General features: G+C 46.7%; 186 protein-coding genes, 20 tRNA genes and 7 pseudogenes (1 of these 213 running past the window's edge). 117 read left to right on the plus strand and 96 right to left on the minus strand.

Annotated elements, in window-relative coordinates:
• Positions 1 to 329: 329 nt before the first annotated feature.
• Positions 330 to 632, plus strand: coding sequence for an NrfJ (locus tag NFHSH190041_RS06620; RefSeq protein ID WP_261924474.1), 303 nt, complete (start codon positions 330 to 332; stop codon positions 630 to 632).
• Positions 633 to 701: 69 nt separating this feature from the next.
• Positions 702 to 1259: a GNAT family N-acetyltransferase gene (locus NFHSH190041_RS06625; protein ID WP_261924475.1), complete on the plus strand. Its 558-nt coding sequence runs from the start codon at positions 702 to 704 to the stop codon at positions 1257 to 1259.
• A gap of 280 nt (positions 1260 to 1539) precedes the next feature.
• Here NFHSH190041_RS06625 and NFHSH190041_RS06630 read toward each other — a convergent pair whose 3' ends face one another.
• The 5 genes from NFHSH190041_RS06630 to NFHSH190041_RS06650 form a co-directional block, all read right to left on the minus strand.
• Positions 1540 to 3297 carry a bifunctional metallophosphatase/5'-nucleotidase gene (locus NFHSH190041_RS06630; protein WP_261924476.1) on the minus strand — a complete coding sequence of 586 codons (1758 nt, stop codon included), beginning with the start codon at positions 3295 to 3297 and terminating at the stop codon, positions 1540 to 1542.
• Positions 3298 to 3397: 100 nt separating this feature from the next.
• A complete protein-coding gene (locus NFHSH190041_RS06635; protein WP_261925069.1) occupies positions 3398 to 4468 on the minus strand; it encodes a CNNM domain-containing protein in 1071 nt (356 codons plus the stop codon).
• A gap of 410 nt (positions 4469 to 4878) precedes the next feature.
• Entirely contained in the window at positions 4879 to 5532 is a 654-nt protein-coding gene (locus tag NFHSH190041_RS06640) for an RluA family pseudouridine synthase (RefSeq protein ID WP_261924477.1), read from the minus strand.
• A 77-nt stretch (positions 5533 to 5609) separates the two neighbouring features.
• Positions 5610 to 6128, minus strand: coding sequence for a protein disulfide oxidoreductase (locus NFHSH190041_RS06645; protein ID WP_261924478.1), 519 nt, complete (start codon positions 6126 to 6128; stop codon positions 5610 to 5612).
• Positions 6129 to 6722: an ACP phosphodiesterase gene (locus tag NFHSH190041_RS06650; RefSeq protein WP_261924479.1), complete on the minus strand. Its 594-nt coding sequence runs from the start codon at positions 6720 to 6722 to the stop codon at positions 6129 to 6131.
• Positions 6723 to 7159: 437 nt separating this feature from the next.
• Between NFHSH190041_RS06650 and queA the strand changes: the two genes are divergently transcribed.
• From queA to NFHSH190041_RS06705, 11 genes are all read left to right on the plus strand, one after another.
• Complete coding sequence (gene queA, locus NFHSH190041_RS06655) at positions 7160 to 8197, plus strand: tRNA preQ1(34) S-adenosylmethionine ribosyltransferase-isomerase QueA (protein ID WP_261924480.1); 1038 nt, start codon at positions 7160 to 7162, stop codon at positions 8195 to 8197.
• 155 nt (positions 8198 to 8352) lie between these two features.
• Positions 8353 to 9477 carry a tRNA guanosine(34) transglycosylase Tgt gene (gene tgt, locus NFHSH190041_RS06660; RefSeq protein WP_261924481.1) on the plus strand — a complete coding sequence of 375 codons (1125 nt, stop codon included), beginning with the start codon at positions 8353 to 8355 and terminating at the stop codon, positions 9475 to 9477.
• 27 nt (positions 9478 to 9504) lie between these two features.
• A complete protein-coding gene (gene yajC / locus NFHSH190041_RS06665) occupies positions 9505 to 9840 on the plus strand; it encodes a preprotein translocase subunit YajC (RefSeq protein WP_261924482.1) in 336 nt (111 codons plus the stop codon).
• A gap of 20 nt (positions 9841 to 9860) precedes the next feature.
• Positions 9861 to 11714 carry a protein translocase subunit SecD gene (gene secD, locus NFHSH190041_RS06670; RefSeq protein ID WP_261924483.1) on the plus strand — a complete coding sequence of 618 codons (1854 nt, stop codon included), beginning with the start codon at positions 9861 to 9863 and terminating at the stop codon, positions 11712 to 11714.
• A 14-nt stretch (positions 11715 to 11728) separates the two neighbouring features.
• Positions 11729 to 12676 carry a protein translocase subunit SecF gene (secF, locus tag NFHSH190041_RS06675; protein ID WP_261924484.1) on the plus strand — a complete coding sequence of 316 codons (948 nt, stop codon included), beginning with the start codon at positions 11729 to 11731 and terminating at the stop codon, positions 12674 to 12676.
• A 179-nt stretch (positions 12677 to 12855) separates the two neighbouring features.
• Positions 12856 to 15012 (plus strand): hypothetical protein, encoded by a 2157-nt coding sequence (locus NFHSH190041_RS06680; protein WP_261924485.1) that lies wholly within the window; start codon positions 12856 to 12858, stop codon positions 15010 to 15012.
• A gap of 127 nt (positions 15013 to 15139) precedes the next feature.
• Entirely contained in the window at positions 15140 to 15460 is a 321-nt protein-coding gene (locus NFHSH190041_RS06685) for a DUF2007 domain-containing protein (protein ID WP_261924486.1), read from the plus strand.
• 100 nt (positions 15461 to 15560) lie between these two features.
• Complete coding sequence (locus NFHSH190041_RS06690; protein WP_261924487.1) at positions 15561 to 15920, plus strand: rhodanese-like domain-containing protein; 360 nt, start codon at positions 15561 to 15563, stop codon at positions 15918 to 15920.
• A 153-nt stretch (positions 15921 to 16073) separates the two neighbouring features.
• Positions 16074 to 17084, plus strand: a complete 1011-nt coding sequence (locus NFHSH190041_RS06695; protein WP_261924488.1) for a bifunctional precorrin-2 dehydrogenase/sirohydrochlorin ferrochelatase — start codon at positions 16074 to 16076, stop codon at positions 17082 to 17084.
• Positions 17085 to 17155: 71 nt separating this feature from the next.
• Positions 17156 to 18127, plus strand: coding sequence for a GGDEF domain-containing protein (locus tag NFHSH190041_RS06700; protein WP_261924489.1), 972 nt, complete (start codon positions 17156 to 17158; stop codon positions 18125 to 18127).
• Positions 18128 to 18219: 92 nt separating this feature from the next.
• Complete coding sequence (locus NFHSH190041_RS06705) at positions 18220 to 18759, plus strand: YaeQ family protein (RefSeq protein WP_261924490.1); 540 nt, start codon at positions 18220 to 18222, stop codon at positions 18757 to 18759.
• A 70-nt stretch (positions 18760 to 18829) separates the two neighbouring features.
• Here NFHSH190041_RS06705 and NFHSH190041_RS06710 read toward each other — a convergent pair whose 3' ends face one another.
• From NFHSH190041_RS06710 to NFHSH190041_RS06760, 11 genes are all read right to left on the minus strand, one after another.
• A complete protein-coding gene (locus NFHSH190041_RS06710) occupies positions 18830 to 19207 on the minus strand; it encodes a rhodanese-like domain-containing protein (protein WP_261924491.1) in 378 nt (125 codons plus the stop codon).
• A gap of 199 nt (positions 19208 to 19406) precedes the next feature.
• On the minus strand, positions 19407 to 20630 hold the full coding sequence (locus tag NFHSH190041_RS06715) for an outer membrane protein transport protein (RefSeq protein ID WP_261924492.1): 1224 nt from the start codon (positions 20628 to 20630) through the stop codon (positions 19407 to 19409).
• A 331-nt stretch (positions 20631 to 20961) separates the two neighbouring features.
• A complete protein-coding gene (gene putP / locus NFHSH190041_RS06720) occupies positions 20962 to 22419 on the minus strand; it encodes a sodium/proline symporter PutP (RefSeq protein ID WP_261924493.1) in 1458 nt (485 codons plus the stop codon).
• A gap of 711 nt (positions 22420 to 23130) precedes the next feature.
• Positions 23131 to 23835 (minus strand): DUF3379 domain-containing protein, encoded by a 705-nt coding sequence (locus NFHSH190041_RS06725; protein ID WP_261924494.1) that lies wholly within the window; start codon positions 23833 to 23835, stop codon positions 23131 to 23133.
• Positions 23828 to 24391 carry a sigma-70 family RNA polymerase sigma factor gene (locus NFHSH190041_RS06730; protein ID WP_261924495.1) on the minus strand — a complete coding sequence of 188 codons (564 nt, stop codon included), beginning with the start codon at positions 24389 to 24391 and terminating at the stop codon, positions 23828 to 23830. Before NFHSH190041_RS06730 ends, NFHSH190041_RS06725 begins: the two co-directional genes overlap by 8 nt.
• Before the next feature lie 191 nt (positions 24392 to 24582).
• Positions 24583 to 26244, minus strand: a complete 1662-nt coding sequence (locus NFHSH190041_RS06735) for a BatD family protein (RefSeq protein WP_261924496.1) — start codon at positions 26242 to 26244, stop codon at positions 24583 to 24585.
• A complete protein-coding gene (locus NFHSH190041_RS06740; protein ID WP_261924497.1) occupies positions 26238 to 28454 on the minus strand; it encodes a vWA domain-containing protein in 2217 nt (738 codons plus the stop codon). Before NFHSH190041_RS06740 ends, NFHSH190041_RS06735 begins: the two co-directional genes overlap by 7 nt.
• On the minus strand, positions 28451 to 29443 hold the full coding sequence (locus NFHSH190041_RS06745) for a vWA domain-containing protein (RefSeq protein ID WP_261924498.1): 993 nt from the start codon (positions 29441 to 29443) through the stop codon (positions 28451 to 28453). Before NFHSH190041_RS06745 ends, NFHSH190041_RS06740 begins: the two co-directional genes overlap by 4 nt.
• Entirely contained in the window at positions 29437 to 29976 is a 540-nt protein-coding gene (locus NFHSH190041_RS06750; protein ID WP_261924499.1) for a DUF4381 domain-containing protein, read from the minus strand. Before NFHSH190041_RS06750 ends, NFHSH190041_RS06745 begins: the two co-directional genes overlap by 7 nt.
• Positions 29976 to 30905 (minus strand): DUF58 domain-containing protein, encoded by a 930-nt coding sequence (locus tag NFHSH190041_RS06755; RefSeq protein ID WP_261924500.1) that lies wholly within the window; start codon positions 30903 to 30905, stop codon positions 29976 to 29978. The genes NFHSH190041_RS06750 and NFHSH190041_RS06755 overlap by 1 nt, the downstream gene beginning before the upstream one ends.
• The gene (locus NFHSH190041_RS06760) at positions 30906 to 31862 is read right to left on the minus strand and encodes an AAA family ATPase (protein WP_261924501.1); all 957 of its coding nucleotides are present in this window, start codon (positions 31860 to 31862) and stop codon (positions 30906 to 30908) included.
• Positions 31863 to 32105: 243 nt separating this feature from the next.
• Here NFHSH190041_RS06760 and fadI point away from each other — a divergent pair, with 243 nt between their 5' ends.
• Entirely contained in the window at positions 32106 to 33416 is a 1311-nt protein-coding gene (gene fadI, locus NFHSH190041_RS06765) for an acetyl-CoA C-acyltransferase FadI (protein WP_261924502.1), read from the plus strand.
• Positions 33416 to 35599, plus strand: coding sequence for a fatty acid oxidation complex subunit alpha FadJ (fadJ, locus tag NFHSH190041_RS06770; protein ID WP_261924503.1), 2184 nt, complete (start codon positions 33416 to 33418; stop codon positions 35597 to 35599). Before fadI ends, fadJ begins: the two co-directional genes overlap by 1 nt.
• Before the next feature lie 81 nt (positions 35600 to 35680).
• On the opposite strand, the gene NFHSH190041_RS06775 is transcribed toward fadJ, so the two are convergent.
• Positions 35681 to 38461: an insulinase family protein gene (locus tag NFHSH190041_RS06775; protein ID WP_410010854.1), complete on the minus strand. Its 2781-nt coding sequence runs from the start codon at positions 38459 to 38461 to the stop codon at positions 35681 to 35683.
• A 167-nt stretch (positions 38462 to 38628) separates the two neighbouring features.
• On the opposite strand from NFHSH190041_RS06775, the gene sixA reads away from it, so the two are divergent.
• The gene (gene sixA / locus NFHSH190041_RS06780) at positions 38629 to 39108 is read left to right on the plus strand and encodes a phosphohistidine phosphatase SixA (protein ID WP_261924504.1); all 480 of its coding nucleotides are present in this window, start codon (positions 38629 to 38631) and stop codon (positions 39106 to 39108) included.
• Positions 39109 to 39266: 158 nt separating this feature from the next.
• Here the strand turns inward: sixA and smrB are convergent, their stop codons facing one another.
• Positions 39267 to 39797 (minus strand): endonuclease SmrB, encoded by a 531-nt coding sequence (gene smrB / locus NFHSH190041_RS06785; protein WP_261924505.1) that lies wholly within the window; start codon positions 39795 to 39797, stop codon positions 39267 to 39269.
• A gap of 136 nt (positions 39798 to 39933) precedes the next feature.
• Between smrB and prmB the strand changes: the two genes are divergently transcribed.
• From prmB to NFHSH190041_RS06810, 5 genes are all read left to right on the plus strand, one after another.
• The gene (gene prmB / locus NFHSH190041_RS06790) at positions 39934 to 40878 is read left to right on the plus strand and encodes a 50S ribosomal protein L3 N(5)-glutamine methyltransferase (RefSeq protein ID WP_261924506.1); all 945 of its coding nucleotides are present in this window, start codon (positions 39934 to 39936) and stop codon (positions 40876 to 40878) included.
• Between the two features lie 260 nt (positions 40879 to 41138).
• Positions 41139 to 42236 (plus strand): chorismate synthase, encoded by a 1098-nt coding sequence (gene aroC, locus NFHSH190041_RS06795; protein ID WP_261924507.1) that lies wholly within the window; start codon positions 41139 to 41141, stop codon positions 42234 to 42236.
• A gap of 22 nt (positions 42237 to 42258) precedes the next feature.
• The gene (locus NFHSH190041_RS06800; RefSeq protein ID WP_261924508.1) at positions 42259 to 43467 is read left to right on the plus strand and encodes an MFS transporter; all 1209 of its coding nucleotides are present in this window, start codon (positions 42259 to 42261) and stop codon (positions 43465 to 43467) included.
• Positions 43468 to 43642: 175 nt separating this feature from the next.
• On the plus strand, positions 43643 to 44806 hold the full coding sequence (locus NFHSH190041_RS06805; protein WP_261924509.1) for an ATP-NAD kinase family protein: 1164 nt from the start codon (positions 43643 to 43645) through the stop codon (positions 44804 to 44806).
• Between the two features lie 11 nt (positions 44807 to 44817).
• The gene (locus NFHSH190041_RS06810) at positions 44818 to 45087 is read left to right on the plus strand and encodes a YfcL family protein (protein ID WP_261924510.1); all 270 of its coding nucleotides are present in this window, start codon (positions 44818 to 44820) and stop codon (positions 45085 to 45087) included.
• A 363-nt stretch (positions 45088 to 45450) separates the two neighbouring features.
• Here NFHSH190041_RS06810 and mnmC read toward each other — a convergent pair whose 3' ends face one another.
• Positions 45451 to 47436, minus strand: a complete 1986-nt coding sequence (mnmC, locus tag NFHSH190041_RS06815) for an FAD-dependent 5-carboxymethylaminomethyl-2-thiouridine(34) oxidoreductase MnmC (protein ID WP_261924511.1) — start codon at positions 47434 to 47436, stop codon at positions 45451 to 45453.
• A gap of 132 nt (positions 47437 to 47568) precedes the next feature.
• Here mnmC and fabB point away from each other — a divergent pair, with 132 nt between their 5' ends.
• Positions 47569 to 48780 carry a beta-ketoacyl-ACP synthase I gene (gene fabB / locus NFHSH190041_RS06820; RefSeq protein ID WP_261924512.1) on the plus strand — a complete coding sequence of 404 codons (1212 nt, stop codon included), beginning with the start codon at positions 47569 to 47571 and terminating at the stop codon, positions 48778 to 48780.
• A gap of 397 nt (positions 48781 to 49177) precedes the next feature.
• Here fabB and NFHSH190041_RS06825 read toward each other — a convergent pair whose 3' ends face one another.
• The 3 genes from NFHSH190041_RS06825 to NFHSH190041_RS06835 all read right to left on the minus strand — a co-directional run bounded on the left by NFHSH190041_RS06825 (position 49178) and on the right by NFHSH190041_RS06835 (position 51529).
• Positions 49178 to 49618: a hypothetical protein gene (locus NFHSH190041_RS06825; RefSeq protein WP_261924513.1), complete on the minus strand. Its 441-nt coding sequence runs from the start codon at positions 49616 to 49618 to the stop codon at positions 49178 to 49180.
• Positions 49619 to 50030: 412 nt separating this feature from the next.
• Positions 50031 to 50579, minus strand: a complete 549-nt coding sequence (locus NFHSH190041_RS06830) for an SMI1/KNR4 family protein (RefSeq protein ID WP_261924514.1) — start codon at positions 50577 to 50579, stop codon at positions 50031 to 50033.
• Positions 50579 to 51529 (minus strand): IS30 family transposase, encoded by a 951-nt coding sequence (locus NFHSH190041_RS06835; RefSeq protein WP_261921717.1) that lies wholly within the window; start codon positions 51527 to 51529, stop codon positions 50579 to 50581. Before NFHSH190041_RS06835 ends, NFHSH190041_RS06830 begins: the two co-directional genes overlap by 1 nt.
• Before the next feature lie 262 nt (positions 51530 to 51791).
• On the opposite strand from NFHSH190041_RS06835, the pseudogene NFHSH190041_RS06840 reads away from it, so the two are divergent.
• The 9 genes and pseudogenes from NFHSH190041_RS06840 to purF form a co-directional block, all read left to right on the plus strand.
• Positions 51792 to 52272, plus strand: a pseudogene (locus NFHSH190041_RS06840) (transposase); the annotation flags it as partial.
• Between the two features lie 182 nt (positions 52273 to 52454).
• A complete protein-coding gene (locus NFHSH190041_RS06845; RefSeq protein WP_261925071.1) occupies positions 52455 to 53603 on the plus strand; it encodes a 4-phosphoerythronate dehydrogenase in 1149 nt (382 codons plus the stop codon).
• A 2-nt stretch (positions 53604 to 53605) separates the two neighbouring features.
• Complete coding sequence (locus NFHSH190041_RS06850; RefSeq protein WP_261924515.1) at positions 53606 to 54622, plus strand: aspartate-semialdehyde dehydrogenase; 1017 nt, start codon at positions 53606 to 53608, stop codon at positions 54620 to 54622.
• 404 nt (positions 54623 to 55026) lie between these two features.
• Positions 55027 to 59268, plus strand: coding sequence for a FimV/HubP family polar landmark protein (locus NFHSH190041_RS06855; protein WP_261924516.1), 4242 nt, complete (start codon positions 55027 to 55029; stop codon positions 59266 to 59268).
• A gap of 117 nt (positions 59269 to 59385) precedes the next feature.
• Positions 59386 to 60171, plus strand: a complete 786-nt coding sequence (truA, locus tag NFHSH190041_RS06860; protein ID WP_261924517.1) for a tRNA pseudouridine(38-40) synthase TruA — start codon at positions 59386 to 59388, stop codon at positions 60169 to 60171.
• Between the two features lie 47 nt (positions 60172 to 60218).
• Entirely contained in the window at positions 60219 to 61475 is a 1257-nt protein-coding gene (gene folC, locus NFHSH190041_RS06865; protein WP_261924518.1) for a bifunctional tetrahydrofolate synthase/dihydrofolate synthase, read from the plus strand.
• Entirely contained in the window at positions 61475 to 62068 is a 594-nt protein-coding gene (locus NFHSH190041_RS06870; protein ID WP_261924519.1) for an SPOR domain-containing protein, read from the plus strand. The genes folC and NFHSH190041_RS06870 overlap by 1 nt, the downstream gene beginning before the upstream one ends.
• A gap of 214 nt (positions 62069 to 62282) precedes the next feature.
• Entirely contained in the window at positions 62283 to 62768 is a 486-nt protein-coding gene (locus NFHSH190041_RS06875) for a CvpA family protein (RefSeq protein WP_261924520.1), read from the plus strand.
• A 44-nt stretch (positions 62769 to 62812) separates the two neighbouring features.
• Complete coding sequence (gene purF / locus NFHSH190041_RS06880; RefSeq protein WP_261924521.1) at positions 62813 to 64327, plus strand: amidophosphoribosyltransferase; 1515 nt, start codon at positions 62813 to 62815, stop codon at positions 64325 to 64327.
• Positions 64328 to 64555: 228 nt separating this feature from the next.
• Here the strand turns inward: purF and NFHSH190041_RS06885 are convergent, their stop codons facing one another.
• On the minus strand, positions 64556 to 66193 hold the full coding sequence (locus NFHSH190041_RS06885) for a methyl-accepting chemotaxis protein (RefSeq protein ID WP_261924522.1): 1638 nt from the start codon (positions 66191 to 66193) through the stop codon (positions 64556 to 64558).
• A gap of 425 nt (positions 66194 to 66618) precedes the next feature.
• Here NFHSH190041_RS06885 and NFHSH190041_RS06890 point away from each other — a divergent pair, with 425 nt between their 5' ends.
• Positions 66619 to 68664 carry a DNA topoisomerase III gene (locus tag NFHSH190041_RS06890; protein WP_261925072.1) on the plus strand — a complete coding sequence of 682 codons (2046 nt, stop codon included), beginning with the start codon at positions 66619 to 66621 and terminating at the stop codon, positions 68662 to 68664.
• Between the two features lie 269 nt (positions 68665 to 68933).
• Here NFHSH190041_RS06890 and NFHSH190041_RS06895 read toward each other — a convergent pair whose 3' ends face one another.
• Entirely contained in the window at positions 68934 to 70460 is a 1527-nt protein-coding gene (locus NFHSH190041_RS06895) for a sigma-54 interaction domain-containing protein (protein ID WP_261924523.1), read from the minus strand.
• Between the two features lie 167 nt (positions 70461 to 70627).
• Between NFHSH190041_RS06895 and NFHSH190041_RS06900 the strand changes: the two genes are divergently transcribed.
• Genes NFHSH190041_RS06900 through NFHSH190041_RS06910 form a run of 3 tightly spaced genes read left to right on the plus strand, consistent with a single transcriptional unit; the run spans position 70628 to position 74279 of the window.
• Positions 70628 to 72181: a flavocytochrome c gene (locus NFHSH190041_RS06900; protein ID WP_261924524.1), complete on the plus strand. Its 1554-nt coding sequence runs from the start codon at positions 70628 to 70630 to the stop codon at positions 72179 to 72181.
• 26 nt (positions 72182 to 72207) lie between these two features.
• Entirely contained in the window at positions 72208 to 73854 is a 1647-nt protein-coding gene (hutH, locus tag NFHSH190041_RS06905; RefSeq protein WP_410010855.1) for a histidine ammonia-lyase, read from the plus strand.
• 44 nt (positions 73855 to 73898) lie between these two features.
• Positions 73899 to 74279, plus strand: coding sequence for a cytochrome c3 family protein (locus tag NFHSH190041_RS06910; RefSeq protein ID WP_261924525.1), 381 nt, complete (start codon positions 73899 to 73901; stop codon positions 74277 to 74279).
• Between the two features lie 118 nt (positions 74280 to 74397).
• Here NFHSH190041_RS06910 and NFHSH190041_RS06915 read toward each other — a convergent pair whose 3' ends face one another.
• The gene (locus NFHSH190041_RS06915) at positions 74398 to 75702 is read right to left on the minus strand and encodes a sensor domain-containing diguanylate cyclase (RefSeq protein ID WP_261924526.1); all 1305 of its coding nucleotides are present in this window, start codon (positions 75700 to 75702) and stop codon (positions 74398 to 74400) included.
• Positions 75703 to 75705: 3 nt separating this feature from the next.
• Complete coding sequence (locus NFHSH190041_RS06920; RefSeq protein WP_261924527.1) at positions 75706 to 76713, minus strand: ABC transporter substrate-binding protein; 1008 nt, start codon at positions 76711 to 76713, stop codon at positions 75706 to 75708.
• Positions 76714 to 76997: 284 nt separating this feature from the next.
• Between NFHSH190041_RS06920 and NFHSH190041_RS06925 the strand changes: the two genes are divergently transcribed.
• Positions 76998 to 77642 carry an MBL fold metallo-hydrolase gene (locus tag NFHSH190041_RS06925; RefSeq protein ID WP_261924528.1) on the plus strand — a complete coding sequence of 215 codons (645 nt, stop codon included), beginning with the start codon at positions 76998 to 77000 and terminating at the stop codon, positions 77640 to 77642.
• 99 nt (positions 77643 to 77741) lie between these two features.
• On the opposite strand, the gene xthA is transcribed toward NFHSH190041_RS06925, so the two are convergent.
• The 4 genes from xthA to cueR all read right to left on the minus strand — a co-directional run bounded on the left by xthA (position 77742) and on the right by cueR (position 80122).
• Positions 77742 to 78548, minus strand: coding sequence for an exodeoxyribonuclease III (xthA, locus tag NFHSH190041_RS06930; RefSeq protein ID WP_261924529.1), 807 nt, complete (start codon positions 78546 to 78548; stop codon positions 77742 to 77744).
• A gap of 12 nt (positions 78549 to 78560) precedes the next feature.
• Positions 78561 to 78860 (minus strand): YciI family protein, encoded by a 300-nt coding sequence (locus tag NFHSH190041_RS06935; protein ID WP_261924530.1) that lies wholly within the window; start codon positions 78858 to 78860, stop codon positions 78561 to 78563.
• A complete protein-coding gene (locus NFHSH190041_RS06940) occupies positions 78860 to 79405 on the minus strand; it encodes a septation protein A (RefSeq protein WP_261924531.1) in 546 nt (181 codons plus the stop codon). Before NFHSH190041_RS06940 ends, NFHSH190041_RS06935 begins: the two co-directional genes overlap by 1 nt.
• 315 nt (positions 79406 to 79720) lie before the next feature.
• The gene (cueR, locus tag NFHSH190041_RS06945; protein ID WP_261924532.1) at positions 79721 to 80122 is read right to left on the minus strand and encodes a Cu(I)-responsive transcriptional regulator; all 402 of its coding nucleotides are present in this window, start codon (positions 80120 to 80122) and stop codon (positions 79721 to 79723) included.
• Between the two features lie 484 nt (positions 80123 to 80606).
• Between cueR and NFHSH190041_RS19725 the strand changes: the two are divergent.
• Together NFHSH190041_RS19725 and NFHSH190041_RS06955 are read left to right on the plus strand one after the other, a co-directional pair.
• Positions 80607 to 81224: pseudogene (locus NFHSH190041_RS19725) on the plus strand (heavy-metal-associated domain-containing protein); the annotation flags it as partial.
• Between the two features lie 132 nt (positions 81225 to 81356).
• On the plus strand, positions 81357 to 83564 hold the full coding sequence (locus NFHSH190041_RS06955) for a heavy metal translocating P-type ATPase (RefSeq protein ID WP_261925074.1): 2208 nt from the start codon (positions 81357 to 81359) through the stop codon (positions 83562 to 83564).
• Between the two features lie 71 nt (positions 83565 to 83635).
• Here the strand turns inward: NFHSH190041_RS06955 and NFHSH190041_RS06960 are convergent, their stop codons facing one another.
• A complete protein-coding gene (locus tag NFHSH190041_RS06960) occupies positions 83636 to 84343 on the minus strand; it encodes a helix-turn-helix domain-containing protein (protein ID WP_261924533.1) in 708 nt (235 codons plus the stop codon).
• A gap of 341 nt (positions 84344 to 84684) precedes the next feature.
• Here NFHSH190041_RS06960 and NFHSH190041_RS06965 point away from each other — a divergent pair, with 341 nt between their 5' ends.
• The 4 genes from NFHSH190041_RS06965 (at position 84685) to NFHSH190041_RS06980 (ending at position 92300) form a co-directional block, all read left to right on the plus strand.
• Positions 84685 to 85569, plus strand: coding sequence for an IS1595 family transposase (locus NFHSH190041_RS06965; protein ID WP_261925010.1), 885 nt, complete (start codon positions 84685 to 84687; stop codon positions 85567 to 85569).
• Positions 85570 to 86742: 1173 nt separating this feature from the next.
• Entirely contained in the window at positions 86743 to 87867 is a 1125-nt protein-coding gene (locus NFHSH190041_RS06970) for an ISAs1 family transposase (RefSeq protein ID WP_261924534.1), read from the plus strand.
• Between the two features lie 588 nt (positions 87868 to 88455).
• Complete coding sequence (locus tag NFHSH190041_RS06975; protein ID WP_261921717.1) at positions 88456 to 89406, plus strand: IS30 family transposase; 951 nt, start codon at positions 88456 to 88458, stop codon at positions 89404 to 89406.
• A 602-nt stretch (positions 89407 to 90008) separates the two neighbouring features.
• Positions 90009 to 92300, plus strand: a complete 2292-nt coding sequence (locus tag NFHSH190041_RS06980; protein WP_261924535.1) for a beta/gamma crystallin-related protein — start codon at positions 90009 to 90011, stop codon at positions 92298 to 92300.
• Between the two features lie 142 nt (positions 92301 to 92442).
• Here NFHSH190041_RS06980 and pyrI read toward each other — a convergent pair whose 3' ends face one another.
• The 3 genes from pyrI to NFHSH190041_RS06995 form a co-directional block, all read right to left on the minus strand.
• Positions 92443 to 92910, minus strand: a complete 468-nt coding sequence (gene pyrI, locus NFHSH190041_RS06985) for an aspartate carbamoyltransferase regulatory subunit (RefSeq protein WP_261924536.1) — start codon at positions 92908 to 92910, stop codon at positions 92443 to 92445.
• A 12-nt stretch (positions 92911 to 92922) separates the two neighbouring features.
• Complete coding sequence (gene pyrB / locus NFHSH190041_RS06990; protein ID WP_261924537.1) at positions 92923 to 93852, minus strand: aspartate carbamoyltransferase; 930 nt, start codon at positions 93850 to 93852, stop codon at positions 92923 to 92925.
• 533 nt (positions 93853 to 94385) lie between these two features.
• Positions 94386 to 95354, minus strand: a complete 969-nt coding sequence (locus NFHSH190041_RS06995; RefSeq protein WP_261924538.1) for a patatin family protein — start codon at positions 95352 to 95354, stop codon at positions 94386 to 94388.
• A gap of 400 nt (positions 95355 to 95754) precedes the next feature.
• On the opposite strand from NFHSH190041_RS06995, the gene NFHSH190041_RS07000 reads away from it, so the two are divergent.
• A complete protein-coding gene (locus NFHSH190041_RS07000) occupies positions 95755 to 96603 on the plus strand; it encodes an iron hydrogenase small subunit (RefSeq protein WP_315972976.1) in 849 nt (282 codons plus the stop codon).
• A gap of 81 nt (positions 96604 to 96684) precedes the next feature.
• Here NFHSH190041_RS07000 and NFHSH190041_RS07010 read toward each other — a convergent pair whose 3' ends face one another.
• The 3 genes from NFHSH190041_RS07010 to NFHSH190041_RS07020 all read right to left on the minus strand — a co-directional run bounded on the left by NFHSH190041_RS07010 (position 96685) and on the right by NFHSH190041_RS07020 (position 98691).
• The gene (locus NFHSH190041_RS07010; RefSeq protein WP_261924539.1) at positions 96685 to 97224 is read right to left on the minus strand and encodes a type II secretion system protein; all 540 of its coding nucleotides are present in this window, start codon (positions 97222 to 97224) and stop codon (positions 96685 to 96687) included.
• A gap of 124 nt (positions 97225 to 97348) precedes the next feature.
• Positions 97349 to 97888, minus strand: coding sequence for a type II secretion system protein (locus NFHSH190041_RS07015; protein WP_261924540.1), 540 nt, complete (start codon positions 97886 to 97888; stop codon positions 97349 to 97351).
• Between the two features lie 263 nt (positions 97889 to 98151).
• The gene (locus NFHSH190041_RS07020; RefSeq protein WP_261924541.1) at positions 98152 to 98691 is read right to left on the minus strand and encodes a type II secretion system protein; all 540 of its coding nucleotides are present in this window, start codon (positions 98689 to 98691) and stop codon (positions 98152 to 98154) included.
• Between the two features lie 277 nt (positions 98692 to 98968).
• Here NFHSH190041_RS07020 and NFHSH190041_RS07025 point away from each other — a divergent pair, with 277 nt between their 5' ends.
• The gene (locus NFHSH190041_RS07025; RefSeq protein WP_261924542.1) at positions 98969 to 99379 is read left to right on the plus strand and encodes a CBS domain-containing protein; all 411 of its coding nucleotides are present in this window, start codon (positions 98969 to 98971) and stop codon (positions 99377 to 99379) included.
• Positions 99380 to 99563: 184 nt separating this feature from the next.
• Here NFHSH190041_RS07025 and NFHSH190041_RS07030 read toward each other — a convergent pair whose 3' ends face one another.
• From NFHSH190041_RS07030 to suhB, 5 genes are all read right to left on the minus strand, one after another.
• A complete protein-coding gene (locus tag NFHSH190041_RS07030) occupies positions 99564 to 101009 on the minus strand; it encodes a carbon starvation protein A (protein WP_261924543.1) in 1446 nt (481 codons plus the stop codon).
• Positions 101010 to 101394: 385 nt separating this feature from the next.
• Positions 101395 to 102105 carry a two-component system response regulator BtsR gene (gene btsR, locus NFHSH190041_RS07035; protein WP_261924544.1) on the minus strand — a complete coding sequence of 237 codons (711 nt, stop codon included), beginning with the start codon at positions 102103 to 102105 and terminating at the stop codon, positions 101395 to 101397.
• Positions 102102 to 103796 carry a sensor histidine kinase gene (locus NFHSH190041_RS07040; protein ID WP_261924545.1) on the minus strand — a complete coding sequence of 565 codons (1695 nt, stop codon included), beginning with the start codon at positions 103794 to 103796 and terminating at the stop codon, positions 102102 to 102104. The genes btsR and NFHSH190041_RS07040 overlap by 4 nt, the downstream gene beginning before the upstream one ends.
• A 151-nt stretch (positions 103797 to 103947) precedes the next feature.
• A complete protein-coding gene (locus tag NFHSH190041_RS07045) occupies positions 103948 to 104352 on the minus strand; it encodes a phosphate-starvation-inducible protein PsiE (RefSeq protein ID WP_261924546.1) in 405 nt (134 codons plus the stop codon).
• A 337-nt stretch (positions 104353 to 104689) separates the two neighbouring features.
• Positions 104690 to 105493 (minus strand): inositol-1-monophosphatase, encoded by an 804-nt coding sequence (gene suhB, locus NFHSH190041_RS07050; protein ID WP_261924547.1) that lies wholly within the window; start codon positions 105491 to 105493, stop codon positions 104690 to 104692.
• Positions 105494 to 105643: 150 nt separating this feature from the next.
• On the opposite strand from suhB, the gene trmJ reads away from it, so the two are divergent.
• From trmJ to ndk, 10 genes are all read left to right on the plus strand, one after another.
• Positions 105644 to 106366, plus strand: a complete 723-nt coding sequence (gene trmJ / locus NFHSH190041_RS07055) for a tRNA (cytosine(32)/uridine(32)-2'-O)-methyltransferase TrmJ (RefSeq protein WP_261924548.1) — start codon at positions 105644 to 105646, stop codon at positions 106364 to 106366.
• Between the two features lie 12 nt (positions 106367 to 106378).
• On the plus strand, positions 106379 to 107200 hold the full coding sequence (gene cysE / locus NFHSH190041_RS07060) for a serine O-acetyltransferase (protein WP_261924549.1): 822 nt from the start codon (positions 106379 to 106381) through the stop codon (positions 107198 to 107200).
• Positions 107201 to 107392: 192 nt separating this feature from the next.
• On the plus strand, positions 107393 to 107854 hold the full coding sequence (gene iscR / locus NFHSH190041_RS07065) for a Fe-S cluster assembly transcriptional regulator IscR (protein ID WP_261924550.1): 462 nt from the start codon (positions 107393 to 107395) through the stop codon (positions 107852 to 107854).
• Positions 107855 to 107935: 81 nt separating this feature from the next.
• On the plus strand, positions 107936 to 109150 hold the full coding sequence (locus NFHSH190041_RS07070; RefSeq protein ID WP_261924551.1) for an IscS subfamily cysteine desulfurase: 1215 nt from the start codon (positions 107936 to 107938) through the stop codon (positions 109148 to 109150).
• A gap of 33 nt (positions 109151 to 109183) precedes the next feature.
• Positions 109184 to 109567 carry a Fe-S cluster assembly scaffold IscU gene (gene iscU, locus NFHSH190041_RS07075; protein ID WP_261924552.1) on the plus strand — a complete coding sequence of 128 codons (384 nt, stop codon included), beginning with the start codon at positions 109184 to 109186 and terminating at the stop codon, positions 109565 to 109567.
• A 10-nt stretch (positions 109568 to 109577) separates the two neighbouring features.
• The gene (iscA, locus tag NFHSH190041_RS07080; RefSeq protein ID WP_261924553.1) at positions 109578 to 109901 is read left to right on the plus strand and encodes an iron-sulfur cluster assembly protein IscA; all 324 of its coding nucleotides are present in this window, start codon (positions 109578 to 109580) and stop codon (positions 109899 to 109901) included.
• A gap of 14 nt (positions 109902 to 109915) precedes the next feature.
• A complete protein-coding gene (gene hscB / locus NFHSH190041_RS07085) occupies positions 109916 to 110440 on the plus strand; it encodes a co-chaperone HscB (protein ID WP_261924554.1) in 525 nt (174 codons plus the stop codon).
• A 70-nt stretch (positions 110441 to 110510) separates the two neighbouring features.
• On the plus strand, positions 110511 to 112373 hold the full coding sequence (gene hscA, locus NFHSH190041_RS07090; protein WP_261924555.1) for a Fe-S protein assembly chaperone HscA: 1863 nt from the start codon (positions 110511 to 110513) through the stop codon (positions 112371 to 112373).
• Between the two features lie 10 nt (positions 112374 to 112383).
• Positions 112384 to 112719, plus strand: coding sequence for an ISC system 2Fe-2S type ferredoxin (gene fdx, locus NFHSH190041_RS07095; protein ID WP_261924556.1), 336 nt, complete (start codon positions 112384 to 112386; stop codon positions 112717 to 112719).
• Positions 112720 to 113031: 312 nt separating this feature from the next.
• Entirely contained in the window at positions 113032 to 113463 is a 432-nt protein-coding gene (gene ndk / locus NFHSH190041_RS07100; protein WP_261924557.1) for a nucleoside-diphosphate kinase, read from the plus strand.
• Positions 113464 to 113545: 82 nt separating this feature from the next.
• Here the strand turns inward: ndk and NFHSH190041_RS07105 are convergent.
• A pseudogene (locus NFHSH190041_RS07105) lies at positions 113546 to 113917 on the minus strand (alpha/beta hydrolase family protein); the annotation flags it as partial.
• A 548-nt stretch (positions 113918 to 114465) separates the two neighbouring features.
• On the opposite strand from NFHSH190041_RS07105, the gene NFHSH190041_RS07110 reads away from it, so the two are divergent.
• Positions 114466 to 117132, plus strand: coding sequence for a TonB-dependent receptor plug domain-containing protein (locus NFHSH190041_RS07110; protein WP_261924558.1), 2667 nt, complete (start codon positions 114466 to 114468; stop codon positions 117130 to 117132).
• A gap of 372 nt (positions 117133 to 117504) precedes the next feature.
• Positions 117505 to 120354: a TonB-dependent receptor domain-containing protein gene (locus NFHSH190041_RS07115; protein WP_261924559.1), complete on the plus strand. Its 2850-nt coding sequence runs from the start codon at positions 117505 to 117507 to the stop codon at positions 120352 to 120354.
• Positions 120355 to 120465: 111 nt separating this feature from the next.
• Here NFHSH190041_RS07115 and dusC read toward each other — a convergent pair whose 3' ends face one another.
• The gene (gene dusC / locus NFHSH190041_RS07120) at positions 120466 to 121443 is read right to left on the minus strand and encodes a tRNA dihydrouridine(16) synthase DusC (protein ID WP_261924560.1); all 978 of its coding nucleotides are present in this window, start codon (positions 121441 to 121443) and stop codon (positions 120466 to 120468) included.
• A gap of 252 nt (positions 121444 to 121695) precedes the next feature.
• Between dusC and NFHSH190041_RS07125 the strand changes: the two genes are divergently transcribed.
• From NFHSH190041_RS07125 to NFHSH190041_RS07140, 4 genes are all read left to right on the plus strand, one after another.
• Positions 121696 to 122127 carry a hypothetical protein gene (locus NFHSH190041_RS07125; protein ID WP_261924561.1) on the plus strand — a complete coding sequence of 144 codons (432 nt, stop codon included), beginning with the start codon at positions 121696 to 121698 and terminating at the stop codon, positions 122125 to 122127.
• Positions 122128 to 122335: 208 nt separating this feature from the next.
• A complete protein-coding gene (locus NFHSH190041_RS07130) occupies positions 122336 to 123214 on the plus strand; it encodes a DUF692 domain-containing protein (protein ID WP_261924562.1) in 879 nt (292 codons plus the stop codon).
• On the plus strand, positions 123214 to 123954 hold the full coding sequence (locus NFHSH190041_RS07135; protein WP_261924563.1) for a DUF2063 domain-containing protein: 741 nt from the start codon (positions 123214 to 123216) through the stop codon (positions 123952 to 123954). The genes NFHSH190041_RS07130 and NFHSH190041_RS07135 overlap by 1 nt, the downstream gene beginning before the upstream one ends.
• A gap of 301 nt (positions 123955 to 124255) precedes the next feature.
• Positions 124256 to 124624: a YbaN family protein gene (locus tag NFHSH190041_RS07140; RefSeq protein WP_261924564.1), complete on the plus strand. Its 369-nt coding sequence runs from the start codon at positions 124256 to 124258 to the stop codon at positions 124622 to 124624.
• A gap of 38 nt (positions 124625 to 124662) precedes the next feature.
• Here NFHSH190041_RS07140 and NFHSH190041_RS07145 read toward each other — a convergent pair whose 3' ends face one another.
• A complete protein-coding gene (locus NFHSH190041_RS07145; protein ID WP_261925010.1) occupies positions 124663 to 125547 on the minus strand; it encodes an IS1595 family transposase in 885 nt (294 codons plus the stop codon).
• A gap of 211 nt (positions 125548 to 125758) precedes the next feature.
• Between NFHSH190041_RS07145 and NFHSH190041_RS07150 the strand changes: the two genes are divergently transcribed.
• The 9 genes from NFHSH190041_RS07150 (at position 125759) to NFHSH190041_RS07190 (ending at position 136839) form a co-directional block, all read left to right on the plus strand.
• The gene (locus NFHSH190041_RS07150; protein WP_261924565.1) at positions 125759 to 126154 is read left to right on the plus strand and encodes a PleD family two-component system response regulator; all 396 of its coding nucleotides are present in this window, start codon (positions 125759 to 125761) and stop codon (positions 126152 to 126154) included.
• A 160-nt stretch (positions 126155 to 126314) separates the two neighbouring features.
• On the plus strand, positions 126315 to 126866 hold the full coding sequence (gene apt / locus NFHSH190041_RS07155) for an adenine phosphoribosyltransferase (RefSeq protein ID WP_261924566.1): 552 nt from the start codon (positions 126315 to 126317) through the stop codon (positions 126864 to 126866).
• Between the two features lie 116 nt (positions 126867 to 126982).
• Positions 126983 to 130291: a DNA polymerase III subunit gamma/tau gene (gene dnaX, locus NFHSH190041_RS07160; protein ID WP_261924567.1), complete on the plus strand. Its 3309-nt coding sequence runs from the start codon at positions 126983 to 126985 to the stop codon at positions 130289 to 130291.
• A 91-nt stretch (positions 130292 to 130382) separates the two neighbouring features.
• Complete coding sequence (locus tag NFHSH190041_RS07165) at positions 130383 to 130712, plus strand: YbaB/EbfC family nucleoid-associated protein (RefSeq protein WP_261924568.1); 330 nt, start codon at positions 130383 to 130385, stop codon at positions 130710 to 130712.
• Positions 130713 to 130724: 12 nt separating this feature from the next.
• On the plus strand, positions 130725 to 131324 hold the full coding sequence (gene recR, locus NFHSH190041_RS07170) for a recombination mediator RecR (RefSeq protein WP_261924569.1): 600 nt from the start codon (positions 130725 to 130727) through the stop codon (positions 131322 to 131324).
• A 137-nt stretch (positions 131325 to 131461) separates the two neighbouring features.
• The gene (htpG, locus tag NFHSH190041_RS07175) at positions 131462 to 133375 is read left to right on the plus strand and encodes a molecular chaperone HtpG (protein ID WP_261924570.1); all 1914 of its coding nucleotides are present in this window, start codon (positions 131462 to 131464) and stop codon (positions 133373 to 133375) included.
• A 49-nt stretch (positions 133376 to 133424) separates the two neighbouring features.
• Positions 133425 to 134273, plus strand: coding sequence for a tetratricopeptide repeat protein (locus tag NFHSH190041_RS07180; protein WP_261924571.1), 849 nt, complete (start codon positions 133425 to 133427; stop codon positions 134271 to 134273).
• Between the two features lie 143 nt (positions 134274 to 134416).
• On the plus strand, positions 134417 to 135061 hold the full coding sequence (adk, locus tag NFHSH190041_RS07185; protein ID WP_261924572.1) for an adenylate kinase: 645 nt from the start codon (positions 134417 to 134419) through the stop codon (positions 135059 to 135061).
• A 473-nt stretch (positions 135062 to 135534) separates the two neighbouring features.
• Complete coding sequence (locus NFHSH190041_RS07190) at positions 135535 to 136839, plus strand: inosine/guanosine kinase (RefSeq protein ID WP_261924573.1); 1305 nt, start codon at positions 135535 to 135537, stop codon at positions 136837 to 136839.
• Between the two features lie 80 nt (positions 136840 to 136919).
• On the opposite strand, the gene NFHSH190041_RS07195 is transcribed toward NFHSH190041_RS07190, so the two are convergent.
• On the minus strand, positions 136920 to 138233 hold the full coding sequence (locus tag NFHSH190041_RS07195; RefSeq protein WP_261924574.1) for a dicarboxylate/amino acid:cation symporter: 1314 nt from the start codon (positions 138231 to 138233) through the stop codon (positions 136920 to 136922).
• Between the two features lie 476 nt (positions 138234 to 138709).
• A complete protein-coding gene (astB, locus tag NFHSH190041_RS07200; RefSeq protein ID WP_261924575.1) occupies positions 138710 to 140044 on the minus strand; it encodes an N-succinylarginine dihydrolase in 1335 nt (444 codons plus the stop codon).
• A gap of 343 nt (positions 140045 to 140387) precedes the next feature.
• Between astB and topA the strand changes: the two genes are divergently transcribed.
• Entirely contained in the window at positions 140388 to 143048 is a 2661-nt protein-coding gene (gene topA, locus NFHSH190041_RS07205) for a type I DNA topoisomerase (RefSeq protein WP_261924576.1), read from the plus strand.
• A gap of 103 nt (positions 143049 to 143151) precedes the next feature.
• Here topA and NFHSH190041_RS07210 read toward each other — a convergent pair whose 3' ends face one another.
• The gene (locus tag NFHSH190041_RS07210; protein WP_261924577.1) at positions 143152 to 143937 is read right to left on the minus strand and encodes a hypothetical protein; all 786 of its coding nucleotides are present in this window, start codon (positions 143935 to 143937) and stop codon (positions 143152 to 143154) included.
• Between the two features lie 233 nt (positions 143938 to 144170).
• Between NFHSH190041_RS07210 and cysB the strand changes: the two genes are divergently transcribed.
• Complete coding sequence (gene cysB, locus NFHSH190041_RS07215; protein ID WP_261924578.1) at positions 144171 to 145145, plus strand: HTH-type transcriptional regulator CysB; 975 nt, start codon at positions 144171 to 144173, stop codon at positions 145143 to 145145.
• 39 nt (positions 145146 to 145184) lie between these two features.
• Here cysB and NFHSH190041_RS07220 read toward each other — a convergent pair whose 3' ends face one another.
• Positions 145185 to 146561, minus strand: coding sequence for an L-serine ammonia-lyase (locus NFHSH190041_RS07220; RefSeq protein WP_261924579.1), 1377 nt, complete (start codon positions 146559 to 146561; stop codon positions 145185 to 145187).
• Between the two features lie 305 nt (positions 146562 to 146866).
• Between NFHSH190041_RS07220 and nagZ the strand changes: the two genes are divergently transcribed.
• The 3 genes from nagZ to NFHSH190041_RS07235 all read left to right on the plus strand — a co-directional run bounded on the left by nagZ (position 146867) and on the right by NFHSH190041_RS07235 (position 149861).
• Positions 146867 to 147925: a beta-N-acetylhexosaminidase gene (gene nagZ / locus NFHSH190041_RS07225; RefSeq protein ID WP_315972977.1), complete on the plus strand. Its 1059-nt coding sequence runs from the start codon at positions 146867 to 146869 to the stop codon at positions 147923 to 147925.
• Positions 147922 to 148476: an alpha/beta hydrolase YcfP gene (gene ycfP, locus NFHSH190041_RS07230; protein WP_261924580.1), complete on the plus strand. Its 555-nt coding sequence runs from the start codon at positions 147922 to 147924 to the stop codon at positions 148474 to 148476. The genes nagZ and ycfP overlap by 4 nt, the downstream gene beginning before the upstream one ends.
• 1109 nt (positions 148477 to 149585) lie before the next feature.
• On the plus strand, positions 149586 to 149861 hold the full coding sequence (locus tag NFHSH190041_RS07235) for an acylphosphatase (RefSeq protein ID WP_261924581.1): 276 nt from the start codon (positions 149586 to 149588) through the stop codon (positions 149859 to 149861).
• A gap of 15 nt (positions 149862 to 149876) precedes the next feature.
• On the opposite strand, the gene NFHSH190041_RS07240 is transcribed toward NFHSH190041_RS07235, so the two are convergent.
• From NFHSH190041_RS07240 to NFHSH190041_RS07250, 3 genes are all read right to left on the minus strand, one after another.
• Positions 149877 to 150884, minus strand: a complete 1008-nt coding sequence (locus tag NFHSH190041_RS07240) for a peptidoglycan binding protein CsiV (RefSeq protein ID WP_261924582.1) — start codon at positions 150882 to 150884, stop codon at positions 149877 to 149879.
• Positions 150885 to 150886: 2 nt separating this feature from the next.
• Positions 150887 to 154360, minus strand: a complete 3474-nt coding sequence (gene mfd, locus NFHSH190041_RS07245; RefSeq protein ID WP_261924583.1) for a transcription-repair coupling factor — start codon at positions 154358 to 154360, stop codon at positions 150887 to 150889.
• A gap of 88 nt (positions 154361 to 154448) precedes the next feature.
• Positions 154449 to 155015 carry a hypothetical protein gene (locus NFHSH190041_RS07250; RefSeq protein ID WP_261924584.1) on the minus strand — a complete coding sequence of 189 codons (567 nt, stop codon included), beginning with the start codon at positions 155013 to 155015 and terminating at the stop codon, positions 154449 to 154451.
• 93 nt (positions 155016 to 155108) lie between these two features.
• Between NFHSH190041_RS07250 and NFHSH190041_RS07255 the strand changes: the two genes are divergently transcribed.
• The 3 genes from NFHSH190041_RS07255 (at position 155109) to lolE (ending at position 158358) form a co-directional block, all read left to right on the plus strand.
• A complete protein-coding gene (locus tag NFHSH190041_RS07255) occupies positions 155109 to 156341 on the plus strand; it encodes a lipoprotein-releasing ABC transporter permease subunit (RefSeq protein WP_261924585.1) in 1233 nt (410 codons plus the stop codon).
• A 77-nt stretch (positions 156342 to 156418) separates the two neighbouring features.
• Entirely contained in the window at positions 156419 to 157111 is a 693-nt protein-coding gene (gene lolD / locus NFHSH190041_RS07260) for a lipoprotein-releasing ABC transporter ATP-binding protein LolD (protein WP_261925076.1), read from the plus strand.
• A complete protein-coding gene (gene lolE, locus NFHSH190041_RS07265; protein WP_261924586.1) occupies positions 157108 to 158358 on the plus strand; it encodes a lipoprotein-releasing ABC transporter permease subunit LolE in 1251 nt (416 codons plus the stop codon). Before lolD ends, lolE begins: the two co-directional genes overlap by 4 nt.
• 57 nt (positions 158359 to 158415) lie before the next feature.
• Here lolE and NFHSH190041_RS07270 read toward each other — a convergent pair whose 3' ends face one another.
• Complete coding sequence (locus tag NFHSH190041_RS07270; protein WP_261924587.1) at positions 158416 to 158925, minus strand: DUF2062 domain-containing protein; 510 nt, start codon at positions 158923 to 158925, stop codon at positions 158416 to 158418.
• A gap of 29 nt (positions 158926 to 158954) precedes the next feature.
• Here NFHSH190041_RS07270 and NFHSH190041_RS07275 point away from each other — a divergent pair, with 29 nt between their 5' ends.
• From NFHSH190041_RS07275 to NFHSH190041_RS07295, 5 genes are all read left to right on the plus strand, one after another.
• Entirely contained in the window at positions 158955 to 161552 is a 2598-nt protein-coding gene (locus NFHSH190041_RS07275; protein WP_261924588.1) for a DNA internalization-related competence protein ComEC/Rec2, read from the plus strand.
• Positions 161553 to 161586: 34 nt separating this feature from the next.
• Positions 161587 to 163407 (plus strand): lipid A export permease/ATP-binding protein MsbA, encoded by a 1821-nt coding sequence (gene msbA, locus NFHSH190041_RS07280; RefSeq protein ID WP_261924589.1) that lies wholly within the window; start codon positions 161587 to 161589, stop codon positions 163405 to 163407.
• On the plus strand, positions 163408 to 164463 hold the full coding sequence (gene lpxK / locus NFHSH190041_RS07285; protein WP_261924590.1) for a tetraacyldisaccharide 4'-kinase: 1056 nt from the start codon (positions 163408 to 163410) through the stop codon (positions 164461 to 164463).
• Positions 164464 to 164797: 334 nt separating this feature from the next.
• Positions 164798 to 164980, plus strand: a complete 183-nt coding sequence (locus NFHSH190041_RS07290; protein WP_261924591.1) for a Trm112 family protein — start codon at positions 164798 to 164800, stop codon at positions 164978 to 164980.
• Positions 164981 to 165216: 236 nt separating this feature from the next.
• Positions 165217 to 166292 (plus strand): IS3 family transposase gene (locus tag NFHSH190041_RS07295; protein ID WP_261924592.1). Its coding sequence is split into 2 segments (ribosomal slippage): positions 165217 to 165469 and positions 165469 to 166292, totalling 1077 coding nucleotides; the frame shifts between segments, so codons are not numbered across the junction.
• Positions 166293 to 166382: 90 nt separating this feature from the next.
• On the opposite strand, the gene NFHSH190041_RS07300 is transcribed toward NFHSH190041_RS07295, so the two are convergent.
• The 6 genes and pseudogenes from NFHSH190041_RS07300 to NFHSH190041_RS07325 all read right to left on the minus strand — a co-directional run bounded on the left by NFHSH190041_RS07300 (position 166383) and on the right by NFHSH190041_RS07325 (position 171837).
• The gene (locus NFHSH190041_RS07300; protein WP_261921918.1) at positions 166383 to 167354 is read right to left on the minus strand and encodes an IS481 family transposase; all 972 of its coding nucleotides are present in this window, start codon (positions 167352 to 167354) and stop codon (positions 166383 to 166385) included.
• Positions 167317 to 168123: an IS30 family transposase gene (locus tag NFHSH190041_RS07305; RefSeq protein WP_261924593.1), complete on the minus strand. Its 807-nt coding sequence runs from the start codon at positions 168121 to 168123 to the stop codon at positions 167317 to 167319. The genes NFHSH190041_RS07300 and NFHSH190041_RS07305 overlap by 38 nt, the downstream gene beginning before the upstream one ends.
• A 106-nt stretch (positions 168124 to 168229) precedes the next feature.
• A pseudogene (locus NFHSH190041_RS07310) lies at positions 168230 to 168574 on the minus strand (transposase); the annotation flags it as partial.
• A 55-nt stretch (positions 168575 to 168629) separates the two neighbouring features.
• Positions 168630 to 169122: pseudogene (locus NFHSH190041_RS07315) on the minus strand (efflux RND transporter permease subunit); the annotation flags it as partial.
• Positions 169123 to 169131: 9 nt separating this feature from the next.
• Positions 169132 to 170229, minus strand: coding sequence for an efflux RND transporter periplasmic adaptor subunit (locus tag NFHSH190041_RS07320; RefSeq protein WP_261924594.1), 1098 nt, complete (start codon positions 170227 to 170229; stop codon positions 169132 to 169134).
• Positions 170230 to 170547: 318 nt separating this feature from the next.
• Entirely contained in the window at positions 170548 to 171837 is a 1290-nt protein-coding gene (locus NFHSH190041_RS07325; protein WP_261924595.1) for a citrate synthase, read from the minus strand.
• 433 nt (positions 171838 to 172270) lie between these two features.
• Here NFHSH190041_RS07325 and sdhC point away from each other — a divergent pair, with 433 nt between their 5' ends.
• The 10 genes from sdhC to rnk all read left to right on the plus strand — a co-directional run bounded on the left by sdhC (position 172271) and on the right by rnk (position 183354).
• Entirely contained in the window at positions 172271 to 172645 is a 375-nt protein-coding gene (sdhC, locus tag NFHSH190041_RS07330) for a succinate dehydrogenase, cytochrome b556 subunit (RefSeq protein ID WP_410010856.1), read from the plus strand.
• The gene (gene sdhD / locus NFHSH190041_RS07335; protein ID WP_261924597.1) at positions 172639 to 172986 is read left to right on the plus strand and encodes a succinate dehydrogenase, hydrophobic membrane anchor protein; all 348 of its coding nucleotides are present in this window, start codon (positions 172639 to 172641) and stop codon (positions 172984 to 172986) included. The genes sdhC and sdhD overlap by 7 nt, the downstream gene beginning before the upstream one ends.
• The gene (gene sdhA, locus NFHSH190041_RS07340) at positions 172987 to 174753 is read left to right on the plus strand and encodes a succinate dehydrogenase flavoprotein subunit (protein ID WP_261924598.1); all 1767 of its coding nucleotides are present in this window, start codon (positions 172987 to 172989) and stop codon (positions 174751 to 174753) included. It begins immediately after the preceding gene.
• Positions 174754 to 174766: 13 nt separating this feature from the next.
• The gene (locus NFHSH190041_RS07345) at positions 174767 to 175474 is read left to right on the plus strand and encodes a succinate dehydrogenase iron-sulfur subunit (protein WP_261924599.1); all 708 of its coding nucleotides are present in this window, start codon (positions 174767 to 174769) and stop codon (positions 175472 to 175474) included.
• A 188-nt stretch (positions 175475 to 175662) separates the two neighbouring features.
• Positions 175663 to 178482, plus strand: a complete 2820-nt coding sequence (gene sucA / locus NFHSH190041_RS07350) for a 2-oxoglutarate dehydrogenase E1 component (protein ID WP_261924600.1) — start codon at positions 175663 to 175665, stop codon at positions 178480 to 178482.
• 29 nt (positions 178483 to 178511) lie between these two features.
• Positions 178512 to 179705, plus strand: coding sequence for a 2-oxoglutarate dehydrogenase complex dihydrolipoyllysine-residue succinyltransferase (gene odhB / locus NFHSH190041_RS07355; protein ID WP_261924601.1), 1194 nt, complete (start codon positions 178512 to 178514; stop codon positions 179703 to 179705).
• 98 nt (positions 179706 to 179803) lie between these two features.
• A complete protein-coding gene (sucC, locus tag NFHSH190041_RS07360) occupies positions 179804 to 180970 on the plus strand; it encodes an ADP-forming succinate--CoA ligase subunit beta (RefSeq protein WP_261924602.1) in 1167 nt (388 codons plus the stop codon).
• Positions 180970 to 181842 carry a succinate--CoA ligase subunit alpha gene (gene sucD, locus NFHSH190041_RS07365; protein ID WP_261924603.1) on the plus strand — a complete coding sequence of 291 codons (873 nt, stop codon included), beginning with the start codon at positions 180970 to 180972 and terminating at the stop codon, positions 181840 to 181842. Before sucC ends, sucD begins: the two co-directional genes overlap by 1 nt.
• Before the next feature lie 54 nt (positions 181843 to 181896).
• Positions 181897 to 182802 (plus strand): AEC family transporter, encoded by a 906-nt coding sequence (locus NFHSH190041_RS07370; protein WP_261924604.1) that lies wholly within the window; start codon positions 181897 to 181899, stop codon positions 182800 to 182802.
• Between the two features lie 147 nt (positions 182803 to 182949).
• A complete protein-coding gene (rnk, locus tag NFHSH190041_RS07375) occupies positions 182950 to 183354 on the plus strand; it encodes a nucleoside diphosphate kinase regulator (protein ID WP_261924605.1) in 405 nt (134 codons plus the stop codon).
• A 127-nt stretch (positions 183355 to 183481) separates the two neighbouring features.
• Here rnk and fur read toward each other — a convergent pair whose 3' ends face one another.
• Complete coding sequence (fur, locus tag NFHSH190041_RS07380; protein WP_261924606.1) at positions 183482 to 183913, minus strand: ferric iron uptake transcriptional regulator; 432 nt, start codon at positions 183911 to 183913, stop codon at positions 183482 to 183484.
• A 245-nt stretch (positions 183914 to 184158) separates the two neighbouring features.
• Between fur and cobB the strand changes: the two genes are divergently transcribed.
• From cobB to NFHSH190041_RS07395, 3 genes are all read left to right on the plus strand, one after another.
• Positions 184159 to 184875: a Sir2 family NAD+-dependent deacetylase gene (gene cobB / locus NFHSH190041_RS07385; RefSeq protein ID WP_261924607.1), complete on the plus strand. Its 717-nt coding sequence runs from the start codon at positions 184159 to 184161 to the stop codon at positions 184873 to 184875.
• Positions 184869 to 185330, plus strand: coding sequence for an AAA family ATPase (locus tag NFHSH190041_RS07390; RefSeq protein WP_261924608.1), 462 nt, complete (start codon positions 184869 to 184871; stop codon positions 185328 to 185330). Before cobB ends, NFHSH190041_RS07390 begins: the two co-directional genes overlap by 7 nt.
• Positions 185331 to 185496: 166 nt before the next feature.
• Positions 185497 to 186708, plus strand: coding sequence for a conjugal transfer protein TraF (locus NFHSH190041_RS07395; protein WP_261924609.1), 1212 nt, complete (start codon positions 185497 to 185499; stop codon positions 186706 to 186708).
• Positions 186709 to 186835: 127 nt separating this feature from the next.
• Here the strand turns inward: NFHSH190041_RS07395 and NFHSH190041_RS07400 are convergent, their stop codons facing one another.
• Both NFHSH190041_RS07400 and bioA read right to left on the minus strand, forming a co-directional pair.
• Positions 186836 to 187777, minus strand: a complete 942-nt coding sequence (locus tag NFHSH190041_RS07400) for a Dyp-type peroxidase (protein WP_261924610.1) — start codon at positions 187775 to 187777, stop codon at positions 186836 to 186838.
• Between the two features lie 322 nt (positions 187778 to 188099).
• Positions 188100 to 189422, minus strand: coding sequence for an adenosylmethionine--8-amino-7-oxononanoate transaminase (gene bioA, locus NFHSH190041_RS07405; protein ID WP_261924611.1), 1323 nt, complete (start codon positions 189420 to 189422; stop codon positions 188100 to 188102).
• Positions 189423 to 189643: 221 nt separating this feature from the next.
• Between bioA and bioB the strand changes: the two genes are divergently transcribed.
• The 4 genes from bioB to bioD are packed head-to-tail and all read left to right on the plus strand — an operon-like array spanning position 189644 to position 193570.
• A complete protein-coding gene (gene bioB / locus NFHSH190041_RS07410; RefSeq protein WP_261924612.1) occupies positions 189644 to 190696 on the plus strand; it encodes a biotin synthase BioB in 1053 nt (350 codons plus the stop codon).
• Positions 190696 to 191862: an aminotransferase class I/II-fold pyridoxal phosphate-dependent enzyme gene (locus NFHSH190041_RS07415; protein WP_261924613.1), complete on the plus strand. Its 1167-nt coding sequence runs from the start codon at positions 190696 to 190698 to the stop codon at positions 191860 to 191862. The genes bioB and NFHSH190041_RS07415 overlap by 1 nt, the downstream gene beginning before the upstream one ends.
• Before the next feature lie 53 nt (positions 191863 to 191915).
• Positions 191916 to 192815, plus strand: a complete 900-nt coding sequence (locus NFHSH190041_RS07420; protein WP_261924614.1) for a methyltransferase domain-containing protein — start codon at positions 191916 to 191918, stop codon at positions 192813 to 192815.
• 50 nt (positions 192816 to 192865) lie between these two features.
• On the plus strand, positions 192866 to 193570 hold the full coding sequence (gene bioD, locus NFHSH190041_RS07425) for a dethiobiotin synthase (RefSeq protein ID WP_261925077.1): 705 nt from the start codon (positions 192866 to 192868) through the stop codon (positions 193568 to 193570).
• Between the two features lie 43 nt (positions 193571 to 193613).
• Here the strand turns inward: bioD and pepE are convergent, their stop codons facing one another.
• A complete protein-coding gene (gene pepE, locus NFHSH190041_RS07430) occupies positions 193614 to 194333 on the minus strand; it encodes a dipeptidase PepE (protein ID WP_261924615.1) in 720 nt (239 codons plus the stop codon).
• A 245-nt stretch (positions 194334 to 194578) separates the two neighbouring features.
• Between pepE and htpX the strand changes: the two genes are divergently transcribed.
• From htpX to NFHSH190041_RS07445, 3 genes and pseudogenes are all read left to right on the plus strand, one after another.
• Positions 194579 to 195442, plus strand: coding sequence for a protease HtpX (gene htpX, locus NFHSH190041_RS07435; protein ID WP_261924616.1), 864 nt, complete (start codon positions 194579 to 194581; stop codon positions 195440 to 195442).
• A 98-nt stretch (positions 195443 to 195540) separates the two neighbouring features.
• A complete protein-coding gene (locus NFHSH190041_RS07440; RefSeq protein WP_261924617.1) occupies positions 195541 to 195723 on the plus strand; it encodes a hypothetical protein in 183 nt (60 codons plus the stop codon).
• A 168-nt stretch (positions 195724 to 195891) separates the two neighbouring features.
• Positions 195892 to 196838: pseudogene (locus NFHSH190041_RS07445) on the plus strand (IS30 family transposase).
• Here the strand turns inward: NFHSH190041_RS07445 and NFHSH190041_RS07450 are convergent.
• A pseudogene (locus NFHSH190041_RS07450) lies at positions 196835 to 197910 on the minus strand (IS3 family transposase). The pseudogenes NFHSH190041_RS07445 and NFHSH190041_RS07450 sit on opposite strands and share 4 nt — an antisense overlap.
• Positions 197911 to 198087: 177 nt before the next feature.
• Here NFHSH190041_RS07450 and NFHSH190041_RS07455 point away from each other — a divergent pair.
• Entirely contained in the window at positions 198088 to 198885 is a 798-nt protein-coding gene (locus NFHSH190041_RS07455; protein WP_261924618.1) for a hypothetical protein, read from the plus strand.
• Positions 198886 to 198963: 78 nt separating this feature from the next.
• On the opposite strand, the gene nth is transcribed toward NFHSH190041_RS07455, so the two are convergent.
• From nth to NFHSH190041_RS07560, 21 genes are all read right to left on the minus strand, one after another.
• Positions 198964 to 199617 carry an endonuclease III gene (gene nth, locus NFHSH190041_RS07460; RefSeq protein ID WP_261924619.1) on the minus strand — a complete coding sequence of 218 codons (654 nt, stop codon included), beginning with the start codon at positions 199615 to 199617 and terminating at the stop codon, positions 198964 to 198966.
• Positions 199617 to 200309 carry an electron transport complex subunit E gene (locus tag NFHSH190041_RS07465; RefSeq protein WP_261924620.1) on the minus strand — a complete coding sequence of 231 codons (693 nt, stop codon included), beginning with the start codon at positions 200307 to 200309 and terminating at the stop codon, positions 199617 to 199619. The genes nth and NFHSH190041_RS07465 overlap by 1 nt, the downstream gene beginning before the upstream one ends.
• The gene (rsxG, locus tag NFHSH190041_RS07470) at positions 200302 to 200940 is read right to left on the minus strand and encodes an electron transport complex subunit RsxG (protein WP_261924621.1); all 639 of its coding nucleotides are present in this window, start codon (positions 200938 to 200940) and stop codon (positions 200302 to 200304) included. Before rsxG ends, NFHSH190041_RS07465 begins: the two co-directional genes overlap by 8 nt.
• A 14-nt stretch (positions 200941 to 200954) precedes the next feature.
• Complete coding sequence (gene rsxD / locus NFHSH190041_RS07475; protein WP_261924622.1) at positions 200955 to 202004, minus strand: electron transport complex subunit RsxD; 1050 nt, start codon at positions 202002 to 202004, stop codon at positions 200955 to 200957.
• A 5-nt stretch (positions 202005 to 202009) separates the two neighbouring features.
• Positions 202010 to 204709 (minus strand): electron transport complex subunit RsxC, encoded by a 2700-nt coding sequence (rsxC, locus tag NFHSH190041_RS07480; RefSeq protein ID WP_261924623.1) that lies wholly within the window; start codon positions 204707 to 204709, stop codon positions 202010 to 202012.
• Positions 204703 to 205272 (minus strand): electron transport complex subunit RsxB, encoded by a 570-nt coding sequence (rsxB, locus tag NFHSH190041_RS07485; RefSeq protein ID WP_261924624.1) that lies wholly within the window; start codon positions 205270 to 205272, stop codon positions 204703 to 204705. Before rsxB ends, rsxC begins: the two co-directional genes overlap by 7 nt.
• 2 nt (positions 205273 to 205274) lie before the next feature.
• A complete protein-coding gene (gene rsxA, locus NFHSH190041_RS07490; RefSeq protein WP_261924625.1) occupies positions 205275 to 205853 on the minus strand; it encodes an electron transport complex subunit RsxA in 579 nt (192 codons plus the stop codon).
• A 91-nt stretch (positions 205854 to 205944) separates the two neighbouring features.
• The gene (locus tag NFHSH190041_RS07495; RefSeq protein WP_261924626.1) at positions 205945 to 207885 is read right to left on the minus strand and encodes an EAL domain-containing protein; all 1941 of its coding nucleotides are present in this window, start codon (positions 207883 to 207885) and stop codon (positions 205945 to 205947) included.
• A 341-nt stretch (positions 207886 to 208226) separates the two neighbouring features.
• A tRNA-Asn gene (locus tag NFHSH190041_RS07500) sits at positions 208227 to 208302 on the minus strand.
• Between the two features lie 25 nt (positions 208303 to 208327).
• Positions 208328 to 208403, minus strand: a tRNA-Asn gene (locus tag NFHSH190041_RS07505).
• A gap of 24 nt (positions 208404 to 208427) precedes the next feature.
• A tRNA-Asn gene (locus tag NFHSH190041_RS07510) sits at positions 208428 to 208503 on the minus strand.
• A 39-nt stretch (positions 208504 to 208542) separates the two neighbouring features.
• A tRNA-Asn gene (locus NFHSH190041_RS07515) sits at positions 208543 to 208618 on the minus strand.
• A 41-nt stretch (positions 208619 to 208659) separates the two neighbouring features.
• A tRNA-Asn gene (locus NFHSH190041_RS07520) sits at positions 208660 to 208735 on the minus strand.
• A gap of 24 nt (positions 208736 to 208759) precedes the next feature.
• Positions 208760 to 208835: transfer RNA gene (locus tag NFHSH190041_RS07525), tRNA-Asn, on the minus strand.
• Between the two features lie 39 nt (positions 208836 to 208874).
• Positions 208875 to 208950: transfer RNA gene (locus tag NFHSH190041_RS07530), tRNA-Asn, on the minus strand.
• Between the two features lie 41 nt (positions 208951 to 208991).
• Positions 208992 to 209067 (minus strand) — tRNA-Asn (locus NFHSH190041_RS07535).
• A 24-nt stretch (positions 209068 to 209091) separates the two neighbouring features.
• Positions 209092 to 209167 (minus strand) — tRNA-Asn (locus NFHSH190041_RS07540).
• A gap of 36 nt (positions 209168 to 209203) precedes the next feature.
• Positions 209204 to 209279: transfer RNA gene (locus NFHSH190041_RS07545), tRNA-Asn, on the minus strand.
• Positions 209280 to 209306: 27 nt separating this feature from the next.
• Positions 209307 to 209382 (minus strand) — tRNA-Asn (locus tag NFHSH190041_RS07550).
• A 40-nt stretch (positions 209383 to 209422) separates the two neighbouring features.
• Positions 209423 to 209498, minus strand: a tRNA-Asn gene (locus NFHSH190041_RS07555).
• A gap of 18 nt (positions 209499 to 209516) precedes the next feature.
• Positions 209517 to 209592: transfer RNA gene (locus NFHSH190041_RS07560), tRNA-Asn, on the minus strand.
• A 1370-nt stretch (positions 209593 to 210962) separates the two neighbouring features.
• Between NFHSH190041_RS07560 and uvrB the strand changes: the two genes are divergently transcribed.
• Both uvrB and NFHSH190041_RS07570 read left to right on the plus strand, forming a co-directional pair.
• The gene (uvrB, locus tag NFHSH190041_RS07565) at positions 210963 to 212996 is read left to right on the plus strand and encodes an excinuclease ABC subunit UvrB (RefSeq protein ID WP_261924627.1); all 2034 of its coding nucleotides are present in this window, start codon (positions 210963 to 210965) and stop codon (positions 212994 to 212996) included.
• Between the two features lie 399 nt (positions 212997 to 213395).
• The gene (locus tag NFHSH190041_RS07570; protein ID WP_261924628.1) at positions 213396 to 214415 is read left to right on the plus strand and encodes an HAD family hydrolase; all 1020 of its coding nucleotides are present in this window, start codon (positions 213396 to 213398) and stop codon (positions 214413 to 214415) included.
• A 206-nt stretch (positions 214416 to 214621) separates the two neighbouring features.
• Here the strand turns inward: NFHSH190041_RS07570 and rrtA are convergent, their stop codons facing one another.
• Both rrtA and queC read right to left on the minus strand, forming a co-directional pair.
• Entirely contained in the window at positions 214622 to 215227 is a 606-nt protein-coding gene (gene rrtA, locus NFHSH190041_RS07575; protein ID WP_261924629.1) for a rhombosortase, read from the minus strand.
• Positions 215212 to 215904, minus strand: a complete 693-nt coding sequence (gene queC / locus NFHSH190041_RS07580; RefSeq protein ID WP_261924630.1) for a 7-cyano-7-deazaguanine synthase QueC — start codon at positions 215902 to 215904, stop codon at positions 215212 to 215214. The genes rrtA and queC overlap by 16 nt, the downstream gene beginning before the upstream one ends.
• 136 nt (positions 215905 to 216040) lie before the next feature.
• On the opposite strand from queC, the gene queE reads away from it, so the two are divergent.
• Positions 216041 to 216709 carry a 7-carboxy-7-deazaguanine synthase QueE gene (gene queE / locus NFHSH190041_RS07585; RefSeq protein WP_261924631.1) on the plus strand — a complete coding sequence of 223 codons (669 nt, stop codon included), beginning with the start codon at positions 216041 to 216043 and terminating at the stop codon, positions 216707 to 216709.
• A gap of 176 nt (positions 216710 to 216885) precedes the next feature.
• Here queE and NFHSH190041_RS07590 read toward each other — a convergent pair whose 3' ends face one another.
• From NFHSH190041_RS07590 to NFHSH190041_RS07610, 5 genes are all read right to left on the minus strand, one after another.
• Positions 216886 to 217950, minus strand: coding sequence for a PLP-dependent cysteine synthase family protein (locus tag NFHSH190041_RS07590; RefSeq protein ID WP_261924632.1), 1065 nt, complete (start codon positions 217948 to 217950; stop codon positions 216886 to 216888).
• A 100-nt stretch (positions 217951 to 218050) separates the two neighbouring features.
• A tRNA-Tyr gene (locus NFHSH190041_RS07595) sits at positions 218051 to 218135 on the minus strand.
• Between the two features lie 37 nt (positions 218136 to 218172).
• Positions 218173 to 218257: transfer RNA gene (locus tag NFHSH190041_RS07600), tRNA-Tyr, on the minus strand.
• Between the two features lie 29 nt (positions 218258 to 218286).
• Positions 218287 to 218371 (minus strand) — tRNA-Tyr (locus tag NFHSH190041_RS07605).
• Between the two features lie 39 nt (positions 218372 to 218410).
• Positions 218411 to 218495: transfer RNA gene (locus NFHSH190041_RS07610), tRNA-Tyr, on the minus strand.
• 125 nt (positions 218496 to 218620) lie between these two features.
• Between NFHSH190041_RS07610 and NFHSH190041_RS07615 the strand changes: the two genes are divergently transcribed.
• The 3 genes from NFHSH190041_RS07615 to NFHSH190041_RS07625 all read left to right on the plus strand — a co-directional run bounded on the left by NFHSH190041_RS07615 (position 218621) and on the right by NFHSH190041_RS07625 (position 221799).
• Positions 218621 to 219097, plus strand: coding sequence for a VC2046/SO_2500 family protein (locus NFHSH190041_RS07615; protein WP_261924633.1), 477 nt, complete (start codon positions 218621 to 218623; stop codon positions 219095 to 219097).
• A gap of 77 nt (positions 219098 to 219174) precedes the next feature.
• The gene (locus tag NFHSH190041_RS07620) at positions 219175 to 219462 is read left to right on the plus strand and encodes a YfcZ/YiiS family protein (protein ID WP_261924634.1); all 288 of its coding nucleotides are present in this window, start codon (positions 219175 to 219177) and stop codon (positions 219460 to 219462) included.
• A gap of 138 nt (positions 219463 to 219600) precedes the next feature.
• Positions 219601 to 221799: an EAL domain-containing protein gene (locus NFHSH190041_RS07625; protein WP_261924635.1), complete on the plus strand. Its 2199-nt coding sequence runs from the start codon at positions 219601 to 219603 to the stop codon at positions 221797 to 221799.
• Here NFHSH190041_RS07625 and NFHSH190041_RS07630 read toward each other — a convergent pair.
• Together NFHSH190041_RS07630 and NFHSH190041_RS07635 are read right to left on the minus strand one after the other, a co-directional pair.
• Entirely contained in the window at positions 221788 to 222258 is a 471-nt protein-coding gene (locus tag NFHSH190041_RS07630; protein WP_261924636.1) for a YchJ family protein, read from the minus strand. The genes NFHSH190041_RS07625 and NFHSH190041_RS07630 overlap by 12 nt on opposite strands.
• Positions 222242 to 222811, minus strand: coding sequence for a nuclear transport factor 2 family protein (locus NFHSH190041_RS07635; protein WP_261924637.1), 570 nt, complete (start codon positions 222809 to 222811; stop codon positions 222242 to 222244). Before NFHSH190041_RS07635 ends, NFHSH190041_RS07630 begins: the two co-directional genes overlap by 17 nt.
• Positions 222812 to 222929: 118 nt before the next feature.
• Between NFHSH190041_RS07635 and smrA the strand changes: the two genes are divergently transcribed.
• The gene (smrA, locus tag NFHSH190041_RS07640) at positions 222930 to 223520 is read left to right on the plus strand and encodes a DNA endonuclease SmrA (protein WP_261924638.1); all 591 of its coding nucleotides are present in this window, start codon (positions 222930 to 222932) and stop codon (positions 223518 to 223520) included.
• A 97-nt stretch (positions 223521 to 223617) separates the two neighbouring features.
• Here smrA and gap read toward each other — a convergent pair whose 3' ends face one another.
• Positions 223618 to 224628 (minus strand): type I glyceraldehyde-3-phosphate dehydrogenase, encoded by a 1011-nt coding sequence (gene gap, locus NFHSH190041_RS07645; RefSeq protein ID WP_261924639.1) that lies wholly within the window; start codon positions 224626 to 224628, stop codon positions 223618 to 223620.
• A gap of 332 nt (positions 224629 to 224960) precedes the next feature.
• Here gap and NFHSH190041_RS07650 point away from each other — a divergent pair, with 332 nt between their 5' ends.
• The 5 genes from NFHSH190041_RS07650 to NFHSH190041_RS07670 all read left to right on the plus strand — a co-directional run bounded on the left by NFHSH190041_RS07650 (position 224961) and on the right by NFHSH190041_RS07670 (position 228016).
• Complete coding sequence (locus tag NFHSH190041_RS07650) at positions 224961 to 225125, plus strand: hypothetical protein (RefSeq protein ID WP_261924640.1); 165 nt, start codon at positions 224961 to 224963, stop codon at positions 225123 to 225125.
• Positions 225126 to 225905: 780 nt separating this feature from the next.
• Positions 225906 to 227339 (plus strand): glyceraldehyde-3-phosphate dehydrogenase, encoded by a 1434-nt coding sequence (locus NFHSH190041_RS07655; protein WP_261924641.1) that lies wholly within the window; start codon positions 225906 to 225908, stop codon positions 227337 to 227339.
• 372 nt (positions 227340 to 227711) lie between these two features.
• A tRNA-Gly gene (locus NFHSH190041_RS07660) sits at positions 227712 to 227787 on the plus strand.
• A 28-nt stretch (positions 227788 to 227815) separates the two neighbouring features.
• Positions 227816 to 227889: transfer RNA gene (locus NFHSH190041_RS07665), tRNA-Cys, on the plus strand.
• A 40-nt stretch (positions 227890 to 227929) separates the two neighbouring features.
• Positions 227930 to 228016 (plus strand) — tRNA-Leu (locus NFHSH190041_RS07670).
• A 267-nt stretch (positions 228017 to 228283) separates the two neighbouring features.
• Here the strand turns inward: NFHSH190041_RS07670 and NFHSH190041_RS07675 are convergent.
• A complete protein-coding gene (locus NFHSH190041_RS07675; RefSeq protein WP_261924642.1) occupies positions 228284 to 228565 on the minus strand; it encodes an HU family DNA-binding protein in 282 nt (93 codons plus the stop codon).
• A 193-nt stretch (positions 228566 to 228758) separates the two neighbouring features.
• Here NFHSH190041_RS07675 and NFHSH190041_RS07680 point away from each other — a divergent pair, with 193 nt between their 5' ends.
• Both NFHSH190041_RS07680 and NFHSH190041_RS07685 read left to right on the plus strand, forming a co-directional pair.
• A complete protein-coding gene (locus tag NFHSH190041_RS07680) occupies positions 228759 to 229349 on the plus strand; it encodes a type II secretion system protein (RefSeq protein WP_261924643.1) in 591 nt (196 codons plus the stop codon).
• A 267-nt stretch (positions 229350 to 229616) separates the two neighbouring features.
• Positions 229617 to 230686: the 5' portion of a L,D-transpeptidase family protein gene (locus NFHSH190041_RS07685; RefSeq protein WP_261924644.1), read on the plus strand. The gene runs 280 nt beyond the window's last position; only the first 1070 of its 1350 coding nucleotides appear in the window; its start codon is at positions 229617 to 229619; its stop codon lies beyond the right edge, outside the window.

The raw sequence follows: 230686 nt of genomic DNA on the forward strand, positions 1-230686 counted from the left end.
CAAGGCAGAAGCTTTGATAGGTAGTTGCGTTACCTGATAAGGCGATAACGCAGTAGAAATAAGGCTCAAACGCTGGCCAAAGGGTTCGGCTAAAAGTGGTTTACGCTTTGTTGAGCGATTCTTGCTTAGAATAGCTAGGCCGTAAACCACTCGCCGCGATTAAAACGTTTTTGCTTTGAACAAAATTCACTCGCGAAAGGTCAACAAACCTTAGTCTATGCAGTGTCTAATCTATTATTTAGATAGCATATTTTGTCGGATGGGTAGCGGAAATGTGATTGCATTCATGCTTAAATACCGCTTCTTTTGTTGTTACCACGGGTAATGTAATGAAATCAAAAATTCTGACGTTGGCAGCTGCCGCATTGTTTTCTCTCGGTTCTATGTCGGCCTGGGCTACTGGTACACTGCATGAAGGTAAAATCTTGGATACCATGAACAGTGGTGGTTATACCTATGTTCAAATTCAAGATGGCGATAAAACCATTTGGGCTGCGGGACCTCAAGTTGAAGTCAAAAAAGGGGAAAAGGTCTCTATGACAGGGGCTGGCTGGATGAAAAACTTCCACAGTAAAACCTTGAACCGTACGTTTAAAGATCTGTTGTTCGTCGGTAAAATCAATAAGCTGTAATATACTGATAGTTGATGACAGACCCCGGCTTGTCCGGGGTTTGTTTTTTCTGTTGTTTGGGACCTTAATATGGAAATGCAGTGTAACTTACCATCTGACAGTATTTTGCCCCGTTTTCGGGTCGTGCCTTACCAAAAGCAATATGCGGCGCAAATTAGTTTATTGTTTCATTTAGCGGTACAAGGGATCAGTTCACGACATTATTCTGATGCGCAACTTAAAGCTTGGTCCTATCAGCCTCGTTCAAGTCGTTATTGGCATTTGCGGCTGAGCCGTAGTCAAACTTGGGTTGTGCTGGATTTTGCGCCCATAAAACCATTGGCCGCTCCTTTATGTTGTGGTTTTATCAATGTTGAAACCCATTATTTCAGTCGGGGTTATATTGATAGTCTTTACCTTCATCCGGCATATCAAGGAAAAGGGTTGGCTCTGGCATTGTTTGCTACAGCGAAGAAATGGGCTAAACAGCAGGGCTATCTAGAGCTCACCGTGGATGCATCATATTTGTCCCGCCCATTATTCGAATCGGGTGGCTTTGAACTTTGCTATAAAAGTTACCAGCCAAAATCCGGTCAGATGCTGCCAGGCTTTTTTATGCGCTGTCAGTTACAGTCGGCGAGTGAGTGATAGTCAGTGCCGGTTATGTTAAAGCGCTTTTTTAGTTGTTATTGCTGAAACTAATTATCAATTATTTTACTCGATATCTAGGCTTTATCATTGCCTGCAGCGGCTAGAAATTAGGTTCTCGCTCATAATCCTCGATAGCAATATTTTTCATCGTAGATATAAGTTTTTCTCCCCCGTCTCTGGTGAGCGTAAGCCTCCATCACATCGATAAAGTGCAAAGTGAGTAGGGAAACGATGTGATAGAGTGGCGCTCAGACTGTAGAGCGGCGTACCATTGCCATCATTTTTCTGTTAACTGCGCCGTTGGCTCTGTTGTGGTCATATGGCTAGTGTAATGCACATTGGGTGGCAGCGGCTCTTGCCACGCATCTGCGTCTGTGACGAAATGAGCAAAAGCACCTGGCAGGGTTGTACAGGACATAATTTGGCTCCATTCCATCTGCAGTAGTGGCTGATAGCCTTCTTTTCCCGCCGCAGTATAAGTGGTGGATACGCCGGTATAGAGGCTGTCAGGCTGCAGCGGTCGCCACTGTTTTTGCTGCATCACTTCTAACTTTGTGATCCGCTGCCCTATGGGTTTACGTCCGTCATAGCTGTATCTTAGTCCGTAGGTATAAGGGAAACTACCGGTGCCAGTGCCTACTACACTGTTATTGGTAGCGGCATTGATTGCTGACTCTAAAACTTCGTAGAGAAAACGGCCGCGGATCTGATAGGTGACCAAGGGGAGTTCGAAGGGCAGCATGCGGCCAAGCACATCGGCCATGGATAATGCGCCGGAAGAAAGCGATTGCCTAACTCCCCCGGCATTATGTAGCGCAAAATCGATTCTGTTGTCTTGTTGTTTGGCCGCTTTGTACATAGCGCGCCCAACCCAAGGTGCAAGCTGACTGCCATTGGGCAGCAGTTTGCTCGGTAGGCGACTGTGTACTAATTCATTTGGAACCAGAGCGATAATCTGGTTTTCCAAGGCATCAATACTCGGGCGGTAACGGGTCTGGATCAGTTGGGCTATAGTCGCGTCTTCATCATCCCAAAGGATCCCATTTTGTTGCTGTAGCTGCTTGACGATAGCCTCATGTTCACTTTGGCTGAATGGCTGGCCATTTTTGCGGCTAAATTCTCGGCTGAGCATAAAATAGTTATTGCCAGTCAGATGTGTTACTCGACCAAGGTGATCAAAGGTAATATCAGCCAGCCCTAGGGTTTCTGAATATTTCCCTGCATGGACGATAGGTGTGCCATTGACCATAGCACCATAAGGGATATTTGATAGCCCTAGGGCGGAAAAGTCACCTTGTAAGGTATGACTGTGGCCACCAACAATCAAACTGATGCCATCTACTTGTTCGGCTAGCATTTTATCGGCAGGTAAACCAAGGTGGCTCAGCACGATGATGTGCACAATGCCTTGCTGGTGCAATTTAGCCATCGTATTTTGAGTGACTTGCTGGGCATTAATGAATTCTGTACCAGGATCTGGGCGGGCAATATCTCGCATCATATCCAATGTAATACCGAAAATGGCGACTTGTGTGCCTTGATATTCCCGGATGATCACATCTGCGCATTGATCTTCTGGCTGAAAATATTTCAAATTTTTATGGCCTTTTAATGCCATAGCTGAATCAGGTTCAGCAGTGAGATCCATATTACCGGCTAGCAAAGGAAAGTTGATCCGATCAAGAAACTCCCTTACTGGGCCATTACCGCCGTCGATTTCATGGTTGCCTAGTACCATGGCAACCGGTTGCAATTGATTTAGCAGTGTCGCATTAGCTTCTCCCTGAAACTCTCGAAAATACAGAGTACCTTGGAAGCTGTCGCCACCGTGCAAAAAAATAAATTCCTGTCCACTTTGTTCTGCTTGGTTGCGAGCTTTATCTAGCTGGGCTTTGATTCTGGCGCAGCCGCCAGTATGAACATAAATTGGTTGCGGCTCATGTTGATGATTTAGGGTAAATTGGATGCGACTTGGCTCAAAATGGGAATGGGTATCGTTAATATGAGCCAATTTTAGGGTCAGTGTATCGGGCATAATCTTCCTCTCTCAGGCTGAGGATTGTAGCATTATTTCAGCGGGCACCGCAGAGATCAAAAAAGGAGCCTCAGCTCCTTTTTTTAGTATTGCTTAACGGTTATTCCGTTACAGTTTCAAAATCCCCGTTATCGGATAAGCGAATACCTTTATCTTTCATGCGGCGTTTCCACAATTTTCTGGCCAACTGCTGCATATCTGTTGCGGGATCATTTAAGTCAACAATTTCCAAACCCAGCATAGATTCGATAATGTCTTCTTGGGTCACAATACCCAACCCGGAACCATATTCATCAACCACCATAGCAATTTGGGTATTGCGTTTAATCATCAGCTCAAACAATGGCAGAATTTTTGCGGTTTCCGGTACGGCCAGCAAACTCTTTTTCAGTGAGTTTAGCGTCGCTTGTGGTGTATCTCGCTCTGCAAGCAGAATATCGGTGCGGTTAACATAACCGACAATATCATCATGATCTTTGGCAAAGACCGGAATACGGGTAAAAGGTTTACTCATATAACGGCTAACAAAATCATGTTGTGTCATATTAACTGGCAGAGAAAACATCACTGTGCGAGGTGTCATAATCGCGGTGACTGGCATATCTCGCACGGTTAGCATCTGTGTCAAAATTTTAGACTCTTGAGCATCCAGCTCGCCGGACTCTTCACCGATTCGAGCCATGGCACTCATTTCCTGACGAATATATTGGCCTTCATCGCCTTTACCCATCAGTTTAGTTACCTGCTGAGACATCCAGATTAACGGTAGCGTTAGTCGCTCCATCCACACCAGAGCATGGGTGACACTGGGCGCCAGTGCACGCCAGTAGTTAGCCCCTATGGTTTTAGGAATAATTTCTGAGAAGAACAGAATGATAAAGGTTAACACCCCGGAAAAGACCCCCAGCATGTCATCGCCAAATACTTTAGCGGCCTGGGCACCCGCCACAGCAGCACCAACAGTATGGGCAATGGTATTTAGGGTCAGAATAGACACCAGTGGTGATTCAACGTTTTCTTTTTGTTTTCTCAGGCGTGCTGCCGCCTTGGGATTATGTTGCTCAAGGTTGGCAATATAACTTGGGGTAACAGACAACAGAACCGCTTCGAACACACTGCACAGGAATGACACACCGACAGCGACGATGACGATAAGTATGAGGGTTAACATAGGGGGTGGAATTACAACTCCGTACTCTAGGCCGACAGTGACCCAAACCGATTCTATCACAGTCTTTTGCTGCTGCTGATAAATTACTGAGAAATATCTGAATCAAGTTCACATCTGTGAAAATTTTTATAAAAAGCTAATAAATTCAATATGCTGATAATTATTGTTACAGCCGTTATTGGCACAATGCGGTGGTGGTGATAGCGAAAAGGGAGATTATTCTGGCGCAGTGGGGCTGAGATTAAGTCTTATGCTTTTGATTCAATAGGGGGAGTCAATATGCATTGAAGATGCCATGAGGACTGCGCATTGGGTTAAGAATCAGATGATAGGGTTATCAGCTGCCAGTAACACTGACAACTGATTGGCCAAATTGCCCGTATAACGCCCTTAGTTACTCAACGTTGGGGTTAAAATGGATGCGAACTGGTAAACACCATCAATTGTTGGGTTTTAGGGTGACGAATACTTAGCTGTTGGGCATGGAGACATAATCTTGGCCGCGCCTGAATACAGTTGGCATCGCCATAGAAATCATCGCCTAAAATGACATGACCCATTGCTAACATATGGACTCTGAGTTGATGGGTCCGGCCGGTATGGGGGGTCAGTTGCATCAGGGTTGAGTCTGGACGATGCGCTAATACGCGAAAGTCTGTAATCGCACTTTTCCCTTTCTCATCAATCTTTTGTAGTGGTCTTTTGTCAGGATCTGGCAGTAAAGGAAGATTGATCGTGCCTTTTGCTTGCGGGAAGTGACCACTGACTTCAGCAATATACACTTTTTCACTTAACCGATCTTGAAATTGGGTTTTTAGCCAAGATTCGGCTTGCTTATGACGGGCAAAGACCATGATGCCAGATGTGGCGCAGTCAAGGCGATGTACCAAAATGGCTTCGGGATAGCGTTGCTGCAGACGGGTCAGGGCGCAATCATGGGTGACTGCTGCCCGTCCTGGATTGGATAGCAGCCCGGAGGGTTTAGATATCACGATCATATCATCATCCACATATCGAATATCCAGCCAGGGTATGGCGGGTGGATGATAGTCAAAGATCTGCATAGGTGCTCCGGAGTTATCTGGGATAAAAACCGCGGAATTTTAAACGTAAGCCGGGGTTGATTGCCAGATTTTACCGCTTAGCTATATAACAATTGCGTTAGCCATAGTCGAAATGACAGTCCCCAACTGCTGGTCACGCCCATCGTTTTGAAGCGAATTTTACCATTACTGATAATAAAGATCGCCGGAAGGCGATCTGCCCCCCATTGTGCGGTTATCTCCGGGGTCGCTTCTAACACAGGAAAAGCATAATGGTGCTTACGCATATATTGCATCTGCTCAGCTCGCGTTCCGGACTCAATAGCAACTGAGATGACATTGTATTGCCGGCTAAGGTCATTAATCGCAGCTGTCGTCACTTTACACGATGGGCACCAACTGCCCCAGAAATACACCAAATAAGTGCCTTCTTCAGCGAGGTGCACATAATTGCGCTGGATAGTTTCGCCCCCTAGTGGCGGCGCTTCGCCGGAAGCCATATCCCGCTGCAGGAACATAAATACCAGATAAATGCCGATGATGATGATAATCGCATCACGCAGGTGCTTGCGCCAAAAGGCCCCGATATTTTCTTGTCGAGTGTAGGGATTACTCACTTACAGATACTCCGACGGGGTTTTGCGCGACAGAATACGGCTATAGGCCATCAATTGGGGATATAAGGTTCGAAAGGCAATTTCAATATCGATATCCATTTGCTTTAGCGTTTTATCTGCTCCGGTGAAAAGCTCAGGTTTGGAAAAACGTTTACTGACCCGGTATATCGCTTCATTGAGTCCGGCCCGTTTTTGGTAACTTTGCAGTAATTGATGTTTGGCCATCAGTGGCACCATTTCTGCCAATTTATCCGGTAAGCCTGTGTTTTGGGCTAAATCTGTATAAGCCTGGCGGCAAAAAGCATCCAGGGTGAGATGATGATACTCATCCCAATAACGAGCCAGCATATGGTCAAAGGCTAAATCTGCCAAAATTGGTGCAATGCGCTGGTATTTCTTCGGAAACTGACGGATAAGCTCCCGCGTGATTTCATGATCATCCGTTAATTGATCTATTTGACGGTGAAGCCAGATCCCTTGCTGCAGGGGTTTGGCGTAAGCGGCAATATCACCTTTGGCAAAATCACCGGCAAGGTTGCCGGCCAAGCTAGTCTGACTATTATCTGCCAGATGAAGATGAGCAAGAAAATTCATAATAGGGTATCAGTGAAATCGTGGCACAAAGGTAGCATAACCGCGCATTCTGGCATAGAGGCGGTTAATTATCTATTTGGTTTTGCGCATATGAGGGTGTTGGCGCTAGCCACTTAATATGTGTCGTTTGATTGTGTTTAGCCAGTATACTCAGGCATTAGCTTAGCGCGGGTTGTACGAGTGGTGCTGATGGGACAATGTTGGATGTGACAGCGCATAAATCATTAATCATTGCTCATCTTTATGCGTGATAAATGATCATCTCGGCAGGGTGAATCTAAGCCTATGGGCGGAAAATTCGTGTGTATTGGCATCAAATTGCGCTTTGATTGGTAATTTTCTAGTGGTTCGGTACAGGTCCTTGCTTGTCAGGTTCTTGATCTTAATCGACGGTGCTAATAGACTGGCCGCCGTTTCAAGCCAAGCTGAGATTTTCGATGCGCGTAGCAGATTTTTCTTTTGAGCTCCCTGATGAGCTGATTGCCCGTTATCCCATGGCCGAGCGGACAGCGTCCAGATTGCTGACCCTGGATGGCAACAGTGGGGCGGTAGCTGATAAACATTTCACTGATTTGCTGGCGATGATCGAGCCTGGCGATTTAATGGTGTTCAATAATACTCGAGTGATCCCCGCGCGTTTATTCGGGCAGAAAGCTACCGGCGGCAAGCTGGAGATTTTGGTTGAGCGGATGTTGGATGATAAGCGTATTTTGGCGCATGTCCGTAGCTCAAAATCCCCTAAAGAAGGGGCTGAAATCCACTTAGATGGCGGTTACCACATGGTGATGTTGGCCCGCCATGATGCACTGTTTGAATTGGAGCTCCAATCCGAACTGACGATTTTGGAAGTTTTGGAAGCGGTAGGGCATATGCCTCTGCCACCATACATTGATCGGCCAGATGATGATGCGGACAAAGAGCGTTATCAGACCGTTTATAACCAAAATCCCGGCGCTGTCGCTGCGCCAACGGCGGGGCTGCACTTTGATGATGCCATGCTCGCGGCACTGAAAGACAAAGGCGTGAATATGGCTTTTGTGACATTGCACGTTGGTGCTGGTACCTTCCAACCTGTGCGGGTTGATGATGTTCTTGAGCACAAGATGCACTCTGAGTGGGTGAATGTCCCTGCCGATGTGGTTGAACAAATTCATGCCACTAAAGCGGCAGGTAAACGAGTGATTGCGGTGGGTACCACATCTGTACGCTCATTGGAAAGTGCTGCTCGAGCCAGCCAAGGACCATTAGCGGCCTTTAGTGGCGATACGGATATTTTTATTTACCCTGGGTATCAATTTCAGGTCGTGGATGCCATGGTGACCAACTTCCACTTACCAGAGTCAACATTGATCATGTTGGTGAGTGCATTTGCCGGATTTGATCATGTGATGCATGCCTACCGCCACGCGATTGAGCAAAAATACCGCTTCTTCAGCTATGGCGATGCAATGTTTGTGACTAAAAAGACCCAATAGACGGCGATTTTGATTTAAAATGCCCGTCCGGAAATGCCATATTACCGGCATCCGGATGGGCTTTTTGCTATTACAGCACTTGAAGCGGCAATTTTTGCCCTTATTTCTTTATTATTCAACAATGTTGTCAGACTGTTTCTCTGGCGAGGTAAGCAATGAAATTTGAACTGGATAAAACTTGTGGCCGAGCGCGACGTGGACGCCTGGTATTTGAACGTGGCACGGTAGAAACCCCGGCATTTATGCCTGTGGGGACTTACGGTACTGTTAAAGGTATGACCCCGGAAGAGGTTCGCGCTACTGGTGCGGATATCCTGCTGGGTAACACATTCCACCTGTGGTTGCGTCCAGGTGAAGAGATCATGCGTAAACATGGTGATTTGCATGACTTTATGAATTGGCCTCGTCCTATTCTGACCGATTCGGGCGGCTTTCAGGTATTCAGTCTGGGTGATATCCGTAAAATCACTGAAGAAGGGGTGCATTTCCGCTCGCCAATCAATGGTGAAAAAATCTTTATGGATGCGGAAAAATCCATGCAGATCCAGCACTCACTGGGTTCTGATGTGGTGATGATTTTCGATGAATGTACACCATACCCAGCGACAGAAGATGAAGCGCGTAAATCCATGCAGATGTCTCTGCGTTGGGCAAAGCGCTCTCGTGATGAGTTTGATCGCTTGGAAAACCCTAATTCACTGTTCGGGATTATTCAGGGCAGTGTATATGAAGACTTGCGTGATGAGAGTCTGAAAGGGCTGCTGGAAATTGGCTTTGATGGCTATGCTATCGGTGGTTTGGCTGTGGGTGAACCAAAAGCGGATATGCACCGAATTTTGGAGCATGTCTGTCCACAAATCCCAGCTGAGAAGCCACGTTATTTGATGGGAGTCGGTAAACCGGAAGATTTGGTTGAAGGCGTACGTCGCGGTGTTGATATGTTTGACTGTGTCATGCCGACCCGTAATGCCCGTAACGGTCACCTGTTTACCACTGAAGGGGTTATCAAGATCCGCAATGCGCGTCACCGTGATGACACTTCACCTTTAGATGCCAAGTGCGATTGCTACACCTGTAAAAACTATTCACGGGCGTACCTGTACCATTTGGATCGCTGTAATGAAATTCTGGGCGCGCGTCTCAATACCATTCATAACCTGCGTTATTATCAGCGTCTTATGGAAGGTTTGCGCGGTGCGATCGATGCAGGTACATTAGATGCCTTCGTAGAAGACTTCTATACCAGTCAAGGCCGCGAAGTTCCTGAATTAGTTGATTAATTATTTACCAATAAGAAGAGAAGACCTATGTTCATTTCAAATGCATACGCCAACGCTGCAGCCGGTACACCACAAAGTGGCGGCACCATGGAACTGATTTTCATGCTGGTGATTTTCGGCCTGATTTTTTATTTCATGATCTACCGTCCACAGGCCAAGCGCGTTAAAGAACACAAGAACCTGATGTCTGCACTGGGTAAAGGCGATGAAGTACTGACCAGTGGTGGTATTCTGGGCAAGATTGCCAAGTTCGGTGCTGATAGCGATTATGTTGTGCTGAGTCTGAATGACAGCACTCAGATCACCATTAAGAAGGATTATATCACAGCGGTATTGCCTAAAGGCTCTATTCAATCTCTGTAATAAGCCAAGAGGGCAAAGGTGTGTTAAATAAATACCCAATGTGGAAAAACATTATGGTGGTGTTGATCATCGCCGTAGGTTTTTTCTATGCATTGCCAAACCTCTTTGGTGAGGATCATGCAGTGCAGGTAGTGGGCACCCGCGGCGCCGCGGTGACTACTGCAACTCAGGGCAAGATCAGTGAACTGTTGGCAAAAGATGGCATTACAGTCAAACGTTCTGAGCTGGAGAATGGTCAATTACTGGTGCGGGTAAAAAATGCCGATCAGCAATTGGCGGCCAAAGAAGCCATCGCTAAAGCGCTGGGTGACAAATATACCGTTGCCCTCAACCTAGCTCCAGCCACGCCTCGTTGGTTGGAAGATATGGGTGGTAGCCCAATGAAGCTGGGTCTGGATCTTCGCGGCGGTGTGCACTTCCTGATGGAAGTGGATATGGGCGAAGCTATCCGCAAAATGGAAGAAGCTAAGATTGCTGATTTCCGTAGCCAATTGCGTGAAGAGCGTATCCGTTACGCCGGGATCCATCGTACTGCTCATGGTATTGAGATCCGTTTCCGTGATGCCGATACCATGGATAAAGCAGAGAGCTTCCTGACTTCCCGTAATGGTCATGAAATGGGGTTTTCTGAGCAGGATGCTGATGGTAAGTTCCTGCTGCAGGCAACCATGAGTGAAGCTTATCTCAAGCAGGTGAAAGAAGAAGCACTGCAACAGAACATCACCACTATCCGTAACCGGGTAAATGAGCTAGGTGTCGCTGAGCCTGTGGTACAGCGTCAGGGCTCTGATCGGATCATTGTTGAGCTGCCAGGGGTGCAGGATACTGCCCGAGCCAAGGAAATTCTCGGTGCGACCGCATCGATTGAATTCCATATGGTTGATGAGCGAGCTGATCTGCAAGCAGCAGCGAATGGCCGAGTACCGGCCGGCAGTGAATTGTATCAACGCCGTAGTGGCGGTCCTGTGGTCTTGAAAAAAGAAGTGATGCTGACCGGTGATCATATCACCAGTGCCCAGCCAACTTTTGATCAGTACAGCCGTCCTCAAGTTGCTATTGGTCTGGATGCTAAAGGTGGGACTATTTTCTCCAATGTGACTAAAGACAATATCGGTAAGCCGATGGCGACTTTGTTCATTGAATATAAAGACACTGGTGAAAAGAATCCTGATGGCAGCATCAAGATGAAGAAAATCGAAGAAGTGATTTCAGTCGCAACCATTCAGGCTCGACTGGGACGTAACTTCGTGATTACCGGCCTGTCTCATCCTGAATCACAGAATTTAGCTCTACTATTACGTGCCGGTGCGCTGATTGCCCCCGTCTCCATTGTAGAAGAACGTACCATTGGTCCAAGTTTGGGTGCCCACAATATCGAATCCGGAATGCAGGCCATGATTTGGGGTATGGCAATTGTGCTGATTTTTATGGTGGTGTACTACCGTGCTTTCGGTTTGATTGCTAATTTGGCATTGGTTGCTAACTTGGTGATGATTGTTGGCATCATGTCTATGATCCCAGGGGCGGTGCTCACCTTGCCGGGGATTGCAGGTATGGTATTGACGGTGGGGATGGCTGTGGATGGTAACGTGCTGATTTACGAGCGTATTCGTGAAGAGTTACGCGCGGGACGCAGCGTGCAACAGGCCATCAATGAAGGTTATAAGAATGCGTTTTCCACTATTATGGATGCCAACATTACCACCTTTATCACAGCATTGATCCTGTTTGCTGTGGGCACCGGGGCGATTAAAGGCTTTGCGGTGACCTTGATGATTGGTATTGCCACCTCCATGTTTACTGCCATTGTGGGAACACGTGCTATCGTGAACGCCATTTGGGGTGGTAAGCGCGTGAAGAAACTGTCTATCTAAGGGAGACGAATGAGATGATGCAATTAACCGCATTTAAAAATACCATCGACTTCCTTAAACATGCTCGGGTAATCAGTATTATGTCTGCCGTGTTGGTGGTACTTTCGCTGGTTTGCCTTGGTGTGCGAGGGATTAATTGGGGCTTGGATTTTACCGGCGGTACTGTGGTGGAGTTGGCTTTTTCCAAGCCTGCTGATCTGCCTGCACTGCGGGCAGATCTGACCCAGGACAGTGTCAGTGGTGCTGTAGTACAGAACTTTGGTTCAACTCGCGATGTGTTGGTGCGTTTGCAGGCTAAGACTGGTATTAAGAGTGAGTTGCAGGTGGCTGATGTGATGGCCGCAGCACAGAAACTTGATCGGTCCGTGGTGCAAAAGCGAGTTGAGTTTGTCGGGCCTCAAGTTGGTAAGGAGCTGGCAGAGCAGGGCGGTTTAGCGGTATTAGTCGCACTAATCTGTATTTTGATTTACGTTTCTTTCCGTTTTGAATGGCGCTTAGCAGCAGGTGCTGTTGCTTCGTTGGCTCACGACGTGGTACTGACTTTAGGGGTGTTTTCCCTATTGCAATTGGAATTTGACCTCACTGTGTTGGCTGGTGTGTTAACCGTAGTTGGTTACTCGCTGAACGATACCATTGTGGTATATGACCGTATCCGGGAAAACTTTCTGAAGATGCGTAAAGCGACACCTTATGATGTGATTAACGCCTCTATTACTCAGACCATGAGCCGGACCATCATTACTACAGGTACAACGCTGATCACCGTTGTGGCGCTGTTCATGAAAGGCGGCACCATGATCCACGGTTTCGCAACAGCATTGTTGTTGGGGATTATGTTTGGTACTTATTCTTCTATCTATGTGGCCAGTTATTTGGCGATGAAGTTAGGGGTAAATCGTGAACATATGATGCCGGTTGAGATTGAAAAAGAAGGTGCTGATCAGCCTTCAATCATGCCTTAAGCCTTGCATATCCCAAATGAGTTAATAAAACGCCCGCCATTGCGGGCGTTTTTGTAGGTATTAAAGGTATTTTAGGGTAGAGTTATATATAAATTTTTTCTAATTTCGTGATGAACAAATATTTACATATGTATGAATGCTGATACTATTGCACGTCTTTTGAACATGTTTAGAGTGTTATGCGCGTATATTTGATTTTATTTCTTTTTTTGACAGGTTGTGGCGGTAGTGAATCAGAAACTTTCTTACCTTCTAGAGAAACTAAACAAACTATTCATGATGGTTCAGTTAGTAATAGGGAATTAGCTCCTATTGTACCAGTAGCACCTGAGTCTCAAATAAAAACAACAATTCATGATGATTCAGTTAGTAAAGGGGAATTAGCTCCTATTGTGCCAGCGGCGCCTGAAACTCAAACTAAAACTAAAACAACTATTCATAATGATTCAGTTAGCAACAGGGAATTAATTCCTACTGTGCCAGTGGCACCTGATACTCAAACTAATTCTGCGGGCGGTCAAGATTTACCAGCAGCCCAATTTCCTCCCTCTAATATTAAACAATCCGCAGCGTCACTTGAAATCGATGGAATTAATCTTTCTCCCGCTAATTACGCAGCTGGAGAAACGGTAAAAGTTTATGTCTCGGTCAAGCAATCAGTTACTCTTGAACGTCAGAATTTTTGTCAGTGGATAATTGATGGACAGGTGGTTTCTGATCAATGTAGTTATACCCTGAAACCTGGTGAAGAGCTTAAACCAATTACGATTATGGCTCGGGTTGAAGATGGTAAACTATATTCTAATACTGTGAGTAATACGTTTATTAAACGTTTTCCGATAAATCATATATCTAATAATATTGGGATGTTAACGCTATTTAGTGATGGCACTATTGAGGAGTATTACTGGAGCAAGGTTAAAGAAAAGACTAAAAATGTTTCTTATTTAAGGGCGTTTAAATCAGAATGGAACCATAATATTCGTAATATTTATACAAATGACTATGGTTTTGCTGTAATTGATAGTGCAGGACATTTTTATTCGTGGGGAGAAACTAGAGCTGCAGGAAATCAATATATTTTTGACGCATTGCAAAATGCTGATATAGCAATGGTTGCAAATAGTAAAACTGCTTTTGCTAGTTTAGACAAAAATGGTGATGTATATATTAGCGGAAAATTTGGTCATCTAGATAATAGCAAACTTCAAACAGCAGATAAGTATAATGCAGTTTATGGTAGCAAAAATGGATTTTTATTAGAAACTATTGATAATAAAGTCTGTGTAATTGATAAAAATACTCAAAAAAATAAGGTTAATAATTGTAAGTTAATATCTGGAGTAGTAAAACAATTTTCATCAATAGGAAATGAAGACGATTTTGCAATATTAACTGATCTTGGTAATGTTTATGTTTGGGGTCAGCAGTCTCTAGCGCAATGGAATAAACTGGATAAACAGCAATTAGAGAATATACAGCAATTAGTGTCAACTACTGGGACATTTGCAGCCTTAACTGATACAGGGAAAGTGATATTATGGGGGGCATTAGATAAATTTAAGTATAATTATCAGTTTATCAAAGATGATGCTCAGATTATGACTTGGCATGAAATTGATATTAATCGTTATAAATTTAAGGCTTTATTTGCTACTGATGGGGCTTTTGCTGGATTAACGCATGACGGACAAGTATGGACTTGGGGCAGTGTGTTTTCCGGAGGAAATATTTACTCAGAAAACATAAATCACCAAAAACTATTACAGAATGATGGGATAAATAATTTTGACCCTATCGTTGACTTGTTAGCTAGTAGCCATAATTTTACTGCTATTACTAGTACTGGTCATCGAATCGTATGGCGAGGAATATGGGATATTAATGGTGAAACTCGGGATGGTATTGATATCAAATTTTTGGTGACTGATAAAGATATTGAAAATGGTAGACATTTGCTTGAAGGTTGGTTTGATTATGGTAGTGGTAAAACAATTCCAGCATCTAACCATTTATTAAAGGCGAATGAGAATGCTTTTGTCAGTTTTTCAAAAAATAAATGCTGGGTAAAAACAAGAACGGTTAGAAATCGTGAAGTAGACTGCTTTAAGATTTATTCTTGGGGATTTATGCAAACTGGTGCAGGTATTGATAGTGATGATTTATCACCTTCATCAATATTAGGTAAGGTTCAGTATATTTATGCAGATAAAATGGGTTTCACTATACATACAGATCGGGGCGATGTTTACACGTGGTCAGGTCATAATGAGGCAATGACTCCCGCTATAGAAAAATTATATCCTGCAAAAAGTGCAGTGACTATCTCAGAATAGAATTATTTGAATTTCAGGATATTGAGTATTTTTACTATTTAATTGTTATTTATTTGTTTTGGTTCTTGACTCTGCAGCCGGTTTACGGATGATGAAGCCTGTTGTAGTCGTAGCAGTCAGGAATACCATGGAAGCACGTAAATGTTTAGTCGCCGGTGGCAATCTGTTGCAGGCACATACCTGGAAAGGCTTATTGGAGGCCGGGGGAATTGTGGTAGAACTCAGAGGTGAAGCGCTAATGGGCGGTGTCGGAGAGTTACCGGTAGATTTGCAGACCGTTGAGCTTTGGGTTGATGAGCAGCAATTGGATGCGGCCAGACAGCAGTTAGCGCAATTGGAAGCGCAACAACCGCAATGGCAATGTGTGCAGTGTCAGGAGTTTAATGAAGCGAGTTTTGAGCTTTGTTGGCAGTGCAGTGCTGAACGCTGTGAACAGCATAATGAATAAAGAAACAACCATCACAACGGTGACGATTACGCTCAGGATTGCCCGGTTAGGGCGTCACGATTACACTGGTGCTCCAATACATTAGATTAAGGAGCCGGATGTGCAACATCATCCTGGATTTCTGGCGTTGGTTGAATCCTTCCGCCCGCAGGTGACTGAGTTAACAATTGAAGATTATCAGGACGATAATAGCTGGCAATTGGTGGACGTAAGGGAAGACCGAGAATGGTTACATAACCATTTGCCTGAGGCTGTCCATCTGGGGCGGGGCATTATTGAACGGGATATTGAGGCCCGCTTCCCGGATAAAAATACACCTCTACTGCTTTATTGTGGGGGTGGGTATCGTAGTGTGATGTCAGCTCATCATCTGCAGTTGATGGGGTATACCCGGGTTGCATCTCTGGTTGGTGGCTATAAAGCTTGGGTGCAACGGTTGTTGCCATTAGTTACGGATTAACCATTGGCTAGGGTGAGTTTCGGCGTTAGATCTAACGTTTCGTTTGATCGATTTGAGATGAGATCAAGGCTGCTTATCCGTACTGGCATCCTCCCTTATTAAAGATAAACTCATCCCTATGTGAATATTGGGGTGATAAATAGCAGAGGGATTATGCGTTATTTACCACTATTTGTTGATAGTTCAACCTTACAGGTGCTGGTTGTCGGTGGTGGTAATGTCGCTGCCCGTAAGTTGGCGATGTTGAGTAAAACTAAGGCGCAATTGACTGTTATTGCGCCTTTTTTAGTGCCTGAACTTGAGCGGTTAAAGCAGCGGCAAGGCTTTGTTTGGCATCAGCGGATGGCTGATGTGGCTGATATTGCTACGTGCTGGGATCTTATTTACTTAGCCACCGATGATGACGTTATACAGCAGACCTTAGCTCAAGAAGCGATGGCACGGGGAATATGGGTTAATGCGGTTGATAGGCCAGAATTATGCCGCTTTATCACGCCAGCCGTACTTGAACGGGGTCGGTTCCAGTTGGCGATTACGACTGCCGGCTGCGCGCCGGTGCTCTCAGGGCAACTTCGAAGCCAATTAGAGGTACTACTTCCTCATTCTCTGACGCCATTATTGGATTTTGTTGCGGATAAACGCAGTGATATCCAGCAGCAATTTCCAGACCCGCGTCAGCGGCGGTTGTTTTGGCAGTATTTTTTCCAACTTAATGGCAGTCGGTTTGATGATGTAACTGCGGCCTATTTTCAACAATCCCTGAATTTTCAGCGTTGTCAGACTTCAGACAATACTTGTCCGCTTATTAACCCGAGCACACCATATCAGTTACCTGTGGAGCCCAAAACACAGATAAAACAGCAGGTGGATCTCGCTGGGCAGGTGTTTTTGTTGGATTGTACTATTGATTATCAGCTGTTACCGCTGGGGTTAATCAGCCAATGGCAGCATTTAGATACCGTTTGCTGTGATGGTGTGTTACCCGCTGCGCTTGATGATTTGTTACGACGCGATGCTGACCGTCAGCCGTTACCGGATATCGCTGCACTGCAGAGCGCAGTAGAAAATGGGCGGTATTATTTGCTGTATGCTGACAAAGATAAACTTTTGCAATACCAGCACCATTTGCCTGATGCCCGGTTTATTTTACCCGGTAGTTACTGAGGCGACACTTGTCAGAGGCGTGACAGAATAGACTAAACTGTAACCATTATTCGGTTGTCAGGACAGGGATTATGGCCAAAGGCAAGCACCCGGAAGGTGGCGCATCACTTAAATGCATTGAATTACCGCCATTTTCGATGCCAGGAGAGTTGGAGCTATTACGTCAGGCAAAAGCTAATTTTGAGCTTTTTTTGGCGACAACGCCGGATTTTGTTTACTTCAAAGACAGATTACATCGTTTTACCTATGCCAGTAATGCCTTTGCGCAACTCACCGGATTTGACAATTGGCATCAATTGATCGGGAAAACAGATTTTGACATTTTCGCTGAAGATCATGCCAAGTTGTATTTTGATTCAGAACGGGAAGTGATCCAGCAGGGAAAAACGTTAACTGAGTTGGAAGAGCCTTACTATGACACAGAGCAGCAATTATGCTGGGTCTCCTCCAGTAAACGCCCGTTACGAGATGAGGATGGTGAGGTCATTGGACTGTTCGGTATTAGCCGAGATATTACCCGAGTCAAAAAGCTGGAAGCTGAAATCAAATACCGAGATTTACATGATAGATTAACGGATCTGCCTAATCGTTATTTTTATGAACAACATGCTGCGGCATTTATTAAGCAGTATGATGATGCAGAGCGGATCCCGGCGGTAATGTGTATTAATCTGGATAATTTTCGTGAGCTTAATGATGAGCATGGCACCGATGTTGGTAATGCTGTGTTGAAAATTTTGGCTCGACGATTGCGGGCTACGCTACGTAATCGTGATCTGTTGTGTCGTTTTGATAGTGATGAATTTGTTGCACTGGTCAGTCCGTTTCGCAAACGGGTAGGGTTGGATTTGATTGCGCAGCGGTTTCTATTGGCTTGCAGTAAGCCTGTGGTATTTCGACACCATATTGTTCGGGTGACTTGTAGTGTTGGTATCGCGTTATGCCATCGCGATGCCTTAACAGCTGAAGGGTTACTCTCAAGTGCAAGTACCGCATTAACTCAGGCAAAACAGCAGGGCAAAAATAGCTATGTTGGCGACTGAATTGTTAATTCGTGCGTCCTGCCGGTAAAGCGCTTGACTCATATTGCAACCTTAGTCAGACTCGGCGCTTTATTTAATGGGATATCTGATTTATGGCGCTTAAGGCCACTGTTTTTAAAGCAAACCTGCAAATTGCAGACATGGATAGGCACTATTATCAGGATCACAGTCTGACTTTAGCGCAGCATCCTTCAGAAACGGATGAGCGCATGATGGTGCGGTTACTCGCTTTTGCGCTTAATGCCTGTGATGGCTTGGCGTTTTCCCGTGGCTTATGTGTTGATGATGAAGCTGAGCTATGGCAAAAAGATTTGTCAGGTGATATCCAGTTATGGATTGAATTTGGTGAGCCGGATGAGAAGTGGCTTCGTAAAGCTGCTGGGCGGGCAAAATCAGTGGTACTTTATGCTTATGGTGGCCGTAGCGTACCCGTATGGTGGCAAAAGAGCCAAGCAGCGTTTAACCGTTATCAGAATTTAGCGGTTTGGGAGATCCCGGCGGAGCAGGTGATGGCAATGGGACAAATGGTTAGCCGTACCATGCAGCTTAACTACAGTATCAGTGATGGTGAAGTGTATATTTCAAACGGGGACGATTCTGTTTTAGTTACCCCAATAAAACTAAAAGGTTAAGTGAGTTATTCAGGCTCTGTTACTTATCTTAAAGGCGCCATTGGGCGCCTTTTTTGTATTATGCTGGATATTAATGACTCTGTTGCCAGTGTATTAATGGCTTATAGCCGCCAGCATTATAGGTTTGGGTATATCCTGCTTTAATTAAGCTTTGCTGGGCCATTCCACTGCGCTGTCCGCTGCGGCAATAAAGCACTACCGGTCGATCTTTACTGATCATACCTTGCTTAAAGGCTTGAATAATATACTGATAGGGGATGTTTACCGCATCAGGTAAGTGGCCGGAAGCAAATTCAGCTGGGGTTCTGACATCAATCACTAGGTCACCACGATGGATTTTTTGCCAAGCAGTGGCGGGATCTTGACCACTGGCCCAAGCTGATTGGCACAAGGTCAATAGTAGGGTAAGTAGTGATAAAGGTAACAATGAAAACCTGGAAATAGACATACGGACAATCCTTGAGCTGTCTTGATCTGCGGCGGGATTTTATCTATTCCGTTGGAAGGCGACTAGCTTCTATGGCTTAGTTTGTGTTGCTAGTTACAAAAATAGCTAAATTTGCTAAGAGTGTTTTTATAGCGGGTGGTGTTCGAAAAATAGTTGACTAAAAAGCCGCAACTTAATGCGGCTTTTTAGCTGAAATCATTTAAAACTTGTAGCTGTATTGGATGCCGTATAACCAAGCATTTGCGCGAGTGATACCAGTTACTTTTGCGGCTTGTACAGGGCCAATATTGAGTGTTTCGGTAACATTAACATCTTTACCCATCAGATAAGTCATACCAAAATCAATGGCACTATGCTTACTTAAATTGTAGGTGAAACCACTAGAGAACCACTGGCGGTCTGAATCAGGAATAGCGATAGACTTGAGTTGATCAACTGCGCCCATATCGTACATATAGCCAGCTCGGATAGTCCATTGATCGTTTAAGTCGTAAGTTCCACCGACAGAGAAGTGCCAAGTATCACGCCATTGGTATTCTTTGATTGTCCCCAAAGCGTCAGTATCGAGCGTATCGAATTTACTCCATTCAATAAATTGTGCTGAATATGATAGAGCAAATTGTCGTGTTAATTGGTGATATCCGGAAAACTCTGCCATTGATGGTAATGGTAAGTGAAGAGTGTCATTTTTTCCTTTTTGAGGATTTCCTAGATGTATGAAATCTCCATCAGCTTTGATAGTTGGGCTATAACGGTAACTTAAACCAAAACGATTATTAGCATCCAGTTCAAATACGGTGCCTAGGTGCCAGCCAAAACCAATACCATCAGCTTTGACATCCAGAGCAGCTTTGTCACCGATCATACCAAGTGCCTTGAAATTACGTTTTAGTTCACCTGTACCGGAAATAATATCTACGCCAGCCCCTAGACTCCACTGTTCATTGAGGCGATAGGAGACACTCCCTTGGAAGTTAACACTGCGCACTTTTGTTAAACCGCCGAAGATATCGGCTGCAAACTCACTGGGATATTCTGTTGTAGTACCAAAATTAGAATAAGCTCCAAAGCCAATAGCCCATTGTTGGTTAATGGGATGAACAATAAATGCGTTTGGCACCACGCTTATACCACCAATATCACTGACATCTTCCATTGGCGCATTGTTATAGGCTGCATTTTTAAGCGTGACATCAGTATCAATAACAAGGGAACCAATGCTGATAGCGGTAGTATCAAATAATGCCATTGTGGCGGGGTTTCGAGCCATGGCTGAGGCATTATCTGCAATAACCGCATCCCCGGCATAGGCTCGGCCAAGACCAGTGGCGGATTGGCTGTTAAGTTGGAAACCGGCCGCCATGGTTTGGGAGCTAGCAGCAGTGATGGCCATGGCCAGAATCGTCTTGTTGAAGTACTTCATATTATCTTCTCGTTATAGTCTTTGGATTCTGCCACTTAGGTGGCGACCCTGATGTAATGGCGGCCATGGTATGGATAGCATGGGCTGGCCACAACTCCGACCAGAGGTTAAAAAGTGTTAAATAACAGTTAATTCAAAATATTATTTTGAATTTATATCAGTCTTGATGATTATACTGCGATATTGGAGGGCTGATGATGTGGGCAATACAGGGTGTGAGATTAATTGTCACTCATGTTGTTGATTTGTTTGTAATGAAAATGGGCACAGCAACAAAAAAATACAAAAACAGCGTACATCTGTACGCTGTTTTTAGACAATTCGCTTATGATCAGTTTTTCAAGCTAGCATCAAATCGGTCAAATCCGGCGGTAACCGTAGCAGGTGGCTGTCTAAATGTACTGACGATGATCCCGGCTAGCATAGCAAATAAGAAGCCTGGCACAATTTCATACAGATCAAAGATGCTGCCAGTGAGCTGTTTCCATACCACCACGGTAATAGCGCCGACCAGGATAGTGGCAATGGCGCCATCACGGCTATAGCCTCGCCAGAATAGCGACAGCAGTACTACCGGTCCAAATGCGGCACCAAAGCCTGCCCAAGCATAGCTCACCAGACTTAAGACACTGCTTTTAGGGTTTAATGCTAGGAAACCGGCGATAATGGAAATGCTCAGAACGCCAATACGCCCCACCCATAACAGCTCAGCATTTCCGGCTTGAGGACGAACCCACTTACGGTAAAAATCTTCAGTTATCACACTAGAGCAAACCAATAGCTGGGAGTCGATAGTACTCATAATGGCTGACATAATCGCGGCGATCAGCAGACCGGCAACCCAAGGGTTAAATGCGACCTGGACCAAGTGGATAAAAATGGTCTCTGGATTGTCCAAAGGCGTTTTGCTGAAATACAACTGCCCAGCAAAGCCCACGCCTAATGCGCCTAGTAGTGCTAAAAGCATCCATGTCATAGCGATATTACGTGATGTGGGAATAGCTTTATCGGACTCAATGGCCATAAAGCGTGTCAGAATATGTGGTTGACCGAAATATCCCAATCCCCAAGCCAGTAACGAGATAAAACTGATAACCGTGGTTTTATCTGAAATCAGTGACAGTCTCGCCGGATCCATACCACCAATAGCGGCTTGAGTCTGTGGCTCACAAAAGACGCTGACAGGTACGATGATCAGGGCGATCAGCATCAACATCCCTTGGAAAAAATCGGTCCAGCTGACAGCAAAAAAACCACCGAGGAAGGTATAAGAGACAATGATGGCAGAGCCCAACACCAATGCGGTGACATAATCCAGTCCAAATACCTTTTCAAATAAAATGGCGCCACCAACCATACCGGATGCGGAGTAGAAGGTGAAAAATAGTAAAATGGTGGTTGCGGACACCAGCTTTAAAATGCCGTGTTTATCTTGGAATCTGTGTTCAAAAAACTCTGGCAGTGTCAGAGCGTTATCAGCCATTTCGGTATAAATCCGCAGGCGTTTTGCCACCAAAACCCAGTTGAATAGGGCTCCGATCATCAGTCCAACGCCGATCCAGACTTCCCCCAGACCACTTAAATATACCGCGCCCGGCAGGCCCAGTAATACCCAGCCAGACATGTCCGAAGCGCCAACGCTTAATGCGGTTACCGCCGGCCCCATTTTCCGGCCGCCGAGAATATAATCGTCTACCGAATCAGTTGCCCGGTAGGCCCAGTAACCAATTGCCAGCATTAAAATCAGGTAGCCGGCAAAGGTGATCAGGATGGGAGTTTCAACAGTCATTCTTTCCCCAAGGTTTAGGTTTACTTGTACTCTTTGGTGTTACCTGATGGGTCACTTGCCAGGTGGCCGAGGGTAAACCGGTTTTGGTGTAGCGCGCGATGGTAACAGATTTGTGATGATTATCCCAAATATGTGATTTGATGTGAGCTGGAAAAAGCAGCAGTGAATATCTGAAATTGCGAAGTCTGTGTGGTATTAGTGGGGAAAACCGATTATTTCTGCTGTTTGAGGCGAAATTTCAGCAGTGTTATTTTGTCGTGGTCACCGTGCCATTATGCGTTTTTTAATATGATTGGCACAAGATTTGGCGGACGAGATGACATCAAATAGTGGAAGATGATGTTGAGTTTTAGTCGGGATAGGATTTTTAAATGATAAACCGGAACACTGCCCGGTTTATCATTGGTGATTATTAGCGCAAGTCAGCTGAGAGTTGTTTTACTGCCTAGGGTCTGTTGACCTTTCAAGTTTGTTTTTGCAGCGATTTGAGGATCATTTATACAAGGCAGAGGCTTTAATAGGTAGTTGCGCTACCTGATAAGCCGATAACGCAGTAGAAAGGAGCCTCAAACGCTGCCCGCAGGGTTCGGCTAAAAGCGTTTTACGCTTTGTTGAGCGGTTCTTGCTTAGAATAACTAGGCGACAAACCACTCGCCGCGATTAAAACGCTTTTATCTCGAACAAAATTTAATCACGAAACGGCAACAGACCCTAGATAAAGCTTTGCTCTATTTCAGACTTAATGGCCGAAAGGTCTTGATGTTTGTCACCCAGCAGCACCATATAAGCATGACCACTGGCAAAGGTAATGCCATTGTATTGGCTGTCATGAAAGTGTTCAGCTAATTGCAGGCGTTTTTCCTGTGGGACAATAAATAGGGTGACTTTGCCACCGAGTCCCTGCATCACCAGATGTAAACTGCGCACACCTTGAAAATCACAATACTTACTGAAAGAGACCTTGCCGGGCAGTTGAGTAAAATGATCCGTGCCCAGTTCAGTGATACTGGCCAATTGCGCGTTAATCTGGCTGGGGCTGAAATCCTGCTCACTGTGCCATGCCTGGGGCTCATGATGGACATGTTCTAATGCGTGGGCCGACAGATCTATCGGGGCAAGGCGCAGCATGACAAACCCCATACTGATAACCAAAACAGCAGAGGCGGCAATCGCCAATAGACTACCCAGTTGGGCACGTTGTCTACGGTGGTTGTGCAGTTGTTGGTTCAATAGTAGTTTTTCCGCCAGTCCTTCTGGAGGCGTGATTTTTAACGCTTGCTCCAGTTTGTTTTCCAGTGATTTCAATTCACGGACAAAGTGTTTTCTGGCCGGATCTTCGTCACAGGCCGCTAAAAAGTCAGCTTGTTGATCTCTGGGATGGGCATATGCCCGACGACGGAATTCTAATTCATCCATTGGACTGCTCTTTGGATTCTGGATGCTCCAAAGCCTCTTTTAACTGGTTACGGGCCCTAAACAGGCGGGTCATGACTGTGTTACGGTTTAAATTCAATAAATCGGCAATTTCATCGCCACTGAAGCCGGCAATGACTTGTAGTAGTAGCGGATCCCGGTATTCCGGCTCCAGCTGCGAAATTTGTCGTCGGATAAGATGCTGCTCAGCATGCTCCTCTTTACTCATGCTGGTGTTATCTTCCAGATATTCTTGATCGATATCAGAATAATCAAATCGTTTACGCTCAAACCGACGGGCATTTTCCCGCCGCAGAATGGTAATCAGCCAAGCTTTAGCCGCATGCTCATCTTTCAGCGTATCGAGGGAGCGCCAGGCCCGCAGAAAGGTTTCCTGGGTAATATCTTCTGCGACCTGCCGATCTCCGCACAGCCAGAAGGCGTAACGGAAGATATCTGCATGCAGTGCCCTGACCAGGCTGTCGTATCGTCGTTGTTTATTCAGCATGTCAGAAGAGACCGCTGAGGTAGATGATTTATTACGCAGGCTGTTGGTCATTTTCAATACATTAATTGAATGTTGTCTTAATCCTATCAAATGTTTTCTAAATGTATCCAACTTGTGTGGATAAAAGCCCAATAAAAAATGCCCACTTCATGTGGGCATTTTTACAGTAGAAGAAAAATATCTTTTATTACGATGAGTTATCTTAGCTTGGTTATGTTTTTTTAAGCTGTGCTATTGCACAATTAATCTGGATTAAGAGGCGATAATTCATGTTGTTTAACCGCAGTACGCTTTAATTGGCAGGCGGTGACCTTGGCTGGAATGGCGCTGTAATTGACTGTGCCGGGATCGCGGCTGTAATTCGCCTGTTGCAGTGTATCCACTAAAGTTTTCATATCAGGTGATAATGCACTGATTTTATCCAATGTCATATTGTCATTGCAGCGTTGGGAGAAATACTGTTGTAATGCCATCAGCACCCGCCCTGGCATAGCACTGTTACAAGCCTCAACCAATAGTTTGTCGCTATTTGCTGTCGATGGCTGATGTTGCTGCAGCTTGCCTGTTAACTGATGTCGTGCTGACACAACCGACCGGCGCCATAGTAGTAAGGTGATTAGCCAAAGTAGCGCGAATCCTGCCGCAACCCAAGGCCAGTAACCGGCGTGGATAATGGTTTGAGTCTGTGGCTGGGGTTGCGCAGCGCCTGCCGTTGTCACTGCTGGCATTTGCGGCGCTGCCGTACTGGCCGGCGCTGGATTCATCTTAATGGTTTTGGCCGGTAGTTTGGCATACTCTTGCTTTTTCAGTTGTGGGTTCCACCAGGGAATTTTCACCTCTGGTAGGGTAAATGTCCCTGCATGGGTGGGAACCATGGCAATAGTTTGAGTCAGCTTGGCGATCAATTGGCCGTTGCGGACGATATTTTCCCGCTGCGGTTTTTCGGGATAAATTTTAAACCCTGCTGGTTCCGGAATGGTCATATCTGCCAAGGCGGTATCTTCAGCATTGGATGCCAGCATAGTGATGGTACGAGTGATAGGGTTTCCCACCTGATAGCTTTGCTCGTCACCCCAAATATCATGTAGAGAGACCAGATCTGCCACCAGCCACTGTCCCTGATAATGTGCCGGCTTTGGCAACACTTCAATCAAATGGGATTTGGATGCGGTTTGTACCATTCGGCTGTCGCTCATGCCGAACCCAAACATATCGCGACCCCCTTGGCCACTGATAACCACATCTCCCTGGAAGGTTGCAGGTGAAATTTTCAGTTCACCTGGCTTATCTGGGATAATGCTGTAAGTCCGTTCGATTACTCGGTAACGCTTACCGTTAACGATTTCTTGGGTATCTTTATCTTCACCCAGCTGTTTGATTTGCGCATGATTGATAGTCGGTGCATTTAAGACGCCACGTTGCAGATCCGCCCCCAGATATAATTTTACCTGGTACAGCACTAATTGGCCGGGATAAGCCTGTTCGGTAGACAAACTACTGGTCATAAACAGGGTTTTACTTTGCCCTTGAGGGCTGCTGGCCGCGACCACCTTAAGGTTAATTGGCGCAGAGCTCACCCCGTCGATGGTAAACGGCGGAATGGTAAACTGTCCTACGTGTTTCGCCGCTAGCAGGATCTGCCACGTGGTGGTTTTACTGGTATCAAAATTAATGATCTGAGTACTGCGTCCGACACTGGTGCGGCCGATAATAAAATCCCGCTGTAACGCGGAGGTGTTGAGTGCTCCGGCATCCAGATTGTCATTCGCAGTCACAGTGAGGACAAAATACTCTCCGTTCATCACCGGGTTTTTGTCGACTGTGGCATCCACCTGAGTCACCGCCAAGGCAGAAAAAGGTGCCAGTAGCAGTAGAATAAAAAGAAATATATGCCGTTTTACCACTGTTCATTGTCCTTTGGTTGTTCGCCCTGCATACGGCGTTTTTGGTACTCAAGTAACATCTTATTGCGCAGCAGTACTTGCGGATCATCAACGACAGCCCTGAGTGCGCGCGCCATATCCTCCGGCAAAGGTTCACCCTGTTGCTGAGTCAGCTGGCTGCTGGCCGCGATGGCCTGTTGTTTGGTTTTATCCCCACTGTGTTGTTGCTCAGGAGATACTTTGGCAGACGCTGACTGAGGCTGCTTGTTTTTGCTTTCAGGTTGCGGTTGTTGGCCTTGATGGCTGGCATCGGCCTGCATACTGGCATCATTGGCCGGTTTATCGGCTGCTGATTTATCCTGGCGCTGCGCTGCCTGTTTTGTCTTCTCAGTTTGTGACGGTTGCTGTTGCGCCTGCGCTGATTTGTTAGCTTTGCGCTGTTGCTCAGCAGTCTGTTTGGATTGCTCCTGTTGCGCTTTATCCTGTTGCCCCGATTTTTGGGCTGATGAGGATGCTTGTTTTTGCTGTTGACCGGCTTTACCCTGCTGATTCTGCTGATTCTGCTGATTCTGCTGATTCTGCTGATTCTGCTGATTCTGCTGATTCTGCTGATTCTGCTGATTCTGCTGATTCTGCTGATTCTGCTGATTCTGCTGATTCTGCTGATTCTGCTGATTCTGCTGATTCTGCTGATTCTGCTGATTCTGCTGATTCTGCTGATTCTGCTGATTCTGCTGATTCTGCTGATTCTGCTGATTCTGCTGATTCTGCTGATTCTGCTGATTCTGCTGATTCTGCTGATCCTGCTGATCCTGCTGATTCTGCTGGTTCTGTTGGTTCTGTTGGTTCTGCTGGTTCTGCTGATTCTGTTGTTTCTTCTGCTCCTGCTGCAGCAATTTTTCAGCTAGGGCTAAATTGGCTTTGGCATGTGGAAAGTCCGGCTGTTGCTGCAGGGCTGTTTGATAAGCCGTTTTGGCTTTTTGATATTGGCCTAACTGCATCAGCGCATTACCTTGGTTATAGTGTCCAGTGGCGGAGTTATCCTTGCTAAACCCATCCAGTGCTTGCTGATATTTACCCGCTCGGTAATCAGCACTGGCGCGCCAATTTTGCTGCTTAAATAGTGCAGCAGCTTGGCTATAATCTTTATTATCAAAGGCTTGTTGCGCTTGCTGATCTTGGGTTTGCCACAGATCTTGCCATTGCGCGGCCTCAGCTGGCTTAGGCAGATAAAGAGCGGTCAGGAGCACTCCGGCCAAGATACCACTGCGAAAACTCAGAAGTGCCGGCAGTAATAGAATCAATGCTAAGTAAGGGCCAAGATCCTGCCAGACTTCGCCTTTAATATCTGTAGCCTTAGCACCACCGGTTTGATTATTCAGCCAATGGGTCAGAGCCGAGATATCAGAGCCATCATTGCTGATAGGCACCAGCATGCCATGACCTGCTTTAGCTAGTTGCTGCAGTAAGGGATAGTCTGTTTTAGCGACCACCACATCTCCGGCGCGATCCCGCTGCAATTGACCATCAGGCAAGCGGATAGGGGCACCCTGAGCTGTGCCAATAGCCATTACTGCCAAACGATAATCACTGTGCTGTAGCAATGCTTTGCTGTCAGCATACTGCGTTGCACTGGCGCCATCGGTAAGCAGAATAATATCGCCTTTATGATGTCCGCCTTGAGCCAGCAGCTTTTGCGCCAGTTTTATGGCCGCTGTAAGGTTGGAGCCTTGCACTGGCATAATATCCGGAGTCAGCGTGGGCAAAAGATTCAGTAGGGTGTGGCGGTCATTGGTCATGGGACTGATGGTAAAGGCATCACCGGCATAAGCTATCAAACCGGTATCACCATCTTTCAGCGCATTGATGAGATCAGTGGCGCGAAATTTTTCCTGTGTCAGTCGGTTTGGGGTCAGATCTGTGGCGTACATAGAAGCTGACATATCCAGAATAATCACCCGCCCTTGCTGGCTGGAAAATACGGGAAGCGATTGTTTATTGATGGCCGGTCCCGCCAGCGCCAGCGTCCCAATCAGCCACAAACTGGTCAGGATAGCCAGACTATGACGGGCGGGCTTGCCTCCGGGGGTTAGCAATACGGCTGTCAAATGGGGTGCAATATAGCTTTGCCAAGCGGAGCGGGCACCATGACTGCGCCAGAGTAAGACCAGCAGGATCGCCAGTGGCAGCAATGCCCATAGCCATTCGGGTCGAATAAAATGTAAGGTCATTTTATACTCCTGTGGCCAAGGCCGGCTGCCAGACCGGATTGAAATAATGCCAGTCCGATACTGCAAAGCAGTGCCAGCCCCAGCGGCCAGTAAAACAATTCACTGCGGGGACGGTAACTTTGTTGATCTCGGCTAACCGGCTGCAGTTTATTAATCTCTTCATAGATCTGTTGCAATTCCTGCGGATTGCGGGCGCGGAAATAACGGCCATGGGTCAGTTTGGCGATAGCTGACAATGTCTGTTCATCCAGATCCGCCGATGGGTTGACCTGCTGGGTACCGAAAAAGCCTTGCGGCTGCATGACATCGGCTCCGACACCTATGGTGTAAATGGTGACATGGCGTTTAGCGGCAATGCGTGCGGCCTCCATTGGCTCAATATTGCCGGCATTGTTACTGCCGTCGGTCAATAGCACTAATATCCGGTTACTGTTTTTTACTTTATCAAAGCGTTTCACGGCCAATGCGATGGCTTCACCGATGGCGGTTTGTTTACCGACTAAACCAATCTGGGCTTCGCGCATATATTGCGCCACAGAACGGCGATCTGGCGTCAGTGGAGTTTGTAGATAGGCGTGATCGGCAAAGAGGATAAGGCCTAGCCGATCGCCTTTTCGTTTCGCAATAAAATCACTGACGACTTGGCGGATAACTGAAAAACGATCCACCGCGCGGCCATTGAGCACCATATCTTCAATTTGCATACTGCCAGACAGATCCACGGCGACCATCAGATCCCGCCCTTTGGTGGGAATATCGATGGGTTGGCCGACCCATTGTGGTCGGGCAACGGCCAGTACCAGTAGTGCCCACATCAGATAATAAAATAGCCGCGAGGTATTTCGCCCTTGGCTGACGGTCACTTCCCGGGTATGGGCGATGCCGGGCATATTTAATTCGCCACCGGTAAGTTGTTTGGTATTTTTCTGCCGTATCAGTAATGGCAGGGGCAGTAACAACAGCAGCCAGGGCCAGGCGAGGGTTAACATAATGCCTCCTTGGCCAATTTTTGTTGTTCAGCAGCGGAGAAAGGAATTGCCCGTTTTAACCAGATTCTGGCTAAGGTATCCAGTTCGCTGGCCTGTTGTGGGCTTAAGGGTTTGCCACTGAACCTGAGTTGCAGCAAGGCGGCGAGTTTTCCCTGCTGGGCTGATGGCATGGCACTATCGAGTAAGTGATACCAAGGCTCACCTTCCAGCGCGGCAACCTGAGTACGAGGGAGATAACTGAGTGCGGCCCGTTTCATCAGGGTGTTGACCTCAGTGGCATAATCAATTTGGTTGGGCTGCAGGCGATCAAGCAGCGCCAGAGCCATGCGACGGGCTGCCAGTCGTTTGTGGCGGCGCACGGTGAAAAATATCAGCCCCAGCACGATAACAAGCAGTAGCGCCAGTAAGATCCAGTAGCCCGGCGCTAGGGGCCATAGCCCCACCGGCTCGGGCAGGTGGATATCTTGCAAGGCGGCCAGCGCCGGATTGGCCGCTGGGCTGCTGTGGGAGGCTATTAATGGAGTAGCTGTCATTAACGCAATTGTTCCAGTTGTTGCTCCAATGGGAGACCGGCATCAATAAAGCGGGTCTGGACCCGGAGCTTGTCCATCATGGAGATAAAGATCTGTTGTTGCTTCAGCTGGGTGTCAAGCCAAGTCTGGTATTGCTGACGGTTTAGCACTCGCTCAACTTCACCATCCCGTACCGGCAGATTAAATTGCCGAGGTAGGGGCAAGGTGCCCTGACGTAAAGGATCAGTGATCAGAAACGCGCCAATATCGCAATGGCGTTTTAAGTCGGTCAGTGGCCCGACGCAGCGGCCGGTAAAGTCGGCTCCATCTGTGATAATCCACACTAATGAGCCGGGTTTGGCAATGCGGCTAAGCCGTTGGCAGGCTCGCAGCATATGTTCCGGTGCAGTGCGGCCGGTTTTAAAGCTGTCTAGCTGTTGGCTGTGAATATCGCAGATCCCGGCGATAAGCTGCAGTATACCGGTTTGGCGGTTTTTCGGTTTGAGCTCAAGGTGATGGCTTTCACCAGCAATCAAGGCACCAATACGGTCACCGTGTTGAATTGCGTTCCAGCCCAATGTAGCAGCCAGATGAGCGGCTTGGACTGATTGCAGTAACAAACTGGAACCGAAGTACATGCTGTTGCTCAAATCCAGCAGCAGGATCACGGGGCGTTCCCGCTCTTCAATAAAGAGTTTGGTGTGGGCTTTGCCGGTTCTGGCGGTTACCCGCCAGTCGATGGTGCGCACATCATCACCATTTTGATAATGGCGCACCTCGGCAAACTCCATACCACGGCCTTTGATATTACTGGCTCTGTGTCCAGCCATTGCTGCCCGGGCACGGCTACGCCGCTCCGGCATTGCTCTGGCAAGGGATTGACAGGCCAGCAGCTCCTGTTGATTCAGGTGCCAGCCATCAGCAAACAGTGGTAATTGGGGTGTGCTCATTTAAGGTACCGCTACCAGGCTGAGAATATGATTGATCACCTGATCCCGGCTGATACCTTGGGCTTGCGCCTGATAACTGAGCAGCAAACGGTGGCGCAGGACATTGGGTGCGACAGCCTGGATATCTTCCGGGGTGACAAAGTCCCGTTCATGCAGCCAAGCTCTTGCCCGGGCGCAGCGTTCCAGCGATTGGGTTGCCCTTGGGCTGACACCATAATCCAGCCAACTGGCCAATTCATCACTGTATTTTTGTGGCTGACGGGTGGCCATCACCAGCTCGACAATATAGCGCTCCAGTGGTTGTGCCAGGTAGATTTCCAGTGCCGCTTTACGGGCAGCAAAAATCTCTTCCTGGGTAATGGGCTCGACGGTCACCGGCTCAGTATGTAGCGCCTCATTACGTGATAGTCGCAGGATGGCTAACTCCGTTTCAGCGCTCGGGTAATCCAGATTCAAGTGCATCAAAAAACGATCCAGCTGAGCTTCTGGTAGTGGGTAAGTTCCTTCATTTTCCAGCGGGTTTTGGGTTGCCATCACCAAAAAAAGTTCTGGCAGACGATAACTGCTCTTGCCTACCGTGACCTGTCCTTCAGCCATTGCTTCCAGTAGTGCTGATTGCACTTTAGCTGGGGCGCGGTTGATTTCATCAGCCAAAATGAGGTTATGAAAAATTGGGCCGGCTTCAAATTCGAAGTTACCGGTCTGAGCTCGATAAATATCGGTACCGGTTAAATCGGCCGGTAATAGATCCGGCGTAAACTGGATCCGATGAAAATCCCCCTGAACCCCATCACATAGGGCTTTTACCGCCCGTGTTTTAGCCAGTCCCGGTGGGCCTTCTACTAACAGGTGGCCATCGGCGATAAGGGCGGTCAGCAGACTTTCGGTCAGCAGTGGCTGACCCAAAATCAACTGGTCCAAATAAGTGCGAAGGGAATGAAATCGACTTAAGGGCATGTTGTCACTCACATTGTTCTTTGTGGTGGATTAGACTGCCATGCTTTACAGAAGTTGCAATACCTGCAAGGTAGATTAAGCAACTTTCACTGCTAATTGAAAAATGCAAACAAGTGTTTAAAACTCCGTAACAAGAAGTTAGAATCAGATCACATTTCTAAAGGTCTGACCTGTTAATGGTCAGATTTATCAGGGAATTATTCCATTGATGGAATATAGCCCCACACAGGATGAGGGTAACAGATGAGTAACAGACAGGTGTTAACCCGGGGAAATGGTGAGCGGATTGCCATTGTGGCCGGACTGAGAACGCCCTTTGCCAGGCAGGCGACAGATTTTCACGGCGTCAGTGCGCTGGAGCTGGGCGCCATGGTGGTGAATGAATTGATTTCCCGCACTGAGCTGGATAGCAAATTGGTTGAACAGCTGGTTTATGGGCAGGTGATTCAGATGCCTGCTGCGCCCAATATTGCCCGGGAAATTGTGCTGACGACCGGGATGTCAGTGCATACCGATGCTTATAGTGTTACCCGTGCCTGTGCCACAGGATTTCAAAGCGCAGTTAATGTTGCTGAGTCTATTTTGGCCGGCAATATTGATATCGGTATTGCCGGGGGAGCGGATTCTGCCTCGGTATTGCCTATTGGTGTGTCGAAAAAATTGGCTCGGGCGCTGTTGGATTTGACCAAAGCGAAAACCTTAGGACAAAAACTGGGGATTGCCCGGCGACTGGGGCTTAAAGATTTACTGCCGGTACCGCCAGCGGTGGCGGAATACACTACAGGCCTGACCATGGGGCAAACGGCAGAGCAAATGGCAAAAAGCCATGGTATCAGCCGGGAAAGTCAGGATGAATTGGCGCTGCGCTCCCACCGACTGGCAATGGATACCTGGGAGTCCGGAGTGTTAGCTGAGGAAGTGATGACGGCCCATGTGCCGCCTTATCAGGGCTATATTGACCGGGATAACACACTGCGGCCGGATGCCACACTGGCATCCTATGCCAAACTGCGGCCAGTCTTTGACCGTCAGCATGGCAGTGTCACCGCGGGGAACAGTACACCATTGACTGATGGTGCATCCGCATTGTTATTGATGAGTGAAGGGCGAGCTAAGGCGCTGGGGTACCAGCCGTTGGGGTATCTGCGCAGTTATGCTTTTACTGCCATTGATGTGCATGAAGATATGCTGATGGGGCCTTCTTATGCCACACCGCTGGCGTTAGATCGCGCCGGGATGACACTGTCTGATCTGACCTTGATTGAAATGCATGAAGCGTTTGCGGCCCAAGCGCTGGCAAATATGAAGATGTTTGCCTCCAGAACATTTGCCCAAGAAAAACTGGGGCGGGATCAGGCCATTGGAGAGATCGATATGGATAAGTTCAATGTACAGGGGGGCTCGCTGGCTTATGGACATCCATTTGCGGCCACCGGTGGGCGACTGATCACTCAGCTCTGCCGGGAGCTCAAACGCCGTGGTGGTGGCACTGGCCTGGCAACGGCCTGTGCTGCTGGTGGTTTGGGGACAGCCATGATTGTGGAGGTGGAGTAATGACAGTCACAGCGCTTGATCTTAATCAACAACAGCAGCCTGAAGTGCCACAAAGTACCTTTAATTTGCTTCGGCGAGATGATGGCATTGCTGTTTTAACCATTGATGTTCCTGGCGAAAGTATCAATAGCCTTAGGGATGAATTTATTCCTGAAGTGAACCTGATGCTGGATGATATTGCTGCCGACAGCAGGATTACCGGTTTAGTGATGATTTCTGGCAAGCCAGATTCCTTTATTGCCGGCGCGGATATCAGTATGTTGGACCGCTGTGACACTGTCGCGGATGCGAAAGTCTTATCACAGCAATGTCACCAAGTTTTTGCCCGGCTCCAAGGGTTAGGGATCCCTGTGGTGGCGGCCATTCACGGTGCCTGTTTGGGTGGCGGGTTAGAGTTGGCGCTGGCCTGTGATCAGCGTATCTGCAGTGACGACAGTAAAACCTTGCTGGGACTACCGGAAGTACAGTTAGGCTTACTGCCCGGTGGAGGAGGTACTCAACGCTTACCTCGACTTATCGGCGTGATGTCAGCACTGGATATGATGTTGACTGGCAAACAGGTGCGGGCCAAGGCCGCTAAAAAAATGGGGCTGGTGGATGATATAGTGCCTAAGTCAATTTTGCTGCAAAGTGCTGTTGCTATGGCTAAACGCGGGATCAGCCCTCGGTCGGGTCGTCCGTTGAAGCAGCCTTTGCCTGCAAAGTTACTCGAAGCAACAGCCATGGGGCGCAATATTATTTATCAGCGCGCAGCCGCTCAGGTCATGGCGCAAACCCAAGGGAATTATCCGGCGCCCGAGAAGATTATTGATTGTGTCAGACAAGGCATGAATAGCGGCATGGAGCAGGGATTAGCACTGGAAACAGAATCTTTTGCCTCGCTAGTGATGACGCCTGAGTCCCGCGCTATGCGGGCGGTCTTTTTTGCCATGAACGAAATGAAAAAAGAGACGGGGGCTGGCGAGGTGCAACCAAAAGCTGTCCGTAAAGCTGTGGTGCTTGGCGGTGGCTTGATGGGGGGCGGTATTGCTTCTGTCACTAGCACTAAAGCTAAAGTGCCAGTGCGGGTGAAAGATATTAATGAAACCGGCCTGTCTCATGCCTTGGCTTATGCTTACCGTTTGCTGGACAAAAAGGTACGTCGGCGACATATGCGCGCAGCCGAGCGGGACAGCTTGATGGCATTAATGACCACGACCACGGAATATCAAGGGGTGAAAGATGCCGATATTGTGGTGGAAGCGGTATTTGAAGATTTAGCATTGAAACATCAAATGGTGCGGGACATTGAGCGGGAATGTCATCCAGAAACTATTTTTGCCTCCAATACATCATCACTGCCGATCACTCAGATTGCTCAAGCGGCCAGCCGCCCTGAAAACGTGATTGGTCTGCACTACTTTTCACCGGTTGATAAGATGCCGTTGGTGGAAGTGATTGCCCACCAACACACATCCCCACAAACGATTGCCACTACAGTGGCATTTGCCCGCAAGCAGGGGAAAACGCCCATTGTGGTCCAGGATTGTGCCGGGTTTTATGTCAATCGTATTTTGGCGCTGTATATGAATGAGGCGGCACAATGGTTGTTGGAAGGTCAGAGTGTTGAAAGTCTTGACCGGGCACTGGTTAAATTTGGTTTTCCCGTGGGGCCGATTACCTTGCTCGATGAAGTGGGGATTGATGTGGGGGCCAAAATTGCGCCGATTCTAGAGCAGGAGCTGGGTAGTCGCTTTGCTGCGCCTAAGGCTTTTGATGCGCTATTGGCAGATGATCGCCGCGGTCGAAAAAATAGTAAAGGCTTTTATCTGTATGGCAAAGGCGCCCCGAAAAAAGGCAAGAAAGTGGATGGATCTGTCTACCGGGTACTGGGTATTATGCCCCGGGACAGTGTTGATGAATCGTTGATTGCGCGACGTTGTATGGTGCAGATGCTCAATGAGGCTGCCCGATGTCTGGAAGAGGGCATTATTGCAAGCCCACGGGATGGTGATATTGGCGCGCTGTTTGGTATCGGGTTCCCGCCATTTCGGGGCGGGCCGTTCCGCTATATGGACAGTTTAGGAGCTAAAGCATTGGTCGAAGAGTTGGAGCTGTACCGGCAAACATTAGGTGAGCGTTTTGCGTCTTGTGAGCTTTTACAACAGATGGCGACTGATCAAACTCAGTTTTATCCAAGGTAAGCATTAGCTCAATTAGCCGATGATTCAGCCCTCGGAAATATTTCCAAGGGCTGATGGTTGGCCTTATTAGATGGCAATAATTTAAAGCAGGAACTGATTGGCCTGCTGTTTAAACTGGCGTAAATCAGTGATCATATTGTCGGATTGCAATGGCTCAAGCTGTTGGTGTTGTTCTCCTTGGCTGAACAGCACGAGACGATCAGCATGTTTGGTGCGCAGGTGAGTCATCATAAACTGCAGTAATTCAGCCCGCTCAATGGTGGCAATTTCTGCGACCACTTTTTCCCGTTGATCAAACTGATAATCCTTATTGCCAATACTGGCCCAGTAGCGCTGGCTGCGGGTCTTTAAGTTGGCGTCATGCTCGGTAACTTGTTGAATCAGTCCTTTTTTGGTGCTGTCCCACTGCTCTTTGGTGATTTGCATCACCGCATAATTAAAGTCGGCAATAAATTCATCAATCGCCTGCAGTAATTGCAATGGTCCTGTGGTGGGCGACTGGATATAAAAAATCATTCCCGGGTGCCGATGCAGTGGCAGGTAACCTGTGCCAACCATGTAACCCAGTTGCTGTTGCGTTCTGAGCTGGTGGAAAAAACTGGATGACATGGTGTGGTTCAGCAGGCTGAACAGCGCCATATCTTTAGGTGAGGTTGTGGCGCACTGGTAATAGACAATAATGGCGCTATCTGGATGTTGAATGTCTAGCTCCCGCAGCAAGGTGCCTTTACCACGCATATCTACCAGTTGCCTTGCTGATTCATCACTGGGAGATGATACCAGTGCCAGAATCTGATCCAGCCGGTGAGCCAGATGGCGTGCTTCTTCTGCTAAGCAATCGCCGTAGATTAAACCTTCTAAGTGCACTTTTTCGTAAAAACCCCGCACATGATCGTGCAGTTCATCTAAGGTGACATTGCTCAGGCATTCGGCCATCCGCATCGGTTCATAACTGCGTTTTTGCAGCGTGACACTTAAACTGGTGAACAGTTGAGAGATAGGTTTTGCTTTAGCGACATTGCCCCAGCTTTGTAGCATTTGCTGTTTGATATCGTCAAAGCGCTCTTGGGTAAATTGTCGCTCGCGGGCTTTTTCAATAATTAGCGCCAGCAATTTTTCTTGATTGCCGGTAAAGCCAGCCAGATGTAGAGTCAGTCCGCCCTGATGCGGATAAATATTGTAATTTAGCCCCGCTACTTCTGCCGGATAGGTAAATTCCGTTAAGTAATCCAGCAGCAGCTCGACATATAGCCGGGTCAGTGCTGCGTCCTTTGCTGTGGCAGCGGCTTTGGCCGAATCCAGTGACAGGAACATATGGCCTTTGGGTACCCGAAACTCTTTATCCTGTTTATGCCAGATGCGATAGCCTTTACCTTCAGCAACAACAACAGGTTTATGCTGATCATCTGTGATATCTCGCACGCAGGCATCAGCAATAATAAAGGGGTTGGCGGCTGGAAGTTGCTGGTTTGGCAGTGGTTGGGCGTTGCGCCACAAGGTTAGCTGCTCTGTGGTTAATGGTGCTACTGCATACGGCGTGTGATACCAAGGTGCTTGCTGCTCTGTTGCTAGGCCGGGGGCAACCAATTGCAGGCGCATATTATCTGGATTCATTAGTGCCAGCAGTTGTTGGCACTGGGCTTTATCCAGTCCATCCATACGGTAATCACCCAGCAGCAGATCGTTATCGGGGTAATGTTGCATATTGATACTAAGGTGGCTGGCCAGATCTAACGTTTTGATTTGTTCCTGGAATTTAAAGGCCAGTTTCAGCAAATTGGCCCGCTCTTGATAGCGCCAGTTTTCAAGGCCTTGTGTTTCGATTAAGCGGATATAGCGGAAAATGTCCGCCACGATATTGTCAGTTTGTGACAGTCCGGCATCGGTAAGCTGCACACTGATGCAATATTCTTTGAAGTTATAGCCATTAATACCTCCACCGGCTGAGAGTCCGGATGCAAGGCCGGCATCTTTAAGCTGCGCCAGTAAGCTGCCTTTACCTTCATCTCCCAGTAAATGGCTGATAAAGGTCAGGGGTTTATTATGATAGAACTGATCGACGGGTGGCAGTAAGAAACTGACGGTAAGGCGTTTTTGTGTTTTCAGTGGCGTAATGGTGATAAAGCGTGTTAGCTCACTGTCCCGGTATAGCGGCGTGTCCGGATAACATTTACTGAGCTGATGATTGCGGATAGGCGCAAAATAGGTCTGGGCTAATTGCGCCATTTCATCTAATGACAGCGGGGCGACCAAACACAAGGTCATAAGGTTGGCGCTGTAATGGCTTTGGTAAAATGCGATCAGCTCATCGCGCAGGGTGGCTTTATCTCCGCCTAAGGTTTGCAGGTTGCCCACGGAAAATTTGGCAAACGGATGGTTGGGATTCACCGTTTCTTTCTGCACTTGATAGATACGGCGGATATCATCTTTTAGCTTGAGGCTGAACTCGGACTCAATGGCTTGTCGCTCCCGGTCAACTAACTCCAGATTAAATCGAGGGGCGATAAAAAATTGACTGAATCTGTCCAGTGACTCGGCAAATACTTCAGCGTCTATAGCATAGAAGAAATTGGTATGCTCAGTACCAGTCCAAGCATTATTGCTACCGCCATGGCGATTGATAAAGGCATGATATTCCCCTGAATCTGGAAATTTATCTGTGCCAAGAAACAGCATATGTTCAAGAAAATGCGCCATGCCGGGGCGCTGCTGCGGATCATCAAAATGGCCAACATTGACGGCCATAGATGCGGCGGCTTGTGTGGCTTGGGGATCGCTCACCAGTAATACCCGCAGGGCATTTGGCAGGGTTAGGCAGCGATATTGGCGTGGATCATTAGGGCTGGTTACTGGGCAGGACAAAGGCCGACTCCATTCATTAGGTATGGCTATATATTGAGGCGGCAAAACCGCTTTGGCAAACATACTCTGTGCTGTTGATGAAAGATTCACCTTACGATAGTTTGTTCCCTACCGCTTTGGCGATACAATCGAAGTGGAATGAATAACAATAACATCGCGAGTAAAGTATGCAGCTGTTTTTAATGAGGCACGGTGAAGCAAGCTATGAGGCTGCATCGGATCGGGAGCGGGTGTTGACGGCCGTTGGGCGGCAACAGACCAGTCAAATGAGTCATTGGTTGGCTGAGCGGGTGAGCGGATTTGATTTAGTTCTGGTCAGCCCTTATCTGCGGGTGCAGCAGACTTGGCAACAATTGAGTTGTGAATTTGCCGAGCCGGGAAAATGGTTAGTCTTGGATGAACTAGTGCCATCCGCCGATGCAGAAGTCGCCGCTCAGCTGATCTTAGCTTATGCTGCCCAGTGTCAAGCACAACGGGTACTGGTGATTTCCCATATGCCGCTATTGGGTTACCTAGTAAGTGAATTAACCCCTGGGATTGAACCGCCGCTATTTGCTACCTCTGCCATAGCGCAGCTTTGCGTGACCGATGATAAAATATCGCTAGAGTCATTGCAGTCCCCTCACACTTTATTGACCCATGCTTGAGGGATGCAGAGCTTGGCGACAAGGGTAAAATAGGATTGGACGAGTTAGCGAGATAAATTAAGGCAAGCATTACAGGCTTGCCTTTTTATTGCTTGGCGTTTAATGGCGATATGAAGTATCGCCATTGTGTTTATGCCTATACCGGTGTTGGAGACCGCTTAACGGCGATGGGGATGCTCACCAATATCCACCAGCACAAGTAATGCGGCATCACTACCCCATTCTCTGGATGCCTGATGGAAGGCTTTGACCTGAGGGTGTTGTGCCAACCACATGGGCACTTGTTGCTTTAAGATGCCGGTGCCATAACCGTGCATAATGCAGCAACATTGACTGTGCTGTTTGATACAGGCATGGAGCAGGGCGGCAATTTCGAGCTTGGCTTCGCTTTGACGGTAGCCGTGCAGATCCAGCAGTAAATCAGGCACATAGTCACCCCGCCGCAGACGTTTTAACTCCAGGCTGTTGATATCTGCTCTTAGCCAGCGCATGGGCCCATCACTGGGCAATAATGGCTGGTAAGTGTCCGAAAAATAGCTATCTGACTCTACCTGAACGGCTTTTTCAACCATTTCAACTTTGGTTTTCAGCGGTGTACCAAAATGCCGGCGGTCTTGCTGTAATGGCTTGATATCACCAACCAGCTCGGCAAAGGTTTCAGGTATGTCTTTGGTGTTTTTGGCATTCATAGCAGCATTTTATCGCAAAAAAGCTGTTAGTGTGAGTTATCCGTGATGAAATTCCGCGGAAAGTCTCACCGTTGGGCAGTGGATCATGGCCTGAGTTCAGTTACAATAGCTCGGGTAATTTTTGCTGGAGCCTATTTTGGACAAGATCTTTGTAGATGAAGCCGTTACTGAGCTGAAAACCATCGGCGATATGCTGCGTTGGGCAGTGAGCCGTTTTAATGATGCCGGTATTTATTATGGCCATGGGACAGATAATGCGTGGGATGAAGCTGTCGCGCTGGTACTGCACGCCCTGCATCTGCCTGATGAGCTGGGACAGCAGGTGGTCAATGCCAACCTGACCAGCAGTGAAAAACATAAGATTGTTGACCTGATTATCCGTCGGGTACGTGAACGTTTGCCTGTGCCATATTTGACCAATGTCGCGCGTTTTGCGGGATTGGACTTTTATGTCGATGAGCGGGTATTGGTACCACGCTCACCTATCGGTGAAATGATTGGCAATGGGTTTGCGCCTTGGTTGTATAACCGCCAGGTTAACCGGGTGTTGGATCTGTGTACCGGTAGCGGCTGTATCGCCATTGCTTGTGCTTATGAATTTGAAGATGCCGAAGTCGATGCGCTGGATATCAGTGATGATGCGCTGGAAGTGGCCCAAATCAACGTGGAAAATCTTGGGGTGATGGATCGGGTCTTCCCGATGCAGTCTGATTTATTCAGCGCCATTCCTAAAGGCCCGCAGTATGATCTGATTGTTTCCAATCCACCTTATGTGGATCAGGAAGACATTGATGATATGCCACAGGAATATCACCATGAACCTGCGTTGGGGCTTGCCTCAGGCCGTGATGGATTGGATATTACCAAGCGTATTTTGGCCAACGCGGCGGACTACCTGACCGAAGAAGGTGTGCTGGTGGTGGAAGTGGGTAACTCCATGGTGCATCTGATGGAGCAATTCCCCGAAGTACCTTTCACTTGGGTTAGCTTCGAAAATGGTGGTGACGGCGTCTTTGTTTTGACCCGTGATCAGTTGCTGGAAAATGAATCCTTGTTTGCCATTTACAAGGACAGAGATTAACAGCATCAACCGGCGGCTTAGGCCGCCGGTTTTGTATTGGTCATAGACAAGCACAGCTAATGGTATGGGCAATACAAAACCGACAGGGTGATAACATATTGATAGGGCTGTGTCTAGCGGCATTGTACTGCTTTACCTTACGCCATTGCTGCGTATTGGCTCTAATTACAATATTGCGCGGTAGCGCGTCAGAAAACACTTGGCCAGATAATGGCTGTCGGAATAATATTTAGCCGAATAACAAGAGGATAGACACTGGAATGTCAGGAAATAGTATCGGACAGAATTTTGTTGTGACCACCTTTGGGGAAAGTCATGGTGTGGCACTGGGGTGTATTATTGATGGCTGTCCGCCGGGGCTGGCATTGACTGCAGAAGATATGCAGCATGATTTAGACCGGCGCAGACCGGGCACTTCGCGCTACACCACCGCCCGGCGGGAAGCAGATGCTGTGCGTATTCTTTCCGGAGTCTTTGACGGTAAAACCACAGGCACAGCGATAGGCTTGCTGATTGAAAACACAGATCAGCGCAGTCAGGATTATTCCAATATTAAAGACGTGTTCCGTCCGGGGCATGCCGATTATACCTACCAGCAAAAATATGGCCTGCGGGATTACCGTGGCGGCGGGCGGGCTTCTGCCCGGGAAACGGCCATGCGTGTGGCCGCAGGCGCTGTGGCTAAAAAATACCTGCAGCAAATCCATGGTATTGAGATCCGCGCTTATTTGTCCCAATTGGGGCCCATTTGTGCCGAGCAAGTGGATTGGGATGAGATTGAACGCAATGCATTTTTCTTTCCTGATGCCAGTAAACTCGAGGCGCTGGATGAATATATGCGCGCGCTGAAAAAGTCCGGTGACTCTGTTGGGGCTAAAGTCTCTGTGGTCGCCACGAATGTGCCAGTTGGCTTGGGCGAGCCGGTATTTGATCGGCTGGATGCTGATATTGCCCATGCCTTGATGGGCATTAATGCGGTCAAAGGTGTGGAAATCGGTGATGGTTTTGACGTGGTAACGCAAACCGGCTCACAACATCGAGATCTGATGACACCCGCTGGGTTTAGCTCTAATCATGCTGGTGGGGTGCTGGGCGGTATTTCATCCGGTCAGCCGATTGTGGCACATATGGCGCTAAAACCGACATCCAGTATCAGTGTGCCCGGCGACAGTATAGATGTAACCGGCCAGCAGACAGAAGTGGTGACTAAGGGGAGACATGATCCCTGTGTCGGGATCCGGGCGGTGCCAATTGCTGAAGCCATGCTGGCGATTGTACTGATGGATCACCTGTTGCGCCATCGGGCACAAAATCAGCAAGTACAATGCACGACCCCGATATTAGGTATGGCTGAGTGAGCCGGTAAGTGAGCAAATAATCATGGATGATGTCATTTCTGACAGCAGTATTGCCCCGGCGGCGCAGCAACTTAACTGGCTGCGGGCCTGTTATTTCTTTTTCTTTGCTATTTTGGGCATCATGGTGCCCTATCTTGGGGTGTTTTTTCAAAGCCGAGGGTTTAACCCGCAAGAAATTGGCCTATTACTGGCGATTTTAATGGGCACGCGCATTATCGCCCCGAATGTCTGGGCCCGGGTGGCCGACCGAACCGGGATGCGAGTTGAGTTGGTCAAGCTTGGCGCCGCAGCTGCCATGCTCAGTTACACCAGTTTTTTTGTTGACGGCAGTTTTGTTTATCTGGCTGTCAGCCTGATGATTTATACCTTCTTTTGGAATGCCATTTTAGCCCAGCTGGAAGTGATCACCTTAGATACCTTAGGGGAGAATGCGACCCGCTATGGGGCTATCCGCAGTTGGGGTAGCGTTGGCTATATCTGCTTGGTCGTGGGCGGTGGCGTTGCGGTGCAATATATTGGCCCTCAGGTAGTGCCTTATCTAGGCATGTTACTGTTTATCGGCATGTTGTTGTCCTCTCTGCCATTGAAAGCGGCGCGGCGGCCGGCTGCGGCACCGGCGGGGCAGAAGTTATGGCAACCTGCCATTATCTGGTTTTTTATTTCAGCCATGTTACTGCAGATGAGCGCCGGGCCGTTTTACGGTTTTTTTGTGCTGTACCTTAAGCAATATGGTTACAGCGAGTCCTTGGCCGGGGTTTTGGTCGCGCTGGGGGTGGTGGCTGAAATTATTATGTTTATGTTCGCTCCTCGGCTTTTGCAACGCTTTGGTGCAATGCCATTGATGGTGCTCAGTTTATGCTTGACCGTAGTACGCTGGTTGATGATGGCCTACGGCGTAGAACATCTGCTGCTTATCGGTATCAGTCAGCTATTACATGCCTTTACCTTTGGCTTAGTGCATGCCGCTTCAATTCAGTTTGTTCATCAACATTTTGACCGGGATCATCAAAGTCAGGGACAGGCGTTGTATGCCAGCTTGGGGTTTGGGTTGGGCGGTGCGCTGGGGATCTGGATTTGCGGTTATCTGTGGGGAGATGGCAGTGGTGCGGTTTGGACCTGGGTGTTTGCCGCCGGTTGCGCCATGCTGTCCATGTTCGCTGTGCTGGCGATTCCAGGCAGTGCTGCGCAATGCCGCCGTTTGTTTAGGCGCCAAGCTGTTGCGCCGTTGTAAGCAGAAATGCCATAGGGCGATTTACCCCAACATCATGCTTGATAGCACCGGCAAAGGTAAGTTTTCAGCTCAAGAGCGAGATTAAAGATGAACGCTTATTCAAGATGGGTTAAGTCATCGATGCTATTACATGGTGGCCTAGCAACATCATACTAAACGTGGATCAGGGAAGCAGATGCAGCAATTTCGTTTGGCAGTATTGATTAACCCCATGGCAGGCCTGGGAGGCAGTGTTGCACTGAAGGGCAGTGATGGAATGGCACAAAAGGCATTATCCCTTGGGGCTGAGCCGATGGCAACCATCAGGATGCAGCAGGCGCTGACGCAGCTACAACCACTGGCAGCGCGTTTATGTATTGTGACTGGCAGTGGCGCGCTGGGGGCGCATCTGGCTCGGGAGATGGGATTTGAGACTCAGGTTATCCATCAGAGTGAAACGCCCAGCAGCGCTGATGATACGCGGTCGTTTATCCAAGCCATTAATCAATTGCCTGATGCGGAGCGGGTCGATTTACTGCTGTTTGCTGGCGGGGATGGAACTGCGAGGGATATTTGCGCCGAATTGGATGAGACGATTCCTGTGCTGGGGGTGCCGGCCGGGGTAAAAATTCACTCCGGTGTGTATGCTGTGACGCCTGTTGCCGCTGGGCAGGTCGTCAAGATGTTGTTAAGTCGAGAATTGGTCAGTTTAATGACCGCCGATGTGATGGATATTGATGAAGAGGCATTTCGCCGCGGTGAAGTGCGGGCAAGGCGTTATGGTGAGATGACGGTACCGGCCGCACCGGCTTATGTTCAAGCGGTAAAAATGGGTGGTCGGGAAGTGGATGAGCTGGTGCTGGCTGACATTGCGGCTGAGGTGGTCAGTCAGATGGAAGATGAGCTGTATATTATGGGCTCTGGCAGCACTGTGGCCGCAGTGATGGCAGAGCTTAGATTGGATAACACCCTGTTGGGGGTTGATCTGGTGCAGCACCATAGCTTAGTTGGCCGCGATATGACGGCCACTGAACTGTTAGCGGCAACAGCGGGACAGACGGTAAAGTTGGTGATCACGCTTATCGGCGGTCAGGGGCATGTTTTCGGTCGTGGGAATCAGCAGTTGTCTGCCGAGCTTATTCACCGTATTGGTCGAGAAAATATTCTGATTGTTGCCACCAAAACCAAGTTGAAAGCCTTGGGTGGACGGCCTCTTATCAGTGACAGTGGCGACCCGGCGCTTGACCAGGCTTTGAGCGGTTATTACCGCATAATCACTGGATACCGTGATTATGTTATGTATCAGGTTGCTAATCCTGATATGGTGTCGAGCCAGAATGATGCCTGCACGGCAGAATAAACGGAGAGATCATGTTAGAGAAGTACGAACAGACACTGGATCAATGGATTAGCACCATAGTGGCCGATGGGGATGATGATGCCCTGTTTGCCAGTGGTTATCTGCAGGGGCATTTCGCGGTCGTGTTGAGCGAAATGGAGCATGATGGCCAGACGGATATGGCAGCGCTGGATCAACGTATGCAGGCTTGTCTGGGGCAAGCCACCCGTGAGTTGGAAGACCATGACTACCGTTTGGTAGAGCAGGCTTGGCATACTCTGCGTAGTGCTATTATTGCTTGATTATTACGATAATCTCATTATTGCGAGTGAGAGATTGCGTGCTCAATATTAGCGCGAAAATATGACCTCCCGTCTATGCGTGAGCCGCAAGCGGTCGCAGTAAGCGGTTGCAGATAATGGCGGTATAAACAATACGCGGGGCTATATGGCACCGCGTGTTGTTTGATGCAGATAGTGCTTGTTTTCTCCTGTCAGATCACCGCCATCATGCGACGCAAACTTGCCTACGTTCCTTGTTTCTTATTCCCTATTTTATCACTGGTGATAGTACGCTAAAGGCTTAATCACAACGCAATGCCGGGCAAATTGGGTCTGGTGATTCTTGCTTATTTGTCTCAGTATCCGTAACGCGCTGTTAAAGGACTATATTCCCTCAGGGCTTAGCTGAATCGGACGGCCTTTAATCAGTTTTCTGAGCCACATTCTTCCAGGACTGAGTCGCGCCAATATATCCTGATTAACAGGCGCGGGTTGCTGCAGTATTTGCGCGGCAAGAATATCCGCTGTAAGCGGCGCTGAGCAGATGCCGCGGCTACCAAGCCCACCGAGTAGGTAAAGTCCGCCATAACTTGGGATCCCATTGTGCTGCCAATATGCCGCATCGTGTTGATAATGGGCGGCCAGCTCAGCCAGACGCTCTGTGTCTGGTGCATTGCCCGCCATCGGGAAATGATCCCGGCTAACCATGCGTACCCCGACTCTGGCATCATTAGCGCTGATATCAATATCGGCCAGCCAAGGCTGCGCCGGATAGTCACGTATGAAACGTGCGGCATTATCTTGTTGCTCCTGCACGCTAAAGCTTAGTTCTTTACAGCCTTTCACATAACTGGCTCCGAGACAGTGATTGCCAGATTGTGCCGGGGTTAAATAACCTTCAGCGCACAATACACAATTGAGCTCAGCCAGTGCCCCTTGAGCAGGAATATGGCTGACTTGACCTCGAAATGGACTCAAAGGCAGGGCTTGGGTTTGGGGAAATGCGGTCAGCTCACTGCCATTAGCCAAAATCACTTGCGCAAATGGGCCAAATTGCTGCCCTTGTTGATCCTGCAGCCACCAATGCCCGTCTTGCTGTTGCAAAGTAACAATGCGTTTTTGCATATGGGGGGTGATTGTCAACTGTTTGGCCGCTTGGGCCAACATGGCATCGGCGTATTGCGCAGGGCTAACCCAAGCGCCCCGGGGATAAAAAATTCCTCCGGTATCTAAAGTGAGTGCTGCCCGTTTTTGGGCACATTCAATATCAGCCCAGTTTAGGACGGTTGCAGGCCAGGGGCGCTCTGCCAGTCGAGTCAGTTTGTCTAGGCTTTGGGCATCATAAGGAGTTTGTAGTACACCACAAAAATCATGGGCAATATGGTGGCCTTGGGTTGCCAGTGAATGTAATCGCATGGCGCTGAAGGCAAACGCTTGCAGATAAAATTGACTTAATGGATTGTGATCGGCACTGAGTAGTGGATACAACGCCCCTTGACGGTTGCCCGATGCGCCCATGGCAAATTGGGCATCCTGACAAAAAATCGTTACCTGTCGATGAGCTTCGCTGAGACTTCGCTCAGCCAGTGACAGGCATAGCGCGGCAGTGGCAATACCGCCGCCAATAATAGCAATAGGGTGCGTATTGTCATTGATATCGCGAGATGGGGTACTGGGTAGGCATTGCGACGATAAGGTCGCCCGGGAATCTTCTGCGTTAGTGGTATTAGCCAGTGCCTGTTGTAATTGTGCATCGAGTGTTGGGTGCCAACACTGCGGCATTTGTTGGGCTGATTCAATATCTGTGGTGGACAATGTATTCAGACGCGGCTTATTCGACAATGATCCATTAAAACCAGCCTTAGAGATAGTGCTCATATTGCCTTGGCGCAGCGTATTTATGGCCTTAAAGACAGGTTGAGCAGTATCTTGGTGAGCATGTAGCAGCCAATCACAGCAGTCCGGTGCTAACCAGATAAAATCGGGTGGCGTAGGTTGCTCAAATGCCCTGATGGCCATCAGAGTACTATCAATCGTGAGGGTCAGGTTGAAGCCCTGTTCGATCACCAAGTGTTGACTGGCCCCTTGGGCAATGTCGCCATCGAGGGGAAAGAAATCAAATCCCTCTTGGCGCAACCATGACCAGTTGGGTTGGGATTGGCAGAAGCAGTGCAGGTGAATTTTTCGCTTTGCCGTGGCCAAATGGCGCAATTGCGTTAGCAGGATAAAATCGCTGCGGCAGAGTAGGATGCAGGATAAAATGTTACCTGTTGCCGGGTAATTGGCGACAGAATGTAACAGCTTTGCTGGAATTTGAGACTGAATCGTCGACATTTTGGCTGAGTTTCCCTGCTGGCGGGGTAAAGTCATTTACTCCGGTGTCTTCAGTGGGCATTATTTTACCCCTGTTTATGGAAAGCTGACCACTTGGCCTCAATTAAAGGGGTAGTATTGGGTCAGTTGATTTTTTGGTCCTGACAATTACGGAATGGATAGTAAACAATGAAAAGAGTCGTAATCACCGGAATGGGTATTGTTTCGAGCATCGGTAATAACAAAAACGAAGTGATTGAATCACTGAAAGCCGGGCGCAGTGGTGTGACTCACTCTGAGCAGTTTGAAGAGATGAAACTGCGCAGTCAGGTGTGGGGTGATATCAAACTTAATCCTGCCGATTTAATTGACCGTAAAGCGCTGCGCTTTATGGGTGATGCCGCAGCCTATGCTTATCTGGCGATGCAAGAAGCAATTGCTGATGCTGAGCTGGAAGAGAGCCAATATTCTGATCCTCGGGTTGGTTTGGTTGTCGGTTCAGGCGGTGCATCTTCTTCTAACCAGGTACAGGCTGCCGATACGCTGCGCGCTAAAGGTGTGAAACGGGTTGGCCCTTATATTGTGCCACGCATTATGGCCAGTACCACCAGTGCCTGTTTGGCAACACCGTTTAAAATCAAAGGTGTTAACTATTCCATCAGTTCTGCTTGTGCGACCAGTGCCCACTGTATTGGTCACGCCGCTGAATTAATTCAGCTGGGTAAGCAAGACATGGTGTTTGCCGGTGGTGCAGAAGAGCTAGATTGGACTTTGGCCATGGGCTTTGATGCTATGGGCGCATTGTCTACCAAGTACAACGACACCCCACAGCAAGCCTCTCGTCCTTATGATGCTAACCGTGATGGTTTTGTGATGTCAGCAGGTGGTGGCATTGTTGTCGTCGAAGAGTTGGAACATGCTTTGGCTCGCGGCGCGAAAATTTATGCAGAAATTATTGGTTATGGCGCATCATCTGATGGTTATGACATGGTTGCACCTTCTGGAGAAGGCGCAGTGCGTTGTATGCAACAGGCTCTGGCGGATGTTGAAGGTGAGATTGATTATGTCAACACGCATGGTACCTCAACACCTGTGGGTGATGTGCGTGAGCTGGAAGCGCTGAAAGAAGTTTTCGGTGACAAGATGCCAGCCATTGCCTCAACTAAGTCTATGACTGGTCATGCCTTAGGCGCTGCTGGCGTGCATGAAGCAATTTATTCAACCTTGATGCTGACCAATAACTTCATTGCTCCAAGTATCAATATTGAAACGCTAGATGAAAATGCGCAAGGATTGCCAATTGTGACTGAGTTTGAAGAAAAAGAATTAAACACAGTCATGAGTAACAGTTTTGGTTTCGGTGGTACTAATGCCACGTTAGTGCTGAAAAAATACCGTTAAGCATATTTGGCTGTCTGATACGACAACACTTGTATTTATTTTAAAAGGGAAGCTTAGCTTCCCTTTTTTACTGTGTGAAAAGTAGAGGTTTAACTGCTATCAGTGATGGTCAGCCGTTATTGGCTTTGAAGGGGATTTATGATTGTAAAACCAAAGCCATTATACTGCGTTAATCGGTACTGAGATTTTGAGAACATAAAAGCGGTATTAATTTTGGCGATGAAAGTAAAGGTTTGCAACAATACGCGCGTTAATAGATGTAGTAGCTGTTAGATACGGTATTTATTTTCAGGTTTTAATTGAAAGTAGTCTTATCACATCTTCAAAATTTATATCCCCGACATGTGTTGATTTATAAAAAATGTTGACAACAATATTTAGTTGTTACCTATTTTCGTTAAGTAAGTTGCTCGCATTTTAGGTTGGAATTGTTATTAATGAAATTAATCAAGTCAAATGTCACATCAATAAAGATTCCATTATCTGATTTCAACTCCTCATTTAGTAAAAAATTTAAAACTTTGGAGTTATATTGCTTATACGTTTCTAAATCAATTGGGGATTTAGTCTTCATGCTGAAACAAAAAAAGTTGGCATTTTCAATTTCGTCATACACTTCATATACGTCATCTGGGGGGCCCATTAAGATAAGTTCTATTCCATCAAGAATCGCAACAAATGCTGGCGCTTCATCAAATCTTTCACCATTATCATTTTCAAAAATAAACCCACGAAATAAACTCTCTAACACATTAGCAACTTCGTTTAATTTATAAATAGTTTGACTTAAATCGAAGTCTACATTTATCTGAATTTCAGCATTATATCTGTATTTCATTAGCAATTAATCACTATATAATATTAAATTGGAAAACACTTTTATTTATTTTTCTATCTATTTAGTGTCAAAACTTGTTTATCCATACTTCATTTCTTTTAACTAAACGTTTCAAAATGCTTTTCTTATATTGAGAAACACTATCGTTACGATCGATGAAAATATCGATAGCCTCTTTGTTTTCAGTTTATAATAAGCATTCTTTCTTCAAATAGATAGCTACGTATTTGGCAGAGACAATAAACAAAAAAAGACATCAAATGTTTGTGGTGATATATTGCTCACTTCGATCAGTTTCTAATGAGCAACACATTAATCTAAAAAATCTATTAGGAGCTTGAATTCGCGAGGATAGGTTTTACGCTATAATATCTAGAATATTACTTTTACATTTGATGAATGTTATATTTCATTAGTTGTCGGATATAATTTTCCCATCTTTATTCACATGGAATGCTGATGGAAGAGTCTTAACTCCAGTTGTCATGACAAGGTTATGTAGATAATCAGAAAAATTATCATATAGTTTGGTTTGTGAAATGCCTGAATCTGTATGTAAGTCTATACGATATACAACGGGATCTTTCTTATTAACATTGCAAATAATATAGTCAAAAGTTGACTCAAAATTAAAAACTAATAATGATGCAGGGGGAAGTGTTAAGTCTATTTCATCGTCATTTAGCATTTCATCAAACAGTGTTTTTATGTACATTAGGTCTTGAAATAAAAATATTTGTTTACGAGCTAAAACACCACCGCAGCGCCCTAATGTGATCAAAAATTCTTTATAAAAATCTGGAATATGAATACAAAACTTAGATTCTAAAAAATCAATGTCAGAAAGATCAACCCCTTGTATTTCCGATTCATTAGCAAGTTTTCTATCAATTATAAGTTGTTTAATTTTTTTTATAGAATAAGACGCGCATTCAACCCCGAAGTGCACCACTCGCTTCATTAAGCTGCTTTTCGTAATTCATCGAATACTACAGCAGGCTGTTTGAAACCAAGGCACTTTCTCGGACGTGAGTTAAGTGCTCGTTCGATGTCAGCAATTTGCTTATCCGTTACCGTGCGTAAATCAGTTCCCTTGCGGATATACTGCCGCAACAGACCATTGAAATTCTCATTCAACCCACGTTCCCATGATGAGTATGGGTTGGCGAAATAGATATCTACCTTCAGTGCTTGTGCAACCTTTTGATGGTCACAGAACTCGCTGCCATTGTCCGCTGTGATAGTGTGAACGTGACTGCGATACCGCCAAAGCATGCCTATCATGGCTCGGCTCACATCGGCTGCGCTTTTGGCGGGCACTTTACGGATTAGATACAGTTTGCTTTTGCGTTCAACCAAACTGACTATAGCGCCAGTGCCTTGTTTTCCCAACACCGTATCGGCTTCCCAATCACCTAATCGTGCTTTTTCGTCGACAACTGCCGGCCGGTGTTCAATACCTATGCGATTTGGAATGATAACCCGTTTCGCACGACAGCCTTTGCGGTATTTACGATGACCGCGTCTCAGCGCTTTATAGAGCTTTCCGCCACGCTGCTTGTCCTGCTGAACAAAGCCATAAATCCATGCATGACTGACAGGGTAACCGATAAGTTGACCTACGCCCGCGATTTGTTCTGGACTCCACTTTTGCTTCAGTCCGAACTCAACGAAAGTGACGGTCGTTACAGACACTCGATTTTTGGCAGCCTGGCAGCGGCGCTTAACTGTCTTGGCCTGTGCAACTTCAGGCAAATAATGATTGTCACGAATACGGTTACGACGAACCTCTCTACTCACCGTGCTGTGGCTCACTTTTAAGCGTTTGCCGATTGCTCGATAGCTGAAGCCCTCGCGTAGGTAGGCTTCGATCTGGTATCGTTGCCCTTCGATCAACTGCTTGTAACTCATGGTAATGACTTCTATTTGTTTGGCGACGATAGAGTACCACCTACAGGCAGTTGATCTCTTCTTACCGTTTAACCATGAGTGGTGCACTTATTATCTGAATTCAAGAACAATTCAATTTCCTACCTTTACGTGCATCTTTTCATTACCTTGTTATTTTATATCGATATTTGAGTGCGTTTATCGGCGTTGTAGCCTAAATATATGCGGAACTTTTTTGTCTCTCCATTATCTGATCTTGCAAAGTAGGTTTTCGGTCAATGTCATAGGTAAGTCAAAGCGCAAAATCACCAATTGGAAGCAATACAATCAGACATTGATTAACCGTGAAACGGTCACTTGTTGGTTGAACGAAGCAGTCATCAACACTTGCCATTGCACGCAGCATCTCGGCAGACATGGCCGAATATCTCAATTCAGCGACACTGCTATTAAAACAGCTTTGATGCCCACAGGGATTTTAAGCTGTCTTTGCCTGCGACAGAAGGGTTTATCAATTCCCTGTTTTAACTGATGAAGATATCGTTAACTGACCCTGATTACAGCTGTATCAGTAAACGCGCTTAGCCGGTGAACATCAAGTATCGCAATCCTGTAGAGGTGCAGTTGCGTATGCTGTTGTCGATGCTACGGGTCTCAAAGTGTATGGTGAATGGAAAATGCGTAAGCACGGCAAAGAAAAACGTCGGATTTGGCGCAAGCTTCATTTGGCAATGGATGCCGCTACATATGAAATCATTGGTGCTTAAGTAAGCCTTGTGTGGAAGATGTAAAGATATTGCACTGTCGTCATGGGGGAGAGACTGCAGCCAAGATGATAACGGCATCGAAAAACACTAAATCGTGAGCTAAATCGCTGCGATGAGGTGTGGCGCTTGGGTTACAATTTGTACAAACAATACTATAACAATGACCCTACAAGATTATGATGAGAATCATTGCCGATGAAAATATGCCCTTTGTATCGCAACTGTTTGAACCACTGGGTGAGGTTAGTTTAGTTGATGGGCGCAGCCTTTCTCCCTCGCACTTGATTGATGCTGATGTACTGTTAGTCCGCTCAGTGACCCAGGTTAATGCTGCCTTGCTGTCGCAGGCGAATCGATTAAGTTTTATTGGCAGTGCCACAATAGGAACTGATCATATTGATCAGCAATTGCTGATTTCCCGCAGCATTGAGTTTGCCCATGCCCCTGGCTGCAATGCCACAGCTGTTGGGGAGTTTGCTTTTATGGCCATGCTTGAACTGGCCGGGATAACCCGTGAGCCGTTAGCAGGTAAAAAAGTGGGGATTGTCGGCGCGGGTAATACTGGCTCTGCGTTGGCGCGTTGTCTTGCGGCTTATCATGTTGAATATTTATTGTGCGACCCCTTGCTTGCAGAAGCTGACACTCATTCGACTACGTCAACAAGACGCCAATATACACAGCTGGATGAGCTAATCCATGAGTGTGATGTTATCAGTTTACATGTGCCGTTAACTCGGGAAGGGCCTTATCCAACCTGGCATCTGTTTGATCATCAGCGGTTGGCTCAATTGCGGCCTGGGTGTTGGTTAATTAATACCAGTCGAGGTGATGTGATTGATAATCCGGCATTGTTACAGTTGGCATTGACACGTCCGGACATCAAATTGGCACTGGATGTCTGGGCTGGGGAGCCGACACCTATCAGCGCTTTGATTGAGCGAGCAGATATTGCCACGCCACATATTGCTGGTTATAGCCTTGAAGGACGAGCGCGGGGGACATTGATGTTACGGCAGCAACTTGCCAGATTACAACAATGTGAGGTTGACATCGAATTGTCAGACTTGTTGCCAGAAGCGATATTTAATCAGTTAACCCTATCGGCGTCTCCTGATGAAGCTGGGCTGAGGCAATTGTGCCGATTGGTCTATGATTTGCGCGATGATGATAAATTGTTCCGCTTTTATGCCGGTCAGTCCGGTGGTTTTGACCAAATGCGGCGAAATCACCGCCACCGTAGGGAATTGAGTGTTCTGACGCTGGTCAATGAGGGGGCGTTTGAGGTAGATTGGTTGACCAAATTAGGATTTTCAGGAGTCAATCTGTAATTATGTCGCAGGAATATAATGTTGTCGTATTAGGCGCATCCGGCGCAGTCGGTCAAACCATGATCGAAATTCTCGAAGAGCGCAATTTCCCTGTTGCCAATCTTTATCCGCTGGCCAGCAGCCGCAGTGCCGGAGATACGGTCAGCTTCCATGGTAAACAGATTGAAATTCTGGATGTAGACTCATTTGATTGGTCTCAAGCGCAGATTGGTTTCTTCTCTGCTGGTGGTGATGTTTCTGCTAAATGGGCGCCAATTGCCGCTGAGCATGGTTGTGTGGTGATCGATAACACCTCACATTTCCGTTATGACTATGATGTACCTTTAGTGGTACCGGAAGTGAATCCTCAGGCTATTGCGGATTTTCGTAATCGCAATATCATTGCTAACCCAAACTGTTCCACCATCCAAATGCTGGTAGCACTGAAGCCGATTTATGATGCCTTTGGTATCAGTCGTATTAATGTGGCGACTTATCAGTCGGTATCCGGTACGGGTAAGCGAGCAATTGAAGAGTTGGCAAAGCAGTGTGCCAAGTTGCTACAGGGCCTGCCGGCAGAGTCTGAGGTTTATCCGCAGCAGATTGCCTTTAATGCGCTGCCACAGATCGATAAGTTTATGGATAATGGCTACACCAAAGAAGAAATGAAAATGGTGTGGGAAACCCAGAAAATTTTTGGTGATACCAGCATTACAGTGAATCCGACAGCAGTGCGTATTCCAGTATTTTATGGGCATTCTGAAGCGATCCATATTGAAACTCTGCAGCCGGTTGAAGCTGAGGATGTTAAAGCGGTACTGCGCCATGCGGAAGGTATCGAATTATTCGAGTCTGATGAAGAATATCCAACTGCGGTAACCCATGCTGCGGGTACAGATCCGGTTTATGTTGGCCGGGTGCGTAAGGATATTTCCCACCCTAATGGAATCAACCTTTGGGTTGTTGCCGATAATATTCGTAAAGGCGCTGCATTAAACAGTGTGCAAATAGCCGAAATTCTGATCCGGGATTACTATTAATTCGCCAGTTTTATGCCTAGTTAATTGTAGGCTTATAAAATAAAGGCTCATTTTATGAGCCTTTATTTTTGGATGACTTAGTACGTTTTTATTTATCTTAACTTGTCTTTATTTAGAACCGCATTAAATTAAGTACCCGAACAGGATTTATTGTTTGATTAATTATTCTTACTATTTTGTTTGGATGGTTACTCAAAGTAGTCGGGCATATTCCTGAATATGCATTTCCTTTTTAACCATGACTTGTTGCGTAACATTGGGTAACAGGCGTTATCCAATGCGCGGTAATGTGATTGGGGTATGCTAGCAGGGATAGCATTTCTGGTTTATAGTGATCTCAATAAATACAATTGCCTAACGCCACCTTTGCGTGGCGTTTTCCATGCGATGGAAAGGGAAGGACGATGATTTTTCGCATTTTACCTCTGCTGCGGATAAGCCGCTTTCTGCCGCTTGTTTTATTCATGTTATCCAGCCCATTGTCTGTAGCCGATTCTTTGACACTGTCAGGTCCTCAGGGTGAAGTGAACCAATCTGTCACTCAATATGGGCCAACTTCTCCGAATGATACTTTTTGGAGTATTGCCCAGCAGGTTCGTCCGGATAATGGTGTTACTGTTTACCAAGTGATGGCGGCAATTTTTGATGCTAACCCCCATGCTTTTGCTTCTGATAATTACAACAGCTTAGAAAAGGGCATGATTTTGGCTATTCCGTCACGGGCCGAGATCGCAGCGGTTCCAGCGTCATTGGCTCGGGCTCGGGCTAGTCAAGATGACAAAAGTTGGCAACAGCAGGCAATACAGCAAGAGGCTAAGCCATTAGCTGAAGCGCTGGCCGCCCAGCAGCAGGCGGAGCAATCTGAGCAAGCTGCTTTAGGACAATTACAAACCTTATCCGCTTCTGTTGATGCGTTGCAGGAAAAAAACCTGGCGCTGACGGATGAATTAGGCCGGGCATTGGATCAGATTGTTGTCAGTCGTAATGATATTGAAAACCTGAAAGGAAAAATTAAATCTGCCAATAATGAATTGGGCATAGTGACCCAAGAGTTGTTGACGACTAAAGAAGAAAATCAGGCACTGAAAACCCAATTGACGTTATTGGAGCAAGAAGCTGAGTTAGCACAAAGTGAACCGCAGGACACAGGTGTTATGGCCAGCCCAGTAATGCTTGGGATCGCTATTTCATTATTAACACTCATTCTCTTGTTGGGGTTATGGGTAGTGCTACGACCGAAAAAACAGCCTGATGCAACCGTTCGCACTGACCCTGAGATAAGTTCAGAATCTGCGAGTGCATCTATAGTGGCTGGCGGTGCAGCTGTTGCTGCAGTAGCAACAGCTGCTGTGGCCGATGATATAGGAGGTGATGACGATCTCTCCGTACATCTTGATGATCATGATGATCATGATGATCATTTGGATAAATTGCTGGCTGAGGATGATGGCATCGCTGCGGCAGATCATTTACTGGATGATGCTGAATTACAGCAGTCGAATGATGATACACCTCAATCTTTAGATGATTTGTGGGCAGATGCGCTAGGTGAGCAGGAAGAAGGCGAGGCGAGGCGAGAGAATGATGAAACTGATTTAGACAGTTTATTGGCTGAAGATGGGGAATTGTCATCAGGTGCATCTACTGAGCCAAGCCAGGATTTGGATGCATTACTGGATGAAGAAATAGAGGGCGACACCCAAGAAGATATCACTGAGGAGATTGCAACCGAAGTCGATCCCCATATAGCCGAGCAAGAAACAGATGACATAGATACCATGCTATCGGCGTTAGATGAACCCACTGAGGAGAATGCTTCTGCCCCCCTTGATAACAGTCAGGCAGAAACGACTGATGCCGGGCAGGATGATATTGATGCACTGTTAGCCGGTGTGGATGGGGAACCTGATGCTGATATCGACACGACTACTGATGTTGAGCCTGAGGTAAGCACTGACACAGTCGATGCTGGGCAGGATGATATCGATGCACTGTTAGCCGGTGTTGATGTTGAGCCTGATGCTGATATTGACACGACTACTGATATTGAGCCTGAGGTAAGCACTGATACAGTAGATGCCGGGCAGGATGATATCGATGCACTGTTAGCCGGTGTTGATGCGGAGCCTGATGCTGATATCGACACGATTACTGATATTGAGGCTGAGGTAAGCACTGACTCGGTTGATGCTGACCAGGATGATATTGATGCGCTATTAGCCAATGTGGATGCGGAGCCTGATGTTGATATCGACACGACTACTGATATTGAGCCTGAGGTAAGCACTGACTCGGTGGATGCTGGTCAGGATGATATCGATGCACTGTTAGCCGGTGTTGATGCGGAGCCTGATGTTGATATCGACACGACTACTGATATTGAGCCAGAGGTAAGTACTGACACAGTAGATGCTGGGCAAGATGATATCGATGCGCTGTTAGCCGGTGTTGATGCGGAGCCTGATGTTGATATCGACACGACTACTGATATTGAGCCAGAGGTAGGCTCTGACACAGTCGATGCGGGCCTAGATGATATTGATGCGCTGTTAGCCGGTGTCGATGCGGAATCTGATGCTGATATCGACACGACTACTGATATTGAGCCAGAGGTAAGCACTGACACAGTCGATGCTGGGCAGGATGATATTGATGCATTGTTAGCTGAAGTTGAGGTTGAACCTGAGCAGACTCAGGAAGAGTCAAGTGCGCAGGCCGTTGCCGCAGATGATGATAGTGCCGCATTACTTGATGCAGGATCTGATGATGAAGACGTTGAAGATGCAAGGGTTGGATCGACTCCGAGCAATAACGAAGATTTGGCAGCGCAGCTTGCAGATGTAGCACCCGATGCTGCATTGATGGCAGAGCCTTTAGATGAGTTAGCGCATGATAATGCCTCATCTGACAATGATGCTGCTGAATTAATCTCAAATGAATTAGTTGCGCATATTGAGGCAGATGAGCGACAAGAGGACAGGGTTCTTGCTCCGGAAATTGCAGCCAATCATATACTGGGAGATGAGGTTGATACTTCTGCATTGACGGCATTAGATGCCATGTTAGCGGATATTGAACGAGAAGAGGTTGCATCGCAGCTTGATAACAGCATCCTGCCAGAGCCAGAGCCAGAGCCAGAGCCAGAGCCAGAGCCAGAGCCAGAGCCAGAGCCAGAGCCAGAGCCAGAGCCAGAGCCAGAGCCAGAGCCAGAGCCAGAGCCAGAGCCAGAGCCAGAGCCAGAGCCAGATAATGAATTAGTGGAGGGTGTTGCTGATAGTGCTCCTGTAGAGCCCCTGACAGAAGATGCCGTTCCATCAATGATGGGCTCCGCCTCTGAGGAGGTAAATACTGCTGAGACAGAGCCAGAAATTGAACTGGCAGATGTGGTCACCACCGGATTAGATACGAATGTTGACTCAGAGCCGGATGAGAGTGATTTTTCGGAAGATAATAATTTTCCAGAAAATAGCGCCGATGTTGATGCCATGATGGCGGAATTTGAGGCTGAACTAGAAGGTTGGGTGGCCGATAGTCAGGCTGATAACGCGAATGCCGATGACACATCAGATGTAAACCTTAGCTCAGAGGTTGAGCCTGACGCAGCTGATGTGGATGTACAGGCTGAGATTGAAGATGGCGAGCACCATGTGAATCATCAATTATCTGCAGAGTTAGATGACGCGTTGGCCGATATGGGGGTTGTGGCGGATGATGACGCAGATCTTGATTCACTGCTGGCTACGCTCAGTGATGATCATGCCGTTGAGGGTGAGGCAGCTCATCTTGCGGAGGTAGAAGCAGGTGATGACACTGAGCGTGAAGACAGCTCTAGCGATGATGACTTATCCGCAGATCCCGAACTTATTTCAGATATCGAGCTTTCCCAAGCTATATCGCCAGCAGAGCCCGTGGCTGGGGTTGATACGGACGTTGATCTCAACACTGATATTGATACTGGGGATGGGACGCAATCCTCTGAGACAAACTCTACGCTCGCTGATGCTGAGATAACTGCTTCTGAGTCAGATGAAGATGATGCCATCTTGACTGATGCTGATTTAGCCGCGGCTTATCAGACAGTTGAATCTCATGGGGAAGTTGACCATGAGCCTCTGGCACCAGCGACTCCTGAGATTGATATCACTGGGACTGCAGCATCAAATATGCCCTCTAGCGATGATGCGGATCTGAGTGATGAGCAGGTGCTGGCTGCGATGGCGCAAAGTGCATTGGATGAAGCTGTTGATATGGCTTCTGATAGCGATGTGAACAGCGTTGAAGCACCCGCGTTGCAGGCAGTGGTGGGGGCGGAAGCGCATGAAGAAGCGCTAGCAAAGTTTGAACAGGATCATGATTTTATTGATATTGAACGCCTGCTCAATGATGCTGATGCCAGTGAGACAGTTGATAACTACCAAGGCCCGGCTCAAGTGGCAATGGATGATATTAAGGAGATTATTGGCGACAGTGCCATGGTGGATGTAGATGATGCAGAAAATGCCATTAATGCCAAATTAGATCTGGCCAGAGCTTATATGGAAATTGATGATAAAGACAGCGCTATTGTCTTGTTGCAGGAAGTCGGCGTTGATGGCAATGTCCGGCAGCAGGAAGAGGCGGGTCAACTGCTGAAAAAAATGCGATAAACGAACCGATACTGAGCGGCGCTTTATGCGCCGTTTTTTTTACCTTGCTTATGGTAGACTTGGCGGCAATTTTTAACGCAGCCAATGGGCTGTGATATCCGTAGAGAGAGTGACAGCATGCGAATCGCATTGGGAGTCGAATATGACGGTAGCGCCTTTTATGGCTGGCAGCGTCAGGCCGAAGTCGACTCGGTTCAGGCCCAGTTAGAACGGGCGTTATCTATTGTGGCTAATGAGCCGATTGAATTGCAGTGTGCTGGTCGCACCGATGCCGGTGTGCATGCCACAGGTCAAGTGGTGCATTTTGATACCAATGCTAGCCGAAAAGAAGGGGCTTGGACATTGGGTGTGAATGCCCACTTGCCTGATGGCATCGCCGTTCGCTGGGCTCGAACAGTGGATGATGAATTTCATGCTCGCTTTTCAGCCACCGCCCGCCGCTACCGCTATGTGATTTATAACCACAACTTCCGCCCTGGGATTTTACGGCAAGGTGTCAGCCATTATCATGGTGATATTGATGAGGGCAAAATGCACATGGCCGCACAGGCATTGCTGGGCGAGCAGGACTTTACCAGCTTTCGGGCCATTCAATGTCAGTCCCGTACGCCATTTCGCAATGTGCACCGGGTCAGTGTGACCCGTCAGGGCATGTATGTCATTGTGGATATTCAGGCCAATGCTTTTTTACACCATATGGTGCGTAATATCGTCGGCTCTTTGCTGGAGATTGGGTTGGGGCGGCAACCATTAGATTGGATCCGCACATTATTGGCTTTGAAGGATAGAACTAAAGCCGCCGCGACAGCAAAACCTCACGGGTTATATTTGGTAGATGTCACTTATCCAGAAGACTATCAATTGCCAAAATTGGCACTTGGTCCGCTGTTTATGCCTGATTGATTGTTCAGGATCTATCTCTGTCGATTGCTATTTAGGATTTGTAAAAAATGCATACTGCACCATCAAGTGAAGCATCGCTGCAACAGTGGCTCGATTATTTGTTAGCGATCCACCTCAGTGAAATTGATATGGGGCTGGCTCGGGTCAGCGAAGTGGCCCGGCGTATGTCGTTGCTGACATTAGGCGCGGCCAAGGTTATCACTGTAGGTGGCACCAATGGTAAGGGAACAACCTGTGTCATGTTAGAAAGCATGTTGGCTCAGGCGGGTAAGCGGGTTGGCGTTTATAGCTCTCCCCATTTACTGCGCTATAACGAGCGGGTGCGGATTTGCGGCCAAGATGCTTCCGATGCGGCGCTGATAGCAGCCTTTTGCGAAATCGAGGCCGCCCGGGGATCCATCTCGCTGACCTTTTTTGAGTTTGCAACATTGGCGGCATTGCAGCTATTTAAGGCTGCCCAGTTGGATGTGGTGATCTTAGAAGTGGGCTTGGGCGGGCGTTTGGATGCCACCAATATTATTGATGCCGATGTGGCTGTAGTGACAGCGATTGATCTGGATCATCAGGATTATCTAGGCAACACCCGGGATGCGGTAGGGTATGAAAAAGCTGGTATTTTTAAAGCCGGTAGCCCTGCGGTTGTTGGCGAGCCGGATTTACCGCAGACAGTGGTGCAAGTTGCTAAAGAAAAAGGCGCGCAATTGCTGGCAGTGGGACAGGCATTCAATTATCAGCGCACAGGCGAGCTATGGCAGTTTCATGGCCGATTTATTCAAGTGGATAATCTTCCTGTGCCTAATTTACCCTTACCCAATGCGGCCACGGCATTAGCGGCACTGGAATGTCTGTATCCGGCCTTTGATCAAGACTGTATCCGCAACGGGTTATCGTTAGCCAGATTAACCGGCCGATTTGAGCGTGTTAGTGAGCATCCGGCTATTTATTTGGATGTGGCTCATAATCCCCATGCCGCCCGTTACTTGGCCAGTCAGATGGCGGCATTTGCAGGTCGGCGGGTGTTGGCGCTATGTGGCATGCTTAAAGATAAGGATATTGAAGGGGTTATCCAAGTGATGAGTCCTGTGGTGGATCATTGGTATATTACGGGGTTAGATACTGAGCGGGGGGCTGATGCTGACAGATTGTCTGCTGCAATGCCAGCGGGGGCAGATGTGCATAGTTTTGCGCATATTGATGCGGCCTGGCGGGCATTATCCGCCGTTATGCAGCCCGACGATGTGGTAATTGTATTTGGCTCCTTTTACACTGTATCTGGTGTTAAGTCTTTAATGAACGGGGAATAATGTTAGTGAGTCAGTTTCAGAACCGTCTGGTGGGTACCATAGTGCTGGTGGCACTGGGGGTCATATTTCTGCCAGATATTCTTGATGGCAAAAAAGAGCGGGTGCAGGAGGAGTTTACCGAAATTCCGCTGCGGCCGACTGCCGCCAGTGTGCAGCAGGAGCCGGTGAACCTGAAAGTGATTAATGTTGCTGACACTATGGCACCGGTTAATCCCCAAACTAAGCATGAAATCAAACATGCTGCTGTTGAGTTGAAACCCGCAACAAATGGCGGCTGGAGCATTGAAAAAACTGCACAAAACTCCCATGCCGTGGCGGAGAAATCCAGTGTGACGGATAAGGTGCAAAAAGGCTGGACACTGCAACTGGGGAGTTTTAAAAACAGCACTAATGTGACCGCGTTAGTCGAGCAACTACGCCACTCTGGTTTTGATGCGTACACCATTCCATCAACGCCTCAAGCAGGTAAGATCACCAAGGTTTTTGTGGGGCCGGATATTACTAAACAGCGTATTGAACAGCTCAAACCTCGGGTTGAGAAATTGACGCATCTGAAAGGCCGGATCATTCCGTTTGACCCTTTGGCACAGTAGCACGGTACAGCCCTGGTTGGGCGATAGAAATGACGTTAAATCTGATATTTATTAGGCCCGCTTGCGGGCCTTTTTACTGCCTAAAAGAATCGGCGTGGGACTGTTCGCTACAGGAAATTGATAATTGTCAATAATTTCAGCAAGGATGGTGAGATAAACTCCGGTCTCTGTTAGAATCCGCCCGTCTTAAACCGTTATCCAGGATAGATTTTTCATGGTTTGGATTGATTACGTCATTATCGCCATTATCGGCCTGTCTACTGTTATTAGTTTAGTCCGCGGCTTTGCTAAAGAAGCCATGTCTCTTGTCGTCTGGTTTGCCGCTTTTTTTATTGCTAGTCAGTTTTACCAAGAATTAGCAGCCCATCTCACCGAGTTTTCTGATGAAATTGTGCGTAATGGCATCGCCATTGCTATCTTGTTCATCACGACGTTGATCCTCGGGGCCTTGGTTAATTACCTCTTGGGACAATTGGTGAGTAAAACCGGGTTATCCGGCACGGATAGAGTATTGGGGGTGGTCTTTGGCGCTGTACGTGGTGCGCTGATTATTAGTGCTGTACTGTTCTTTATGGATGCCTTTACCGGCGCACCGAAAACGGACTGGTGGCAACACTCAGTACTGGTGCCTGAATTCGGTGTAGTGATCCAGTGGTTTTTCCACTATTTAGAAAATACCTCAAGCTTTGTACCTAAATAATAAAAAGTCTGAAATAGAACATCTTACAATGAGGAAGCTCAACCATGTGTGGTATTGTCGGAATTGTTGGCCGCAGTGCGGTTAACCAGACTATCTATGACGCATTAACGGTATTGCAGCACCGTGGCCAGGATGCCGCAGGCATTGTCACCATCGATGGCAATGCGTTTCGGCTGCGTAAAGCCAATGGATTGGTACGGGATGTTTTCCAAACCAAGCATATGCAGCGTTTGCAGGGCAGTGCTGGTATCGGCCATGTGCGTTACCCTACTGCGGGTAGCTCCAGTTCATCGGAAGCTCAGCCTTTTTATGTTAATTCTCCTTTCGGTATCTCCCTTGCTCACAACGGTAATTTAACCAACACTACGGATTTGTTGGCGCGTCTGGCCCGTCAGCGCCGTCATGTGAATACCGGTTCAGACTCTGAGGTATTGCTCAATTTGCTCGCTGATGAGCTGCAGCATACCAGTGCTGAGCAGTTAAGCGAGGATCAGGTGTTTGATGCTGTGGCGGCGGTTCACCGCTTGGCTCGAGGAGCATATGCAGTTACAGCAATGATTATCGGCCAGGGCTTGGTGGCATTTCGCGATCCATTCGGCATCCGCCCATTGGTATTAGGTCAGAAAGAGAGTGCCGCGGGTACCGAGTATATGGTGGCATCTGAAAGTGTCGCGCTTGACGCCGTTGGCTTCACTGTTATGCGGGATGTGGCACCGGGGGAAGCGGTTTATATTACACAGGACGGTGAGTTGTTCACCCGTCAGTGTGCCAGTGAACCGGATTATGTGCCTTGTATATTTGAATATGTCTATTTTGCGCGTCCAGATTCCTGTATTGATAAAGTCTCTGTGTATGCCAGCCGGGTCAATATGGGGCGACGGTTGGGAGAGAAAATTAAGCGGGAGTGGTTTGAGCACGATATTGATGTGGTTATCCCGATTCCTGAGACATCCTGTGATATCGCGTTGGAAATTGCTCGCTGCATGGATCTGCCATATCGACAAGGATTTGTGAAAAACCGCTATATTGGCCGCACATTTATTATGCCCGGGCAGCAAGAACGGAAAAAATCGGTTCGCCGTAAACTCAATGCCATTAGTGCTGAGTTTAAAGGGAAAAATGTGTTGCTGGTGGATGACTCCATTGTACGAGGAACCACCTCTGAGCAGATTATCGAAATGGCTCGTGAGGCTGGGGCAAACAAGGTGTATTTTGCATCAGCGGCGCCGGAAATCCGTTTCCCTAATGTTTATGGCATCGATATGCCAACATCTAATGAACTTATCGCCCATGGCCGGGATGCTGAAGAAGTGGGACGCATCATAGGGGCTGATGGGATTATTTTTCAAGATTTATGTGATTTAGTCGAAGCCGTTCGGGAAGAAAACTTGGATATCCGTCGTTTTGAAACATCCGTTTTTGATGGTGAATATATTACCCGGGATGTGGATCAGGCCTATTTAGATCATTTAACCCAACTACGTAATGATGATGCCAAGGCTAACCGCAACCGGGAAGCCGGCACTAATCTTGAGTTACATAATGTCTGTCATCCTTAAGAGGATGGCATTTATTGCTCGAGATAAAGCGCTTTAATTGCAATGAAAGGTTTGCCGCTTACTTATGCTAAGCAAGAACCTTTCAATAAAGCGTAAAGCGCTTGTTGCCGCTCCTTTTGGGTGTTGCTTCTTTTCCCGGCACTATCTGCTTAAAAGTATCAATTGATACCTAACTTCTGATATCTGTGATGGGTTATATAACCCGATGACATATTGTCATCGGGTCTTTTAAGCAAGTTTAAATTTATCTACTTCAGTTTGTAGTAGTGTCGATAATTCAGCTAAATCCTGGCAAGCGTTTGCGGTATGGTGGGTACCACGGGATATTTCATCACCAGAGATGTTAATCGCATTAATGCTATTGTCCAATGCTAAAGTGACATCATTTTGTTGATGACAAGCTGTGGCAATATGTTGACTCATTTGATTAATTTGACTGATCTGTTGTTCTATCGCTTGTATATTACTACCAGTGAGTTGACTTTGATTAACACAGGTTTTAATGAGCTCATTACTTTCTTGTGTTACTTGCTGAACGACTGTTGCGCTGTGTTGTAGCCGATTAATAATTGCAATTATTTCTTCTGTTGAGTCCTGTGTTCTACCAGCTAATGTTCTCACTTCAGCGGCAACAACAGCAAAACCTCTGCCATTATTGCCCGCTCTTGCAGCTTCAATAGCAGCATTTAATGCCAACAGATTTGTTTGTTCAGCAATATTGCGAATGACATCAACAACGAGATTTATATTGGTTGAAGCTTGCTCAAGATCGCTAGCCAGTATTCCAGCTTGCTCTATTTTTTCCGATGCTTGCTGAATTTGATTTAAGGTTAATGAAATATTCCGGCTACCTTCTTGTGCATCTAGGTTTACTTGATTAGCTTGTTGCGTCGATGTTTCAGTACTGGTAACAATATCAGCAACACTGGTGCGCATTTGCTCAATCGCTGTGACTATCTGAGTGACTTTATCTTGTTGTTGTGCCATTCCAGCTGAAGATTGTCCTACCACAGCACTGACTTCTTCTACAGCTGATTGTAAACGGGAAACACTGCGAACGATGCTAGTGATTAACTGTGTTAGGTGTTGTTGCATCATAATACTGGTATCAGCCAATTGTCCAAATTCGTCGTTAGCAATCTTATTACGATCAATATGATAACTAAGATCACCATTGGCGATGGCACGGTTTAAACGAATAATTAGACTGACCGGATAGGTAATTTGGCGAACCAGTCCCCAATTGACACCTAGCAGCATAATAGCAAGCGTGCTGATACAGAGAACTGTACCGTCAAGACTATTTTTCATTGCTGCACGGATCATATCGCTTTCTTGGTTCACATTATTTAAATTCAGCTGGTATAGTTTGGTTGTTAATGAATCTAATTCGGTGAATTTTTTGTGGCTATAATCAAACTGTTTGGCTGCTGCTGCAGTTTGCCCATCGGTGATGAGACGATGAACCTTTAATCCTTCATGTTTGTAGTCTTGCCAAGTTTGTTTGAATTGTAGGTAAATTGTTTGCTCTTTTTCACTATCAACATAGAAATGGTACTTCTCTAATAGTGCATCTATTTCCCGATAATAATTTTCAACTTTAATAATTTTATTAGCAATCAAGGTTGGGTTATCAGATTTAGCCAGAAAGAACAGTTGTACTCGACGTGAATCTGAAATACGGCTATACATAGAGTCAATGGCACTCAGACCCGGCACTGCCTTATTGGTTAAACTGTCTAGTTTTTTATCAACATCAATTGAGTTAGCATAAATATATATTCCCAAACCGATTAGCAAAAGGATAATAATAAAAAAGGGTAGGGATATTTTTTTACTGATTGATATATTTTTTATCCAATTCAAAATAGAAAACCTTAGTTGATATCAGTACTTTGACATTAAGAATGTTAACTTACAATTTCTGGCATAATCTAATGGTTATGCATGCGTAAATAATTCGATTATTTCCGAAATATGGTTAGGTACAGCAAAATAAAATACGGCTGTCTCAATACCAGCTTTGGCAGAAACATCGCTTCATATGGTCTGATAGTGATTTAATGAAAATGAGAAGTATTCATAATGGCTATTGCTGTAGAATCCAATAGTTTATTGTGCTTGTCCAGTGGAAATTTATGGCTAGATGTAAAAATAATCGAAACTATTATCATTTGATTAAATATCCAGCTTAAATGACATAAATTTGCTTTGGGATGCTCCCTATTTGCAGCTTACCAATGGATAAGCTAAATTATACTGTAATTTTATCCAGTACCATACTCATTATCATGATTCTCTATATTGCTGAAAAGCCAAGTTTAGGTAGGGCGATTGCTGATGTTCTGCCTAAACCCCATAAAAAACACGATGGCTATATTGAAGTCGGCAATGGTGACTTGGTGTCATGGTGTATTGGTCACTTGTTAGAGCAGGCTCCGCCAGATGCCTATGATGAGAAATTCAAAGCTTGGCGGGCGGAGCATTTACCCATTATTCCCGAGCAATGGCAACTGCAGCCTAAGTCATCGAGCCGCAGCCAGCTTAGCGTGCTGCGCAAGCTGGTGAAAAGGGCTGATACCTTGGTGCATGCGGGCGATCCTGATAGAGAGGGGCAGTTATTGGTGGATGAGGTTCTGGCTTATTTGAAAGTGAGTCAGGCCAAGTTAAAACAGGCCAAACGATTACTCATTAGTGACCTTAATCCTCAGGCAGTAAAACGGGCGTTAGCCGGGTTGCGGGATAATCAGGAATTTGTTCCTCTATCGACTTCTGCATTGGCTCGGAGCCGGGCTGATTGGCTCTATGGCATGAATATGACCCGGGCCTTTACGCTGCAAGGCCGACGGGTTGGTTATCAGGGCGTATTGTCTGTGGGGCGGGTACAAACACCGCTGTTGGGTCTTGTCGTGCGGCGAGATGAAACCATCGCGGCGTTTGAGCCTAAGCCTTTTTATCTGGTGGATGCACACCTACAAACGCTGGCTGGAGAAACCTTTACCGCGCGATGGCAGCCAAGTGAAGCCTGTCAGCGGTTTATGGATGAGGAGGGGCGGGTGTTGTCTGCGCGGTTAGCGGATAATGTGGTTAGCCGCATCACCGGACAGTGCGCAGAAGTGACGGCACTTGAGTGTAAAGACCGGCGTCAGGCACCGCCACTACCGTATTCCTTGTCAGCACTACAAATTGACGCAGCCAAACGATTTGGTTTTTCAGCAAAAACAGTGCTGGATATCTGCCAGAGTTTGTATGAAAAACATAAATTGATTACTTATCCTCGCTCTGATAGCCGATATTTACCGCAAGAGCAGCACCATTTAGCACCTAGTGTAATCACCGCTATTCAGGCCAATATACCGGCTCTGACGGAAGGCATTGATTTTCCTAACTCATCATTGCGCTCTGCTGCTTGGAATGATGCAAAAGTTGATGCGCACCATGCGATTGTACCAACCGACAGACAGTTGGCTTTGGATAAGCTTAGTCGGGATGAAGCCAAGCTCTACGGTCATATTGCCAGACAGTATTTGGCACAGTTCTACCCCCATCACTTGTATCAGGAAACCAAAGTCACTTTAACCATTGCTGGCGGTATCTTTACGGCTAAAGCGAAAGTGACACAAAAGCTGGGGTGGAAGCAGTTGTTTGAGATTGGGCGGAGTGATAAATCTGTATCGGGTAACGGTGAGCCAAAGGTGTCCGGTGAGTCTGAAAAAGGGGCAGAAGAGACTGAAAGTCCATTGTTAAGTCATCTGCCTATATTGCAAAAAGGGGATATGCTCGACTGTCTGCGAGGTGAGCGACTTGACAGGTTAACCCAGCCACCGAAAACATTCACCGATGCTTCATTGTTGTCGGCTATGACTGGGATTGGGCGTTTTGTTAAGGATGACGCTATCCGTAAAACATTAAAAGAGACTGATGGTTTAGGGACGGAAGCGACCCGGGCAGGGATTATAGAGCTGTTATTTAAACGTGGATTTTTAATCCGTCAGGGCAAAAGCATTGTTTCGACGCCTGCTGGTCGGGGATTGATCAATAGTTTACCTGAGCCTGCGACGACGCCGGATATGACGGCGCTGTGGGAGCAAAGCTTGAATGCCATTAGTCGCCGAGAAATGAAATATCAGCATTTTATGATGCCGCTATTGGATAATTTACAGCAGTTGCTTCAGATAGCTGCTGATACTCTTCCTCAAGCTTTAGTCGGGGTCAAGACGATTGCTACAGTGAAAAAAGGTCGACGCTCCGGGGGCTCGAAATCCCGAAAAGCCGCCAGTGGAACGAAAAAGCGTCAGCCTAGTAGCCGAAGTAAAAAAGTGCAGCCCCAGAGTTAACAATTGGGTAGGTTTTTTTTGATTTTTCAAGTTTGTTTTTGTAGCGATTTGAGGATGCGTTATACAAGACAGAGGCTTTGCTATGTAGTTGCGCTACCGGATAAGCCGATAGCGCAGTAGAAAGGCGCCTCAAACGCTGCTGAAGGGGTCGGCCTTATGCTTTGTTGAGCGGTGCTTGCTTAGAATGACTAGATGGCAAACCACTCGGTGTGATTAAAACGCTTTATCTCAGATAACATTTAACCATGAAAAAGTTAGCAGCCCACTAATTAGTGGCATATTCCCAATTTTTTCATTTTACTGCGTAGGGTGTTAGGGTTGATTTCCAGTAATTGTGCCGCGCCACCAGGACCATAAATTTTACCGCCACATTGACACAGGGCATGGCGGATATAGTGACTCATCATGGTATTTAATGGCACCAGCTGATGATTGGCATGACTAGGGTCAATGATGATATTCGGCTGATGACTGACATTGATTGTGTGCTGTATAGGGTTAAGAAAATCAAAATTAAGGGGGCCATTGGGGGATTGGATCACTGCTCGTTCAAGTACATTGAGTAATTCTCGAACATTACCCGGCCAATGGTATTGACTAAGTGAGTCAAGCTGCTCTGGGGCAATGCAAGGTAATTGGGATAAATTGAATTTGGTGCTTAATTGCTCTAATGCGTGACATACTAATAAGGGAATATCACTTTTCCGTTGTCGTAATGGTGGAATGCAAATCGGGAAAATCGCCAATCGATACCAGAGATCTTGCCGGAATTCACCTTGCTGTACCATGACTTGCAGATCCCTATGGGTGGCAGCAATAACCCGAATATTAAGTTGGATACTTTCATGTCCGCCCACCCGTGTAATAGTGCCATTTTGTAATACCCGCAGTAATCTCACCTGAGCATATAAAGGCAGCTCGCCAATTTCATCTAGAAAGATTGTTCCACCATTTGCTTGTTCAAAATAGCCTTTTTTACGTTGCTCTGCACCGGTGAATGCCCCTTTTTCATAACCAAATAATTCTGAATCCAACAGTGAGTCAGGAATTGCACCACAGTTGACTTTGATAAAGGGCTGGCTGGCTTGGTTTGACAATGCGTGTATAGCATTGGCGATCACTTCTTTACCTACACCGGTTTCACCCAGGAGCAATACTGATGTCTCGAGGTGGGCAATGGTATGAACCTGCTGCATGACCTGTTTTAATCCAGCATGAGCACCTATTACGCCATGTTGACTATCCAGTGTCCGTTTTAGTGAGTCATTTTGTTGGGACAGCTGATAGTTCGCATTTAACCAGTTACGACCGCGTAGGTTTAACGCAGTAATTAATGCTAATGGTTGGCGGTGTGGTTCAATAAAATCAGCATGTCGTGGTCGGAACATACGTGGCTGTTTACTATAAAACCCAACTACTCCTAAGTGAGTATTTTCGCAGAGCATTCTTAACAAAATCACAGATTGGATTTTAGGTAAAATTTTAGGGGCGACATGTTCTGTGACCGGATCCAATGATATTTCATTAATGATATGGATAACTGGTCGATCAGGGGTATTTAGGGTGGCACACATCTCATCTGTGAGGAAAACACACTGATCCAGTGTCGATGACTGCTGATGATTAACGTGGGCAATAAATTGGATTTGCTTTCTTTCTGGTTGAAAAATATTGATAAAAATCCCGTCCACGGGTAAATGCAGCTGAATATATTCAAAATAACTAGCCAAGGATTGTTCTAATTGCAAGCTGGTACACAGACGCTGGGTCGCTTCAAAATAGCTGTGTTTCTCCATTGATATATCACTCTGCTCACGAAATATCGTGATTTTAAACCGTTACATTTCGCACTAGTGTGTTGCTAATCATAAATTTTGGTTAATACCTCTATTTTTAGGTAGTTGGCACGGTATTCGCTCCATTGTGCCAAACAAAATGCTCCCTATAGAAAGGAATGTCACTGATGACAGAGAAACAACAGATCAGTCAAAGCCGCCGAGCCCTGCTTAAGGGTAGTGTGGCAATGGCTGCAACGGGTTTCGGTATTACCTCTGTATCGGCGGTAGCTGCAGAAAAGGCAGCGCCGCAGGTATTTGATGAAGTAGCCGATGTAATCGTTGTGGGCAGCGGCTTTGCTGGTATGTCAGCAGCGCTTCAGGCCCGGGAAGCCGGTGCCAATGTGATGGTAATTGACAAAATGCCGGTATTTGGCGGTAACTCCACCATTAATGGTGGCGCAATGGCGGTGGCTGGCAGTCCGCTGCAAAAAGAGGCTGGAATTAAAGACAACGTAGATGTCATGGTCAGCGATATGCTTAAAGCGGGTCGCGGCATGAATGATGTTGAGATGCTTAAGCTGGTCTGTAATGGCACTGCTGAGTCCTGTGCTTGGCTGATGGATTATGGTGTGAAGTGGAAGCCGTTTGTGCAGCATTTCGGTGGTCACTCTATTCAGCGTGTACTGCAGACAGTGGAAAGTTCTGGTGCCGGCATTATTCGGCCTTTGATCAAAGCCGCCCGCGGCAAAGGCATTGATATGCGTAATCAGGTCAAAATGGAGTCATTTATTCAGGATGACAATGGCCGGGTTATTGGGCTTCAGGTGCGGGAAAACTACTATTTCCCCAGAGAAAAAACTGGGCAGTTACGCACTTATGGTGCCCGTAAAGGGATCATTATGGCGACCGGTGGCTTTAGTCGGGATATTGAATATCGCATGATGCAATTGCCTCAGCTTAATTCAGATCTGGATTCCACTAACCATCCTGGTGCGACTTCCGAAGCGCTAAAGCAGATGATGCTGATTGGTGCTAACCCTATCCATCTTGATCAAATTCAGCTCGGCCCTTGGGCATCGCCCGATGAGAAGGGATTTGGCACCGCATCCCAATTTAACACCATTGCCACCTATCCCCATGGCATCGTAGTGGATGTGCGCACTGGTGAGCGTTTCTTCAATGAGTTAGCCGACCGAAAAGCCCGTGCTGACGCCATTATGACCCGCCGAGATGAACAGCATCACCCCGTATATCCCGTTGGTTTTACCAATGCCGAAGGCGCAGCCAAAGCCCAGACATTGGCTTGGGGAATGAAGTACAACGTGATTAAGAAGGCTGACACCTTAGAGCAACTTGCCAAACTTTACGGCATGCCGGCTGACAAGCTTCAAGCCCAGGTGGCGCGTTGGAATGATGCGGTTAAATCTGGTGAAGATAAAGAGTTTGGACGTCCTATGCAGGAAGCCATTGTACTTGAACAAGGCCCTTGGTATGCCGTGCGTATGTGGCCAAAAGTGCACTATTGCATGGGGGGAGTAAAAGTGAATACCCGGTCGGAAGTATTGCATCTGGTGACTAATGAGCCGATTCCAGGTCTTTATGCCGCAGGTGAAGCAACGGGGGGGGTACATGGTGCCAGCCGCCTTGGCGCCTGTGCTGTGGCTGAAGGTGTGGTGACAGGCCGTAATGCCGGGCGGGTTTGTGCCGCCAGTGAAAGTATCCGATTGATTTTAGCTTAATAACTCCGTCAGAAAGAGAATAAAGAATGATGAATAATAACTCAAAAATTGTGTTTGCTGGCCTGGCTTTGGCAATGATGTCTGGTAGTGCGCTGGCGATGGAATCTGTCATGCTTGATGGTCGTCATATGACACAGGATCAGGCCTGGGCCATTGCTGATGGCGCTGAAGTCAAAATTGCAGATAAAGCAATGACTCGCTTAGAAAAAGCACATGAGCTGCTGATGGAGTCGGCTAAATTTGGTAAGCCGGTTTACGGCTTGACGGTTGGGGTGGGGCTCAATAAAGACCACAAATTGTTTGATGCTGATGGCAAACTCAGTGATGCAGTACTCAAAGCTTCTCGCAGCTTTAACTACAGCACGTTGCGTGCGCATAGCGCCGGGGTGGGTGAGCCCATGCCCGTACGTCTGACTCGTCTGGCGCTCGCGGTTCGCCTTAATACTATTTTGTCCGGTCAGACCGGGGTACAACCGGTTGTTGCCGAGCTTTATAGGGAATATCTGAATAAAGGTCTGACGCCGGTGATTCCATCATTGGGCACTGTCGGTGAAGCGGATATTTTGCTGTCATCCCATGTCGGTTTAGCTATGATCGGTGAATGGGATGTGTTCTACAAAGGCAAGCGGGTAAGCAGTACCAAGGCGATGAAAGAGGCTGGCATTATGCCATTGCACCCTATTGGTAAAGATGCTTTATCTATTTTATCGAATAACTCGGTTGCTGTGGCGTACGCTATGCAGGGATATCGCGGCGCTAAACACCTGTTGTCTGTGTCACCAACCGTATTTGGTTTAAGTTTGGAAGGGTTGAACGGTAACGTTGCGCCATTTTTACCACAAACCAATGATATCCGCCCATTCCCATATATCGGTGAAGTTGCCGGTGATATCCGTCATGTGTTGTCGGGCAGTTATTTATGGAAGGCCAATAAAGACCGTCCATTACAGGATCCGCTGAGCTACCGGACTACCGGCTACACCCTGGCTGGGGCAGAAAAAGCACTGGTTGATTTGGGGCAGATGATTGATATCCAGATTAACCATTCAGATGATAACCCTGCAGTAGTATTAGGTGCGTCTAAAGATTACACCCAATACTCCCAGGTGGCTCAGTATATGGTTGAAGGCAAAGGTGGCGTATTCCCAACCACGAACTTTGAACCTTTGCCTGTGGCATTGGCGGTTCAAAGCCTGAATATTGCTCTGACGCAGGTATCTCATAACGCAGTGCAGCGGACTATCCACTTGTCTGATAGCCATTTCACTAAGCTGTCTCGTTTCCTCGCTGGCCCTGAAAACCATGGTCATGCGTTTGGTGCGATTCAGAAAGTATTTGTGGATATGCAGGTGCGTAACAAGATGCTGGCGCAGCCTGTTTCTTTCGATGGTATTGCTATTGCTGGCAACATTGAAGACACCTTCACTAACTTGAAGCTGGCTGCTGATAACCTGAATCAAATCGTTGCTAACACCAATACCATTTATGGTTTGGAGTTGATGCACTCTACTCAAGCGATTGATCTTCGTCTGCTGGCTGATCCAAAACTGAAACTGGGTAAAACCACTCAGGCCATGTATCAGTCCTTCCGCAAGCAGGTGCCATTTGTGAAGCTGGATCGTCCATATACACCAGATATCCAGGCTGCGACTCAATTTATTGAGCAGTATTAATTCAGTTGGGGCAGGTGGCTGCCCCATTTCGGAACGCAATCATTATGTTAAAAAAAATAACGGCAGTATTACTGGTATTGGTGTTGTTGCCTGTTGCGGCTAATGCCATGAATATCAAGGATTATCACAAAGAAGTTATGACAGGGGACAATGGCAAGGTCGAGTGCAGTGTTTGCCATGGTAATGCCAAGCGTAAAACGATTCCTGATGCCGCTGCCTGTGAGTCTTGTCATGGTACGCCAGCAGATGTGGCAGCCTTGACGGTTCGCCCAGCTAATGCCGGACATACGGTAGAGCCAAATCCGCACGACAGTTTACATTATGGTACCGATTTACCTTGCACTTACTGCCACCAAGAGCATAAGAAGAGCAAGGTGTATTGTAACCAGTGCCATGAATTTACTTACCCGGATATGAAGCGCTAACGTTATTTGAGTGCTTGATGGAGGAATTTTAAGGCTGCAGCCAGTCTGCGGCTTTTTATATCTGTTTGGCCGTGAGAGCCGTATTCTCCGTTTCGGTAATGCTGGTTGCTGAGTTATTCTAGTTATTGGCCTCTTCACTGGCAAATACCCAGTTGCTCCCGCCTTTGGCTTTGGCTTGGTACATGGCATCATCGGCATTGAGCAGTAGCTCTTCAGCACTGTGGCCGTCTTGCGGATACAAGCTAATCCCTAGACTCAAGTGTAATGTCAAAGAGAGTCCTTTATAATTGACTGGTTGCTCAGCACATTGCAGTAGCTTTTGCGCGATGATGTTGAGTTTGCTACGGCTTGTCACCGGCTCTAGCAACAACACAAATTCATCACCACCAAAGCGAGCGATAATGTCAGATTTGCGCAGTAACTGACGCAATCGTTCGCTGAACTCAACGAGTACAGCATCGCCGGCACCGTGCCCATAGCTGTCATTAATCTGTTTAAATTTATCCAAATCAATGAAGATTACCGCTAACTGAGCGTGTTGCCGCTCGCTACGTTTGAGTGCTGTATCCAGCAGCCGATTAAAAGCACTGCGGCTATACAGGCCAGTAAGGTCATCATGTTCTGCCAGATACCTGAGTTTGTCCTGCTGTTGTTGTAGTTGCTGGGTTTGTTGCGCAACAGCAAACGAGAGTTGATCCTTTTGTATGGTGGTGTGTTCAAGTGAGTGTTTCATTTGATTAAAGGCTCCTGCCAGATGCCAGAGTTCATCTTTGTGGGGCAGGGTAAGCTTGCTGCTGAGATCGCCCTTTCCTAGAGCCGTAATGCCGTGATTGAGCAGGGTCAGATTGCGCTTAAATCTGTGGTAGGTGAATGCCGCAGACCCTAACAGCAGCAAGGTAAAGGTCAACAGTGCCGCCCCTTTAAAATACAGATAGCCTTGTTGCTGATTGCGACTGGCGGCAATTTGTCTGTGTTGCAATTGAAACAGGGTTTCAGTCATGGTTTGAAATGCCATGCTGTAGTGAGAGAGCTGCATACTGATCCCCGTGGCTGCATCGTGGCGATCACGGCTGATGGTGCTGTCGGTAAGATCCAGTAGTCGGCCCAGCCCTGCATTGGTTTGCAGTAATATACGTAATAATTGCACTTGTCTGGCGGTATCGGTACGGGTTTGGGTGAGGAGATGATTAAAACTGCGCTGTTCAGTCCGCATATTTTCGAGCGCCTGATGATCGCTATATTGCTGCAGACGCCAGAGCTGAGCGCGGAGCATATCGAGTTGCTGCTCTAATCGGGTAATATGGGCAAGCCGCTCTAATGCATAGTGTTGTCTGCTATTTAAGGCTTGCAGGGCAAACACCAAGCTTAATGTCAGCAGTAATCCGAGAAAAACTTGTAGTAACAAGTGATGGGCAAGTTTCATAGCTTAATTCATCTGTTGCTGGCGGCGAAACCGGCGCAGGGGTCTGGGGTCGACAATTTCTCGATAATCAGGCACTTCATTCTGGGGGAGTACACCGGCTTTGACAGCCCACTGTGCTTGATGATGTAAGCTAGAAAGCAGTGGGTTGCCAAGGGATAAAGCAAAGCGGTAATCATGCCAAATCCATTCTAACTGTGCCGGGGGGATGGCTAGAGTCTGTGCTACGCGAGATTTCGCATCTTCCGGCTTGGTAACAATATAGTGGTTGGCTTTATCTAGTGCGGAGATAACGGCCTGAATATCATCTAATTGCCTGGCGTGACTGACAGGCAGTCCGATCAGATTGACTGTGGCAAAAAATAGTCCTCGGGTATCAAACTGGCGACTGCCAGTAACTTCACTGAGCAGGGTATAGCCACCAGGCTCAGGGAGTGCCACTAACTCGACTTCGTGTTGCAGTAATGCTTGTTTTAACGCTTGTGGTGAATAATAACGTTTGGTTATCTGGCTGGCCGGATTACCGCTTAACTGCATCAAGGTATCAAAAAAGTATTCGCTGGCACTGTGGCGGGTTAATCCAACAATTTGCTTTTGCAGTTGTGCCGGACGGTAAAGCGGTTGGCGGGTGATCAGCTTAATATCATTATCTGACTGGGCAAAGCTGGCAAAGATGGTCACATTATCTAAGTGCTGACGGTGCATAACTAAGGCCGTGGTGGTGGCCGTGGTCAAGTCTGCTTGCTTGTTTTGCAGTACATCAAAACATTGTTCGCTGTGTTGACAGAAGTTCAGTTCTACGGCAAGCCCCAGTTGGTCAAAATATCCCAGTTGTTTGGCAAGTAAAACCGGGCTGGATAATGGACTGGGCGCAACGGCAATCACCAGTGGTCGAGGGGGACGATAAGGGCGCAGAATCATCACTAATAGCAGGGCAAGTGTCGTTAGGATAGCAATAACTGCCAATAGCGCTGAGTGGCGTGCCAGCGGAAAATGTCGTTTAAACAGGTGCATAATCAGAGCCGGTGATATGCTCAAGAATATATAAAGCCTAGACGCTGGTGGTGGAAATTTCTAATTTTTGCTTTATATCCAACAATTTACATTTTATCGTCGGTGATTTGTCACCTAGCGCTTCGAATGGGTAGATAAATTAGCTGTAAATTTACACTTGGCTGGCGGTTTATGCTTAATTAGTGAGTGGTTTTAATGCGGTATAATTTATCTGTTTTGACACTGGCTCCATAGCCGCAAAATAGCGTAATCTTGGCTCCAGTGTTAGCTAAGAGTCAGAAAGCATGAAATACGTAATTATTCCGGTAACACCCTATCAGCAAAACTGCACCCTAATGTGGTGTGAAAATACCAATAAAGCCGCGGTGGTGGATCCCGGTGGCAATCTTGAGCGCATTATTGAAGCGGTTGAGCGTCATGGGGTGACAGTGGATAAGGTGTTGTTGACCCATGGCCATTTGGATCATGTTGGTGCCGCGAAGCAGCTGGCTCACCATTATGGTGTTGAGATTATTGGTCCCCATGAAGGCGATCAGTTCTTGCTCGATGATTTGCCGCATCAATGCCAAAGCTTTGGCTTCCCCCCTTGTGAGGCCTTTGTGCCAGATCATTATCTACAGGATGGTGATGAAGTGGCTGTCGGGGATATCCGTTTGCAAGTACTGCATTGTCCAGGTCATACCCCCGGGCACATTGTGTTTTTTAACCAAGATGCCAATATGGCTTGGGTAGGCGATGTGTTGTTCCGCGGCTCTATCGGCCGGACTGATTTTCCTGGCTCTAACCATGGGCAGTTACTTAATGCGATTACGACTAAGCTATGGCCACTAGGCACTGATGTTGCCTTTATTCCGGGTCATGGTCCGGGCTCGACTTTTGGCGAGGAGCGTAAGCACAACCCATTTGTGGCGGATCAGTTATTTGAATAACGGTTTATACGCATCTGGCACAGTATCTGGATAATAAAAAAGCGCCAACTGGCGCTTTTTTATTATCCAATGTAATCGGTGATGATTATCTATCGGTAGTTATTTAAACTGGGTCCATATTGGCGCGTGGTCGGAGGGTTTTTCAATGCCGCGCAGGGCATAGTCAATCCCGGCATCCTGAGTGCGCTCTGCTAAAGCCTTGGTCGCTAGGATCACATCGATGCGCAGGCCGCGATTATCATCAAAGCCTTTACTGCGGTAGTCAAACCAAGAGAAACGGTCACTGACAGTTGGATAAATCTGACGGAAAGTATCGGTAAATCCCCATTGCATCAGGGTTGCAAGCCACTGACGTTCTTCTGGTTGGAAACTGCATTTGCCGGTTTTTAACCAACGTTTGGCATTGGTTTCACCGATACCAATATCCAAATCCAGTGGTGAAATATTGATATCTCCCATCACCACAATATCTTCATCGGCTTGGTGATGCTGATTAAGATATTGCATCAAATCCTGATAAAAACGGCGCTTGGCTGGGTATTTGGTTTCATGGCTGATATTTTCCCCTTGTGGGAAATAACCGTTGAACACGGTTAGGCGTCGGCCATTTTCCTGAGTGAACTGGCCGATAATCATGCGGCGCTGAGCATCTTCAGCGTCGGTAGGAAACCCTTTTTGGATACTCAGGGGCGACATTTTTGACAGCATGGCCACACCATAGTGAGCTTTGCCGCCATGATAATGTACCTGATATCCCATGGCCTCGACTTCGGCCAATGGAAAGGCTTCATCGTGCACTTTGGTTTCTTGCAGGCCAATAATGTCGGGATCCAGTGTATCGATAAGGGCTTGCAGCTGGTGCAGACGAGCACGCAGGCCATTAATATTAAATGAAACGATTTTCAAATTAGCCTCCGATTATGGCAGTACCCGTTTAAAGGGTTTAACACAAACTTGCTGATAAACCCCTGCTGCGACATACGGGTCGGCATCCGCCCACTGTTGGGCAGCTGTGAGTGATTCAAACTCTGCGACCACCAAAGAACCACTAAAACCAGCTTCACCGGGATCTTCACTGTCAATGGCTGGATGTGGACCTGCCAGTAACAAACGGCCTTCATCTGCCAGTTGTTGCAAGCGGGCTAAATGGGCGGGACGGGCGGCAAGACGTTGGCTTAGGCTGTTTTCAACATCTTGTGATGAGATCATATACCACATTATTTCAATTCCTTACGCTGTTCTTCCGGTAAATGTTTATACAGATAAAATACCGTTGCAATAGTATTGATTAAGGTCAGAGCGGTCAGACCGAACACCTTGAAATTGACCCAGGTTTCCTGGGACAGGCTAAATGCGATGTAAATATTGGCTAGACCACAGGCGATAAAGAAAGCAGCCCAATACCAAGTGACCCTAGCCCAGATGGTATCGCTGACTTTCATCTCTTTACCGAGCATATTTTTTAAAATCGGCTTATTGAACCATTGTCCTGCTGCTAGCGCTGCGGCAAATAGAGCGTAGACAATGGTCACTTTCCACTTAATAAACGCATCATCGTGGAACACTAGTGTCAGGGTGCTAAATACTGCTACTAGGGCAAAGGTGATCAGGTGCATTTTTTCTACGGTACGATACAGGGCATAGAGCACGATAAGTTGCAGGGCGGTAGCGGCAATTAACGCTCCACTGGCAACATAGATATCAAAGAATTTATACACGGCAAAAAAGATAACCAGGGGCAGGAAATCCAGCAGTTGTTTCATAGCAGTTTTGTTAGACCGGGGAAAATAAAGGAGCCTGAGTGTAGCATGCCCTATCAGCCGGAAAAAAGTCGTCGAGAAACCAATAGCAATGAAGTGCATTAATGTGCAGCCTAGGAGGCCATAGGCCGCTGCGTGGTATTTGCTCCCGTGTTACTCAGCGTTATTTGCGCCCTTTTCTCCAGCCTGTATGGGATGAAACCCGGTTATCGTCAGGCTATTTGATATCGCTGATGCGCTTCTATCAGACTGATTTTGCCTGCTTGTCTGCATAAGGACTCGTGCTTGGGATATAGCAATGGATGAACTGAATCCGGGTTAGGCTTTACGGCAACAGTTTTGTGCTAAACCATGGATGATGGGACAGTGGCTGGACTCATCTCCTTGGCATTCATCCACCCATGTTTTCAGCTCTTGATGCAATGCCCGCAACCGCGCAATTTTAGCTTCAATTTCTTGTAAATGTTCACTGGCCAGCCGTTTGACCTCAGCGGCACTTCTGGCGCTGTCGTGTTTAAGTGATAGTAGCGCCTGACAATCATCCAGTGAAAATCCCAGCTCCCGACAATGGTGCACAAATAGCAGAGCTTCCACGTCTTGCTCCCGATAAACCCGGTAACCACTGTGACTGCGGTGCGCAACGACTAGGCCAATATCATGGTAATAGCGAATACTTTTTACTGTTAAACCTGTGCGGCGGGCCACTTCTCCAATTTTCATCACACTTTCCTCTTTCATTGTGACAACTGGCTTGACTCTCCAGTAACTGGAGACTTTACCCTGATGACTAAATCAACTCAATGGCCGATTTCCGCTGTCGTGGAAAGTGTGCACATGGCCATGTTGGTATTCCTTTTGATGCTTTTTTATGGGGAGCAAATTTATGGCCAAGCTAAACTTTGCGGTTGCCAATATGAACTGTGGCAAGTGTGTGCGCAAAATAACGGCGCTGTTGAGTGATAACCCCGCTAGCAAATTAGATTTTTCCCTGGCTGATAAAGCGTTTAGTTATCAGGGCGAGTTATCCGCAGAGCAGGTGCTGGCATTATTGGCGCAAGCCGGGTTTGATGCGCAACAATTGCCCGAATTAGCGACTGAGACAATGGGGAAAGGAGAGGCTCATGCTGTTGTGGGGGAGAGTGTCTTTCCACCTGATGCACCATTATGCCGAGTCAATGCACCGCTGCATTTTGTGATTGCCAATATGCGTTGTGGCAGTTGTGCGAAAAAAATTCGCGCTTTATTTGAGTCACTTGATGATGTGACGGCAACCACGGATGTGGCCGGTAAACAGTTGTGGCTCAGCGGCAACATCAGCCGGGGTGAGGCTAAAATCCGTTTGTTGTTGGACGGCTTTGATGTCGCTGATGGCCTACATAATGGTGATGATGCTTTTGAGTCGCAGCAGCAATATCTGTTTTCGGTACCGGATATGTCCTGTGGTCACTGTAAAGCCAAAATTGAGCAGGCGTTTGCTGGCATGGCGGATACAGCGATCCAAGTGGATTTAGTTAACCGTCAGGTACGTGTTCGCTCAGATCAAGCCGTGACTGATTTACTGGGAGTATTTGCTGGCGCAGCCTTTCCCGCATCTTTGCTTGGACATGAAGGTCTTAGTGAGGCGCAAGCAGAGCCGGCGTGTGAACAAACACGGGAAACTTATTGGTTTAATGTACCTGATATGAGTTGCGGTCACTGCCAAACTAGTATTGAAGCGGCATTTGCGGATGTCGCCGCGACCGAGGTCAGTGTGTTGCTGGAGCAAAAGCAGGTTAAAGTGGTTTCAGCTCAGCCGTTATCAGCGTTATTGAGTATTTTCCGTGATGCAGGCTACCCGGCGGAACTGTTTGGTGATGGAGATAATGATTTGGCTCCTCCAACGGTAATTAAGCCTGCTGCTGACGGGAAATTAGCATCGCAAGTGCAATCTGTGGGGGCTGATGATGCTGGGCTGATGACATTTTATGTGCCGGATATGAGCTGTGCTTCTTGCGTGGCAAAAATTGAACGCGCATTTACTGGCGGAGCAACTCAAGCAGTCGTGAATCTGGCGGATAAGCAGGTGCAGGTCAGTGGTGGTATTGATGCTGCAACGGCGATTAATTTAATCGCCCAGGCCGGCTATCAGGCTGAGTTGGTGGAAGATGCTAAGGCGGCAGCGCAGCAAAAGCGGCTCAATGATCAACATGAATATCGTCAGCGTATGGCGCAAGCCGCATTGGGGCTAGGGCTGGGAGTGCCTTTAATGATTTGGGGGCTGGCCGGTGGCGATATGATGGTCAGTTCTGTGTCACAGCAGTTGGGGTGGGGCGTTGTTGGCGTATTGACGGCATTGGTTATGCTGACAACCGGGCGACACTTCTATCAGGGAATGTGGCGGGCATTGAAGGTTGGCAGTTCGAATATGGATACCCTGATTGTACTCGGGACATCTGCAGCTTGGCTGTATTCCATGGTAGTCGTTTTGCTGCCGCAGTGGTTTCCCGCCGGTACTCGCCATGTGTATTTTGAAGCCAGTGTGATGATTCTTGGCTTGATTAATCTGGGGCATGCCCTTGAACTGCGGGCGCGGGGAAAAACCAGTGAAGCGGTGCAAAAATTAATTGGGATGCAATCCAGTACCGCTATTCGGATAACGTCCCATGGGGATGAAGAGGTGGAGATCAGCATGTTGCAGCTGGGCGATAAGCTCAGACTGAGACCTGGGGACAGAGTTGCTCTGGATGGTATTGTTGTTAACGGGAGTTCTACTCTCGATGAAGCCATGCTAACCGGTGAGCCGCTGCCAGTGCATAAACAAAGCGGAGATCCCCTTAGCGCCGGTACAGTTAACGGCAATGGTGCGTTGGTGTATCAGGTTACCGCTCTGGCGCGGGATACGCGTTTGGCGAAGATTATTCAACTGGTGCAGCAGGCGCAAACGTCCAAAATGCCCATTGGCCGTCTGACGGATAAAATTGCCGCTTACTTTGTTCCTGTGGTGGTGCTGATCGCGCTGATTGCAGCATTGATTTGGTATTTGGCCGGGCCAGCGCCACAGTTATCCCACGCCTTAGTCGTGTTAACCAGTGTGCTGATTATTGCCTGTCCTTGTGCTTTGGGGCTGGCAACGCCGATGTCAATTATGGTGGCGGTGGGACGAGCAGCACAATTGGGGATCTTAGTGAAAAATGGTGAGGCGCTGCAAACCGCGGCTGCGGTAGATACTGTCGTGCTGGATAAAACCGGCACTGTGACCGAGGGTAAACCCCAGGTGACAGATATTTTATTGCTTGATGATGAAATAAGTGAAATGACACTGCTCAGTGCGCTGGGCTCTTTAGAGCAGCACTCTGAACATCCATTGGCTGCCGCGATGGTTGCGCGAGCTAAAACTGTGCATGCTGTGTTTACTGAGCCGGAGTTTTTTCAGAATCATCAGGGGATGGGGATAACCGGGCGCATAAATGGTCAAGGTTGGGTTGCGGGTAATCGCGCGCTGATGGCGCAGCAACAAATCACTGGTTTAGCAGCGATGACCCGTGCTGATGACTGGGCTGATGCGGGCAAAACACCGGTATTTTTAGCTTGTGATGGACAACTTGTGGCCATGGTCGCCATCAGTGATCCAGTAAAAATCGATGCGAAAGCTGCCATTGCCCGGCTGCGTAAGCGTAATATCCGGGTTGTGATGTTAACCGGTGACAATAACCAGACCGCAGCTGCGGTGGCGAAACAGGTTGGCATTGATGAGGTGATCGCAAATGTATTGCCGCATCAGAAACAAGCGCAGATTTTGGCGTTGCAGCAACAGGGACGGATTGTTGCCATGGTGGGCGATGGAATAAATGATACCCCGGCATTGGTCAGTGCTAATGTGGGGATTGCCATGGGGACAGGGACTGAAGTGGCGATAGAAAGTGCGGATATGACACTGCTTTCCCACCAGTTAACTGTGCTGGGAGATGCCTTAGCTTTGTCTCGTGCGACAATGGGCAACATCAAACAGAATTTGTTTGGTGCCTTTATTTATAACTCATTAGGGATCCCCGTTGCTGCCGGGATACTATTCCCTTTGACTGGGATGTTACTCAGCCCCGTTGTTGCTGGGGCTGCGATGGCATTATCGTCTCTGACTGTGGTGAGCAATGCTAATCGCTTGAAAGTAGTTAAACTACACTGATAAACAAGCCGGTCTGAAGGTGAATTCAGGCCGGCTTGTTACTTCTCGTTGAGTGATACAGATATCTGTTCTTACTTGTTTTGGCTGAGTTTGCATATCAGTGGTCGGAGCAAAGTTTCATTGAGCACCATCGCGTAGAGAAATGGCAGCAAGAGTACTGGCATGGATTGACTTAATAATGTACGCCATTGATCTTGCTGGGTGAAAGCTGACGCATCTATGCTAACGGCAATCAGGCCGATGAGCGCAATAATCGCTGCACTGGCGTAGGTATAGCGAATCAGATGTTGACTGCGACGGCATATCTGAGTGGCTTGGTTGACGCTGGGATGATGAGAATTAAATAGATATTTGATTGCGGTGAGGGTATCGAGGGCGCCCTGTCGACCATAACTTAATATCATGGTGAGGGTAATCAATACCCCCATAAACATCAGTACCGGCAAATCGATATAGTGACGCAGATCTGATGCTAAATAAACCAACAATAGCAAGCTGGCGGCCAGTAAGATAAGCATGGCACTGGAGGTGCGAAGTCGGCTATTAGCCCATTGAAATAGCTGTTGTTCATGTTTGCTTTCGACTGCTGCCGGCTGGAGTTGTTCCGGCATTATCTGCAATGCGGCTGCGATAGCTTGCATTGATTCATTTGAAGCTTTGTCACTGACTTCAACACGTTGAATTGTGCGCAGTGACAGACCTGATTCTTGTGCCAGCAGGTCTTGTGACCAGCCTTTTTGTTCCCTCAGTTGTTTAATTTTTTGTCCGGTTAATTGCATATTTTTTCCCTGTGCTTTAGCTATCACTGACTAGAGCCTTGTGCGGGAATGACATTTTTGCAAGTTTTTCCTATGGGTTTATGAGCCTATAGTTGTTATCACGTAGTTTTACGCGATTGATGAGGTTGTTGTGAAGAAGTTAAGATGATAGTTCAAGTAACTATACAGACAAACAGATAATTTTAGTAATGACTCTGATGTAGCTATAGATTTGATTCTCATTTTTATCATAGTTTTTATTGTTTATTTTATATGGAAATAATAAAATAACATGCCTATGCACCTCGGTCAGTTTGGGCGTAATATAGAACCATAAATCGCTTCTTGTGGAGGGTTTTATGATGAACATGTCAGAAATGAGCTTTATAGATTGGCAACGTCAATTTCATTCAGAAAATGCCTGTCTTGATTACCTGAAAATGCAGCGATGGCCGGATGGATTTATCTGCCCTAAATGTGGTCATCGTCAAGCCTATCAAATCCATACCCGTGAGCTTTATGAATGCTGTCAGTGCCATAAGCAAACATCCGTGACATCTGACACGCTGTTTCACGGCACGCATATCCCGCTGTCTAAATGGTTTACGGCCATTTATTTTATAGGGTCAGACAAAGGCGGAATATCAGCATTACGGCTCAAAAAGCTCATTGAAGTTAACTGGCGAACGGCAAGGTTGATACTGAAAAAATTGCGTATCGCAATGGGGCACAGAGACAGACTGTATTGGTTATCTGGCAACATAGAATTGGATGATTGCTTGGTTGGCGGCAAACAAAAAGGTAAACGTGGTCGAGGCGCGGCAGGGAAAACACCGATAATTGTGGCCGTTGAAACCCAAGGTGAACGAGCCGGCTATATTGCCATGCAGGCTGTTAACCGTATCAGCCACCAAAGTGTCGAGCAATTTGTGCAAGCGCATATTCTCCCCAATCAATATGTTCGCTCAGATGGGCTACGTGCATTGACTATCATTGATAAAACCCAGCATCACGAAGCCAGAGTGACGCCGAAAGAATTGGTTGATGAGTGGCTCCCGTGGGTACATATCGCCATTAGCAACCTGAAAACATTTATTCAGGGCACATTCCACGGAATATCCAAAAAATATGTACAGGAATACCTCAATGAGTTCATTTATCGTTTTAATCGCAGAAGAATAGAAAAACAAATTCCTATGCGGTTGTTAAATATAGCTATTTTTCATTCACCTATGAACTCATGCTGAGCAAAGTGCATAGGCATGTAAAATAATTGTTACTATAATTATTTTCTTGCTTGGAATATATGTGTTTAAATTCTAACAAGTATTGATATTATATAAATGATTAAATCATAAAATGTTATTACTTAAAAGTGAACCCATAATCTAAACGATATAGGTTTGATATTTAAATTATAACTAGTTAAGAATTCAAATTGTTTGACTAGTGTACTGTTTATCATTAACTACACTTGTTATTGGTTTTTCGTTGTTTTAGTAAAGAAAACATAAGGCTTCCACTTATATTAAGTTGTTATCTGTTGATGATAAATAAAAACGTTATCTAATGATGATTTTATCGTGATGGTCGTGGTTGAGTTGTAATGATTGAGTATAGGATTGGGATACATTACGTGTCGTAATACATTCTTGTGGAGATATTATTATTTGGGGCCAAGCACCTTGGCATCTAATGCAACAACGATAATAACAGATAATAATGTGCCGAAAAATTTGGCTGACTATACCAGTAAGACAGTCCGATGTGATTATTAAACTTTCCGATAATTTCAACCGTCAGAGAATATCAATAAAACGTGATTATCCATTATTTGATATACCATCCTCACGAGAAGATAGAAAATATTTTAATGATAAACATTATTTCAAAATTACGGTAACAAAAGATTTAGGAATTATTTGAGAGACAATTAACCAGTTGCAGCACTCAGATATGGTACAGCACGCATATTTGAAACCGGTGCTTTATCCTGCGGGCAGTGGGGTTAGGAGTCGGTTTAAATTCCTATTTTTCAACGTAATGCTAAAAATTCAGTAAGTTATGCTGTATTGCAGGAATCAGGCGTATTGGTTGGTGCTAAAGGGAGCAATGCTAACACCATGTGGCAAGCGCCCGGAGGGTAGGGCGAAGGCGTCGATATTGTTGCATTGGGATGTGGACAGTATTTCTTTAATCATGTCGATTTATCTTATCCTTTTTTGATATTAAGGCCGTGTGGCAGGATGGCACCACTAAAAGCGTTGGTGTAATGACTACGTTCTCGGCGGTATTGCAAATCAATCACGACTAAGGATGGGGGGCAGGGTGAGATCGCGAACGTTTTGTAATCAATTCACATATCTTGATTGACCAGCGGATTAATCTGTGATCATATACTGCTTTTTAGCGATAGCGCCATGATCACAGATGCATTTTCAGAGTACTTCTCAAACATTACAGATCCTCGCCAGAAAGCAAAAATCAGTTATTTGCTGTTCGATGTTTTGTTTCTGACAGTCTGTGCAATCATTGCTGGAGCTAACGGGTGGGAAGATATTGAAGATTTTGGTGAAGCTCATTTTGATTGGCTCCAGTCTAAAGGGTTATTTAAGTCAGGACTGCCGGTTCATGACACCATAGCTCGGATCATTTCTTGCCTTGACCCTACTCAGTTTCAACAGTGTTTCATCAAATGGATGGCACAAGTTTCAGCCGTCAGTGACGGGCAACTGATCGCGATTGACGGTAAAACATTGCGCGGTTCCTATCATCGGGAAGACCGACAGTCCACCATTCATATGGTCAGCGCCTTTGCAACAGCAAATGGTGTCGTCATGGGACAATTAAAAACCGATGATAAATCCAATGAAATCAATGCGTTACCAGCATTACTGCAGGTATTAGAGCTTAAAGGATGTTTGGTATCTATTGATGCCATGGGGTGTCAGACAGAGATCGCCGAAACCATTGTAAATCGAGGTGGTGACTACCTTTTGGCTGTTAAAGGTAATCAAAAAACACTGCATGAAACCGTGAGTTCAGCGCTAAAACCTCATATCAAAACAGCAATAACTTGCTTGGAAAACAGCCATAGTCGCAGTGAAGCGCGTGCTTATGCCGTTATCACTGCTGATGAGTTAGCGAAGCAATTTCCCAAATGGCCCAAACTTTCAAGTATTGGTGCAACCATGAGCTATCGACGTACAAAAAATGGCAAAGAATCATTGGAATATCGCTACTACATCAGTTCAGCGTCTTTGACCACAACACAGTTTGCCAACGCCGTTCGGGGCCATTGGGGCATCGAAAATAGTCTGCATTGGGTGCTGGATGCTTCACTGTCAGAAGATAGTTGTCAAATTTATCGAGATAACGCTGCCGAGGTTTTAGCCGTCGTACGGCATATGGCCGTGAATATGCTACGAAGCGAAACCACAAAGAAAGCAAGTATTCGCCGCAAGCAAAACATTGCTGCAATGAAGCCAAACTATCTTGAAAAGGTACTTGCTTCAGGGTTTACAACAGAGTTGGATAAAAACTAAGCATTCATGCTCTCACCCTGGGATGGGGGGTCTGTTAGGCTAATTATAAAATTATCTTGGCAGAGTCTCTTTTATACAAGTAATGGCTAGATACCCGTGGAAGATCTGTTTCACCAATTGGATTGTGAAAGATTTTTATCCAAAGTGGTAATCAACAAAAAAGCAGTAATGATATTGCAACGGCACCAAATCTAATTATTGCATTGAATATGCTCATGGAAGGGCTGTATAGCTTCTACGAACTTGGTAACTTTGGTGGCGTAGCATGATAATTTGCGGTGATGTCAATGCAGAACGGTTAGGGGCTTTTTATAACGACATCTCATCTATTGTGGTGCTAGAAGCATTATTTACCACTGTTTATTCTCATAGGACTTTTCCCGATAACTCAAAAGTATTTACTGGAAACGTGGTTTTGGGTAAGGATTTTTCAATGATAAGGTGTCTTCAGTAATAATTTTATATGATTGATTTGTAATAACTCTTGAATTCAGATAATAAGTGCACCACTCATGGTTAAACGGTAAGAAGAGATCAACTGCCTGTAGGTGGTACTCTATCGTCGCCAAACAAATAGAAGTCATTACCATGAGTTACAAGCAGTTGATCGAAGGGCAACGATACCAGATCGAAGCCTACCTACGCGAGGGCTTCAGCTATCGAGCAATCGGCAAACGCTTAAAAGTGAGCCACAGCACGGTGAGTAGAGAGGTTCGTCGTAACCGTATTCGTGACAATCATTATTTGCCTGAAGTTGCACAGGCCAAGACAGTTAAGCGCCGCTGCCAGGCTGCCAAAAATCGAGTGTCTGTAACGACCGTCACTTTCGTTGAGTTCGGACTGAAGCAAAAGTGGAGTCCAGAACAAATCGCGGGCGTAGGTCAACTTATCGGTTACCCTGTCAGTCATGCATGGATTTATGGCTTTGTTCAGCAGGACAAGCAGCGTGGCGGAAAGCTCTATAAAGCGCTGAGACGCGGTCATCGTAAATACCGCAAAGGCTGTCGTGCGAAACGGGTTATCATTCCAAATCGCATAGGTATTGAACACCGGCCGGCAGTTGTCGACGAAAAAGCACGATTAGGTGATTGGGAAGCCGATACGGTGTTGGGAAAACAAGGCACTGGCGCTATAGTCAGTTTGGTTGAACGCAAAAGCAAACTGTATCTAATCCGTAAAGTGCCCGCCAAAAGCGCAGCCGATGTGAGCCGAGCCATGATAGGCATGCTTTGGCGGTATCGCAGTCACGTTCACACTATCACAGCGGACAATGGCAGCGAGTTCTGTGACCATCAAAAGGTTGCACAAGCACTGAAGGTAGATATCTATTTCGCCAACCCATACTCATCATGGGAACGTGGGTTGAATGAGAATTTCAATGGTCTGTTGCGGCAGTATATCCGCAAGGGAACTGATTTACGCACGGTAACGGATAAGCAAATTGCTGACATCGAACGAGCACTTAACTCACGTCCGAGAAAGTGCCTTGGTTTCAAACAGCCTGCTGTAGTATTCGATGAATTACGAAAAGCAGCTTAATGAAGCGAGTGGTGCACTTCGGGGTTGAATGCGCGCTTTGTCATGTTTAGAAAAATATGAGGGAAGTCACTTGATATCAATCAAGTGACTTTTTGATATTAATCATTGGAATTTATTAGATCTTTTATTGATGCTGTATGCACAGTTAGTTGTCCATTATTGTTATTGTTATAATCGAGATATGAATATTGAAAGTGGTATTGCTAAATAGGTAACGTTGGTATTGTTTTTAATGTAGGGAAGTTTTATTTAATCTACCGTAAAACAGGTATAAGTAACGATTATTCTAAAATATTTATTTTATATCAACTAGTTAATCTATTGATTAATGCATATATCAAAAAGTTATAGTTTTTACATAAATCTTATTTTGTTAGTGAATACAAAGAGCAATTATCAAATGGTTAGCCTTGTGATAATTTAAAAATAAGCAAGGAGTAATAAAAATATAAATAAAAACATATGTTTTTCTGTCAACAAAAATATATAAGTTTTCGGTTATCGACCATGTTATTTAGTTATAACTTTATCATTAACAAGTCATATACAATGATGTATCAATTAACTTGTGTATGACCAATTTGACAGAGAAAGAGGTATATATGCTGAATGATAAGCTACCGGGATTAATGTTGGCGCTTTTAACAACTGCCGGTGTAGTAACCAGTGTTTCTGCCGCTCAGGGACTGCCGGAAGATTTATCTGATTACCATGGTGACAAGGTTAAGGTCATATACAAACTTAAGGATAATCAAACTCGTGCAACGGTTGCGGGTAGCCCGCTGTTTCCTCAGGCGAATCGGCGCCACCGTGATCCCGATTTTGAGCGTGCTGGGTTACAGCATTACTTTGTGGTCGAGGTGGAGAAAAATCTTGCCACGGTTCGGGCAACTATTCATCAGTTAGAACAATTGGCTAATGTGGAATTAGCGTATTTAGAACCCGTTTCTATCCCTTCCGGGATGTCACAAAGTGATGGTGTAAATAGCCGTAATACTGATTTCACTCAATATCAAACTTATCTTAATGGTGAAAATAGCGATGGTACCAAAGGGCTAAATATTCGTGCTATTTGGGAATTGCCAGGCGGTAAAGGCCAAGGCGTTGATATTGTGACCATGGAGTGTGCATCCTACTTCTTTGATCATGATGATTTGCCCTATCCATTTATGACGATGGGTGATACAGGTTACTCGTTTACTTGGGGAGACCATACGACGAAGAGTGTTGGGATTATGACTTCACTCGATAATGGTTATGGTACAACCGGGATTGCAAATCAAGCCCGACAAGGGTGGGCAGATTGTTCTGCGGCAAATATTGTTTCAGTCGCTGATACGGTCAAAGCGGGCTCTGTGCTGCAAATCGGTATGCAGCACTTCGCATTTGGTGATAAAGATTCTTACTGTGGTACATCTTGTTTAGTGCCTGTGGAGTGGACACCGGCTTGGCGCGATGCGATAAGTTACGCCACAGCAAAAGGCATTAATGTTGTGATTCCAGCAGGCGATGGCCGTATGGATTTGGATAATGCCTTCTTTAATGGTGTGTTTGATCGAAGCCAAAATGATACCGGAGCCATTTATGTTGCGGCAAATGATCAGCGCGGTGGTCGAAATGCATTTTCTAACTATGGTAGTCGAATAGATACTTCTGGTTGGGGGGAAAATGTCACAACCACTGCCGGAGGACCGGACAACAATTTGTCTACCTATACCAGAAATTATGCTGGTACATCTGCAGCGGGGCCTATGGTAGCAGGTGCTGTCGCGGCATTGCAGGGGGTTGCTGATGCAAATGGTATCAGTGTAACACCACAAGATATTCGGGATATGCTGTCCAGTACCGGAGATCCTCAAGAAGGGAATGCTGGGATTGGTACTCAGGTTAACTTGGGGAATGCTGCAGATATGTTGCTGGAGGATAATCTGCAGGTTGTATTGTTCTCAAATGGTAATTTTGGTGGCAATAAATTAGTAATTACTAATGATACGGCAAATTTGGGTGACTTCAATGATGTTCTGTCATCTTTGAAAGTACCAGATGGTTTAACGGCTGTGTTATACGAGAATAGTAATTATTCAGGTCGTTCTAAAGCTGTTACAGGGGAATTATCATGGATTGGTAACGATTTTAATGATATTACCTCATCAGTTCGGCTTGTCAGTAACGTATTGCGGCTCTATGAAGATAATAATTTTGAAGGTAGAGAGTTAATTGTAGAGCAGAATATGCCAACGTTAGGAGATTTTGATAATTTATTAACATCCCTACGAATCCCAGATGGTGATACAGTTATTCTGTACGATGGTGCAAATTATCAGGGCGAATCTAAAGTTTTGACTGGAAATGTGGCCACCGTGGGTGACTTTAATGATAAGGCCTCTTCATTGCGAATTGTGTCAGATCCAATATTGTTATATCAACATAGTTCGTTTGGTGGTCAGGTCGTGCCTGTAGTCGAGAGTATGCCATCTTTAGGGGACTTTAATGATCAGTTGTCGTCACTGAAAGTGCCTGATGGTCAAACGGTCGTTTTATTTGAGCACAATAACTATCAAGGGGCATCATTAGCGGTGCAGGGCGATAGGAGTTATGTCGGTAATGGCTTTAATGACAAGGCATCTTCGCTGCGCATTGTGACTGAACCTGTTAAATTGTTTCAGAATGCTAATTATGGTGGAACTGAGGTGGAAGTTTATGCAGATGTACCGCAATTAAGTAACTTCAATGATGAACTGTCATCACTACAAGTCCCTGATGGTGTGACTGTTATTTTGTATGAGCATTACAACTATCAAGGGGAGTCTGTTGAGGTTACGAATGATACTAGCTGGATAGGTGCGTCATTTAATGATAAGGCTTCATCACTGAAGGTTATTTATGCTCAATAATGACTCTATTGTTATTTATTATGTGAATAGATGAAAAAAAGCCGACGCAATTGCGTCGGCTTTGGCTTGGGTACAGCGTGGTACAGAGTAATCACAGGGCATTAAATATATAGTTGTAGGCTGCCTCAGTGACTGATGTTACTCATTCTCTTTCTGTGACAACGTCTCGGGAAAAGACTTTCTCACAATATTTACATTTCAGTCGGACATCGCCACCTTGCACTTGAACACCAAATAGCGTGTCAACAGCCGGTTCTACATGGGTGATACAGTTAGAGTTCGGGCAACTGAACACTCCGGTGATGGAGTCCGGAAGGGTGACCGGAAGCTTGGCAACCACTTGGTAATTTTCAATTTTATTAACCGTCGCTCGAGGAGCATACAGTGCAAGTCGTTGCGCTTGAGCTTCATCAAACAGCACATTTTCAATCTTAATTAAATCTTTTTTACCCAGGGCTGAGGATGGCAGGTTCAGACCAATCGTTACCCGCTCTAAGGTGTCATCCAACTGAAATAATTTCAGCACTTTAAAACCGATGTTCGCGGGAATGTGGTCAATTACAGTACCGTTTTTAATCGCTTCGACTTGCAGTTGATTATCTTTGGTCATCTTGGCGTGTCCTTAAATCTCTTCGTTTAAAACCAGTGCCAGCAGTGCTTGGCGGGCATACACTCCATTTTCAGCCTGTTGAAAGTAATAGGCATATGGAGTGTTATCCACATCAACAGTAATTTCATCAACTCGGGGCAGGGGATGAAGTACTTTCAGGTTATCTTTAGCGCCTTGTAGACTGTGACCAGATAGGATATAGGCAGACTTGATGTGAGCATATTCTGATTCATCGAATCGCTCTTTTTGTACCCGAGTCATGTAAAGGATATCCAGTTGCCCTACAACTTCTTCAATGCTGGTATGGATACTGTATTCCATTCCGGCATCTTTCACTTGTTGTAGAATATAATCCGGCATGGCTAGAACATCTGGAGCAATAAAGTAGAAACGGTTGTTGCTGAATTTTGTCAGTGCTTGAGTTAGCGAGTGCACCGTGCGGCCGTATTTTAAATCACCCACCATGGCAATATGCAGATTATCTAACCGTCCTTGTGTCTCATAAATACTGAATAAATCCAGCAAGGTTTGGGTGGGATGTTGGTTTGCCCCATCACCACCATTAATGATGGGCACGCCGCCGGAAAATTCTGATGCCAGTCGGGCTGCTCCTTCTCTGGGGTGGCGCATGATAAATGCATCAACATAAGAAGAAATAACTCTGACTGAGTCTGCTAGCGTTTCCCCTTTTTTGCCCGCAGAGGTATTGCCAGCATCTGGGAAGCCGATAATGCGGCCTCCAAGGCGTTGAACAGCTGTTTCAAATGATAGGCGGGTACGGGTTGATGCTTCAAAAAAGCAGCTGGCGATGACTTTATGTTGCAGTAGGGTCGGGCGCGGAGTGGCTTTGATGTCACCTGCTGTGGCGACAACCAGTTCCAATTCCTCGCGAGATAATTCAGGAATAGACAGGATGTGTTTGTTGTAGAGCGGATTAGGCATTTTTATTGTCCTTTTTCTGTTTCACCCATTGTGATGGGCTAGTGGAGTTGGCCCAGTACAATCAATAAAGCAAAAAAAAGCCTCCAATAGAGGAGGCTTAATTTAATGTAAATAAATCAATGGAAAAACCAACGCGCTGGCGATATGACAGCCTGATAGTTCGTGTAATGTAGCCGAAAACAGCCATGATTTTTCCGCAAGTAGACAAAATTCCGGTGAATATACCCTCATTTTTTTGAAAATCAAGCTAATTTTTTATAAATCATTGATGAAAATCGGGCGAGATCATCTGGTTGTGACGGCAGGATACGTTAAGGGTGTGTATCGAACTTCATACTTGGGCTTATTGTCGACATCTTCAAGTTGTTTGTCGAAGATGTCGGCTGTGCATACCATGATATCTGTGAGTTTGTTGGGAAATGGTTAGGTCAACAAGTGCATGCTTATAACCTCATGTTCGAGATGTTAGGTAACACTCGAACATGAGGCTTGAACCGTATTTTACTGGACGCATATTGAAGCGACTAGAGCTACTAGGCTGTCCGCCGATGGTTTTCTGGTGCAGTTGGTTGGGATAGTATCGGGCTGGCTCCAAGCAAAAAATCCAGTTTACCGCTAAGTAGCATTTGTCGGCCTAACTCTTTCCCGGCCAGATAATCTCTATCCAGCTCTAGTTCACCACTGCCAATAATTTTGCTGGCCAGAGGCGCGCTTGGGTAGATTTGGATGAGCTCCAGATCTGCCGGCGGATTAGCTAAAAACGCTAAAGTGCGACGGTATACTTTTTCATGGTGGGCATAGTAGTCCACCATTTTCACATTACGGTGATGCTGTTTCAGCCAGCCTCTTAAACGATGTAACCAAGGCGTCATCTGACTACTGTTTTTGGGAACTGTACGGATAACAACAATTCTCCGTGCGCCACGGCGGTAGGCTTCTTCAACGGGCACAGGATCCGATAACCCGCCATCAAGATGATACTCCCCATTGATTTCCACCCCTTGTTTATACAAAAAGGGCAAGGCACTGGATGCTTTAAGTAAGGTTAACCAGTTATCACTGTTGGGGCTGAAATAAACTGGTCGGTAATCTGATACCCGTGTTGCCGTAAACAGAATTTGCCGCTGAGCTAAAGCAGACACAGCCTTGGTGACATTAAGTTGGTATTTCCCTTGGCTGGCTTGGGCAAAAAACCAGTCTAAATCTACGGTATTGCCACCAAGTAGCGGGCGCTTTAGATCAAAAAAGTGTTTATCTCGGGAGAGCTCAACGATAGAGCGTTGGGCAAATCCCCGCTGCTTAGCCAAGTAGCTGGAGATATTTTGAGCACCAGCAGACGTGCCAATCATCAGTGAAAATGGGGTAAACTCCATATCTAACCAAGCATCTAATACACCAGCGGTAAAAATGCCTCGCTGTCCACCGCCTTCTGCAATCAGCGCTGTTCCTTCAATTGGCATGGATAAACGTGGATCAGAAAAATGGCGGATGAACTGGCTCATAAAGCAATAAAGGTTGACAAATTATAGAGGAAATTTTACGGAAATATGCGCTTTCACCCAAGTTAAAGACTGTTTACCTTATATTAGTTGTCAGCGTGTCAAAAAATAATTAAATCTTTATTTTTCAGATGGATATGATTTTATGAGGATTAACTAAATAATATATTTTCATATTTGGAAAATAGAGATTTGGTATTTTTATGAGGGAGTTAAAATAGTATATTGTTTAATTAGATAATGAGTAAAAACATAATACTTATTTATTGATGTTATAAATAATATATTTGTATAGAAATAAAATATGGTCATATCATTATGATTGTAATTATCTCATTGATATTTTTTCATTCACCTATGAACTCATGCTGAGCAAAGTGCATAAGCATGTAAACTTTTTGTTGTGGGAGATTCCCGTCGTGGACCAGCCACAGCTGTTGCTGCAATTGCTGATGGACGTCGAGCGGCTCAAGCGATTGATCGCCAGTTAACCAGCGGATTAACTTGTGCATTGACTCGTTCACAATTTAATTCCCGTAAGGCTTTGAAAACCAGTTTATTGGATGCATCGCTTTATCCGGCTAATCAGGTTGAACCGCGCATCAAGATGCCAGCCCTATCTGCTGAGCAAAGGCAGGGAAATTTTGATGAGGTTGAAACTGGCTTTACTTTAGAGCAGGCATTGCAGGAAGCATCCCGATGTTTGGAATGCGCCTGTCAATCTAACAAAGAGTGTCAGTTACGAGGTTATGCGACTGAATATAGGGTGACAGAAACTCAATTGGATATCAGCCAAGCTCGTCGGTTTGCAATTGACCGTTCAGCGCCATTGATCAGTTTTGATGCTAACCGTTGTATCAGTTGTGGGGCATGTGTTTCGGCCTGTGAGCGGCACGGACATAATGTGATTAGTTTTGCCAAGGATAATTACAGTGCACTTCCACTTGGCGAAGCACCATTGCGACATGCTCCTCGGGCAGGTTTTAGTGTTTCAATGGCGGATAGTGAATGTGTGCAATGTGGTAATTGCGTGAGGGCGTGCCCAACTGGCGCACTGGTGTTCAAATTAGATAAGCGTTTTAATCAAGTTAAGAAGCGTGCAATGGGGCTCTATCGTGATGATATGTTGTCAGAAATTCGTGTTAGTCACTTAAACCCGGCTGTTGCAGCATTTTATCGAGATATGGGTACAAATCCGGCTGGAGAATTAGCGCATCAATTACTTCATACTCAATATGTAGATAGAACTTAAGAGAAACGATTAAAGCTTTAGTGAATTGATAGGTGGGTTAAATTGAAGCCGCAGATACTGAATATCTGCGGTTTCGTCATTTTAACATCCGCTAGTTGCTACAGTAACAATCGGACCATTTTGATTATTTTCATAACGGACAAAACATTGGATTGACCCTTTTGAGTCATACAAGTCACTGAAAAAGATAAAAATTTGTCCTGCTCCAGAGGCGCGATCAGAAAACAGCACACTGGCTTTTCTATTTGTATTTGCAGTATCTCTGTCGACGATGTCCACATCTACCCAAGCTTTGATTTGAGCATTAATTTGCGGAAATGATGCTGAAGCGTCAACCGCCGGGTAACCATCTTTTAATGGAACATTTACCCCATCAATTGTAATGCTGGAATTGCCTTTATCTTTATCTTGCAGTAATGCCAAGGCATGTATTTCTGTCAAACTTGATTTCATCGCCCCGCCGACAGCTTTAAGGACGGATTGTCTTGCATCAGATTGAAAATCGATAAATTTCGCCGATGCGACCACAGCGAGAATGGCAAGGATAATCATAGTGACAACTAATTCTATCAGGGTGAATCCTTGAGTTTTTTTGGATGTATGAAATTCGGTGAGTTTCATAAACAGTTTCCGTCGTTTTAAGTTTTTTGCCGCGACCTGAATATTTATGTCAATTCAAATCAAACTACCACTTGAATGGAGCCTTACTCTGTAGGGCTCCATGATTAGCAGGGAATAAATGTGGTTAGCACTGAGAGGTTTCAACTGTCACAACTGGACCGTTGGTACCATTTTCATATTGTACAAAACACTGAGTAGAGTTTTTGGTGTCATAAAAGTCACTGAAAAAGACATAAATAAAGCCGTTTCCGGTGGACTTATCAGAAAATAATACGCTGGCTTTACGGTTATCTCTTGCGGTGTTTCTATCGACCGTATCGATATCTACCCAAGCACGTAATTGCGCATTAATTTGAGGAAAATCTACGCTACTGTCCACTGCAGGGTAACCATCTTTTAATGGCACGTTGACGCCATCGATAGTGATACTTGATGTACCTTGGTCCTTATCCTGTAGTAGAGCAAGGGTGTGAATTTCTGTCAGGCTGGATCGCATGGCACCACCAACAGCTTTCATTACTGCTATTCTGGCATCTGATTGAAAATCAATAAATTTTGCTGAGGCTACTACAGCAAGGATAGCCAGAATAATCATGGTTACTACTAGCTCGATGAGTGTAAAACCACGAGATAATTTAAGGTTTGTTGATTGCTTGTAGAACATACAGATCCCCGCCTTTGTTAATTGTTTGTACAGTGTCAGTATATATACATCATGGATTTGCGCAAATATTTAACATATGTATCTATAAAAAAGTATTTTACTGGTATAAAACATTGAAAGTTGAGTTAATTAAACAAGTTGTTTCAATTAGTTAAGCTGATTTTTGTAACTGGTTAGGTAGGAAAGAGGGCTATCCCATTGAGGTGATGGGATAGCGACATGGTTCAAATAATGAATTTGTAAGTAAAATAATAGGGTATTGTTTAGCATTCATTAGTAACTATCTCGACAATAGGGCCATTTTCTTTATTTTCATACTTCACGTAACAGTCAATAGCGCCTTTCTGGTCGTAATGATCGGTAAAGAAAACGAATAACATTTCCCCACCGGTTGATTTGTCTGAAAAGAGGACGCCGGCGTTTCTATTGGTGTTTGCAGTGTCTTTATCGACAATATCCAGATCGACCCAAGCTTTAAGTTGGGCATTGATTTGTGGGAATCCTACGCTGCTGTCTACTGCGGGGTAGCCATCTTTGAGGGGGACATTTACGCCTTCGATGGTGATGCTGTTATTGCCCTGTTCTTTACCTTTTAAAATTGCTAGTGCATATATTTCATCAAGGCTAGAATTCATCGCCCCCCCAACGGCTTTCATTACTGACTTTCTAGCATCATTTTGAAAATCAATAAATTTTGAGGATGCTACAACGGATAAAATCGCCAGTAATATCATGGTTACAACCAATTCAATCAACGTAAATCCTTGTTGTCCTCGGTACTGAGCGATTTTCGACTGAGTCATATCTTTACCCTTAGGTAATGAATTTATATGCTTAATTGAGTATATGTCAGCTTGTGCATTGTGCAATTTTGGTAGCGATGAAAATAAAAAACATAAATATCATATAGATATGATTTGTATTGGAGTTGGTTACTGGAAGTGTTTTTAAGGTCGAGCTAATTAATTTGAGAGGGGCTTTAGTGTAATTTTCGTATTTTAACTTTAGCGGGAATACCATATTGTATTTTTTTCACTATGATTTTATGAGGTTATCATTGCGCTGAAAATTAACAATTTAATGAAAATTAATCGATTAATGACTCAACCGGTTGTCACTGTTGAAATGGACACCAGTCTATCTTTGATTAAAGAAATTTTTGATAATACCCACTTTCACCATTTATTAGTTGAGTTCGAAAATAAATTGGTTGGTGTTATTTCTGACCGGGATTTGCTTCGGGCGATCAGTCATAGAGTTGATACTGTTGCGGCGACAGCAACGGATATGGCTTCACTGAATAAGCGTGCTCATCAAATAATGACACGAAATTTGGTTACGCTATTTGACTCCGATAGCGTAAAAGATGCAGTCCGATTATTTAATCAGCATCGCGTATCTTGTTTGCCTGTGGTGGACAATACATATAAGCCGGTAGGTATTGTGTCATGGCGGGATATCCTCTATGAAATGGGCAAGCGGTTTGATTGAGTTTTGTATATGAGCTTTAACTGTATGTGGGCTTGAGTGGAAGCAGATTGCTTCGCTAAATGAGGCACTTTACTGCTTATTTGTTATCACATCCCTTATTTTGTTTTCCATTAACCTATTAAATGAACAATTGCTTCGTGACGTGGAAAGAGCACTGTATTCAGTGCTCTTTCTGTACCAAGTTTTAATCGACTGAGGCATCTTCAGTCATATTATCCATGGTTTTATTTTTGGATTTTATGGTAATCAAGGCGGTGATGATGATAGTTGCAATTATTGCTGCAATAGTGGATAGCATCATGGGTAATCCAGCGCCTAACGTGTTGGAACTTAACAAAAAACTTATTACCACTGTGGTCATAAACATGGCCGGAATTGTGCAAATCCAGTGCAGTTTATTATGAATTTGCAGGTAGGCTGATGCAGTCCATAGCATCAATACTGCCGTGGCTTGGTTGGCGACACCAAAGTAGCGCCAGATGATACCGAAATCAATTTGTGTCAGTACTCCACCGATGATAAACAGTGGAATAGCCAGTATTAAACGTTTAGGCAGTTGATTTTGTGGCATATGGAAGAACTCTGACAAAATCAAACGAGCAGAGCGAAATGCGGTATCTCCTGAGGTAATAGGCAGAATAATAACCCCCAGTACTGCCATAAAGCCACCAACGACACCGAGTAATCCGGTTGATGCTTCATAGACAACGTTGGCAGGGTTACCAGCCAGGCCTTGGTTTAGACCGTCAACACCACCAAAGAAAGATAGCGCGATAGCACACCAAATGAGGGCAATCACCCCTTCACCTATCATGGCGCCGTAAAAGACAAAGCGGCCATTGGATTCATTTTCCATACAACGTGCCATTAATGGCGACTGAGTGGCGTGGAAACCTGAAATTGCACCACAGGCGATGGTAATAAACAGGGCCGGCCATAGTGGCATGTCATTAGGGTTTAGGTTAGAGAGAAAATCAGTTGCCTGCACACCTGGTAATAAAGTGTGTTCGTTTGAGACAATCAAGGCAATGGTCAGTCCTACAGACATAAATACCAGTAGGGCGCCGAAGAAGGGGTACAGACGGCCGATGATCTTATCTACCGGCACAATGGTTGCCAGCAGGTAATAGCAGAAAATAATGCCGACAAACAGCGTCATGCTCATGCCGGTCAGTTTAGCCAGCAATCCGGCGGGGGCCGAAATAAATACCACACCAACCAGTAGCAGCAAAATAATGGCAAAGCCATTCATAAAGTGTTTCGCGCCTTGGCCGAGATATTTTCCTGTGAGGTTCGGAATTGATTGACCGCCGTTACGCACTGAAAGCATACCGGAGAAGTAATCATGTACAGCGCCTGCAAAAATACAGCCAATAACAATCCATAGCATGGCTGCCGGGCCGTAAAGTGCTCCTAGAATCGGGCCAAAAATTGGGCCAACCCCAGCAATATTTAGCAACTGGATCAGATACACCCGTCCTTTGGACATGGGAACATAGTCTACGCCATCGGTTTGGGTTAATGCCGGTGTTTTTCGGGCAGGATTAATACCGAAAATCTTTTCAATAAAGACGCCATAAATAAAGTATCCGGCCACCAATAGGCCGACGCAAAGGAAAAACCAACTCATGCTCATCACTCTCGCGTTAGGTTAACTGGCGCTGATTTTACTGATTTGCAATAGCTAATTAAGTGCTGTTTATCTAAGCGGTCTGATGGCAAGATTAAGCGGTTTAAATACTGTGTTAAGCGGATTTGCATTGGCTTTGCTGCCTATTTAACGCTCTGGGTCATAGGGAGGATCTTATGCACCAGATAGATACTAGTTGGCTAACACTTAAGTCTTTTTGCGTTATGTTTTCACCATTGTCACCTCAATCATTTTCAGTCATGTTGGCAGCAATGATGTGTTTGTTTAATAAGCAGTGATTAGTGGGTATAAAAGGGGAAATGTTGTCACGTTTTCCCCTTTGTTGTGTGATGGCGAATACTCTATGATTTTGCTCTGCTTACCTCTACTGATAACCAAATAGTTGTTTCAGGCTTTTAAGATACCGGCGTGAAACGGGCACTTTGGCGCCTGAGAGGGTTATTACTTCTGCGCCTGCATCCAAAAGCACTATTTCCGATATGGCTGATGGGGCGAGGAGATATTGCCGATGACACCGTATAAGTGAGGTTTTTTCTTCTAACACTTTTAGTGTCATTTGGGTATGGGTCTGGCCTTGTACTGTGGCGACATGGATGCCGCTTAAATCAGAGAACACAAACTCGACATCTTTAATGGATATGACTTTTAGACGGTTCCCGGTATAACAGGGAAGGTGCTTAAGCTTTGCCGGAGTGATAGGGTCGATGTTTTGGGGCCGATGATCTCTACGTACCTTGGTTAAGGTTTGCGCTAATCGCTGTTCATCGATGGGTTTAAGTAAATAATCAAAGGCATGGTTGTCAAAAGCCTTAATGGCGAACTCATCATAAGCGGTAACAAACACTACTTTTGGCAGCGTATCCGGGTCTAACATGGCGAGTAGTTCCATACCGCTTATTCTGGGCATTTGAATATCTAGAAACACCAGCTGGGGCTTATGACGGTTAATCAATTGCAGCGCTTCAATCGCGTTACTGCACTGGCCAATAATGTCAATGTCCGGTGATTTCGCCAACATCTCGGCTAATTCGTCGCGGGCAAAAGGCTCGTCATCAACAATTACACAACTGATCATCTCGTATGCTCCTGACGTGGAAAATGAATATGCACCTGGGTGTATTGTTCAGGAATACAATCAATGTTTAAGCCATACTGACTACCAAACTGATTTTGAAGGCGTTTATTTACCAAATTCATCCCTAAACCACTGCTGAGATTTTCTGCAGTTGGTGTGGTTGAGGTGTTATACAGCCCAGCATTATCAGCGACTGTTAGGTGGATCTCATCGTTTTCAGCCCACCCTTTTATCTTAATTTGGCCGGGGTCTAACAGGTGTGAGGTGCCGTGTTTAACAGCATTTTCGATAATCGGTTGGAGAGTAAATGCGGGTAGCATGACCCCATGCAGGGCCGCAGGAATATCAATATTGACCTCAAGACGGTCGATAAAGCGGGCTTTTTCGATGGTTAAATAAGCATCAATGTGTTCCAGTTCATCGGCAAGCGTCACCAGTCCTGCTGTGCGTTTAAGGTTGATACGTAGAAATTGCGATAATTGCAGCAGTAATTTTCTCGCCATATCCGGATTACGACGGACAATGGCACTAATGGTATTGAGGGTGTTGAACAGAAAGTGGGGGTTGACTTGGGCTTGCAATAATTTGAGTTCGGTTTGCAGTAACAAATTTTGTTGTTGCTCAATGCGACCATAGAGGATCTGGTTGGACAGCAGTTTGGCAATGCCTTCGCCTAAGGTGCGGTTAATGTTCAAAAATAGCTTATGTTTGGGCTCGTATAATTTTATGGTACCAATGACTTCAGTGTCATTACGCAGCGGGATCACCAGACTGGAACCTAATCGACATTGACGAGAGACTGAGCAAGCGTAGGGCGTATCCACACCATCGGCAAACATCACTTTGTTTTCAGTCATTGCGGTTTTGGTGATATCCGACGAAATGGCTGAGCCGGGAATATGGTGATCAGCGCCAACGCCGATAAAAGCCAATAGCTTTTCTCTATCTGTAATGGCAACGGCACCAACCTTGGTTTCTTCAATCACAATTTGCGCAACTTGGGCACTGGTGGTTTGGTTAAACCCGCTCGACAGTAAGCCAACGCTACGCTCGGCAATTTTGAGAGCTTGGGCGGAAAAAGCCGATGACAGTTTATCAAACATGGTTTTTTGATCTCGGACGATACTGATAAATAACGCAGCGCCCAAGGCATTGACCAATAGCATTGGTAAGGCAATTTGCTGTACCAACCGCCAGGCATCGGCGAAGGGACTGGCGATGAGGAGGATCAATGCCATTTGTAGTGTTTCTGCGGCTAAGGTTACGGCTACGGCTAACGTTGGGCGGTAAATGTGCTCTCTTTTACCGGTTTGTCTTAGCCGCCAGCTAATGAGGCCAGCTAATAAGCCTTCCAAGGTGGTGGAAATGGCGCAAGCCAGATCGGTAAATCCACCTAAACTGTAACGGTGCAGTCCTCCGGTAAGCCCTACAAATAGCCCTGTTACTGGGCCACCTAATAATCCGCCCAAAACCGCTCCCATAGCGCGGGTATTGGCAATGGCGTCTTGGGTTTGTTCACCAAAATAGGTCGCGAGGATGCAAAATCCAGAAAAAATAAGATAGATAAAGAACTTATGGGGGGCTCTAGGGGTGATTTCTGTAAAGAGTTTAAATAATGGCGTTTTACTGACCAGATAGACTATGACCAGATAAACACACATCTGTTGGGTAAGCAGCAGGATCAGTGACATGGCCGATATCAGTTATCAAAATACTGAGCCTGCCATTTTTATCGTATTAATGCTGTGTACTTTTTGGCAATTTATGGTTGAAAACTGATATGGATGAAAAAATTGAGATGTTCAACATAAAAAAGGCTGTCATTTGACAGCCTCTTATTAGTTATAAATCTTCATCCTGACACTTAGGATATGGCAGTTTTAACTGACCCCAGCGGATAATAATCACTGTGGCAGCAAGTACCAGGGTAGAGACGGCAATACTTAAAATACGCCAGTCTTCCATGCCTTTCATATCTAAAATCAGATAACGGGCCAATGCCACAATAGCGATATACAGCGGCATACGTACCGGCAATTTACCGGATTCAGCGTAGTTGGCTACCATGGCAAAGACTTCAAGATAGATAAATAGTAAAAGCAAGTCTGCCAGTGCAACTGTGCCAACACTGATAACATGGGCTATCTCCTGCCCGATAGCGACAATTGTCGCCAGAGCAATCATAATCAGCACCATATTTTCGACAATTTTGACGCTCTTCAATCCGGCTCTGCGATACATTCCCATAAAAATTAGCCTCTTGAACTAAACCAGATAGCATTTTATCAGCATTTCATGGTGAACAAGCCATAATCATCGTGATAAATATCACGTCTTATCGTGTTACTGTGATTAATAACAGTACAAAATATTGTCTGTGTCGATGGGGTGTGGGGTATCAGGCTAAATCTAAGTAGTCTTATTTAAAAGACTTTGTGGTCAGTGCGGGGCGTTGAGTTGGCTATGGATTTTACGACGTTCGCGCTATTTGTCTTGGGAAGCGAAAAGATTTGAACATAGGGGGCTAAACAGAGATAAAAAAACCGCCATAAGGGCGGTCTTTTTTATCTCATATTACTGGCGATTAACGCTTCAGGGCTTCGCTCAGCAATGGGCGCAGTGTTTTCACCAGCGCAGAGGTGGTTTTTGGGTTGCCAGCAACGATGTTGCCAGACATCAGGTAGCTGTGGCCACCAGTAAAGTCGGTTACAGTACCACCGGCTTCACGGCAGATCAGATCGCCAGCAGCAATATCCCAAGGCTTCAGGCCGATTTCGAAGAAACCTTCCATGCGACCAGCGGCAACATAAGCCAGATCCAGTGCGGCAGAACCGGCACGGCGCAGATCAGCACATTGAGCGAATACTTCACCCAGAATCTTCATATAAGTTTCAGAGTGTTGACGGGCTTTGAATGGGAAGCCTGTAGCAATGATACCTGTGTGGATATCAGTGTTGTTGGATACACGCAGACGGAAGTCGTTCATCTTGGCACCTTGGCCACGTACTGCGCTGAACAGTTCGTTACGCACTGGATCAAACACAACGGCAACTTCAGTCTTGCCTTTGTGTTGCAGAGCGATAGATACAGCGAAGTGTGGGATACCTTTGATGAAGTTAGTGGTACCATCCAGAGGATCGACTATCCAGATATAATCTTTGTTGCTACCACGGTTTTCACCGCTTTCTTCCCCAACGATAGTGTGGTCAGGGTAAGATTTACGAATGTGGTAAACGATAGCTGCTTCTGCTTCCTTGTCTACACTAGTTACAAAGTCATTGATTCCCTTTGCACTTACTTCAACACGGTCAAAGTCAGTGTAGGCACGCATAATTGTTTGGCCGGCGGCGCGAGCAGCGCGAACGGCAATAGTCAGCATTGGATGCATTGCAATCCCCTGGATGTTAAAGAACGAAAAATAGCGGCGGGATTATACCCAAAACCTGTCATATAGCAAATGCCGATTTTAGGTTAAGTTAACCCTGTCGGCGTGATAATATCTCGAACCAGTGTTTACGAATTGAAATTAAGACATTTCATGCTCAGCAATATCCGCGTTGTGTTGGTGGGAACTTCTCACCCGGGAAATATCGGTTCTGTGGCCCGTGCCATGAAAACCATGGGGTTATCCAATCTGTATCTGGCCGAGCCAAGGTGTGAGCCAGATGGTCAGTCAGTGGCATTGGCGGCAGGGGCCTGCGACATTCTTCAGTCCCTGAAAACCGTTGATTCAATGGCTGAAGCGATTGAGGGCTGTAGTTTGGTCATTGGTACCTCTGCTCGAAATCGGACGTTAGATTGGCCAATGTTAGAACCTCGGCAGGCTGGAGAAAAATTAGCAGCTGAAGGTAGCCATGGCCCGGTAGCGATTGTTTTTGGCCGTGAAAATCATGGTTTAAGTAATGAAGAGCTACAGCGCTGTCATTATCATGTATCGATACCGGCCAATCCGGAATACAGCTCATTGAATTTGGCTCAGGCGGTGCAGCTTATCTGTTACGAAACCCGGGTGGCATATCTTGCTCAGCAAGATGTGGAGCCTGAAACAGAAGCCTATCCGCTGGTTGAAGATCAGGAGCGTTTCTTTGTTCATTTAGAGCAAACCTTAACCCGTACGGGCTTTATTATTAAAAACCATCCGGGGCAGGTGATGACAAAACTGCGTCGGTTGTTCACTCGGGCCAGAATTGAAAGCCATGAAATGAACATCTTGCGCGGCATTTTGACCTCTATTGATAAAAAAGTCGGTAAAAGCGAGTAATAGGACGCGACTATGGGTGTGATCGCAAGACTGAAAGAAGATATTGCCTCGATTTATCACCGGGACCCGGCTGCCCGCAGTACACTGGAAATTCTGCTGAATTACCCGGGAATGCAGGCGATTTGGCTGCATCGGGTTAGTCATAGAATGTGGAAGGCTAATTGGTGTTTGACGGCTCGTTTGCTGTCAACCTTTTCCCGTTGGCTTACTGGGGTTGAGATCCATCCTGGTGCCACCATTGGGCGACGATTTTTTATTGATCACGGTATGGGCGTTGTGATAGGCGAAACGGCTGAGATTGGTGACGATTGCACCCTTTATCATGGTGTGACACTGGGGGGAACTAGCTGGAATGCTGGTAAACGTCACCCGACATTGGAAAATCATGTGGTTGTGGGTGCTGGGGCAAAAATTCTTGGTCCAATTACTATGCATGAAGGCAGTCGGGTAGGTTCGAACTCTGTGGTGGTCAAAGATGTGCCCGCCAATACCACGGTAGTGGGGATCCCCGGTCGGGCAGTGGCGCAGCCTAGTGAAGCGAATAAGGAAAAATCTGCGCGCCGCAGTGCAATGGCCAAAAAATATGGCTTTGATGCCTATGCTGTTTCTCCTGATAATCCAGACCCTGTAGCTAATGCTATCGGGCAGATGCTGGATCATATGCATCTGATGGATGCTAATTTGCAAGCGCTCAGTAAAGAGGTGCAGGCAATGGGGGGCGATATCGCTATTGAAAAATTACCGCAGCTCGATGTCGGTGAATTCAGTGAAGCTGAAATGGAAGCAGCAGAGAAGCGGCAAAAGGCGATGGAGGAGTTTGATCCCATTATCTGAGCCAAAGGTTCACAAAATGTGCCAGAGCCATTGAATATTCGTGGTGAAAAAGGTTAAATACTCCCGCTAATTGGCGGGGTATTTAACCGGCCGGCAGAATTAATACCTGAGTAATTTACCGGGTCTAATAGTTGACTAAATTACTCAGGTATGTTTTACTCCTCCCATATCAACTTGGGAGCAGCATGAGTTATGAAACTGACATCTAAAGGTCGCTACGCCGTAACAGCCATGTTGGATGTGGCTATTCATTCCGCTTCCGGTCCTGTCCCATTGGCAGATATCTCAGAACGACAAGGGATATCCCTGTCCTATCTTGAACAACTCTTTGCAAAATTACGTAAGCAGGGGCTGGTTGCCAGCGTCCGTGGTCCTGGTGGTGGTTACCGCTTGGGGTTAGCTGCAGACAGTATTTCTGTTGGCATGGTCGTCAGCGCTGTTGATGAGTCTGTTGATGCAACCCGTTGTCAGGGGAAAGGTAATTGCCAAGGAGGCAACCGGTGTTTGACCCATTCCTTGTGGGGTGATCTTAGCAAACAGATTTCTGAGTTTTTGAATGGTATCAGCCTTGCGGGGCTAATGCAGAAGCGGGATGTGCAGTTTATCTCGGTTAAGCAAGACAAAATGCAGCAAGATCAACGGGTTCCAGTTTAATGCTGGGCTATTGAATAGAATTTTAATGAGTACGTTGTCGGCATTACCAATAATGCGGTATTGCCAAGTACGGAGTGTGTGATGAAGCTTCCTATTTATTTAGATTATTCAGCAACAACTCCTGTTGACCCTCGGGTCGCAGAGAAAATGGTTCAGTATCTGACAATGGACGGCGTTTTCGGTAACCCCGCTTCCCGTTCTCATCGTTATGGCTGGCAGGCTGAAGAGGCCGTTGATAATGCCCGCGCTCAGGTGGCTGATCTGATCAATGCTGATCATCGTGAAATTGTGTTCACCTCTGGTGCAACTGAATCAGATAACCTGGCAATTAAAGGTGTGGCGCATTTCTATCAGAAGAAAGGTAAGCACATTATTACCAGTAAGACTGAGCACAAAGCTGTGCTTGATACCTGCCGTCAATTGGAGCGGGAAGGATTTGAAGTCACTTATCTGGAGCCTGCAGAAAATGGCATTATTCCGATGGAACGCCTTGAGGCGGCTATGCGGGATGACACCATTTTGTTGACCCTGATGCATGTGAACAATGAAATCGGTGTGGTTCATGATATCGATGCTATCGGTGAGCTGTGCCGTAGTAAAGGCATTGTTTTCCATGTGGACGCTGCTCAAAGTGCCGGTAAACTGCCAATCGATGTACAGAAAACAAAAGTGGATCTGATCTCGATTTCTGGTCACAAAATGTATGGTCCAAAAGGTATTGGTGCCCTGTACGTTCGCCGTAAACCACGTATTCGTCTGGAAGCACAGATGCACGGTGGTGGGCATGAGCGTGGTATGCGCAGCGGTACTTTACCGACCCACCAAATTGTTGGCTTGGGTGAGGCTGCAGCTTTGGCTAAGGCCGAAATGGAATCTGATAATGAACGTATCCGTTTCCTGCGTGACAAGCTGTGGAATGGTATTAAGAGTATTGAAGAGACTTACGTCAACGGTGATATGGAACAGCGTTACTGCGGTAACCTGAACGTCAGCTTCAACTATGTTGAAGGTGAGTCACTGATGATGGCATTAAAAGACTTGGCAGTATCTTCCGGTTCTGCCTGTACTTCAGCCAGCTTAGAGCCCAGCTATGTGCTGCGTGCACTGGGGCTGAATGATGAAATGGCACACAGTTCAATCCGCTTCTCTATTGGTCGTTTTACCACAGAAGAAGAGATTGATTACGCCGTTGAGACCATCAAGGATTCGATTGGCAAGCTCAGAGAAATGTCTCCTTTGTGGGAGATGTTCAAAGATGGTGTGGATCTGAGCAAAGTGCAGTGGGCACATCACTAATCCCGAGCACATAACGAGAATTGGAGCAGTATCATGGCTTACAGTGAAAAAGTAATTGACCATTATGAGAACCCTCGCAATGTGGGTTCTTTCGACAAAAATGATCCATCCGTTGTGACCGGTATGGTTGGGGCACCAGCTTGTGGTGACGTGATGAAATTGCAATTGAAAATCAATGATTCCGGTATCATTGAAGATGCAAAATTCAAAACGTATGGTTGTGGCAGTGCTATCGCATCAAGCTCTTTGGTGACTGAGTGGGTCAAAGGTAAGAGCATTGAGGAAGCGGCTGCAATTAAAAATACTGATATCGCGGAAGAATTGGCTTTGCCTCCAGTGAAAATTCACTGTTCAATTCTGGCAGAAGATGCGATTAAGGCCGCATTGGACGACTATAAGTCCAAGCAGGCGGAGTAACGGAGTCCCTATGGCAATTACAATGACACCGGCAGCAGTAGAGCGGGTGAAGTCATTTTTAGCCAATCGGGGAAAAGGTCTGGGCTTACGCCTAGGCCTTAAAACATCCGGTTGTAGCGGTATGGCTTATGTGCTTGAGTTTGTAGATGAGCTCAATGAGGATGACGAAATCTATGAAATCGATGGTGTAAATATCATCATTGATGCCAAAAGTTTTATTTACCTGCAGGGAATAGAGCTGGATTTTGTCAAAGAAGGCCTCAATGAAGGCTTTAAATTTAACAACCCTAACGCAAAAGGCGAATGTGGTTGCGGTGAAAGTTTCACCGTATAAACCTGCGTGGATGTATGAACTACTTCGAGTTATTTGATTTACCCCTTTCCTTTAAACTCGATACAGGCCTGTTGTCAGACCGTTATCGGGAACTGCAACGTGCAGTACATCCAGATAAATTTGCCGGTGGTAGCGAGCAGGAAGTCTTGCTCGCTGTGCAAAAAGCCGCGCAGATTAATGACGGCTATCAAACGTTGAAACAGCCATTACGTCGGGCTGAGCATATGTTAGCTCTGCGTGGGCTCGATATCAGCGGTGAAACTGCCACGGTAAAAGACACTGCATTTTTAATGCAGCAAATGGAGTGGCGGGAGGCATTGGAAGATATTGGCCATAGCCAGCAGCCTGAAGTGTTGATTGATGAACTTCACAGCTCTTTTTCTGCTTATGAGAAAGTGATGTTTGCTAATTTGGCTGAATTATTACTTTCTACCTCAGAGCCGGATGCATTAAAGGCTGCAGATGATATCCGTAAGCTCAAGTTTATGGCAAAGTTACAGGACGAACTGGCCCGGGCAGAAGATGCCCTGTTTGAATAGGCCGGTGTAACGGTATTTTATTTTCTTTGGCTCAATTTTTATTGGGCCAAATTTTTAAGAGTTAATCATTATGGCCCTATTGCAGATTGCTGAGCCCGGACAGAGTGCCGCGCCGCATCAACACCGACTGGCCGTAGGTATCGATTTGGGCACTACCAATTCGTTGGTAGCTGCTGTGCGTAGTGGTGAAGCTAGCACACTTGCCGATACTCAGGGTCGCCATTCCTTACCTTCTATCGTGTTTTATGGTGATGACACTATTGAAACCGGTTATCAAGCCGCCGCGCATTCAGCGCAGGATCCTGCCAATACCATTATTTCTGTAAAACGCTTTATGGGGCGCAGCTTAGCGGATATTCAATCTGGCAGTCAGCAACATGCTTATCACTTTACTGCCAGTGAGAATGGATTACCCCTGTTTAATACCCGTCAAGGTCCAGTAAACCCTGTGCAGGTGAGCAGTGAAATTTTGCGGCCGTTGATCCAGCGAGCTGAAGCCACTTTGGGCGGTCAGTTGGAAGGCGTGGTTATCACGGTACCAGCATATTTTGATGATGCTCAGCGGCAAGGCACCAAAGATGCGGCCAGTTTGTTGGGACTGAAAGTGTTACGTCTACTCAACGAACCGACTGCCGCGGCCATTGCCTACGGGTTGGATTCTCAACAGGAAGGGGTCATTGCGGTTTATGATCTCGGTGGCGGGACATTTGATATCTCTATTTTGCGTTTGAATAAAGGCGTATTTGAGGTATTGGCTACGGGCGGTGACTCTGCACTGGGCGGTGATGATTTTGACCATCTGCTGCAGCAATTTTTCATTGCGCAGTGGCAATTAAAAGAGCTAACGCCACAACTCAGTCGTCAATTGCTGATCGAAGCGCGGCGAGTGAAAGAGGCGTTAACCCAGGCAAGCTCTACCCAAGCGACTATCACTCTGGCTGATGGTCAAATGCTGGAGATTGAGGTTAGTAAAAGTCAGTTTGATCAATTGATCCAGCCTTTAGTGCGCAAAACGATTGCGGCTTGCCGTCGTTCACTGCGGGATGCTGGAATTGATACCGATGAAGTACTTCAGACTGTGATGGTCGGTGGTTCTACCCGGGTACCGCTGGTGCGTGAGCAAGTGGCACAATTCTTTGGTAAAGCCCCACTGACGGATATTGATCCGGATAAAGTGGTTGCGATTGGTGCCGCGATTCAGGCTGATATTTTGGTTGGTAATAAACCAGAATCAGATTTGCTGCTGTTGGATGTATTGCCATTATCACTGGGTATTGAAACCATGGGGGGACTCGTTGAGAAAATTGTGTCCCGCAATACGACCATTCCCGTGGCCAGAGCACAAGAGTTTACCACTTTTAAAGATGGGCAAACGGCAATGGCATTTCATGTGGTACAGGGCGAACGTGAGTTAGTTGACGATTGCCGTTCGCTGGCGCGTTTTATTCTAAAAGATATTCCGCCTATGGCTGCGGGAGCTGCACATATCCGTGTGACATTCCAAGTTGATGCTGATGGCCTGTTGAGTGTTGAAGCCATGGAAAAATCTTCCGGGGTGAAAGCCAGTATTCAGGTTAAGCCATCTTTTGGCCTGTCTGAAACTGAGATTGCCACCATGCTAAAAGACTCCATGAAGAATGCGAAGGATGATATCAGTCGTCGGATGCTGGCTGAGCAGCAGGTTGAAGCTGCCCGGGTCTTGGAGTCGCTACACTCTGCATTGGCGAAAGACGGAGCGTTATTAACCTCTCAAGAACGTGATGACATTCAATCGGCGATGGAACAACTTAGCCAATTAGCTGGTGCAGATGATGCCGATGCGATAACCAAAGCGATTGAAGCGCTTGATAGTCAAACTCAAGCATTTGCCGAAAAACGTATGGATAACTCTATTCGTCAGGCCCTGACCGGCCAGTCGGTAGATCAGATATAGGTGTGAAGTTATGCCAAAATTAGTTTTTTTACCCAATGAAGAGCTGTGTCCTGAAGGGGCAGTGGTAGAAGCGGAAGTGGGTGAAACCATTCTGGATGTTGCCCTGCGTAACGGGATTAATATTGAACATGCCTGTGAAAAATCTTGCGCGTGTACCACTTGTCATTGCATTGTACGTGAAGGTTTTGATGAGCTTGAGCCCAGTGATGAACTGGAAGATGACATGCTGGATAAGGCTTGGGGATTAGAGCCGGAAAGTCGTTTGTCCTGTCAGGCTAAAGTCGTTGACTGTGATTTGGTTATTGATATTCCAAAATATACTGTGAATATGGTTAGCGAAGGCTAACTCTTATTTCGCTGGCAAAGCCCCGGTAAGGTATCTTGCCGGGGCTTTTTTTATCTTTTGAAATGCCAACTGGGCGCAGAGTAAAACGCCGAAGTTATAATTAGGCAGGCATTTGACAGATGTTGTTATTAGGAAATTGTGATTGATATCGTAGTTTAGATGAGGCTAATATTTGTGATCTATCTCATTTTTGGCTCAGGCAGCCATGTGACACTGGTCACATAAAATTGAGTTATAAGGATGGGCTTTGATGAGTAAATTTCGTATAATTCGCGCGAAATTTTTACTCGCTGACAAAGGAAGCTTGTTACTATGGCGATCGAACGTACTTTTTCCATTATTAAGCCAGACGCAGTTGCTAAGAACCACATTGGTGCTATCTACAACCGTTTTGAAACTGCTGGTCTGAAAATCATTGCATCCAAGATGGTTCATCTGTCAAAAGAGCAGGCTGAAGGCTTCTATGCAGAGCATAGTGAACGCCCATTCTTTGGTGCTCTGGTTGCCTTTATGACTTCTGGCCCAATCATGGTACAGGTGTTGGAAGGCGAAAATGCAGTCATGGCTAACCGTGAAATTATGGGGGCGACTAACCCTGCAGAAGCCGCTCGCGGTACTATCCGTTCTGATTTTGCGAACAGCATTGATGAAAATGCGGTACATGGTTCTGATGCTTTGGCTTCAGCTGAGCGTGAGATTGCTTACTTCTTCAGTACTGAAGAGCTGTGTCCTCGTACCCGTTAAGATAAAATCGGATACGTAGAAGAAATAAACCCGACGTAAGTCGGGTTTATTGTTTTTATTGACAGATTGTGAGTGTTATCGCTTAGTCATCAAGGTAATTTGACAGAAATGCCAGCATCTCTCTATACATTTCAGAGATATTGTCTTCATCATAGAAACCATGCCCTTCATTTTGTTTCCACAGCCATTTAGGGGGATTACCTGATTTTATCAGTGCATCTCGCATCAGATTGGCATGTTCATAATGTGCTTGTAGATCACGACTACCATGAATAAGAAAGACACCAGTTTTGATTTTATCGGCCTGATGTGCTGGGGAAATGGCATGTAATTTACGAGTATCGTTGCTAATGGCATTTTTCAGAAATTCTTTGCCCCAATCTATCCGCTCTGCCACATTCCCAGTATCGAACATTAACGGCATATCGTATACACCGACATAGCCAATAGCGCATTGGTATAAATCAGACTATTCGACGATATTTATTAATAATATAAATAAGTGATTTATTAAATAAATGGCGTTATTACGGGTCAGATGTGACTTTTTGAGGTGTCAATTAGTGAATACGGAGGAGTAACTCCGCAAATTGCCATTGTATATTTTTAGCTACAGTATGCTGTGCTGTTTTTGATTATTGATGAGTTTTTAATGTTAACTCTATCGACAACTTGCCTTTACAGTGATCATTATCACAATTACGCGAAAGAGATTGAACTGATTGAATAAATTTTAATGCTGTTTTGTTGCAATTTTGTATTGATACAATCTGAATCAATAATGGTACTAGGGTGCATTATTGGATAATTGTTATTTTTTGAAAAATTAAAAATTCTATTTATGTAAACAAAAAATAAACAACGACGCTTAAATGACAACAAAAAGGGATATTGATATTGTCCATGTTACTGATAAGTTTCTTTCTAAGAGGTTTGATTACTAAAAATAAGCTTGTGTGAATGCCTCTTTCTCATGCAGGCAAATTATAAAGGAAAGATATTATGTCAAAGCAGACTGCAGTTGCTAAAGCCGTGCGTTTTAGCTTGTTTGCATTCGTTTCATCAGCCGTATCCGGCACTGTTATTGCCGAAGATACAGCGGTTGCTGGAGAGAAGGTTGAGCGCATTGAAGTAACAGGGTCACGTATTCAGCGTACAGACATGGAGACCTCTTCTCCTGTTACGGTTATTGATCGGGCTGAAATTGATGCTTCGGGGGTTGCGACATTATCAGATTTTGTTCGTAATCTGGCCTCAAACAGTTTTGGTTCATTTCGTGATGCTTCCGGTTTTGGTTCTGGTCAGTCTTCACAGTCTACTGTGAGTCTGCGTGGTCTTGGGGCAAACCGTACTCTGGTATTGATTGACGGCCGTCGGATGGGTACGTCCGTAGCCTTTGGTGGCGGTACTCAAAACCTGAACGTAATACCAATGGCGGCGGTAGAGCGCGTTGAAGTACTGCGTGACGGCGCGTCAGCAGTGTACGGCTCGGATGCCGTTGCGGGTGTAATCAACATCATCACTAAAAAAGAGTATGAAGGCGTAGATATCGAAGCTGAACAGGGCATAACCCAGCACGGCGGCGGTGATAATACCAACGTCCGCATGACTTTTGGTAGCGTAGGTGAGAGGACCAACATTGTTGCATCAGTAGAGTATTTCAATCGTGGTGCACTGTATGACGAGCAGCGTGATTTCAGCAACTACTTACCAAGTTCTTATGGTTGGCCAGGCTCTGGCACATACAATGAAGTGACTCTGGATGACAAAGGTGAGAAAGTTTACACCGCCAAAGCCTTTGCCAACGAGAAGATGTGTGTTGATGCCAATGGTATTTGGCAGGAAGATCCAAAAACCGGTAATGCTTTCTGTAAATACAATGCAGCTGGTGACTCTGCTACCATGGCTGCTCAAGAGCGCTTCTCCAGCTTCGTTAAAGTTGACCATGAGTTTAACGACGATTTGAAGTGGACCAACCGTTTGATGATGACTCGTGTATGGACTGAGGGTCAGTATGCGGGTACACCAAACAGTGCAGATCCTGTGTTGCGTAGAACTGATGCTAACAAAGACGTCTACGATGCTACTATCGCGGCATTGGGCAGTGAGCATCAGTGGATCAAAGAGCAGGCCGCAGATGGTAAGTACACAAATATCGACCTGTTAATGCGTACCACGCCTCTAGGGCCTCGTGTAACGTCAGTGGAAGATACAGACATCAACTTCCTGACTGCTCTGGAAGGTTATTCTGAATTGATGGGTGGTATGACTTGGGATGTCGGTGCTCAGTGGATCCGTTCAGATGTATCTACTGTTCAAACCGGTACTGCCAACTCGGCCATTATACAGGATCTGTTGGACAGTGGTGAGTTGGACTTTTTCGGTGCAGGCCCTAACTATAAACCGGGTCAGAATGAAACTGCCATTCAGAAAGCGGCACACACAGCCGTATTTACCGGTCGTGTTCAAACCTATGGTATTGACGGTGGTGTGAGCTTCGATATGTTCGATGTGCCAGCTGGCACAGTGCCTATCGCGCTGGGTATGGAGTGGAATCGCACTGAATATGAAAAGCTGAGCGATGCTGCGTCCAATCTGGGTGATGTAATTGGTAGTTCAGGTGGTGATATCATCCAGGGCAAGAGCCGCGAGGTATTCTCCGCTTCTGCTGAAACTCTGATCCCGATTTTTGACGGTCTGGATTTTGAAGCTTCTGCACGTTTTGATGATTACAGCGACTTTGGCTCGACCTTTAACCCTAAGTTAGGTCTGAGCTACCGTCCGGTTGATTCTCTGTTAGTTCGTGTATCTTGGGGAACTGGCTTCCGTGCACCAACCTTCGATGATCTGTACGCTCAAGGCTCACTGACTAACCTGTGGGCAATTGACAAGGTAAGCGGTAACACCACTCAAGAGCAGTATCCTGCATATTACATGGGTAACGAAAATCTGGAGCCAGAGGAGTCTGAATCTCTCTCTATCGGTGCCGTATGGAATGTGACGGATGCATTCGATTTGGAATTGTCTTACTACGATATTCAGATTGATGACGTGATCACTACCATGACAAGCCAGGACATCTTCGATATGGAACTGGAACTGGGCGCTGACGCGGTGAAAGATTGGTTGTTCCGTAAAGAAGATGGGTCTGTAGATTACCTGTTGCTGCCAAAGATGAACCTGGGTGAAATGAATACCTCCGGTATCGACTTGAATGCTAATTACTTGTTAGAAACTGGTGTTGGTGAGTTCCGTTTCCGCGTTGAAACTAACTATGTGATTACTTGGGAAGAGAAGAAGGGGCCTGATTCTCCAATGGAAGATATCGTAGGCGAACTGGGTAGCCCACAATATCGTATCAATCTGAGCACAACTTGGACTCAGGACGAGTGGGATGCTTCTTTGTTTGCCCGTTATACAGCAAGTCAGGAAGAGACTTATCTGGATAAGGATAAGAACGAACAAATCGCCCGTACTGATGGTCAGTGGATCCTTGATGCACAGGTCGGTTATCATTTAGCATGGAATGCAAAAATTGATTTTGGTATCAGAAACTTACTAGATGAAGAGCCGCCATTAAATGATTATTTAGGATTCCCTGGATATGATACATATCTGTATGATCCAATCGGACGCGAATATTACCTGCGTTACAATCAAAAGTTCTAAATTGAGTATATATTGAATTAAAGCTGGTCATATTATGTGGCCAGCTTTTTTTATACATGTAATAAATCACGAAATCGCAGAAATAGTGATGAGTTTCGAAGATATTACCGATACAAACTACATAGAATGTTATTGATTAATTAAGAAAGTGTGTAAGTAAATTTATTCTTATAACTTATCTGTTGTTGTTAATATTCGTATCTAACTGAAAAATATAAATATATTTTGATTCTAATATTTAAGCTGGCTTGCTGTGTAAATTGGATTGACTGTTTGTACCGCTATTAACAATATGTTAATGACATCGCTAACCCGTTGTTTATAAAAATATAACAATATTTCCAAGTTAATAGGTTGGAATGGGAGAATGGAATGAGTTCATTAACAAAAATATCACAAGCAATTCGATTATCACTCTGTGCTACTGCTGGTATGGCAATTGTTTTTTCTGATGTCAGCGTTGCAGAAGAAGTCGGTGATAAGGTAGAGCGAATTGAAGTAACAGGTTCTCGTATTGTGCGAGAGGGCGCTATAGCGCCAACACCTGTAACCGTCATTACTGGAGATGATTTATTAAAAACGGGTGCTGTGAATATTGCGGAAGCACTTAATGAATTACCTCAATTAGCTAATACAGATACTTTAGGAAATTCTGGCACCAGCATAGGGACAGCAGGATTAAATCGACTTGATTTGCGTGGTATGGGGACAAATAGAACCTTAGTATTGGTCGATGGTAAGCGGCATGTTGCTGCGGTACCTGGTTCTGCCGCGATGGATATCAATACGATTCCAACAGAGTGGGTTGAAAGTGTTGAAATTATTACTGGTGGCGCATCTGCTATTTATGGTGCTGACGCTGTAACTGGGGTTGTGAACTTTAAATTAAAGCAGAGAATTAATGGTTTTAATGCTTCAGCTAGTAGCGGCTGGGCTGAAGACAGTGGATATAATAATCAGCGCGCAAGCTTGTCCTATGGTAGCGATTTTGATGATGGCCGTGGTAATGCGGCAGTTTCTGTTGAGTATGCTAAGCAATCTAATTTAGGCATGATGGAACGGGAGCAGACAGCAACATCTTGGACGCGATTTAGAAATCCCACTGGTGAAACAATTTATGAATATGTTCCTAATGGTGGCCATTACCGGATCAGTAATGGTGGGACAACTAATATCGGTGGTACTTGGTATACCTTTAATGACAATGGTAGCGTGCGGGAAGTGAACAAAGGCGATAAGTATAATGGAGCTTATTGCGCTGGTGATTGTGATTATATTAATTTAAAGCAATGGGAAGAGTTGCAACCAGAATTTGATCGACTCACTGTTAATTTTAAAGCTAATTATGATTTGACTGATGACCTTAATGGTTATTTTGAAGCAAAATATTCTCAAACTGATGCGACTACATCAGGTCAGCCTGCATTTTTCTTCTTTAATGGTAAGAGTACTCTTAAACGGGATAATGCTTTTATCAGTGATGAATTGGGCGCAATAATGGATGCGGCTGGTGAAGATACGATTCAAGTTAATCGATTTATGACGGATATGGGGCCCAGAATTGAGGATGATACCCGTAAAACACAACGTTATGTTTTTGGCATAAAAGGGGATGTTTTTGATGGTTGGGATCTAGATGGTTATGCGTTATGGGGGCAGACCAAACATGAACGAACAAATCATAACAATCTGATCTTCAAAAACTTTATGCAATCTATTGATGCCATTAAAGATGATAATGGTAATATCGTTTGTCGCGATGAAGACGCAAGAGCTAATGGATGTGTAGCGACTAATTTATTTGGTAATGGTAGCGTCTCTGCTGCAGCCAGAGATTATATTAGTAAGACCACTTATGGTGAGTCGACAATAGAACAATTTGTCTCTGGTTTTTCAATGGCTAACTCTAGTTTAATTGAATTACCTGCAGGTTATATTGGTGTTGCAACAGGGATTGAATATCGGCATGAAAAAAGTGATACCTATGAGGACCCCAGTTTAGTGGATGAAAATGGGGATAGAACAACATTTTTTAATGCTCTATCGAGTGAAGGTGGAAAGTTTAATGTAAAAGAGGTATTTGCAGAAGTATCTGTTCCATTATTAGCTGATTTGCCTTTGATTCAACAATTGAATATCGATGGTGCAGTACGTTATGCCGATTATTCTTCTGTCGGTGATGCGACCAGTTGGAAGCTTGGATTGGATTGGGCGATGTTTGATGACTTACGCATTCGCTCTACTGTTGCAACAGCTATTCGAGCGCCAAATATTGGTGAATTATATGATGCGCAATCACAAAACTTTTTTAGAGTAAAAGACAGCTGTAAAGCTAGTCGGTTGGCAGATTTAGAACCTGGTCAGCGGGCAATTAGGGCCGCTAATTGTGCCGCTTTGGGTATCCCAGTTGATTTTGATGATGCTTACGATTCAGCGACGCTAGAGGGAACCTCTGGTGGTAATCCAGATTTGGAGTCTGAAAAGTCTAAATCCGTGACTGCTGGTTTTGTATATGAGCCTGGTTATCTAGATAATTTTGTGGTGATGCTGGACTATTGGAAAATAGAAATTGATGATGCTATCGGTAGTATTGCTGCGCAAGATATTATCGATAAGTGTGTTGACTCACCAACAGGAATTAATAATCAATATTGTGCTTTGATTACTCGTGATAAAGATAGTCACCAGATAACAGATATTACTCAGATTGTTCAGAATGTTGCAAAATCTGAAACATCCGGTATTGACTTACAAGTTGGCTATGATTTTCCAATAGCTTCTGGCGAGTTTAAAACAAATATTTTGGCCACTTATTTACTTGAAAGTAAGCGTTATCCATTTCAAGATGAGACATCTGTTTATGAAGAATATGCAGGTGTCGTTGGCGACGCAAAGTGGCAGGCTCAATTAAGAATAGCGTATGCAATTGATAATTGGAATTTTAACTGGAAAACAACGTATTTAGATCGGGTTGACTTATATACAGAGCAATTCCGTGATAATTATGATATCCCTTACTCTAATATTATGCAGTATGGTTCGTATGCTGTTACTGATATTTTAGGTACTTATACATTTAATAATGGCTTAGCTGTTGGGCTTGGTCTCGATAATGTCTTTGACCGAGATTTGCCAGCATTCGCGACCGGAAACGATAGCGGTGAAGGTGGTTATGATAATATTGGCCGTTTCTACTATATCACGCTTGACTTTAAAATGTAGTTAGTAATTTAATTGAAAATGCCGCTTTAGTAAGCGGCATTTTATTTAATTAATACTTTAAATTTTAACTCAGATTGTAATTCAACGATCAATTTTATTTTTATGAGTTAATTAATATTTGTTTTTAGGGCTATTGTTGGTATGTAAAGATTCCATGGCTTGATTAAGGCACTGAACAATACTGTCAGTATCTTTAAATACCCGCAGTTCACGGAATAACTGATCAGCTTGTGGATATTGCCGGTTTAAATAACTGAACCATTGCTTAATTCGTGCTGGGTAATAGCAACTTTTGCGGCTACTTAATTCCCGTTGGCTGTAATTAAGCATCAGCTGTAGTGTTTGTTCCCAACTGTAGGGGACCTCACCGGTTTTAATACTGGCGGCTAGATTAGGCAGCGAAATGGCGCCGCGACCAATCATTACCGTGTCACAGCCGGTAACGTCAATACAGCGCTGGGCATCCTCAGCTGACCATATTTCGCCATTAGCAATGACAGGGATCGACAGCCGTTGGCGAATATGTGCAATATATTCCCAGTATGCTGGGGGTTTATAGCCGTCGACTTTGCTGCGAGCGTGAACGGCGATTTCATTAGCTCCGCCCTGAGCGACTGCATCAGCAATTTCCAAATAAGCGGATTTATCCTCATAACCCAAGCGTACTTTAGCCGTGACTGGGTGCTGTGGGCTGACAGCCTCACGCATAGCTTTAACGATTTTATAAATTTGCTCAGGATACTGCAGTAATGCGGCGCCGCCTTTACTGCGATTAACTAACTTGGCAGGACAGCCAAAGTTAATGTCAATTCCATGGGAACCGAGTTCTACAGCTCTGTGGGCATTGATCGCCAGCATGTCGGGATCCTGACCCAATAACTGCACTCTGACAGGAGTGCCAGATGGTGTATATCCAGCATTAGCCAGTTCAGGACAGAGTCGGTAAAACACTTTATCTGGCAGGGGCATATCCACGACCCGGACAAATTCGGTCACCAGTAAATCAAAGTCATTGATGCTGGAGAGAATATCTCGCATTAAATCATCAACAACGCCTTCCATCGGCGCCAGTATTACCTTGGGAGTCATAGAGCGGTTCAGTTTCCTGCAGTTAAAGGGCGAGCATTCTACCTTATCGACTCGAGCGGACAAAGTGCTGTCGGGCTTTCTGCATTTTTCGCAGCGTTGTTTTGACTGTTATTTTTCCTTATACGGTGATTGTTATTTAAAAGTGTTATTTGTGAAATTTATTTTGTGCGCTATGGGTCTGTTATGGGGAAGTCGGCCTGTCTCACATGTCGGCCATAAGAAGATCAAATCACCTTAATGAAGGAAAAACCTATGAGTTCAGTAAAGAAAACGGCTGTAGCAGCAGCCCTAGGTGCTGTAGTAGCAGGCTCTGTTTATGCCGGTGAAGTCCAGGCCAATCCTTTCGGTTTTGAACAGCTTTCGGCCGGGTATCAACTAGCAGCTGCAGAAGGTAAGTGTGGTGAGGGGAAATGCGGCGAAGGTAAGTGTGGCGGCAAAAAATCCCATCAGGAAGGTAAATGCGGTGAAGGGAAATGTGGTGGCAGTAAAGCCATGTCCGAAGGTAAATGTGGTGAGGGTAAATGTGGTGGCCACAGTAAAGCAAAAGAAGGTAAGTGTGGTGAAGGGAAATGCGGCGGCAGCAGCAAAGCGAAAGAAGGCAAATGCGGTGAGGGTAAGTGCGGCGGTATGAAAAAATCCCGTGAAGGTAAGTGTGGTGAAGGTAAGTGCGGTGGCGATCACTAGTTGCTTGCCCATAAGCAAGATGCCGCTGACAGCTGATGCTGTCACGGCACTAGGCGGTTGCATTGTTTGTGCTAGCAATCTAAGTAGATGGTGTTATCCGGTGCTCTGTTGCAGAGCTGTGATGGGGTTAATGCCTAGCTCCAGAGCATTTAAGTTTTAAGTTGTCACTATCTGTGGTGATGCCGTTATGCCGCAATAAGGATCTTTTATGTCGACACAGACACTGTCAGTCCAAAGATTGTCAGAGCAAGAATTACCACAACAAGCGTTGGCGGGATTAGGTCTTAGGCGGGATATGCTCGATGGTTTGTTGCAGCAGGTTCCGGATGAAATCGATTTTTTTGAAATTGCCCCGGAAAATTGGATGACATTGGGAGGACGTTACGCTCGTCAGTTAAAGCAATTATCTGACGTTCACGCGTTTTTTGCCCATGGGTTATCTCTGTCAATCGGCGGACCCGCTCCGTTGGATATCAAGTTTGTGCAGCAGGTGAAAGATTTTTTGCAACGACACGGTATTCGTTATTACTCGGAACATTTAAGTTACTGCTCAGGCAAGGGGCATCTGTATGATTTGATGCCGATTCCGTTTACTGCAGAAGCAGTACACTATGTTTCACAGCGCGTAAAACAGGTGCAAGACATTCTTGAACAGCCTCTGATTTTGGAGAATGTTTCAGCTTACGCTATGCCCGGTGCTGAAATGAGTGAAGCGGAATTTATTCGAGCTGTATTGGCTGAATCAGGTAGTGAATTGCTGCTCGATATCAATAATATTTATGTTAACTCTGTTAATCATGGTTATGACGCGAGTGCTTTTTTACGCAGTATGCCGACGGATAAAATCCGTTATTTGCACATTGCGGGGCATTATGTTGAAGCTGAAGATTTGATTGTTGATACTCATGGTGCGGCGGTTGTTGATCCTGTTTGGCAGCTACTGGCGGAATGTTATCAATATCATGGTGTCTTCCCAACGTTGCTTGAGCGGGATTTTAATATTCCTCCCATGGCTGAACTCGTTGTTGAGCTGGAACAAATTCACGGCCTTCAACGTAATGCAATACCGATGAGTAGGAGGGCTTGATGGGGCTGGCGCAGTTACAACAGCAATTTATTGACCGGATTAAAGACCCAAACCAGCCTTTGCCGGCAGATACGGATGCTCGGCATATGCAGATTTATCAAGATCTGTTTTTTAATAATATGGAAGGTTTTGTTGCCTCAGCATTTCCAGTATTGAAAACTCTGTATCGAGAGGCGGAGTGGTTGGCGCTTATTCGGGATTTTTTTATTCACCACGATTGTTCTTCTCCTATTTTTGCGGATATAGCCGCAGAATTTCTCTCTTACCTCAATTCGCGAGGTGCCACATTACAGCAACAGCGACCATTTATTTTGGAATTGGCACATTATGAACATCTGGAATTGGTTGTATCTATTGCTCAAGACGATGAGGGTTTATCAGTTACCCCATTATTGCAAGATAGCGATAATTTGGTGTTGGCACCCAGTGCAAAATTGGCGCAATACCATTTTGAAGTGCAGCGTATTTGTGTGGATTTCCAACCCCAAGAGGCGGCTCAATCCCCTCAGTTTTTTTGTGTTTATCGTGACTTAGCAGATGATGTGCAGTTTTTAGCTCTGGTACCTATGACTGCTATGGTGTTGGCGTATCTGGCTGATCATCCAGGGATGACATTGTCACAGATCCAACAATGGGCACTGACGCAGTTTGATTCGCTGCCTGATACAGTCATTAACCAAGGCATTGTGGATTTGCTCACTCAGTTGGCTCAAAAAGGCATTGTGCGTTGTCAAGGATAACGGGTTATTTATGTTGAGTTTTCCTGACATTTTTTGATTGTCATGTTAAAGTTGGATAAGAATAACAATAATTATCATGTGCAAAGGATGTCGCAATGAAAAATACTGAGTTCAAAGATCCCTTTAATTTTGTTTATTTGGGGCTGTTTTTGTTATCTCTCGTTATCCCTACTTTGCCCGCAAGTCTGACATGGTTAAAACTTTCAGGATTAATCTAATTAGCGTTGGCTTATTTATGTTTATACTGATAATCATTACGTTATCGACTTGGTTATCAGTTTAGGAATATGGATAGGAAGGCATGATCATTAAGCGCGGTTTGTTTTTATGCATCGGGTTGTTAAGTCTGTTTTTGGGGCTGTTGGGAATTGTGTTGCCGGTACTGCCGACTGTGCCTTTTATTCTGTTAGCCGCATTTTGTTTCGCGCGTTCTAGCCAGCGTCTTTATGATTGGTTGCATCAACATCCTTGGTTTGCTGACGGACTGAAAAACTGGGAAGAACAGCGCGCTTTGCGCCCTGGGTTAAAACGCCGAGCGATGCTGGTGAGTTTGGCCAGTTTCAGTTTGAGTATCATCGTGGTGCCGCTGTTTTGGGTGAAAGTGTTATTGCTGATTTGCTGTTGTTGCTTAATGCTGTATTTATGGCGTTTACCCGTGATCAATGAGTAAGTCGAGAGACAATTAATTTTCATGCCTATGCACTTTGCTCAGCATGAGTTCATAGGTGAATGAAAAATAGCTATATTTAACAGCCGCATAGGAATTTGTTTTTCTATTCTTCTGCGATTAAAACGATAAATGAACTCATTGAGGTATTCCTGTACATATTTTTTGGATATTCCGTGGAATGTGCCCTGAATAAATGTTTTCAGGTTGCTAATGGCGATATGTACCCACGGGAGCCACTCATCAACCAATTCTTTCGGCGTCACTCTGGCTTCGTGATGCTGGGTTTTATCAATGATAGTCAATGCACGTAGCCCATCTGAGCGAACATATTGATTGGGGAGAATATGCGCTTGCACAAATTGCTCGACACTTTGGTGGCTGATACGGTTAACAGCCTGCATGGCAATATAGCCGGCTCGTTCACCTTGGGTTTCAACGGCCACAATTATCGGTGTTTTCCCTGCCGCGCCTCGACCACGTTTACCTTTTTGTTTGCCGCCAACCAAGCAATCATCCAATTCTATGTTGCCAGATAACCAATACAGTCTGTCTCTGTGCCCCATTGCGATACGCAATTTTTTCAGTATCAACCTTGCCGTTCGCCAGTTAACTTCAATGAGCTTTTTGAGCCGTAATGCTGATATTCCGCCTTTGTCTGACCCTATAAAATAAATGGCCGTAAACCATTTAGACAGCGGGATATGCGTGCCGTGAAACAGCGTGTCAGATGTCACGGATGTTTGCTTATGGCACTGACAGCATTCATAAAGCTCACGGGTATGGATTTGATAGGCTTGACGATGACCACATTTAGGGCAGATAAATCCATCCGGCCATCGCTGCATTTTCAGGTAATCAAGACAGGCATTTTCTGAATGAAATTGACGTTGCCAATCTATAAAGCTCATTTCTGACATGTTCATCATAAAACCCTCCACAAGAAGCGATTTATGGTTCTATATTACGCCCAAACTGACCGAGGTGCATAGGCATGTTAATTTTTGTTAAATCCTTTTCATATCAATGGATTAAATTTGATGTTTACACTTGGTTAAACATCTCATTCTATTATCCCCATGAAATTGTGGTTCATTTCGTTTAGGATCGCCGCGCAATTTGGCAAGAGGCAAGGAAATGACCCACAGCATCCTTATCGTTGATGATAATTCCATCAGTCGTGAGAACCTTCAGCTTTTATTGAACCCGAGTGAATGGCAGGTCACATTGGCTGAAAATGGTATTCAAGCGCTGCAGCTGTGTGAACAACATCAGTATTCCGCTATCATTACTGGCTTTTTTATGCCGATTATTGACGGTCCGCATCTGGTTGGTTTACTGAGAGATAAACCCCAATACCAACACACCCCCATCATTATGCTCAGTACCCGGAGTGAACAAGAAGTGTCTGCTTCAATGGATATGACGCAATTGGCATTTTTTATGCGAAAGCCTCTTAGTGATGAGTTAAAGCGACAATTGTTAGCGGATCTGACAGCGGTTGTTGTTGCAACGGAAGGCAAAGCGGCTTAAGCTTGAGCCGGATTAAGATCCTCCCTCTGGAACTGTTTGATTAAATAGTCTTCAGTGAGCAGAGAATATAAGCAGTCCACCTTGGGTGGACTTTTTTGTTGTTTACGACCGGTTATTCCTTCACAGGTTGGACCGTAACTGGCGAATAAAGTATTTGATTATGGCTATGAACAGTGAAAGCTTAACCTTTATCAAGCAAAGCATTAAAACCATTCCGGATTACCCTAAAAAGGGCATTATGTTCCGTGATGTCACCAGCCTGTTAGAGGACGCCAAAGCTTATCAGGCAACGATTGCAGCCTTGGTTGCGCAATACAAAGATATGGGCTTTACCAAAGTGGTGGGTACTGAAGCCCGCGGCTTTTTATTCGGCGCGCCACTGGCATTAGAACTGGGTGTTGGATTTGTGCCTGTACGCAAGCCAGGCAAACTGCCTCGTGAAACCATCGCAGAAAGCTATGAGCTGGAATATGGACACGACACGCTGGAAATCCACAAAGATGCGATTTCTGCTGGTGACAAAGTGTTGGTAGTTGATGATCTGCTGGCTACCGGTGGCACCATTGAAGCAACCGTTAAATTGATCCGTGCTCTGGGCGGTGAAGTGAGTCACGGTGCATTTGTTATCTCTCTGCCTGAGCTGGGTGGCGAAGTCCGTCTGCAGCAACTGGGTCTAGAACTGTTCAAACTTTGCGAGTTTGACGGCGAATAATTCAGCGCCCCGAAAGCTCCCCGTAGTCGTGTTATAGCATGTGTTTTCATTGCATGTTATTGTGCCCTGATTACGAGGAGCTTGCTCCCGAAACTGATTAACTTTTGGGGAGTTTCATGTCATATCAGGTGTTAGCCAGAAAATGGCGCCCTGCCACTTTTGATCAGGTTGTTGGTCAATCCCATGTACTGCACGCACTGACCAATGCCCTCAGTCAGCAGCGTCTGCATCATGCTTACCTGTTTACCGGCACCCGCGGGGTGGGGAAAACCAGTCTTGCCCGTTTGTTTGCTAAGGGGCTTAATTGTGAGACTGGTGTTACGGCTCATCCCTGTGGCCAATGTGCCAGCTGTAAAGAGATCGCCCAAGGGCGATTTGTTGATCTTATTGAAGTGGATGCGGCATCACGTACCAAGGTAGATGATACCCGTGAACTGCTCGATAATGTGCAATATCGGCCGACTCGTGGACGCTTTAAAGTCTATTTGATCGATGAAGTGCATATGCTGTCCCGCTCCAGTTTTAATGCACTGCTCAAAACCCTCGAAGAGCCACCTGAACATGTGAAGTTCTTGCTGGCAACCACAGACCCGCAGAAATTACCCGTTACTGTGTTATCACGCTGTCTGCAGTTCAATTTGAAAAGCTTGAGTTTGGATGATATCAGTGGTCAGCTAGATCATGTTCTCAGTGCTGAGCAAGTCCCTTTTGAGGCATCAGCGCTAACGTTATTGGCCAAGGCAGCTAATGGGTCGATGCGTGATGCGCTGAGTTTAACCGATCAGGCCATTGCATTCGGAGCTGGTCAGGTTATGCATGAGCAAGTGCAGACAATGCTGGGCAGTATCGATGAACAACAGGTTTTGGTATTGCTGAATGCGCTGTTAACCGGGGATATTGCTAATCTCATGCAGTTAACGGCTCAGGCGCTCAGTTTTGGGGCGGATGCCGATGAGGTGTTACGCAGTTTGTTGGAGTTATTGCATCAAATAACCCTGACACAGTTCGCGCCAGCGGCGGCGCAGTTGTCATTGTACAGTGAGCAGATCACTGGTTTGGCACAGCAGCTAAAACCAGAACAGGTGCAATTGTATTACCAAATTTTGTTGACTGGCCGCAAAGATTTACCCCATGCAGCAGATCCTAAATCCGGTTTGGAAATGGCACTATTACGGGCGGTGGCATTTCTGCCTGAGCCGCCAGCGACACATTGGGATGGCAAGGGGGCTGCTTCGCCGGGAAAGGCTGAGCCTGCCGGTGGGACAACCGGTACTGCGATGCATACTGTTGCTAAAATGGCACCATCAGCATCACATCCTCAGCTAAGTAACACTATAGCGTCAGTCGATACTGAGCCAGTTAAGCCATCATCTACCGCTAGGAACATTGACACTGCGATACCAGAAGATGTGGCGATTGATGACGGTGTCACAGTTATGCCCGACACTTCATCTCCTGATGCTTTGACGCCCGAGCTTGCCTGTACTGATGCATTAGCATCAGCGGCATTGAATGTATCGGTACCCTCTGTGGAAGTTGCTTCAGTCGTGGCGAATACCGTTACAGATGAAGCCCGCGATACGACATATGGTGAAGTGCCTGAAGCAGTTAGCAGTGAAGCAATATCATCTGATAGTGCGGTATCTGTTGATGTGGCTGATGAGTTGGATGTGGATGCGATGGCTGCTGAGCAAGCGTTACTGCTCAGCCAAGCGCAGTCGATGGGCTATCAAAGTACCATAGCAGCCTTGCCCGATGAGTGTATTCCTGCGCAGCAAGAATATCAGTCCCAGATAACAGATAATCTGGTTGAGCAAGCAACGTCTTTCACATCTAGCTCGGATATTGCTGACACTACCGCTATACCTGCGACGAATATGCATCAGTTAAGTGGTGATAACAGTAAGTCTGAGTTGTCGGATAATCATCAGGCTGAACCGTCAGCGCAATTAGAGCAAGTTCAAGCGTCTGATGCTGTTTCCTCAGACGTTGCAGGCAATGAGCTGACCGATGAGTTGGTAATGTACCAGCAGTATGCTGATAGCCAAGTGGTTGATGAGTCTAGCTTACCGGATTTAAGTGGGCTGCAATTTGAGCCAACATCTCAGCCTCAGGCTGCTGTACCTTGGCAACATCAAGCCGAGGTTGCGCCTTTTGATGATGATTTGTTGGATGCTGTTTTGGCTGCGCGCAGTTCGCTACTAGCCGGTATTAGCAGTAATGAACCTGCTGAAGAGGAGCTGGTATTTAAGGCACCTGCCAGTAGGATTCAAGAGCAGAACACATCGGTTACACAAAAGGATGTTTGTGATGCTGAAGCATCAACTGCAACTGAGTCAGAAACTGTCGTGCCAGGTGTGCCTTTATCTACCGAAGATGTTGAGGTTAGTTCGGTTGATTTAGTCAATACTGCCGAAAATACATTAGACAAAATTGTGTCTGAAGAAGCTGCGTCACAACAAACGTCTATACCAGTTGATAATAATCAGTCAGCTAATCAGAGTGACATTGCCTCGTCAGCGTCAATGGATTTTTCTGATGGGGACGATGATGGTTACTTGGATTATTTGGCCGCCACATCAGCACCATCGTCGATGGATATGTCGGCAGATGATTATGCCGCTTATACCGCGCAGAGTGACTTAACCAGTAGCAATGATGCCATAAGTGAACAGCGTGCTGCCGCATCAGAGCGTGATGGTTCTGATGCTGACCGACCACCGTGGGAAGCGCCTTCTCAGGCAGTCATGGTTGAAAAGGCATCAAAATCTGCCAATGTTAGCTCAGTCTTGAAGCAGCAAAGCAAGCCGATAGACAGCGTAAAATCTGCACCAGTTGCTAATCTTGAACTTGGCAGTAATGCCCCCGGTGAACCCCGAGCTTTGCAACAAAGCGATAAAGTGGAAGTCAATGCAGAGGCCTTCCCAACGTTGGCATCATCAGTGGCTATCACGGGACACAGCTTAGATTTGCACTGGTATAAGCTGATGGCAGCCTTGAAAATTGGCGGGCGGGTGCGGCAATTAGCCGTGAATTCTGTCTGTCAGCAGTGGGGCGATGAAATAGTTTTATTGTTAAAACCAGATCAGAAACACTTAGCCGCGGCGGCTGCAGTTGCGCAGTTGCAGGATGCTTTAGTCGAAGCATTAGGACATGCTATTCGTGTTGAGATGGCTGTGGGTATGGACTCACAGCGAGAAACACCCCGGGAAGTGCGTACTCGCTTCCATCATGAATTACTGCAGCAAGCTAAGGCTCAGCTGTATAACGATGACAATATCCGGTGGCTGCACCAAGTGATGGGTGCCCAGTTAGATGACGATACCATTGCCTATCCGCCGGAGCTGCTAAGTCAACGTAGTCAACAAATTCCGGCGTTGCCAGCCGTGGATGAGATGAAAACGGAATCGGGCTCGGAAGGGTAAACTCGTAACATTGCTAATCTGGTTCAATTGAGTAAGATTAGCCAACTTTTAACGGTTGTCAGCAACCTGAAATATATAGAGAAGTGACATTATGTTTGGAAAAGGCGGAATGGGTAACCTGATGAAGCAGGCCCAGATGATGCAAGAAAAAATGGCCCGGATGCAGGAAGAAATTGCCCGCATGGAAATGACCGGTGAAGCCGGTGCTGGTCTGGTGAAAGTGACCATGACAGGTACACATAATGTACGTAAAGTGGAAATCGATCCTAGCCTGCTAGAAGACGATAAAGAGATGCTTGAAGATTTGATCGCCGCAGCCTGTAATGATGCTGCGCGTCGTATTGAAGAAAACCAGAAAACTAAAATGGCTGAAGTAACCGGCGGCATGCAATTGCCACCTGGTATGAAAATGCCATTCTAAGCAGGCGGATAGATGAAGTTTTCTCCGCTGGTTGATGAGCTGATCCAATCATTGCGAGTCTTGCCTGGCGTCGGGCCTAAATCGGCTCAGCGCATGGCGTTTCAATTGTTGGAGCGTGGTCGTCCTGCTGGTAAAGCCTTGGCCGATGTAATGGCCCGAGCGATGAGCGAGGTTGGGCATTGTCAGCGTTGTCGTACCTTTACCGAGCAGAGTCTTTGTCCTATCTGTGCCAGTGCTAAACGGGGTCACTCTGATGTGATCTGTGTGGTGGAAACACCGGCAGATGTTTTGGCTATTGAGGCTGGAGGGCATTTCTTCGGCCGATATTTTGTGTTGCTTGGTCATCTGTCACCGCTCGATGGTGTTGGGCCTGATGAGTTAGGGCTGGCGCTATTGGAAGAGCAATTAGCTGGCGGGGATGTCAGTGAATTGATTCTGGCAACGAATCCGACTGTGGAAGGTGATGCGACTGCTCACTATATTGCTGATATTGCGCGGCGGTACCAAGTTAACATTAGCCGTATTGCCCATGGGGTGCCTGTGGGTGGTGAGCTGGAATATGTAGACAGCACCACGCTGGCGCTGGCGTTTAATGGTCGACAGTCCCTTTGATATAAAAAACCCAGGCTTAGCCTGGTTTTTTTTATGCAATTGATACGCAAAATAAAAATTCCCCCTTGAAAAACCCATCCTTGTCCCCATCTTTGTTAGCAAGCTAGATTCATTGTGTCAAAACAAGGAAAAAATTCATGTCACATCAGGAAACTCATGGTTTTCAAACCGAAGTTAAGCAACTGCTGCATTTGATGATCCACTCTTTGTATTCCAACAAAGAAATCTTCCTGCGCGAGCTGGTCTCTAACGCGGCAGATGCGGCCGATAAACTGCGTTATATGGCGCTGACCAATGATGCCCTGTATGAAGGTGATGGCGAGCTGCGGGTTCGTATCACCACAGATAAAGAAAAAGGCACCATCACCATCAGTGATAACGGCATTGGTATGACCCGTGAAGGGGTGATTGAGCACTTGGGGACCATTGCTAAATCCGGTACCGCTGAATTTTTCAAAAATTTATCCGGCGACGCATCAAAAGACTCTCAGTTGATCGGTCAGTTTGGGGTTGGCTTTTATTCTGCATTTATTGTCGCGGATAAGGTGACTGTTCGTACCCGTGCTGCCGGCCATGCGCCTGATGAAGGGGTTAAATGGGAATCTGAAGGTGAAGGTAACTTCACGGTGGAAGATATCACCAAAACCAGCCGTGGTACTGAAATTACCCTGCATCTGCGGGATGATGAAAAAGAATTTGCCGATGATTGGCGTCTGCGCTCCATTATCACTAAATACTCAGACCATATCTCGATTCCGGTTGAAATGTGGGAAGAAGGCGCTGAAGAGCAGGATGGCCCAGATGGCGAGAAAATCCCTGCCACTGAAGGTCACTGGCAGGTGATGAACAAGGCGACAGCCCTGTGGATGCGGGCTAAATCAGAGGTCAGTGATGAAGAATACCAAGAATTCTACAAGCATATTTCCCATGATTTTGCTGATCCGCTGATCTGGAGCCATAACAAGGTAGAAGGTAAGCAGGAATATACCAGCTTGCTGTATATCCCAGCCAAAGCGCCATGGGATATGTGGAACCGTGACCGTAAACATGGTCTGAAGCTCTTTGTGCAGCGCGTGTTTATCATGGATGACGCAGAGCAGTTTATGCCTTCTTATCTGCGATTTGTCCAAGGACTTATCGATTCCAATGATCTGCCACTGAACGTGTCCCGTGAAATTTTGCAGGACAACAAGGTTACCCGTAATCTGCGTAGCGCACTGACCAAGCGGGTACTGGGTATGTTGGAAAAATTGGCTAAAGATGATGCGGAAAAATATCAGCAGTTCTGGACTGAATTCGGTTTGGTGCTGAAAGAAGGCCCTGCGGAGGATTTTGCCAATAAAGAACGGGTTGCCGGTTTGCTGCGCTTTGCCTCCACCCATAATGATTCTGCGGTGGAAAATGTTTCTCTGGATGATTACATCAGCCGGATGAAAGAAGGCCAGAAACATATCTATTATCTGGTTGCCGACAGCTATGCTGCTGCGGTTAACAGTCCATACCTTGAATTACTGCGCAAGAAAGGTGTGGAAGTGCTGCTGATGAGCGAGCGGATTGATGAATGGCTGGTTAATCACCTGACTGAATACCAAGGTAAACAGCTGCACAGTGTTAACCAGGGCGATCTGGATCTGGGTGAGTTGGAAGATGCTGCTGAGAAAGAAGAGCAGGAAAAACTGGCTAAAGATTCAGCATCACTGGTTGAGCGTTTCCAAGCTGCATTAGGCGATAAGGTAAAAGAAGTCAAAGTGACAACGCGTTTGACTGATACTCCAGCTTGTGTGGTGACGCAGGAAGGTGAAATGTCCGCTCAGATGATCAAACTGATGCAGGCAGCCGGTCAGGTAGTACCTGAGTCTAAACCGGTATTTGAGGTTAATCCACATCATCCGCTGGTGCAGCGATTGAATGATGAGCAGGATGAGCAAGCCTTTGCCGATTGGGCTAATTTGATCCTGCAGCAGGCGTTGTTGTCGGAAAAAGGCAGTCTGACCGATCCATCCAGCTTCATTAAATTGATGAACCAAATGTTGGTTGCTGGACTGAAATAATCAGGAAAAAGCGGGGCTGATAGTCCCGCTTTTTATATAAAGGGTTGTTATGGAAAATATTCTGGATTTAACCAAGCAAAATATTCAGGACGTGGTCAATGCCAGCATGGAGCAAGTCGTGGTACTGGCATTTTGGGCACAGCAGCAAGCTGACAGTCTGGATACGGTTCGTCAACTAGAACAGTTAAATCAGGGCCGTTTTATTCTGGCTCGAGTCAATTGTGAAACGGAGATGGAGATTGCCTCTTATTTCCGTATTCAGGCATTGCCAACGATTTTAGTGTTGAGCAAAGGTCAGCCAGTTGATGGGTTAGCCGGTCCTCAGGAAGCTGCTGCCTTATCCGCCATGCTGGAAAAGCATTTGCCTCCGGCTTGGCAGTTGAAATTGGATGCAGCCCGGGAAATTTTAGCCGCGGAGCCGGATCAGGCGGCACTGGCTGAAGCGATCAGTTTGTTGCTGCAGGCTCAGGCTGAGCACCACAGCGATGATATTGCGCTGGCATTGGCTGATGCCTATTTGCAAAGTCATGATTTGCCTGCGGCTAAAGCCATGCTGGCGACGGTTGGTTTGGCCGGACAAGATAGTTTTTATCAAAATCTGATGGCCAAATTGCATTTGGCTGAAGAAGCGGCGGATACGCCGGAGATCCGTGATCTACAGGAAAAATTTGCAGCAAATCCCGATGATATAGCGGTGCGCATTGCGTTGGCAAAAGCCCTCAATCAGGCCCATCGCGATGAAGAAGCCCTTGAGCTACTGTTTGAATTGCTACGTCGGGATTTGAGTGCTGGTAATGGTGATGTGAAACAAGCTTTTCTTGAATTGCTGACCGCCATGGGGCAAGGCAGTGTATTGGCTAATCAATTCCGCCGTCGGCTCTATTCTCTGTTGTATTGAGTTTATGCTTAAGTTGAGGTTATCAGGTGGTGACATGCGACGAGAGGCTTATGGCTGATGGAAAAAACCTTCTCTAACTCGGCCAGATATGCGAAGATCGCCGACCTGATGACAAAGCAATGCGAAACAAGAGGATTTCTGAAATGCGCATTATCCTATTGGGCGCCCCGGGTGCCGGTAAAGGTACTCAGGCTCAATTTATTATGGAGCACTTTGGTATTCCACAGATCTCAACCGGCGATATGCTGCGTGCCGCAGTAAAAGCGGGTACTGAGTTAGGTCTGGAAGCCAAAAAAGTGATGGACGCCGGTCAACTGGTTTCCGATGATCTGATCATCGGTCTGGTAAAAGAGCGTATTGCCCAGGACGATTGCGCCAAAGGTTTCCTGCTGGATGGTTTCCCACGCACCATTCCTCAGGCTGATGCTATGGTTGCTAACGGTATCGATATCGATCACGTGATTGAAATCGATGTACCGGATGAAGAGATCGTGAAGCGCATGAGCGGCCGCCGGGTTCACCCAGGTTCAGGTCGTACTTATCATGTGGTATTCAATCCACCAAAAACTGAAGGTGTGGATGATGTAACCGGTGAAGAGCTGGTGATCCGCCCTGATGATGAAGAAACCACTGTGCGTAAGCGTCTGGATATCTACCATGAGCAGACTAAGCCACTGGTTGATTACTATGGCAAGATGGCTGATAAGGGTACTACCCGTTACAGCAAGTTCGATGGTACACAATCTGTTGCCGATGTGACTGCTGCCGTGGTTGAAGCGCTGAAATAATTCGCGCCGACATGTAAAAGGCCTGCTAATGCAGGCTTTTTTTGTATCTGTTTTAGCGGTAATTGCGTTATCGAATATCAAGCATAGAGAAAATTGTTCCTATAAGAGCCATGTCAGCCCGTCGAGTACAGATGCAATTGATGATGATATTGCGGCGCTATAACAACACAATCTGGGGGCGAAAGAGTGTTATTTAACATTCTTGTTGTGCTCTCGGGATTGATATGATCAAGGTGTTTTGTTGAATTTGTGGGCAAACACGCTGTTTATCGGTAGGTTAGCCCCATGGCGGGACTTGATGACTGGTGCCGCATCATTTTTGTGGTAGAATCTTCCGCCACTTCGCCAGAGTAAAATGTCGGCAGTTTTAGGGCTGTCACGTGTGCATCTCTGGCCTAAACTAACAGTTTCAGGTGGCGGCAGGGGCTTGTCGCTATCCGCTATGCAGGGATGCCAGCAATAGAGAACCATTTATGAAGTTTCCCGGTCAGCGCAAATCAAAGCATTATTTCCCCGTTAAAAAACGTGATCCCCTGTTGGCTCAGCTGACCCAGCTGCCAGAGCCTTTTTCTACTTATATCAGTGGTATTGATCAAACTCTGGTTGATATTGAAGCCAAAGTTGAAGATGAGTTGCTGGCGCGTTACGGCCTGCCCAAAGGTAACTCGACATTGATCGATGATAAACAGGCCCATGCCCTGTATCAGGAATTGCAGCAACGAGAGCTTATCAGTGATGAGTTTGCCGGTGGTACCATTGGTAACACAGTGCACAACTATTCCATTCTGGCTGATGACAGATCGGTATTGTTTGGCGTGATGTCCAAAAATATTGAAGTTGGTAGCTATTCATACCGTTATCTGTGTCACACCTCATCCAAGGTGGATTTGAACTTCCTGCAGCCAGTCGATGGCCCGATTGGTCGTTGTTTTACCTTGATTTCTGACTGTGGTGAACGCACCTTTGCCATCAGTAAAGGCTTTATGGATAAGCTGACTCCGGAATACATTGATCGGGATGTGGTCCAAGGTGGCTCAGCGTTGGTGTTGACCGCTTATCTGATGCGCGCCAGCGATGGCGATGGTATTACTGATGCGGCCATGACGGCTATCAATTATGCCAAAGAAGCAGAAGTGCCTGTGGTACTGACCTTGGGAACTCGCTTCCTGATCGCGGAAGATCCTATCTGGTGGCAAGACTTTATTCGTGAGCATGTGACGATTCTGGCCATGAACGAAGATGAAGCCGAAGCCTTGACTGGTCATAAAGATCCATTGTTAGCTTGTCAGGCTGCGTTGGAGTGGTGCGATATGATCCTGTTAACGGCAGGTCCTGTTGGGCTATACACTGCAGGTTATACTGATGAGAGCGAAAAACGCACTACAGTTCATCCGTTGCTGCCTGGTGCTATTCCAGAATTTAATCGTTACGAATTCTCCCGTCCGAAGCTGAAGATTGACTGTGAGCAGCCCATTAAGGTGTATGCCCATATTTCTCCTTATATGGGGGGCCCAGAGCGGATCCGTAATACCAATGGTGCTGGTGATGGTGCGCTGTCTGCGCTGCTGCATGATTTGTCGGCCAATACTTTCCATAAGGCCAATGTGCCAGGGTCAAGTAAACATAAGCGTGATGGCCTGTGTTACTCCTCATTTTCACAGATTTGTAAATATGCTAACCGGGTTGCTTATGCGGTGCTAGCTCAGCACAGTCCGCGTTTGTCCCGTGGGCTGCCTGAGCGTGAAGACAGCTTGGAAGAGAGCTACTGGGAAAGATAATCCCATGTTTGCTGGATATTAAGATTGCAATACAAAAGGCGCCGATGGGCGCCTTTTTACTGATACCGCATCAGATTAGGCTATTGCCCTCTGTGCACCTCTTTATCAAAGCTGCCGCTGGTTTTCCCCGCTTTAGGATCAGTAAAGACATTTTCGTTAAACTCTCCTTCCGACTTGGCAATCACCAGGGTTGCAACTGTGTCACCTGTGACATTGACAGCCGTGCGCACCATATCCAGTAATCTGTCGACGCCAATGATCAGTGCAATGCCTTCTACCGGCAGACCGACTTGATTTAGCACCATTGCCAGCATAATCAGACCAACCCCAGGGACACCAGCTGTCCCGATAGAGGCTAAGGTGGCGGTGATGACCACGGTAATAAAATCAGTAATTGACAGCTCGATACCAAAGACTTGGGCGATAAATACCGTCGCAACCCCCTGCATAATAGCCGTACCGTCCATATTGATGGTGGCTCCCAATGGCAGCGTAAAGGAGGCAATCTTATTATCCGCTCCCAGTCTATGCTCAGCGGTTTCAATGGTGACAGGTAAGGTTGCATTGGAGCTGGCAGTACTAAAGGCAAATAGCTGCACATCACGCATTTTGCGAATAAAGGTGAAAGGGCTAAGGCCGGAAAATAGCTTTAACAGGGTGGGATACACAATAAAGGCATGCAGTAACAGTACGGCGAGCACCAAGAAGAAGTATTTTACGACGCTGCCGAAGGTTTCTAGCCCTAGCGTCAAAGCAAGCTTGGCCATTAGGGCAAAGACCCCGTAAGGAGCTAGCTGCATCACTAGGGTGACGACTCGCATAATGACTTCGTTGAGATCTTCAAACAGGGCAGCAACCCGCTTACCGCGATCGCCAATGTGAGCGATGGCAAAACCGAAGATAACTGCGAAAATAATGATTTGCAGCATATTGCCTTCCGTCATCGCCTGCAGTGGGTTGGTTGGCACAATATTGATTAGCACACTGGCAAGACTCGGTGCCTCTTTGGCACTGAAGCTCATATTTTCCGCCACTAAGGTGGCATTACCAGGATGGACAATCACGGCAGCTAAAATCGCGACCGTCAAGGCGATGGCTGTAGTAAATAGATAAAATGCCAGGGTTTTTCCGCCCAGCCGCCCCAGTTTTGTCGGCTCGCTTAAGGAGCAGGTACCGCAAACTAAAGAGACAAAGACTAATGGCACGACCAGCATTTTTAAGCTGGCAATAAAAATGGTGCCAATAACATGTAATACCCCTTCAGTGATGTATTCCTGGATAAATTCACTGGCGGGAAAGAGATTTCGTAGCAGTAAGCCAAGAATAATTCCGCCAGCCATTCCGGCCAGAATTTTGCTGGTCAGGCCAAACTTGCTTTGTTCAGACGTCTTCATAGTACATCCTGTTCAATATTTTTATTTTGTAGACAATTAGAGACTAACAAGAAAGCCGTTATATGAAAATGGCTTAATATATATGTGACGTTTTGAGTCTGTTACTGCTACAAAATCGCCTATGGGGGGATGAAAAATTTATTTACATTGACTAATGTGGTCATTATTTTAGCAATTGTGAAATGTTAAGCATTAAAAATGAATTTAAATTTCGTTATATATCAATTAGGTGTTTCAAAAGTAAATATCTAACTGATATTGCTGGTTCGTCAAACTAATAGATAATAATATTTTTAACTTAATTATCTATGATGCAGTTTGCATTAAATAAGATTAAGGCTAGATAAGGGCTACTAAAAATTGCATTCAATTCTTGGTAACCCTTCGAATGTGTGGGACTAGCTTAACTGTGTGCCATTGGGACAATATATACCGTATAAATCACGTATTCTGTTTTGTTGGTACTAGAAGACGATTCAGTTTTGCTGGAATGGGTAGATATTACCCAGTTGCATAATTTGGCTGAGCTCATCCAGAGCGGTGCGGGATTCGATAAGCAATTGGGGATCGGCAAGATCTGCAACCGTTAAACGGTCACGGTAGTGGCGGTCAATCCATTGCATCAGAGTGTGATAACGCTCTGTGGTTAACAGTGCTCCAGGATTTACCGCCGCTAGCTCTTGTTCACTCAGCTCTACTCTTAAACGTAGACAAGCCGGTCCACCACCATTTTGCATGCTTTGTTTCACATCCACATACTGTACAGCCCGAATAGGGGTATCGAGTTGCAATAGATGATCGAGATAGGCTTTTACCCCAGCATGTTGCTCGCAGTTGGTCGGTGCTATCAGCACCATGTTGTTATCGCTGAGGGTGAGTAGTTGGGTATTGAACAAATAAGTACTGATGGCATCGTTGACTGATATTGCATCTTGGGGAACTTCGATTAAATGCAGCTGTCCGTGCATTTTTTCTTGTAGTTTTTGCAAATCTGCCTGTTGATTTGCAAAGGCTTGTTGGTGATAAAACAGCACATTTTGGTTGCCCACGGCAATCACATCATTGTGAAAGACTCCTTGATCAATCACCGTTGGATTTTGCTGCATAAACAAAGTGTTATCTTGTGTTAGGCCGTGCAATCTGGCGACAGCTTGGCAAGCCTCCAATGTTTGTCTCGCCGGGTAGTGGCTGGGCACAGTATGGCTTTGGTTAGCTTGTTTGCCGTAGACAAAGAGTTCTACCCCAGTTTCACCGTAATGGTGGCACAGGCGGGTATGGTTTGCCGCGCCTTCATCACCAAAAAAGCTGTGTTCTGGTAGATGTTGATGATGAGTAAAAAATTGCTTATCGGCAAAAATGGCTTTAAGGATCCTACCGGTCTGGGCTGGTTCAATACTGCGGTGTAATCGATCGACCAAGTTAGCGGGTGTAAAGTGAACTTTACCATCGAGTGTGTCGGCACTGGGGGAAACGGTTGCGGCATTAGCCGTCCACATACAGGATGCGCTGCTGCAGCTGTTAAGTAATGTGGGAGCATCATGGGCAACTTGTTGTAGCACCATATTGTCGCTACCACTGAAACCAATACGACGCAGGGTGGTTATATCTGGGCGGTCGTGGGGGGGGAGTATGCCTTGGGTGAATCCCATATCAGCCAGTAGTTTGGCTTTTGCCAGTCCTTGCTGAGCGGCGGCTTTAGGATTTGATGGTTGGGCCGCATGTTGCTGTGAAGCAACATTGCCGAATGATAACCCGGCATAGTTGTGGGTCGGGCCGACTAAACCATCAAAATTGGCTTCTCTATATGTCATTGTCTTTCCTTAAACTGCGACATGAAAATTGTGCGTTAAACCCATTTAGACTAGGGGTTAATTTTCGCCAGTATACTGCAGGTGCCGCTTGGTACAAATCAGGCATGGGGATAACAGGGTTGCACTTTTGACCGTAATTGCATAACTATTATTCAATCTGTGGTAAATCCTGAAATAATAGTTTTTAATTACGCAAGATTATTTTTTACATTTTTTTCATCATTGATTAAAAAGTGACTCGCTGGTGCACATAAACAGGGGATGGACTTGAAAGTCTTGGGACAACCCTCTATATATGGTGCCAATTTCCACCTTCTAGAGACTTTTTGGCGCAAATCAAACTATGGGTAAATCGCTAGTTATTGTCGAATCGCCGGCCAAAGCCAAGACAATCAATAAATACCTTGGCAAAGATTTTATTGTTAAATCCAGTGTGGGTCACATCCGTGATCTGCCAACCTCCTCTTCCTCAGAAGGTAAAACGCCCGCTAAATCTGCAGCAGAAGTTCGTAAGATGTCTGCTGAAGAGAAAGCTGAATATAAAAAGCAAAAAGACAAGCAGGCGCTTGTTGCCCGGATGGGAGTTGATCCCGAACATGGTTGGCAAGCCAACTATCAAATTCTCCCCGGGAAAGAGAAGGTGGTAAAAGAATTACAAACCCTGGCTGACTCTGCTGATCAGATTTATCTGGCAACGGATTTGGACCGTGAGGGGGAAGCCATTGCCTGGCATTTGCAGCAGGTTATTGGTGGCGATCCTTCACGGTATCAGCGCGTGGTGTTTAATGAGATCACCAAAACCGCTATTCAGGAAGCTTTTAGCCATCCGTCTCAGCTAGATACCAATATGGTGAATGCTCAGCAGGCTCGTCGTTTTCTCGATCGGGTGGTGGGCTTTATGGTTTCACCTCTATTGTGGAAAAAGGTAGCGCGTGGCCTTTCTGCCGGCCGGGTACAGTCTGTGGCTGTGCGTTTGGTTGTGGAGCGCGAAGGGGAAATTAAGGCTTTTATTCCAGAAGAATTTTGGGATGTGCATGCTGATCTGCTGACCGGAACTCAGGCTCCACTGCGAATGGAAGTGACCAAATTCGCAGGTAAGGCGTTTGAGCCAAAAAATGAAGCTGAAGCGCAGGTTGCTGTTTCGGCTCTGAGCAGTGCCAGCTTTAAGGTACTGGACCGGGAAGATAAAGCGACCCAGAGTAAACCCAGCGCTCCTTTTATTACCTCAACACTGCAGCAGGCTGCTAGTACTCGTCTTGGCTTTGGGGTGAAAAAGACCATGATGTTGGCTCAGCGACTGTATGAGGCGGGTCATATCACTTACATGCGTACTGACTCTACCAATTTAAGTCAAGAAGCTTTAGACAGTGTTCGGGAACTGATTGGTAAAGATTTTGGTGATGCTTATCTGCCCAAAGATGCAGTGCGCTATGGCAGTAAGGAAGGTGCACAGGAAGCGCACGAGGCTATCCGTCCTTCCAATGTCAAACTGGAAGCTGCATTCCTGAATGATATGGAGCGCGATGCTCAGCGGCTGTATGAGTTGATCTGGCGTCAGTTTGTGGCTTGTCAGATGACGCCTGCTCGGTATGATGCCACCAGACTGACTGTGGCGGCAGGGGACTATACCCTGAAAGCCAGTGGCCGCACTCTGAGATTTGATGGTTGGACCCGAGTGCAGCCAGCCCTGAAAAAGAAAAATGAAGAAGATAATACTCTGCCTGTGGTTGAGGCCGGAGATAGTCTGAGCCTGAAAGGCCTTGATCCAAAACAGCACTTTACTAAGCCACCGGCTCGCTACAGTGAAGCTTCTTTGGTAAAAGAGTTGGAAAAACGTGGAATTGGGCGCCCATCCACTTACGCCACTATTATCTCTACCATTCAGGATCGGGGATATGTGAAAGTGGAAAACCGCCGCTTCTATGCCGAGAAGATGGGGGAAATTGTGAGTGAGCGGCTGGTGGGATCTTTCCATGAGCTGATGAGTTATGATTTTACCGCCGGTATGGAACAAACACTGGATGATGTTGCCAAGGGGAATAAGGCTTGGCAGAAAGTGTTGGATGGCTTCTATGAAGATTTTGTTGGGCAACTGGCAAAAGCGGAAGCTGCACCAGATGAAGGCGGTATGCAACCAAACGAAATGGTGCTGACAGATATTCCATGCCCGACCTGCGGTCGCCCGATGGGGATCCGTACCGGTACCACTGGGGTATTCTTAGGGTGTAGTGGTTATGCGCTACCACCTAAAGAGCGCTGTAAAACCACCATGAATCTGACGCCGGGTGAAGAGGCTGTTAGCCAGCTTAGCGAAGATGCTGAAATGGAGGCTCTGCGGGCGAAACACCGCTGTGCTATCTGTGGTACCGCAATGGATTCTTATCTGATTGATGAGAGTCGTAAATTGCACGTCTGCGGTAACAACCCTAGCTGCCCGGGTTATGAGGTTGAACAGGGACACTTCAAGATCAAGGGCTATGAGGGCCCAGTGATTGAATGTGACCGCTGTGGAGCAGATATGGAGCTGAAAAATGGCCGTTTTGGTAAATATTTCGGCTGTACTAACAGCGAGTGTAAAAATACCCGCAAATTGCTGAAAAATGGTGAGGTTGCACCACCAAAAGAAGACCCAATCCATCTGCCAGAGCTTAAGTGTACTAAATCAGATGCCTACTTTGTGTTGCGTGATGGGGCAGCGGGTATTTTCTTAGCGGCGAGCACTTTCCCTAAATCTCGGGAAACCCGTGCACCATTGATTGAAGAGCTCGTGACATATCGAGAGTTGCTGTGGCCTAAGTATCAGTATTTGGCAGATGCACCAGCTCGAGATAATGAAGGCAACTCGACTGTAGTTAAATTCAGCCGTAAAACCAAAGAGCAATATGTTGCTAGTGAAGTCAATGGTAAGGCGACCGGTTGGGTTGCAAAATTTGTTGACGGTAAATGGCAGGTTGAAGAGCCAGCGAAAAAGAAAACTGCCGTCAAGAAAGCAGCGGCTAAGTAAGTACTGCTGTTCAGTTTTGATATTAAACTGATACGCTTGTCGTTGTAATACGCATAAAAAAACCCGCTAAGGCGGGTTTTTTTATTAACTCAATCGGGTCGGCTTACCACTTACGTTTTTGTTGGAATAATATATCTAACTCATCATTTTGTTTTTCTGGCTCAGGCATAGGCTGTGGTGGCGCTTGGGTTTTCTGATCCCCCATAATGATATCCAGCAGCTTTTTGGCATCATCAACTTTTTTGACGATAAAAGGATCTTTTGGGGTTTGACGCTTGATGGCATTGAGGGTGGCTAATGCCTTGGTAACCATTTGTTTAGCGCTGCCATATTGTTTCATTTCACACGCACTGCGTGCGCGGCTGAGCATAGATTCAACATTGATCCTCAATTGCAGATTATCAATGCGTTTTTCTTCTTCATTGAATACCCCAGGTTCAATACGTCCTTTATTACTTTCGATACGTAAAATCGCTTTCATTTTTTTCAGGCATTGCACTAATTGTAAGATTTGTTTGTCATTATCTGGCAGGCGGAAACTTTCGATTGCTGGAGGCGGGGTATCATTTTGAGCCAGTGTGGTAATTTGCTGGGCGATATTTATTTGTCGGCGTTGGTATTCGCTTTTTTGATTATCTGCTGCGACTTGAGATGCATTGATGAGGGCATCATTCATGCGCTGATACAGTACCAAAATTAACCGATTAGAACAGGGGATAGCCGTCAGGTTGGCAAGAATACTTTCCGTTTCGTCCATAATGGCCCGCTGTTTGAGCAGCTCGTTGCGGCGCAAAGTTTCGGTGCGCTCTTTTTGTTGCTGAATAATATTGATACCGATGACCAACATCAGCAAGACACCGATTAAAAACAGCACCACATAAAAAATCATAATTTTTGCATCATCCTTGCCGGCCGAATTAATCGATCGTTAAATCAATAAACTAGCATAGTTATTATGATTCTGCCTTTTTCCACTGATAGGCAGTAACATGCATTAACCTCGTTATTCCTGTTTGCTTTCATTTAGTCCATGTACTATAACCGGTGATTATAGATGATGATCAATGTATCAGCCTCTGTCCGAAAGGTCTGTGGCAGATATGTTCAGTGAAAGGACAGAGCATGAAGCTGCAACAGTTAAGGTATATTGCCGAGGTAGTGAATCATAATCTCAATGTATCGGCCACGGCGGAAAACCTCTACACCTCCCAGCCTGGGATTAGTAAGCAGGTTCGCATGCTGGAAGATGAGCTCGGTATCCAGATTTTTGGCCGCAGCGGTAAACATTTAACCCATGTTACTCCGGCTGGAGAGAAGGTAATTGCCATTGCCAATGATATTCTTGGTAAAGTCGATAGCATTAAAAAAGTGGCTGAAGAATATACCAAACCGGATCAAGGGGAATTGAATATTGCCACGACGGATACTCAGGCCCGTTATGCGTTACCTCCGATTATCCGCAGTTTTATTGACCGTTATCCGAAAGTGAATCTGCATATGCATCAAGGTACACCGTCGCAGATCAGTGAGTTGGCAGCGCGAGGGGATGCAGATTTTGCTATCGCTACCGAAGCGATGCACCTGTACAGTGATTTAATTATGCTTCCTTGTTACCACTGGAATCGCAGTATTGTGGTGCCTAGAGAGCACCCACTGGCCAGTCGCAGCCAAATTAGTATTGAGGATTTGGCCCGCTTCCCTCTGGTCACTTATGTGTTTGGCTTTGACCGGGCCTCGGAAATTGAACGGGCGTTTAATCGGGCAGGGTTAGAGCCTAGGGTGGTTTTCAGTGCCACGAGTGCTGAAGTGCTTAAAACGTATGTTCGTTTAGGGTTAGGTGTAGGGGTTATCGCAACCATGGCACTGGATAGCACACTTGATCGGGATCTGGTGGTTATTGATGCCAGTCATTTGTTTGCTAATAGCACCACGAAAATAGGTTTCCGTAAAGGCAGCTTTTTGCGCAGTTATATGTATGATTTTATGGAGCGTTTTGCCCCGCACTTGACCCGTGATGTGGTTGAAAAGACCATTGCTCTGCGGGATCCGCAGTTAATTGAGGCTATGTTTGCCGATTTTACCCTGCCGGTGCGCTGAGTCCCGGCAGGGCTAAATGCCTAATGGTGTTTGGGCGAGTTAACACTCAACAATATTGACCGCCAGGCCTCCCTTGGCGGTTTCTTTGTATTTAGAGCGCATATCTTTGCCGGTATCCATCATGGTTTTAATGACTTTATCTAAAGAAACTTTATGCTGGCCATCACCTCTTAGCGCCATTCTGGAGGCGTTGATTGCTTTTACGGCGCCCATGGCATTACGTTCGATACAAGGTACTTGCACCAGTCCACCCACCGGGTCGCAGGTTAATCCCAGATTATGTTCCATACCAATTTCTGCAGCATTTTCTACCTGAACCACAGTGCCGCCCATAATTTCAGTTAATGCTGCTGCGGCCATGGAGCAGGCAACGCCTACCTCGCCTTGACAACCCACCTCTGCACCAGAGATAGAGGCATTTTTTTTGTATAAAATGCCAATTGCCGCGGCGGTGAGCAAAAAGCGGCTGCAAATTGCTTTATCGACCGGTTGGACAAAGGTATCGAAGTAGCACAATACCGCAGGAATTATGCCAGCGGCACCATTTGTTGGTGCTGTCACGACTCGATCGCCTGCTGCATTTTGCTCATTGACTGAAAGTGCGAAGAGATCGACCCAGTCCATGGCGTTAAGCGGGTCAACATTGTTTTTACCTTCGGCTTTTAGGCGGCGATACAACCCCGGGGCTCTGCGGCGTAGTTTTAGCCCGCCTGGTAACAGCCCTTCCCGTTCATACCCTCGCTCAACACAACGCTTCATGGTTTGCCAGATTTGCCATAACCCATCGAGGATGGTGTCATCATCGGCGACGGTGCGTTCATTGGCTAACATCAGTGCAGAAATACTCAGCCCATGCTCATTGCAAAGGTGAAGTAATTCTGCAGCACTGTTGAAGTCATAGGGGACAGCTTTAATCGGGGTTGCTGGGGAGGCATCTCGAGCCTGAATTTCATCCTCATCCAGGATGAATCCGCCCCCGACAGAATAATAGGTACGCTGATAGAGCAATTGACCCTGTTGGTATGCATATAGCGTCATGGCATTCGCGTGGGCGGGTAAGCTTTTGCGACGGTGAAATGTTAAGCCATGCTCTCGGGTGAAACGAACTGTGTGTCCACCGGGTAGCGTAAGTGTTTGTTGCTGCTCAACCTGAGCTAAAATCTCATCAACACTGTCAGTATCGACCGTATCCGGCATTTCTCCCATTAAGCCAAGAATAACGGCTTTACCTGTGCCATGGCCTTTACCTGTTTGCCCTAAAGAACCAAATAATTTAGCTCGGAACTCATCGGCTTGGGGAAGTAATTGCAGCGTTGTTAAGGTAGTAATAAATGCATTGCCGGCTTTCATTGGGCCGACAGTATGGGAGCTGGAAGGCCCAATCCCAATTTTGAACATATCAAACACACTGATCATAGTGATAGCCTTGTGTCATGAAGGGGGGATCTCGCACATCATCAGGTAACAGATTAGTCTTGAACGGCGCTGATGAAAATGGATAACGTTACTTGGATGGTGCGACTGCGCGTTTGAGTATCCCATAGAATAGCGCTTGGGTGGGAATGAGATTTTTTATTGATTTCCAATCGGATAAACGGAGTTAATCCACTTTGTTTTCACTTGACGCCACGGGGATGACGTGCGACATATTATCTGGTTTTTATCGGTTTAAGGCGCAGCATGATACCTAATTGCGCTTTCGCAGGAGCAGAGCACATAGCATGAGTTATCTGATGATGGATTTAGCGTCTACCGCGCTATCCCCCTTGGAACAACAACAGTTAGCCCATCCAGCAGTAGGTGGGGTCATTTTATTTAGTCGCAATTTTACTACCCGATCACAGTTATGTTCGTTGGTTGCCGATATCAGGGCGGTGAGGCCGGAGATGCTGATTGCCGTCGATCATGAAGGGGGGCGAGTGCAGCGTTTTCGAGAGGGGTTTACTGAGATCCCGGCGGTGGGTGATCTGCTGCCGCTAGCTGGTGGGAATCGTCAGCAGGCGGCGGATTGGGCGCGGGAATTGGGCTTTGTGATGGCTCTGGAACTGCTGGCTTGTGATATTGATTTGAGTTTTGCGCCTGTGTTGGATCTTAACCGGATTAGCCGGGTGATAGGTCGACGCAGTTTCAGCGCCAGTCCCGAGGATGTTGCGGTATTAGCAAGCGCATGGATCGAGGGCATGACCGATGCGGGCATGCGTAGCGTTGGGAAACATTTCCCCGGTCATGGCAGTGTGGCAGCCGATTCCCATATTGATATTCCGGTGGATTCTCGCTTGCTGGCGGATATTCGTGCTGATGATATGCAGCCGTTTGCGGATTTGATCGCCGCAGGGTTGCTGGACGGTATGATGCCGGCCCATGTGGTTTATAAGCAGGTGGATGCCCATCCAGCTGGTTTTTCGCGTTTCTGGTTACAGCAGATTTTGCGCGGCGAGTTGGGTTTTGAGGGGGTAATTTTTTCTGATGATTTGGGCATGCAAGGCGCCAGTGTCGCTGGCGATTACCCTCAGCGGGTGAATGCTGCGCTTAATGCGGGTTGTGATATGGTGCTGGTTTGTAATGCTCCTGATGGTGTGGCCGCGCTGTTAGATGATAGTTTTTGTTGGCCGGATACCCCACCGCTTCATCCCGGCACGAAGCTGCGGGCAGATAAAGCTCGTTTAATGAATGTTTTGGAGCAGGATGCCAGTTCAACGGATAGCCGCTGGCTACGAGGACGAGCGTTGGCGCAACGACTCAACTGCCATCCTGAGGCAACTGATTGGAGAAGAACATGATTTTATATTTGCATGGTTTTGATGCTACAAGTCCAGGAAATGCAGAAAAAATAAGGCAGTTGGGCTTTATTGACGAAGACGTTCGCTTAGTCAGTTACAGCACGCGGCATCCCCGGCATGATATGCAGCATTTACTCAAAGAAGTGGAAAAACAATGTCGTCTCAGTGATGATCCTGCGCCATTAATGATAGGCGTTGGACTCGGAGGTTATTGGTGTGAACGGATAGCGTTTCTTTCTGGACTGCGGGCGGTGATGATTAACCCCAATTTGCATCCGGCGCAGACCATGGAAGGGAAAATTGATCGGCCTGAGGAGTATGTGGATATTGCGGCCAAATGTGTTAGTCATTTCCGGGAAAAAAACCGTGATAATGCCTTGGTGATTTTATGTCGTCAGGACACGGATTTGGATAATTTGGCCAGCGAAGCCTTATTGTCGCCATATTATCAGGTGCTCTGGGATGAAGACCAGGGGCATAAACTGCCTTCTCTTGGCCCTCATCTTATGGCAATTAAAGCTTTCAGAGCAGAAACACCACACAGCAAGTAATGTAGGTTTGCCCTGACCTTTTGCTAAGGTTTTTTGATGCACCGCAAAGGAGACTCGGTTAGGAGGGGGTCAACTGAGCCTCAGCTTGTTAGCTGCAAAATCAGTTTGAAAGATGATCTGTTTTTAGAGGGTGCTGACTTCTTGCGGTTGAATTTTGTTCGATGTGAAAGTGTTTTAATGACGGCCAGAGGTTTGTAGCCTCGTTATGTGTAAGCAAGAACCACGCAATAAAGCGTGAAACGTTTTTAGCCGAACCCTTCGGGCAGCGTTTGATGCTTCTAGCTATGTGTTATCGGTTTATCAGATAGCGCAACTACCTATCAAAAGCTTTGGTCTTGTATAAAGTTTCCTTAAGTCGTTGCATAAACAAACTAGACAGGTTAATAGCCTCCAATGCATTGCTACTTTTTATGATGATCAGTTTTGTCTTACTGCTAGCGATTTTTCTCTGACAGGCGGGGAACACTGTGTTTTCTTTGTTTTAACTGTATCCATGATTTTTGGGATCGTCAATCGCTGTTGTGTTCTTTCAATGCTGTCCTTCTGTGTATTTGGGCTCGCAAGCAAGCTTCATTACTTAGCCTCAAATTGCTGAGCAAATCTTCGAAATATGCTCTGGCTTATTGTTGTTATTGCCTTTTGTGAATGGTGGCCGCTTTAAGATAGTTTCTATTCTGCCGGGTAATTTTGCGAAAAAGGTTAGTTGAAATAGTGTCAAGTATCGGTATTTCATCGGGATTAGCAAGCTATCATGAACCCAGTCTTATCACTGTTTAAATAGAGCAAGAATGTTTGTTGTTTTTTTATAACAAGCTGCAAACAAAGCGTTAAATTGGTGATATATGTTGATTTAATGAGAATAGGCCAATTTTCACCCTAAAAACTTGTTGCACTTATTTCTATTCCCTGTAGAGTGACGGTCATTCAGATGGGTTACATGTTGATACATGTAATGTTTTCATCTGGATGCATTTTATTTGCGTATGTCGCCCGATAGCAGCTAACAGCGGTTTCGTTAGCTGTTTTTTTTGCCTTAAATTTCCCTTTCGTTGTATGTTTTAACTCTGGTCGGAATCTGTTCCAGGGTCGCTAGATAACGGAGTTAAAGGATGAAACGGGTAGTGATATATATAACAGGTCATGTTCAAGGTGTTGGTTTTCGACGGGCAACACAGGCTAAAGCTAACGCATTGCGATTAACGGGTTATGTGATCAATCGGGCAGATGGGCAGGTTGAGATCTTGGCTCAGGGTGGATTCCCCGCTGTTGATGAATTAATTAACTGGTGCTGGAATGGGGTTGCTGGGGCTCAAGTCAGCAATGTGCTGGTGGAAGATGACGAGGCAGATGATATCTACCTCGACTTCTCTATTGTGGCATTATGATGCTGCTATTTAGGATTATTGGAGCTTGATTGGAGCTTGATTGGAGCTTGATTGGAGCTTGATTGGAGCTTGGGTATGCTGTGGCATATCCTTAGGTTGCACCATTTTACGGATTTGGATCAGCATGCCCAATTTCGGGTGATCAAAATAGTTGATCTCATCACTGCGAACTCGGCGATTCTGCCTCATATGAATAGCATACAGAAAAGGTACTTTTTCCATTTCTGAAGCTATTGGCGTAGGTGATACATGCATTGTTTTGATTGTATCACTATCGTTTTCCTGTGGTGCTGTTAAGGTTTTCTCTCCCTCTTCTCTTAGTACTAAATTAGTTTCAATATAGAGCCAGTGGTTGAGGTATATATTCAGCGTGCCATCCAGTTGCCACACTGGTTTATCATTCTGGGGCTGCAGATAGTCATTTAACACATCGAAGTGTTTTATCAACTGATCATCGGTTTCAATTTTTATCCCATCAGCAGTGTATTGATCAGTGAAGTTTTTTCCACCATATAAACGTATAGGCTTGGCTAAATTACGTGGCAACATATTTTCTTGCCAAGTCATATGTAGCAGACCTTGTACACCAGGTTCTTTGTTTATCTTACTGATCAAGTTATTAAATTGACTCTGGCTGTTTGCTAACAGAATGGCTTTTTCTCCCCGTTTTGCATGTTGTGCTGTTGCTGCAGCAACCGTCAATGGAACCGTTGTTAAGGGAGTAGTGGTGTCTAACTGCAATTGCTGATTACACCAGTCTGGGCGGGTAGCCCAATCTGCTGCGGTGCAACTATGTAATGCTTTTGCTGTATGATTGAGCTGTTTTGATATTACAGGAGTGATTAAGTCAATTGCGCCTTTGGTATCAGCCGGAATGGCAGTTTCAGGCCATTGCTCGGTATCGGCTGACTGGCGAGCAAAAATATAGACTTCCACCTCAAACCAGCTGGCGTCAGCAGCTTGTGCTGAGCTGCTTAGCCCCCAAGTGATAAGTGCCAGGGTTATCCCAATTAAGCGAAACACATTTATTCTCCAAAACTATGTTGTGACAGCTGTTCCAACAAGGTGTTAAGTAAATCCAGTCTGTCTTTGGCGTTTTCGGCCGGGATCAGGAACTTTAACTTATTCGGGCCTTCCATTCGATACATTTGTGGTTGGCTCTGCAGTAAGCTGATGATAAATCCCGGATCAATTTGATGGTGTTCGGTAAATTCGATACTGCCGCCTTTGGCATGCATTTCAATTTTTCCGGCTCCTAACTCGGTGGCTCTGTGTTTATATAAGGTGAGCGTGAGTAGATTTTTTGCCGCATCAGGCAATAAACCAAAGCGGTCGATTAGCTCAACCCGAATTTCATCCAGTGCCGCTTCGCTATGGCAACTGGCGATACGTTTGTAGAGTGACAAACGCATATTGACGTCTGCGACATAATCTTCTGGTAACAGTGCGGGGATCCGTAAATCAATTTCACATTGCTGTTTCAGCATTTGCGCTAAAGAGGGTTCCTTACCAGCTTTCAACGCACTGACCGCACCTTCCAGCATATCCATATACAGGGTAAAGCCGATTTTCGAAATATGCCCGCTTTGCTCATCCCCCAGCAATTCTCCTGCGCCACGGATTTCCAAATCTTGAGTGGCCAACATAAAGCCAGCACCCAGATCTTCCAGTGCCTCCAGAGCCTCTAGCCGTTTTCTGGCATCCACTGTCATGCGCTTGGGATGGGGCGTCATCAGGTAGGCATATGCCTGATGATGAGAGCGTCCCACTCGTCCACGCAGCTGGTGCAGTTGCGCAAGACCAAAATGATCGGCTCGGTCAATAATAATTGTATTGGCACTAGGAACATCGATACCGGTTTCAATAATGGTGGTGCAGACCAGTACGTTAAAGCGTTGGTGATAAAAATCGGACATCACCTGTTCCAGCTCACGTTCACGCATCTGACCGTGGGCGGTGACAACCCGGGCTTCTGGGATGAGATCGCGGATATCGGCTGCACACTTTTCAATGGTTTCAACCGAATTGTGCAGTAAGTAGACCTGACCACCACGCAAAATTTCCCTGAGAATAGCCTCTTTTACTGTGGCTTGATCATATTCTCTAACGAAGGTTTTTACCGCCAAACGTTTTGCTGGTGGCGTGGCAATAATTGACAGGTCCCGCATACCAGACATGGCCATATTCAGTGTGCGAGGGATAGGGGTTGCTGTTAGCGTGAGAATATCAACATTTGCCCGCAACGCTTTGATTTTTTCTTTTTGCCGAACGCCGAATCGGTGTTCTTCATCAATTACCAGTAGCCCAAGGCGTTCAAACTTCACTTCAGACTGCAGCAATTTATGGGTACCGATGACAATATCCACTTTGCCTTGAGCAAGATCGGTTAATACGCCTTGCTGCTCTTTGGCGGTACGAAAGCGGCTCATCACTTCGATGGTGACCGGCCAATCGGCAAATCTGTCTTTGAAATTTTCATAATGTTGTTGCGCCAGCAGTGTGGTCGGCACCAGTACCACAACCTGTTTACCCGCATTAACGGCAACAAATGCTGCTCGCATGGCCACTTCAGTTTTACCAAAGCCCACATCACCGCACACGAGTCTGTCCATGGCAACGGCGGCCTGCATATCAGTTAACACTGCCTGAATAGCGGTTTCCTGATCCACGGTTTCTTCAAAGGGAAACCCTTGGGCAAATAATGCATATTCTTCTTCATCCAGTGGGCAGGCTTCTCCTGGTCTGGCTTGGCGCCGAGCATAGACATCCAGTAATTCTGCGGCGACATCACGAATTTTTTCAATAGCTCTGCGCTTGGCTTTGGCCCAGGTTTCATTCCCCAGTTTGTTAAGCTGCAAGCTTTGTTCAGCGCCGGTGGCATAGCGGCTGATCAGATGCAATGACGCCACAGGCACATACAGGCGATCACCGCCAGCGTATTCTAGCTTCAGATACTCGGCCACTAATCCGCCGGTATCTAAGGTTTCTAACCCCTGATACAGGGCTACACCATGCTCTAAATGCACAATCGGCTGACCAACTTTGAGTTCGGCCAGATTTTTAATCAGCAGATCTTGGCTTATCTGTTTTTGTTTATCTCGCCGACGTTGCTGGGCGATCCGTTGCCCGAACAGTTCAGTCTCACAGATAACAGCCAGATTGAGATCGGTCAGACGACACCCCTTGGACAGAGGGGCAACAATCAGTCCAAGGGGCTGCTTTGAGGCGAGAAAGGCATCCAGATGGGAAACTACGGCAGGGCGAATATCAATTTTAGCCAGCAGCTCCAGCAGGGCTTCTCGCCGGCCTTCAGACTCAGCACAAAACAGCAGTCGTAATTGCGGATGAGCAGTATGAAAGTGTGCCAGGCCTTGTAGTGGCTGTTTTAATTTATGGTTGGCCGTAATATCGGGTAGGGCTGTCGCCTTGGCCTGTTTTACGCCCTTAACATCGCTTGCTTGCGTAACTAGTTGATAGCGAGGCAGAGGCTTGATGGCGGCAAACAGTTGCTCTGTCAGCAGATAAAGCTCTTGGGGTGCTAACAAAGGACGCAGGGGATCAACCCGGCGGTCTTCATAGCGACGTTCGATTTCGCTTAGATGACTGTGGGCGGCAGCTTCAATATCACCACAGGTGACCACTTGGGTGTTCCCCGGCAGGTAGTCAAACAAGGTGGCGGTGGTATCAAAAAATAGCGGCAAGTAGTTTTCAATCCCAGCGGGCATCAGCCGATGACTGACCTGTTGATAAATTGATTCAGGTGCATTAGATGCGGTTTCAAACCGGCGCCGGTAGCGCTGTCGAAAACCTTCAATGGCGCTGTTATCAGTAGGAAATTCCTTGGCTGGTAGCATGCGCAGTTGTGTCAGTGGTGTTTCAGAGCGCTGAGTTTCAGGATCAAAATAACGCAGAGACTCCACTTCATCGTCAAACAGCTCAATCCGTACCGGCCGATTGGAACCACTGGGGAAGATATCTAAAATTGCACCGCGGATAGCAAACTCGCCGTGTTCAAAGACCTGATCGACGAGGTGGTATCCGGTGTCCGTCAATAGTTGCCGCATTGTTTGCAGATTGTAGTGATCTCCGGGTTTTAGGAGCAACACGTGGGCGGCTAAAAATGTTGGCGGTGGTAGGCGCACCATCAAGGTAGTGACAGGGACGATCAATATTCCACAATTGTCACTGCCAAGATAAGACAGGGTCTCCAGTCTGGCGGAAATCAAATCCTGATGGGGGGAGAAGCTATCGTATGGCAGAGTTTCCCGATCCGGAAACAGGCGCACTGTGACATCAGAATCCTGTAACAGGTAGCCTAATTCAGACTCAAGTGTTAGCGCAGTGGGCGTATCATGGGTAATTACCAGTGTCGTCCCACTATGGTGTTTGGCAGCGCTGGCAAGGGTGATAGCACTGGCCACGCCCGGGAGGACGGCCAGTGACTGGATCCGGGCATTTTTCAATGGTGCCGGTGGCGTCAGTACGGAAAAGTCGGTCATTGAGGTGTCTGAAAAGATGTTGTCACGTCAGTTTGCCTGACATTGTAGAGACTTGCCGGCGCTGGTGCCAGTCCCAGCCGATGACAGCTTAGGTTTCAAGCTGCTGTTTACGCGCGCGAAGTTGTTTTTGCTGAATGCGCAGGCTGGCTTGTACCAATTGCTCAACATCAGCATCACTGATGGCGATGAAATCTAATTCGCTGAGGTGACCGTCATCGCAGGGAACACAGTGTTTGACTTGGGCAATACACAAGACGCACAGCAGTTCCTCTTGTACATACAGTGTGGTTTGCCAGCGGGTATCTGGCTGCAGTGGCTCGGCGGTGATAACCGTCATACCACTGCCACCGAAACTATCACCTTGGGCTTTTTGCCCCTGATGCGCTTGCTGTTCGAGCAGATAATGCAGCACTAAATCGACTTTGCGGGATTGGAGTTTCATAAAATCCACCACTGCTTTGGCATCATTATCTAGATTTCGCAGGTAGTGTAAGCACTGGGCTTCGAGCAGTTTGACTTCCCCCACCAACTTCAGGCCGGGGGATTTTAGCGCCTCCAGTTGTTCATCACTGGGCAGGGCGTTATTTGGCCATGGAGAGAGAAAGGCACTGAACTGGTATGGTACGGTAAAATAGCTGCTGTCCCTGCTTATCAAACCCTGCCTCTTTATTTATGCCGGTAATGTCCCTATTATCGTGCCCATTCCTTTGATTTAGCAAGTTTAGCCTGTGGAGCGCGACCCCTGCTGATGAACTTTTTCACTCCTTTTTTTATCGGTTACCGCTACTGGCGCGCCAGAAAAGCCAATGCTTTCGCTTCTTTTATTACCTTTTTTGCCGTCAGTGGGATTTTTCTCGGTGTGGCAGCTTTGATTATTGTCTCCAGTGTGATGAATGGACTGGAGGGGCAACTGAAACAGCGTATTCTCGGTGCTGTGCCCCAACTGACGGTGCATAGTGATACCGCTTTTACGGGGCTGCCAGCATTTAAAACCGCGCTGCGAGCTTTACCCGGCGTTGATGGTGTGGTCGATAGTGCCGATACCCAGGCGATGATCCAGTCGCCGGCCAATATTGCCGCTGTGCAGCTATATGGTGTTAACCCTGGTCAAGTTAACGGCTTGTCCAATGTGGCTGCCCATATGGTGTATGGTGCGTTTAGCAGTTTGCGCCCGGGGCAGTTCAATGTCGTGCTAGGTCAGCAGTTGGCCGCCAAGCTTGGGGTTCAGCCTGGGGATAAGGTTCGTATTTTGTCTGGTAATGGTGTGGTTTACTCGCCAATCGGGCCGGTACCGAGTCAACGCAAATTTACTGTGAGTGGACTCTTTGCGATGGGCTCTCAGGTGGATGGCGCAGTGGCTTATATCGATTATCAAGATGCCAGACGGCTGATGCGTGAGTCGCCCAAAGGGGTGAATGATTTGCGTCTGTATTTAGCGGATCCCTTCACCGCCCCGGCATTGGCTGCTAGTGTCGGGCAGTTGGCGGCAAAAGCTGATTTAACCGTCAGTGTGCATGATTGGCGTAGTCGTTATGGCCATCTGTTTGGCGCCGTCAAAATGGAAAAAAATATGATGTCTTTAATGCTGAGCCTGATCATCGCTGTGGCGGCGTTCAATATTGTGTCGGCTTTGGTGATGATGGTGGTGGATAAAACCGCCGATGTGGCCGTCCTAAAAACCCAGGGGATGACCACTGGGCAGGTGATGGGCATTTTTGTGGTGCAAGGCAGTTTAAATGCAGTGACCGGGTTGCTGCTGGGGCTGGCCCTTGGGGTGGCCGTGACCCTGAATATCAATACGGTGCTGGGCTATGTCGGCATCAGTGTCCTTGGGGCTGGCACTGTGCTGCCAGTGGCTATTGAGCCTGCTCAGTTAGGCTGGATTGTTTGCGGCACCTTGTTGCTCAGTTTGCTCGCTGCGCTGTATCCAGCGATGCGGGCTGCTCGAGTTCAACCGGCTTGCGCCCTGAGGTATGAGTAATGTCTGTAACCAAACTCGGCCCGGTCAACGGGGCCGAACAATCTGATAATACGCGAGTGACTGATAGAGAGAGTGTGATGCACCAGCCCCTGCTGAAATGTGAAAATATTACCAAGTCTTACCATGATGGTGCGGTGGAAACCCAAGTGCTGCGCGGGGTGGATTTTAGTGTTTATGCCGGTGAACGACTGGCCATTGTTGGTAGCTCGGGTTCGGGGAAAAGTACATTGCTGCATATTCTTGGCACTTTGGATATGCCTACCTCTGGCAAGGTCCAGCTTAACGGGGAAGATTTATATCGGGCTGACAGCCATCGGCAGGCCCAAATCCGTAATCGGGAGTTGGGCTTTATTTATCAGTTTCATCATCTGCTGCCGGAATTTAGCGCGTTGGAAAATGTGGTGATGCCAGCCTTGATTGCCGGTGAGAAGCGCCAGCAGGCGTTGCCAAGGGCACAAGCGTTGTTGGAAAAGGTTGGATTGGGTCACCGTGGTCACCATATGCCACCTGAATTATCGGGTGGGGAGCGTCAGCGGGTGGCCATTGCCCGGGCGCTGATTAACCACCCCAAAGTGGTGTTGGCTGATGAACCCACAGGTAATTTAGATGCGGCCAGTGGTGAGGCGGTATATCAACTTATCTGCCAGTTGGCCGAACAGCTGGGGATTGCTTTTGTGGTGGTCACCCATGATTTTGCCTTGGCGAAACGGATGGATCGCCAAGTCATGATGAAAGATGGTTTGATTGTGCCTGCCGGAGAGCTGTTATGAGAGCCATGATGGGCTGGTGGATTGGCTGGCGCTTTTACCGCGCCAGACAGGCCAATGGATTTATCGGCTTTATCTCTTTTGCATCGACTGCAGGTATTGCCTTGGGCGTGGCGGTGTTGATTATTGTGTTGTCGGCCATGAATGGTTTTGAACAGCAGTTAGAGCAGCGTTTTTTAGGGGTTGTGGCCCACGGGGAATTAATTGGGGCATCCGGGCCGGTACAGGACTGGCCAAAAATGGTGCAGGATGCTGAGCGGATTGCCGGGATCAGCGGCGCCGCGCCATTTATCAGTGTTGAAGGGTTAGTTCAAAAGCCAGGTGGTTTTCAAGGATTAGTGGTTACAGGTATTGATACCCAGTTTGAGCCTAAGGTATCAGTGATTGAGCAATATATGTCGGCTGACGCGTGGCAGTCACTCAGTAGCGATAAAAATCATATTGTGCTTGGCCGCAGTTTGATGCAGAAACTGGGACTAAAACTCGGGGATGTGTTGTCTCTATATGTGCCATCGACAGTCTCCGGTGCAAGCCACAGATTGGGGCGGGCACAGAGCCACAGATTTATTGTCTCCGGCAGTTATCATGTTGGCGGTGAGCTGGAGCAGAACAACGCTTATATTCCGATGGCCTACGCTGCGCAAATGTTGGGGATGGGTGACAGGGTAACGGGCGTGCGCATCAAAGTGGCAGATGTATTTCGCGCCCCTGCGCTGATCCGTCAGTTGGGGTTTGAGCAGAATCAATATTTGTATATGAATGATTGGACTCGAACCCAAGGACATTTATATCAAGATATCCAGCTGGTGCGAACTGTGATGTACCTGGTATTGGCATTGGTGATTGCTGTGGCTTGTTTTAATATCGTCTCCACGTTGGTGATGGCGGTACGCGATAAGGCGGCAGAAATTGCCATTTTGATGACCATGGGGATGCGTCGCATCGGCATTATGAGCATTTTTATGGTGCAGGGGGCTCTTAACGGGGTGCTAGGCTGTCTTATCGGCGCGGGTCTTGGGGTGATTACTGCTCTTAATCTCAGCGCGATTGCCCGTGGGATTGAACATCTGTTTGGTATCAAGCTGCTGGCAGCGGATATTTACTTTATTGATTTTCTGCCATCGAAATTAACGTGGTCAGATGTGGTGTTAGTGTTACTGATGGCATTGGTGATGAGTTTAGCCGCAACCCTATATCCGGCGTATAAGGCCAGTTGTACTCAGCCAGCAAGAGCGTTAGCTGGGCATTAACCCTGACTAGATGATGATTGTGATTGCTGTTAATAATGCCGGGGTTGATGCCTGGCATTATTCTTTATGGCGCCGTTGCCATTTGAACAGAGTTGAATACTTCCACAAATTGCTAATAACTAGATAACCGAGCAGTGCCCACCCCAGCGCCATAATGAGACAGCCGAGTAAAAAGCTTGGCCCGATGGTTCCTAATGACTGGCTTAGCCAATGCCAGGATACTTCAAATTGTACCTCTGCAGTGGGCTGCCCCAGTAGGCCTGCGCCTAACAGATAAGCGCAATAAAACATAAACGGCATTGTCAGAGGATTCGTTATCCATACCAGTGCGACGGATAAGGGTAAATTGACATGGAATGTGATGGCTAACGCCGCTGCAACGACCATTTGAAAGGGGATTGGCAGCCAGGCACAGAACAACCCAACGGCAAATGCGCCCGGGGCTGAGCGGCGATTAAGCAGCCACAAGTTGGGCTTATGCAGTAATTGTCCGAACATTTTCAGATGCTTGTGCTTTTTTATTTGCTCGGGATTAGGAATAAAACGCTGTAGCAGTTTCTTAGGCATAGCTTGGGCTTATTGGCTAACTTTCTGGTATGAATTATTTTCTGTCCGGATTTAGTCTGGCGCTGATTTCCACGCTTATTTGGCCCGGAGTACCGGGTATTGAATGGGCCGGGTGCGCGCTGCTTAGCCTAGTATTTCTTCGCCGTAGGCTTTTCTTTGCGGGAATGGCCGCTGGCTCAGGGTATTTTATTGTTTTTGTTGCAGCTTTGTTTCATACATCAGGCAGCGTTACTCTGCCTGATCGTGACGGCAGGATCAAGGTGCGTGGCGAAATCATAACATCTGTCCCGGGATACGGCGACTGGCATCGTGTTGTATTGCGTTTACAACCCAGCCCTCAGGCTCCGTTTTATGTAGCAGGATTTCAATCACCTTGGGCCAAATATTTGCAGCTTAGCTGGCCTGCTGAGATGACCTCTGAGTTTGATAAGCTACCTGAGTCGGGACAATATTGGCGGGTGACCCTGAAACCTAAAGCGATAACATCGGTACTCAATCAAGGTGGTTTTAACCGCCAACGTTATCTGCTTAGTCGCCATATTATTGGTCAGGGCAAGGTTGTTGCCGCCCAGTTACTTGCCGAGCGGCCATCTTGGCGTCAGCAATTATTACAGCAGTTTGCGGGGCAGTCGGCAGCGTTGCCATTTCGGGACATACTTGCTGCATTATTACTTGGTGATAAACGGTATCTTAGTGCCGAGCGCTGGCAGCAGCTGCGCAGTAGTGGGTTAGGGCATCTGGTGGCCATTTCCGGGTTGCACCTTTCTGTTGTCAGTGGCTGGTTGTATTGGCTTAGTTTTATGGTGTTCAGTCGCATAACACCTTGCCAAGGCAGTCGTAATTTGGTGTTGGCCATGCTTTGTGCATGCGGTGGCGCGGTGGCTTATGCTTGGCTTGCGGGGTTTGCGCTGCCAACCCAGCGGGCGCTGATCATGCTATTAATGGTGTTACTGCTGTTATTGCTCCGTCGGTTTGCCTCCCCGTGGGAGCGACTGTTGTATGCGTTGAGCCTAGTGCTGTTGATTGATCCCTTGTCGGTGCTCAGCGGAGGCTTTTGGCTGTCCTTTTCTGCTTTGGCCATTATTTTATTAGTATTACAGTCATTTGAGCACAGTAATCCCACCTCGTTACTGGCTGACGCGGCTAAGGATAAAGGCTACCCCACAATAACCTATCCAAAATCCGAAGGTGTAGGCTTAGAACCTCTTGGTATAGAACCTCCTGATTCAGCGCCTCTTAATCCAAGGCCACTAAACGCAACGCTTTTTTCTCGCATCAGGGCATTGTGTCATCGACTTGTGCAGACTGGACTGTGGCAGCGTATTGGCCAATTTATCCGGTTGCAGTGTTATTTGGCCCTCGGACTTGGCGTAGTGCAGGCGTTGTTATTTGGTGCGCTAACCTTGCATGGCATTTGGATGAATTTACTGATGGTGCCTTGGTTGAGTTTGGTCACTATTCCTTTGACATTAGCTGGTGGCGCATTGTGGTTTCTTGGCATGATGTTTGGGCACAGTTGGATAGTGGCATTGATGCCCGCGGCATGGAGTCTGCAACCCTTTATGGCATTGTTATCTTTGACCGATGTTATGCCGGGAGGACAGTTTTTCTTGGCGCAATCGACTCTGATCCTGGTTATCACTGTATTGCTGATAGTTGGCATTTGGCGCTGGGTACCCACTGGCGTTTGGCGCGTTATTTGCCTATTACCGGTTATGCTTGTCGCTATATTGCAAATAGCAGCCAAATTATCACATTATGCGACGGCTTGGATGGCAACACCGATAGTTTCAGAGCCGATTATTGCGCATGTTAATGAATATGCTTTATCAGATTGGATGGCTAATAAAAGTTGGTATATCCATGTATTGGATGTCGGGCAGGGGCTGGCTGTGGTGATAGAACGCCATGGTCGCGCTGTGTTGTATGATACTGGTGCCGCTTATGGTCGAGATTTTAGCTATGCGGCCAGAACCATTATCCCTTTTTTGTCTGCCCGAGGTTTGTCAACAATTGACATGATTATTGTGAGTCATGGTGATAATGATCATGCAGGTGGTTTGTCGGTATTAGTTGATGCTTTCCCTACGGCGAAATTGGTTGCTGATAATCAGGCCGATGCTTGGGATAATTGCCGGCCCGGTACGTATGTTTGGCAGGGCTTGGTTATTCGTAAGTTAGCGCCTTCTGCGCCGCGAGTCGGTAATAATGGCTCATGTGTGATACAGGTGTCAGATGGCACAACTCGGTTGCTGTTACCTGGGGATATTGAGATAGCAGCTGAAACACGCTTACTTGCCCATTATCCCGTTATTCCATCGCAATTATTGCTAGCTCCCCATCATGGCAGTAGCACCTCTTCATCGGCGGCATTTATTGAGGCGGTAGCCCCTGAATTAGTGATCTTTGCAGCCGGGTTTGCCAATCAATATGGTTTTCCCAAAACAGAAGTTGTCAGTCGTTATCTGACTGCTGGGAGTGAGGTGGTACAAACTGGTATCTCGGGGCAGATAAGTTTGCAGATTGAGCCCGGTTTTGGCTGGAAAATGCGCAGTTATCGAGAGGCGATAGCGCCATTTTGGTATAACAAGGTGTTTGCGTTTGGTTGGCGGCACAATCCAGAGTAGAATGCAGCCTTTGTTACCAACATATGATTGATACATGACCCCAGCTGAGAAAAATGAAGTCTGGACAGTATTTAAACGCCTGATGGGATATTTAAAACCCATGAAAGGCATGTTTGTACTGTCTGTACTCGGTCTGATTACCTATGGTTTGGTGGATGCCGCTTTTATCGCGTTTATTAAGCCGTTTATTGATGAAGGCTTTGCCGGCGCCAGTCAACATGCCAGCCAGATACAGTCAATCGGGGGCATTTCGCTGCCGGAAAATAAAGGTTTTTCTGCCAACAATGACGTGCTGGCCATCGCACCGCTGGTGGTCATTGGTCTGTTTACTCTGCGCGGATTAGCTAACTTTGTGTCGACTTACGGCATCTCTTATATGAGTGCTCAACTAATTATGCACATGCGTCAGCAGGTGTTTGAGCATTATCTGACGATGCCGGTTAGCTATGTCGATAATGAAAACTCCGGTACGTTAATTTCCCGCGTTACTTATGATACTGAGCAGATCGCCCGGGCTTCAGGTAGTGCCCTGATTTCCATTGTCCGAGACAGTATCACTGTTCTTGGCATGTTAGTGTTGATGTTCTGGTATTCTTGGAAATTATCACTGTGCATTTTGGTGATAGCGCCGTTGATGGGGTTGGTGATGACCCTGGTGAGTCGTCGATTCCGTAAGGTATCCCGTCAGTTGCAATCTGCCATGGGTGGTGTAACGACTACAACGGAACAGATGGTTAAAGGGCATAAAAATGTACTGGCATTTGGTGGCCAAAAAACAGAATCTGAGCGATTTGCCAAAATTAATAACCATAATCGTCAGCAGAATATGAAACTGGCGGTGGCTCAAGCCATCAGCCAACCGACGATCATGATTATTGGCTCATTTGCATTGGCATTTGTGTTGTACGCCGCCAGTTTAGACAGTATGAAGGCTGAGCTGACAGCGGGTACGTTTGCAACCATCTTGGGTGCCATGATGGCTATGTTGCAACCCATTAAAAGTCTGACCCGAGTGAATGCGGAATTTCAACGTGGTATTGCGGCCAGTACGACTATTTTTGAGCTGTTAGATACCGAGCCTGAACCGGATCCGGGTAAACATACTGTTGAGCGAGCCAAAGGGCATTTAACCTTTGATGATGTCACCTTCCGCTATCCGGGGCAGGAGCGTTTGGCGCTGGAGCACATCAGTTTTGATGTACCTGCGGGTAAGACGTTGGCCTTGGTGGGGCGCTCAGGCTCTGGTAAGTCAACCATAGCCAGTTTGATCACCCGTTTTTATATTGGGTTGGAACAGGGCAGTATTGCGTTGGATGGCACCAATATTTATGACTACGAACTGAAAAATTTGCGTAGTCAGGTCGCCTTGGTCTCCCAACAGGTGACTCTGTTTAATGACACCATTGCCAATAATATTGCTTATGCCTATCCCGGCGAAGTCACCCGAGAGCAAATCGTGGAAGCGGCTAAGCTTGCCCATGCCATGGAGTTTATTGAGCAATTACCTGAAGGGCTGGATACTGAAATCGGTGAAAACGGCGTGTTATTGTCTGGTGGCCAGCGGCAGCGGATTGCGATTGCACGAGCCATGCTGCGTGATGCGCCGGTACTGATTTTGGATGAAGCTACCTCTGCCTTGGATACTGAGTCTGAAAAGGCCATTCAAAAAGGGTTAGATAATCTGCGTCATAACCGAACCTCTGTGGTGATTGCTCACCGTCTGTCCACCATTGAAAGTGCGGATCAGATTCTGGTTGTGGATCAGGGCCGGATTGTGGAGTCAGGCACCCACAGTTCATTGATTGAGCATGGCGGCATGTACGCCAAACTCTACCAAATGCAGTTTGGAAGCTAAATGCAGCAATTTGTTCATAGGCTTTGGTATCAGCGCAACCACCCGTTGCGCTGGGTGTTATTGCCACTGACTTTGTTATTTTATGTCATCAGTGCCATTCGTCGGCAGTTGTTTCGCTGGGGGATCAAACCGGTTTATCACAGCCCTGTGCCTGTGATTGTGGTTGGCAATTTGACGGCAGGTGGCAGTGGCAAAACGCCCATGGTGCTATACCTGATTGGTTTGTGTCGCGCCAATGGGTATCGCCCAGGGGTGATCAGTCGGGGGTATGGCGTCAATATTACCGGTAGTGTATTGGTGAGTGACAGCCATACCTGCGCCGATGTTGGCGATGAGCCCGCTATGATTTTTGCTCGAACCCATGTGCCTATGGTCGTGGGGGCAAACCGGGTTGATGCGGTTAAAACCTTACTGGCGCACTGTGATGTTGATGTGATTATCTGTGATGATGGTTTGCAACATTATGCGCTTGGTCGAGATATTGAATTGGCGATCATCGATGGTGAGCGCCGTCTGGGTAATGGCCTACTATTGCCAGCCGGCCCGTTGCGGGAAGGTGCATGGCGACTCGATACGGTTGATTTTAAAATCTGTAATGGGCTTGAAGGCGCACAAGCAGGTGAGTTTGCCATGCAATTGGCGCCTGCTGGTTTGCATGGATTGACTCCGCATCTTGCAGATAACATTCAACAGGCGCCCCAGCCGGGTGATACTGTTGTGGCAATGGCTGGAATAGGCAATCCGGGGCGTTTTTTTACTAGCCTGACTGCGCTGGGATTTGTATTAGCTCAAACGCGTGAATTTGCTGATCATCAGCCCTATATCCCCGCCGATTTGGCTTCATTAGCTGCTCAGTATCCATTGTTGATGACTGAAAAGGATGCAGTAAAGTGCCGACATTTTGCTACCGATAATTGGTGGTACCTGGCCGTGGATGCCAAGTTACCAGCAGAATTTGATCAGGGTTTGTTGCAGCGATTAGCAAAAATCCAGTCAGAGAAATCCAGTCGGGATAGTATTGCGAATAACATGGCATCGGCCAATCAGAAGGAATAACCCCTCTGCATATTTAAAGCTCCCTGTGGGGAGCTTTTTTGTTGCAATGTCAACTGAGTTGCTCAGTGGCTAAAGTAAGCAACTCGTATACAAACTGAGAAATAAGCGTCGTAACAGACCCTAGGTTACGAGCGTATCATTCGGGTATGTCGCTGCAAATAGGTTGTCTTATCGGTTGGGGAAAAGGCAATTAGATGCAAAAGTCAGGGGAAATGTCGCGCTTTTAAAAAAGAGTACTGGCACTCCACGCTAACTGGTGACAAGCTAGCGACAATAAGATAAAACAAATCGCAGAGAGTCTGTGATATTTGTGTGAGTGAACAAGGAATTATCGATGGCATTTGATAAGAAGCTGTTGGACATAGTGGCTTGCCCGGTATGCAAGGGTAAATTGGAATATCAAAAAGACGCGCATCAGCTTATTTGTAAAGCCGATAAAGTAGCGTATCCCATTGAAGATGGTATCCCGGTGCTGCTGGCAAATCGAGCACAGGATTATCAGCCAGATAATCAATAAATCAGGTCTTTGTAAGGGACTGATTTGTTGATAAAAAACGCTCCGTTTAGGAGCGTTTTTTATTAGTGCAGTAAGTTGCAGAAAAAACTGCAACCTTAAGTTCAAAACCAAAGGTAACTTTCTATGTTCGATACTAACAATCCAATCATCAAACACAAAACCGGAGGTAGTCCTCCCGAAAAATAACAGCAGCCAAAAGTAGAATTTTCTCGTCAGGTAAACGCAGGAGATTCGACATGAAAACATCGCGATACACGGACAGTCAGATAATCAACATCCTCAAGCAAGCTGAAGCAGGAGCGCCCGTTCCAGAACTTTGTCGTGAGCATGGCATGAGTAGTGCGACCTTTTACAAATGGCGGGCAAAATACGGTGGGATGGATGCGTCACTCATGGCGCGAATGAAAGAGCTTGAAGACGAAAACCGACGGCTCAAGAAAATGTATGCTGAAGAACGCCTCAAAGCCGAAATCATTCAGGAAGCCATGGCAAAAAAGTGGTGAAGCCCAATGAGCGACGCGTGCTTTCTCAGCAGTCTGTGGCGGCTTCAGCTATCAGTATTCGAATGGCATGTCGCATTTTCAGCGTCAGTGAGACTTGCTACCGCTACCAATCAGTCCTGCGAGACGAAAATGCAGACATTGCCAATTGGCTTATCCAGCTAACGACAGATGAAAATGACTGGGGCTTTGGTCTGTGCTTTGATTACCTGCGCAATGTGAAGGGTAAGACATGGAACCACAAACGTGTATACCGTATTTATTGCGAGCTAGCGTTAAACCTGCGTATTCGTCCTAAACGACGGCTAAAACGCCATGCTCCAGAGCCGTTAAAAGAACCCGTGCGGCCGAATCAAGTATGGTCCGTCGATTTCATGCATGACCAGTTGGCTGATGGTCGCAGCTACCGTTTATTTAATGTGATTGATGATTATCATCGTGAAGGCTTGGCGATTGAAGCGGGACTGTCACTGCCAGCACTAAGGGTTATCCGAACTCTTAATCAACTCTTGGAACAACGCCCTAAACCTTCCATTATCCGTTGTGATAATGGGCCTGAATTCATTAGCGGTGAGTTTGTTAATTGGGCCAAGCAACATAACATTCGGATTGAATATATTCAGCCAGGTAAACCTCAGCAGAACGCCTATATCGAGCGACACAACAAAACGATTCGATACAGTTGGGTGAGCAAGCATCTATTCGATTCAATTGAGGAGGTACAAGACTATGCGACAAAGTGGCTATGGTTTTACAATCATGAACGACCACACAAAGCCAATAGTGGCAGGCCATCACTGATGGCGGCTTAACCTCTACTTTTAACAGCGGTTAAAAAAGGGAGGACTACCCCATGATGAGTATGGGTTGGCGAAATAGATATCTACCTTCAGTTGTGTGATTCATAGAGATCGTTTCAATCTTCTCAGCTCCAATTCAAGCCTGTAGTTTTGTTCTTGAAGGGGTTCTTTTGCTGGTTCATAAAGCTCCTGAACCTCTTCAGAATAAGGCGTTTGCTCAGCCATTTCGAAGTATCGCTCCATGGGTGTTTTCCCATGGTGTGCGCTATGAGGCCTCTCCCAGTTGTAGTAATGCTGCCACTCAGCAAGCAGGTTATCTAAATCGTCTGATGCTAACTCTACCGTTGCATAAAACTCAGCTTTATCCGTTTTCTGCGAGCGCTCTACTTTGCCATTTAGGTGAGGTGAAGCAGGTTTATTTGGTCTGAATTTGATTCCATGGATCTTCAATTTCTCTTGGACTTTAAAGGCAAAGAACTCGCGGCCACGATCTGTTTGAATACGCTGAATTGGAAATGGCATTTCATCAATAACGCAATCAATGAAATCCAGTGTGTTAGCAGCAGTTCTGCGGCTATACAGCCTTAAAACCCTATAGCGGGTGCAATCGTCAATCGAGGTGTATTGATAGAGATTCGGCCCTATCTTGCAGGTATCCATTTGTATTCTATCGCCAGGAACTGGGCGAACATACCTGATGTAATCTGGTTTCTTACGATAGGTAACAACAGGCTTTACCTCATTCCGCGTCAAAATCTTATGAATAGTTGCAATTCCAAGAGAGAGCCCATGTAGGCGGCCAAGTTCACTTTGAATACGCCTAGCTCCAAGGTTTCGAGAGCATCGCAAAGATAAAATTAACTGCTCTTCTGTCTCACCAACCTTGGTTGAAGGTGAACTCTTAGGACGTCTGCTTTGACTGACCAGACCATCTACACTGTCTTTCTGATAACGCTGCCACCATTTTCTTAAGGTAGGTCTGGATATGCCACAACGACGACAGACCAAGCCCGCATCACGGGTCTCTTCGTATAGCTTAATCCACTGTAAACGCTGTTGTATTTCTCTGTTCATAGACACTCATTATATTGAAATGATGTCTATGAATCACACACTTCAGTGCTTGTGCAACCTTTTGATGGTCACAGAACTCGCTGCCATTGTCCGCTGTGATAGTGTGAACGTGACTGCGATACCGCCAAAGCATGCCTATCATGGCTCGGCTCACATCGGCTGCGCTTTTGGCGGGCACTTTACGGATTAGATACAGTTTGCTTTTGCGTTCAACCAAACTGACTATAGCGCCAGTGCCTTGTTTTCCCAACACCGTATCGGCTTCCCAATCACCTAATCGTGCTTTTTCGTCGACAACTGCCGGCCGGTGTTCAATACCTATGCGATTTGGAATGATAACCCGTTTCGCACGACAGCCTTTGCGGTATTTACGATGACCGCGTCTCAGCGCTTTATAGAGCTTTCCGCCACGCTGCTTGTCCTGCTGAACAAAGCCATAAATCCATGCATGACTGACAGGGTAACCGATAAGTTGACCTACGCCCGCGATTTGTTCTGGACTCCACTTTTGCTTCAGTCCGAACTCAACGAAAGTGACGGTCGTTACAGACACTCGATTTTTGGCAGCCTGGCAGCGGCGCTTAACTGTCTTGGCCTGTGCAACTTCAGGCAAATAATGATTGTCACGAATACGGTTACGACGAACCTCTCTACTCACCGTGCTGTGGCTCACTTTTAAGCGTTTGCCGATTGCTCGATAGCTGAAGCCCTCGCGTAGGTAGGCTTCGATCTGGTATCGTTGCCCTTCGATCAACTGCTTGTAACTCATGGTAATGACTTCTATTTGTTTGGCGACGATAGAGTACCACCTACAGGCAGTTGATCTCTTCTTACCGTTTAACCATGAGTGGTGCACTTATTATCTGAATTCAAGCCTGATAGCTGGTTCCTAAAGAGAACAGCGCAATGATTTTCCGCTCCATCTCATCAGTGAGATAAGTCTGATAGTTTTTCACTCACTGAGGCTCAAAACTGCCATCGCGGTCACGGGGCGTGTGCAGCTGAAAACGGCCAGTCCCCGTTTTAACCTGCTTGGTAGTCGTTCCATTTTTGCGATTATCGGGCTGTTTATCTTGAAGATGCTGGTCTAATTCTACGTTAAGAGCAGCTTCAGTAAGTTGTTTGATAAGCGGGGTTAAAATACCGTCTTTACCGTTCAAATCTTTCCCCGCACGTAATGCCTCAATAGCAGCGTCCATATCAAAAGTAGGTTTGGTCATTTGAATATCCTTTTGGATTAATTTTAATCAAATGACATAGAATTATGAACACTACCAGCGTTTCCAATTGGCGTTTAAGTTCCTCTTCAGCATAAGTGCGCAAGCGTTTCAGGGCTGCGGTATCTGCTTGGAGCTGGGATAATGGGATCCAGGTTGGGGTTAAAGCGCAGTAAGAGTGGTGGCTCAATATCTAATGGCAGCATGAGGATATCTAATTTCTCCCGCACATCCAGTGCGGCCATATCCATATCGGTTCCCCATTCAAACTCCAGCATGACATCCGACATCCCGGCGCGGGATATAGAGGATAGTTTGCGCAAGCCTTTGACAATGCCGACTGCTTCTTCCACAGGTTTAGAGACTAACTGTTCGATTTCAATTGGTGCCGCGCCCGAGTAAAGGGTGCGGATGGTGAGGGTCGGGTAGCTGAGATCCGGCAGTAATTTGATGGCCAGACGGGAAAAGCTGACCATACCGAATAACATAATGGCCAGCATCATCATCCAGACGGCAACGGGGCGTTTTACCGCAGTGTTAATCAATGTCATCGCAGCCCCCTATTGTGCTTCAGGGCGGGGAGCTGCCGCGGTGCGGCTTTGATCCGGGTGATTAATAATATCAACCAGAGCATCATCTTTGAGATTTTGCTGCCCCCGGATCACCAGGTTTTCTCCGGCGCTGAGTCCTGAAACAATTTCCACCTGATCGCCGTCGCGAAAGCCCAGTTTGACATCGCGCCTTGCCGCGCTGCTGTTATCCACCACAAAGAGGCTCTGGCGATCATCCCGACTCAGTACCGCACTGTAAGGGACAGTAATAACGTCTGTGCGTGTGCCATAGCGCAAAGAGACGTTGGCAAACATGCCTGCTTTAAGTGTCTGTTGTGGGTTTGGGATGGATAAGGTGACTTTAAATGTGCCGCTATCAGGCTCAACCACTGGGCTGATGCGCAGGACTTTCGCTTTGACGGCCAGTTGGGGATTAAGACTGGTGTAAATAGTGGCATATTGCCCTTGGGTCAGATGTGATAATTGTTGCTCTGGGAGGTGTACAATGCCGTGTAGTTCACTTTGATCGACAATATCAAATAAGGGATCAAAAGGTTGGGCCATATTGCCGGCTTTAACATGACGTGTTGCTAAGGTGCCACTAATGGGCGCGATAATACGGCTTTCCTTCACTTTCAGTGCACTGAGATCCCGCTTCGCTTTGGCCGCTTTGAGTCGAAACTCCAGTTTGGCCAGTTGTTCGGCGCTGACAAAATCCCGGTTGGTGATGTTTTTTAACCGCTCAAGCTCCTGCTCGATAATAGCGACTTCCGCTTTGGCGGCCGTGAGCGTCAGTTGCTCTTGGCGAGCATCAATGTCTGCCAGTAGATCGCCTTTTTCTACCCGCATGCCTTCTTCGACATAGATGTGATTAATCAGTCCTGCGGTGCGACTGACAACGCTTGCTTCTGTTGGGGCTTCTAAGGTTGCGGTTGTATGGTAGTAGGATGAAATATCTCCCCGTTGCACTTTTGCTGTTTCAACGGCAATGGCGTAGGGCGCCTCAGGTGCAGCAGTTTGCTCTTGCTGGCAGGCGGCTAATAACGTTAATGAACACACTGGCAGTAAGCGTTTAGCGAAGCGGTGATAACATCCTGTTAAAAACATAAATTTCCCTATTAAGTCACGATAACTTTTTATTTGTTGCTTTAGTAAGCAGAAAGTGTGCCAAATAAAAAATGCTTTAAATACAAACTATTACTTTAGTCGTGGTGGTGATTACTATTTCGATTGTTGGTAACTTGCTAAATTTTAACAAAATTAACAATAAAATGGTCATAAACCTAATGGGGAAAACATCTAAAGGTGGATGAATAGTGTTTCGGTTAGGGGGAATTGCCAGTTGGCTTGTGTTATGGATAAACCAAGGTAATGAAAAAGCGCCATTTGGCGCTTTTTCATTTAGTGGGGAGTGAAATCAGCAGGTTATTCCCGTTCGTTCAGGGGGATAAAATCCCGGGTATCTTTACCGGTATATAACTGACGAGGGCGACTGATTTTATGATCGGGTTGATCCAGCATCTCTTTCCAGTGAGCAATCCAGCCTGATGTGCGCGCTAAGGCGAAAATGACGGTGAACATGCTGGTCGGGATACCGATAGCTTTCATGATGATGCCAGAGTAAAAATCGACATTAGGGTAGAGTTTTTTGTCGATAAAGTAGGGATCTTCCAGTGCGATGCGTTCCAGCTCCATCGCCACATCCAGCAGAGGATCATTGATTTTCAGTTCATCGAGCACTTCATGACAGGTTTCGCGCATCACTTTAGCTCTTGGGTCAAAATTCTTGTAAACCCGGTGGCCAAAGCCCATCAGTCGGAATGGATCATCTTTGTCTTTGGCGCGGTCGATAAATTCCGGGATCCGGTCAACAGAACCGATTTGTTCCAGCATATTCAGGCAGGCTTCATTCGCGCCGCCGTGGGCCGGTCCCCACAATGAAGCGATCCCTGCTGCAATGCAGGCAAAGGGGTTGGCACCAGATGAACCTGCTAGCCGAACAGTTGAGGTGGAGGCATTTTGTTCGTGATCTGCATGCAGTACAAAAATCCGATCCATTGCCCGCTCAATAATTGGATTGAGCTGATAGTCTTCGCTAGGCACTGCAAACATCATTTGCAGGAAATTACCGGCATAGCTCAGTTCATTGCGGGGATAGACGAAAGGCTGACCAATTGAGTACTTGTAACACATCGCAGCAATGGTCGGCATTTTAGAGACCAAGCGAAAGGCTGCAGTTCGGCGATGTTTGGGATCTTTTACATCCAGCGAGTCCTGATAAAAAGCAGACAAAGCACCGGTTACGCCACAGAGCATGGCCATCGGATGAGCATCACGGCGGAATCCACGGAAGAAAAATGCCAGTTGCTCGTGCACCATGGTATGGTTTTTAACAGTTTGCACAAATTCCCGGTACTGGGACTGATTCGGCAACTCGCCATAAAACAGTAGATAGCATAAATCCAGGTAGCTGGATGACTCAGCAAGCTGATCAATCGGGTAACCCCGGTGTAACAACACCCCTTGATCACCGTCGATGTAGGTGATGGCAGACTCACAGGATGCTGTTGCCAGGAAGCCAGGGTCAAAGGTGAAGTACCCTTTTTGACCTAACTTGCTGATATCAATCACATCATGACCTGCAGTTCCTTGTAGTACAGGAAGTTCAATTGCATCGTTTTCAGGCAATTCCAATTTGGCTTTTCTGTCAGCCATACCCAGTTCTCCTTACTTCATTCTCATGTGAGTGCGGCATATCAAACCCGCCATACTTTACAGGTAACGCAGATCACATTTCAATTTAAATGAGTGTTTAAATTTGTTATACCTTTTAATGTAATTTTTGAATTAGATTGCAAGTTTCTTGTTGTGATACACATATTTTCAAAATAAAACAAAATTTCGATAATGTGATGTTTGTATTTGACATTTACGCTCTGTATACTTTTCTCGCCTATTTACGGCCGCAAACAGCATCATTTGAATATCATTTTTTTTACAATCAAATAAGTGAGTTTTTAACTGGTAAACCGTTTGTTTAATATTGTCGTATATAGAGTCTGTGTAAGTGACTTGTGTCATGAAACAGCGTTTTAGTAACGATTCATATAACAAAAACAGTGCTCAATGGAGCTGAGTGAGCAGAAACGTGAAAAAGCAAAGACCTGTCCATCTCGATTTGCAGACAATTCGTTTCCCCGCGACTGCAATCGCTTCCATCCTTCACCGAATTTCCGGCGTTATCATGCTTTTTGCCATTGGCATTCTGCTCTGGTTGCTCAACACTTCGTTGTCATCCAGTGACGGGTTTGCTGAGGTAATCGCTATGATGCAGGCCCCCATCGTTAAATTGATGCTGTGGGGTATTTTGACTGCGCTGGGTTATCACTTGCTGGCAGGAATACGCCATTTAGTGATGGAGTTAGGGGAAGGTGAAGAATTGTCCGCCGGTTTGATGTCCGCCAAGTTGACATTTGTGCTGGCCATTCTGTTATCCATCATTGCGGGGTTCTGGCTATGGTAACCAATGCAGCAAGTTTCGGACGCAGTGGTGTCCATGATTTTATTCTTATCCGTGCCAGTGCTGTGGTTCTGGCTTCCTATGTGATTTTCCTCGTGGCTTATATCGCGCTGAATGCTCCATTGAGCTTTGTCTCTTGGCAGGGGTTATTTGCTGCGCTGCCGATGAAAATTTATACCCTGGTGACCCTGATTGCACTGCTTATCCATACATGGATTGGTGTGTGGCAGGTGCTAACCGATTACATCAAGCACACTGCCTTGCGTGGTCTGCTGCAATTTGCCTTTGTTGTTGCGGCGTTTAGCTATCTTGCCGCCGGTTTAATTATTGTATGGGGTGTTTAAGTGACTATTCCAGTTCGCGAATTTGATGCCGTGGTGATCGGTGCCGGTGGTGCTGGTATGCGTGCGGCGCTACAGATCTCTAAAGAGGGCAAAAGCTGTGCCCTGTTGTCTAAAGTGTTTCCCACTCGTTCCCATACTGTGTCAGCCCAGGGGGGGATCACGGTTGCGCTGGGTAATGCCCATGAGGATAACTGGGAATACCATATGTACGACACGGTGAAAGGTTCTGATTTTATTGGCGACCAAGACGCTATTGAATATATGTGTCAAACCGGTCCGGAAGCCATTATTGAGTTGGAGCGCATGGGGTTGCCATTTTCTCGTTTTGACAATGGCACTATTTATCAGCGTCCCTTTGGGGGACAGTCGAAAAATTTTGGTGGCGAGCAGGCAGCTCGCACGGCAGCAGCTGCGGATCGAACCGGGCATGCGCTATTGCACTGCCTGTATCAGCAAAATGTTAAAAATAAGACTCAGGTGTTTTCTGAGTGGTATGCCCTGGATTTGGTGAAAAATGCTGATGGCGCCATTGTCGGTTGTACTGCTATCGATATTGAAAGTGGTGAGATTGTTTATTTCAAAGCTAAGGCTACTGTGCTGGCGACTGGTGGGGCTGGGCGAATTTATGCTTCCACTACCAATGCCCATATTAATACCGGTGACGGTGTTGGCATGGCAGCCCGGGCTGGCGTGCAACTACAAGATATGGAAATGTGGCAGTTTCACCCAACAGGTATTGCCGGTGCCGGAGTATTGGTAACCGAAGGGTGCCGTGGTGAAGGTGGCTACTTGCTGAACAAGGATGGTGAGCGCTTTATGGAGCGTTATGCCCCTAATGCCAAGGATTTAGCTTCTCGCGATGTGGTAGCTCGCTCAATGATGACGGAAATCCGTGAAGGGCGAGGTTGTGAAGGCCCCATGGGACCGCATCTTAAACTTAAGTTGGATCACCTCGGCAAGGAAACCCTAGAAGCTAGGCTGCCCGGGGTGTGTGAGTTATCACGTACTTTTGCCCATATTGATCCGGCAGATGGGCCGATTCCGGTTATTCCAACCTGCCATTATATGATGGGAGGTCTACCGGCGAAGATTAGCGGTCAGGTGATCCACCGTAATGAGGATGGCAGTGAAACCGATATCATCGGCTTGTTTGCTGTTGGTGAAATTGCCTGTGTGTCGGTGCACGGCGCTAACCGATTAGGCGGTAACTCCTTGCTGGACTTAGTGGTATTTGGTCGTGCAGCTGGTCAGCATCTTGGACAGGCGTTGGATGAAACGCCGGATCCTCAGCCTGCCAGTGAGGCGGAGATTGAGCAGTCTCTGTCCCGACTCAAACGATGGGAAAGTAATCAAGACGGTGAAGACCCCGCCGTGATTCGAAAAGATTTGCAGATGTGTATGCAATTGAATTTCTCGGTATTTCGCAGTGGTGAGCCAATGAAAGAGGGCCTTGCTGAACTGCAGCAAATTCGTGAGCGGTTACATAATGCAAAATTGTCTGATAATTCGCGAGAATTTAATACGCAGCGGATTGAATGCTTGGAGCTGGATAATCTGATGGCTACCGCTATTGCCACTGCTTACGCGGCTAACTTCCGCACAGAAAGTCGCGGCGCCCACTCCCGAGAAGATTTCCCCGAGCGGGATGATGAACAGTGGTTATGTCACTCGTTATTTGACCCGGTTACCGAGCAGATGAGCCGCCGTGAAGTGAATATGGCGCCAAAAACTCGGGAAGCATTCCCGCCCAAGAAACGGACTTACTAAGGAGGAGACGATAATGAAACTGCAATTTTCTCTCTATCGTTATAATCCCGATGTGGATACTAAGCCCAGAATGCAGGATTACAGTCTGGATGTGGCTGATGGCACAGACATGATGGTACTTGATGCGCTGTTATTGCTAAAAGAGCAAGATCCCACCTTAGCGTTCCGCCGTTCCTGCCGTGAAGGTGTATGTGGCAGTGATGGCATGAATATCAATGGTAAAAATGGTTTAGCCTGTATCACCCCAATCTCTGCACTCAAGGGCAATAAGGTGGTGATTCGTCCCCTGCCGGGGATGCCGGTGGTACGAGATTTAGTGGTCGATCTGTCACAATTTTATCAGCAATACGAAAAAATTAAGCCTTACCTGATTAACGATGGAAAAACCCCTGCGCGGGAAAATCTGCAGTCACCGGAAGAGCGGGCTCATTTAGACGGGTTATATGAGTGCATTATGTGCGCCTGTTGCTCCACTGCTTGCCCGTCATTTTGGTGGAATCCGGATAAATTCATCGGCCCAAGTGGGCTGTTGCATGCTTATCGCTTTTTGATTGATAGCCGGGATACGGCAACTGAGCAGCGGCTTGATGAGTTAGATGATGCCTACAGTGTGTTCCGCTGTCACAGTATCATGAACTGTGTGGATGTTTGCCCCAAAGGGCTTAATCCGACTAAGGCGATTGGCCACATCAGATCCATGTTGCTAAACCGGGCGGTGTAGATGCAAGATACTGAACAACAACTTATAATTGATTAGCTCGTCGGGAGTCACTTTCCACTTCGGTGGATGGTGACTCTTTTGTGTCAGGGATGATGGCAGGCCGCAATGCTGGAGTTGAGGCGCGGCACCAATTTAGTAGTACGCGGGACATCAGTCCGGCGTGTGTATCAAGTTTGAAAGGAATAACAATGCAGCAAGGCACAATGAAAGCCTGGCTCGAATCATCTCACCTCAGCGGTGCAAATTCGACCTATGTGGAAGAGATGTATGAGGCCTATCAGGACGATCCCGCATCAGTCACTGATGACTGGCGGGCAGTGTTTGATAATCTTCCTGCCGTTAATGGGACTCCGGCGGACGTGCCGGAAGCGGCCCATTCCAAAATCCGTGATTATTTTCGCAGCTTAGCATTGGATGGGCGCCGTGGCGGCCACAGTCGGGTGTCTGATCCCGATCTTGATGCTAAACAGGTGAAAGTTCTGCAGTTGATTAATGCCTACCGTTTCCGCGGGCACCAAAATGCTAATTTGGATCCGCTTGGGCTGTGGAAACGTGAGCCGGTTAAAGAGTTAGATCCGGCTTTTCACGGTTTAGACAGCGAAGATTTGGATCAAGAGTTTAATACCGGTTCTTTTGCCCACGGTGGTGAGACCATGAAGTTGGCCAATTTGGTCAGTGCACTTCAGTCCACTTATTGCGGTTCTATTGGTGCGGAATATATGCATATTACCGACACTGAAGAGAAACGTTGGATCCAGCAACAACTGGAGCCGTCATTAGGGCATCAAGGTTTATCCGGTGCGGAAAAGACCCGGATTTTAGAAGGGCTGAATGCCGCTGAGGGGATGGAAAAGTATCTAGGGGCTAAGTTCCCAGGGGCAAAGCGCTTTTCTCTTGAAGGCGGTGACTCTTTGGTGCCTATGTTGCGCGAGATCCTCTATCGCGCCGGTGAAGCGGGCACCAAGGAAATTGTGGTTGGTATGGCGCACCGAGGCCGGCTGAATGTCTTGGTGAATATTCTCGGTAAGCGTCCTGCTGAACTGTTTGCTGAATTTGCCGGTAAGCATAAAGGTGAGTTGGGCTCCGGGGATGTGAAATATCATCAGGGCTTCTCTTCTGATTTTGAAACGCCAGGTGGCAATATCCATCTGGCGTTAGCATTTAACCCCTCCCACTTAGAGATTGTTAATCCTGTGGTGATGGGGTCGGTTCGTGCCCGTCAAGACCGTCGCCAGTGTGATTCGCTGCAAGTGATGCCAATCACCATCCATGGTGATTCAGCCATTGCTGGTCAGGGCATAGTGCAAGAGACATTTAATATGTCGCAGACCCGAGGGTTTAAGGTTGGCGGCAGTATCCGGATTGTGGTGAACAATCAAGTGGGCTTTACCACCTCTCTGCATCAAGATGTCCGTTCGACCGAGTACTGTACTGATATTGCCAAAATGGTGCAGGCACCGATTTTCCACGTCAATGCTGATGATCCTGAAGCGGTTGCTTTTGTGTCGCGTCTGGCGGTTGATTACCGCAATACCTTCCGCCGAGATGTGGTGATTGAGTTGGTTTGTTACCGCCGGCATGGCCATAACGAAGCCGATGAGCCTAGTGCAACTCAGCCGTTGATGTACGCCAAAATCAAAAAGCATCCAACGCCGCGCAAACTCTATGCTGACAAGCTGATTGCTGAGCAAACTCTGGGGCAGGATGATGTGACCGCCATGGTGAATGGTTATCGGGATGCATTGGATAAGGGCGACTGTGTCGTGAAAGAATGGCGGCCAATGACCCTGCATACTGTGGATTGGAGCCCATACCTAGGACATGACTGGGATGTCGCTTATCAGGCAGAGATGCCATTAAGCCGCCTGCTTAATCTGGCTAAAAAGCTGACTGATATTCCAGAAGGGCACAAATTACAGTCCCGGGTTGCGAAAATTTATAAAGACCGTCTGGCGATGGCTAATGGTGAGAAGCCGCTGGATTGGGGGTTTGCCGAAACCCTGGCTTATGCCTCTATTTTGGAAGACCGTCGCCGGGTACGTCTGACAGGACAAGACTCCGGCCGGGGGACGTTCTTCCACCGCCACTCGGTACTGCATAACCAAAATGATGCCACGACTTATCTGCCGCTGCGCCATGTAGCTGACAATCAGGGTGAGATAGACATTATTGACTCTGTGTTGTCAGAAGCTTCCGTGTTGGCTTTTGAATACGGTTATGCCACTGCCGAGCCGGGCGGGCTGACCATTTGGGAAGCTCAGTTTGGTGATTTTGCCAACTGTGCTCAGGTGGTTATTGATCAGTTTGTCTCTTCCGGTGAGCAGAAGTGGGGACGTTTATGTGGTTTAACCCTGTTGTTACCTCATGGTTATGAGGGGCAGGGGCCGGAGCATTCCAGCGCTCGTTTAGAGCGTTTCTTGCAACTGTGTGCAAACCACAATATGCAGGTATGTGTGCCCTCGACTCCAGCTCAGGTTTATCACATGCTGCGCCGTCAAGTGGTTCGCCCTATGCGCCGACCACTGATAGTCATGTCTCCTAAGTCATTGTTGCGTCACCCTATGGCAGTATCCAGTTTGGAAGACTTAGCGCTGGGGCAATTCCAGAATGTGATTGGTGAAGTGGATGAGCTGGACTGCAGTCAGGTCGATAGAGTCGTGCTCTGTAGTGGTAAAGTGTACTTTGAACTGCTGGAAAAGCGGCGGGCTGAGGAATTGCATAATGTTGCCATTATCCGGGTGGAGCAGCTCTATCCTTTCCCCCATGATGAGATGCAAAAACATTTGGCTAAATTCCAGCATGTGACTGATTTTGTCTGGTGCCAAGAAGAGCCTCAGAATCAAGGGGCCTGGTATTGTAGTCAGCACCATTTCTGGGCGGCTATTCCCGCCGGTGCCAGACTGCATTATGCCGGACGTGAAGCCTCTGCGGCTCCTGCCTGTGGTTACCCTGAGCTGCATGCTTTGCAGCAGCAGGAACTGATTAATACTGCGCTGAATATTAAGTAATAGATAATTTATAAAAAGGATAATTATCCATGAGTATCGAAATTAAGGTGCCGGTTCTGCCTGAATCCGTTGCAGATGCGACCATTGCCACTTGGCATGTTCAAGCCGGAGAGGCGGTGTCCCGGGATCAGAACCTGGTCGATATTGAAACCGATAAAGTTGTATTAGAAGTGGTTGCGCCTGAAGATGGTCATATCAGCGAGTTTCTGGCGCAAGAAGGGGATACTGTGCTGGCTGAACAGGTGATTGCGGCTTTTGTTCCTGGTGCTGTTGCGGGTCAAGAGGTCACTAAAGCTGAGGCTGAAGCGGCGACAGCTGTTGCCGTCGAAAGCAATGATGCCTTGAGCCCTTCAGTACGTCGCTTGATCGCTGAGCATAGCCTTGATGCGGCCAAGATCACGGGGACTGGGATTGGCGGTCGAATCACCAAGGAAGATGTTGAAGCCTTTATCCGTCAGGCTGATAGCACCGTACCCGCGGCTGAAGCAAAAGTGCCACAGTCTGCTGTGGCGCCTTTAGGGGAGCGCAGTGAAAAACGGGTACCCATGACCCGTTTACGCAAAACAGTTGCTAACCGTTTGCTTGAGGCGAAACACTCTACCGCCATGTTGACCACATTTAATGAAGTCAATATGAAGCCGATTATGGAAATCCGTAAGCGCTATCAAGAAGTGTTTGAGAAGAAACATGGTATCCGTCTGGGCTTTATGTCTTTTTATGTTAAAGCCGTGACAGAAGCGCTGAAACGCTATCCTGAGGTCAATGCGTCGATTGATGGTGATGACATTGTTTATCACAACTATTTTGATGTCAGTATTGCGGTTTCGACCCCGCGAGGGCTGGTCACACCAGTATTGCGTGATACCGATACCATGAGCTTGGCTGATATTGAAAAAGCAGTACGGGATCTGGCGATTAAAGGCCGAGATGGCAAACTGACGGTTGAAGATATGACCGGCGGTAATTTTACTGTAACGAATGGTGGGGTATTTGGCTCGTTAATGTCCACGCCGATTTTGAATCTGCCCCAAAGTGCGATCCTTGGCATGCATGCCATTAAGGATCGGCCGATGGCGGTAAATGGCCAGGTAGAGATTCTGCCGATGATGTACCTGGCACTGTCTTATGACCACCGCATTATCGATGGTCGTGAGTCAGTGGGTTTTCTGGTAACCATTAAAGATTTACTGGAAGATCCGACTCGTCTGTTGCTTGATTTGTAAGCAGTAGACTCAGCCTGCCTCTGACGGGGTGGGCTGTACCTTCGTGATTGGTCGAGGCGGCCAGTTGGAACTGATAAGTAGTATAGGGATATATCATCATGAATTTGCATGAATATCAGGCAAAGTCCCTGTTTGCCGAGTATGGTTTGCCCGTGTCAGAAGGCTACGCCTGTGATACCCCGCAGGAAGCTGTAGAGGCTGCAGGCCGGATTGGCGGTAACATGTGGGTGGTAAAATGCCAGGTCCATGCCGGTGGTCGGGGAAAGGCCGGTGGCGTTAAAGTGACGGGCGACAAGGAAGAGATCAGAGCCTTTGCTGAGCATTGGTTAGGAAGAAATCTCGTAACGTATCAAACAGATGAAGCTGGTCAGCCGGTGGCAAAAATTTTAGTGGAAAGTTGCACTGATATTGCCAGCGAGTTGTATCTGGGCGCCGTGGTTGATCGCGGCAGCCGCCGAGTGGTGTTTATGGCATCCACAGAGGGTGGCGTCGAAATTGAAAAGGTGGCCGAAGAAACACCAGAGCTTATCCATAAAGCCATGATTGATCCCCTGACAGGGCCTCAGCCTTATCAGGCGCGAGATCTTGGTTTTAAATTGGGGCTTACTCCAACACAAATTAAACAGTTCACCAAGATTTTTATGGGGCTGGCTAATATGTTTATCCAGCATGATTTTGCCCTACTGGAAATTAATCCATTAGTGATCACAGAGAAAGGCGAGCTGCACTGTTTGGATGGCAAAATCAATGTCGACAGCAATGCGCTGTTCCGTCAGCCTAAAATCAAAAATATGCATGATCCATCTCAGGATGATCCCCGTGAAGCCCATGCCGCCCGTTTTGAACTGAACTATGTTGCGCTTGATGGCAATGTGGGCTGTATGGTTAATGGTGCCGGTCTGGCGATGGGCACCATGGATATTGTTAATTTGCATGGCGGTCGTCCGGCAAATTTCCTTGATGTTGGCGGTGGTGCGACGAAAGAGCGGGTGGCAGAAGCCTTTAAGATTATTCTGTCCGATGACAATGTTAAAGCCGTATTGGTAAACATTTTTGGCGGTATTGTTCGCTGTGACATGATTGCGGAAGGCATCATTGGCGCAGTTAAAGAGGTCGGCGTCAATGTGCCGGTAGTCGTGCGTTTGGAAGGCACCAATGCGGAGTTGGGCCGTGAGGTCTTGGCCACGTCCGGGCTGGATATTATTGCTGCGACCAGTCTGACTGATGCAGCACAGCAAGTTGTAAACGCTGCGGAGGGAAAATAATGTCCGTTTTAGTCAATAAAGAGACCAAGGTGATCTGTCAGGGCTTTACCGGCGGACAGGGAACATTTCACTCCGAGCAGGCAATTGCCTATGGTACGCGCATGGTCGGTGGGGTATCTCCGGGCAAAGGTGGCCAGATGCACCTAGGGTTGCCGGTATTTAACACAGTAAAAGATGCCGTGGACGTGACTGGCGCGACCGCCAGTGTGATTTATGTGCCAGCGCCTTTTTGCAAAGATGCCATTTTGGAAGCCATTGATGCTGGTATTGAACTGATTGTGTGTATCACTGAAGGCATTCCGACTTTGGATATGCTTGAAGTGAAAGTTAAACTGGAGCAAACCGGTGTACGGATGATTGGTCCAAATTGTCCTGGGGTGATTACGCCTGGAGAGTGCAAAATCGGTATTATGCCGGGTCATATCCACCGGCCGGGTAAAGTGGGCATTGTGTCTCGTTCCGGGACTTTGACTTATGAAGCGGTTAAACAAACCACAGATGAAGGTTTTGGACAGTCAACCTGTGTCGGCATTGGTGGCGATCCTATCCCGGGGACTAACTTCATTGATGTGTTGGCGATGTTCCAACAGGATCCGGGCACTGAAGCCATTGTGATGATTGGTGAGATTGGTGGCACGGCGGAAGAAGAAGCTGCTGAATACATTAAGCAGCATGTGACTAAGCCGGTTGTGTCTTATATCGCCGGAGTGACAGCGCCAGCCGGTAAGCGAATGGGACATGCTGGTGCCATTATTGCTGGTGGTAAGGGGACTGCGGAAGAGAAGTTTGCTGCCTTGGAGGCTGCTGGCGTCACGACTGTGCGCTCGTTGGCTGATATTGGTCAGGCACTGCGGCAAAAAACAGGCTGGTAATATTCAGCTAATAGCGATAAAGGCGCCGCAGGGCGCCTTTTTTGTGGGGAAATAATGTCGGTTTTTACCCTTATAGCACCATTGCTGCTGGTGGCGTGCTGTGGTTTTGGTTGTAGCCGAAGTGGCTGGTTTTCCCGTGAGCAAATAGATGGGATCAGTCGGTTTGCATTTTCTGTCTCGATTCCACTACTGCTGTTTTCCACTATGTTAACGGTGCCTCTTAAAGAAAGTTTGCGCCTGGAAGTCTTGTTTGCATTTTACCTGCCGGTGATTTCCTTATTTTGGCTGATGGCATTTGCAGCAGCTTGGTGGCTGAAACGCCCCGTGTCTGAATGTGCCGCACTAGGTTTGGGGAGCTGTTATTCCAATACCTTGCTGGTGGGGTTACCCTTGATTATGGCGGCTTTTGGCCCAGAAAAGCTGGTGACGGTGTTTTTAATTTTGCCGTTTCACAGTGCCGTGTTATTTGGCATGACCTTCGCCCTAAGTGGTGGGCAACGTTGGCAAGGTGTTGCGGTCAGTTTGCTCCGTAATCCGGTGGTTGCCAGTTTGACGTTGGGCATAATAGGTAACCTTATCGGCTTTAAGTTACCAGCATTGTTTGCTCAAGCCGTGGAGATGCTGGCCCAGCCAGCAATTGTTTGCGCGCTATTTGTGCTTGGTGCCAATATGCATTATTACAAGCTGCGGAGCAGTGTTACACCGACATTGGTATTGTCGGTGATTAAACTGTTTCTGTTACCGGCTACGGTTTGTGGTTTGGGCATCGTGCTGGGATTGACGCGAGAAGAGCTGGCGATTACCACCTTGCTAGCAGCCTCCCCCCTGGGGGTGAATGCTTACTTGATCGCTTGTCAGTTAGAGCGGGATATGGCGACCATTGCAGCCACTGTGTTGGTGTCGAGTTGTTTGTCAGTTATCTCATCTGGGATCTGGTTGATGCTTTTGGTTGGTGATTGATTTTTGTTCGGTTTGTGATGTGGCGCAATGTGCAAACTGGCTATTTAAAATGCAGGCGATATGCTGTTTTACTTTGAGCTATATGTTGATTAATTTGTCGCTGTAGCCCCTTGATGAGCATAAGGGGACAGTGCTTAAGGAGGCAGGATGCAGCCTGATATTGTGATATCCAGTCAGGACTTAGCGCGATTAGAGGCATTACTTGAGACCTTGCCACCAGATGGGGCGGGGACATTGGCATTGGAAAATGAACTGGCCCGGGCAGAAGTACTGCCGGTGCAAGCTATGCCTGATAATGTGGTGACCATGAACTCTACTGTCAGTTTCCGCGTATCCGGTAGCGATGAACTCCATACGCTGACATTGGTGTACCCGGGTGATGGGCATGATGGCCATAAAACGGTATCGGTTTTGGCGCCAGTGGGCTCTGCTCTGTTAGGGGTTAAAATTGGCGATCAAATTGCCTGGCCGATGCCGAATAATGCCACTCGACAAGTCACCATTGAAGCTATTCATTACCAGCCTGAGCGGGAAGGCGATTATCATCTGTGAATTTGCAAAGGAGTCATTGCAGGGCAAAATTGGTTGCAGATAAATGCCAGTGTTTATTGTGGTGATAAAAAAACCGGGATAATCCCGGTTTTTTTAGTTAGTCACGCTATCGTGATTCATCAAGTGATTAGTCATCACCGTGAGCGCATTCGTCATTGGTGCAGACACCATACAAATACAGACTATGGTTGGTCAGTTTAATGTTGTGCTTCATTGCAATTTCTTGCTGGCGGCGCTCGATGACTTCGTCACTGAACTCAATTACCTTACCGCAGTTAAGACAAACTAGGTGGTCATGATGGTGTTGGGTAGACAGTTCAAATACGGCTTTACCGCTTTCAAAATGATGACGAGATACAATGCCTGCATCATCAAACTGGTTTAATACCCGGTATACGGTGGCGAGGCCAATTTCTTCACCAATATCCAACAGCTTCTTGTACAGATCTTCTGCACTGATATGTTGGTTTTCCGGTTCCTGCATCAGTTCCAGGATCTTGACTCGTGGCAAGGTAATTTTCAGTCCCGCTTTTTTTAGCGCTTGATTTCCATCTGTCATTGTAAATCTCTTGATAGCAGAACCCGTCGGTTCATTCATATATAGTGCAAATCATTATAGGGGGTCGGTTATAAAACTTAAACCTTTGTGTTTTGTTTGGCTGAGAAATTGTCGGCTATTGGTGAAAATTTGAAAAAATCTAGCAAGATCAAGCACACTTTTAGTAAGGTTATAGCTTCTTTATTGGCCTTTACACCGGACCGAGCCATATTGGCAGATTTGGGTATTGGAACAGGACAAAATCTATGTATCGTCGAATAGTAGTGTTAACCGGTGCTGGTATTTCTGCAGAATCCGGTATTCAGACTTTCAGGGATCAGGATGGTTTGTGGGAACAGCATCATATTGAGGATGTGGCAACCCCGGAAGGGTATGAGCGTAATCCCGAATTGGTGGAAACTTTTTATAACGATAGGCGGGCTCAGTTAGCGCTTGATACCGTGCAGCCTAATGCTGCCCACTTGGCATTAGCCCGTCTGGAGCGGGAGTTTAACGGTGATTGTTTAGTGGTGACTCAAAATATTGATAATCTGCATGAGCGAGCCGGTTCTCATCAACTTATCCATATGCATGGGGAGTTAGCCAAAGGGCGTTGCCCTGGCAGTGGACAAACATTTATGTTGCAAGCGCCTTTTGGACCGGACAATGTTTGTACTTGCTGTTTGCCGGCAGAGCGTTTGCGACCCCATGTGGTGTGGTTTGGCGAAATGCCGTTAGAAATGGAACGAATTTATGATGCGTTGGAGCGCTGCGATCTGTTTTTAGCCATTGGAACTTCGGGCACGGTTTATCCGGCTGCGGGCTTTGTCGAGGTTGCCAATCATTATTCAGCCCATTCCGTGGAAGTGAATTTGGCACCAGCAAGCGGTCAGAGTCAATTTCAATATCATATGACAGGCCGAGCCGGTGAGTTGCTGCCTAAATTGGTGGATAATATTTTGGCCGGTGCTCCGCTGTGGTAAAGCGTGCGTTATTGAAAGAAGCCATTATTTTGCGAGGTTTGCCCGGCAGTGGTAAGTCCCATTGGGCGCAACATTATCTGGCGCAATTACCATCGGAACTGGCAGAACAGATTAAACAATATGGCTATTGCTCGACTGATAATTATTTTATGGCAAATGGGCAATACCGTTTTGATAAACGTCGGTTGAGTGAATATCACCAACGCAATTTAGCCGCGTTTATTCAGGCTATGGCTGATGGGCTCCCACGGGTGATTTGTGATAATACTAATCTTGCGTTGTGGGAGTTTATTGCTTATGAAACAGCCGCTAAGGCGATGGGATATCAGGTTCGGATTGTATTGATTGGCGAGCCTCAGAACCGCGAACACCAAGTCTTATGCGCCAAACGTAATCGCCATGGGGTGTCTTTAACGCAAATCAGCGCTATGGCGCGGCAGTTTGAACCTGGCTGATATTCAAATAAGACAAGTGGTGCGACAAGGCTAAGAGCTGACGTTTTTGTGCGTTAGCTCTTATTTTTGGTATTTTCATGATCGTCATATTAGAGGCCTTTCTGGACGCTGGTATCATTGGCCCGCTTTATAACCTGTTGAAGCAGAATAAAAAATAAACGGAGATATGATGAAACTGAACATACTGACTGGATTGGTTGCCCTTGCTATGAGCTCGGGCGCAGCTGCGGCTGGGCACATTGATGCCCGCAGTGCAGGTATGGCCGGGGTTGGGATCGCCAGTGGTGATTATACCCGAGCAAATCTGAACCCCGCTTTGCTCACTCGTTTTCAAGATAATGATGATTTTTATGTGAAATTAGCAGCGGGTGTCCATGCACGTGATTATCAGGATGCTATTGACCATGTTGATGATGTGCAAAAGCAATTAGATGACTTTCAACATCTTGTTAATAATAGTATCGCGCGGCAGCAGTTTAATCAGACAGAATTAGAAAATGCGGCAGATAATCTGACTCGTAGCCTGAAAAAACTGGACGATATTAAACTTAATGGTGATGCGGGATTAGATCTGGCATTTTATCTGCCCTCTAATACATTAGCTGCAGGATTGAGTATTGGTACGCAAATTTGGGCTAATGGTAATTTTGAATATGATCCAAATGATGAACATCTGATTGAGAATGCGTTGGCGACGGGGCAATTTAACCAAAATGCTATCAAATCTGATGGATTAGTCCGCTCGGTGGCCGTGACTGAAATTGCGCTGAGTTTAGCGACTAAGTTGTCAATTCCAGTTATTGGGCATCTGGCATTGGGCGTCACACCAAAAGCTCAGCGGATGGATAGTTATGCTTATATTGCCACTATGAGTAATTATGAAAATGACGATTTTTTTGAAGATCGTTATATGAGTAATGAAACTGCGTTTAACCTGGATATCGGGCTACATGGTGAGGTGGGACCAGTACAACTAGGGTTGGTTGCCCGTAACTTGATTGAACATGAAATTGTCAATGTCGCTGGGGAGCATTTATCATTAAAGCCGACCGTGACAGCAGGAGCCTCGGTACAATGGCTAGGGATGACCTTGGCTGCGGATGTTGATTTGATTGAAGACAAATCTTTTGTGCTAGAAAACACAAAAGAGATCTTTATGCTACCACGACAGTGGGCCAGAATCGGCGCAGAAGTGGATATCTTTGAACAGGCACAATTGCGGGCTGGCTTTAAAACCGATATGACGGGTAATTATGAAAATCTGTTTACTGTTGGCTTAGGTTTATCGCCTTTCGACTTGTTGACACTGGATCTGGCAGGGCAGTTTGGCCGTAATGATGAACGGGGCGCTGCATTACAGTTGGGCTTTAAGTTCTAACCCTCATGGCTAACGGTTTACCGCAGATGGTGAGTTTGCGGTATATCGATAAAGTAAAGGGAGCAATTGTGCTCCCTTTGTTGATCTTGCTTAAAGCGCTCTTATTTAAAGCGGTTTGGCTTGGTGATTATTCATCATCAAACTGATCTAAGAACGCTTGTGATGGCATAAAGAACAAACAACCGGTTTTGGCTTCGACAAAGTCCAGCAGTCTGTCATAGTGGCCATTTTCATCGGCGGTAATCATCTGCCCCATAGACGTTTCAATCACAGAAGGTGTGGCGGCAAAACCCACAAACATGGTGCCGTGTTCCATGGCATTACCATATGGACGGTTTTGACGCAGCATCTTAATTTCTTCGCCATCAATTTCCACTTTACTTTTGGCATTGTGGGCCCAAGCCGGTTTAACATCATCGCTCAGTTCAATGTTGTCCATTTTGGTACGGCCAACAACTTGTTCCTGATAAATCGTGGTTTGTTGATCCCATAATCCTTGACGGTCAACATAACGTTGTACGTGCAGGTAACTGCCGCCTTGGTGCAGTTCAATATCATTGTTAACCAATACAGCTTCAGTACGCTCATCGCCCTTAGGGTTTTCAGTACCGTCAACAAAATCAATCATGTCACGGTTATCTAAGTATTTATAGCCTTGGATATCTTCAGTTAACTCGGCAAACTCTAAAAAGGCACCGCGAATGTATTTGGCCGCTTGAAAGTTCAAATCCATGCGCTCAGATTTGATCATGACAAAGATATCACCGGCAGTCGAAGGGAATAGCCGATCACCATTACGCATTTCTGGGAAGGTGTGTAGCTCCATTGGTACGGGCTGTGTCGGGAATAATATTGGCCAAGCGTGAGCAGAAAAGCCGATGGAGACAGATAAATTGGCATCCAGATCTTTTTGATTGATGGATTTTTCAATACCGCCCAGATCGCCGAGTGCATCACCGATATCGTCGGCACAGTCACTGTCTGCTTTGAGGCAGAAAGTCAGATATTCGACATGGGAGGTTGGATTGGATAGCACACCAGGCTGTGCTAGCACTGCAAGTTCACTCATAGATGTATCTCCATCAAATACATAAATTGATTCGATAATGCCCGCCACAGAAAAACTCCGCATCGAGCTCAAAAAGAAGCTTAACTCACTATACGCCTTCAGAAAAGAAAGTGGAATCAGCTGCTTGTCAACTTATAGTAAGTGGTGAACAAACCATCTTTTCCATTGTCACCCGCCAGTATAGTGTTGTGGCTAGTGATATTTTATGCCTCTTTCCATGTTTATTTTGCCAGTGCGGTTGGTTGAGCAGGTTTAAGCGACATGTCATAAATGCCCATCTGGGTTATCCGGAGATGGGCGACAGGGACTGGACCAAACTATCTTAGCCGTGACAGAAACTCCCAGGGGCCATTGGCGCGATAGAAAGCATCTCGGTTACCTTGAGCATGGCATCAGTAAGGGTTGTCAGTTGTGTCTGACTGATTATATAAGGCGGCATAATGTAAATCACATGGCCAAATGGGCGGATCCAAACGCCAAGTTCGACAAATGCCTGCTGCAATTTGGCGGTATTGACGGCCTGATGCAGTTCTATCACGCCAACAGCGCCTAATACTCGGACATCTTTGACGGCAGCAAGCTTCCTTGCGGGTGCCAGATGTTGCTGTAGATGCGCCTCAATAGCATCTACCTGAGCTTGCCAGTCAGTGTCTGCCAGCAGTGACAGGCTGGCATTGGCTGCGGCGCAAGCCAATGGGTTCCCCATAAACGTGGGGCCATGCATAAAGACGCCGGCTGGTGATGCGCTGATGCCATTAGCTACCTCATCACTGCACAGGGTTGCGGCCAAGCTGATATGGCCGCCGGTGAGCGCTTTGCCCAGACACATAATATCCGGCTCAACCTCGGCATGCTCACAGGCAAATAATTTACCTGTGCGCCCAAAGCCGGTGGCGATTTCATCGGCGATCAGCAACACATCAAACTGATCGCACAGTTGCCGGATTAACTGCAGATATGCCGGTGGGTAAAAGTTCATCGCCCCGGCGCCTTGCATAATCGGCTCGAGAATAATGGCGGCCAGTTGCTGGTGATGCTCAGCAAATATTTGGGTGATTTTATCCCGCTCACTGTCAGTTAATGGCTGGGTAAATCCATAGTGTGGTGCTGGGGCAAACAACCTGGGGGTAACCGCATCACCAAACATAGTATGCATGCCGCCTTCGGGATCGCAGACACTCATAGCGGCAAAGGTATCACCGTGATAACCATGTTTAATGGTCAGTATCTGTTGTTTACCCGGTTGCTGTCGCCCTTGCCAATATTGCAGAGCCATTTTCATCGCCACTTCCACTGCTACTGAACCGGAGTCGGCAAAAAACACCTTGGTCAGTCGTGGACAGGTCATCTCGACCAGTTTACGGGCCAGCTCTACAGCGGGTCTGTGGGTGATGCCGCCGAACATAACATGACTGACTTGCTGCAGCTGCTTTTCCATCGCCTGCAGGATCTTTGGCTGACTGTAGCCATGGACACATGCCCACCAAGAGCTGGTGCCGTCAATCAGTACCCGCCCATCATTCAGGGTCAGTTCACAGCCACTGGCACTGCTTACACCAAAGACGGGTAATGCCTCGGTCATTGAGGTGTAGGGGTGCCAGATATGCTGACGGTCAAACTCAAAATCGATATAGTTGCTGTTCATTATTTCACCATTAGTCAACCATTAACCTTGACTCACGTTGACAGTTTACGGCCTGCCGTTATGCTAGCCAAGATAAAAACCAGCATACCAAGCCAGAGATAAGCTGATGTCTGCCAACGGCATTATGATATTTCAGATGTCGTTATGGTGTCAGCAAATCGTGATAGCAGGCCGCTCGCGGCAGAAAATTTTTGGTATATAACAGTCAGGAAAGTATTGTCATGTTACAAATTGAAGTGCGTCATGATTGGCGCCGGGAAGAAATTGAAGCGCTGTTTGCCCTGCCGATGAATGATTTATTGTTCCAAGCCCAGACCATCCATCGCCAGAGTTTTGATCCCAATGAAGTGCAGATAAGCCGCCTGCTGTCGATTAAAACCGGGGCCTGCCCAGAAGATTGTAAATATTGCCCACAAAGTGCCCGTTATGATACTGGACTGGAGAAAGAGCGTCTGATGGAAATGGAGCTGGTGCTGACGGAAGCGCGCAGTGCCAAGGCCGCCGGGGCCAGTCGTTTTTGTATGGGAGCTGCTTGGCGTAACCCAAAAGCGAAAGATATGCCTTATCTGACCCAGATGGTGCGGGAAGTCAAAGCATTGGGAATGGAAACTTGCATGACGCTGGGGATGCTTAGCCCGCAGCAGGCTGGAGAGTTGGCTGAGGCCGGGCTTGATTATTACAACCATAATCTCGATACCTCTCCGGAGTTTTATGGCGATATTATTACTACGCGCACCTATCAGGACCGACTCGATACCTTGTCCAATGTTCGCGCAGCAGGGATGAAAGTTTGCTCCGGGGGTATTGTTGGTATGGGGGAGCAGCAAACCGATCGCGCCGGCTTGATCCAGCAGTTGGCCAATATGGAAAAACACCCAGATTCTGTGCCCATCAATATGCTGGTTAAAGTGGCCGGTACCCCGCTGGCAACTCAAGACGATTTAGATCCGCTGGAGTTTGTTCGCACTATCGCGGTTGCCCGTATTGTGATGCCGAAATCCCGGGTACGCTTATCCGCTGGGCGAGAAAGCATGTCAGATGAAATGCAGGCTATGTGTTTTTTTGCTGGCGCAAATTCAATTTTTTATGGCTGTAAGCTGCTGACGACGCCTAATCCGGAAGAGAATACCGATATGCAGTTGTTTGCCAAACTGGGGCTGAAGCCTGAGCAAGGGAGCGCGGCGCAATTGGAGCAGGACGAAACCCTGTTGGAGCAGGCTGCGGCGCGTCGAGATAAAGCCGATAACCTGTTTTATGATGCCGCAGCACTGTAATGACAGATAAGATGTTGCCTATTCAAGATGACGCTGCTGCACCTGATGTACTGCAGCAGCGAATGGCTGAGCGAATGGCCCAACTGCAAGAACAGGGCTTACTGCGTCAGCGGACGGTATATCGCGCTCCGGTTAACTTTGCCGCCAATGATTATCTGGCCTTGGCTTCGTCTCCCGCATTGGCCGATGCCGCGATGCAGGCTTTGCAACGCGGCGTGGGGTGCGGCAGTGGCGCATCTGCACTGGTCAGTGGCTATCAGAGTGAACATCTTGCGTTGGAGCAGGCGCTGTGTCAGCACACCGGCCATGAAGCCGCATTACTGTTTTGCTCTGGTTTCAGTGCCAATCAGGCGCTGTTAAAAACCCTGTTTCAGCCGGGCGATACGGTACTGAGTGATAAATTAATTCATGCCTCTGTGATCGATGGCGCGAAAGATGCCGGCGTCACGTTGCGCCGTTTTTTGCACAATGATGCGGACAGCGCGACCAGGTTAGCTGCGAAGCATCGGCCGCTGGCACTGATCACTGAAAGTGTTTTTAGTATGGATGGTGATTGTGCACCGCTGATGGCACTGCGACAGATTGCAGATCAGCAAGGCGCTTGGCTGATTGTCGATGATGCCCACGGTTTTGGCACTCCCGTCACGTTTCCTGACATCGGCTCACAGCCCTGTGATGCCCGCTATGCGGATATACAGCTAATTACATTTGGTAAGGCTATGGGCTGCCAAGGGGCCGCTTTACTGGGAAGTCAGGCATTGATTGATTTTATGGTGGCAAACTGCCGCCATTATATCTATTCCACTGCCTTGTCTCCTTTGGCTGCCGCGACCGCTTTGGCCGCGTTGACCTTAATGCAAGATCACCGCCTTTGTCAGCAACTGGCAGAGAATATTACCTATTTTCGCCAGCGTTGTGCCCATGTTGGCATAGCGCTTACTGCATCGGTAACGGCGATTCAGCCCGTGATTATCGGCGACAGCCACCGTACCTTGGCCATTGCGCAGCAATTGCGTGGCGCGGGGTTTGCTGTCGGGGCGATTCGCCCCCCCACGGTTCCCCGTGGCAGTGCCAGACTACGTATCACACTCAATGCGGGTCACAGCCAAGCTCAGATAGATGCCTTTATTACGGCGCTACAACAGGCGTTGGCAGCTCACCGCTAATCCAATTTGTCATTAACAGTAAAAACAATTTATAGGCTTATCAGCGGTAACCGATGAAGAATAAGCGACAGACTCTCCCTGCTGACCCGCAGGTCAATCAGGTTTTAACGCAACCTTGCCATACTCAGCAAGCAAAACAGGCCGATAGCGATAATCAATCGGCGCTGCAGCGGCGTATTGCTCGGCAGTTTTCTCAGGCGGCTGATGTATATGCCAAACACAATGTCTTGCAGCTGCGCACTGCGAGCATGTTGCAATCCAATGCTGATTTATCCGGTATCGTTCTGGATATTGGTGCTGGGCCGGGTACGGCCTTTCCCGCTGCGCAGCAGGTTATTGCTGTGGATATTGCCGTAGGTATGCTGCTGAAACTTGGCTGCAATTTTCCGGACTATACCGCTTTATGTGCTGATGCGATGGCGTTGCCATTAGCTGATAACAGTATCCAGACTGTGTATTCCAACCTCGCTCTACAGTGGTGTAGTGATTTTCCCCAGGCATTAGCGGAGATTTATCGGGTATTACAGCCCGGTGGCCATTGTTATGTGTCGCTGATCACCGCAGGCAGTTTGCCTCAACTTGAGTATCTGGGGCTAAGGTGTAACGCCTTTGCGACGGCAAATGACATTGATGCGCAGATAAACAGCTTGCCTTGGCAGCAAAGTCAAATACAGCAACAGACAGTCACTGTGCACTTTGCGCAATTAACGGCGTTGCTGCAGTCTCTTAAAGGGATAGGCGCTTCTGCTCCAGGGCCACGGGAAGCTGCAGTTGGGCAGGTTACTGATGAGAAAAGCAATTCAAATAATGACGGTCACACTGTGGCGACGACAGCGGCTGGGTTAAAAGGGCGAGGCTTTTTACACCAATTACAGCGGCGGGCAGAAACATTACGCACTGATGCTGGATTGCCACTTGATTACCAAGTATTGACCTTTTGCTGCCAGAAGTAATGTCACCGTAAGTGGGCAAAATAACTGCGTTTAAATAGGAATAATCCATGATTTATTTTGTGACTGGTACTGATACCGACAGTGGTAAAACGTTAGTGTCATCAGCGTTGCTGCATCTAGCATCTCAGCTGCGACATCAGGATGACTCGCCTTGGCAGACCTTGGGTATTAAGCCTGTTGCATCCGGTTGTGAGCAGACTGCCGAGGGGCTACGTAATAGTGATGCACTGGCTTTGCAGGCTCAGTCGAGTGTTCAACTGGATTATCGACAGGTTAATCCCTTCAGTTTTACGCCAGCGATTGCTCCACATATTGTGGCTGCGCAGGAGGGGGTGGATATCAGTCCAGAAGCGCTTCACGCCGCGCTGGATATACCGCGTTATCAAGAGACAGATTTTACTTTGATTGAAGGTGCGGGAGGCTGGCGCTTACCATTAGGTAACCAGCGTATGATGCCTGAGTTGGTTCAGACTCTGCAGTTACCGGTGATCTTGGTGGTGGGGATGAAGCTTGGTTGCTTGAACCATGCAGTGCTGACCCAGGAAGCAATTTTGGCTGATGGGTTGCAAATTACCGGTTGGGTAGCTAATCAGGTTGATGGTGAGATGCAGTATGTCGCAGAAAATCTGGCTGAATTAACTGAATTGATGTCTGCCCCCTGTTTAGGGGTGATCCCCCATTTAGCCTCGCCTCAAGTAGATGTTGCCAGTGAATATCTGACGTTACCTCATTTGTTGCGCCATAACGGCAAATAAAATGGGCAAGGGCGCTCCTGTCAGAGCGCCCTAAAAAAGGTTGTTATTTTTGTGGTGTCAGCATATGGCTTAAATCACTGCCTGGTGGGATCGGCATTTCCTGTTGGGCGCCGCAGAACAGATAGGCTTCTTTATCGCCAAGCAGTGTTAGCTTGTTATCTTGTCGCCATAGTGCAGAACCTTCCTGAATTCCGATGACGGGCATAGCGGGGTCAACACAGGTAAACTCTTTCAGCCGTTGGGCTCGGGTTTCACCATTGTGGCCACTTTGCACTTGGTTGATATAGTGGGGGTTAATCTGGAAAGGCAATAACCCCAGAGCCTCAAAGGCTGGTGGCGCAATAATGGGCATATCATTGGTGGTACGGATACTTTGGCCAGTAATATTGGCGCCAGCACTCCAACCAATATAAGGCTTACCTTCTAATACAGACTCCCGGATAAGGCCGAGTAAATCATATTGGTACAGCTTACTCAGTAACATAAATGTATTGCCGCCCCCGACAATAATGCCTTCGGCATCGCGAATGGCTGTTTTTGCATCGTCATAATTGTGAATGCTGCGCAGATCCAGCGTGAGTGGCGTTAAGGCTTCCGCGACGCGGTGCAGATAATCATCGTAACTCAGGCTGACGCCAGCATAAGGAATAAAGACCCATTTTTTGGCACGTTGCGTTAGGGGCGCAATTAAGGGCAGGGCATGCTGCAGGTAGGGAGTATTGCCTTCTCTTGAGGCACTGAGCATCAGGGCATTAATAGTCATTACAGCTTCCAAAACAATATGTAAGGAGCTAGACGTTAACAAATTTTGCCCGTTTGGGGTAGAGATTGTCCATTTGAGCTAAAAGTGGGTTGGTTTTAATTTTGACTTAAGCAAGTCTGCCTAGACTGCCGCATAATAATAAGCAGACAAAGTGTTTTGCTTTCTGACCTTGAAAATAAGGCGTTGGCATAGATAATGTCGCAATACCTATCTTATTTTTATTTTTATCCTTATCAGGAGCGCGAATGACACGTATTTTTTTATTGATCATCACTAACCTTGCTGTGCTGTTGGTGGCATCAATTGTAATGAGCCTGTTGGGGGTGAACACCAAGTCTATGGGTGGACTGCTGGTCTTTGCTGCGATCTTCGGATTCTCCGGCTCTTTTATCTCCCTGTTTATGTCCAAATGGATGGCCAAACGCGCCATGGGCTGTCAGGTTATTGATGTGCCACAAAATGGTCAGGAACGCTGGCTAGTAGATACTGTTGCCCGTCAGGCGCAACAGGCTGGCATTGCCATGCCAGAAGTGGCTGTATATGACTCACCCGAAATGAATGCTTTTGCCACTGGCCCAAGTAAAAATAACTCTTTGGTGGCAGTGAGTACCGGTCTGTTGTACGGCATGAGCCCAGATGAAGTGGAAGCTGTACTGGCGCACGAAGTGAGCCACGTTGCCAACGGTGATATGGTGACCCTAACGTTAATCCAAGGTGTAGTTAATACCTTCGTGATTTTTGCTGCTCGACTGGTTGCTCAGGCAATTAATACTTTTGTCTCCAGTAATGATGAAGACGGTGAAGGGTTAGGCACTATTGCTTATATGGCCGTGGTATTTGTACTGGATATTATCTTCGGTATTCTGGCTTCCTTTGTGGTGGCTTATTTCTCTCGTATTCGTGAATACCGCGCCGATGAAGGCGGTGCACGTCTGGCCGGTAAAGAAAAGATGATTGCAGCACTGGAACGCCTGCGTATGGGACCAGAAGCTGGCAGTATGCCTGCTAGCATGTCAGCGTTCGGGATTAACGGTAAGCGCTCTATTGCTGAGTTAATGATGAGTCACCCGCCGCTGGAAAAGCGTATTGAAGCGCTGCGTCACCAATAATCAATGATGTGTTGGTTTGATCGAAAAGGAAGACTCAGGTCTTCCTTTTTTATGGTTATCTAAAAACTAAATATGACGATAATTACTGGGATTAAGTGATGAAAGTAAAAGTAGATTTAGATTTTTATAACCAGCTTCGAGTCGCTATTCATAAAGAATGGGATCATATTGGTGTGTATTCTTATTCAGAAGAAATGGGAGAATATGATGGCTATTTACCCAAATTATATGAACTTTTGAAAGATGAAGGCTCGGAAGAAGAAGTTTTCAATTATTTATGAGCGGTTGAAACTGAAGCGATAGGCTTGCCGGGAGATAAACAAATAACGCGAAACTTTAGCAAGCTTGAATTCAGATAATAAGTGCACCACTCATGGTTAAACGGTAAGAAGAGATCAACTGCCTGTAGGTGGTACTCTATCGTCGCCAAACAAATAGAAGTCATTACCATGAGTTACAAGCAGTTGATCGAAGGGCAACGATACCAGATCGAAGCCTACCTTCGCGAGGGCTTCAGCTATCGAGCAATCGGCAAACGCTTAAAAGTGAGCCACAGCACGGTGAGTAGCGAGGTTCGTCGTAACCGTATTCGTGACAATCATTATTTGCCTGAAGTTGCACAGGCCAAGACAGTTAAGCGCCGCTGCCAGGCTGCCAAAAATCGAGTGTCTGTAACGACCGTCACTTTCGTTGAGTTCGGACTGAAGCAAAAGTGGAGTCCAGAACAAATCGCGGGCGTAGGTCAACTTATCGGTTACCCTGTCAGTCATGCATGGATTTATGGCTTTGTTCAGCAGGACAAGCAGCGTGGCGGAAAGCTCTATAAAGCGCTGAGCCGCGTCATCGTAAATACCGCAAAGGCTGTCGTGCGAAACGGGTTATCATTCCAAATCGCATAGGTATTGAACACCGGCCGGCAGTTGTCGACGAAAAAGCACGATTAGGTGATTGGGAAGCCGATACGGTATTGGGAAAACAAGGCACTGGCGCCATAGTCAGTTTGGTTGAACGCAAAAGCAAACTGTATCTAATCCGTAAAGTGCCCGCCAAAAGCGCAGCCGATGTGAGCCGAGCCATGATAGGCATGCTTTGGCGGTATCGTAGTCACGTTCACACTATCACAGCGGACAATGGCAGCGAGTTCTGTGACCATCAAAAGGTTGCACAAGCACTGAAGGTAGATATCTATTTCGCCAACCCATACTCATCATGGGAACGTGGGTTGAATGAGAATTTCAATGGTCTGTTGCGGCAGTATATCCGCAAGGGAACTGATTTACGCACGGTAACGGATAAGCAAATTGCTGACATCGAACGAGCACTTAACTCACGTCCGAGAAAGTGCCTTGGTTTGGTAGTCCTCCCTTTTTTAACCGCCATTAAAAGTAGAGATTAAGCAGCCATCAGTGGTGGCCTGCCGTTATTGGCTTTGTGTGGTCGTTCATGATTGTAAAACCATAGCCACTTTGTCGCATAGTCTTGTACCTCCTCAATTGAATCGAATAGATGCTTGCTCACCCAACTGTATCGAATCGTTTTGTTGTGTCGCTCGATATAGGCGTTCTGCTGAGGTTTACCTGGCTGAATATATTCAATCCGAATGTTATGTTGCTTGGCCCAATTAACAAACTCACCGCTAATGAATTCAGGCCCATTATCACAACGGATAATGGAAGGTTTAGGGCGTTGTTCCAAGAGTTGATTAAGAGTTCGGATAACCCTTAGTGCTGGCAGTGACAGTCCCGCTTCAATCGCCAAGCCTTCACGATGATAATCATCAATCACATTAAATAAACGGTAGCTGCGACCATCAGCCAACTGGTCATGCATGAAATCGACGGACCATACTTGATTCGGCCGCACGGGTTCTTTTAACGGCTCTGGAGCATGGCGTTTTAGCCGTCGTTTAGGACGAATACGCAGGTTTAACGCTAGCTCGCAATAAATACGATACACACGTTTGTGGTTCCATGTTTTGTCCTTCACATTGCGCAGGTAATCAAAGCACAGACCAAAGCCCCAGTCATTTTCATCTGTCGTCAGCTGAATAAGCCAATTGGCAATGTCTGCATTTTCGTCTCGCAGGACTGATTGGTAGCGGTAGCAAGTCTCACTGACGCTGAAAATGCGACATGCCATTCGAATACTGATGTCTGAAGCCGCCACAGACTGCTGAGCAAGCACGCGTCGCTCACTGGGCTTCACCACTTTTTTGCCATGGCTTCCTGAATAATTTCGGCTTTGAGACGTTCTTCAGCATACATTTTCTTGAGCCGTCGGTTTTCGTCTTCAAGTTCTTTCATACGCGCCATGAGTGACGCATCCATCCCACTGTATTTTGCCCGCTATTTGTAAAAGGTCGCACTGCTCATGCCATGCTCACGACAAAGCTCTGGAACGGGTGCTCCTGCTTCAGCTTGCTTGAGGATGTTGATTATCTGACTGTCCGTGTATCGCGATGTTTTCATGTCGAATCTCCTGCGTTTACCTTACGAGAAAATTCTACTTTTGGCTGCTGTTATTTTTAGGGGGACTACCGTTTCAAACAGCCTGCTGTAGTATTCGATGAATTACGAAAAGCAGCTTAATGAAGCGAGTGGTGCACTTCGGGGTTGAATGCGCGGTAACTGGCTTGTGATTTTGTAATGAATGAATTAAGTAAAAATGTTGCAGTAAAAATCTATAAAGATACCAGTGGGTACAGCTTTCCCCTCATTATTAGATCAGGCGTGTTTCCCGCTTGCTTGTACCTTAACGCTTATCTTAACGGAAACCATAACTCCCCACTTTCGGCAGGAAAGAATAAAGCAAGCTCTCAAGCCCCAGCTTTTCATACACTAAAAAAATATGCCTACGAACTAAAATTTTTATACTGTTATTTTATCGAGCAAGATATCGATCTTGTTGAGCGTGTCAGCTCTGGTGAGTTTCTTTCAAGGCAGGAGGTCGATGATTTTGTTAGAACATGCAAGCTTTATGCTGATGAAGGCACTATTGATGAAAGTAATGTTGTAGCAATTTCTGACAAGCGCATAAGAGATGCGATCCATGCAACTTCACATAGCCAACCACAAGTTTCCGCACACACATTACGTCAGCGCTTAATTCGACTGAGGGCTTATATCGAATACTTGTTCGTTTGCCACCACTATGATCAAGAGCCAACTAATACTCAAGCCAGAGTGGATGACCAATTCAATAAGTTTAAGTTATACATCAACACGTTTATTGGCGGCACACGTAAAAATAACACCATCGTTAAGGATGCATTTGAGTCGGTAATACCTTCAGATAAGTTCTTTTATTTGCTTGAAATCATCAAAGAGAGTTCACCTGCGAACCCATTTAAATCCAGCAAATTAAGAAACCAACTCATCATGCAAATCCTAATTAACACAGGGGTTCGCGTTGGTGCAGTTTTAAAGCTAAAAGTCAACACATAAATCTAACATAGTTTCGAATGGTGATTTTGTAAAGCCAAAAAAAGACTCATTTAAGAGTCTTCATGGATTTAAACGTATTTATTTCTTCTTTTTCTTTACGTTTTCTTTTGGTGGAGAGTACTCACAAAGATCTTCAATGATACAGCTGCCACAACGGGGTTTTCTAGCCACGCAAGTGTAGCGACCATGTAAGATCAGCCAGTGATGCACATCCACTTTAAATTCGGCAGGTACTACTTTTTCCAGCTTTTGCTCCACGGCCACCACATCTTTGCCTACGGCAAATTTAGTGCGGTTGGATACCCGAAAGATATGGGTATCCACGGCGATGGTGGGCCAACCGAATGCGGTATTGAGGACCACATTAGCCGTTTTTCGCCCGACACCAGGCAGGGCTTCCAGCGCTTCGCGGTTTTCCGGCACTTCACCATGATGCAGATCCAGCAGCATACGGCAGGCTTTAATGATATTTTCCGCTTTGGAGTTATACAGCCCGATGGTTTTGATATAGGGTTTAAGCCCCTCAACTCCCAGGTCATAAATGGCCTGGGGGGTATTGGCTACCGGGAACAGCTTATCCGTGGCTTTATTGACACTGACATCCGTCGCCTGAGCAGATAAGGCCACTGCGACCAGTAGCTCAAACGGAGAGGAAAAATGCAATTCCGTCTGCGGATGGGGATTATTCGCCCTTAGCCGCTCCAATATTTGGCGTCGTTTGTCAGCGTTCATTAATTTACCTTAGTTATTCTTGCCCGAGTGACTGTTTCGGAAGGTGTTGGCTGTTTTTGCTGAATTCTTTTATCAATGATATTTTTCAGGGCAATCAACAGCCCCATCCCCAAGAAGGCACCAGGTGGCAGCATAGCCAGCAAAAACGGGGTGTTAACCTGCCATACATGCAGAGTTAGCGCAGAAGCCCAACTGCCGAGCAGTTGATCTGCCCCGCTAAAGAGGGTGCCTTGACTGATAACTTCCCGAATAGCCCCCAGAACGCACAGCACTAGGGTAAAGCCCAGCCCCATCATCAGGCCGTCAAATGCGGACTTGAGGGGATTATTGCGTGAGGCAAAGGCTTCTGCCCGACCGATAATGACGCAGTTGGTCACAATCAATGGCAAAAAGATACCTAGCGACAGATACAAACCATAGGCATACGCATTAACTAGCAGCTGTACCGTGGTAACCAGTGCGGCAATAATCATGACAAAGACTGGGATACGGATCTCTTTCGGTACCAGATTTCTTACCAATGAAATGAGCACGTTAGAGCAAATTAATACCAGCATGGTGGCAACGCCAAGTCCCATGGCATTGGTCACCGTGGTGGTGACAGCCAAGAGTGGGCACAACCCGAGTAATTGGGCCAGCCCCGGGTTACTCTTCCACAGCCCCTGATAGGCAATTTCGCGGTAGTTACTCATGCTTTGCTCCACAGTTCAGTTGCTGGGCGAAAATTTGCTGCTTGTTGTGTTTAAAGTACAACAAGGTCTTACGCACGGCTTTGACATACGCTCTTGGGGTGATAGTTGCACCGGTAAATTGATCAAACTCACCGCCGTCTTTCTTCACATTCCAGCGTTTATCATGATCACCATTGATGGTTTTATGGTTAAAGCCCAGCACCCAGTTGGATTTTTTCAGCTCGATTTTATCGCCAAGGCCGGGGGTTTCATTTTGAGCCAGCGTCCGCACCCCAAGAACCTCGCCTTGGGCATTAATGCCGACAATCAATTTAATCGCACCGCTATAACCATCGGGGGCAATGGTTTCCATGGCAATGGCTACAGGCTCACCCTTGTGGGTGGCGATATAAGCAGGCATGGCATCATCTGTACCCAGTGCCGCTTTATTGTGCAGCATAATGCAGTTATTGGTCAGCAGATTATCGTGGATATTGTCAGGAATAATCTGGTGCAGAATTTGGAGTAATTGTGCCTGTTCCTGCTGTTTAATTTTGCTGGCAGTAACATGGTTAACAACTGCCACTAGGGCTGTGCAGATCAGGGCGAAGATGGCCAGCACCAGCCCGTTGCGGATCATGGATTTTTGCATTCTAGCTCTCTCCCTCAGTGACTGGCCCGGTGGCCATACGTGCGGGGACGGACATAATAGTCAATAAATGGGGCACACAGGTTTGCCAGCAGCACGGCAAAGGCAACGGCATCAGGGTAGCCGCCGAAACTGCGGATCACATACATCAGTACCCCGATAAGTGCACCAAATAGCAGTCTGCCCCGGTTACTGGTTGCAGCGGTAACCGGATCTGTGGCGATAAAGAAGGCGGCTAGCATAGTGGCACCGGAAAACAGATGCAGCAGTGGGGAGGCATGGGTATCTGGGTTCATTAAAAAGCCGATACCTGAGCAGATAAACAGTGCGCCAAGCAGCCCGGCGCTGATCTGCCAGCGGATTGCTTTGAGTTTAAGTAACACCAACCCGCCAAGCAAATAGGCTAAGTTGACCCAAAACCAGCCAACACCAACCCCACCGGTGAAGATGGACTTATTCAGAATTTCTGTGGTGGTCAATCCCATGGTCAAGCTGGTTTTCATGGTATCGAGCGGTGTGGCCATGGTAGTGCCATCAATACCGAGCCGGAAATAGCTGGTATCCCAACTGCCGGGCTGGAAAATCTGTTTCAGGCTCATCACAAACTCTGGTGAGTGCTGCGCTACGGTAGCCGGGGCAACCCAAGATGTCATTTGCACTGGATAAGCAATCAGTAGCAGAACGTATGCGGCCATTGCGGGATTAAACAGGTTATTGCCCAGTCCACCATAGAGGTGTTTTACCACCACAATGGCAAATAAGGTACCGATGATCACCAACCACCAAGGCGCTAGCGGAGGAATCGCGATCCCCAGCAGTAAGGCCGTGAGGATGGCACTGTAATCGCCCAGTGCTGTTTTGACGCTGCGTTTACGCAGTTTCATTACCCCAGCTTCCGCCAGCAGGGCGGTAGCCACTGCCAAGAGTACCTGGATTAAACTGCCCCAGCCAAAAAAGTAACATTGGGCAATCAGCCCCGGCAAAACGCAGAGAATGACCCGGCGCATCACTTTGGCCGTTTGATTACTGTTGGTCACATGGGGTGATGAAGTTATTTTAAACGCCATCAGGGTTATTCCTTATCTTGTTGAAGCTGAGCGGCTTTTTTCGCCTTAGCTTTGGCTACGGCGGCAGCAATACGGGCCTTTTTTGCCGCTTCCGGTGTTATCTCGGTAGCTTGACTGTTATCAGTCGCCGCAGTTGCGGTATTCGGCGCTGAAGTCTCAGTTTCTGCCAAGCCTGAGGCCGGAATATCAGCGATGGATTGCGTGGTTTCAGCACTGGCTGCGGCTGCTTTTTTCGCCTTGGCTTTCGCTACGGCGGCAGCAATACGAGCTTTTTTTGCTGCCTCTGGTGATATCTCGATAGCTTGGCTGCTATCAGCAGTTGCAGTACTCGGCGCAGAAGTCTCAGTTTCTGCCAAATCGGTCGATGCTATATCTGCTTGCACTGCTGCCGGAATATCAGTGATGGATTGCGTGGCTTCAGCACTGGCTGCGGCGGCTTTTTTCGCCTTGGCTTTAGCAACGGCTGCGGCAATGCGAGCTTTTTTTGCTGCCTCTGCTGACATCTCGGTAGCTTGACTGTTATCAGCCGCCGCAGTTGCGGCATTCGGCGCTGAAGTCTCAGTTTCTGCCAAGTTGGTCGATGCTATATCTGTTGGCGCTGCTGCCGGAATATCAGTGATAGATTCCGCGGTTTCAGCATTGGCTGCGGTAGCTTTTTTCGCTTTGGCTTTCGCAACGGCGGCAGCAATGCGAGCCTTTTTTTGCTCTTCGGCAGACAATGTCGTCGCTTGCGCGGCGGCGGTCTGACTGGCTACGTTATTACCTGCCTCGCTATCAGCGCTGACGTTATCGGTTGCATTATCCGCTGCTGCATTTAATGCGGCTTTAGCGGCAGCTTTTTTGGCTTTTGCCCTTGCTACGGCGGCAGCAATTTTATCTTGCTGGCTGACGTCACCCTGTGGAGCTGTGACATTTGATGTCGGCGTTGAGGCTGACTGAGCGGCTTTTTTCGCTTTGGCACGGGCAATGGCGGCGGCCACTTTGTCCTGTTGTGATGTCGCTGCATTGTCTGCGCTAGAGACGGGCGTTGCAGCTCCTGCCTGTGCCGCTTTTTTTGCTTTGGCTCTGGCAATGGCGGCAGCAACCTTATCTTGAGCATTAGCCGCGCTATTGGCTGATGCCTCCGGTGCATTAACGGTTGAAGATTGCGGTGTCGTGCCTGCTGCAGCTGCGGCTTTTTTCGCCTGAATACGCGCCATGGCTTCAGCGATAGCATCTTTTTCTGCGCTGCCCATACTGGCCTGACGACGGGCTGCTGCCTGTTTAGCTTTGGCTTCCCGTGCCTGTTTTTCCGCTTCAATACGCTGTTGTTTGGCCTCAAAGCGCTGTTTGGCGCGCTCAGATTTTAATTTCTCTTCGGCATCGTGGCGCAGTGCGGATTTGGCTACCCGGAAATATTCTACCAACGGAATATCACTGGGGCAGACATAGCTGCAGCAGCCGCATTCGATACAGTCTCGTAGGTTATAACCTGCCGCTTTCTCGTAATCACCGGATTTGGCGTGCCAGTAAAGTTGTTGTGGCAGCAAATTAGCCGGACATGCTTGGGCGCATTCTGAGCAGCGGATACAGGCTTGCTCTTTTGGCGCTAAAGCCATCTCATGGCGGGATGGCACTAAAATGCAGTTGGTGCCTTTTAATACGGGAACTTGGAGTTGTGGCAGGGTATGCCCCATCATGGGGCCACCGATAATCACTTTTTGCTCAGGATCTGGGGTAAAGCCACACTGTTGCAGCACATGATCAATACGGCTACCAATGGGCAGTAGATAATTACCCGGGCGCTGCACATTTTCACCTGTGACGGTAACTACCCGTTCGATTAAGGGCTTGCCCAAATAGACTGCATCACTGATGGCCGCACAAGTACCGACATTGTGTACCAGAATACCTAGCTGCGCCGGAATAGCGCCGGAGGGCACTTCTTTACCGGTAATAATTTGAATAAGTTGTTTTTCGCCGCCGGATGGGTATTTAGTCGGAATAACGGTAACCCGAGCGATACCATCGGGCAGAGCACTGTTGCGCAGGGCATCACCCAATGCTGCAGCCGCTTCAGGTTTATTATCTTCCACCGCAATGACAATGCGCTGTGGCGACAGTAGGCGATGAATAATTTCAATGCCGCTGATGATGCGATTGCTGTGCTCCCGCATCAGGCGGTCATCTGAGGTGATGTAAGGTTCGCACTCGACGCCGTTGATGATGACCAGATCAATTTCACTGGTGGGGGACAGTTTAATATGGGTTGGAAATGCAGCGCCGCCCATACCGGCTACGCCAGCAGCATGAACCCGGGCAACAATCTCACTGTCGCTTAACTCGGTAGGATTCGCCGCTTGCAGTGGCAGCCAAGTGTCTTGGCCATCGGCCTTGATGACACACGTTAGCACAGGCAGGCCAGAAGCATGGTTACTGGCCATAGGGGCAATGGCAGTGACTGTCCCTGAGGTGGGAGCATGTACGGGCAGATGTTGAGGACTGACGCCCCGGGTCAGTGGCTGGCCTTTTAGTACGTGATCGCCAATTTGTACGGCCGCAGCAGCTTGCTCGCCGATTTGCGGTACGGGCACCCAATATTCATTATCCAGCGGTAATTGCGCGATAGCCGAGGTATTGGAGAGGCACTTTTGCTCTGGTGGATGGATGCCGCCCGGAATACGCCACAGTACGCCGTTATCCAATTGTTCCAGTAATGTCAGCACAGCTTGTCCTCTTCCACAAATCTGACCGGAATGGTATTGAGTTTCCAATCCCAGTTTTTGATGTCGGTGGCCACCGGCACCATATCAATACAATCAACAGGGCAGGGTTCTACACACAGATCGCAGCCAGTACAATCTGCACTGATCACTGTGTGCATCATTTTGCCTGAGCCAATAATGGCATCGACCGGGCAGGCCTGAATGCATTTAGTGCAGCCAATACATTCCTGCTCACGGATATGGGCAACTTTCTTAATGTTGCTTTGTTCACCTTCGGCGACCGGCTCAGGGTCAACGCCCATGAGCTCAGCTAACTTTTCCATGGTGGCGGTGCCACCCGGTGGGCAACGGTTAATTTTTTCGCCATTGGCAATGGCTTCGGCATAAGGGCGACAGCCGGGATAACCACACTGGCCGCATTGGCTCTGGGGGAGCGCCGCTTCCAGTTGATCAACAATAGGATTACCTTCGACTTTGAATTTCTGTGCTGCATAACCGAGCAGGACGCCAAACACCAGCGCCAAAATGGTGAGCAGCACGACAGCTGTAATAATGGTGGTCATTGTTATTTTACCAGCCCCGCAAATCCCATAAATGCTAGGGACATCAGGCCTGCAGTGATCATCGCGATGGCACCGCCTTTAAAAGGGGCTGGCACATCGGCCGCCGCCAGGCGTTCACGCATTGCAGAGAATAGAATGAGAACCAGAGAAAAACCCAGTGCAGCAGCAAACCCGTAGATAGCAGATTGCATAAAGTTGTGATTTTCATTGATATTGAGTAAGGCCACACCCAGCACGGCACAGTTAGTGGTGATCAGGGGCAAATAGATCCCCAGTGCCCGGTATAGAGTGGCACTGGTTTTTTGTACCACCATTTCCGTAAACTGTACCACTACGGCGATAACCAGAATGAACGCCATGGTTCTGAGGTAGCCCAACTCAAAGGGAACCAGCAGGTAGACGTTGACCAGATAGCTTAAAATCGAGGCCAGCGTCATAACAAAGGTGGTGGCCATAGACATGCCGATGGCGGATTCCAGTTTGCTGGAGACCCCCATAAATGGACATAAACCAAGGAATTTTACCAATACGAAATTGTTGACCAGTACAGTACCGATCAACAACAGGAGATATTCGCTCATCTCATTACATGTTTAGTCTGTGCTTAATCACATTATCAGCTTTTTGCTGAGCAGAAACAACACGCGAAATGCAGGGTTACTGGACTTCGAATCAAATTTGAGCAGTGTCTCTTTGGTGGTTTGGCGTCTCTGCCTGAGCAGATAATGGCTGCGGGCGGGCGATATAATAGCCCTGCAACCCATCAAGCAGCAGTTTTTCCAGCATCATTTTTTCATGCTGCTGTTCTACGGCCGTGGCGATAACCCTGATGCCCATACGCCGGGCAATATCGACGATCATACGAATAAAGAACTGGTTATTGCTATCTTCGGCGATATTGCGGCTGTAGTTACTGTCTAATTTTATAAAGTCCGGTTTTACCTCACGGAAAAACTTAAACGCGGTATAACTGTTACCGAAGCGTTCGATAGCAACGCGGGCCCCAAGGCTGTGGATCAGTCGAACAAAACGGTAGGCTGCCGGGAGGTTGGTTTGCATGCCATTTTCAGGCAATTCAAATACTAATCTGGATGCCAAACTGGTATGGCGACTGAGGAGCTGCTTTAACCAAGCGAGAAAATCATTGCTGATAATACTGGTGGGACTGATATTGATGCCAAAGCTGCCCCTTAATGCGGCATTTTGGCTTAGGCTGTGAACCGCTGTTGCAATAATGAGTTTATCCAACTCAGTCCCAAGGGCATAGCGCTCCGCCATCGCAATTACGGTGCGTGTGGGAAGGGCGCTGTGCTGCGGATTATAAAATGTCGCCAGTAATTCGGTGTAACAATCGCCTTTTTGTTGTCCGGCGCTGATAGGTTGTTGCTGTAGTTTGATGCGCCGTTCACGGATTAAATTGCGCAGCTCGTTTTGCCATTGCTCGGCGTCTGGAGCATGCTCATCCGATGATTGCAATATATATATGGCATTGGGGCCCTGGGTCTGGGCAATGGATACTGCAATATCGGCTCGGGTTAATACGTGTAGTGCAGCCGGGCCACTCTGGCAGGGGACCAGTCCCGTGTGGGCAATGGTATTAAGTTGTGTATTTTGCTGGTAATGGTTAAGGCTTGTTTGCAGTTTTGCGCTGATAAGCGGGGTATTACTGAGGGTGAGCTCTGGTAAATAGAGAATAAAATCGCCACTGGCAATGCGAAAATACTGCGCCGCAGGGACAGTTTGCCCAACTTGACGCAGACAATGGGCAATATGAGTGAGGTAATCATCACCGGCATCCCGGCCATTGGCTTGATTGATACTGGAAAGCTCCGTTGCTTTTATCAGTGCCAGCATTCCTGAGATGTGCTCTTTATTTTTTGCCAGCTTATCAAGTAACTGGGTGAATTTTTGTTGACTACCAAACCCCGTCATCGGGTCAATAAATGCGACTTGATTAAGTTTGGCATTTTCAGATTCAAATTGACTGATCTTATGTTGCAACGTTTTACGGCATTGCTCCAAAGCAACGGCGACAGGCCGATATGCCCCTTTTAGCCGAGATGCTTGTACTGGCGTAAATGTTAGTGAGGCTAATTGACTGATATAAGAAGATAAATAGCTGATTTTTTTTCGCTGCCCAATGCCAAGTATCAATAAGTACAACACAAAGAGAAGCCAAGTGCTGCCCAGCAGCCCGGCCAAGCCGAGGGTGCGCTGATAAAGCACATTTGGCGACAGAATAACTTTAACGGTAATGTCCGTCGGGACGCCATTAATGGTCAGGTGATAATGTGTTGTGCTTGGTGCTGGAAACAGCAAGGTGCTTAATTCGCGTTGCCTAGGCAGATTTTGCCCATGGGTAAGCGTGACCCCAGTTTGCAATTGTCTGAATTGATAAAACTCGATTGCGAATAGCTCTGAAAGCTGAGTGTAGATTTTCCTTGCAGGATTATCGTTTGGTGTATCGATAACGCTTTGCAGCGTATTCGTGATCTGTTGCTGATTACGCTGAACATGGGCGTGCCAGTGTTTGCTATTTTGCCAGTAGTCGAGTGTCGCGATAGTGCAGAAAATCAGCAGTAAAAAAAAAGCAGTTCGCTTGGTGTAACCCATGTGGCATCCATTCCCATTAAGTCATTGTTAGTCATTCCATTGCATAACATCGCGAATATACAGGGAATTGTGCCTGTTGGCGATATCTTGCTGCAAAATATGATAGGTGGTGTGATGTGGTGCTTTAGCAGGATGTCACAATGCTCAAATGACTAGCTGTAATGAGTAATGGGTATCAGTTAGAGGATGTGGGGGATGAGAATGTTGTGGTAACGCAAAACCGGCGGCTAAAGCATATTTTGTCGAAACTGAATTAGAGTGTCTATCGATTGATCGTGGGTGTTGTTTGTTGAGGTACAAATAAAACAGGGGGAAAGGTGACGATAAGGTATGAGCTCAAGTGGCTCCCCTGACTGGACTTGAACCAGTGACATACGGATTAACAGTCCGCCGTTCTACCGACTGAACTACAGGGGAATCATGGATACTTGATTGCGCAAAGTGGCTCCCCCGACTGGACTTGAACCAGTGACATACGGATTAACAGTCCGCCGTTCTACCGACTGAACTACGGGGGAATTGAATTTGCTATTTGACCAAAGTGGCTCCCCTGACTGGACTTGAACCAGTGACATACGGATTAACAGTCCGCCGTTCTACCGACTGAACTACAGGGGAATCGATGGTTAAGTATTAAATTGATAAAACACGGTAAGGTGGCTCCCCCGACTGGACTTGAACCAGTGACATACGGATTAACAGTCCGCCGTTCTACCGACTGAACTACGGGGGAATCGATCTAATACATAAAACAGTACAACATTATTGGCAAAGTGGCTCCCCCGACTGGACTTGAACCAGTGACATACGGATTAACAGTCCGCCGTTCTACCGACTGAACTACGGGGGAATTGAATTTGCTATTTGACCAAAGTGGCTCCCCTGACTGGACTTGAACCAGTGACATACGGATTAACAGTCCGCCGTTCTACCGACTGAACTACAGGGGAATCGATGGTTAAGTATTAAATTGATAAAACACGGTAAGGTGGCTCCCCCGACTGGACTTGAACCAGTGACATACGGATTAACAGTCCGCCGTTCTACCGACTGAACTACGGGGGAATCGATCTAATACATAAAACAGTACAACATTATTGGCAAAGTGGCTCCCCCGACTGGACTTGAACCAGTGACATACGGATTAACAGTCCGCCGTTCTACCGACTGAACTACGGGGGAATTGAATTTGCTATTTGACCAAAGTGGCTCCCCTGACTGGACTTGAACCAGTGACATACGGATTAACAGTCCGCCGTTCTACCGACTGAACTACAGGGGAATCGATGGTCAGCATTAAATCATTACACTAATAAAGTGGCTCCCCTGACTGGACTTGAACCAGTGACATACGGATTAACAGTCCGCCGTTCTACCGACTGAACTACAGGGGAATTGTGATTTAACTCTGTGTAAATAAGTGGCTCCCCCGACTGGACTTGAACCAGTGACATACGGATTAACAGTCCGCCGTTCTACCGACTGAACTACGGGGGAATTATCTTATTTACTGATGATTACTCATCATGTTTCAGCGTGGCTCCCCTGACTGGACTTGAACCAGTGACATACGGATTAACAGTCCGCCGTTCTACCGACTGAACTACAGGGGAATATCATTGTGCAGTAAGTGGCTCCCCCGACTGGACTTGAACCAGTGACATACGGATTAACAGTCCGCCGTTCTACCGACTGAACTACGGGGGAATCGCTTTTCTGCAGCGTCTCGCTGAGAACGGAGCGCATAGTAAATCGCTCTGTCAGATGAGTCAACTCGCGTTATAAAAAAAAGTGGAATTATAGCGTTAAGTGCTCATCTAATGTGCATAAGCGGCGGGTTAATCAACAGATTGTTGAATAAATACGCCTAAATGCCAAAGTGAATATTAACTGCGTTATCTGCCGCGGCCAAATATTATTCAATCTATCTTTGATAATAAGCGGTGGGTTAACAATATCACGAACAAATTTCTCTTATGCAATAGGGCTGATAGGGGGGGATCGGCAAGGTGGGGAGTTTGTGCTGGTCATAAAACGAGCGGCTCATCAGAGATAGAGGTGAATAATAGAGAGTGTTAAATTTTGACTCTGTGATGTCACGGATCGCCGGAGTCGCAGTTGATATCCTATATGCTGAAGAATTTTTCGAAGTACCTAAGCGATAAGCTATTTGGTTTGGTTTCGCTGGCGAGGTAGTTGAGATTAAGATTAAGATTAAGACTAAGTTTCCATACTAGCATCAGTGAATGGCACTCGTGCGATTGTGCTATTGATACTCATAGCGGCACTACATCTTCGTAGTTAACAGTGCCTATTATTAACAGCCACCCATTATTAATCACTCCCATTTAATAAACCGTACCTATAATTAGCCAGACTTATCATTGGCAAGGCCTGTAAGTGAGTGGATGCTATCATTACCTGTGTTGCCGGTATTTTCAGTTACAAAGATGGGGTTTTCAAACATGCGGTGGTGCCAGTAAAAGCGGTATCTTGTTGGTGTGATGACCATTAGCCCAACCTGGGTGTCAATGAAATGTGTTTTATTTTGCGATGACAATATTGTGAAGTTGCCACCCACATTGCAAATGTAATTAAATTTCATCTATTGGCCATGGCTGTATCAATTGGTCATGATAGCCGTAACCCCCATTATTTCTGGCCTAGATTCAGTTATCCACTGTTTCTGTGGATAACCCTGTTAGTTACACGTTTGAAATGCTTGCAAAGCCAGATGGAATGCGGGTTGGACTTAAAATGCACAGTTTTACAGTTTTAAAATAAAAACCTTTAAATACAATGATTTAATAAAATCAAGTCGTCGTAAGGTTGTATTTAAGATGGTTATCAATTTTGTAATTATGCTGCAACATTGTCTTGTGTATTAAATTAACGCGTTTATGCCGTTTTAATGGATTTTGATAAACTTTGCGGTGTTTTTTGCTGCTGAAATCAGTTTCCAGCTCGGTTTTTATCCAGTTGCCGATTTGATATACCAATGGCGTATTGAAAATCATACTGGAGCTTGTCAGGAGGTGGGATTAAAATAACCGCTCAATGACAGAGGAAGCTTATTTGTGTCTGACACTGTGTTTCGATTGGAATCCCAATACCAGCCTGCTGGAGATCAGCCTAGCGCCATTGCTCAATTAGTTGACGGCATTGAATCCGGATTAGCCCGGCAAACATTGCTCGGCGTGACCGGCTCAGGTAAAACCTTTACCGTCGCTAATGTAATTAAGTCCCTTGGCCGTCCAACCATTATTATGGCGCCAAATAAAACCTTGGCCGCCCAGCTATACGGCGAGATGAAAGAGTTTTTCCCCCATAATGCGGTGGAATATTTTGTCTCTTATTATGATTATTATCAGCCGGAAGCTTATGTCCCCGCGTCTAACACTTTTATTGAAAAAGACGCTTCGGTAAATGCTCATATTGAGCAGATGCGGTTATCTGCTACCAAAGCACTGTTAGAGCGCAAAGATGTCGTACTTATCGCTTCTGTCTCTGCCATTTATGGTTTGGGTGACCCCGACTCGTATCTAAAGATGCTGTTGCATTTGCGTCAGGGAGACTTGATGGGGCAGCGGGATATATTGCAGCGGCTTAGTGAGCTGCAATATACCCGCAATGATATGGATTTTCAGCGTGGTACTTTTCGAGTACGCGGCGAGGTGATTGATATTTTCCCCGCTGACTCAGATCGGGATGCGATTCGGGTTGAGCTATTTGATGATGAAATTGAGCGGCTCAGTGAATTTGATCCTTTAACTGGGCAGATAGTGAAACGGATTGCCCGAACAACGGTGTATCCAAAAACTCACTATGTGACCCCCAGAGAAAAAATTCTAGCAGCAACAGAGCAGATAAAAGAAGAGCTGGTACTGCGTAAACAGCAGTTGTTAGATAATCATAAATTGATCGAAGCTCAGCGCATTACTGAGCGGGTACAGTATGACTTGGAGATGATGATTGAGCTGGGGTATTGCTCTGGTATCGAGAATTACTCCCGTTATCTGTCTGGCCGGGCAGAAGGTGAAGGCCCACCAACATTATTGGATTATCTGCCAGCAGATGGCCTGTTGGTTATCGATGAATCCCATGTCACTGTGCCACAGATTGGCGCAATGTATAAAGGGGATCGTTCTCGCAAAGAGACACTGGTGGAATATGGTTTTCGTCTGCCGTCGGCACTGGATAACCGGCCGCTGAAATTTGAAGAGTTTGAGTCATTGATGCCTCAGACGATCTTTGTTTCCGCCACCCCTGGTAATTATGAGCTGGATAAAAGTGACGGCGAAATCGCAGAGCAGGTGGTCCGGCCAACCGGGTTACTTGATCCTGAAATTGAAGTGCGTCCAGTTGGCACCCAGGTGGATGACTTACTCTCAGAAGTTGGTAAACGTACTGCGGTGAACGAGCGGATACTGGTGACGACGCTGACCAAACGTATGGCAGAGGATTTAACCGAGTATCTTGATGAGCATGGCGTACGAGTGCGTTATCTGCATTCGGATATCGATACTGTTGAGCGGGTAGAAATTATCCGCGATCTGCGCTTGGGCATGTTTGATGTATTGGTTGGCATCAACCTACTACGGGAAGGGTTGGATATGCCTGAAGTGTCACTGGTGTGTGTGCTGGATGCGGACAAAGAAGGCTTTTTGCGTTCAGAACGTTCTTTGATCCAGACCATTGGCCGCGCGGCCCGCAATATCAATGGCAAGGTCATTCTCTATGCTGATCGTATTACCGATTCCATGGGCAAAGCTATGGGGGAAACAGCCCGTCGACGGGAAAAGCAGCATGAATTTAACTTGGCCCACGGCATTGTGCCAAAAGGTGTATCAAAGAAAGTTACAGATGTGATGGATCTTGGGGATAGTGAGAAAGATAAACGATATCATTCTCCTAAGTCGTCCTCATCCAGTCTGCGCCGGGTTGCTGAGTCAGGTGAGTCTTACCAAGGACAGAGTATGGCTGAACTGAGTCATGAAATTGACCGACTAGAGAAACAAATGCAGGAGCATGCCAGAAATCTGGAGTTTGAGCAGGCTGTGGTGTTAAGGGATAAGGTTCGCGAATTAAGGTCGCGACTGGTTTCCAATTAACTTGCGTTTGTTCATCTTTTAGGCTGATTTGACGAGCGCTTTTGATGGCTTTAGCTCTTTAGACTAGGCATTAAACCTCTTATCGCGATTAAAGCACTGTTGCCTTGACGATATTCATCGTGAAAGGCCAGATGGTGCTTGTTTTCAGGGCATATCACAGAACTGGTGTGCTCAGCGTTGCGCGTTGGAGTGGGTGGTATGGGCAAGGTTATTGCGCTGTTTTCCGCTTCGGCGCGCTCGCGGTATCTCAATGCGGTGTTACTCGCAGCTATCCGGCCATGACTCATGAGGGGAGTGACGACGTCCTTGCCTGTCACTGTGAAGCTGACAGGCTGCGCGCGATAACGCGGTACTCACTGCGTTAACGTTAAGTATTTCATCATCAAAGAGGAACATCCCTTGAAACCCTTATCGACCTGGCAAGTAATGCTACTGATAATACTCTTGCCTTTCACAGCCATCGTACAGGCCGCAGAGCCTCAGGCGCTTTCCTTGTGGCGTAACCCACAACAAAAAGAGCGGATTGTGGCTTTTGTCACCAAAGTTACCGATAGCCATTCACCAGAATATGTTGCACCAGCAGATCGTATTGCCGTATTCGATAATGACGGTACGCTTTGGTCAGAAAAGCCAACTTATACTCAGCTGACCTTTTCTTTTGATCAGGTTCGGCAACAAGCGCCCGCGCATCCAGCGTGGCAGACTACACCGCCTTATCAGTGGTTGCTTGATGGCAAGCTAACATCATTATTTGAGCATGGCTGGAAAGCGCTGATCCCCATTATGGCTCAGGCTCAAGCCGATATTACCCCGGCTCAATATCGTCAGCGGGTATTGGACTGGTTAGCACAAGCCCGCTCACCACGCTTTAATCGTCCTTATACTGAGCTGGTTTACCAGCCTATGATTGAGTTGCTAGATTATCTACAGGCCCATGACTTTACGGTCTATATCGTGACAGGTGCAGGCAGTGCCTTTGTGCAGCCTTGGAGTCAGGCGATTTATCATATCCCGCCACAGCAGGTAATCGGCACCACATTTGGCTATGAGTATCAAGTTATTGATGGTGAGGCTGTGCTGCATAAAACTGCAAAACTAGTTTCAGTGAATGATGGCAAGCAAAAACCGATCAATATCGCCATGCAAATAGGCAAAAGACCGATTATGGCGGTAGGGAACTCTACTGGGGATTTACCCATGTTGGCATGGACGGCAGCCCAGCCGCGGCCATATCTTAATATCTTGGTTCATCATACTGATGCCAAAAGGGAGTGGGCTTATGATAGTCAGACTTTTGAAGGCAAATTTACCCCAGAATTGATGCAGCAAGCTAAAGCACGAAACTGGATGGTGGTGGATATGCAGCAGGACTGGCAGCGGATTTTCCCAACCGCAGCAGAAGTGCGACCATTGCAATAAATAACCTTGCCATAGTTTTGCTACGGCAAGCTAATTGCAGCAGACAGCGTTATTAATCTAGCGACTGTCTGCTGTATTTGATTGTGATAATAATATTGGCAGTACGATTAAGCAGTACTCAGACTAATTAATCATATAAGCCTGCCACAGAACGGGGTGATTTTGCGCCGGGTGACAGACTGTGATTGAAGTTGTGGGCAGGCTACCTAAGGCGACTTATCACTAGAATGACGCCACCGGTGATAAATGCTATAGCCCCCCGCAAGTATAACGCCAGCGATAACTCCCGCGAGATGGGCATCTATCGCCACCTTGGCGTTAATCATGGTGGTCATGGTCTCACTGGCACCTGCAAGCTGTTCATAGATGACTTTAGCTATGATGCCACCGAGCAGTAGCCAGCCCAGACGTATCCCAAGCAGACCTTCACGCAGCGCTGCAAAGGCAAACAGACCGTGCAGCAGACCACTCAGGCCAACATAGCCGGTAATTGCCGGGAAAAACCAGATGATTTCTAGTCCTATCATCCCACTGAGCAGCAAAAGCAACAATAGCGTGCTGAAAAAGGTAAAGGGCAAATTAAACACAGCCAGAATAATCCACAGCCCGGCCAAGTTCATCAGCAGATGCCATAAGTTGGTATGCAGATAATGTCCGCTCAGCAGTCGATAAAACTCATCTTGCTGGATAAGATGGGGACGTAGAGCCAGCTGATCAGCTAGCCCCAGGGTAAACAGTAGCGGGCACAGCAGAGTTAAAAGCAGTGCTACGCCCCAAGGAGAGTTAAGTGCGTGGCTTAAGCGTGGTTGCATTTTTGCTCAAGAGCTTGCATAACAGTCTCTTTATCAGCGAGATAATCATGGAGACCCCGGGCCCGCAGTTTACAGGCCGGACATTCATGGCAGCCTTCGCCGATAATACCGTTATAACAAGTCAGAGTATGATTGCGGACCAAATCTAATTGACCGTACTTGTCTGCCAGCGCCCAGGTTTCAGCTTTATTGAGCCACATCAAGGGCGTGATCAGCGCCAAAGGACGATCCATTCCCTGCACCAGTGCCTGTTCCATCGCTTTGATAAAATCATTACGACAATCAGGATAGCCGGAAAAGTCAGTCTCACAGACGCCGGTAATGACTGCATCTGCGCCTAGCTGATAAGCGTATATTCCCGCCAGTGTTAAAAACAGAATATTGCGACCCGGTACAAAGGTATTGGGCAGCCCGTTGTCCATCAAGGTATTGGATACCGGAATATTGTCCCGGGTCAGGGCGCTGATGGCCAACTCATTTAATAGACCAACATCCAGTACTTTATGGCTGGTTAACCCCAGTTGCTTGGCCAATTGCTGTGCAACTTCAATTTCTTGGCGGTGACGTTGGCCGTAATCGAAGGTGATCCCGTGAACTTCATCATATTGGGAAAGCGCCTGGATCACACAGGTGGTGGAGTCCTGGCCGCCGCTGAAAACAACAATGGCTTTTGACATGGTAGTGCCCTGAAATTAAAAACCTCTATTCTACCTGCCATGGTGGGGGTTGAACATCTATCGGCTTGCGATTCGCGGGAAAATCTTTTATAACACCGGGCTGCGCATTGAAGGGCGCAAGGTTTTTGGAGGGGAAATGCAGTATCCGGTAAATGAAGTATTTGAAACGATTCAGGGCGAAGGTGTGTACACTGGCGTCCCGGCGATTTTTGTCCGGCTGCAAGGGTGCCCGGTAGGCTGTGCCTGGTGTGATACCCGCCATACTTGGACCTTGGATGAGGCCAATAAGGTGCCAGTCGCGCAAGTGATTACCGTTGATGGCGAGCAGGGGCGCTGGGCTTACTTGGATGCGGCTGGATTGTTGGCCGCCTTTGCAGAAAAAGGATTTAAGGCCAAGCATGTGGTGATCACCGGTGGTGAGCCTTGTATGCACGACTTAATACCGCTCACTGATGCGCTTGAGCAGGCTGGTTACCAATGCCAGATTGAGACCAGTGGTACCTTTAATGTCAGTTGCTCTCAAGACACCTGGGTGACAGTATCCCCTAAGATTAATATGAAAGGTGGATTAGCGGTGCAGCCCCAAGCATTAGTGCGGGCAAATGAGATCAAGCATCCGGTAGCGACTCAAGCCCATATTGATGAGCTGGATCAATTGCTGCGCAATGTGGATATCAGTGACAAAACCATTTGTCTGCAACCCATCAGTCAAAAACATCGGGCGACCGAGTTGGCAATGGCCACCTGTATTGCCCGTAACTGGCGTTTATCCGTACAGACTCATAAATATATTAATATCGACTGAGGTTTAAGCTCGCAACCTCAAGATTGAGCTCTGTATGGTATCCAGTGATAAAAAATGCCCCTATCTGTTCGATACAGTTGGGGCATTTTTTATGGAACACTACAGATAATTTATCCGTTAATTTCCCTTGTCGTTAGCCGTTATTGGTCATTTAGTACTGGTACTAAACCGAGCGATTATAGCGTCAGTTCGCCACTGTGATTGAACGCAGTTAATTTATCTGTCATGGCCTGACAGCAGCCAATATGCTCAGTAATCCAGTCAGGGTTGTAATAGGTATCGAGGTATCGCTCGCCAGGATCACAGATCAAGGTGACAATAGAGCCGGTGTCACCAGCTTGTTTCATCTTTGCCGCCAATAATAGTGCACCAAACAGATTGGTTCCGGTGGATGCGCCAGTTTTACGGCCAATCTGCTGCTCTAACCAATGTATGGCTGCAATAGCGGCGGTATCGGGGATCTTTATCATGGTATCGATCACGCCGGGAATAAATGATGGTTCCACCCGGGGGCGGCCAATACCTTCTATTCGGCTGCTACTTTGGCTTTGCAGGCTGTTATCCCTGTGTTGGAAATAGTCATAAAACACCGAATTTTCCGGATCTACCACACAGAGTTTGCTGGGCAGGCACTGGTATTTCAGGTAACGGCCAATGGTTGCTGAAGTGCCGCCGGTGCCGGGGCTCATCACAATCCAGCGCGGAATGGGGTGGGGCTCTTTCTGCATCTGCTCAAAAATAGCATTGGCAATATTATTATTGCCGCGCCAATCCGTTGCTCGCTCAGCGTAAGTAAACTGATCCATATAGTGTCCCCCAAGTTCAGCGGCTAATCTGGTTGACTCGGCGTAGATCTCACTGCTGTGGGCGACAAAATGACAGCGACCACCATAGAACTCAATCTGTTCGATTTTGCGGCGAGCTGTACTGCGGGGCATCACAGCGATAAAGGGTAATCCCAGCAAGCGAGCAAAATAGGCTTCTGATACCGCAGTACTGCCTGATGAAGCTTCAATAATCGGGGTATCTTTATCAATCCAACCGTTACAGAGGGCATACAAAAAGAGTGAGCGGGCCAGGCGATGCTTCAGGCTACCCGTGGGGTGGGTACTTTCATCTTTAAGATATATATCAATGCCAGCAATGGCCGGCAGATCCAGCTTGATCAAGTGAGTATCGGCGCTGCGTTGAAAATCGGCCTCGATTTTGCCAATGGCTTGATGCACCCAAGATTGAGTCATAGCGATTCCATTTGCTCAAAAGTTGAAAGCAAATAGTAAATAATTTCGATAAGGAACAACAGCGTATAGGAATAAATTGCGGAAAAACAATAAAGAGAAATGGTGGAGGGAGAAGGATTCGAACCTTCGAAGGCGGAGCCGTCAGATTTACAGTCTGATCCCTTTGGCCACTCGGGAACCCCTCCACATATGGAGATTTTACAGCCAGAACAACAAAGATGATGGTGGAGGGAGAAGGATTCGAACCTTCGAAGGCGGAGCCGTCAGATTTACAGTCTGATCCCTTTGGCCACTCGGGAACCCCTCCATCATGGAGATTGTACATTAAATTGAAAGTGGTGGAGGGAGAAGGATTCGAACCTTCGAAGGCGGAGCCGTCAGATTTACAGTCTGATCCCTTTGGCCACTCGGGAACCCCTCCACGAATTCAATTTCGTACTTTCAAATTGTTGTGCTGAAATGGTGGAGGGAGAAGGATTCGAACCTTCGAAGGCGGAGCCGTCAGATTTACAGTCTGATCCCTTTGGCCACTCGGGAACCCCTCCTCACTCAGCGGCGGCAATAGTATGCATAATGGTTTTGCATGTAAAGCCCCATTTTGAAAAAAGTACTTAAGTTAGGGCTTGTTTGGTCGATAAATTAGCAACAAATTGTTTTTCGATGTTTTTTTATGCTAAAAATCGATAGCCCCATTAATGAACGCCTACTTGGCTCCCGCCTGAACCAAGCGTTGGGGCAGCAACGGCGCGGCGAATTTGCGCTGTTATTGGCGATGTTGTCACAGGATGTTTGTCAGCAAAGTCAGTTTAGTGGCATGACACCATCGCCGGATACCTCTTCTTTATTATATCAGCAGCTAGATGTGCCTGCCCCTGCGCCTTATCTGAGGGAAATTACCCCAGATAGACCATTGATAAATCATGCCCAGCAGTTTTATGTCGGTGGAATGCCCTGTTTTCGCTTGCAGCAGTGTCTGACGCCAGAGCCTGTGCTTAGCCGAGGCCAACAGCCTGCTTATATGTTGGATGCCCTACTGAATACGGATCTACATACTCAACGACAGGCGAGAGGTGAGTCAATTCCGTCGGCTGAAATAGAGATGGATTTTTTACAAAATCTGTCATTGCAGAAAAAATTAGTCATTTAACAGTATCAGAGCCTGCTAAACCATAGCTCTAATGGAATGGCTTACATATAATGGATTTTTATTCCGGAGAGAACATTATGAAATCCATTCGTGAAGCCCAATCAGATACTGTAAATGATACCTGTACTTACTGTGGCAGTTTTGTTGATATCGGCGCTGTGATTGATGTTGATGATACCCAGTTGGTGATGAATTTTGCCGGAGAGCAGGCGATGGCGGATGCTAAGCAGATCGCACAACGCGCGGTACAACGTTTTACCCATACGGAAGTGAATTACACTGAAACTGAAACTGGCGTGACTTTGACCCTGAAATTTGATGTCAGTGCTGAAAAAATGATTTTCCAACTGGAAAATCGTATCTAATTCTCTATTTATCGAACAGATATCTGCATTTTTGCAAGATAATTGGGAGCTGCCCTGATTTCCTAATAAAGCAGGGCAGTTAAAATAATAAGAAAAAGATAACCGGCTTATTTATCGGCCCATTATTTAGGTATTTGTGTGACCAGACGAAAACATCAACACGTTGTTGAGGTGATTGTAAACTCTGCGGGAAAGATGCAGGGTAATTTTAATGCCACTGCAAAATTAGTTGTTCATTTATTATGCCGACATCTGGTGATTAATAGTGCCAGTGTCTGGTTGTTTTCCCGTGATTTATCTTGTCAGCATCAGGTAGCAAGTTTAGCGATATCGGAAACGACATCTACCTTCAGACCAGCAGATTTGGCATCTTGTCCAAGATATCTTAAGCAACTTACGTCTGAGCGGTATATTGATGCCAGTGATGCGAAAAGTGATCCCCGAATTGCTGAATTTTATCTTACCGCATTTGCTCCGCGGAAAATAAACTCTGTTTTGGATGTTGCAATTCGTATTAATGGCCAATTAGAAGGGGTAATTTGCCTTGAGAGGCAATATGCGCGAGGTATTTGGCAAGACAGCGATATTTACCTTGCTTGTCAGGCTGCAGATCAACTGGCTTTAGCACTAGCAACGCAATTTTCCCATCAGCAGCAAGAAGTTTTATCACTATTTCGAAGTGCTGTAGAACAGTCTGAGCAAGTGACCATGCTAGTCAATTTGCAAACAGAATTTATTGCTTATGTTAACCCAGCCCACTATCAGATGTCAGGAATACCAAGGCGTTATATCAGTGGCGCCAGCATCCGTCAGTTAGATTTATTTAAGCAGTATCCCCAGTTAGCCGAGCGTTCCCTACAACAGTTAAAGCGTGGCGAAACAATTCGGGGAGAAGTGTTGCTGACCCGGGAAGATAATCGTCAATATTACCTGAAGTACCACGCAACACCGTTTAATACTGACCTTGGCAATCATTTTGCCTTAATTTACTGTGAAGATAATACTGACCCCCACTTATACCAGAATAAGCTAGAACGCTTAGCTTGGCGCTGTCAGTTGACGGAATTGTATAATCGCACGCATTTTAACCAAGCATTACGTCAGTTTAATGACGGTTTCCTGATCCTTATCGATCTTATTGGTTTTAAACGTTTTAATGATACTTATGGCCATCGGCAAGGGGATGCTCTGCTAACTGAGATAGCCCGGCGATCACGTTGTTTTGCTGGATTTCCTCGGGTAAATGAAATTGCTCGGGTTGGCAGTGATGAGTTTGCCATGTTATTACCATGGGGAGGAGAGCTGGGTGAGCTTGAGCGGCAAATTATAAATTTATATCGTTGTTTGACGATGCCGCTACAGGTCGGTCGCGAGCGGTTTGATCCGCGAGTGGCGCTGGCAGTGGTGAATTTAGCAGATTTGAAGCAGGATATTTCACCATTAGCCAGTGCCGATATTGCGTTGCAACGTGCTAAAACAATGCCTGCGCCCCATATCCAGTATTTTAATCAACAACTATTAACGTCGTTTTATCAGCATGCTGAAATTGAGCGGGAATTGCATTTGGCTGTCCGTGGCCGACAGTTTGAACTTCATTATCAGCCATTGCGTGATTTACAAACTCAGGAATATGTTGGTGCAGAAGCACTGATCCGTTGGCACCATCCTATAAAAGGGATGCTGTATCCAGGGGCATTTATCGATATTGCCGAACAGACAGGTATGATTTGCTTAATTGGTGCTTGGGTACTTGAAGCTGCTTGTAATCAGTTGAAGTTATGGCAACACCAGCAACCAAGCTTTGTTATGCATGTGAATGTCTCTGCCCGGCAGTTTTTGGGGGGAAACTTATATGAGCAAGTATGGCAATTACTTAGCCGTTACCGTTTAACACCGAACACCTTGATTTTAGAAATCACGGAAACCGAATTAATGACGGATATACGTCATGCAGCACAGTTGTGTAATGAGTTAGCTGAATTGGGCGTGAGTTTGGCGATTGATGACTTTGGCACGGGCTACAGTTCAATGCGTTATCTGAAACAATTTCCTATCAGTAAGCTGAAGATTGATCGCTCCTTTATTGCTGATCTCAGTGTCAGTCGGGAGAGTCGAGAGATTGTAAGCGCCATTATTGCCATGGCAAAAGCGCTGAATATATCGCTTACTGCAGAAGGGGTTGAAACCCCTGAGCAAGAGTCTTTTCTAGCGGGGTGCCAGTGTCATCAGGCGCAAGGCTTTTTGTACAGTCAGGCACTTAGAGGGCCTGACTTTTGTGATTTTATGGCAATAGAGCCAGCAAAATCGCTGCAAACAGGAATGTGTTCAGCGTGTTAAACAGCACTGTTTGAATTTTTTACCGCTGTGGCAAATACAGGGATCATTACGCCCAGGAAGGGCAGTATCAAACTGCTGCCCTTGAGTGTAGTACCAGCGGCCATCTCGCAGAATAAAATCCGAGCATTCAAAAATCGCATCAATCTGACCATCAAGACGATACCAGGCTTTAAAGGTCACCTGTCCCTTCTCGCCTTGACTACTGTGGCTGATGATATCCAGTCCTAGCCAGTGGGGATGTGGCGGCTTGGCTAAATCAGCTGCGGTCAAATCATGCCTATGGTTGGTATCATGGGTGTCAATCAAATAGTCAAATAATGCTAAGACAAAAGCACTATAGCGCGAGCGCATCAGGGCCCGCGGGCTATTAGCTTGTTGCTGCTGCATATGCAGAGGCTCACAACATTGTGCATAGGGCAAGGATGAGCAGCAAGGACAGAGTTTAACGGCTAGATTCATGATTGGCGTAATCACTTAACGGGGTAAATTTGTCGCCATAATACAATTTGTCATGCTGTTTTGCTGAGAAAAACAGATTGGGCTCTGCCTTATGGCTACTGTCTACAGTGAGGTACCATTGCTTATCGGCATGTTTTTCCAATACGGTAACAAATTTTCCCGCAAACTCACTGATGGCCTCGCCGGTTTCTGCTGCCGGGTGAAATCGTACCAAGAAGTATCCGACATCCGTGGCTTTATCTGTTCCCAGTTGACGCTCTACTACTCTGAAATCCATATCAATATGGGCATTTTTCTGTTTAATACGGTGAAAAAACTGCTGGTGTAATGCCAAAATATCAGATTTACCCAGTATTATTTTTTCATTTTCGCCTTCGGGGAGGTAGCAGGCATTGTCGGCATAGAGTTTATCGATCAGTTGAGCATCGAGTTGCGTAAAGGCAGTGATAAATTGTTGATAGTGGCGATTGAGGGCCTGATGTTCATCAGCCCAAGCTAGCTGACTAAGAACGAGGCTGGTCAGCAGCAGGCTGATACGGAAGAAAAAAGTCATGAAAAATCGCTGTGTCCACGGGCCATAGGACCAATATAATAGCAGTCTGAGACTGACTGAAGTATTAGATCTTTACAAAGTGTGTTGTAGGCTGGCAGGAGATGGGGAGACTGAGTAAATGACAGACAATGATTCAGCACTGTTTTTGGCTGAGATGGCCGATGTGACGCCGCTACAACAAAACCATGTGATGCAATCTACCCGCAATACTGTTGATCCTAAAATACAATTACAACGGCGGGTCGCTGCGCAGGCTAGTGCATACCTTGATACCTTGGTGATGGATAGCGCTTTGTTTCCGGTTATCGCGCCCGATGAACTGGTAAGTTACAAACGAGAAGGTGTTCAACAACAGGTATTTAAACGCTTGCGGCAAGGGAAATATTCTTACGATACCGGGTTCGACTTACGGGGCCGAAAATTGCGCGAAGTTCGTAGGTTACTGATTGATACTATTTTAGGAGCATGTTGCCGTGAAGAGCGCTGCATCTTGCTGATACACGGTACCGGTAAAACCAGCCAGCCTTACCCAGGTGTGATCAAATCAGCAGTGTGCTTTTGGCTGAGCCAAATGGCAGAAGTGATGGCTTATCATACAGCGAGTCGAGACGATGGTGGTTATGGTGCGGTGTATGTGATGCTGGAAAAGTCTGATAGGCAAAAAAGCATTGCTAAAGAAACACTGCGCAAAGGAGCTATGCGTCGATAAATTTAACACCATTTATCGCAGCTTTTGTTGTTTGATTATGGAATATCAAAACGGGCGTCTTAGACGCCCGTTTCATTATACTGATTTTACCAACGGCTTATTTGGCAGTCATCAGAGCAACAGCATTATCTAACATACGGTTGCTGAAGCCCCATTCGTTGTCATACCAAGCCATAACTTTCACCAAACGGCCTTTAACACGGGTTTGAGTCGCATCAAAGTTGGATGAATAGGCATTATGGTTGAAGTCAATAGACACCAGTGGCTCTTTATTGATCGCCAGTACTTCACCCAGTGGTGAGGTCTTAGCCGCTGCTTCCATAATGTTGTTGATCTCTTCAACAGAGGTATCACGAGCAGCAATAAATGACAGGTCAACCAGAGAGACGTTTACTGTTGGTACACGTACAGCCAGACCGTCGAATTTACCCTGCAGTTCAGGTACAACCAGACCTACAGCCGCTGCGGCACCAGTTTTGGTTGGGATCATGGACATGGCCGCTGCACGAGCACGACGCAGATCACTGTGGTACACATCAGACAGACGCTGGTCATTGGTGTAAGCGTGAATTGTGGTCATCAGGCCTGATTCAATACCGATGGCATCATTCAGAGGCTTAGCAAAAGGAGCCAGACAGTTGGTGGTGCAAGATGCATTGGAAATTACTGTCATATCTTTGGTCAGGATATCGTTGTTCACACCGTAAACTACGGTAGCATCAACGTTTTTACCTGGCGCAGAGATAATTACTTTCTTGGCACCTGCATTCAGGTGTGGTTGTACGGCTTCTTTGGAAGTAAAGATACCGGTACATTCAAACACCACATCTACTTTCAGGTCGGCCCATGGCAATTTTGCTGGGTCACGTTCTTGGAAAGTCAGAATTTTATCGCCATTAACATAAATGGCTTCGTCATCATGTTCTACAGTGGCATTAAAGCGACCGTGAACAGAATCATATTTAGTGAGATGGGCATTAATAGCGGCATCACCCAAATCGTTAATAGCAACAATTTCAATTGGGTAATCTTTTTCGCTTTCGTACAGTGCACGCAGCACATTGCGACCGATGCGGCCATAACCGTTAATAGCAACGCGGATAGTCATCTCGTATCCCTCTGGTGATAATTAATACTTGTCTGGTAGTAAAATTACCAAACTGACAGGTCTCGTCAAGCAAATTCCGGACGTTTGCCGTGTTATGTCAACTAATTATGTTATTTTCTTACAAGTGCGAGATGTAACACAAAACCAGCCTGATTATCTGTTACTATCGTATGTTTGAGCTTGTTGAAACCTGCCTACAGCTTACTGCAATTTTCCGCTTTCGCCAGCTAACGCTCTGTGTTTGGGGTGATGGTAACATGGCGTGAGTTATCGACGATTATGATACTGCTCCGAAATTTTTAACTCTGCTACAGATGTAGATACGCTTATCTTTGCTAAGTGTACCTTTCAGTCAGGCCGATAAATCTATAAAGGCTATTGCTAGCGCCTATAGTCGCCATATTATTGTCCGTATTGCCCGTATTGTCCGTATTGTCCGTATTGTCCGTATTGTCCGTATTGTCCGTATTGTCCGTAGTGATGGTAATGATTTCTAACAAGTGGATTGGTAGTGACATTAAAGGGGGCTTACAGCATTCAATGAGGCGATTTCATCAGCAGACTAGCCTTCTGTTATCCGTTATTAGACGTATATATTAGAGCCCTGAAATTTGATACACAAAAAGCTTGCAGTGTTGATATAAGCACCTCTATAAAAGGGATAACAAGCACCGATGTTATTAAGCGTTCTTTTTCTTTTCTTCCTTACTTTTTCCTTTATATACGATATCTAGCTCTTTTGAGCATGTGATTATGTTGCAAATAAAACGCTTTAAGACATCGCAAGTTGTATACCGATTACGGCGATGCTATCGCTGATATAGATAAAGGGTTTATCGATGATCGCGACTGGGTATATCAGTTTATGTCTGAGATGATGGCAGTATCGAGTAGCAGAATTGATTGACTCAAGCCTAAATGCAGAAAAAATGGCCGGTTAGTTGATTATTTTTTTACAGAAATTATTTTCATCTATGTGCTGTTATGCCGAAATGAGCACTGCTATAGATAAAATGGTGTAAACATTACAAAACCTTAAAGGTAATTCGTTAATTCAAGCTAATTTATATAATAAAATTACATAGTTAGTGAAAATATGTGACTGGCCTGCATTAATGGATTTATTTACAATACCGCCGGCATCAGGGCAGGGAAATTTACCTTGTCTGTGACACACTGAGCGGACATTTAGCCTAATACAATAACACGGCTCAGTGATTTTTATTCGATACACTTGCTGTCTGTACCCTGAGGTAAGTGAAATAAAGGATCTGTAAATGAGCGCTGATAAACACCTGCAAAGTTGGCAAGAACGTTTTGAAATGGCAGAAGCTATGCAACCTCTGCTCGGTAAACTGTACCGTAATCAGGGCGTTGAAGTGGTGGTTTATGGAAAACCTCTGTTAATTGCCTCAACCATTGAAATTATTAAAGCCCATCGTTTGGTGCGTCGTCACGTTGGCAATAAACTGCGCCTGCGTGAGAGTTTTCCTTTTATCGAGGCACTGAGTAAGCTGCCGATTAAACAGTGTAAAGTTGATATCGGAAAGTTAGCGGTCAATTATTGGCGCAATCATACAGACGCATCTGAAATTGAATCCTACATGGCTCGTGAATTAGCGCCAGCTATGAACCATGCTGACGACGTCCCCGCAAAAGATGTGGTGTTGTATGGTTTTGGCCGTATTGGCCGGCTGTTAGCCCGTTTATTGATAGAACGCACTGGTCGCAGCAATAAATTGCGTTTGCGGGCAATTGTATTGCGGGGTGGTAAAGCCGGAGATTTGGAAAAGCGGGCGAGTTTGTTGCGTCGCGATTCTGTGCATGGACCATTTAATGGCTCTGTTTCCATCGATGAAGAAAATAATGCCATTATCGCTAATGGAACTTATATCCAGGTGATTTATGCAAACTCGCCAGAAGAGGTTGATTATACCCAATACGGTATCAACGATGCCTTAGTGGTGGATAATACCGGAATTTGGAAAGATGAGGCAGGGTTAGGTAAGCATCTAGCCTGCCCAGGCGCCGCGAAGGTATTGTTAACCGCACCAGCTAAAGGGGACATTAAGAATATTGTGTATGGTGTCAACCAGCAGGATATTCTGGATGAAGATACGATTGTGTCAGCGGCGTCTTGTACCACCAATGCCATTACGCCTGTGCTAAAAGCAGTGAATGATAAGTACGGTATTGAAAATGGTCATGTGGAAACTATCCATTCTTATACCAATGATCAAAATTTGATTGATAATTACCATAAAGCGGATCGCCGCGGCCGCAGTGCACCATTAAATATGGTTATCACTGAAACCGGTGCAGCAAAAGCGGTCGCCAAAGCCTTACCTGTTTTGAAAGGAAAATTAACCGGTAATGCTATTCGGGTGCCAACACCGAATGTTTCTATGGCAATTATTAGCCTAAATTTGCAGGGCGAAACCAATAAAGAGGACATGAATGAGTTCCTGCGTGATGCGGCGCTGCATTCTGATTTGCAAAATCAAATTGACTTTACCGAGTCAACTGAAATTGTTTCCAGTGATTTAGTTGGTTCTCGTTTTGCTGGTGTTGTTGATTCCCAAGCGACGATTGCTGAAGGGAAGCGCACAATTCTCTATGTTTGGTATGACAATGAATTTGGTTACAGCTGCCAGGTCATCGGTGTGATGCAAAAAATGTTGGGGTTGGAGTATTTGACTCTGCCAGCTTGATAACCAGCTTAGGTTGCGCGTAAGTCATTTGAGGTTGAAGAGTCTGTCCGCGCAACCGACATAAACATTCCCGGTTTTCAGATCGGGGATGTTTATATTGTTTCTATCGCGCCAAATCTAATTATTAGATGTATTAGGTATGGCGTGATAATAGGCAATAAACTGTTTAAGCGCGTTTGATTATAAGAACAATGATAGTTTTTGCTGTTACTTTCAGCATCTTGCCGGTTAAATAGACAGTCAGGATAAAAATGGCAAATAATTCAATATTCCTGATTGACAGTGATCGTCAAATCAGTAGAATGCGTCTCGCAGTCAGGGGGAACGCTCCTTAAGCTTGAGTCACTAAGTGATTCAAGTGTGACAGCAAATGCGACATTAGCTCAGTTGGTAGAGCGATACCTTGCCAAGGTATAGGTCATCGGTTCGAACCCGATATGTCGCTCCAACCTCAAATAGAGGTTGAGTAACAAAGTGGCGCGATGGCAGAATGGCTATGCTGCGGATTGCAAATCCGTCGATCTCGGTTCGACTCCGGGTCGCGCCTCCACTTTCTAATCTGTGGCTTATATGGCGGCAGAGCATGAAATGCCCGAGTGGTGGAATCGGTAGACACAAGGGATTTAAAATCCCTCGCTGGTAACAGCGTGCCAGTTCAAGTCTGGCCTCGGGTACCATCTCCTTGCTAAGTGCATGAGAGAACAAAACAACCAGCCTCGTGCTGGTTTTTTTGTTTTTACTTTTATCTCGTTATAATTTCAATTATAGAGAATTGTTGCTTGCCTCGTCTTTTTATCCAGTGATTTATTGCGTTTCTAAATTCGACGAGTGTTATTTATTTCTTCACCTTGGCAAATCTTGTCGGTTTAACTTGTTTTGTCTTAAAGGGTAAATGCGGCAGCTAAAAAACTACCGCATATCGTTTTTGCTGCTTCTTAGCGTGATCACTTGGGTGCTTGTAATGCCTGTTTTAACGCTGGGGCGGGTTTAAAGCTGGGCTGATTAAAGCCGGGGATCTCTATTACTTCACCGCTACGGGGATGACGTCCTGTCTTGCTTAGGTGATACCTTAATTCAAAAGTGCCAAATTGTGGCAGATACACTTTTTCGCCCTCAGTTAGTGCCTTACGCAGCTGTAGCAGAATCATATCAAGCTGCTTTTTTACCTCAGTTTGGCTGCTGTTTAGCCTGTTCGACATATTTTCGATAAGCTGTTTTTTGTTCATATAACATCCTGAACAGATCAAAAGACTGTGTTATATCAGGATTATATTGATATGAAAATGCTGCGGAAACACACTGACTCTTATTTGATCAACTACTTAATTTTACCGCTGTGACGTTTTGTGCTTTATATCCCGCTAATAACACAAGGCATTAGTTATATTGCCAACATTTGTTACCTAGAGGCTGTAAGTTATGAAGCGTTTTAGGGGATTTACCCTGATCGAATTGGTCATTGTAATTGTTATTCTCGGCATTTTAGCTGCGGTGGCAATGCCAAAGTTTGTCTCATTAACTCATGATGCCCATAACAGCCGAGCAAAATCAGCATTTGCAGCCTTTACCAGTGGTGTGAATTTATATCATGCCTGTTGGTTGGCCAATGGTGCGCAGGGTTTTACTAAACAACTGGCTTGTTTTCCTCAGGCCGCTGTTTTTTCAACTGATACCGGTTTTCCTCTAGGGGCTGATGATAAAAGCAATCCTGATAGCAGCACTCAAAGTAAAAATGGCACTTGGTTAGAAGGGGATTTTTGTCGTTCTGTTTGGCAGGGGTTATTGGCTGATGATTATCATCTTCAGCCCCATGTTGATAGCCAAGCAGTGAAAAAGAATACTGATATTATCTATTGGTATACCGGAAATGACTTAACCGCGAACCCATATTGTTATTTTACTTATGTTTCTGAAAACCATGATAAAACAGCGAAAAACTTAAAGCTGCGCTATTATCCTTATACTGGTAAAACCGAAATGGTCAAAGAAACCACAGGGTCATCTCAATAGCGGTAATAGGTAGCTTGAACTATCAGTCGAATTGCCTCGCCAGCATTTTATTGACTGATGTTAGCCTATGAATTGATAACGTTTAGGATGGAAATATTGATATCTATCCTAAACGCATGAAACCTGAGTTGGATTGTATTTATCTTGCTAACCTACTAGTTTTGGTTGTAATAACAATATATTAGAGTCGCGCTTTGTTGTGTTGTTTTATGCGCTTGAACAGACACCGCTTTTCATTATGGGAATTTTGCTGCAGGGAGTTGCATTATGGTTCGGAGCGGTTTGTTAGCCTGCTGTGTTTTTTTCTTATTCAGTAGTAATAGTGTCTCTGCTGCAGCAGATGATGATCTGGCGCTTGTTTATTTTTCTCGGCATTTGCAATTGTTGGCTATCGCAAAACCGGAGAGTAAATTTGGGCGTTATGCGCAGTTATTGGCACAAAGTGACCGCCAGCAGGCTTTATCGCATCTGGATTATATGGTGTTAGATGTCGGCTTGTATTGGGCTAAGTTGGGTGTCAATATGCCGGATGTTCACTCAGGTCAGAGTCGTTTGAGTCGCGTGTTGTCATTGCGACCCTCTTCACGGGAATTCTATTGGCAAACAGCGCACATTGCTAAATTGCTCTCTTTAGCTGCTCGACCATGGCCAAAAATTGTGGCTCCGGAATTAACGCCTGGCCTTTCTTATTCAGTTATTCCGCAGTTGGCTGAGCGACTTTTTCAATTGGGCGATCTTGAAATTAGCCCATCTTTAACAATGACACATTATGATGACCATTTACGCGCTGCTGTGCTGCGTTTTCAGCGCCGGCATGGATTATTGGCAGATGGTATTGTGAATTCTGCAACTTGGCATTGGCTTAACGTACCACCGGCTGAGCGGGCACGGTTACTGGCGACTTACTACCTTCAGCGCAGCCAATATTTATCATCGCTGGGTTCCAGTTATATTTTGGTAAATATTCCGGCATTTTCCTTAGAATTAGTTGATCAAGGACGTCGACGTTTGCGCAGCCGGGTCATTGTGGGCCAACCGGAGCAGCCTACCCCGGTAATGCGCACAGAAATAACCAGCGCTGTGTTGCACCCAAGTTGGTTGGTTCCTCGCAGTTATGCAGAGCAGGTACTCTTGCCACATTTTCGTCGCGATGCTGCTTTTGCCCAAATGTTGGGGTTTTATGCCGAAGATAGCCGCGGGCAGGCGTTATCTGTTGCAACTCACCAATGGCAGCAGCGTCAGGGAAAATTTCCTTATCGTTTGGTACAGCGACCAGGAAAGCGTAATGCCTTGGGGAGTGCTAAATTTTTGTTCCCCAATAAACGAGATATCGCGCT

It is taken from the genome of Shewanella sp. NFH-SH190041 (assembly GCF_024363255.1).
GTDB lineage: Bacteria > Pseudomonadota > Gammaproteobacteria > Enterobacterales > Shewanellaceae > Shewanella.

Bases quoted from the DNA above. Each gene is read 5' to 3' on its own strand.
- rsxG (WP_261924621.1), bottom strand. From the start codon at position 200,940: ATGCAAAAATCCATGATCCGCAACGGGCTGGTGCTGGCCATCTTCGCC.
- btsR (WP_261924544.1), bottom strand. From the start codon at position 102,105: ATGATCAGTTGTGTAATTGTTGATGACGAGCCTTTTGCCCGCGACGAA.
- NFHSH190041_RS07655 (WP_261924641.1), top strand. From the start codon at position 225,906: ATGAGCGCTGATAAACACCTGCAAAGTTGGCAAGAACGTTTTGAAATG.
- NFHSH190041_RS06640 (WP_261924477.1), bottom strand. From the start codon at position 5,532: ATGCAGATCTTTGACTATCATCCACCCGCCATACCCTGGCTGGATATT.
- NFHSH190041_RS06705 (WP_261924490.1), top strand. From the start codon at position 18,220: ATGGCGCTTAAGGCCACTGTTTTTAAAGCAAACCTGCAAATTGCAGAC.
- NFHSH190041_RS06710 (WP_261924491.1), bottom strand. From the start codon at position 19,207: ATGTCTATTTCCAGGTTTTCATTGTTACCTTTATCACTACTTACCCTA.
- NFHSH190041_RS06830 (WP_261924514.1), bottom strand. From the start codon at position 50,579: ATGAAGCGAGTGGTGCACTTCGGGGTTGAATGCGCGTCTTATTCTATA.
- astB (WP_261924575.1), bottom strand. From the start codon at position 140,044: ATGACATATAGAGAAGCCAATTTTGATGGTTTAGTCGGCCCGACCCAC.
- rsxA (WP_261924625.1), bottom strand. From the start codon at position 205,853: ATGAGCGAATATCTCCTGTTGTTGATCGGTACTGTACTGGTCAACAAT.
- sdhD (WP_261924597.1), top strand. From the start codon at position 172,639: ATGGTAACCAATGCAGCAAGTTTCGGACGCAGTGGTGTCCATGATTTT.
- NFHSH190041_RS07415 (WP_261924613.1), top strand. From the start codon at position 190,696: ATGACAGATAAGATGTTGCCTATTCAAGATGACGCTGCTGCACCTGAT.
- NFHSH190041_RS07145 (WP_261925010.1), bottom strand. From the start codon at position 125,547: ATGAACATGTCAGAAATGAGCTTTATAGATTGGCAACGTCAATTTCAT.
- NFHSH190041_RS06850 (WP_261924515.1), top strand. From the start codon at position 53,606: ATGTCGCAGGAATATAATGTTGTCGTATTAGGCGCATCCGGCGCAGTC.
- NFHSH190041_RS06955 (WP_261925074.1), top strand. From the start codon at position 81,357: ATGACATTTTATGTGCCGGATATGAGCTGTGCTTCTTGCGTGGCAAAA.
- iscA (WP_261924553.1), top strand. From the start codon at position 109,578: ATGGCAATTACAATGACACCGGCAGCAGTAGAGCGGGTGAAGTCATTT.
- NFHSH190041_RS07040 (WP_261924545.1), bottom strand. From the start codon at position 103,796: ATGTCACTGATCCTGCTGCTTACCCAACAGATGTGTGTTTATCTGGTC.
- NFHSH190041_RS07220 (WP_261924579.1), bottom strand. From the start codon at position 146,561: ATGATCAGTGTGTTTGATATGTTCAAAATTGGGATTGGGCCTTCCAGC.
- NFHSH190041_RS07070 (WP_261924551.1), top strand. From the start codon at position 107,936: ATGAAGCTTCCTATTTATTTAGATTATTCAGCAACAACTCCTGTTGAC.
- suhB (WP_261924547.1), bottom strand. From the start codon at position 105,493: ATGCATCCAATGCTGACTATTGCCGTTCGCGCTGCTCGCGCCGCCGGC.
- NFHSH190041_RS07395 (WP_261924609.1), top strand. From the start codon at position 185,497: ATGATGAAACTGAACATACTGACTGGATTGGTTGCCCTTGCTATGAGC.
- NFHSH190041_RS06935 (WP_261924530.1), bottom strand. From the start codon at position 78,860: ATGTGGTATATGATCTCATCACAAGATGTTGAAAACAGCCTAAGCCAA.
- NFHSH190041_RS07320 (WP_261924594.1), bottom strand. From the start codon at position 170,229: ATGTTTTTAACAGGATGTTATCACCGCTTCGCTAAACGCTTACTGCCA.
- NFHSH190041_RS06805 (WP_261924509.1), top strand. From the start codon at position 43,643: ATGCAGCAATTTCGTTTGGCAGTATTGATTAACCCCATGGCAGGCCTG.
- NFHSH190041_RS06855 (WP_261924516.1), top strand. From the start codon at position 55,027: ATGATTTTTCGCATTTTACCTCTGCTGCGGATAAGCCGCTTTCTGCCG.
- rrtA (WP_261924629.1), bottom strand. From the start codon at position 215,227: ATGCAACCACGCTTAAGCCACGCACTTAACTCTCCTTGGGGCGTAGCA.
- NFHSH190041_RS06630 (WP_261924476.1), bottom strand. From the start codon at position 3,297: ATGCCCGATACACTGACCCTAAAATTGGCTCATATTAACGATACCCAT.
- NFHSH190041_RS06910 (WP_261924525.1), top strand. From the start codon at position 73,899: ATGTTAAAAAAAATAACGGCAGTATTACTGGTATTGGTGTTGTTGCCT.
- NFHSH190041_RS07150 (WP_261924565.1), top strand. From the start codon at position 125,759: ATGACCCACAGCATCCTTATCGTTGATGATAATTCCATCAGTCGTGAG.
- pepE (WP_261924615.1), bottom strand. From the start codon at position 194,333: ATGACTATTAATGCCCTGATGCTCAGTGCCTCAAGAGAAGGCAATACT.
- NFHSH190041_RS07305 (WP_261924593.1), bottom strand. From the start codon at position 168,123: ATGAGTTACAAGCAGTTGATCGAAGGGCAACGATACCAGATCGAAGCC.
- fur (WP_261924606.1), bottom strand. From the start codon at position 183,913: ATGACAGATGGAAATCAAGCGCTAAAAAAAGCGGGACTGAAAATTACC.
- NFHSH190041_RS07275 (WP_261924588.1), top strand. From the start codon at position 158,955: ATGAATTATTTTCTGTCCGGATTTAGTCTGGCGCTGATTTCCACGCTT.
- NFHSH190041_RS06750 (WP_261924499.1), bottom strand. From the start codon at position 29,976: ATGACAGCTACTCCATTAATAGCCTCCCACAGCAGCCCAGCGGCCAAT.
- NFHSH190041_RS07615 (WP_261924633.1), top strand. From the start codon at position 218,621: ATGCTAAAAATCGATAGCCCCATTAATGAACGCCTACTTGGCTCCCGC.
- rnk (WP_261924605.1), top strand. From the start codon at position 182,950: ATGCAGCCTGATATTGTGATATCCAGTCAGGACTTAGCGCGATTAGAG.
- NFHSH190041_RS07440 (WP_261924617.1), top strand. From the start codon at position 195,541: ATGAAAGTAAAAGTAGATTTAGATTTTTATAACCAGCTTCGAGTCGCT.
- NFHSH190041_RS07620 (WP_261924634.1), top strand. From the start codon at position 219,175: ATGAAATCCATTCGTGAAGCCCAATCAGATACTGTAAATGATACCTGT.
- NFHSH190041_RS06625 (WP_261924475.1), top strand. From the start codon at position 702: ATGGAAATGCAGTGTAACTTACCATCTGACAGTATTTTGCCCCGTTTT.
- NFHSH190041_RS06635 (WP_261925069.1), bottom strand. From the start codon at position 4,468: ATGTTAACCCTCATACTTATCGTCATCGTCGCTGTCGGTGTGTCATTC.
- msbA (WP_261924589.1), top strand. From the start codon at position 161,587: ATGACCCCAGCTGAGAAAAATGAAGTCTGGACAGTATTTAAACGCCTG.
- NFHSH190041_RS06740 (WP_261924497.1), bottom strand. From the start codon at position 28,454: ATGACCTTACATTTTATTCGACCCGAATGGCTATGGGCATTGCTGCCA.
- sixA (WP_261924504.1), top strand. From the start codon at position 38,629: ATGCAGCTGTTTTTAATGAGGCACGGTGAAGCAAGCTATGAGGCTGCA.
- lolE (WP_261924586.1), top strand. From the start codon at position 157,108: ATGAGAGCCATGATGGGCTGGTGGATTGGCTGGCGCTTTTACCGCGCC.
- sucA (WP_261924600.1), top strand. From the start codon at position 175,663: ATGCAGCAAGGCACAATGAAAGCCTGGCTCGAATCATCTCACCTCAGC.
- NFHSH190041_RS07345 (WP_261924599.1), top strand. From the start codon at position 174,767: ATGAAACTGCAATTTTCTCTCTATCGTTATAATCCCGATGTGGATACT.
- NFHSH190041_RS07495 (WP_261924626.1), bottom strand. From the start codon at position 207,885: ATGGGTTACACCAAGCGAACTGCTTTTTTTTTACTGCTGATTTTCTGC.
- NFHSH190041_RS06875 (WP_261924520.1), top strand. From the start codon at position 62,283: ATGGTTTGGATTGATTACGTCATTATCGCCATTATCGGCCTGTCTACT.
- cueR (WP_261924532.1), bottom strand. From the start codon at position 80,122: ATGAAAATTGGAGAAGTGGCCCGCCGCACAGGTTTAACAGTAAAAAGT.
- bioA (WP_261924611.1), bottom strand. From the start codon at position 189,422: ATGAACAGCAACTATATCGATTTTGAGTTTGACCGTCAGCATATCTGG.
- fdx (WP_261924556.1), top strand. From the start codon at position 112,384: ATGCCAAAATTAGTTTTTTTACCCAATGAAGAGCTGTGTCCTGAAGGG.
- NFHSH190041_RS06920 (WP_261924527.1), bottom strand. From the start codon at position 76,713: ATGCACCTGTTTAAACGACATTTTCCGCTGGCACGCCACTCAGCGCTA.
- smrB (WP_261924505.1), bottom strand. From the start codon at position 39,797: ATGAATGCCAAAAACACCAAAGACATACCTGAAACCTTTGCCGAGCTG.
- tgt (WP_261924481.1), top strand. From the start codon at position 8,353: ATGAAATTTGAACTGGATAAAACTTGTGGCCGAGCGCGACGTGGACGC.
- ndk (WP_261924557.1), top strand. From the start codon at position 113,032: ATGGCGATCGAACGTACTTTTTCCATTATTAAGCCAGACGCAGTTGCT.
- NFHSH190041_RS06810 (WP_261924510.1), top strand. From the start codon at position 44,818: ATGTTAGAGAAGTACGAACAGACACTGGATCAATGGATTAGCACCATA.
- dnaX (WP_261924567.1), top strand. From the start codon at position 126,983: ATGTCATATCAGGTGTTAGCCAGAAAATGGCGCCCTGCCACTTTTGAT.
- NFHSH190041_RS07465 (WP_261924620.1), bottom strand. From the start codon at position 200,309: ATGAGTAACTACCGCGAAATTGCCTATCAGGGGCTGTGGAAGAGTAAC.
- fadI (WP_261924502.1), top strand. From the start codon at position 32,106: ATGAGTAACAGACAGGTGTTAACCCGGGGAAATGGTGAGCGGATTGCC.
- NFHSH190041_RS07015 (WP_261924540.1), bottom strand. From the start codon at position 97,888: ATGTTCTACAAGCAATCAACAAACCTTAAATTATCTCGTGGTTTTACA.
- NFHSH190041_RS07010 (WP_261924539.1), bottom strand. From the start codon at position 97,224: ATGAAACTCACCGAATTTCATACATCCAAAAAAACTCAAGGATTCACC.
- queC (WP_261924630.1), bottom strand. From the start codon at position 215,904: ATGTCAAAAGCCATTGTTGTTTTCAGCGGCGGCCAGGACTCCACCACC.
- htpG (WP_261924570.1), top strand. From the start codon at position 131,462: ATGTCACATCAGGAAACTCATGGTTTTCAAACCGAAGTTAAGCAACTG.
- NFHSH190041_RS06925 (WP_261924528.1), top strand. From the start codon at position 76,998: ATGAAATACGTAATTATTCCGGTAACACCCTATCAGCAAAACTGCACC.
- NFHSH190041_RS06800 (WP_261924508.1), top strand. From the start codon at position 42,259: ATGGATGATGTCATTTCTGACAGCAGTATTGCCCCGGCGGCGCAGCAA.
- NFHSH190041_RS07590 (WP_261924632.1), bottom strand. From the start codon at position 217,950: ATGACTCAATCTTGGGTGCATCAAGCCATTGGCAAAATCGAGGCCGAT.
- NFHSH190041_RS06940 (WP_261924531.1), bottom strand. From the start codon at position 79,405: ATGAAACAACTGCTGGATTTCCTGCCCCTGGTTATCTTTTTTGCCGTG.
- pyrB (WP_261924537.1), bottom strand. From the start codon at position 93,852: ATGCCTAATCCGCTCTACAACAAACACATCCTGTCTATTCCTGAATTA.
- yajC (WP_261924482.1), top strand. From the start codon at position 9,505: ATGTTCATTTCAAATGCATACGCCAACGCTGCAGCCGGTACACCACAA.
- NFHSH190041_RS07130 (WP_261924562.1), top strand. From the start codon at position 122,336: ATGTCGACACAGACACTGTCAGTCCAAAGATTGTCAGAGCAAGAATTA.
- NFHSH190041_RS06870 (WP_261924519.1), top strand. From the start codon at position 61,475: ATGTTAGTGAGTCAGTTTCAGAACCGTCTGGTGGGTACCATAGTGCTG.
- NFHSH190041_RS06845 (WP_261925071.1), top strand. From the start codon at position 52,455: ATGAGAATCATTGCCGATGAAAATATGCCCTTTGTATCGCAACTGTTT.
- smrA (WP_261924638.1), top strand. From the start codon at position 222,930: ATGACAGACAATGATTCAGCACTGTTTTTGGCTGAGATGGCCGATGTG.
- NFHSH190041_RS06725 (WP_261924494.1), bottom strand. From the start codon at position 23,835: ATGGATGAATTAGAATTCCGTCGTCGGGCATATGCCCATCCCAGAGAT.
- fadJ (WP_261924503.1), top strand. From the start codon at position 33,416: ATGACAGTCACAGCGCTTGATCTTAATCAACAACAGCAGCCTGAAGTG.
- iscR (WP_261924550.1), top strand. From the start codon at position 107,393: ATGAAACTGACATCTAAAGGTCGCTACGCCGTAACAGCCATGTTGGAT.
- NFHSH190041_RS06900 (WP_261924524.1), top strand. From the start codon at position 70,628: ATGACAGAGAAACAACAGATCAGTCAAAGCCGCCGAGCCCTGCTTAAG.
- NFHSH190041_RS07635 (WP_261924637.1), bottom strand. From the start codon at position 222,811: ATGACTTTTTTCTTCCGTATCAGCCTGCTGCTGACCAGCCTCGTTCTT.
- sucC (WP_261924602.1), top strand. From the start codon at position 179,804: ATGAATTTGCATGAATATCAGGCAAAGTCCCTGTTTGCCGAGTATGGT.
- gap (WP_261924639.1), bottom strand. From the start codon at position 224,628: ATGACTATCCGCGTTGCTATTAACGGTTATGGCCGCATCGGTCGCAAT.
- hutH (WP_410010855.1), top strand. From the start codon at position 72,208: ATGATGAATAATAACTCAAAAATTGTGTTTGCTGGCCTGGCTTTGGCA.
- NFHSH190041_RS06755 (WP_261924500.1), bottom strand. From the start codon at position 30,905: ATGAGCACACCCCAATTACCACTGTTTGCTGATGGCTGGCACCTGAAT.
- NFHSH190041_RS07195 (WP_261924574.1), bottom strand. From the start codon at position 138,233: ATGAAGACGTCTGAACAAAGCAAGTTTGGCCTGACCAGCAAAATTCTG.
- nth (WP_261924619.1), bottom strand. From the start codon at position 199,617: ATGAACGCTGACAAACGACGCCAAATATTGGAGCGGCTAAGGGCGAAT.
- NFHSH190041_RS06825 (WP_261924513.1), bottom strand. From the start codon at position 49,618: ATGAAATACAGATATAATGCTGAAATTCAGATAAATGTAGACTTCGAT.
- NFHSH190041_RS07675 (WP_261924642.1), bottom strand. From the start codon at position 228,565: ATGAACAAAAAACAGCTTATCGAAAATATGTCGAACAGGCTAAACAGC.
- NFHSH190041_RS07020 (WP_261924541.1), bottom strand. From the start codon at position 98,691: ATGACTCAGTCGAAAATCGCTCAGTACCGAGGACAACAAGGATTTACG.
- NFHSH190041_RS07190 (WP_261924573.1), top strand. From the start codon at position 135,535: ATGAAGTTTCCCGGTCAGCGCAAATCAAAGCATTATTTCCCCGTTAAA.
- NFHSH190041_RS07235 (WP_261924581.1), top strand. From the start codon at position 149,586: ATGAAACGGGTAGTGATATATATAACAGGTCATGTTCAAGGTGTTGGT.
- NFHSH190041_RS06895 (WP_261924523.1), bottom strand. From the start codon at position 70,460: ATGGAGAAACACAGCTATTTTGAAGCGACCCAGCGTCTGTGTACCAGC.
- nagZ (WP_315972977.1), top strand. From the start codon at position 146,867: ATGAGTTATCTGATGATGGATTTAGCGTCTACCGCGCTATCCCCCTTG.
- rsxB (WP_261924624.1), bottom strand. From the start codon at position 205,272: ATGACCACCATTATTACAGCTGTCGTGCTGCTCACCATTTTGGCGCTG.
- NFHSH190041_RS06915 (WP_261924526.1), bottom strand. From the start codon at position 75,702: ATGAAACTTGCCCATCACTTGTTACTACAAGTTTTTCTCGGATTACTG.
- lolD (WP_261925076.1), top strand. From the start codon at position 156,419: ATGCACCAGCCCCTGCTGAAATGTGAAAATATTACCAAGTCTTACCAT.
- trmJ (WP_261924548.1), top strand. From the start codon at position 105,644: ATGCTCAGCAATATCCGCGTTGTGTTGGTGGGAACTTCTCACCCGGGA.
- NFHSH190041_RS07270 (WP_261924587.1), bottom strand. From the start codon at position 158,925: ATGCCTAAGAAACTGCTACAGCGTTTTATTCCTAATCCCGAGCAAATA.
- NFHSH190041_RS06995 (WP_261924538.1), bottom strand. From the start codon at position 95,354: ATGAGCCAGTTCATCCGCCATTTTTCTGATCCACGTTTATCCATGCCA.
- rsxD (WP_261924622.1), bottom strand. From the start codon at position 202,004: ATGGCGTTTAAAATAACTTCATCACCCCATGTGACCAACAGTAATCAA.
- sucD (WP_261924603.1), top strand. From the start codon at position 180,970: ATGTCCGTTTTAGTCAATAAAGAGACCAAGGTGATCTGTCAGGGCTTT.
- hscA (WP_261924555.1), top strand. From the start codon at position 110,511: ATGGCCCTATTGCAGATTGCTGAGCCCGGACAGAGTGCCGCGCCGCAT.
- NFHSH190041_RS06975 (WP_261921717.1), top strand. From the start codon at position 88,456: ATGAGTTACAAGCAGTTGATCGAAGGGCAACGATACCAGATCGAAGCC.
- NFHSH190041_RS07400 (WP_261924610.1), bottom strand. From the start codon at position 187,777: ATGAGTGAACTTGCAGTGCTAGCACAGCCTGGTGTGCTATCCAATCCA.
- NFHSH190041_RS06965 (WP_261925010.1), top strand. From the start codon at position 84,685: ATGAACATGTCAGAAATGAGCTTTATAGATTGGCAACGTCAATTTCAT.
- bioB (WP_261924612.1), top strand. From the start codon at position 189,644: ATGTTACAAATTGAAGTGCGTCATGATTGGCGCCGGGAAGAAATTGAA.
- NFHSH190041_RS07140 (WP_261924564.1), top strand. From the start codon at position 124,256: ATGATCATTAAGCGCGGTTTGTTTTTATGCATCGGGTTGTTAAGTCTG.
- NFHSH190041_RS07180 (WP_261924571.1), top strand. From the start codon at position 133,425: ATGGAAAATATTCTGGATTTAACCAAGCAAAATATTCAGGACGTGGTC.
- NFHSH190041_RS06835 (WP_261921717.1), bottom strand. From the start codon at position 51,529: ATGAGTTACAAGCAGTTGATCGAAGGGCAACGATACCAGATCGAAGCC.
- NFHSH190041_RS06970 (WP_261924534.1), top strand. From the start codon at position 86,743: ATGATCACAGATGCATTTTCAGAGTACTTCTCAAACATTACAGATCCT.
- NFHSH190041_RS07135 (WP_261924563.1), top strand. From the start codon at position 123,214: ATGGGGCTGGCGCAGTTACAACAGCAATTTATTGACCGGATTAAAGAC.
- NFHSH190041_RS06650 (WP_261924479.1), bottom strand. From the start codon at position 6,722: ATGAATTTTCTTGCTCATCTTCATCTGGCAGATAATAGTCAGACTAGC.
- NFHSH190041_RS07420 (WP_261924614.1), top strand. From the start codon at position 191,916: ATGAAGAATAAGCGACAGACTCTCCCTGCTGACCCGCAGGTCAATCAG.
- mnmC (WP_261924511.1), bottom strand. From the start codon at position 47,436: ATGACTTTACCCCGCCAGCAGGGAAACTCAGCCAAAATGTCGACGATT.
- NFHSH190041_RS07325 (WP_261924595.1), bottom strand. From the start codon at position 171,837: ATGGCTGACAGAAAAGCCAAATTGGAATTGCCTGAAAACGATGCAATT.
- pyrI (WP_261924536.1), bottom strand. From the start codon at position 92,910: ATGACCAAAGATAATCAACTGCAAGTCGAAGCGATTAAAAACGGTACT.
- NFHSH190041_RS07030 (WP_261924543.1), bottom strand. From the start codon at position 101,009: ATGAGTTGGTTTTTCCTTTGCGTCGGCCTATTGGTGGCCGGATACTTT.
- NFHSH190041_RS06760 (WP_261924501.1), bottom strand. From the start codon at position 31,862: ATGCCCTTAAGTCGATTTCATTCCCTTCGCACTTATTTGGACCAGTTG.
- cobB (WP_261924607.1), top strand. From the start codon at position 184,159: ATGTATCGTCGAATAGTAGTGTTAACCGGTGCTGGTATTTCTGCAGAA.
- iscU (WP_261924552.1), top strand. From the start codon at position 109,184: ATGGCTTACAGTGAAAAAGTAATTGACCATTATGAGAACCCTCGCAAT.
- NFHSH190041_RS06960 (WP_261924533.1), bottom strand. From the start codon at position 84,343: ATGCAATTAACCGGACAAAAAATTAAACAACTGAGGGAACAAAAAGGC.
- mfd (WP_261924583.1), bottom strand. From the start codon at position 154,360: ATGACCGACTTTTCCGTACTGACGCCACCGGCACCATTGAAAAATGCC.
- NFHSH190041_RS06730 (WP_261924495.1), bottom strand. From the start codon at position 24,391: ATGACCAACAGCCTGCGTAATAAATCATCTACCTCAGCGGTCTCTTCT.
- NFHSH190041_RS06745 (WP_261924498.1), bottom strand. From the start codon at position 29,443: ATGTTAACCCTCGCCTGGCCCTGGCTGCTGTTGTTACTGCCCCTGCCA.
- NFHSH190041_RS07115 (WP_261924559.1), top strand. From the start codon at position 117,505: ATGAGTTCATTAACAAAAATATCACAAGCAATTCGATTATCACTCTGT.
- NFHSH190041_RS07630 (WP_261924636.1), bottom strand. From the start codon at position 222,258: ATGAATCTAGCCGTTAAACTCTGTCCTTGCTGCTCATCCTTGCCCTAT.
- odhB (WP_261924601.1), top strand. From the start codon at position 178,512: ATGAGTATCGAAATTAAGGTGCCGGTTCTGCCTGAATCCGTTGCAGAT.
- NFHSH190041_RS07110 (WP_261924558.1), top strand. From the start codon at position 114,466: ATGTCAAAGCAGACTGCAGTTGCTAAAGCCGTGCGTTTTAGCTTGTTT.
- ycfP (WP_261924580.1), top strand. From the start codon at position 147,922: ATGATTTTATATTTGCATGGTTTTGATGCTACAAGTCCAGGAAATGCA.
- NFHSH190041_RS06890 (WP_261925072.1), top strand. From the start codon at position 66,619: ATGATTCTCTATATTGCTGAAAAGCCAAGTTTAGGTAGGGCGATTGCT.
- dusC (WP_261924560.1), bottom strand. From the start codon at position 121,443: ATGACTCCCAAGGTAATACTGGCGCCGATGGAAGGCGTTGTTGATGAT.
- lpxK (WP_261924590.1), top strand. From the start codon at position 163,408: ATGCAGCAATTTGTTCATAGGCTTTGGTATCAGCGCAACCACCCGTTG.
- NFHSH190041_RS06620 (WP_261924474.1), top strand. From the start codon at position 330: ATGAAATCAAAAATTCTGACGTTGGCAGCTGCCGCATTGTTTTCTCTC.
- queE (WP_261924631.1), top strand. From the start codon at position 216,041: ATGCAGTATCCGGTAAATGAAGTATTTGAAACGATTCAGGGCGAAGGT.
- cysE (WP_261924549.1), top strand. From the start codon at position 106,379: ATGGGTGTGATCGCAAGACTGAAAGAAGATATTGCCTCGATTTATCAC.
- NFHSH190041_RS07210 (WP_261924577.1), bottom strand. From the start codon at position 143,937: ATGATTTTTTATGTGGTGCTGTTTTTAATCGGTGTCTTGCTGATGTTG.
- fabB (WP_261924512.1), top strand. From the start codon at position 47,569: ATGAAAAGAGTCGTAATCACCGGAATGGGTATTGTTTCGAGCATCGGT.
- aroC (WP_261924507.1), top strand. From the start codon at position 41,139: ATGTCAGGAAATAGTATCGGACAGAATTTTGTTGTGACCACCTTTGGG.
- NFHSH190041_RS06680 (WP_261924485.1), top strand. From the start codon at position 12,856: ATGCGCGTATATTTGATTTTATTTCTTTTTTTGACAGGTTGTGGCGGT.
- NFHSH190041_RS07455 (WP_261924618.1), top strand. From the start codon at position 198,088: ATGAATGAATTAAGTAAAAATGTTGCAGTAAAAATCTATAAAGATACC.
- NFHSH190041_RS06700 (WP_261924489.1), top strand. From the start codon at position 17,156: ATGGCCAAAGGCAAGCACCCGGAAGGTGGCGCATCACTTAAATGCATT.
- NFHSH190041_RS07290 (WP_261924591.1), top strand. From the start codon at position 164,798: ATGGCATTTGATAAGAAGCTGTTGGACATAGTGGCTTGCCCGGTATGC.
- NFHSH190041_RS06685 (WP_261924486.1), top strand. From the start codon at position 15,140: ATGGAAGCACGTAAATGTTTAGTCGCCGGTGGCAATCTGTTGCAGGCA.
- recR (WP_261924569.1), top strand. From the start codon at position 130,725: ATGAAGTTTTCTCCGCTGGTTGATGAGCTGATCCAATCATTGCGAGTC.
- NFHSH190041_RS06695 (WP_261924488.1), top strand. From the start codon at position 16,074: ATGCGTTATTTACCACTATTTGTTGATAGTTCAACCTTACAGGTGCTG.
- truA (WP_261924517.1), top strand. From the start codon at position 59,386: ATGCGAATCGCATTGGGAGTCGAATATGACGGTAGCGCCTTTTATGGC.
- queA (WP_261924480.1), top strand. From the start codon at position 7,160: ATGCGCGTAGCAGATTTTTCTTTTGAGCTCCCTGATGAGCTGATTGCC.
- NFHSH190041_RS07025 (WP_261924542.1), top strand. From the start codon at position 98,969: ATGAAAATTAATCGATTAATGACTCAACCGGTTGTCACTGTTGAAATG.
- NFHSH190041_RS07165 (WP_261924568.1), top strand. From the start codon at position 130,383: ATGTTTGGAAAAGGCGGAATGGGTAACCTGATGAAGCAGGCCCAGATG.
- htpX (WP_261924616.1), top strand. From the start codon at position 194,579: ATGACACGTATTTTTTTATTGATCATCACTAACCTTGCTGTGCTGTTG.
- cysB (WP_261924578.1), top strand. From the start codon at position 144,171: ATGAAGCTGCAACAGTTAAGGTATATTGCCGAGGTAGTGAATCATAAT.
- NFHSH190041_RS07370 (WP_261924604.1), top strand. From the start codon at position 181,897: ATGTCGGTTTTTACCCTTATAGCACCATTGCTGCTGGTGGCGTGCTGT.
- folC (WP_261924518.1), top strand. From the start codon at position 60,219: ATGCATACTGCACCATCAAGTGAAGCATCGCTGCAACAGTGGCTCGAT.
- topA (WP_261924576.1), top strand. From the start codon at position 140,388: ATGGGTAAATCGCTAGTTATTGTCGAATCGCCGGCCAAAGCCAAGACA.
- purF (WP_261924521.1), top strand. From the start codon at position 62,813: ATGTGTGGTATTGTCGGAATTGTTGGCCGCAGTGCGGTTAACCAGACT.
- apt (WP_261924566.1), top strand. From the start codon at position 126,315: ATGGCTATGAACAGTGAAAGCTTAACCTTTATCAAGCAAAGCATTAAA.
- NFHSH190041_RS06980 (WP_261924535.1), top strand. From the start codon at position 90,009: ATGCTGAATGATAAGCTACCGGGATTAATGTTGGCGCTTTTAACAACT.
- NFHSH190041_RS07045 (WP_261924546.1), bottom strand. From the start codon at position 104,352: ATGGGAATGTATCGCAGAGCCGGATTGAAGAGCGTCAAAATTGTCGAA.
- hscB (WP_261924554.1), top strand. From the start codon at position 109,916: ATGAACTACTTCGAGTTATTTGATTTACCCCTTTCCTTTAAACTCGAT.
- NFHSH190041_RS07255 (WP_261924585.1), top strand. From the start codon at position 155,109: ATGAACTTTTTCACTCCTTTTTTTATCGGTTACCGCTACTGGCGCGCC.
- adk (WP_261924572.1), top strand. From the start codon at position 134,417: ATGCGCATTATCCTATTGGGCGCCCCGGGTGCCGGTAAAGGTACTCAG.
- NFHSH190041_RS07125 (WP_261924561.1), top strand. From the start codon at position 121,696: ATGAGTTCAGTAAAGAAAACGGCTGTAGCAGCAGCCCTAGGTGCTGTA.
- secF (WP_261924484.1), top strand. From the start codon at position 11,729: ATGATGCAATTAACCGCATTTAAAAATACCATCGACTTCCTTAAACAT.
- NFHSH190041_RS06715 (WP_261924492.1), bottom strand. From the start codon at position 20,630: ATGAAGTACTTCAACAAGACGATTCTGGCCATGGCCATCACTGCTGCT.
- NFHSH190041_RS07300 (WP_261921918.1), bottom strand. From the start codon at position 167,354: ATGAACAGAGAAATACAACAGCGTTTACAGTGGATTAAGCTATACGAA.
- NFHSH190041_RS07680 (WP_261924643.1), top strand. From the start codon at position 228,759: ATGAAGCGTTTTAGGGGATTTACCCTGATCGAATTGGTCATTGTAATT.
- putP (WP_261924493.1), bottom strand. From the start codon at position 22,419: ATGACTGTTGAAACTCCCATCCTGATCACCTTTGCCGGCTACCTGATT.